The sequence below is a fragment of the Paenibacillus xylanilyticus genome (assembly GCF_047246825.1).
GTDB lineage: Bacteria > Bacillota > Bacilli > Paenibacillales > Paenibacillaceae > Paenibacillus > Paenibacillus xylanilyticus_B.
Map to the genome: position 1 here is coordinate 1 of NZ_JBFOLB010000001.1, position 230686 is coordinate 230686.

The window sequence follows — 230686 nt, forward strand, 5'->3', positions numbered from 1 at the left end:
GTGGCGGAATTGGCAGACGCACTAGACTTAGGATCTAGCGTCTTTGACGTGGGGGTTCAAGTCCCTCCACGCGCATCTTTTGAATAGTCAGACAGGACCAAGAGTAAATGAAGGTTATTGCTCTTGGTCCTGTCTGTTTTTTTGCGTTTTTTACATTTCTACAGCAAGCTTACTCCAAAAAGTTTTTATATGAACCAGTTGATCGTAAAAGCAAACCTGATTAAATTTATTCAAGACAGGGTTGTTTGTCCTGAATCCATTCTTGGAGAAATGGGCTCACGCATATGTGCCCAGGGCATAAGCTGGCGTAAAGGTTTTTACCTAAACCATGAGCGAAGGGCAGGCGTTATATTTTGGCAACCTCTTATATGGATTACACTTTACCAACCACTCAGTTTACGTATGATGTGAACCAGAATCAACTGTTCAAAAAGGATGAAAATAACTATATCAACTCCCTCTCCATTAAACAGTTAAATACATTGGGAAATGCATCCCTGCTTGATATTTATTTGAGTACTGGCAATGTGGTAGAGCCTCACATTCACCAGAACGCAACAGAGCTTGTATACTGCATCAGTGGTTCTGCTGTGGTTTCTCTGATCAACCCCTTTACTAACGAATTGTTAAACTTTCCTATTAATCCAGGCCAGGTAGCGAATGTTCCCCAAGGATGGTGGCACTATGAAATTGCAACCGCAGATCATACTCACCTGTTAGCCATTTTCGATGCACCCGTTCCTGAAGCGATATTTGGTTCAGACGTTCTGCGCCTTACGCCTGCGAATGTGCTGGCCCATACGTACTGTCTGGATGAGAACAAGGTTAAGGAAACACTTGCTCCTATTCAAAAAACGGTCTTCATTGGACCCCCTGCGGATTGTGCGACTCAAGTGTCGCCAGCTGCCGAAAACATGCCAAAACCCAATAGCCAGCCGAACGCTCAGCCTTATGTACAAATGCAGTACGCGCCAAGTCCGGAACACATGTATCCCGATCCAATGAACCCCACTTATGAACATCATCCGAATGCTGCCTATGTGCCGTCAGAGACAGGTTATATGCCGTACTCGGTACAGCGCCCTTTCATCGGCAACGGATGGAGATATTAATTGCCCGATCGTAACTTTTTTTGATTGGTTTGTCACAGATTCTGCTGCTCATTTGTCTTCAGTATGTACACTACAATACGGAGGCGAATGAAATGAATTTGAGAATGAACCACAGAGCAGTGAATCCCGGAGCTTTCAAGGCATTAATGGCAATGGAGCAGTTTGTGTCGGGTCAATTTGAAGACAAAGTATTATATGAACTGTTAAAAATCAGAGTATCCCAAATCAATGGCTGTGCGTTTTGTCTTGATATGCATGCCAAAGATTTGATGAAGCTGGGCAATTATGCAGACCATATTTTGATGCTTAGTGTTTGGCGCGAGGCTCCTTTGTTTACGGAAAAAGAACGTGTTATGCTTGAACTGGCTGAAGCAGTGACTCAAATTTCGCAACAGGGCGTTCCACTGGAGTTATATAACAAGGTCCGTGAACATTTTAGTGAAGCCGAACTGGTAGATTTGATCATGGCAATCAATACGATTAACAACTGGAACCGAATTGCAATTACGACAGGCATGTATCCCGGCTGTTTTAATTAAACGTATACAATAACCACTGCCAGAGGAGGCCATTCATATGAATCCTGATCATCTCACTAATGAGCCAGAAGAGTCTTCTCTGGAAGTTGGTGAACTGTATATTCGTTATAAAGCGTATGCTTTCTCCATTGCTTACCGAATGCTTGGAAGTGTTGTGGAGGCGGAGGATGTTGTTCAGGACTGTTTTACAGGCCTGCAGAGCACATCTGCCGAGGTCATCCGTAACCCCAAATCCTACATAGCCAAACTCGTGGTGAACCGGAGCCTGAACTTCCTGAATTCTGCCCGTAATCAGAGAGAACATTATGTTGGTGAATGGCTTCCTGAGCCCATAGGAGAGATGGGGAACCTGCCTGAAGAATCATTCGAGCAGAAGGAAATGATCTCTTATGCCTACCTGGTGCTGCTGGAACGACTTACACCCGTGGAGCGTGCTGTATTCGTTCTTCGTGAAGCATTCCAGTACGAGTACCGGGAGATCGCAGATTGGCTGGGCAAAACGGAGAGCAATTGCCGTCAGATATTTAGTCGGGCCAGACGCAGCCTGCCGGATCAACTTCCTGACAAGGAACAGACCCAGGTGGATCGTGCTACCAAAGAAAAATTGCTTGCGCGCTTCACAACCGCTTTTCTCAATTATGATGTGACCGCCATGCTTGATCTTCTCTCTGAACAACCTGTATTTACCGCAGATGGTGGTGGACGGGTGCATACAGTTATGAAATCCATGAAGGTTCACAAGGGTGTCATGGCTCTTCTAACCTCTAAACGTGTGCTTACCCGATTAAGGGAAAGGGAATGGGTGCCCACTGTTATCAATGGAGAGCTTCACGTTGCACTTATGAAAGAGGGGAAGTTAAGCGAGGTATTATGTCTACAAACCGATTCATTGGGTGAACGTATCGAGGCCGTTTATCTGGTCGTAAATCCAGATAAACTAACAGCAATATCAACAAAAGCCACTTGAATTATAATGAAGTGATTTTGTGATAAAGAAAAGCGGCATGCTCCTGCTAAAGGAACAGCCGCTTTTTGCTTTTTACATTGTCAAATTCATGAATTGACGAATTGGTCTTCGACTGATTCAATCATTTTCTGTATTTGAGGAGTAAGCTCATCATGGTTTTGATTCAGGAGTTCAACAATTTGTTCAATGGTATCCAGAAGAACACTTTGGGTGTTGGCATCCCGATTTTTGATCACCTTCTCGTATGCGTTTTTCACTTCAGGATCGAGCGTGCGAACCTCTTCATCGGTGTACCAGTCATAAGCTGGAGAATTGTCACTGCCGTAAAAGATATAATGGACAATCAGAGAGTTCTGAATGGCAGAAGTGCGATTGGAGTTCGGGAAGTTACGCAGAAAAGCTTCCTTCTCCAGGGTACGCCGGATGAGTTCATCCCAAGTGACGGAGATGGCCGCATCAGAAATGGTGGCTTGATTGGATTCGTCAGCCATGATATTAATGTATGCAGCAATGTCTGGTTTCACATAAGGCTGGAACTTTTTGTACATTCCATAATTGATGATGGGATAATAGATGCCTTCACTGGTCTCCAGCTTGAACCCCAGATCGGATGCCTCTTGCAAAAGGCTGCGAATGGAAGGGTCCTTAATTTCCTTAAGCAGACTGCTGTACGTCAGTTTTTGTTCATAACCCATTTTGGAATGTGCATCAAAGAGGGCACTTTGCACCGGATTGCTATATATCGTCTCATCCATTTCAGCGAGCTTGATTTTCTGGACGTTCTCAAGCTGCAATGTCATCAACGTAGCTTGCCATGGACTAACTTCCTTTATATGATTCGTCAAATATTTACGAGCCTGAATAAGACTGGACGAAGAGTTTTTGGCATTTTTCCAATAGATCTGAAACTTTGAATACACAGCTTTGGAAGCTGGCACAGAAGCCGCTGATGCTGTTGGAGGTACAAAAGAGACACCAATCGTAGTACAACCCAGTGTAAAAGCAAGAAAACCCAGTTTGATCCTGTGTTTCAAGCGCATGCATTATTCCCTCCCCAAATGGTCTGTATAGATTAAACCAGTTTGTGGGAATGGAAGCAAGTAAAACAGAAATATGGATATGGGCCAAACTGAGATGGAACAGATATACCTCATGTGCTGAATCATACTTGAATGTAAGACAATTTGATTCTTGTTAAGGACGTGGTATGATCCTAGTGAAGTGTATTTAATATAATATATTGTTAAGATAAACGATATGAGGGTTCGACATTTCCGAAAATAAGTGAGGTAGACTCATTGAGACAACTGAATTATATCAAAGTTTTTATTTTCCTTAGCGTGGTTACTGTTGTGACGGTAGGGTTGTATTATGTAGCCGCAGATTGGCTGGACCAGCCATATTTTCGATTTCTCATCTGGAATCTGTTTTTGGGATGGATTCCGTTTGTCTTTTCTTATATAGCGTATGGGCTCAGTTACGTGAGGTGGAGGGCTGCTTCATGGCTTGCAGTGGCTTGTGCGCTAATGTGGCTGCTTTTTTTCCCAAATTCATCTTATATTGTAACGGATCTTGTTCATCTGACGGCACGAAGCTCGCGTTATTATGTTGGCAGCGGTCTCGATTACAGGTACTGGTATGATCTGATTGTTGTATTGATGTTTGTCTGGACAGGCTTGCTGCTTGGTTTTTTGTCCATGTATCAGCTGCAGGAGGTCATTTATCGGAAAATCGGAAGTGTGGCATCATGGGTTTTTGTACTGGCAGGCTGTGCTTTGGGGAGTTACGGTGTACTGCTCGGGCGGGTTTACCGTTTGAACAGCTGGGATGCCTTAACCAATCGTGATACGTTAATTAACCTTATGGTTGAGAGTGTCAGCCGCCCATCACTTGCGTTTTGCCTGTTCTTTGGCATATTTATTCTTACCATCTATGCAACGCTGTATTATCTCATCAATACTAGATCGGCAATTGAGAAGTGATACTCAACCCTTAAGGCCTCCTTCAGAAATATTCTGGAAGAGGTCTTCTTGTCTCAACGCTGTTCGCAATTAGTGGGAATAGTATCCGTTATTTGGTGAGAATGTGCAGGAAAAGAGGGGATGATGAAGAAATAAAATAAAGCTAGAGAATACATAGAATAGTCTGTAGGTGATTGCATTCCTCTTTTAATCATTGATTCATATGTAACGTCGCGTTATCACTGTCACGATATAGGAAGCAAATGAAAAGAAGATAAAGGATTGATAGGATGATGAATGTAACGGAATTGACACGCAAGGTAGAAGAAGTGATGGATCGGATTGATTTTTCGGGTGTAGTTTTGTTAAAACAAAATGGGCGGACACTCTTGAATTTGAGTCGTGGTTATGCCAATCGCAGCGGTGAAATTTCCAATCAGACAGACACCCGATTTGGGATTGCTTCTGGGTGCAAGATCTTCACCGCGGTGAGCATGTGCCAACTAATTGAACAGGGCAGGTTGTCATATGACACGAGGCTTGCAGATGCGTTGAATATTGATTTTCCGCTCTGGGATAAGGAGATCACGATACAACAATTGTTAACGCATACCTCGGGCATCCCGGATTACTTTGATGAAGAAGTCATGGAAGATTTCGCTGAACTATGGAAGGAACGGCCCGTCTACTCCATGCGAAATGGTAGTGACTTTCTGCCAATGTTCCAGCATCTGCCGATGAAGTCGGTTCCAGGTGAACGTTTCCACTATAACAATGCAGCCTTTATTGTATTGGGCCTGATTGTGGAAGAACAGACCGGACAGTCGTTCACCGACTATGTGCAGAAACATATTTTTAACCGATGTGGCATGACAAATTCCGGTTATTTCTTAACCGATCAGCTTCCGCGTAACACAGCGATCGGATACATCGATCATGACGACGGATCGTGGCACACCAACATTTTCTCGATTCCCGTCAAGGGTGGAGCAGATGGTGGGGCATACACAACAGCACCGGATATGATTCGCTTCTGGGATGGTTTATTCAATTATCAATTATTGAGTGAATCGGCAACGCACAAGTTGATTACGCCCCATGTACAGGAAGAAGATGAAACCTACTATGGGCAGGGCGTTTGGATTGATCGGAAAGAAGGAGAGATTTTCAAAGTGCATGTCATGGGGTTCGATCCAGGCGTGTCGTTCATGTCGTCCGTGTATCCGGATCATGCAGCACAACTGGTGGTACTCTCCAATAAGGAGTCGGGTCCGTATCCGATAACGCTTGCCGTTCAAGAGGCGCTGGGATCAAATTGAAGAGATGAGTCGGTTTAAACCAATAGCCCCCGATCCGCCGGCAGCACCCGGTCATGGTTTGGGGGTTATTGTGTTTAGAAGGATCAAGAGAAGCTGTCTATAAGCATTTCAATAATTGAGGAGCAATTAATCTTGGGAACACATCAAGTGGAGGCTTTTCCTTTTTTCGTTTGTCATTGGTCAGGACTGTAACAAGTTCAAGCTCAGGGACGATGTACACGAACTGCCCCCCAAACCCTCGTGCGTAGTAATAATTCAGTACAGGCTTGTTCTGCTCACTGGTAACTATAGAGGTAGATTCAGACCCGGATATGGAACTACCATCTTTCCTTGATTCGGATGGTTCATCTGGCACACAAGTATCGATCCACCAGTGCCAGCCATAGCTTCCACGATTCGGCGGGGTAACAGTGATGGTTGGCTCTGTAGAACGGGCAATCAGATCACGTGAAATCACGGTTTCCCCATTCCACATGCCTTGCTGTAAGAACAATTGACCGAATTTAAGCAAATCCACAGGTAACAGTTTCATTCCGAATCCACCTGTATGTACACCTTGTGGATCGCTCTCCCACTGATACTCCTTAATCTCCAGAGGACCAAACAAATAACGTTCCGCAAACTCGGCGACACTCATTTCAGTTTGTTGCATGAGGATGGCCGCAAGTATTTGCGATACCCCCGAATTGTATTCCATATGTGTTCCTGGTGTATGACTTATACGCTGCTCCAACGCAAAGTTCACCCAGTGATCGGTGCGTGTCATGCGTGGAAACGAATTTTGTCCGCCAAACTCATCCCAGTTAAAGCCAGCTGTCATCGTGAGTAGCTGTTCCAGTGTAATTTGCGGTTTGCGCGGGTCAGGATCCGATGCCAGCTCCGGAAAAAAGCTTGAGATCGGTGTGGATGCCTCCGGCAGCCAACCGTGATCCATCGCGATACAGATGAGTGCAGACAGCACACTCTTGGTGCACGAATTGATTTTGGCCATATGGCTTACTGCTTCTTGATTACGATAATGTTCATAAATGACCTCACCACGTACGCTGACAAGACAGCTACGCAGATCCAATGGCGGAATAATTTGACCTAACTTGTTTGGTATGGATGAAGGATTCATAGTGTCCCTTTCTGAGCTTGTTGTTTAACTCAATGAAAAATAGGTGTCCATAATATTAGCACAGGAACTGTACTGAGCTCAAATTTTTGTGTGTGAGTTTGTGGAGACCTCTGATGTAACTCTGTAACGCTGTCTATCTTTTCTTCATTCTAAACTTGAGCAAATTGTAGTATCTATTTAGTCAAAAAAAAGGATTACAGGTATAATAATATGGATCAGGATAAGTAGACGTTTATGTCAGCATTTTGCATCATTCGATTCCACTCGCTCCAGGGTACAATATATAGACGAATAAGAGCATTTCGATCTATATATTGAAGATTGGAAGTCGCTTATTGGATTTATGCAAAATGCTCATGTAGATATTAACCACCACTGGGAGAGCACACCTTTGTTCAAAATTGGAAGTCAAGGGACATTTGAAACGCTGCCTGATTTCGCCATGGCGATCTATAGGGGAGACACAACTGCCGTAGAAGAATTTATCAGACAGGGCACGAATCTCGAAGAATCCATTTCGCTAAGCAAGTACATAGCTTTAACACCACTAGATCTTGCTATAACGAATCAGGTATAAAATATGTCGATTTCTTCAATCTGTTAGATACCGTGGAGATGAAGAAGGGAAGAACGAAGCTGCTTCGTCTATCCTCGGATATAGATCAGTACTCACATATTCATCTGGTTTGGAATCCGGGCAAAAAGCTCATTGGGTATGTTGATGTGGAACATCAGGAATATGAAAATATCTCTTCACTTCCCGATTTCCTGTCTGATCCGGGTGAAAAATCGCAGCACTTTTTGATCAAATATAACTTGAAAAGCCTAATTCTTTGAGAAGAACACAGGCTTTTTGTTATCGAACTATAGACCTCCAATTGATGATAGAGTCTGTGACTTATTTGCTTAACTCTAATATTTTCCAAGGGAATCGGGGATGGAATTCATGAGTATTAACCGCAATAAAACGCTGGGTGAGTTTCTAAGATCACGGAGAAGCCGGCTTCAGCCGGAACAAGCCGGACTTTCCGGCTCTTACGGACAACGGAGAACGCCGGGTTTACGACGTGAGGAGGTGGCTGTGCTCGCAGGTGTGAGCGCAACCTACTATACCTGGCTCGAACAGGGCAGGGAAGTAACTGCTTCCCGAGAGGTAATGGATAGTATTGCCCGCGCGCTCCAGTTAAACCAGGAAGAAAAGAGTCACTTGATTCGCTTATGGGATCCTAATCCCGAACAACATAACCCGGCAGCGTATTCGCAACTGGAACCTGAGTGGCAGGATATCATTGAACAGCTCACATATCCGTCTTTCATTACAAATGTAAGATCTGAAGTACTTGCCTGGAATCAGGCGGCGATCGACAACATTGCCGACTTTGCTTCAATGAGGGTGGAAGAACGTATCATGATACGAATGTTATTCTTAGATGCTAAGCTGCGGGAGCGCATGCATAACTGGGAAGAGTTTGCACAGCATTCGGTAGCTGTTTTTCGAACCTATTACGACAAGTATTCAGAAGATCCTGTATTTGAGAGAATTGTACAGAGTCTGTGCACAGAGAGTAAGGATTTCGAGAGCATTTGGAATCAGCACCAGATTCAGCAGAAAAGGGTCAATCGGATTTTACTCGAAAAAACGAATCAGGCTGATGCTGTTGTCCACGGCTATGATATTTTTTCGATGAACAATCTCAACAATGAGTCGGGTATTCATTGCTGTGTGTACATTCCTGTTACGGTGTAACAAAATGAGACTGGTAATTTTATTACTAGCATAAACAGACTGTGGTTGGCTCTCCGGATGTGAAATAGAATTACTCTTGTTCAGTACATTCTATTTTACCAGTGGAAAAGAGGGATCACATGATCACAACAAGAACGTTGGGAAATGATAAATTACAGGTATCAGGGCTAGGCCTGGGCGTGATGATGATGCCGGATAACGAAGAGTCGGTACATACCATTCAAGGTGCCTTGGAAGCCGGAGTGACGATGTTTGATACAGCCGATCTGTATGGAGAATTTGAGAAGCAGCGGTTTGGCGGCAACGAAAAGCTTCTCGGACGTGCACTTCAAGGCCGAAGATCAGAGGCTATTGTAGCGACCAAATTTGGGATTACACATACTCAGGGCCCCAAGGGAGATCCGGCGTATATTAAAAAATCAGTAGACGCAAGTCTATACAATCTTGGAATGGACTATATCGATTTGTATTACCAGCATCGGCCTGACCCAGATACACCCATTGAGGAAACCGTAGGAACTCTTGCAGATCTGGTCCAACAGGGAAAGATTCGATATATTGGTTTGTCTGAAGCTCCTGTAGAGATTATTCGGCGGGCACATGCGGTGCATCCAATCACAGCAGTGCAGACCGAATATTCGTTATGGAGCAGAGAGCTGGAAGATGAGATTTTGCCTGCGCTGAATGAGTTGAATATTGGGCTTGTACCCTATAGTCCGTTGGGACGGGGGTTCCTAACTGGTCAGATCAAATCCGAGGCCGATCTGGCGGAAGATGATTATCGTCGTCATTATCCACGATTCCAGGGTGAGAACTTTCAGAAAAATCTGGAGGTCGTTCGTCTGATAGAGGAAATGGCGATGCAAAAAGGGTGCACTTCTTCTCAGCTGGCGCTTGCCTGGCTGCTAGGTAGGGGAGAACACATCGTTCCAATTCCGGGTACTCGAAGCCTGAAGAGAGTCCAGGAGAATCTTGGAGCCCTGCAGATTACGCTGACCGATGATGAGATGGCGGAGATTGAGCGGATATCACCCAAAGGCATTGCAGCTGGTGGAAGATATCCTGGACTAGAATAAATCAGAGGACTTTAAACGCCCCAGACCTGGTTTTAACAGGTTTGGGGCGTTGTTCTTGATAACCATCCAAGCTTAATGAATCGTTAGAACATCAGATGGTTCAGGGTGTCCATTGATCATGCACAATTCCGACAAGGGAGTGGTCCTGACCGATCTTCTCAAAAACCAGACGCAGTGTATGCCAGTCTCTTCCGTCGGGCTCCGTGCCATTAACATGGAATTCAACAAAATCATGATTGGCTTCAGGGTATACCTCGTGTAAATTACCGAGATGAGCATCTTCTCCAATCATGGCGTTTACGGCGTTTTCGCCATCATGAATGAAGTCTTTGTTGTACACATAATTTTGATGATAATCGGCATAAGTCATTTCAATGCTGTCTTCGTTACCAGGTGTGCTTCGCCATACATATTTGGTGGTGTCTTTTAGAAGTCCGCTAATTTCATCCGGTTTAAACACCAGATCATTCTCGGGATCAATATTGGCAAAAGGGGAGAAGCGAACACCTTCCTGTGAAGCCCAGGAGGCTATGGTCTCCATATCTTCTGCTTGAAGAGCTTTAATAATAGTTGTAGATGCTTCGGTAACGGTCGGTGGCTGGCCCTCAACCGGTTCACTAGCTTCCTTGCTAGATTCCGTATCTTCTGTTTTTGTATCTGTGTTGCTTTCCGTTGGTTTATCCTGTTGTTCCTGAATTGTCTCCGCCTCCGCAGTTTGAGGCTCGGCACTCTCTTCAGGGGCTGCACTGCAGGCCGAAAGAGCTGAAGTGACAATGATGCCAAGTGCGAGAAACTTAATTGGTTTCCACTTCAAAATATATCCCACCTTATCCTTCATAAATGTTTCTTACCTTATAGACGTGATTGATCACAAGAAGTTACAGACCAAGGAAAAAAGATGAATAGCAGGTTCATTTTAGACAGCATGATCTAAATTCCAGACGCATAAAGTACAACAATGAGATGTTCGCCCATAAGGAGGAAAATATTAGCATGATAAATCCGATTTTGCAATCCCCGAATGTACAGCTCGCGGGTGACTCCAATGCTGTTTTGAACTATCAGCGAGATTCGCGTAATTATGTTACGCAATTATTCGGGGAACAACTGCCTGCGATTCAAAATGGATTCTTCAATGTACACATGAGCAAAGGTATTATTGTTCAGCCTCACTGGCATACCAACGTGACTGAAATGATTGTTTTGATTAGTGGTGAGATTACAACTTCTGTATTTGACCCCTTTACCCGCAGGAGGATTAATTACCATCTGAAACCCGGTCAGGTTTCCATTTTCCCAAAAGGATGGTTTCACTGGTTTGTGGCCGATACGGATGATGTGCATCTGTTAACGATCTTTGATCAGCCAACACCCGATATTGTACTGGGTGCAGACTTCCTGGCTGCAACACCTCCTGAAGTGGCCCATAGAGCTTACTGCATTGATGAGGAAGCTTACGCCAAGGCAATTGCATCCATAAAAAATGACGCCATCCTGGGACCGCCGATTGGCTGTGTCGACTCCGTTTCGGATCAAGCGATCCAGGCGTCCAAAACTAAAGACGATTTATAGTATCTGCTGTCAAACAAAACTGTTCAAGTCTGTGACCGGAAAACGATTCTGGTTACAGGCTTTTATTTTGCACAAATGTACACATTCAAATTTCTTGGTTAATATAGGTGTATCTTGTGATGATCACGATAAAAGGATTGGCGAGGAACATGGCAGATAAACGTGGAAGATGTTCAATACTGCAAGGAAACGGAGGGACATCCATGACGATTACGGAAACGGGAATATTGGAAAAAGCGATGAGTTACGCACCGATTTTGATGTTTGATCAGAATGAACCATTTTATCCGGATTTAGTCGGGATTTCACTGTTGGAGAAGCCAAGCCCTTCTCCGTCGTTTAATCGCGAAATTCTATTTCCGGTTGAGGCTGTACAATTTGTCATTGAATATGCGATATGGTGGGATTACGAGATTGGTCATCTGTATGAACTGGAGCATGTTTGGATATATGTTGGCCATGATGGTGAGGTTGTGGATTGTGAAGCCAGTTTCCACGGTAAGGTGCTGCGGGGATTGCTGAAAGATCGGGTGAATATGGTTGGGCGTCATGTCTGTCTCTACTCACAACCCGGTAAGCATGCGTTTTCGCCGCTGCCTGTCGTGTTTGAGCTGCTGCCCGATTTGTACTCTGCTGCAGGTGTCAAAGCGGGTTGTGACGGCCTGCTGGTAAACGACTTGTTCAAAGACTATTATCAAACCAGTGCAGAGATTGACGCCCGTGTCAGAGACTATCTTCAGACAAAAGCCTTCGTGCCTGCCATGCAGTTCAAGGAGTATATATTGGAGCCGGAGATGTTTATGACATGGGACAAACTGTTTGAGATTATCCCGCAGCGAATTATGAACCGATTAAACGAACTGGAACAAATGAATCAAAAAAATGGAGATTTCGGCGCACAGAGTCCTTACAGGAATATGAAATGAGATCAAGACTATCACAAAATTAATGCCGAAAAAGACAAGTGCTTCAATTCCCAGGTCTGGGAGAAGAAGCGCTTGTTTGTGTATGGAGAGAAATATTCAACTTTTGAAAATAAGATCCATAAATCGGTTTGCCGCCAGAGAAATGGGCATATTTCGTTTGGTCATAATCCCTACATGGGAAGGAGGAAGAGGGACGTCGAGCTGAATTTCAAACAGAGAACCTTCCTCCAGCTCTTTCGATATAAACTCACGAGTCACATAGGAAATACCCAAGCCCCGCCGTGCAAACTCAATGAGCAAATCCACGCTGCCGACCTCAATTTCAGGTTTCAAAGTGTAACCATAGCTATTAAATAGCTCGGTAATGGCCATTCGAACCCGACTGTTCCGCGAGAAGAGAATCAGTTGGTGTTCAAGCAGCATGTCCAGTGTCATCACTTTGTCCTTCAACTGGGCATAACGTTCACCTGCGACGAAGCAATCCTTGAGCTGGATGCTTTCCCGTACTTCTAGCTGAGGATCGACAATAGGCATACGTACAACCCCGAGATCAATTTTGCCCTCTTTCAGAAACGTGATGACCTCGGGTGTTGTTCCATGACTCAGATGCAGCTTGATGTTTGGATACAGGACATGGAATTCTTCCAAATACGCAAGCATGTAGTGCTTGAACAAGGAATCACTGCCGCCAATTCTTAGCTCTCCGCTGTCGAGACTTTTCAGTGCAGCCATTTTCTCTTCCGCGAGTGAGATCAGAATCTGGGATTGTTCGATGTAGGAGTATAAACTAACGCCTTCCTGAGTCAATGCAACTCCCTTGGAATTCCGGTAAAACAACGTAAGGCCAAAGCTCTCTTCCAACTGCTTGATGGCATGGCTGACGCTTGGTTGAGTGATATAAAGTGCTTTCGCGGCTTGGGTCAAACTTCCCGTTTTGGCAGCCCAGTAAAAGACTTTATATAATTCATAATTTGTTGTCATAGATATCGTCTATAGCTCCTGTGAAATATATTAATTACTTGTATGGCTATAAAACGTATTATAGTGTAACTACAGCAAAGAAACCAGAGTTACTTGGAAGGAGAACGGTGATATGGAACCAACGAGCATTATTTTGTTTGGTGCTACTGGCGATTTAGCCAAAAGAAAAATATATCCTGCCTTATACAATTTATACATTGAGCAGAAACTTCCGGAAACCTTCTCGCTGATTGGCCTGGGCCGCAGAGAATGGTCTGATGAATTCTTTCAGGCGCAGGTTGAAAAATCACTGAATGAATTTTCCAGACGCCAGGCGGATCCTGAACGCGTTAAGTCGTTCGTGCAGGCTTTTCGCTACAATGTATTGAATATAAGTCATAAGGAAGATTATATAAAGCTGTTAAATCTGGTTGAACAGAGAGAAGCAGAGCTGGGCATTCCGTCCAATCGCCTGTTCTATCTGTCTGTCGGACCAGAATTTTTCGAACCGATTGCTGAAAATATCCAGAACAGCGGACTGGGTTCCACTGAAGGCTGGAAACGCCTCGTGATCGAGAAACCGTTCGGTCATGATCTGCAGTCGGCCCGTGATCTCAATCGCAAACTGAGCGAAGCATTCACGGAAGAAGAAATTTATCGGATTGACCATTACTTGGGCAAACCGATGGTACAGCGTTTGGAAACCTTGCACCAGAGCAACCCGATCATGAAAGCATTATGGAACAACCGTTACATCTCCAACGTGCAAATCACGGCCAACGAGACCGTTGGGGTGGAGGAACGGGCTTCCTATTATGATCATGTGGGTGCAGTGCGGGATATGTTCCAGAATCATATGCTACAATTGTTGATGATGATGGCTATCCAGCTTCCATACAATAGCACTACCGAAAAAGTTGGACTCAAGAAAAAGCATATTATGGAATCGATCGAGCCTTTGCAGAAGCAGAGTGTAGGCACCAGCGTGATTCGGGGACAATATGCTGAGGGAACCATTCAAGGCAAAACAGTGAACGCGTATGCTGCTGAACCGGGTGTTGCCGAAAATACAATGAATGATACCTTCATCGCTGCAAAATTGCAGATTGATGACTTCTTCTGGCGCGGCGTTCCGTTCTACATCCGCACGGGTAAACGTATGAAGGAGAAATCAACACGTATCGTCATTGAATTCAAGGAGCCATCAGGTCAGGCGAATGTGGCGAAGAGCAACGGTTCCAAACCGAACCTGCTTGTCATTGAAATGAGTCCTGATCAAAGCATGACATTGCAGCTCAATGCAAGCGACCCTCAAAACAAAGGGGAGTTCAAGCCTGTGCACATTGATCTGGCTCCTGATCGGGAGGATCTTGCCGAAGCTTATGAGAACCTGATCCGTGATGCGCTGCATGGCGATCCAACATTCTTTGCTCATTGGGATGAAGTTGAATTGTCCTGGGCTTGGGTGCAACCGATCCTGGATGCATTTGAGGAAAATCTGCTGCCACTTCATCTGTACCCTGCAGGTAGCTACGGCCCTGTTGAATCAGATGAAATGCTTGCTGCAGAAGGCCACCACTGGTGGTTCGATGAACCGTCAGATCAGTCTGCTGAAGATGTAGTTGCTGCGCCTTTGGCTGTAAATTCAAACTTGTAATTCAAAAAAACAAATTTATTGGAGGGTTTTAACATGAAATTTTTTATCGATACAGCAAATTTGGAAGACATCAAAAAAGCGTATAAAATTGGGGTCCTGTCCGGTGTAACAACCAACCCGTCATTGGTAGCCAAAGAAGGCATTAAATTTGAAGATCGTATTGAAGAAATTTTGCGTGAAGTACCTGAAGTTGAATCCGTATCTGCGGAAGTAACCCCAGATGCAATTACGGCTGAAGAGATGATCGCTCAAGCGAACGAATTGATTAAAATCAACAATAACGACAAAAACATCACAATCAAGCTGCCAATGACACTTGCAGGGCTTGAAGCATGTCGTTACCTGACCAAAAAAGGCGTGAAAACCAACGTAACGTTGATCTTCACTGTGAACCAGGCACTTCTGGCTGCACGTGCTGGTGCTACTTATGTATCTCCATTCCTCGGTCGTCTGGATGATATTTCTGAAGATGGTGTTCAATTGGTTGCCAAAGTAGCTGAATTGTTCCGTACACATAACCTGGATGCGCAAATTATTGCGGCATCGGTAAGACATCCGGACCACGTTACACGTGTAGCGATGGCTGGAGCACATATTGCTACCGTTCCATTCTCGGTTATTGAACAAATCTCCAAGCACCCGCTGACAGACCAAGGTATGGACAAATTCGCTGCAGACTGGAAAAAAACAGTTCAATAAGATTAACTGCTAAATACTGAATCTTATCCGATTAACGTTCATATAAAACATGGAGCATGGGGAGGACATAATGAGTAAACAACAGATTGGTGTTATTGGACTTGCAGTAATGGGCAAAAACTTGGCCCTTAATATTGAAAGTAAAGGATTTTCGGTATCGGTGTTCAACCGTTCCCCGGAGAAAACGAACGATCTTCTGAAAGAAGCTGAAGGCAAAAACCTGACTGGCGCGTTCTCCATTGAAGAGTTTGTGGCATCCCTGGAATCCCCGCGCAAAATTCTGATTATGGTTCAAGCAGGTAAAGCAACAGATGCGACGATCGAGCAACTGCTGCCTCACCTGGATGAGGGTGACATCATTATTGATGGAGGTAACGCATACTTCCCTGACACGCAGCGCCGCAGCAAAGAGCTGGAGGAGAAGGGCTTCCGTTTCATTGGTGCAGGTGTATCCGGCGGTGAAGAAGGCGCACTGAAAGGTCCGGCAATCATGCCTGGCGGTCAAGAAAGTGCATACGAATTGGTCGAACCCATCCTGACTGCCATTTCGGCTAAAGTTGGCGATGATGCCTGCAGTACGTACATTGGGCCAGACGGTGCGGGTCACTACGTGAAAATGGTGCACAACGGTATTGAATACGGAGATATGCAGTTGATTGGTGAAGCTTACCACCTGCTCAAATCCGTACTGAATGTGTCCGTTGAGGAACTGCACGAAATTTTCACGGAGTGGAACCAAGGCGAACTGGACAGCTATCTGATCGAGATTACGGCTGATATCTTCTCCAAATACGATCCGGAAACCGGCAAACCGATGGTTGACGTTATTCTGGATGCTGCCGGACAAAAAGGAACAGGCAAATGGACAAGTCAAAGCGCCCTGGATCTCGGCGTACCTCTGTCCATGATTACGGAATCCGTATTCTCCCGTTTCCTGTCCGCAATGAAAGAAGAGCGTGTTGCTGCGAGCAAAATCCTGAACGGACCTGCCGTGGAAGCTTTCTCCGGAGATAAAAAAGCGTTCATCGAGAGCGTACGCAAAGCGTTGTTCGCAAGTAAAATCGTATCCTACGCACAAGGCTTTGCCCAAATGCGTGCAGCATCCGATGAATATGGCTGGGATCTGAAATACGGCAACATCGCCATGATCTTCCGCGGTGGTTGCATTATCCGTTCACAGTTCCTGCAAAACATCAAAGAAGCGTACGACAAAGATGCAGAACTCAAAAACCTGCTTCTGGATCCGTACTTCCAAAACATCGTTGAATCCTACCAGGATGCTTGGCGTGAAGTCGTAGCGGCTGCTGTAAAACAAGGTATTCCGGTGCCTGGCTTCTCCAGTGCGCTGTCTTACTACGATAGCTACCGCACAGAACGCCTGCCTGCAAACCTGCTGCAAGCTCAACGTGACTACTTTGGCGCTCACACCTTCAAACGTGTGGACAAAGAGGGTTCATTCCATTTCCAATGGATGGACACCAACGAGTAATCCATGTGGATTCACTCTTCTGAATATTAATCGTGCAAGCATGCTTGCATTCGTTAATGAGTTCTACACTCAGAACGAATGCCGGCATGCTTTTTTAACTTTATATGGATGCGCTAATCGCGTTGTAACCTCCTTACAAATTGGTTGGAATTTAAGTATCACCAAATTGTAATAAAATGTACGTATCTAAGGTGTGGAAGGAGATGCCTGGACACTATAAACTGCGTTATACTGATTCAGACAGACTATTTTTCTTCGGTCCGTTATGTGAATTCAGCAATCAACTTATTGACGTGGAGGTTAACCGGAGCATGTTCGTATTGGCAGGCATTTTGTTTTTGGTTGTATACGGTTTATTGGTGTTCTACATAGGGTGGAGCGGCTGGAGCTGGATGAAGCCCGTCGTGTCAGCCAGGTTTCGTTGGTTCTATATTATAGCGATTGTATTTCTTGCGGTTTCCTTCATCCTGGCACGGCTTTTTGGTAGTATTTCCTTCCTCAGTGTCATTGGTTCTTATTGGCTGGCAATCTTTTCATTGCTGTTATTGATCCTGCCAGTTATCCATTTAATGTTGTGGCTGCTCCGATTAACGCGGATTCCTAGGCATCACTCGCAGAAGTGGGCGGGAGCGGTTACTCTTGTGTTGCTGCTCTCAACGATGGCTTACGGGATCTTTAACGCGTACAGCCCGGTAGTGAGAGAATATAGCATTCAGATTGATAAAAAGGTGGAAGGAATCGACAGCCTCAACATTGTCATGGCCGCAGACATGCATTTTGGGCTTCTCTCTGGTCCTGGTCATGCCAAGCGCATGGTAGAGGAAATCAACGCCCTTAAACCTGATCTTGTTCTCTATCCGGGCGACATCATTGATGACAATCTGGATATGTACCTGGGTAGTGGTATTGCAGATATCATTAGCGGTATTCAAGCGCCCTACGGTGTCTACGCTTCTCTTGGAAACCATGACAAGTTCGACGGGCCGGTCGAAGATCTGATTGCTGCGCTGGAGAAAAGTAATATGCAGGTTCTATATGATGACAAGATCATGTTGGACGATAAGATTACCCTGATTGGGCGCAAAGACAAAACGGAAAGCGATCGTGCCGAAGTAGCAGCTTTGATGCAGGATACCGATCTCAGCAAACCGGTGCTGATGATGGATCATCAGCCGTATGATCTGGATATAGCGGAACAAAATAACGTTGATCTGGTTGTGTCCGGTCACACTCACCGTGGTCAGATTGCACCAGCACAGTTCATTACACAGGCAATTTACGAAAACGATTGGGGTTACCTGCAAAAAGGTTCCATGCACTCCATCGTGACATCGGGATTCGGCTTCTGGGGACCACCGATCCGCACGAGCAGTCGCTCCGAAATCGTTCAGATTCATGTGACATTCCAACAGTAAAATCAATAGTCCCTTCAAACGAAGGGCAGTGAACAAGGAATGGGTTAACAGCTACAAACTCATTCGATTTCATTTATTAAATAATAAACCTTTGGTAACTGAAGTAATCGATAAAACGAAGATTGAGAAAGAGTAAAAGTATACATTAATGAAAGAATTCGCGTGTCTGGTGAGCTGAGATTTTTTATCAATATTTGGTGGGAATACTCTATAAAGATAGATCAATACAGCTAAATGTTGTGATAAAAATCAAGTTGCTGATGAGGGATATAAGGAAATAAATCCCGTATTGGATTGATGTAAATAAGACAGTGGTAGCATTTTTTGTTGACACCGTTTTCAGGTTGTGATAAATTATATCCGAGGCTTGTTACCGGTAATGCGGGCAAAACCACTATGGAAATGATTTTATTATTTCTATTTTGGTTTTGCCCTTTTTTTAATCCTCAAAAAAAACGGGTGGTCCAGAATGATTATTAAACAGATATTTAATAACAATATTGTCAGTACCGTGGATGACAAACATCAGGAACTGCTGATCCTCGGCCGGGGTATCGGGTTTAAGTTCAAAGTCGGTGATGAGATTGATGAGGAACGGATCGAAAAAGTATTCCGTCTTCAGGATGCATCGATCTATGAGAAGTTCAAGTCCATCGTAACTGAAGTGCCGATTGAAATCCTGCAGGCGACAGATGATATCGTAACGCTGGCACGCACGCAATTGAACAAAACCATCAGTGACGGGATTTACGTCTCATTGTCGGATCACATTCATTTTGCCGTCCAGCGTATGGAAAAGGGCATGATCACGAGGAATCCACTTTCCTGGGAAGTGCAGCACTTCTACAAGGCCGAGTTCGATGTGGCCCGAGAAGCACTCACACTGCTGAAGGAAAGATTGGATATTGATTTTCCCAAAGATGAAATTTGCAATATTGCCCTGCATTTCATCAATGCGGAAGTCAATGACTCCATGAATGATGTGACCCATCTCATGCAGCTGCTTCAGGAAATCATGAACATTATCAAATATCACTTCAATGTCGAATTGGATGAAGATAGCGTCAATTATTTCCGCTTTATCACACATTTGAAATATTTCTGCCAGAGAGTCATTACGCATTCAACGCATGATGATGCAGAGGAGTATTTATATGAGGTTGTTCGGAAAAACTATCCGGAAACCTTCAAATGTATCGGCAAGATCGAAACCTTTATCCATAAGAATTATCAATACGATATGACACACTCGGAACAGTTATATCTAACGCTCCATCTGGAGCGGTTAATGAAGACCAAGCGAGAAAAATAGATTTTAACTGAATAACCCATGGGCTTGTTACTGTTCAATCAGGCAATACCCGAATGAAATGACGCGAACATTACGTGTCGTATTCGTTCGGGTATTTTTGTTGGAAAAAATGAGGAGGAATTAACATGAAACATCAGGAAACGGCACAGGAAATCATCAAAGCCGTTGGGGGAACAAACAATATCAACTCCGTATATCACTGTGTTACACGGCTGAGATTTGATCTGAAAAATAATGACAAAGTCGATAATAACTCACTTAAGAAACTGGATAAAGTCATGGGAACGAATATCTCCGGGGATCAATTCCAAGTGATTATTGGTAATGATGTGTCAAAAGTATTTGATGCCATGGTGAAGGAACATCCCGCCATACAGCAAAGTTCAGAAAATAAAGAACCTAAAGCGGAAAAAAATAAAAATGTAATCCTCAAAATATTTGAAACGATTGCAGGAGTCTTCGCACCAATGCTGCCAGCAATCACAGCTGCAGGTATGCTCAAAGGATTGCTTGCTCTATTTGTATCCCTAGGCTGGATGTCGGCTGGTACGGATACGTATCGCATTCTCTCTGCCATCGGTGACGGCGTATTCCATTACCTTCCACTGTTGATTGCAGTCAGTGCTGCCCGCAAATTTGGCAGTAACCCGTTTGTTGCGATTGCGTTAGGCACCGCGCTGATGTATCCGGATATGAGCACGCTGCTCTCCAGCGGCGAATCCGTAGCATTTATCGGCATACCGGTAACGGCAGTAAGTTATGCTTCTTCGGTTATCCCGATTTTGCTGGCGGTATGGCTGATGTCCTATGTTGAGAAGTGGGTTGACCGGGTTATACCGGCAGCATTGAAACTGCTGCTTGTGCCACTGATTACCTTGCTTGTGATGGTTCCGGTTACGCTGATCGCGATCGGTCCACTGGGTACATTTGTAGGTAACGGCTTATCGGGCGGCATTAACTGGCTGCTGAATGAAGGCGGATTGATTGCGGGTATCGTTCTTGGCGGCGCAATGGCGCTGATTATTATGACAGGAATGCACTATGCACTCGTTCCGATCATCCTGAGCAACATTGCTACACTGGGCTTTGATAAATTCTTGCCACTGACGTATATCTCCAATATGGGTCAAGCCGGAGCAACTCTGGGTGTATTCTTCCGTGCAAAAGACAAAAAGCTTAAAACCGTTGCATTGTCTACCAGCTTTACAGCGCTAATGGGTGTAACCGAGCCGGCAATGTACGGCGTTAACATGAAATATAAAAAACCTTTTGCTGCAGCGATGATTGGTAGTGCTGTAGGTGGTGGATTCGCCCTGGCATTTGGAGCCAAAGCATATGTTCTTGCGGGTAATGGTGGACTTCCTGGACTGCCTTCCCTGATTGGACAGACGTTCTGGTATTCCCTGATTGGTATGATCCTTGCCTTTGTGGTAGGTGCAATTATGTCTACGGTGTTCGGGATTAAGGAAGAAGAAGGAGACGCTGAGGCGCTCGCTCAATTCTCACCTGGTGCTTCTTCTGCACCAGCGGCAGCACCTTCCAATGAGAATGCTGCAACGGTAAACGTGGACGACATGGGTGCTCCAACGCCAACAAGTAATGCGGCAGCCGTGGCCCCTATGACAGGAAAAGCAATTCCGCTGAAAGAAGTCAATGACCCAACGTTTGGCGATGAATTGATGGGTAAAGGTGTTGCATTTGTTCCAAGCGTAGGTGAACTCGTATCGCCAGTGACAGGAACGGTTATGAACGTGTTCAAAACGAAACATGCCATCGTTGTCCGCAGTGATAATGGAATGGAACTTCTGATCCATGTGGGAATCAACACCGTTAAATTGCGCGGTCAATACTTTGAATCCCATGTCGCTACGGGAACCCGGGTGCAGGCTGGAGACAAGTTGCTTTCGTTTGAACTGGACCAAATTGCAAAAGAGTACGACATTACAACGGCCATGGTCGTTACAAATACGGCTGACTATCAAGAGATTCAGCCTGTGAAATTGGGCGAAATCACGATGGGTGAAGAGGTATTGAAAGCCCAAATTTAACTTCTAAATCAATGAGAAGAGGAGAGATACGCATGATCAATCGACAAGGGTTTCCGGAAGGTTTTCTGTGGGGCGGCGCTATTGCCGCCAATCAGGCTGAAGGTGGATTCGATGCAGGTGGCAAAGGTTGGTCCACGGCGGACATGGTTCCCTATTTTGAGAAAAAAGACTACACCAATCTTAGAGAACTCATGCACGTGACTAGTGCGACTGTTGAGAAAGCGATGGCCCACCATAGTGCGGAGGGTTATCCAAAACGTTACGGAATTGATTTTTACCATCGATTCAAAGAGGACATTGCGCTCTTCGCAGAGCTTGGTTTCAAGACTTTCCGTCTGTCAATCAACTGGCCGCGTATTTTCCCGAACGGCTATGATGCGGAGCCTAATGAAGAGGGATTGCGCTTCTATGACGAAGTGTTTGACGAGCTGAACAAACACGGGATCGAGCCGCTTGTGACGTTGTCCCACTACGAAATGCCAATGTCGCTGGTCCTCAAATATAACGGCTGGGCAGGCCGGGAAGTCATTGGACATTTTGTGAGATACGCCGAAACAGTAATGACCCGTTACAAGGACAAAGTGAAATACTGGTTGACGTTTAATGAAATCAACACGACCATTATTGAACCGTTCACAGGTGGAGGCATTATCGAAGACCGTGTGGATAACGTAATGCAGGCTTCGTATCAGGCTCTTCATCACCAATTCGTTGCCAGCAGCCTGGTTACGGAAAAAGCACGTCAGATCAATCCACAGTTCAAGATTGGCTGCATGCTTGCTCGCATGATTCATTACCCGGCTACATCGAAGCCGGAAGATGTTTTGCAGGCACAGATTGATAATCAGCTGAACCTGCTGCATACGGATGTACAGGTTCGCGGAAGCTATCCAACCTTCATGGCTCGTTATTGGGCGGACAATGGAATTTCCATTGTTATGGAACCAGGCGATGAAGAGATTTTGAAAAAGCACACGGTTGATTTCATCTCGTTCAGTTATTACACTTCCTTGGTATCTGCCGTAAATCCTGAGGAATATGGAGTAACCGGAGGCAATCTGTACAGCACGATCAAAAACCCGAATCTGGAACGTACAGAATGGGGCTGGCAGCTTGATCCGATTGGCCTTCGCGTGGCGCTCAAAGAGTTGTACGATCGTTACCAACTACCTTTATTCGTGGTGGAGAACGGGCTTGGTGCCAAAGATACGGTTGAGGCAGACGGCTCCATTAACGATGACTACCGGATTGACTATCTGAGAAAGCATATTACGCAAATGAAGGAAGCGGTTATGGATGGTGTAGACCTTATGGGCTATACGAACTGGGGAGCGATCGACATCATCAGTGCATCCACTTCTGAGATGTCCAAGCGTTATGGCGTAATATACGTCGATCAGGACGACAACGGACAAGGCACCTTGAACCGGTATAAGAAAAAGAGTTTTGGCTGGTATCAAAAAGTCATTGCTTCCAACGGAGAAGATTTGGCTTAATTCCAAGGGCAGCCCCAAGCGCAGCAATTGTAGCGGCGCGTGGGGCGCCTTTTTTTATTGGTGTGAACAGTGGGTATGATTGTAAAAAGAATAGCTTCATGACACCCGGGGTGATATACTGTGTTCGTACTGGGGAGGGATAACATGAAAAAACCAATCATTGCCGTAGATATGGATGATACGATCTGTCATCTGGTCAAGCGAGCCATTTATCACAACAACATCAACTTCCCGACCCATCCGCTGCGTTATGAGGATATGATTCATTGGGATACATCCCACTTGCGACATCCGGATAGCACTCATGACGTTTTTTATGGTCGACCGGGACTGTTTGAGGAGCTGGAGCTGTACGACGAGTACGTTGTGGAAGAGATGGAAAAGCTGAATAAAGCGTATGATGTTATTATTGTGACGGCAGCAGACCCAAAAACCGTAGTGGAGAAGTGGAACTGGCTTCAGCGCCATATGCCTTTTATCTCGGCAGAGCAGTTTATCACATGTAAACGAAAAAATCTGATTAACTTTGACTTGTTAATTGATGATGGAGCACATAACCTGATTCCAGCCTGGAATGAGGGAAAAAAAGTCATTTGCATACCCCATCCGTGGAATGGAAGTGAACGGGAGCAGTATCCGTTTCCCTTAATGTCCAGTTGGAAAGGTGCCAAAACATACATAGATGATCTGTTTCAGACCACCGATATCTAGACCAGGCATATAAATGTCCAGAGCATCAGACTCTGGATTTTTTGCGGTATACCAGCGGAGTTTCACCCGTAATCCGTTTGAAGACGGCGTAAAATGTATCTACATCCCGGTATCCGACCAGCTCAGCGATGAGACTGACTTTATGCTGTGAATTCCTTAGGAGCTCACGGCTTTTTTGTATACGCAGGTGCTGCAGGTACGAGCTAAACGTCTGTCCCGTATAACTAAGGAACATGCGGCCAATCTGCTTTTCACTCCAGCCGGAACGGTTTGACAGATCACTCATCCGGATTCGCTTGCTTAGGTGCTGATCGAGATAGTGAAGGATATGATCAAAATCAGCAGGTAGCCTTTGTTCACCATGCATTTTCAGATGCAGCTGCCGGTAGGTTGTCACGACGAGCTGGCTAACGAGTGTGTATAACATGGTGGAAGAACCGATGACCGTAACCGAAGTTTCACGGTATAGCTTCACCATCAGTTCTTCGACCTGTTGATGCTGATCTGAAATGGATACATAAGGGACTCTATTTTGGGCCAGATCGATCAGGTGGCCTCGAATGTCCTCTTCCTGAATGGTGGCTGCCAGTTTGTGAATCAGTTCCAAGTTGAACAGACAGTTATATATAATGAGCGGATGCTCTGAGACGTTGGAAGATGCGGGACGGAACACATGGGGAATCCCAACTGGAATGACAAAAAGCATGCCTTTCTGAACCGGAACAATATCCTGATCAATGTGATGAAAGCCGGTGCCTTCCGCGACGTAGCTGTACTCTATGAAATCGTGAGCATGGAAGGGAACGTTGAAATCTTCGGTACATCTATTGACAAAGAGCTGCAGATCAGAGTTGAAAAAGAATTCACTTTTGAACAGATGTATAGATGGGTTCACGTCTTAGCCTCCTTGTGTACATGGCTGAATTACCGGGTTAAACAGTCCTCGTTACCGGGTATTTCCGGTGGCAGGATCAGTATAATTATAGCGTAAGCCCGTGTTGGAAACCACGATGGAAAGGAATGTATATCCTATGTTGACCGTTAGTCATCTTCGTTGTGAGTATAAAATAAACCCGATTGGACTGGACGTGAAATCGCCCAGATTAAGTTGGCAATTACAATCGGACCAGCGCAACTGTGTACAATCAGCCTATCAGATTCAGTTGTCCCTAACTGAAGGGCATGAACAAATTGAATGGGATTCCGGCAAAGTAAGTTCGGATCAGTCCATATATGTGGAATTAAACCATTGGCTCCCTCAGGCTCGAAATCGTTATTTTTATCGCATCCGTGCCTGGGACGCGGCAGGGGAGCAATCTGCCTGGTCCGAAACAGCTTTCTTCGAGATGGGACTGATGGATGACACGAATGCTTGGCAGGCCAATTGGATTACGTCGAGACCGATTGACGAGCACGATTCATCCTGTCCTCGTCTTCGTACCACGTTTGAACTGGAACAGCCTATAGCCAGTGCGAGAATATATGTGACCGCCCTCGGGTTATATGAACTGCATCTGAATAACAAGAGAGTAGGGCAGGACTATTTTACACCCGGCTGGACCAGTTATGGTAAGCGATTACAATACCAGGTTTATGATGTCACGAATCTGCTTCAAGCTGGAAACAATATTCTAGGTGCCTATCTGGGAGATGGCTGGTATAAAGGGCACCTGGGATGGAACAAAGAGCAGAAAATATTTGGAGCTGAGGCAGCCTTACTGCTGGAGCTTCATATTCACTATGCTGATGGATCGGAACAACGCATTCTGTCCAATGAGGACTGGACGACAGCGAGCAGTGCCATCCGCATGTCGGACATTTATATGGGGGAGACATACGACGCACGGATGGAGGCGGATTGGACGGATACTTCTTCGACCATATGGGCTCCCGTCGAACGGCTTGAATATACGAAAGAGATCATCGTCGCTCAGGAGAATGTTCCTGTTACCAAAGTACAGGAGCTCAAGCCCATTGCCTTGCTCACAACACCTCAGGGAGAACGGGTGCTGGACATGGGACAAAATATGGTGGGCTGGGTGAAATTCAGTATCCAGGGTGAACCAGGGCATACGGTTGAATTAAGACATGCCGAGATTTTGGATCATGAGGGCAACTTCTATGTTGATAATCTTCGAGGAGCAGCGCAGTGTATTCAATACACCTTAAAGGGCGGGGGAACGGAGACGTACGAGCCTCATTTCACGTTTCAGGGATTTCGCTACGTCAAGCTTATCGGTTTCCCGGAAGCGGTTGACCTGGATCGTTTCACAGGCGTGGTACTGCACTCCAACATGGAGCGAACAGGTGATTTCAAGTGCTCCAGTCCCTTGGTGAATCAGCTCCATCACAACATACTGTGGGGGCAAAAGGGGAATTTTCTTGATGTTCCTACGGACTGTCCGCAGCGTGATGAACGTCTTGGCTGGACCGGTGACGCACAGATGTTTGTCCGGACAGCCTCGTATCTGATGAACACAGGACCATTCTTCACCAAATGGCTGCGGGACCTCCGAGCGGACCAGGGTGAGGATGGAGGTATTCCTTTTTTTGTTCCGGATTTGAGGAGTTCAACTTCCGAGGGATGGGGAGATACCAACCACTCTTCGGCTGCTTGGGGAGATGCGGCGGTAATCTGTCCGTGGACCATTTACGAGATGTATGGGGATGTCAGGCTGCTCGCTGAACAGTATGAGAGTATGAAAAGTTGGGTCCAGTATATCCATGAGCAGGGCAGCAATCCATATTTGTGGAACACCGGCTTTCACTTTGGAGACTGGTTGGGATTGGACTCCAAGCCGGACAGCTACATCGGTGCCACAGACAAGGATTTTGTGGCAACCGCGTTTTATGCCTATTCTGTCTCACTTGTGCAAAAAACGGCTGTCGTACTCGGCCAGGATGGAGATGCAGCATATTATGACAAGTTACATGACAACATTGTAGCTGCATTCCGGGAGGAATTTGTTACACCTGCGGGGAAAATCGCGGTTCCGACACAGACAGCCCATGTTCTCGCTCTTCATTTTGATCTGCTGGACTCCACTGCCAGGAAACGAGCCATCGATCAGTTGGGAAAATTGGTTGCAGAGTCGGGAAATCATTTGACAACCGGCTTCGTGGGCACTCCTTATTTGAACCCGGTTCTCAGCGATACAGGCCACCACGATCTGGCTTATACCTTGCTCTTTCAAGAAGATTACCCGTCATGGCTATATCAGGTTACGCAAGGGGCAACGACCGTTTGGGAACATTGGGACGGAATAAGAGAAGATGGAAGTCTCTGGAGTGCAGACATGAACTCATTCAATCATTATGCGTACGGAGCCATTGGTGAATGGTTGTATCGTTATGTGGCAGGCATTCGTTCTGATGAACAACATCCGGGCTTTCATGTTGTACACATCGAGCCAGAGCCCGGTCCTGGGATGGAGTGGGTCGAAGCAAGTCTCGACACGATGTATGGTCGTGTGGCATCAAGCTGGTATCGCCGGGAAAACAAGGGGATGGAGGTGCATGTAACCATTCCTGCGAATGCAACAGGGACTGTTGTTTTGCCGGGCGCAGACCTGCAGACGATTTTGGAGAGCGGGCTTCCTTTAAACGAGGTGCCTTATATTCAGGGAGTTCAAACGATAGAATCTCTTGTTAAGATCGAATTGGGATCTGGAAGTTATCAGTTCACATACAAATGTGTGGAGGAATCTGATGGCGTGATCGTGAAATAGTATAACTGCAGAACATTAGACCCGGGAAAGGATCTGCTTAAACGCAGGTCCTCTTTTCTTTTTGCATATAGAAATCAGGATGAGGAGAGTGTACTTCATATGGTAAAAGAACAAGTCAGACTGGTTAGACCCTCAGTTGTGTATAAAGCAGCTTACATGGCATTTTATCAGGACTGGCTCAAAAGTGGAGAATTGATGGTACCTTGGGTTATTGCCAAAGATCCCAGTGATTTTGAAGAAATGATAGCCTCTTTACGTCGAAGTGAACAAGGAATGGACATCCCTGAAGGTTGGGTGAAGGACAGTACATACTGGCTGGTAACGGAGAGCGACAATGTGGTGGGAGCCGTAAATATCAGGCATGAGCTTACCGAGAAACTGTTCAACAGTGGTGGACATATCGGCTACGGAATTCGCCCGGGAGAGCGGCAGAACGGGTATGGTTCACGGATTCTTGAGCTGAGTCTGGATAAGGCAAGGGAGCTCGGTATTGTCAAAGTGCTGGTTGTGTGTGACTCATACAATACAGCTTCCAAAAAAGTCATTCTTCGCAATGGAGGTGTACAAGATAAAGATTATATAGAGCCGGACGGAAACGTCGTGGAGCGATTCTGGATTGGCGATGTCGAATGATGTTGAATAATGATGTAAAATGGCGAAAATAATATGGATATCGATTGTATAACTCTCGCATGCTGATTACAATGAAGCGTAGAATCTGGATTGCGGCCGGAAACTATCATCCTATATCAGTCATAAGTGAGGTTTTATTATGAATCAACCGGTTAATCGGCCCCGGCGAATTGAGTATCTGGATCTCTATCGGGCTTTTGCCATCATGGCAGTGGTTGCCATCCATGCAACATCCACAGCAGTTGCGCACTATCCCAAGCAATCGATCGATCATGATTTTTATTATTTCTGGAACAGTTTTCTGCAATTTGCGGTGCCTGCATTTCTCTTTCTGTCCTCCCTTGTATTGTTCTACAACTACAGTGCCGGAACGAAGGAAAAGGGCTGGATGTTTAGGTTCTATAAAAAACGTCTGTTATATGTTTTTGTGCCTTATTTGATCTGGTCCCTGATTTATTTTCTGGTTAAACAGCTGCTGGCAGGCCATGATCCGATGACTCATTTGTTGGTCTTCCTTACACAATTGCTGACAGGAACAGCACATACGCATTTATACTTTTTTCTTATTATTCTTCAGTTTTATGCGATATTTCCACTGCTTCTTTTGCTGACCCGATATCGTTTATTTAAACATTGCTTACCCTTATTCTTTATTGCGGCACAGGCTATCTATTATGCATTGCATCTGCAGTTTCACTTCGAGCGAATGGGAAGTTTGCTGCCAAGTTACCTGATTGTTATCGGGTTTGGCGCCTGGATTGGCTTGAACTTCGATGTTTCGTTGAAGAAACTGCGTGCTTATCGCTATTTGCTAATCTTGGCCTTTTTAAGTGGGAGCGTCATTTTCATTTATGGCAGTGACTACATAAAAACGTCCTTTGCCGCTTTTCCGATCATGACCTATACGTTATTATTTTTGTTCCGCAATTTGTTTACACTTTCTGCCTGTTTGCTTTTGTTGATGACGTGTGAACGAGTGTATGCAAGAAAACGGGATCGAACCCGCATGACAACTCGCCTGCTGAATTCACTGGGGACAGCCGCCTTCGGTGTATTCTTGATGCACCCACTAGTGCTGATGTTCTGGAGACGTGAATTCACGTTGGCACTGGCTCACCATTATAGTCTTGGCATTATTCTGTCATATATCGCAGCGCTTTTGCTCTCATGGGCAATAGCGATTGGATTGCGGCGAATCAGATGGGGATGGGCGTTGATCGGAAGATAACCTTGATTCAGGTATACTAACATATGGATAAGAGATTTCAGGCTCCTGATTAAAAGGGATGGCTTGAAATCTCTTTTTAATTTGCTTTTAAAGAGGTAATATGGATGAATGTCCAGAAAATTCAAATGGTATAGTTGTCCAAATGAGGAGTGATCGGATGAAATTTGTTATCATTTTTGGTCCGCAAGCTGTGGGGAAAATGACAGTCGGGCAGGAATTGGAGAAAATCACGGATCTGAAATTGTTTCACAATCACATGACGATTGAACTTGTATCTCCCTATTTCAGTTATGGTAGCCCTCAAGGGAAAAGACTTGTGGGTCTGTTCCGACAGGAGATTTTTGAAGAAGTGGCGAAGAGTAATCTTCCCGGCTTGATTTTTACATATGTGTGGGCGTTCGATCTGGAGCAGGACACAGCGTATATTCGTAGCATTAGTGAATTGTTTTCCTCTCAAGGTGGGCAAGTGTGTTATGTCGAATTGGAAGCAGACACCTCGGAACGGTTGGATCGTAACCGTAGTCCGCACCGCCTTCTGCATAAGGCAACGAAGCGAAACGTAGAATGGTCTGAACAAGATTTGCTCGAGAGTATCAGGAAATATCGTTTGAATTCAGCGCCTGGAGAAATCACGCATGAGCACTATATTCGAATTAATAATACGCATAAAAGCCCTAAAGAGGTAGCCGAGGCGATCAAAAAAAGGTTTGATTTATAACCTGCAAAATCGACTCGTCAGGTAGAAAGGAAGGTTTACCATGAATAAGAACCCATTTAAAGACATTATTGCATCGGAAGAGGTCCTCAGAGAGATCTGTGGTAATCCGGGAGAATTGGTGAAGAATAAAACGATTACGTATCTGGATGAGCATTGTCAGCAATTTATAGCCCGATCTGGCTTAATATTTATGTCAACCAGCAATCGCTCAGGCTCATGTGATGTGTCTCCCCGAGGTGACGGTGAAGGATTTGTGCACGTCGTGGACCAGCAGCATTTGGTGATTCCGGAACGACCAGGTAACCGACGTTTTGACTCGCTGTTGAACATTCTGTCCAACCCGCACATCGGGTTGATTTTCGTTATTCCCGGACTTGATGAGACTCTGCGCATCAATGGCAGAGCAGCGATCATTCAGGATAGGGATCTTATGACGCAAATGCAGGCACAAGGCAAAACGCCTAAACTTGGCATTGCAGTGACGGTAGAAGAATGTTATATGCATTGTGGCAAAGCGTTTAAACGTTCGCACACATGGGAACCTGAGAGCTGGCCTGCCAAGGAGCAGTTGCCCAAACCGGCACGTATTATCGCTGCGCACGCTGGCAAGTTGGGCGTTACAGAGGACGAAGTTGCACGTTCGCTAAAAGAAACATACGAGAAACGATTGTATTGATTCGTTTCTCAGCAGGAGGAGGTGGAATCATTTGTTGATATTGGTCTTGATAATTGCAGGAGCCATTGTCAGTCTTTTGGTCCCGTATGGCACTGTCATCGTCATTGGCATTATACTCGGTCTTGTGGTGGATAATTATCGTAATACATTGTATCTTCGTGAGGACATTCGTGCGATTAAAAATCATTTGGGGCTGATGAACAATAAGGAATCCAAAGAGTACGAATTCGACAAAGAGTTCAAGCAAGTGGATCAACTCAGTTCCGATCAGATGAGTGTCATTAACAAGAGAATCGAAGCTGAGCTGGAGAAGGAAAGCAAAAAGAACAAGGATTGAACTTAGTCAGCCGAAGGAGGTACTTGTACAGGGACTGGAACGGCACGCCCCTTACAGAAGAGTGCTATGAAATAATTTATGTATGCCAAAAAATAACGGATCCGCTTCAGCCATCTTCTACGAATTGACCAGCTTTGGAATCGTATTTCGGTACATAGAAGATTGGAGCGAATAAAATAATTCGATCGGAACCAAATTAAATTTATTGTTGCAGAATGTAGAAAATTGTAATACCATGAACGCACATATCGTTGATATTGAAGTTGAGAAGGGCAGGACCTATTACCTCGTTGCAGGTGTGGCTTGTCTTTTTCTGTATATTGGGGTGGATAAAGTGAAAATCGAGAAGGTACTGAACAATAATGCTGTAGTTGCTATTCAGGATGATCGGGAAGTCATCGTCATTGGCCGGGGGATTGCTTTTCAAAAGAGGGCAGGTGATCTGGTTGCAGTGCAGCTTATTGACAAGATCTTTACTTTACAGAATGAAGATATCCAGGAAAACTTTAAAACATTAATCTCCAGCATACCACTGGAATACATGAAAGTTTCCGAAGAGATTATCGCTTATGCCAAACTGAAATTGGGCAAAAAACTGAATGACAGCATCTACCTCCATCTTACAGATCACATTCATTTCGCGATTGAGCGTTACCGCAAAAATCTGCCTATACGAAATGGGTTACTCTGGGAAACGAAGCAGTTATACAAGGATGAATACGAAGTGGGACTTGAAGCGCTCAACATGATCTGTGATCAGTTTGGGGTCCTTTTACCGGAAGATGAGGCCGGTTTTATGGCATTGCATTTTGTAAATGCAGCCTTGAACGAAGAAATGCCGAATATTCGAAGCATGACTCAGGTGATGCAAGAGGTGCTGACCATTATCAAATACCATTTCAAAATGGATTTTGACGAAAATTCGCTGAATTATTATCGATTTGTCACACATTTGAAATTTTTTGCCCAGCGTCTGGTAAAGGGGAAGCACTACAAAAATAACAATGATGATGAATTGTATGAGCTGATTCAGAAAAAATATCCTGAAGCGCATAAATGCTCGGAGAAAATCAAAAAATTCATTGAAAACAACTACACATATCAACTGACTAACGAGGAAATGATGTATCTGTCGATTCACATCGAACGTGTGGTGCACGCCACTTCCGAGTAAATTAAAAGACCAAAATCTTTTCTTAAAAAAACGCTTGCAAAACTGCAGAAGTTATAATATTATAAATCCATAAAGTAAGCGCATACAAAAATCGGTTTGTAACTGTTCAATCAGGCAATGCCGATCACTCCAGGTCAGTATAGACTGGTTGCAACTTACTTTAAGATGAAGTTGTTGAAGTAACAACCGAATATCGCTGTGTACAGCCTTACAGGGTTGCAACCATTAAGGGCAAAACCTGAATTGCTGAATAACATGACTTGTTTCCGGATCATCCGGCACGTTGTGTATGTTCAGTAGTTCAGGTTTTCTTTGTTTCACAAGCATGGGGAGTCTACTTAGAGAGGGAGAATTACTATGAATTACGATCAACTGGCCAAAGACATCCTATCCCGTGTAGGTGGTTCCGGAAACGTGAACAGCGTCTTCCACTGCGTAACCAGATTGCGTTTTAAACTCAAAAATGAAAGCGTTGCTAAAACGGAAGAGATAAAAAATCTGCCAGGTGTAATTACGGTTATGCAGAGTGGTGGACAGTATCAGGTTGTAATCGGCAATGAAGTGCCGGATGTATATAAAGCCATTGTAAAAGTAGGCAACTTGCCGACGGAAGGTCAAGTTGAAGAAACGAAGGAAGAATCGGGTAAAAAAGTAGGGCTGTTCAGCCGATTTATCGACATGATTTCGGGTGTCTTCACACCGCTGCTTGGTTTACTTGCTGCAACAGGGATGATCAAAGGTTTTACTGCCATGTTTTTATCCTTTGGATGGTTGACCGACACATCAGGAACCTACCAACTGTTGAATGCAACGGGTGACTGTCTGTTTTACTTCTTCCCGGTATTCCTTGGTTATACGGCCATCAAGAAGTTTGGCGGTACACCGTTCCTGGGTATGGCCATCGGTGCTACACTGGTTTATCCTACGCTGTCCGGTCTGACTGCCGGAGATCCGTTGTACACCCTGTTCACGGGTACGTTGTTTGAATCACCGATTCACATCACGTTTCTGGGCATTCCCGTTATTTTGATGAATTACTCATCATCGGTTATTCCAATCATTATCGCTACCTTCTTTGCAGTAAAAGTCGAGCGTTTCTTCAAAAATATCATTCCTAAAGTAGTTAGCACGTTCCTTGTTCCATTCTTTACTCTGCTTGTGATCGTTCCGGCAACATTCCTTGTTATTGGTCCGGTATCCACTTGGGCAGGACAATTGATCGGTGCAGGTGCAACAGGCATCTATGATCTGAGCCCACTCCTTACAGGACTCGTAATCGGCGGTTTGTGGCAAGTGTTCGTATTGTTCGGTCTTCACTGGGGTCTGGTGCCAGTCATGCTTCTGAACCTGAGTACGTCCGGAGCTGACCCGGTGGTTGCCATGTCGTTCGCCGCTTCCTTTGCTCAAATTGGTGCGGTACTCGCAGTTATGTTGAAAACTAAAAATGCCAAATTGAAATCATTGAGCATTCCAGCTTTCATTTCGGGCATCTTCGGTGTAACCGAACCGGCGATCTATGGTGTGACGCTTCCACTGAAAAAACCATTTATCATGAGCTGTATTGCAGGCGGAATTGGCGGAGCCATTTTGGGATTCTTCGGTTCGAAAATGTACATGTTTGGTGGACTTGGCGTATTCGGCTATCCAACCTTCATTAACTCGGCAACAGGCGTTGATTCCGGATTCTACATGGCACTTGTAGCAACAGCCGTTGCATTCGTTCTAGGTTTCGTTCTTACGTATGTCGTTGGTTTCAAAGATGCTGCTGCTGCAGCACCTGCACCTGCTTCGGAGCCAACACCTGTACTTGATCCAAATCCGAACAGCAAATTCGAAATTTTCAGCCCAATGGCAGGTGAGGTTGTTGAATTGAAAGATATCAACGACATTACTTTTGCCGGAGAGCATATGGGTAAAGGGATTGCGATTCGTCCAATCAATGGCAGAGTGGTATCCCCAGTCACTGGTGTCGTACAAACGGTATACCGCACAAAACATGCGATCGGACTTGTAACGGATGATGGCGTAGAAATGCTGATCCATATCGGACAAGATACCGTTCAGCTGAAAGGCCAATATTTCAATGCTCATGTGAAAGATGGAGATCGGGTTAACGTAGGCGATCTGATTATGGAGTTTGACCTGCAAGCGATCAAGGATGCCGGTTATGAGACCGTAACACCGATTATTATTACAAATACTTCGAATTATCTCGATGTTGTGGGCACAAAAAATGTATCTGTGGATGAAAAAGACAAATTGCTGACGGTGCTTGGCTAATCAACCTTTAGAACGAATAGGAGGAAAATCTTGATGTTTGAAAAGTTAACTTCCTTCCCGGAGAATTTTCTCTGGGGAGGAGCAACAGCAGCGAATCAGCTGGAGGGCGCCTATCTGGAAGCAGGCAAAGGATTGACTACGGTCGATCTGATCCCGGTTGGACCCAATCGATTCCCCATTGCGATGGGCAACCTGGATTCGTTTGAACCCAAAGAGGGCGAATTCTACCCTTCCCACGAAGCCATTGATTTCTATCATCGGTACAAGGAAGACATTGCTTTATTTGCAGAGATGGGATTCAAATGTTTCAGGCTTTCTATCGCCTGGGCCCGGATTTTTCCGAATGGAGATGACGTGGAGCCCAATGAGGCTGGACTTCAATTCTATGATGATGTCTTCGATGAATTGCTGAAATATAATATCGAACCTGTCGTTACCATCTGCCATTTCGATGTGCCTGTACACTTGGTGAAGACTTATGGCGGCTGGAAAAACCGCAAGATGATTGAATTTTTTGAAACCTATGCGAAGACGTTGTTCAACCGATATAAGGACAAAGTAAAGTACTGGATGACGTTTAACGAAATTAATATGCTGCTGCATCTCCCGTATATCGGTGCAGGCATAGTACTTCAGGAAGGGGAGGACAAGCAGCAGATCCTCTATCAGGCAGCGCATCATGAATTGGTAGCGAGTGCACTTGCCGTCAAAGCTTGTCATGAGATCATTCCGTCTGCAAAGATTGGATGTATGCTGGCCGCAGGCACGGTGTATCCATACACGTCCAATCCGGATGATGTATGGAAGGCGATGGAACAGGATCGCGAATCATTTTTCTTCATAGATGTTCAGTCCAAAGGTGCATATCCGGGCTACACGAAGCGTTTCTTCAGAGAACATGGCATTCATATTGAGATGCAGCCGGAAGATGCAGACATTCTTATGCAAAATACGGTGGACTATATTGGATTCAGCTATTATGCCAGCCGCTGTACAAGCACGGATCCGGAGATTTTAAAGGACTCGACCGAAGGCAATGTATTTGGTTCAGTAAAAAACCCATATCTGGATGCATCAGAGTGGGGATGGACAATTGACCCGAAAGGGCTGAGAATAACCTGTAATCAGCTGCACGACCGCTACGGCAAACCATTATTTATTGTCGAAAATGGACTTGGAGCTACCGATGTATTGTTGGATAATAACACTGTTGAAGATGATTATCGTATTGACTATCTCGATCGCCATTTTGCCGAGATGGCAGAAGCCATTCAGGATGGTGTGGAGATTATCGGATATACGAGTTGGGGACCGATCGACCTGGTCAGTGCAGGTACGGGAGAGATGAAGAAACGGTACGGGTATATCTATGTCGATCGAAACAATGATGGTTCGGGTTCACTGAAAAGGGTGAAGAAAAAAAGTTTCCATTGGTACAAAGAGATTATTGCTAATCAAGGCGCACAATATTTCAAATGATCATCTGTAAATGAAAGAAATCAAAAAAAGAAAGGGGCAAACTCGTGTTATACACGGGCTTGCTCCTTTTTGTGAAACAAACAACGGACTAAGCATATCTCACTCTACATTTAAAAGAACCCAGTTAAGGCACTTGCAGACTCCGATGTGCGTTCAGTCGACCATACTGCCAGTAGACACCAGAGCCCGATACCGGATCGGAGGCGAAGCATAATGCGTCTCGAATTTGCGCATTGGTTTTGCCCTGGGCAGCAAGCAAGGCTGCCGCACCTGCGACCTGTGGCGCAGCCATCGAGGTTCCGCTCATGTAGGCATACGAGCTGCCAATATACGTGGACAGGATGCTGTCGCCGGGAGCGGCCATATCGACCCATGAACCGTAGTTGGAGAAGTTGGATTTTAGATCAGAAGGGTTGGTGGAGGCGACGGCGATAACGTTGGGGTAGGATGCAGGCACAATGGGATAAGAGGTATTGTCATTGCCGGCAGCGGCAATAATGACCGCGCCACGATCCCAGGCATACTGCACCGCAGCCTGCAAAAAGGCATCGCCGACAGGTCCGCCCAAGCTCAGATTGACCACCTGTATTCCGTTGTTGGCAGCATAAACTAGCCCGTTCCCCACATTTCCCATGGTCCCCATCCCGTTGTCATCCAGCACACGAATGGGAACAATGGACGCGAGTGGAGCAACACCAGCGATCCCGGCCCCGTTATTCGTGACAGAAGCTGCAATCCCGGCGACATGTGTGCCGTGTCCGTTGCCGTCCTCGGGGATGGCGTCATAACTGACATAATCATAACCGGGTAGAAGCTTGCTGGCGAGCTCGGGGTGGTTCAGTTGGACTCCCGTATCGATGATGGCAATTTTGATGGAGCTGTTACTCTGGCTGATATCCCAGGCAGCAGGCGCGTTAATTTTTTGCAGGTTGTTTTGATAAGGAAAGTAAGGATCATTGGGGGTATAAGATGCCTGGGCGAGATAATTGGGTTCTACATGTTCGATGAGTTCGTGATCCTTATAGTTTTTTAACATACGGTGCATGATTTTTCTTGATTCTACCCGATACCAGCCCAGATCTTCATATGTTTCGGCAACTTTACATTTTCCTTTTTTATGCAAGGATTGCATTTGGTCTGGAGTGGTGCCATCTTTGAATTTGATTAAGAGCTGCTTGGGAGCATGGGGATGAAATTTTCTGGTTTCAAGGATGTCTTCCACGTAACGATATACGTATCCGATAGCGAGCAGGATTGCGGCAGAGATACCAAGCCATAACCACATCGGTTCTTCCCCCTTATGAAATTGAAATGGTGACACGGCTTATCGTATGCAGAATCTCTCAGATCGCGTGGGCTTTATAGCATTTTGGTTAGGAGTATAGATAGATTGATAGAATGAAATTAATTCGGTAAGATGGGTTGAAGCGAGCGGGCTCCGAAGAAATGAAGGGTTCGTATGAGCCTGCATCCAGGCACTAATATATAGAGAACAGGAATGAGAAATGTTGACACAATTCCAGACCGTACCCAAGATAATGAAGGTTCAGCTGAACCAGATTGAGGATGCCGTAGATTTTGCCATGCGTGTCCGCAGAGAAGTATTTCCAATGATGGATCATGGACAGTTACCTGCAGATCTGCTGCAATTCAGAGAACATTATATGGACAGGACCGATGCGGTCTTTCTGATAGCTGTAGTGGAGGAAGCCGGGATTGTCGGTTCCATTGGTATTTTGCCATATGATGGAAGAATTAAGGCGGTAGCCGGGCGTTACACTGAGAATGAGGCAGCTGAGCTGGTGAAGTGTTATGTGGATTCAAGATATCGGAGATATGGCATTGGCTCTCTGCTGGTAAGGGAACTGGAAAAGGTGGTATCCGACCTGCACTACACCACGCTATATTTACATACCCATCGCTTCCTGCCTGGTGCCGTTGATTTCTGGAAACGTCAAGGATATTCCATTCTTGTCGAAGAGAACGATGACTGGCAGACGGTTCACATGGAGAAAGTTATTGGGGGCATATGCATATGAACGCAATGACACGAAAAATAGTCTTTATCGATATCGATGGAACACTCGTGGATGATGATGGCAACATACCTATGTCAGCACAGAAGGCCTGCCAACAGGCAAGGGAGAACGGACATTTGCTCTATTTATGTACAGGCCGCTCCAAGGCGGAGATCTATGATACCATCTGGGACATAGGATTTGATGGTCTGATTGGTGCAGGTGGCGGTTACGTGGAATTTGGCAATGATGTACTTTATCATAAAAGAGTAACGGCTGAAGATGTTCGGCATATGGTCGATTTTTTCAATAAACATGAAATTGATTTTTATCTGGAATCCAATTCGGCTTTATACGCCAGTGCCAATCTTCAACCACATCTGGAACGTCGCATATACGGTGATGTGGAGAATGATCCGGCAGCCAGAGAAAAGAAGGAGAGGAAGCCGCATCCCTTTATCTCAGGACTGACTTACGGTGAAGCCGACTTGTACAAGGATGATGTCAATAAGGTGTGTTTTCTGGAAAGCTCTGTTGTTCCGTTTGAACGGATCAAGCAGGAGTTTCAAGGGAAATTTGAGGTTATTCAGTGCACGGTGCCTATCTTTGGAGAGGGAAGCGGAGAGTTAATGATTCCTGGCATTCACAAAGCGATTGCGATTGCAGATTTGCTGGAACATCTGGGCATGGGACGTGAAGATACATTTGCCATCGGCGACGGCATGAATGATGCGGAAATGCTGGAGTTTTGCAATGTGGGCATTGCCATGGGCAATGCGAAGCCGGGTCTGAAAGCCATTGCGGATGACGTTACCGGAACCATTGCAGAGGATGGACTATATCATAGTTTTGTGAAGTATGGATTAATCCAGTCTTAATGATTCTTGTCAATTAAAAGCGTGTTATTAACAGGCAGCTCGTGTATGAGGTGTCTGTTTTCAGCATCTAGGTTCAATATGGTTAAGAATTAAACCCTCCCGCATGAATTGTAAGCTGCAGAGAAAAATTATGGTGTAGGTTCGCTGGATTACATATTTACGGTGCATTGTCCGATATATAATAGGTACGCTCATTTACTAGAGATATAAAGGAGTGCAGAACATGGATATTGCAGCATTATCAATGGCCATGAGTCAAAGCTCACTTGCACAGTCAGCGAGTTTGCAAGTGATGTCAATGTCGAAAAACATGGCAGAACAGCAAGGGCAACAGCTTACGGAAATGTTAAAGTCAGTTCCAGCTCCGCATCCAAATCTGGGAGGCAGTCTGGATCTTTCCGTTTAGACACATTCAAGGATGTTTTTTAAAACCCATTTGCAGCAAGCAAAACCCACACGGCCTCAATTCGACTGATTTGAGGCTGTTTGGGTTGTTTGTTTTTTCGTAGTTATTTTTGTTGAATCACATCTCCAAATAGCTTGCGGGCCTTGTCCCAATCGACGCCAAGTTTACCTTGCCAGCCCGCCCATGGCATCTCCATGTCGGAGCGTCCTTTCGTATTGCTAAGCAGTAACTCGGCATTCTGAAGCTCTTCGATATTTGTCCAGTGATTTGCGCCAAGGGAGAGAACCTGGTTCGGCAGAATTCCTACTCTCGATAAGGATTGCAATATGCTGCGGCGGATGCCACCATGTCCTTTCACCAGTTTCTCTGCTGTGAGCCGTTTCTCGTATTTTCCCGGAGATTCATCGCTCTCTGCCTGATCCAAACTGCGAAGCAGTTGATTGAACGTATGAACGTCCTCATCACTCGGTGTAACCGTTCCTTGTTCAAATAGGGAGGCTAGCTCTGTCAAATCGGTATATGCCCCTAAACTTGTCCCACTGTAGTCATAACCCTGATGTAGAGCATGGCGGATAGAAGAAAGATTTTCCCATGACTCATTGCTATGACTGAATCCGCAGAATTTACAAGAAAGGAAACGTTCCGCTTGTTCATAAGAGTGCTCTTGCATGTGAATCATCATATGATAGCTTCCCAGTGTTGTTATGCCACGAGGAAAACTTCCACCAACACCGGCAACAAATGCATTGGTAACTGCGGACCAGGATAGATGTTCATTCTGCTGCAAAGTAATTAGCTTGTGGATGATCTCATCATGGCTAATCAACTCCAGATCATTGGGTACCCAGCCATGTGTGATTAATAAATCCTGTTCGGCAGCAGTAAGTGTATCCGTTTGATATATCATCACTTCGCGTTCTCTGTCGTACTCACCATTCGAATGCAGATATAACTTTTTTAGCACTTTCATGCTCTTTTTGTCCATGAGTAGCTCCTTCCTGAATACAGTTAGCTTCTCCTATGTACTTTCGGTTGGCCATCATTGCTTCATTTCATTATAAGTGAGATGATGGAAATATCACAGATGAGAAGCGGTGAAACATGCGAATTAACAAATACATAAGTGAAACGGGATTTTGCTCTCGCAGGGAAACGGACCGCCTCATTGCAGCTGGGCGTATAACGATCAATGGCAAGGTATGTGAAAAAGGGGCAGATGTCGAGCCCGGAGATATCGTCCTCATTGATGGCAAGGCAATTCCACAGGGTGACCGTGAATCCGTATACCTGGTTCTGAATAAACCGATAGGGATTGTCTGTACGGCTGCCCAACAAGTCGAGGGGAATATCATTCAGTATGTGAATTATCCATCACGCATTTTTGCCATTGGCAGGCTGGATAAAGCCTCGGAGGGGTTGATTTTGCTTACGAACGATGGAGGGATCGTCAATAAAATGATGCGTTCGGAGCATAATCATGAGAAAGAATATGTAGTGACCGTGGATAAACCCGTTACAGACGAATTCATACGATTAATGTCCCAAGGTGTTGAGATTCTGGACGTGGTGACCAAGCCTTGCGAGGTATATCCGGATAGCGAGAATGTTTTTCGAATCATTTTGACACAGGGACTTAACCTGCAAATTCGCAGAATGTGCAAAGCCCTGGGGTACAGAGTGCTCAAACTGGAGCGCATACGAATTATGAATATTACGCTGGACCAGCTGGAACGAGGACAATGGAGACATCTGGAGAAGCGTGAACTGGATGATCTCTTGTCCAGGCTAAAATAGAATCATCATCTGCGCTTGAATAGATGCATCCGAAAAGAATAAGCAATGTAAAATAAGGCACCAATCCGGAATGGATTCGTGCCTTATTTGCGTCAACTGAAAATGCGTTAATGGATCTCGGACAATCTCGATCTGGGGACGCGTTTTCGAGTTTTTCGTTCTGAAATATATGAACCCAGCAGCGTTAACAAAGCACCAAGCATCGTGATCCAGGTAATAGGTTCATGCAGTAAGAGTGCAGAAGCCACCAGTGTGATAACCGGAACAAGGTAGATATACACACTGGTCTTTACCGCTCCGAGGAGACTTACCGCCCGGTTCCAGGTCACAAAACACAAGGCAGACGCACCCACTCCTAGAAATAGAAGATTGAAGAGGTTGCCCATATCGGCAAATCGCCCAAGTTCGAAATGAAATTCGAACAGGAATAAGGCAGGCAGCATGAAGACTAGCCCGTAGAAGAACACTTTGCGTGTTGCACCGATGGTGTGATAGCGGAGCTCACCTATTTTACGCATGAGTACTGAATAGATGGCCCATACGGCAGGTGCCACAAAAGCAAGCAGATCTCCCAGTGGATTCAACTGCAGCATGAAACTCCCATTAAACGCGATCAGCACGATGCCTGTTAAGGCAACAACAAAACCAACGACAAAACGTCGGGTTAACGGTTCATCTTTCAGGAAGAAATGCGCAAGGACAGCGGTGAAAAACGGCGCAATGGAAACAATGACACCTGCATTGGAAGCCAGCGTGTATACAAGCGCAATATTTTCGATCAAAAAATACAAGGTGACCCCGCACAGTCCGGCGGCCATAAACAGCATCTCTTCCCGAAACGATGACACTCGCACCAAACGAGGATAGATCAGAAAGAGCACAACATATCCGATCAGGAAGCGGAAAAACAGAATTTCCACAGGCGTAAAATGAATCAAGAGCACTTTGGTGCTTATGAAGGTGGTCCCCCAGATCAAGATCGTAAGCAAGGCAAGCAGGTGACCGACCGAAACTTTATTTTGGCTCATCGTAACACACTGTCCTGCAACCGTTTGGAGTCGCCTTCATGGTTGAAGATGCGTCGGTATTGTTTGGGTGTCAAGCCGATCAGTTTTTTGAAAAAATTCGTGAAATGGCTCTGATCACTGAATCCTGTCTGGGCGGCCACTTCAATAGGCAGCATTCCTTGCTCCAATAAACGCTTGGCATGATTAATACGAATCGTCTCCAGGTAGCGATAGGGTGAGATACCCTTTTGGCGGGTGAATCGTCGCAGTAGGTGATATTTGCTCATCCCAGTCAATTCAGCTAACTCATTCAGCGTAATACTTTCCATATAATGAGACTCTATGTATTCGCATAAGCGTTTAATTTCGGTCGTGACGTCCTGCGAAGATAGGGGCGGTTCAGCATCCGCATAATCCCGAAGCAGCTGTTCCAGCAACAAAAGCAATAATTCTTCTTTGCCAAAATCGGATTGCTCTTCCAAAATCATTAAATGCAGCTCATGCAGGGAACTGACAAGTTCATGCTGGTAGAGAACAGGTGCCCTAAACCGGGGCAGGTAGTCTTGTCCGGTTATCTCTCGTGCTTATTCTCTCATGATCTCGGGTTGAATGTTAATACAGCGATAATCTAGTGTTCTTCCGTCAACCTGTTCGCAGGCATGGGGATCATGGGGGTTGAATACAATGATGTCCCCGGTATTCAACAGATACTCTTCGTTGTTGCACACGAGATGACGCTTGCCCTGCTCAATAAATCCAATGACGTAATAGTCATGAAAGTGGTTGGGGAATTTCTGCATAATTCCTTCGAATTGATAAGCTTCAAGCTGCAGATCGGTATCAAATACAACAGTTCGCACTTCGCGAGTCACATGCTGCACCTTCTTTCTCGTAAGTTCTTGTCATTATAATATGAAAAGAAGGAATATTCTTGGACGATATTGCTCGCTGTGTCCTTGTTTAAGCCTTGCAAAAAACCAAAGTACCCGCTGCCCTAATGGCAATTCGGGTACTTTGGTTAAATTATAGTTCATTTATGAGGGGAATACATTATCTTGATCTAAGATATTCTTAATGTAACGTGGCAAGTGCTTCTCGAGTAAAAGCTTGAATTTCAGATTCGCGGCCTTCACGTATTTTTATGGCCCATGCCGGATCTGAGATAAGGGCACGCCCAACGGCTACCAGATCAAATTCCTGATGGTCCAGACGATGGAGAAGATCATCCAGATCCTTGTGTCCGGCGCCTTTACCTTGCGTGTAGAGACTGGTAAATTCATCATCCAGACCAACGGAGCCAACAACTATCGTCGTTTTGCCCGTCAGTTTCTTCACCCAGCCCGCGAATCCAAGATCAGAACCTTCAAACTCGGGCTCCCAGAAGCGACGTGCAGAACAGTGGAAAATGTCCACCCCAGCTTGTACGAGTACGTCCAGGAATTGATCCAGCTTTTCCGGTGTATCGTATGGCTTAACGTAATAATCGCTCATTTTCCATTGAGACACACGAATGGCAATTGGATAGTCAGGGCCCACCGCTATGCGGATAGCTTGAATAAGTTCTGCGGCGAATTGGGAACGCTTGATCAGATCACCACCATAGCGGTCGGTGCGCGTATTCGTTTTCTCCCAGAAGAATTGATCGACCAGATAACCGTGTGCCCCCTGAATTTCAATGCCGTCAAACCCAAGACGTTTCGCATGCACTGCAGCATCAACAAAGGCTTGAATAATACGCTCAATTTCTTCCTCATTCATCGGCTCGCCTACCTTATTTCCTTCCAAATCGATTCCTGATGGTCCGATGGATGGGGCTTCAGGATAAGGCTGTGATCCTGCCGGACGGGCCATACCCATGTGCCAGAGCTGAGGGAAAATCTTGCCACCCGCTTCATGAACTTGTCTGACGACCTCTGCCCAGCCGTTTAGTGCTGCTTCTCCATAAAAAGAAGGCACTTTAGGTTCACTCGTTGCCGCTGGATGGTCGATTACCGTCCCTTCGGTAATGATAAGACCCACGCCATTTTCGGCACGGCGGCGATAATAAGCGGCCACATCGGGACCTGGCACACCACCCGGTGAGAAAGCTCTGCCCATGGCCGGCATGACAATGCGGGACTGCAAGGATAAATTATGAAGCGTATAAGGTTGAAACAGATATTCTGTGGATTGAACTTTCGGTTGCTGTTTACTCAAGTGCAAACACCTCCAATATTTTGTACCTTCAAAGCGGGGGTACGAGTGCAATAATAGCAACGCATCCCGTCCTCGCTCAACCGACAATTTGTTCAATGTGTTGTTTAAACGAAGGAGGGATAAGATTGTCGTATTGGTAAATTCACTTGTTGGCAAAAGTGGACCTGTTTATAATGGGGACATCACTAGTTTTGACGCAAAGGAGTTCTCTGAATATGTCCGGTGTGTTTTCCCCCAACCCCAACGACCCACGGGTGATTCGAACCCGTCAACTAATTGTGAATGCATTCCTAACGCATTTGAATAATAAAGACTTTTACTCCATTACAATTCGGGATATTACGGAAAAGGCGACCATAAACCGTGCAACCTTCTATGCCCATTTTGCGGACAAGTATGAACTCCTGGAATCCGTCCTCTCATTCGCATTTGAACAATATGTTCTCAATAAAGTAAATGCCCAGGCCTCTCTTACGGAAGAGACCGTGAAACAGCTCATTATTTCCTTATGTAACTATCACGATTCCAGCAACCAATGTATCAAGAAATATGAATCAGTTGCGCCAATCTTTGAAGAAAATATTAAGACTCAACTGGAGCAGCTCATCCTTCAGATCATCACAAGGGATGCGGATCAAGCAGAACTAAAAACATTAGCAGATGCTGCCACCATGCTAAGTTGGTCTATCTATGGACTAACGTATCGCTGGAATCTTGAAGGCAGACAGGAATCTCCTGCAGAATTAGCTGAAAGAGTTGTGCCCTTTATTATGGGTGGAGCTGGTTTACTGAATTAACGAATAGAAGGAAAGAGAAAAAGAGCAGATGATCTGCTCTTTTTTTGGTATCCCAATAAAATGTATTTATTTATATAGCTTCATAGGAAGGCTTGTCAAAGATTGTCCTGCCGCAGAAGGGGTCAGATGATCTTCCAAGTTGAAACCCTTCACCGGTTCAATTCTTGAGAAGTTTTTCAAAAACGTCGTTAGTACAATTTTGGCTTCCAGTCTGGCTAGAGGGGCGCCCAGGCAGAAATGCGTGCCATATCCAAACGCGAGCTGTTTGTTATTATTCGGACGATGAATATTCAATGTGAATGGATCTTCGAACATATCCTCATCCATATTGGCTGCGCTCATCCACGCCACGATCGCGTCTCCTTTTTTGAGTTCAACGCCTAGCAGGTTATTGTCTGCTTTGACCATTCGATCCATCTTGCTGATGTGAAAACGATACCGCAGCATCTCTTCGACTGCATTCGTAACAAGCTCGGGATGATCTCTCAACTCGGCGTACAGTTCCGGCTTATCATAGAGCAGTGCATAAAAGGAATTGGCTAACAGATTGCTTGTGGTCTCTATGCCTGCACCCAGAATGAACATGGTTGTGCGTACAATCTCCTCATCCGTAAAATGCTCTCCATCCACCTCGACCTGAATCAGATCCGAGATAATATCTTCTGCTAGGTTGTTTCGTTTGGATACGACAAAGGGATAGAGGTACTCAAAATATTGTTGTCCGGCTACTTTTTTCATTTCGTTAATCTGGTCGAAGGTTGCATCTGTTGTTGGCATGAACATGATATCTACCCATTCCTTAAACAGAAGACGGTCTTCAGAAGGAATGCCAAGCAGGTCGGACATAATGATAATAGGAAACATGCTGGTGTAGGCTTTAACAATATCCACCTCGGATTGAAGGGCAAATTCCTCAATTAGTTCGTCCGCTGCAGCCTGGATCCGGGGTTCCCACAGGCGAAGACTTCTTGGTGTAAAGGCAGAAGCAAGCAGAGCTCTACGCTTACGGTGTTCCGGCGGGTCCACATTGTGGATGTCCAGCTTGTCCGGAATATGATGCTGCTGGTTATCCTTCTCATTATCACTTGAATACCCCACATTGACGATCGACCTTTTTCGTACACTTGAAAAATGTTCGTGATCATTCAGCACTGTTTTGACCAGTTCATACTTGAATACATGCCATGAGTCGGTCTCCTCATTGTAAACGACAGGTTCCTGTTTCAGCATGTGGCGATACCAACGGTAAGGGCTAAACTCTTCTTCTTTCGATTCGAATTTTGTGATTTCAGACAGCGAAATAATGGCGCTCTTCTTCATTCATCTTACCTCCTTGGTTGGGGTCATTGACAAATATACCAAACAAGAGTACTTTAATTCAAGTAATTTAAATTATAACAACAAGGTGGAGTAGAGATTGAAAAACATGCTGAAGCATAAAGGAGTCAAAGCGGGTATATTCATGATTGTTTTTTATCAGATTGTAATGCTGACCGTTTTTATGTCCGGATATAGTGCCATTCCCAAAAACGTAACCAATCTTACGGTTGCGATTGTTAATGAGGACAAACAATCCGGTAACGAATTCGTTCAGAAGCTGCAAGAGCAGCTGCCGTTCAACGTTGTGACCAATGAAACGCTCGAACAGGCGAAGACGGGACTGGAGGACCGGGATATTCATATGGTGATACGTATACCGGGTGATTTTACGGAGAAACTGTCTGAACAGAGCGGGAAAGCAGAACTGGAATATTTGATTAATGAATCCAATCCAACAACGATTACGAGTTCAATGAAAAGTGTGGCCACAGAAATTACCGCCCAGATTGGAGCACAGGTTCAGGCTCAAAGTTTCGAAGCTGTATTGAACGGCATGCAGGTTCCGGCGGAGCAATCCAAACAGATCGTGAAATCCACTACTGGCAAGGTATCCTCCAATATTGTGCTGAGTAATCCGCAGCCTGCCGGCATGCAGAACCAGATGGCTCCGATGTTCATTACAATGGCGCTTTATGTTGGAGCCATGATCTATGCCATGCAGAGTGTTGGCGGTATGCAGCAGCTGCGTGGACAAATGGGGAAATGGAAGGCGTTCTTTGCCCTGCGCGGGACTAACCTCCTCATATCTCTGATTGCGCCGCTGGTTGGCATAGGTATTTACTTTTTGGTCCAAGGATACGGAGTGGAAGTGTTTCTGAAAATGTGGCTTGTGCACAGTCTGCAATTGTTCGTGTCGATTGAGTTCACAAGTATCTTCATCATGCTTCTGGGTCAAGGTGGAATGCTGATCAACATGGTGTTTGTACTCAGTCAATCGATTGCCAACGGAACGTCCATGTCACCGGAAATGATGCCTGGATATTTCAAATTCGTCAGCCAAATTACGCCGATGTTCTATTCCACGCATCTGGATTATAATATTCTCTTTGGTGGTGGGAAAACAGCACATTATGCGATTGGATTGGCGCTGGTTGGCGTGGGAGCTTTCGTACTCAATGCGGCCATTCATCATTTCAAAAATGCCAAGCAAACCGAACCTGTGCAAGAGTCTTCACAACAGCCCGCGATGGTATAAAATAAGAAATAAAAGGGTTGGGCGATTTTCTCTAAGAAGCTCTGCCCTTTGAAAGAGCAGAATGGGGGCAGTCACATGTCGATTCAAATATTTATTCTCGGTTCATTAAGTGAGGGGAATTGTTATCCCTATGATATTAAAAAGAAAATTGGCAAACATTTGGATCAGACCGATGCCAAAATTACGGAAGGCACGATCTATTACAATTTTGAAGTTTTGCACAAGAAGGGTTTGATCGAAAAGATCGAAACGATCCAGAGTGAGAATCGCCCAGACAAGACCATGTATGGCATAACCGAAAAGGGGCGTCTCGCGCTGGAAGATAGCATATATAAGGTATTCCAGAAGTTTACGAACGTACAATCCCTTTATGCTGCGCTGGTTAATCTGGATAAGGTGGACAATCAAAAGATTGCTTACCTGATTGAAGATATTATTGTGAAACTGAGAAAGAAAATCGAGTATATTGAGCAGCAAAAGCCGGAGCAGAGTGATGCGAATGAGGATTTAATGGATGCACTCTGGTTGATGAGAGACCATGCCTATCAAACGATTCAGAGCAATATTGATTGGTTGCAGAAGCTGCTTCACCATGTTCAGAGCAGAGTGTTAAAGAATTAAGCTATTACTAATTTGTAACGAGGGAGGTAAATCGCATGTTCGAACATCTGGTTGTATTCAAATTTAACGATAGCATTACCCCGGCAAAACAGCAGGAATTTGTCTCGCAATTGCTTGCCTTACAAGACGAAATACCAGGGATCATTGATCTGACTGCCGGAATCAATGTCACGGAAGAAACCGACCATATTCAGGGATTCACACTCGGATTGAGAGTGACCTTCGAAGATCAGGAAGCTTTGCGTGCATACGGTCCGCACCCGGCTCACCAGGCATTTGTAGCTTCCTTGAGCGGTTGGGTCGAAAATGTGATAGTCGCAGACTTCCCGATTTCTTCGAGATAAGGCGAGGTTGAAGGAGAACATATTTCGGTTGAATCGGAATAAAAGCTGGCACAAAAATGTGCTGGCTTTTTTTGATAGCTGATATTCCATGCGAAACATAGTTGTGTGAGAGAATATCACATTTGAAGGTGAATATTTTGTTTGATGTGCCCAAAACGATGCTTGCTCTTTATCTCCTGTAACAATTATCGTTCATGAATCATGGAACTTCCCAAAATAGTTTATATAATGTGAATCAACATAACATGATTAATTAAGGCATGGGGTTGATTCTAATTTCGGGGGGCAAGTGCGGATGAACGAAACGAAAAAGATGAGAATTTTTTCATTAGGGATTCAACATGTATTGGCGATGTATGCCGGGGCAATTCTGGTACCTTTGCTTGTGGGGAGAGCATTAAACTTGACTGCAGAGCAGTTGGCGTACCTGGTATCCATTGACCTGCTAACATGTGGTATTGCAACCTGGCTTCAGGCCCGAAAAGGAAAGTACCTGGGCATTGGACTGCCAGCAGTGCTTGGAAGTTCGTTTGTAGCAGTTACGCCTATGATTGCCATCGGATCCCAATATGGGATTCCGGCCATTTACGGGTCCATCATTGCAGCCGGATTATTTATCGTCATCTGCGCCGTGTTTTTCAGCAAAATCGTTAAACTGTTCCCACCAGTTGTCATTGGTACTGTTGTAACCATTATTGGTCTTGCGCTTATTCCAACGGGTATAAAAAATATGGCTGGCGGGGCGAATAGTGAAAATTTCGGCAGCTTGGACAATTTGGCTCTTTCATTTGGGGTGCTGCTCTTTATTTTGGTGCTTAATCGGTATGCACGTGGTTTCGTTAAATCACTTGCTGTTCTTATTGGCATTATCGTGGGGACTCTCATCGCAGCCCTAATGGGAAAAGTAAATTTCACACCTGTTCAGGAGGCGTCCTGGTTCCACCTGCCACAACCCTTTTATTTTGGATGGCCGACGTTTGAACTGGGTCCGATTATTACGATGATCATTGTCGGTACAGTCGTAATTATTGAGTCCACGGGTGTGTTTATGGCTTTAAGCAAAATATGTGATCAGCCAATAAATGAGAAGGATCTCGCTCGTGGCTATCGTGCAGAGGGCCTCGCGTTTGTGCTTGGAGGCATATTCAATGCATTTCCATACAACACGTTTGCTCAGAATGTCGGGCTTGTTCAGCTGTCCAAAGTGAAAACAACCAATGTGGTGGTTGCAGCCGGAGGCATTCTGGTCTTCCTCGGCCTTATTCCGAAGGTAGCCGCTTTTGCAACGATTATTCCGAGTGCTGTATTGGGCGGAGCAACTGTGGTGCTGTTCGGTATGGTTGTCTCTTCCGGGATCAAAATGCTGCAAACCGTCGACTTCGGTAAGCAATCCAATCTGCTGATCGTCGCTTGTTCCGTTTCGTTGGGGCTTGGTGTTACGGCCGTACCGGATTTGTTTGCACAGCTGCCTCAAAGTATTCGTATTATTGTGAGCGATGGTATTATAACAGGAAGTCTATGTGCCATCCTGCTCAATGTCTTTTTCAACCTCGGCTTCAGAAAAGAAAGCGTGCCTGTTCAGCCTGTATCGGGGACACAGGAGGCACATACCTGATTCAAGGTATTGAATTGGATCGTGGCGGAATAAAATGAACAAGCCCAAGTTGGTTCAAGTGGTAGGAATGAGAATGATAAACGCTCATCTGCCAACTGAATCTTCATGGGCTTTTTGTATGGCAGATGTGAAGCAGCTTTTCTTTTTTTATATGCTGGATAACGCTTCGTCTGTTCAGAGTTCAAGCAGGTTGGCGGATTGAGTTTTATCCAACTGAACATTACTAAACTGGCTTTCACCATAATTCCGGCAGATCTAAACATGCAATTGCCTTACAATTATGCTAAAGTTTTATCATGAACATGTTACATGTTCTTACCTTAGAAATTTCCATGCGACTACATAAATGAGCATTGGTTCACAAAGGCTACATGAATATAAACAGAGGATTTCCTTTGTTGAGGATAAGGAGTGTGATCCCGTGGAAAAGGCAAAGTTGAATGCAGGTTGGAATTTGGACAATAGTTATGCACGGCTGCCGCAGACCTTTTATACGAGCCAAGGGGCGGTACCTGTTCAGTCACCTGAGCTGGTCATCTTTAACGAAGCGCTTGCTGCCAGCCTTGGACTGAATGCTGAAGTGCTGAACAGCCGGGAAGGAGCAGCCATTTTTGCCGGCAATGAAACTCCGAAAGGATCCGAGCCTCTTGCTCAAGCTTATGCAGGTCATCAGTTTGGTAATTTCAATATGCTTGGTGATGGACGAGCTCTGCTGCTGGGTGAACAGATTACGCCACAAGGCGAACGGATGGATATTCAGCTCAAAGGATCAGGGAGAACCCCCTACTCCCGTGGAGGCGATGGTCGTGCAGCGATTGGACCGATGCTGCGCGAATATATCATTAGTGAAGCTATGGAGGCGCTCGGTATTCCAACAACGAGAAGCTTGGCTGTAGTGACCACTGGAGAAAACATTATTCGCGAAACGGAACGACCAGGCGCAATATTGACCCGTGTAGCTTCGAGTCACATCCGTGTCGCAACCTTTCAGTATGCTGCCAGATGGGGCTCCATCGATGAACTTCGAACACTGGCCGACTACACGCTGGAACGCCATTTTCCCCACATTGCTGCAGATGAAAACCGATACTTGAACTTCCTTCAGGAAGTCATTAAGCGACAGGCTGCTCTTGTAGCGAAATGGCAGAGTGTTGGTTTTATTCACGGCGTAATGAATACGGACAATATGGCCATCAGTGGAGAAACGATTGATTACGGCCCTTGTGCCTTTATGGATGCATACAATCCGGCAACTGTTTTTAGTTCAATCGATACGCAAGGTCGTTATGCCTATGGGAATCAGCCATATATTGCCGGATGGAACCTGGCTCGCTTTGCTGAGACGTTGCTGCCCCTGCTGCATGATAATGAAGAAGAGGCTGTACAGATCGCGCAGGATGCCATCTCCCAGTTTTCGGAGCAGTACCACCATTACTGGTTGTCCGGCATGCGTGCCAAGCTAGGATTGTCGACTGAAGAGCCAGAAGATGAAACGCTGATCAAGGATCTTCTGGAACTGATGGAAAAGCATACAGCTGACTACACGAATACGTTCGTTGCTTTGACTTTTGACCAATGGGAGAATTCGAGTCTGAACGAAGCACCGGATTTTGCAGGTTGGCAGGAGCGCTGGAAGGCTAGATTAAGCAGGCAGTCCGACTCGCAAGACGTAGTACAGCAGCGGATGAAGAGCAGCAATCCTGCGGTCATTCCCCGGAATCACAGAGTGGAAGAGGCGCTTGAACGGGCAGAGGATGATGAAGATTATAGCGTAATGCATCAGCTGCTTAACGTACTCAAAGAACCATATGCACATACATCGGAACAGGAAGAATACGCTGCACTGCCTACGACGTGTGATCCGTCTTATCGTACATTCTGCGGCACCTGATCGTTAATATCGATCGGAACCAAATAAGAAGTGTGAGAAAAAACAAGCCATATGATTTTGAAGGAGCTGCCACTGGCAGCTTTTTCACTATTTTTCCAAGTGGATTACAAAATGGATGAAGAGTAGGTGAGTGCTTAACCATGTCAGATGTACTACCCAAGCAGGAATTGGTGCAAAAGCTTCTTCAACTGTTATCACGCACAGACTTTGGCGGAGAACACGGCGAAAAATATGCTAATCGCCTTTTTGACCCATTCAAATGGGAAGGCGTTCCTTATGTTGAAATTGAGCGTGGAAAATACGTTGTTACCCTATATGAACGTGGGTTCCCGATGTTGGAGAAAAGACTAGACCAGACCGATGAGGTTATCTACTGGCTGCTGGAAGATATTATTTTTACCTCTGTACATATAGAGATGTTAAAAAAGTACAATATAGATAATATCCATACCCATTTGCAATACACGAGCGAACTAAGGCAGGAAATGAACAACAGGGTTACGGAAGCTTTTCAGCAGTTGGGAAATCCATATTTACATTGGCACCAAACAGGTAAACGTCAGGAACTGGAAAGCATGCAAACAGGAAGAAAGGAGTAAGGGGCATGACGGAGCAAGATATCCATGATGTGTGGTATGAATATGCGACAACCTTTGTCGACAAAAAGAATGAATCTGAGTTGAGATGGGCCGGGTTGACCCTACATGAACAGGAGATTACTGCTTTATGGCTGTTAGAAGTGGATGTCTTTAACGGCGGGTTCATCCAATTTTTCTGCAACTGGGGTGAAGAAACGTATTTACATGTTTTACGGGCATTACATACGATTGGTGCAAATCAGGTGCTGAACATCCTTAAAGAACAGTATAGCTGCATTGAGCATTTGGCCGATGATGAAAGACTGTCTGCATTATGGGATATCCCCCGCTTTCTTACGCCGGAAGAGGAACAGCGGTTAGACAAGCTGGATCAGCAATTTTGGAATAACGATGATCAGATTGCGGGTAAGGCATACGCTTATTATTATGGAAAGCTAGGTATTGAGGCATAATAAAATGGGTTGATAGTGATCATTCGCTGAGATTGAATACTGGCTCTTGCAATGACTTTGACGTTCGGCTATACTGGCTATAATCTAATACATGAATTACGTTGATGGAGCGCAGTAGCGGCTTTGTCCCTGTTACAGAAAGTCAGGGGTTGATGGAACCTGATACACACAAGGGCTGCGAATTACACTCTGGAGTACTTGGGTAATGCCAAGCGGAATGGGCAAACGATATATTGCCAAAAGCGGTATGGACAATGCGTAAGCAGCTGTTCATGCAAGTTGGGTGGTACCACGGTTATGATAATCGTCCCTATGTCTAATGTAGACAAGGAGGCGATTTTTTTGTGTCCAAAAAAGCTGCTCCGGTGTGTTTTCGCCATTAACGTAAACCATGACTGAGGAACGATAAGTAGAGAAAGGGGTTGTTTGTAAGTGAATATTATTGATGAACTTGAATGGCGCGACGCCATTAACCAACAGACGGATGCGGAGGGGCTTCGTAAGCTAACCGAAACAAAATCGATATCCTTGTACTGTGGCGTTGACCCAACAGGAGACAGTATGCATATCGGCCACCTGATTCCGTTTATGATGCTGAAACGTTTTCAGCTTGCTGGACATCGTCCGGTGATCCTGATTGGTGGAGCTACAGGCACCATCGGTGATCCGAGTGGACGTCAATCCGAGCGTTCGTTGCAAACGCTGGAACAGGTACAAGAAAACGTAAACGCGTTGACGGCTCAGATGAAAAAACTGTTTGTTACCGAAGGTGATAACCAGGTTCGCATGGTAAACAACTACGACTGGACCCATCAAATTAATGTCATCGAGTTTTTGCGTGACTACGGCAAGAACTTTAACCTTAACACCATGCTCGCGAAGGATGTTGTTGCTAGCAGACTGGAAGGCGGAATTTCGTTCACCGAGTTCTCCTACCAGATCCTGCAATCTCTTGATTACCTGCACCTGTTCCAAAACGAGGATGTGCAGCTGCAAATCGGTGGTTCAGATCAATGGGGCAACATCACGAGTGGTCTGGATCTGATCCGCAAAAAAGAAGGATCTGAAGCCAAAGCTTTTGGTCTGACGATTCCTCTTATGCTGAAAGCAGATGGCACTAAATTTGGTAAGTCTGCAGGCGGTTCCATCTGGCTGGATCCGAACAAGACAACACCGTTTGAATTCTACCAGTTCTGGGCCAATACAGATGACCGCGACGTCATTAAATACCTGAAATACTTTACGTTCCTGAGCAAAGAGGAAATCGAAGCTTTGGCTGAAAAGGTGGAAACGGAGCCTCACAAACGTGAAGCACAAAAGACACTTGCCGAAGAAATGACGAAATTCGTTCACGGGGATGAGATGCTGGAGCAGGCTAAACGTATTACTGCAGCACTCTTCAGTGGAGATATTCGTTCCTTGACAGCAGACGAAATCGAGCAGGGTTTCAAGGAAATGCCGACATTTGAAACCGACGGCGAAGCCAAAAATATCGTGGACTGGCTTGTGGATCTTGGATTGGAGCCATCCAAACGTCAGGCTCGTGAAGACATCACTAAAGGTGCCATCTCCATGAACGGTGAGAAAATTACGGAGCTTGAATTCACTGTCTCGGCTGAGCATGCCATTGGTGGCAAGTTCATCATTATCCGCAAAGGCAAGAAAAATTACAGTTTGGTGAAGCTGAAGTAGTAACGTACAGTTGCATAAATATCTTGGGAAGGGTTAACGGATGTTTAACTTCCCAAGGAACACAAAAGGGCCGTCTCCACTTGATGTCAATGACATCATGGAGACGGCCCTTTTTACAATCCATCCGCAAATGGTTTATGTTTAATGATTCACGATGGCTGTAATCTCTTCGTCCAGATCAAGTCTAACGTTTTCACGGTAAGCCCGGATGTTGTATTCACTGTGCAGGTAGCGCAGGATGGCTTCAATCATGTTGGATTCAACCAAGTATTGACTACGGCCTTGAATCCAGACTTCGGCGGAATATCCTGTGTCCTCTTCCCAGCTCAGTTCCACATTGACATCGGTCGGGCGTACCCCTTTTCGTTCAGCCATGTGAAGGCAGATCGCGTTAACAATCTCATCCATGCTCAGAACCATAACGATTAGTACCGTCCGTTTCTGTTGCGGTCATCATCATCACGATCATTGCGACGGTCATAACGACCATCTGCTGCCGGTTTACGGCGATTCGTGATGGCTCTGAAGAGTGCCATAGCGAGCATAACGATCAGCATGATTGCAGCAACGTTTACGAGTAATCCAAGAATGTTACCGAGAGCTCCCATGCCGCCGAACAATCCGCCGAACAGCATACCTGCCAGACCACCCAGCATCATGCCTTTCATGAATCCACCGCCACCGCCGAAGAATCCGCCACGGTTCGTTGCAGCTGTACCAGTACCCGATTTGGTCGAGTTCGATTGGCTCACATTATTATTTGAGTCCGATTTCTTAGGTGTATTCGTATAACTTTTCGTACCCGATTTGAAACCGCCACCACGTCTTGCATCAGCAGAATCCGGAATCGCTACTCCAACTGTTGCGAACAACAGGGTAAAAGCCATAAAAACCATCATCAGATGTTTAATGCCAAATTTTTTCTTCATTGTAAAGATCGTAACCCCCCGATTAAATTGTGTGATCGCCCCTAAAAATGGGCCTTACTCATGTAATACGGTCTACAAGCAGGAACGTTTCAAATTTTTTTTAATTTTCCGAAATAATCGGACAAGGGTCCTGAATGGCTGCCTGACCATCGAGCAGCTGAGTAACCCAGTTACACCATTCAAGGCCAGTCTGAGCGTTCATTAATCCTTTTTGAACCAAAATGTAGCTCCCGAATTCCCGACTGCCTACACGGAGGTTATCCTGAGGGATGCGGGACTTCAGATCCTCAAAATACCGGATTCGCTCCATAAACCAGTTTTTGCGCTCATTCAGAATGCGTCTCATGCTCCCGTCTTCTGCAATGCCGACACACAAGATACGCAAATTGAATTCGTCTCGTGTAACGGGGGCTGTAACAGGAGTGATCATCCAGCCGAGCAGCTTTTCAATACCTTTTTCCGTGACTGCATACATTTTTTTGTCCGGTTTGTCAGACTGTTGCACCCAGCGGGAAGATAATAGCTCATCATTTTCCATCTTGGACAGGAGCGGGTAGATCTGACTGTGTTTCGCTTGCCAATGAGGCTGGATTTTCAGCATCAGATCATAACCAGATGACTCCTCGCGGGTAAGCAGCCCGAGCAATCCGTAGGAAAGTATGTTCATGCACATGTCTCCTTAATATTAGGGCTGGGCCAGTGAAAACAAAGGATATTGTCTTCATTGACCGCTTTCATAAAAGTGTACACTGAAACTGTATGGTTTGACAACCTGACAGACTAACTGCCTCAATTTAGACAAAAAAAGAGTGCGGAACCTGAGGTCCGCACCCAAAACCATTTAGAGAGATGCCTGTTACTCGTACCCTTCAACTACAAGCTCAAGCTGGCCTGTGGAGGAATCGATAATCATGCCGTGAACGGGTACTCCCTGTGGAAACAGGGGATGATTTTTGATGACTCCTACAGTATGTTTTACCCCTTCATCAACACTGTCAAACCCTCGAAGCCAATTGTTCAAATGAATTCCGGAGTTGTCCAGAGCATTTATGACTTCCTTGGATACACCGCGTTCAAGCATGTGGCCAATCATTGTGTCTGCTTGCAAAGATGCCATACCGCACTCAGTGTGACCGACAACAACAACTTCGTCTGCCCCGAGCTCATAAATAGCTACAAGCACGCTTCGCATGACAGAACCGAAAGGTTGAGAGATAATGGCGCCCGCAGTTTTGAGGATTTTAACCTCACCATTCTTCAAATTCATCGCTTTAGGCAGCAGTTCCACCAGACGGGTGTCCATGCATGTGATAATTGCCATTTTTTTAGTTGGAAACTTACCGGCCGTATACTTTTCGTATTCTTTCGTCTCGACAAATGATTTGTTGTACGTCAAAATCTCTTGAATGTTGTTCATGTCCATTGCCTCCTGTTATCCAATACGATGAGCACGGCTGCTTGCATCGGTATGCAGCTTGTCCTACGCCCTATTCTTGATTATATCACGATCAGCAAACGACATGACATCTTATAAATCAGAATCAAGCCATTTACCTCTGTTAAAAGTTGATTATACGCATTGCAAAAAGTATCATCAATAGGGAGTTTAAACTTTTTTTGGAGAGGTGAACGATAACAATGGAACAACAAACACTGGAACATTTGGAATCATTCCGTAATTTGGCCCGCAAAATCAAAAGTTATCACGAAGCCATTGGTTTGCTTCATTGGGATCTGCGCACAGGTGCGCCGAAGAAAGGCGTGCCGACTCGCTCAGAAACGATCGGCATGTTATCTACCGAAGCATTCAAGCTTCAAACCTCGGATGAGATGAAAACGTATTTGGACACGCTCACCCAACCCGAGGTCTTGAAACAGCTGGAGGATACAGACCGTCGCCTGGTGGAGGACTGCAAGAAGGAATACGATCGCAGTCAATCCGTGCCGCCTGAGAAGGTACAAGCATACACGGTGCTCACGGCCAAATCGGAAACGGCTTGGGAAGATGCGAAGCATAACAGCGATTTTGATGGCTTTTCCCCGTATCTGACAGAGATCGTGAAACTTAAACAGGAGTTCATTGACTACTGGGGCGTGAAAAACACGCGTTATGATACTCTGCTTGACATGTATGAGCCTGATTTGACGGTAGAGAAAGTCGATGCTGTATTTGCCCGGTTAAAAGCACGCCTGGTGCCGCTCCAGGAAAAAATCAATGCATCGGAAAACAAACCGAACACCGAGTTCCTGAACCAGCTGTTCGATACGGATCAACAGGAAAAGTTCAGTCTGTTCATTCTGGGGCAGATGGGTTATGACTTTGATGCAGGAAGACTGGATGAAAGTGTTCATCCATTCGCCACAGGACTTAACCCGGGGGATGTGCGAATCACCACCAATTATTTGCAGGATGATGTGACGAGCGCCGTATTCAGTTCCCTGCACGAAGGCGGGCATGCCTTATATGAACAAAATATTGACGAAAGTCTGGCTGGTACCCTTCTGGCCGAAGGAACATCCATGGGCATTCACGAATCCCAGTCCCGTCTCTGGGAAAATATGATCGGCCGCAGTCGTCCGTTCTGGACACGCTACTACAAAGATTTGCAGCAGCATTTTCCGCAATTAAGCGAAGTGGCACTGGAAGACTTCTACCGTGCAATTAACCGTGTCGAAAGCTCACTTATTCGAATTGAAGCAGACGAACTGACATACAATCTGCACATCATCATCCGGTATGAAATCGAGAAAATGCTATTTAACGAGGGACTGGAAGTCAAAGATCTGCCGGAGACCTGGAACGCCAAATACAAAGAATATCTGGGTATTGTTCCTCCAAACGACGGTTTAGGCGTGCTACAGGATGTACACTGGTCCGGTGGTGATTTTGGTTATTTTGCTTCGTATTCCCTAGGCAATATGTATGCTGCACAAATTCTACATACATTGCGGAAGGAAATGCCGGAGTTTGATACGCATATCGCTGAAGGTAACCTGATTCCGATTAAAGAATGGTTAACCGACAAGATTTATCGTTACGGTAAAAGTCGCACGCCTTCCGAACTGATTCTCGCCGTGACGGGAGAAGAATTGAATCCAGATTATCTCGCTGACTATCTGGAAGCGAAGTATGCCGAAATCTACAAGCTATAAGAAAGCACAAATGGGAGCAGGGACTTAAAGTGAGCTGGGCATATTGCCCGGCTCTTTTTTTGGTGTGCAAGTTCTTAACCTTTTGTTTGGCAGCGGCATATTCATAGTAGAGAGAAACTGCTGAAACCAGCGAAGGAGGGAAACAGCATGAAGTACACGCCCTGGTTTATCCGGGCCATCGTTATTTTGCTGATTATTATTGTGGCACTCACGAGCTGCAATGAAGAGAAAAATGAAGCGAAGATTACGATTGGTGAGGTAACCCGTTCTGTATTTTACGCACCGGAGTATGTAGCCGTGGCCCAAGGTTTTTTTGAAGAAGAGGGGCTGGAGGTCGAGATCCAGACAACCGCTGGTGGTGACAAAACGATGGCTGCCTTGCTTGCAGGCTCAGTAGACATCGCTCTGGTAGGAGCGGAGACATCCATCTATGTCTATCAGCAGGGAGCCGAAGATCCGGTCATTAACTTTGCTCAGTTAACCCAGACCGACGGAACATTTTTGTTTGCACGCGATGCGGAAGCCAGCTTTGATTGGAACCAGCTCAAACAAAGCACCTTCCTCGGGCAGAGGAAAGGCGGGATGCCGCAAATGGCAGGGGAATTCACGCTGAACAAACATGGCATTGATCCGCAGAATGATCTGGAGCTGATTCAAAATGTTGACTTTGCCAATATTGCTTCTGCGTTTGCGTCAGGCACAGGGGACTATGTACAGCTGTTTGAACCACAGGCATCCATCTTTGAACAAGAGGGCCGTGGGAAGGTCGTTGCATCATTCGGAACCGAAAGCGGACATTTGCCTTACACGGTGTTCATGACAAAACAAAGTTACATCAACGACAACAAGGAAATGGTGCAGAAGTTTACAAACGGGCTGCACAAAGCGCAGGCCTGGGTAGATTCCCATTCGGCTGAAGAGATTGCCGAGGTCATCCTCCCTTACTTTAAAGACATTGACCAATCCATCCTAGTTAGTAGTATTAACCGCTATAAAGAACAGGGGACCTATGCAACCGACCCGATTATTGATGAAGAAGAATGGAACAATCTGCTGGACGTGATGAGTGCCGCCGGCGAACTTGAGCAACGGGTGGATTCACAAACGATTGTGGATAACACTTATGCGGAACAAGCGACGTCATCGAAGTAACCAGGCATTCAGGAAAGGAAGGGATATGTATGCCTGAATCCGATACGGTGATAAGACTGGAAGGAATTTCGCAAGTGTATGTCAGTGAGCGTGAAGCAACATTGGTCATCGAAAATCTGAGTCTTCAGGTCGAAAAAGGAGAGTTTGTCAGTCTCGTTGGTCCGAGCGGATGCGGCAAAACAACGCTGCTGTCCATCATCGCCGGACTGCTCACCCCGACGGCTGGAGAAGTAAAGATTAAAGGGAAGTTGGTTGAAGGTCCATCCGCCCAGATTGGTTATATGCTGCAGCAGGACTATCTGTTCCCATGGCGTACCATTCTGGACAATGCGCTGATTGGACTTGAACTGACGGGCAGGCTGGAGGAACGGAGCCGTAATCGAACACGCGAATTGCTGGCAGGTATGGGGCTCGAAGGAACCGAGAATTTGTATCCTTCAGAACTGTCGGGGGGCATGAGACAGCGGGTCGCGCTCGTACGGACACTGGCGACCGAACCGTCCTTGCTGCTCCTGGATGAGCCGTTCTCTGCGCTCGATTACCAGACCAAGCTGCAGTTGGAAGATCTGGTGTCGGATACGCTCAAGGAATCCGGGAAAACATCGGTGCTTGTCACACATGACCTCTCAGAAGCCATTGCGGTGAGTGACCGCGTTATTGTTCTGGATCGCAATCCTGGGCGTATTCGCAAGGAGTTTATCATACCGGAAGGAATTCGAAAGGTTCAGCCTTTTTTTGCAAGGGAACAAGAAGGTTTCAATGAGCTCTTCCAGGCGCTGTGGAGTGAACTGGAACAGTCTGGAGGAGGTGAGAAGAACGGGTGAATCAGATGAGAGAGAAGCAGGAAATGCGCCGCGAAGAATGGATGCAGAAGCTGCACCAAAGCCATATTCAGCAGGTCGCCAAATGGCGCCGCAAGGTGCTCTTGGTACAGTTGTCCCTGCTGGTCTGCATGTTTTTGTTGTGGGAGCTGGCAGGAAGGCTGCGCTGGATTGATGTGCTCTTGTTCAGTTATCCGAGCAAAGTTTTCACTCAAATTGGCAAGGACATCGCCAGTGGCGAAATATGGGCACATGTCGCGGTGACCGTGGGGGAGACGGCCGTAGGCTTTTTGCTGGGGACGCTTGTCGGAACGCTGCTTGCGGTCCTGATCTGGTGGTCTCCTTTTTTGTCCAAAGTGCTTGATCCCTATATGGTCGTATTCAACAGTATGCCTAAGGTGGCGCTGGGTCCGATCTTTATCGTCATGTTTGGTGCGGGCTTTACCGCTATTGTCATGACAACATTGTCCATTACGGTGATCATCACCACTCTTGTCGTATATAACAGTTTCAATGAAGTTGACGACAATTACATCAAGGTGATTCGAACATTTGGCGGCGACCGGTCCGTGATTTTCACCAAAGTTGTACTGCCGGCTTCTTTTCCCGCAATTGTTTCTACATTAAAAGTAAATGTGGGTATGGCCTGGGTCGGTGTTATTGTGGGTGAATTTTTGGTTGCAAAAGAGGGACTGGGTTACCTGATCATCTACGGATTCCAGGTATTCAATTTTACCCTAGTGCTATCGAGCCTGCTGATTATCGCGGCTGTAGCTACAGCAATGTATCAGATTGTAGTGTATGTAGAGCGCAAACTGCTGGCAGGACGCAGATAATACTGCAAGATCAGGTTTAATACAAAATAGCGGTTCATGCTATGTATACAATTTCACAAGGGGTGTCACGTTGCCCGATACAGTAAAATCAAGTACCATACTATTACGAATATTCCGTGTAGTCCTTCATGAATGCAATGATTGGAGGAGTGGGTCCTGCGGCTTCTGTCGCGTGGATCAAAATAGCCAGCGTCCCACATCCGGGACGCATTGTTGTGACCGGCATGCATTGGGCATGTCGGTTGATGCTGTTTATCTTTTTAAATGTGATTGAACGGGCTTGTCCATCACTTCTAGTTTTTTTTTCAAGAAATGGGAAATGGTTTGCCGCAGGGTGTGTAATACTAGGTATGACGAGTGCGGGGCTAACGCAGTTTTGTTAGAGGCATGAAGCTGGACAGGCATTCTACCGGATGGGACGAAGAGCTGGCTAGGATGCATAAACAGCTTAGAGGAGAGGGAATGAGAAATGGGTTTTAGGGTTATCAAAACCGCAATTGCCGCGCTGATGGCTGTTCTGATTGCGGACTGGTGCGGCTTGCCTGGACCAACATCGGCAGGCTTGCTCGCGATTCTTGGTGTCGATGTTACCAGAAAACGAAGCATTCGCACAATTTCGGCGCGATTCTTCGCTTCCGTTGTAGGACTTTTGTTTGCAAGTGTACTTTTTCACTTTTTAGGCTTCCATTATTGGGTTCTGGCCGTGTACATACTGATTGCGTTTCCGGTTATTGTTCGGGCCGGATTCAAGGAAGGCATTGTGACGGGTTCCGTCGTAGTCTTTCGCGTCTTTAGTGGCGGGGAGATGGACGTACAAGTCATTTTGGTGCAGATTGCTTTATTGCTGATCGGCCTGGGATCGGCGATGGTTGTTAACCTGGCCTACATGCCTGCAGCAGATCCGCAGATGCTTCAGATTCGCAAAAGGATCGACGAATTATTTTCAGTGATTTTCAAGGAGTTTGCCGCTACGCTTCGCAATCCCAATGAAGTGTGGGCAGGGAAAGAATTAATCGAAGCCGATAAGGCTGTCCTGGGCGGTATAGAAGCGGCCAAGCGTTCGCTGGAGAATCAGGTGATTCATCCGAACGAAGAGTGGAGCGTATACTTTTACATGCGAAAAACGCAGCTGGACTCCATCCAGCACATGATGCATCTGGTATCCCAGATTTATCAAAAGATGCCTCATGCCGAAATGGTGTCAGAGCTGTTTGATCAGCTCAGTCAGGATGTGCTCACGGAATCTTACACCGGACGAACTGAAAAACTTCTCGCAGATGTGCAGGAAGAATTCAGGCGGATGGAGCTGCCGGATACAAGGGAAGAATTCGAGATTCGTTCCGCGATTCTCCAGCTGTGCCGGGAACTCGCGCTGTATCTGAAAATTGCGAAGAAGGACAAAGCGCCTTCCCCGATGACGGACCGGTCCCAATCTACAAACGAATAATAGAAAATAGTTGTCACCCTAGACGGATGCCCTGCATACACTTGTAGTGAATGATTGTATGGAGGAGGTTTAAAGATGTCATTGAGTCATAAACATCAATGTAGAGAGATCATCACGAAGGCGATCTGCGGCAAAGGTCGTAAGTTCTCTACCGTAACACATACCGTGACTCCGCCTAATGGTCCGACCAGTATTTTGGGGGCTTGGATTATCAACCACCAATATGAAGCCGTATCAGCGGGGGACGGAATTGAAGTTATTGGTACTTACGATATCAACATCTGGTATTCCTATGACAAAAATTCGCAGACAGATGTAGCCAAAGAAACGGTGTCGTATGTAGAACATGTGCCTTTGTCTTACCTGGATCCGAAACACCGGGCTTCCACAGTGGAGGTATCTGCGGATGCAACGCAGGAACCGAGCTGTGTGGAAGCCACAGTATCAGCAGGTGGAGGCAGCGTAATTATCCGGGTAGAACGGGAATTCGCTGTTGAACTGGTTGCCGAGACCAAAGTTTGTGTGAAGGTATGCACAGATGGTTGTGGTGACTATGAAGACAAGGATTATGACTTCGGCAGCACGGATGAAGATTATGATGATCTTGATCCGGACCTGCTTGACGAAGAACTGTAAGTTCAACGTCTCTTGTATCCTTAGCTAAGGTATCATATGCGCCGCAAGCGGCAGTGAAGAGGGCGCAAGCCCTCTTTTTTCTTTTTTGGGCGATGGAAAGGAGGGACCGAATGAATGTGATGGAGGAGGCAGAGCAAGCTGCAAGGCGATACGAACGAATGCTGCCAGGTGAACGAGCAGGTCGATTGGAGAGAGCCGGTATTGAAGTGCTCGCCTCACGTGACAGGCAGAAGAGGGAACCTGGACTCCGAGCGCGTTACGACGTAGAGATCTGCTGCCTGCAGGCGCTCAGAATTAAACGTCGAGATACCAGCGGCATGGGCGGTTCACAGGAAAGCTTACTGGATCGTGAAACAACCTCAACGCTATTCAAACGAATCGAGCGGCTTGCTGTCAAAACGTTATATACCCTTGGACTTGATCACGGTGCCGTGCGCCTGGAAGCCTCCGGAAAAAACGGATGTGCAGTTCTGTCTATTGACCCTCGGCCATGGAAGGGCATGACAGATCTATCCGTCATGTACCGGGCAAGCTGGAAGCAGCTGCAGTCTCAACTTGATGAGGAGAACCGGAATAAGGTAACGCCCGTGCTCGGAATGGACCCGGAGTTTCTGCTTGTACAGATGCCCGAATCCAAAATCATACCTGCCTCGAGATTTCTGGGACGTACAGGTATGGCGGGGTGTGATTCCGTGACGATTGGGGGCAGAAGAATCTATCCAGTTGCTGAACTTCGCCCTGCACCCAGCTCGGAACCGCGTGAACTGCTCACCCACTTGCTTAGAGCTTTTGAACTTGCTTCCCGCAGTATAACCGACCATTCGTTAATTTGGCAGGCCGGAGGAATGCCGCAGCGCGGACTGCCGCTTGGCGGACATGTTCATTTCAGCGGAGTGACGCTAAATGGGGAATTGCTGCGTGGGCTGGACAATTATCTGGCCCTGCCGCTTGCGTTTTTGCAGGACCCGCGTGGTTCAGGCAGACGTCCAAGGTACGGGGCACTTGGTGATTTTCGCCTGAAGAACTATGGTGGATTCGAGTACCGCACACTGCCCAGTTTTCTGGTCTCTCCACTCGTTGCCAAAGGAGTTGTAGCCCTTGCGGGTCTTATCGCCGCTTCCTATTCCACACTCCGTCAGCGTCCGTTGATGAACACGGCAGTGCACACTGCATTTTATGAAGGTGATCGGGATCAAATGAAGACATACATTCCAGCGCTCCTCGATGATCTGGCCGGCTTGGATGGATATGCAAGATATGAACAATATGCAGCACCCTTGATCCGCCAGCTGAGAGAGGGCAGAACGTGGGATGAGAGCAGGGATATTCGCAAAGTCTGGAATATTCGTGCAGGTTCATGAAGAGTGGAAGTTTTTTTGTTATAATAGAAATCAATTCAATTTTGGATCTGATTACAGCTATGGAAGACATGCAAACAGCAGTCTGTGAAGGAAGCGGCAGATGGCCGAAACATGAGGCGGAGGCACGTAGATGTGCCTGACCGCCTTATTGTTCCTTCAAGGGCAGGGACTCTTCCTGACAATATAGGAACGGATGGAGGATATTCATGGCTCAGTACACGCCAATGATTCAACAATATTTACAAGTGAAAGCCGAAGCGCAAGACGCTTTTCTTTTTTTTAGATTGGGTGATTTCTATGAGATGTTCTTCGAGGATGCTGTCAATGCAGCCCGTGAACTCGAAATTACACTGACTGCACGTGCAGGCGGTGGGGATGAGAAGATCCCAATGTGCGGTGTGCCTTATCATTCGGCTGACAATTACATACAGCGTCTGATTGAAAAAGGATATAAAGTTGCCATTTGCGAGCAAATGGAAGACCCGACAGTAACCAAAGGTATGGTACGACGTGAAATCGTACGAGTTATTACGCCAGGAACAGTGATGGAAGGCAAGACACTGGGAGACAAATCCAACAATTATATGGTCTGCCTGACGGGAAACCACAATACACTGGCGCTCGCGGCATGTGATCTGTCGACTGGAGAGTTGTATGTAACATCAGTTCCGTATTCCAAGGAATGGCTGAAAGATGAGATCGGGATCTATGAACCTTCGGAATTAGTCGGTGATGGGCCTCTTCTGGATACAGTTGCTGCGCAGTCTTCCCCAATCGGGAGACCAGTTGTATACACGCCATGGACGAAGAGCAAGGAAGACCTTGTTCGGCAACAATTCGGTGAGGCTGCATGGGCGAGACTGGAGCCTGAACGTCAAGCGTGCGTTGCACGTCTGTTCTCGTACCTGAGTGAAACGCAGAAGCGGTCCCTGGGGCAGCTGACGCAAATCTCAACGTATGAGCCGGATCACTTTATGATTCTGGATCCGTTCACCAGACGTAACCTGGAACTGGTTGAAACGGTGCGTGAGCGTTCCAAGAAGGGCTCGTTGCTCTGGCTGCTGGACAAGACGGAGACATCCATGGGTGCGCGGATGCTGCGGCGGTGGGTGGATAAGCCGTTGCTGCAAAAAGGGAAAATCAATGAGCGTCTTGAAGCGGTGGACACGCTATACAATCAGTTCATTTTACGTGAGGATCTGCGCGCTGAACTGAAGGACATCTATGATCTGGAGCGACTGGTGGGACGAATAGCCTTCGGGAATGCCAACGGGCGCGATCTGAATGCACTTAAACTGTCCCTCGATAAAATCCCCGGACTGCGTCAGTATTGTGCTGAATCCTCTTCTACAACGCTGCAGAACATTGCGGAGTTGATGGATGACTGCAGTGACTTGCGGGATGCCATTGGGCAGGCCATAGTGGACGAGCCACCGGTTTCCGTAAGGGATGGAGGATTGATTCGTGAAGGATATCATGAACGACTCGACGAACTGCGGGAAGCTTCGGTAAACGGCAAACAGTGGATTGCCGAGCTGGAAGCGAAGGAACGTGAAGCAACTGGCATACGTTCTTTGAAAATCGGCTACAACAAAGTGTTCGGCTATTATATTGAAATTACGAAATCCAATCTGGCCTCCCTGCCAGAGGGTCGTTATGAGCGGAAGCAGACCCTTGCCAATGCGGAACGTTACATTACTCCTGAGCTGAAGGAAAAAGAAACGCTGATTCTCGAAGCACAGGACAAGATGGTTGATATCGAATATGGATTGTTTGCCGAGCTTAGGGATCGGTTGAACCAGGAAATCGCTAGACTTCAGAAATTGGCTGAACAGGTTGCGGAAATTGATGTGTATCAATCCTTCGCGGTGATCAGTGCAGAGCGGAATTTTGTAAGACCAACGCTGACAGACGGCTATGATTTTGTGGTGGAACAAGGACGTCATCCAGTCGTGGAAGCAGTGATGAGGGATGGTGCTTTTATTGCCAACCACACGGCAATGAAAGAGGAAGAGGCACACATTCTACTTATCACAGGCCCCAATATGGCTGGGAAAAGTACGTACATGCGACAGGTTGCACTGATCTCGATTATGGCGCAGATCGGGTGTTTTGTACCTGCAGGCCAGGCAGAAGTACCGATCATGGATCGCATCTTTACACGAATTGGAGCGGCGGATGATCTGATTGGCGGCCAAAGTACGTTTATGGTGGAAATGGCGGATATTCAGGTAATGACCGATAAAGCGACACCGCGAAGTCTGATCATTATCGACGAATTGGGCCGGGGAACGTCTACCAGTGAAGGCATGGCGATTGCCCAATCCGTCATTGAGTATGTGCACGACATCATAGGCTGTAAAGCGCTCGTATCGACGCATTTTCATGAACTGGCTCACCTGGAAGAAAGTCTGGATAAACTGGCAAACTACTCCATGGCTGTACAGGAGAGTGGTGACAAAGTGAACTTCCTGCGCAAACTGATTCCGGGTGCAGCAAGCAGCAGCTATGGCATTTACTGCGCACGACTTGCAGGTCTGCCGGACAGCATTATTGAACGAGCGAATGGGTTGCTGCACGGTTTTGAACATGCTGCAGCTCAGGTTGCGGTTGGCAGTGAGTTTGCAGGAAAAGCGAAATCGGGTTCGGATGTCGATACAGGACAGATGGTAACTGACGGTAATGGACCATCCATCATTCGCGAAGAAGTCGTGGCCACTTCCTCATATAAAGAGGATGCATACTTGGAGAGTGAGCCTGTCAAGGAACAACATAACAAGAATAAATCAGGTTCCAGACAACAAGATGTTGTCCAACTCTCCATATTCGGTGATGATGAACCGAACGTGGCAACCAAACCGGAAGTAGTCGCAGTGGACAAACCGACGCGGGATTTTATCCGCAATATGAAAGACATTGATGTAATGAACATGACGCCTCTACAGGCGATGCAATTATTGAACGATCTCAAATTAAAGGCACAGCAATTATCCTGATAACGGGAGGGGAAACCTGTGGCGAAAATCCATGTGCTTGACGAACATATTGCCAACCAGATTGCGGCAGGTGAGGTGGTTGAACGACCTGCTTCGGTTGTAAAGGAATTATTGGAGAACTCCGTGGATGCCGGCGCCACCAAAATTGAAGTTTCTGTTGAAGAAGGTGGATTGCTCAGCATTCGTGTGAAAGACAATGGTTCAGGTATTGAACCTGATGATCTGGAAACAGCCTTTTACCGTCACGCAACCAGCAAAATTACCCACGGACGTGATCTCTTCCAGATTACAAGTCTTGGTTTCCGGGGGGAGGCACTACCTAGTATCGCGGCTGTCTCCAAGGTCGAAGTGCTAACCGCCAGCGGGGACGATGGTCGCGGACGTAGGATTGTGATTGAGGGGGGCAAACTGTGTGCACACGAGGATGCAGCGTCACCCCAAGGTACAGAGTTTGTGGTCAAAGAGTTATTTTATAATACCCCTGCACGGCTGAAGTATATGAAAACCATTCAGACCGAGCTGGGACACATCTCGGATGTGCTCTACCGGATGGCCATGTCTCATCCCCATATCTCATTTACACTGCGGCATAATGCCAATGTGCTGCTGCAAACGCTCGGTAACGGCGATCTGCTGCAGGTAGTGGCAGCGATCTATGGGACGAGTGCGGCCAAAGCCATGCTGCCTATCCAGGGAGAGAGTTTGGATTATCGCGTGAGCGGGTTGATCAGTCTTCCGGAATGGACTCGTGCCAACCGGGGCGGCATGTCAACGATTGTGAATGGTCGATTTATTCGCAATTACGGCCTTAATCAGGCGATTCTCAAAGCGTATCACACGCTTTTGCCGATAAATCGGTTTCCGCTCGTCGTGGTGCAGCTTGAGATGCACCCTTCACTTGTGGATGTAAACGTGCATCCGGCGAAACTGGAGGTGCGATTCAGCAAGGAAGCGGAATTGTACGAATTTATTGAAACGACGCTGCGTGGCATACTGAGGCAGGAAGTACTTATTCCACAAGTCACCAAACAGCAGATTAGACGAGGAGACAACAGTTCATTTATACAGGAACAATTTCTCTTTCCTCGAGGTCCGTTCAAGGATGAGCCAGAGTCGGAAGCTAGGGGTACACAAGAAAAGGCAGATCACACCTCAGTTTCAGGGAAACCGTCTGCAGAAGAGGACGATCTGGATGCACCTGCTGATATTCAACCAGGACAGGCTCCAGAACTCTTTACTGAGGTACCACCCTTGCCGGATGCACCGCCACCTGATCAGGCCACGGCGATGAATCCGTTCCAAGCATTCGCACTCGATCGGGCTGAGGTGGATGAACGTCCATCACCAACCCAAGATGCTGCCCCTGCATATCGTTCCAGTAACACGAATACGCAGGTTAGAGAGAGTCGATCATCATATAAAGCGGCAGTCAGTTCCAATGGAGAGCGCAGTTGGAAGGCCTCCAGTTTGCCTGACACAGCGAAGCTCGCAGCTGCGGTGAAGTCGGATGCGAGCATGCCTTCATTCCCTGAACTTAGCCTGATCGGTCAGCACCATGGTACGTATCTGATCGCCCAGAATGAAGATGGGCTCTATCTCATCGATCAGCACGCCGCGCACGAGCGCGTGAATTACGAGTATTATTACGAAAAGTTTGGCAACCCTGCTCAAGCTTCGCAGGAGCTCTTGCTGCCGATCACGCTGGAGTTTACCCCGTCCGAGACGGAAAAACTCAAAACAAGGCTCGCCTGGTTCGAACAGGCTGGTGTATATCTGGAGCATTTCGGCGGGCAGACGTTCCGCGTGCGCTCTCATCCGTTTTGGTTTCCCAAAGGGGATGAGAAAGATATCATCGAGGAAATGTCTGAATGGGTACTGAGTGAGCGCAGCATTGATGTGGGCAAGATGCGGGAAGCGGCTTCCATTATGTGCTCTTGCAAGGCGTCAATTAAAGCCAACCAGAAGCTGACAGCACAGGAGGCAGAGACACTCATCCAGCGGCTCGGTTCCTGTCGCCAGCCTTATACTTGTCCACACGGGCGACCGATTGTCGTTTCATTTTCAACCTATGATCTGGAGAAATTGTTCAAACGGGTCATGTAGCTGTTTAGGAGGAACTTATGTATATTACAACCGGTGATACAGAGGCTGCTTCTCTTGTTGAACGCGCACGCAAGCTTGCGGAAACGACAGGAGGCACCTATGTGCCGCGCAATAAAAAGTCACTGTCCAGGCTATTCGAACGTTACGGAATAAACGAAATTTTGGTCGTGCTTCAGGGAAAGGCACGCTTGTACCGCAAGGATGCACCGCAGCTTGAGTTTCATCCGAGTATGGGATTCGTTCGCGCCAAACGTGTACTGCGTGGAGAATCTGATCCAATGCTGGAAGCGGGAGCTGTTCTTAAGGGAGATACCATTGTTGACTGTACCGCAGGACTGGGCACGGATGCGCTGGTATTTTCGGTCGCGGCAGGGAAGCAAGGACGGGTTATTGCTTGCGAAAGCTCGCTGCAGCTCTATGCGCTGTTGTTGGAGGGAATGTCACATTACGAAAGTAGTCAGCCAGAAGTCGATGAAGCCTTTCGCAGGATCGAATTACGACATGCCAATCACTTGGACTTCCTTCGCACCTTGCCTGATCGAAGCTGTGATACCGTCTATTTCGATCCCATGTTCCGCGAGCCAATGATGGATTCGAGTGCCATTCAGCCTTTGCGGGATTATGCGAACCCCCATGCACTGGACATACAGAGCATAGAGGAAGCCAAACGAGTAGCCCGTAAACGGGTAGTGATGAAAGAAAAGCGCGGCAGCGCAGAATTTACAAGGCTCGGATTCGAGGTGCTGGATCGCGCCAATGCAAAAACACTGTACGGAGTGATAAATGTTGAAATCGGAAGATAAACCGAAACTGCTTGTATTGGTCGGACCGACAGCAGTGGGCAAAACAAGAATGAGTATCGAGCTTGCACAGGCGTTCAATTGCGAGATTATCTCGGGAGATTCAATGCAGGTATATCGTGAGATGGATATCGGAACGGCGAAAATTACCCTTGAAGAAATGAAGGGAGTGCCCCATCATCTCATAGATATCCATGAACCGGAGTATCCATATTCGGTGGCAGAATTCCAGGAGAGCTGTACCCGTTTGATCAGTGAGATTCATGCACGTGGCAAGCTGCCTTTTATTGTTGGAGGTACCGGTCTGTACGTGGAGTCGGTTTGTTACGGCTTTCAATTCTCGGAAAGTGGGTCGGATGAGGCTTTTCGGGAAGAACAATTCCGCTATGCTGAGGTACATGGTGCACAAGCGCTTCATGACAAACTAAGAGAAATAGACCCGGTCAGTGCAGATCGTTTGCATGTGAATGACCAGCGGCGAATCGTCCGCGCCCTTGAGATTTACCATCTTACAGGAGAGCGACTGTCCGAACAGCTGGCATCACAGAAAAAAGAATCTCCATATGACCTCAGTATTATCGGTTTGACCATGGATCGCCAGAAGTTATACGCCCGGGTTGAAGAGAGAATCGATCTGATGATTGAGCAAGGCCTGGTTGATGAGGTGAAGTCATTGCTGGAGCGTGGTGTTGCCAGAGGGCATATCTCTATGCAGGGACTGGGGTATAAGGAAATAGCGGCATATCTTCAAGGCGAAGTGAGCTGGGATGCTGCGGTGGAATGGCTGAAAAGAGATACTCGCCGTTTTGCCAAACGGCAGCTCTCCTGGTTCCGTCACATGAAGGACATCGAATGGGTGGATATGACGGACACGGAAAATTTTGCAGGGAAATATGAGCAGGTATGTACACTGATTAAACAAAAGTTTGACTACACGTAGAATGTGAAAATAGGCCCCATATGGGACGTTAGAACCTCTATCTTTTTGTTTCAGAAAAGGTAGAGGTTTTATTATTTTCACCTAAATGAAGAGGGAGAGTTGTATTAAATTATTGTAAAAAATAACATGAACATTAAAATAAAAGCACATAACAACAGGAATGAAGATCAAAGTTATATGCCCAAGAAAGGAGTGAGCTGGATGGATGCAGGCATGAGTGCTGGTACGAGTCTATATCTCTTTTGTCCGGATTATATGGAGCTGCTCTCGCTATTCTGGGTCTTATTGCCCTAATTTGGGTAATTATCGTTCTGTCCAATACCAATACATACCTGAAATTGCTGATTAAGGACCGAAAGCAGCGCCAGAATGTTCCTTTAACGAAGGCGTTGACGAAACCTTTGGTGGATCAGGTAGAACAGGATTAAAGCGCTCTAAAACGAAGATTTTGTCCCTCTTTTGCAAATTAGACAAGCGGTGTATAATGGATAAGTCTTCTAGCTGCATGCCAGGTTGATTCCGAGATGCAAATGTGGGGACAAGGGGTTTTTGTGGATTATATGAAACTGTTCATGATATAATAGCACGAAAGCTACTCAGCGATATTGAATACTATCTTAAAACGAATTCAAATGAACCAATGGGGGTACGGCTAATGAACAAGTCCATCAACATCCAAGATACGTTCTTGAACCAACTGCGGAAAGAAAACATTCCAGCTACGGTCTATCTGACCAACGGCTTCCAAATCCGTGGGACGATCAAGGCATTTGACAATTTCACGATCGTCATTGACAGCGACGGACGCCAGCAAATGGTCTATAAGCACGCCATCTCCACGTTCACGCCGCAACGCAGCGTATCGCTGATGCAGCAGGATAACAGCGGCGAAGCTTAAAAAAATTTCGAAACCTTTTCTACAACCATTTCGTCTACAAGTATAGGAATTGAAGCAGAGCAACCTTCACAAGGGTTGTTCTTTTCATTCCGGGCAAAAAAGGTTTATGATAAGCCTTAGCCATCAGGCGAATAGAAATTACGCAACCGAAAGGGAGTCAGGAGGTAACATGCCAAACGATCCGTTGTCGAGGTCTAACAATCGCAACAGTAATAACAAGTCAACCAAAAAAGCGAAGCCAAAGACCTCTAAAAAGAAAAAAATTACGGGTAAACGCGTTGGATGGACACTATTTTTCACCATGGCAATCGCCATCTTCTGTGCACTTGGCGGGTATCTGTTTATCATGGTAAGTGGTGAGCGGCTGCTTACAGCCAACATGGACAAAACAACTATTAATGAGACGTCGAAAGTATATGACCGTAACGGCCAACTAATGGGCGAGCTGTCGATTAAAAAACTGGAACCCATTGAGAGCGATGCTATCCCTAAACTGGTAAAAGAAGCTTTTGTTGCAACAGAGGATAAACGGTTTTACGAGCATCAGGGTGTGGATATCTGGTCCATCGGACGTGCAGCGGTAAAAGACGTTATGGCCCGTTCCATGGTAGAGGGCGGCAGTACGCTGACCCAGCAGCTAGCGAAGAATATGTTCTTGTCCCGTGACAAAACATTCTTCCGGAAAGCAACTGAAGTATCCATTGCGATGGCTTTGGAGCGCAAGTACACAAAAGACGAAATTCTGACGATGTATTTGAACCGGATCTTCTTCGGTCACCAGCGTTACGGAATTCAAGCGGCATCCGAATTTTATTTTGGGAAAAAGGATTTGAATAAGCTTGAGTTGTGGGAGGTTGCCACATTGGCAGCGATGCCTAAAGGACCTTCTGCTTATAACCCGCTGAGCAATCCAAACGATTCCAAAGCACGCCGTGGTGTGGTGCTGCAGCTGATGTACGAACAAGGTTACATCACGAAAGATGAGATGGATGAAGCCAAAGCGGTAGATTATGAGTATACGCCGCCGGAGAAAGAGCAAAAATACCAAGCCTTTATTGATTATGTTCTTCGTGAAGCGGAACGCGTAACTGGCAAAACAGAAGATGATCTGAACATCGGCGGATACAAAATCTATACGACCATGGATGCTCAGGCTCAGACGGCCATGGAAAGTGCATTCTCGGATGACAGTTTGTTTGAGGAAAGTCAGGATGACCAGAAGGTGCAGGGCTCCATGGTTATCATGAACCATGAAAATGGCAGCTTGGTTGCCCTGTTGGGTGGTCGAGACTATCAAACGAAGGGGTACAGCCGGGTAACGCAGAGCCGTAGACAACCGGGTTCGGCCTTCAAGCCCATTGTGTCGTATGCCCCTGCACTGGAGTCTGGCGACTACAACGCCAATTCGCCGCTGAGCAATCAGAAGCAGTGCTTTGGCAATTATTGTCCAGGCAACTTGCACGGATACTCTTCAACCATTAGCATGACGGAAGCCATTACGAAGTCGGAGAATATTCCTGCCGTATGGCTGCTTGATAAAATAGGTGTGAATACGGGTGTTCAATTTGCGAAAAGTGTAGGTATTCAGCTTACAGATGAAGATAAAAACCTTGCGATCGCCCTGGGCGGTCTCAGCAAAGGTACAAACACACTTGAGATGGCGCAAGCCTACAGTGCATTTGCCAATCTGGGTGAATATCAAGAGGCTTATTCGATTAAAGAGATTAAAGACAGCACAGATAAGGCTGTTTACAAGCATGATAAGTCAGAAACCACGCGTGTCATGAGTGAACAAAATGCGTATTCACTGACTCAAATGCTTCAAAACGTAGTCAATGATGGTACAGGACGTTCAGCAAGACTGGATCGACCTGTAGCAGGTAAAACCGGTACGGTGCAGAGCGGCATCGCTGGCAACAATGCGAACCGTGATGTATGGTTTGTCGGATATACACCTGAATGGACTGCAGCCGTCTGGATGGGGTATGACAATCCGGATGCAACCCATATGCTCAAAAACAGCAGTAAGCTGTCCGCTGCTTTCTTTGCCAAAGTCATGACGGAAGCGCTGAAGGGCGTACCTGTGAAGGACTTTGAAGCACCTGAAGGGGCTCAGACACCACCACCGGAAGAAACGGAACCAGAGCAGCCGCAGTTGTCGGTAAGTGGATTGAGCGGAGCATACGATCCGGCCTCTCAGACCGTTTCGCTAAACTGGACTGGTACCGGGGATGCCAATACGCAGTATCGTATTTATCGGAAAGAAACATCAGAGGCCCAATTCACGCACCTAATCGATGCGGTTGGATCTACGACTGCACAGGATTTAAGTGCACTTCCAGGACTGACATATGAGTACTATGTCACTGCCTTTGATGTGGCCTCCGGACTTGAAACAGACCCGTCCAATACGATATCTCTCATGATTGAGGCCCAGGAGATTGATCCAGTGGAACCTGACCCAGGCATAGATCCGGAAACGGATCCGGGCACTGAGCAGCCTGGTACAGAGAATCCCGATATCGGTACGCCGGACAATGGCAATTCTGGAGAAAACAATGGCAACAACGGGAATAACGGAAACAACGGCAATGGTAATGGTAACAACGGAAATAATGGCAACGGTAATGGTAACAATGGCGGACCAGGGCAAGGGAATGGACAGTCTGGTGATGGAAGTACATCCCCAGATCAGGGAACTACGGAGCCAGGTGGAAACAGTGATGGTTCGACTGACGGTTCTGTTACGACCCCTGGTGAAATTGTAACGCCTGATACCGGAACCGAAAGCAATACAGGTGAAAATGATACTTCGGTCGAATCACAGACCGGTACTGATGGTTAACGTGATTTGAATAGTAACGAATGCTTTTCTCAAGAGCCTGCTTCCCGATTATTCGGCGAGGCAGGTTTTTTTATTTTATAGTTCATTTCATTTGGATTTTGACAGCCGACATGGTGGGGCAAAGCTTAATTTTGAGTGTATAACTTAAATATGGTAAGCTGTAACTATCGTAATACGTTGTGCAAAACTGATTCGGAAGTCACGGAATCGGGATTGCGGACGTTATTCAGTGTTCACCAATATGAGAACAGGTCAAGGACCTGTGGTCGGCAAAGAGGGGTTCGTATGAAACGGAAATTCGGGGACCGCGCGAACTGGCGCCGGATTACGAACCGACAATTTACATGCCGGTTTGTACAATCCAAAGTTTTCACAGGTTACATTACGTTGTATACCATACAGGATTTGAAAGAACCTTTGTGGAAAACCTATGGAGGGAGTACCTTTTGCATCGCGGATAAAGGATATTCATGGCTGCAGTACTACCCTAAGGGCGAGCATTTTGTGGTCACTGCCATGTTTGACAATCAGGAGCGTATTGTTGAATGGTATATTGACACCTGTCGCAGTCAGGGCATAACGGACCAGGGGGTTCCTTGGTTTGATGATCTCTATTTGGATGTCGTTGTCCTGAAAGATGGAGAGGTATTTTTGCTGGATGAGGATGAGCTTGAAGACGCACTTTCGCGCAAGCATATCACAACTGGAGATTATGATCTGGCTAATCGAACGGCCAAGGAGTTGCTGCATGCCATCGATGCTCATGTGTTTCCTTATTTTCAACTATCGCTGAAGCATCGGCAAACCTTGTTCGAGAACGGAGAATTTCGCAAAAACGTTCATATCTGAGTTTTGATCAAGCACAGAATTACTTCATCATCCTTCTAATATTGGAGCATCTGATAGAATACATTAATAATCAGGAGAGATCAGCCCGATAAAATAGAGGTGATGGCGAATGAACGGACGGGTTATGGCTGCAGGAGGGCAACCGGGAGGCAGACCATCCAGACAAATTAATGTTGTATTGCGAAACCAGGAGCCTCAGATGTTGGTCAAGGAAGAGGAGACACCAGTTCAGGCAGCCAAGGGGTTAGCAAAGCATGGACATTTCCAGGAGATTCAGGGTGAGCTGGAGCAGTTGGTGGGATTGGAAAATATCAAAGAGCTTGTATTTGAAATCTATGCTTTCTTGCAAATTGCCCAAATGCGTTCAGAAGCAGGTTTGCTCAGTGGAGCGCACGTGTATCATATGATTTTCAAAGGAAATCCGGGGACAGGTAAAACAACAGTGGCGCGGATTGTCGCAAAGCTGTTTCAAAAGATGGGTGTGCTGAGTAAAGGGCACCTCATTGAGGTTGAACGGGCCGATCTTGTCGGAGAGTACATTGGACATACGGCACAGAAAACGCGAGATCTGGTTAAAAAAGCCCTTGGGGGTATTTTGTTTATCGACGAGGCATATAGCCTGGCGCGCGGGGGCGAGAAGGATTTTGGCAAGGAAGCTATTGATACACTTGTGAAGTCCATGGAAGATCATAAGAATCAATTTATTTTGATTTTGGCAGGATACTCTGAAGAAATTGACTTTTTTCTGCAGACAAATCCGGGATTACCGTCCCGCTTCCCCATTCAGGTTGAATTTCCGGATTACAGCATAGATCAGTTAATTCAAATATCGGAAATCATGGCGAAAGAGCGAGACTATATCTTGATGCCACAGACCATCCTTAAGTTAAAGCACCATTTGCTTCAGGAAAAAAATGATTCTCTGCACGCGTTCAGTAATGCTCGATATGTTCGTAACGCAATTGAGCGCGCCATTCGCCATCAAGCAGTTCGATTGCTGGAGCAGTACACCCAAAGCAGTCCCGGGAAATTGGAGCTCATGACGATTCGCACAGAGGATTTGAAGTTTGAGCGAAAGTAAGCGATAATGGTTTTTTTGGATCAGCCGGCCGGGTTAACCGGTTCGGCTTAAAGTATGCTATGAGGGAACAATAAACGAAATAGATGTAGATGAGTTTTAGAAGGAGGGCACATAGAATATGACAAATACCACACATGATACAGAGCAAGTCAAGAAAGACCGCGCCGTATTGGTGAGCCTGATTACCGATGAAGTGAAGCGCTCAGGCATTAATCCGGAGTACTCACTGGAAGAATTGGTGAAACTTGCAGAGACTGCAGGAGTTGAAGTGCTGAGTGTACTGTCTCAGAATCGGGAAACCAGAGATACAAAATGGTTTATCGGTAAAGGGAAAGTGGAGGAGCTTCGCGCAATCGCAGAGGAACTTGGTGCTACCACAGCGATTTTTGACCAAGAATTGTCTGGAGCCCAGGTTCGAAATCTGGAAGAGGCACTGGATCTCAAGATTATTGACCGTACTCAATTGATTCTGGATATTTTCGCTCAGCGCGCAAATACAAGAGAAGGTATTATACAAGTTGAATTGGCTCAGCTCAGCTATTTGCTGCCACGTTTATCGGGGCATGGCAAAAACCTTTCCCGGCTTGGTGGGGGAATCGGAACACGTGGACCGGGGGAAAGCAAGCTGGAGACGGATCGTCGTCATATTCGGGGACGCATTGATGATCTGAAACGGCATCTGGAAGAGGTTACACGTCATCGTAAATTGCACCGTGAGCGTCGCAAAAAGACAGGAATTGTTCAGGTAGCACTCGTTGGCTATACGAATGCCGGTAAATCCACACTGCTTAAACAATTGACTGCTGCTGATGTTTACATTCAAGATCAGCTGTTCGCAACACTTGATCCTACTTCACGTACGATGGAGCTTCCGAGTGGGAAAGAGATCGTGCTTACAGATACGGTTGGATTTATTCAAAACCTTCCGCATGATCTGATTGCAGCTTTCCGTGCGACTCTGGAAGAAGTGAATGAAGCAGATCTTATTTTACATGTTGTGGACGCTTCCTCTGCAATGCGCGAAGATCAGATGAGAACGGTGCACGAAATTCTACAGCAGTTGGGATCCGGGGACAAGCCTCAATTGGTTCTCTATAACAAAAAAGATGCTTGCACACCGGAGCAGCTGGAAATGCTTCCTTTGGACAAAGATCATATGAAGGTAAGTGCGCTGGATGAAGCTGACCTGCTGAAGATTAGGGAGCGTATTCAGGAAGAGTTAACCGGGGACACGAAGCGGTTTCGGATTCCTGCAGAACGTGGGGATCTGACTTCTGTACTCTACAAAATCGGAGATGTCGTTGAAACGACTTTTGAAGAAAACGATGTGATTTATCAAGTAGAGCTGCAAAAAGGGGAATATGAAAAATTCGGTTATTTACTTGAAGATTTCATTGAACTGTAATATACATGACACATTAATGTGGTAAGTTGACACGATAATCAATATTACGCGTTAGATATGGGCTATGAAGGGGAATGAAGGTAAGATGGCAAGTTTGGATACAGCAATTGTTGAGCTTCAACAACAAGTTGAGGCTCAGATCGAACAGCAGATGAAAATGATTGATGGTATTACCGATTATAACCAGTGGAAGGTCATTGATGCTTTTCAACGCAAACAAGTCAGTGATTATCACTTTGCTGGTTCGACGGGATATGCATATAACGACCGCGGCCGGGAAGTGCTGGATGAGGTGTATGCGGACGTATTTGGCGCAGAAGCGGCGTTGGTACGTCCTCATTTTGCGTCAGGTACGCATACGATTGCTACAGCTCTATTTGGGGTACTGCGCCCAGGTGACGAGTTGTTATACATCACAGGTAAGCCTTATGACACATTGCACAAAGTGATTGGCAAACCGGGAGACGGCACCGGATCTCTTCGAGATTTTGGTATCGGTTACCGTGAAACCGCTTTGCTTGCGGATGGCAGTGTAGACTGGGATTCCGTTAAGAATAATATTAATTCATCGACCAAAGTCATTGGCATCCAACGTTCGAGGGGATATGACTGGCGTTCTTCCTTCTGTATTGAAGAGATTGCGGATATGGTAGCACGCGTAAAGTCGATGAAAGAAGATGTCATCGTGTTTGTCGATAACTGCTATGGTGAATTCACTGAGAAACGCGAACCGACTGAGGTCGGTGTAGATCTGATGGCAGGCTCACTAATCAAAAATCCTGGGGGCGGCCTCGCTGAAACCGGGGGATACATATGTGGGAAGGAAAAATACGTGCAACTGGCGGCGTACCGTTTGACTGCACCTGGCATCGGCGGTGAGGTTGGTGCCATGTTGGGAACCACCCGGGGGATCTATCAGGGACTTTACATGGCCCCGACAATAGTGGGGCAAGCCATTAAGGGAAGTACCTTTGCAGCAGCAATGTTTGCTGCTTCGGGATTTGAAACCAAACCAGCCTGGAACGAGACACGCACGGATTTGATTCAGGCGGTACAATTTTCTTCCGCGGAGCACCTGATTGCCTTTGTACAAGGGATCCAGCGGGCTGCTGCTGTGGATAGTCATGTTGTTCCCGAGCCATGGGACATGCCTGGTTATGAACATCCTGTCATTATGGCGGCAGGTACGTTTATACAGGGTGGAAGTCTGGAATTATCTGCAGATGCCCCTATACGAGAGCCATATATCGGCTATATGCAGGGGGGATTAACCTACTCTCATGTCAAATATGGCGTTTTGATGGCGCTCCAGACGATGAAAGATCGTAAATTATTGTGAGTTTATCTAACACGTCATTGACACTTAGTAACAACTAAATGTACAATAAGGTGAAGAATAGATGACTGGAAGGTTGATGAACATGGGTGACGAAATTCGCAGAAATATGGCCTTATTCCCGATAGGTATTGTTATGAAACTAACGGATCTGTCAGCTCGTCAGATTCGATATTATGAGCAGCACAGCTTGATTGTTCCAGCGAGAACGTCAGGTAACCAACGTTTGTTCTCATTCAATGACGTAGAACGATTGCTGGAAATTAAGGCCTTGATTGAAAAAGGGGTTAACATTGCTGGCATCAAGCAGGTAATGAATCCTGTGTCCAAGGAATCGGAAGAAGCGACCGTTATCACGGCTGATACAGAAGTGAAGCGCAGAGAACTTTCCGATACACAGCTGCATCGCCTACTGAAGCAACAGTTGGTTTCTGGTAAGAGACCTGGACAAGTATCTCTCATTCAGGGAGAGCTTTCCCGATTCTTTAATAAAAAGTAAGTTCGCATAACTTGGCGAGTGAGGGGAAATCATGCGGTTGTGATGGCAGACTCCTTGACCCGTGGAACTTTCTAATGTACAAATATAACAGGCAAGCCAAATACGCAGATAAGAAAGGGAGAGGTTATAGTGAGTTATACAAAAGAAGACATTCTCCGCATTTCGAAAGAAGAAAACGTACGATTCATTCGATTGCAATTTACTGATTTGCTTGGAGCTATCAAAAACGTTGAAATTCCTGTGAGCCAGTTAACTAAGGCTCTGGATAACAAAATGATGTTCGATGGATCTTCCATCGAAGGTTATGTACGTATTGAAGAGTCTGACATGTACCTCTATCCAGATCTCGATTCTTGGCTGATTTTCCCTTGGGTAGCAGAGAACCGTGTTGCTCGTCTGATTTGCGACGTATATCTTCCGGATGGTAATCCGTTCCCAGGAGATCCACGTGGCATCTTGAAACGAAACCTGAAGGAAGCCGAAGAAATGGGATTCACTTCCTTCAATGTCGGTCCTGAACCAGAGTTCTTCTTGTTCAAAACAGACGAAAAGGGAAACCCGACTAACGAACTGAATGACCAAGGTGGATATTTCGACCTTGCGCCTACGGATCTTGGTGAAAACTGTCGTCGTGACATCGTTATCACACTTGAAGAAATGGGCTTTGAAATCGAAGCTTCCCACCATGAGGTAGCTCCAGGTCAGCATGAGATCGACTTTAAATATGCTGATGCTCTGAAAGCAGCAGACCAGATCCAAACGTTCAAACTCGTTGTTAAAACGATTGCACGTCAGCATGGTCTACATGCTACCTTTATGCCGAAACCGCTGTTTGGTATGAACGGTTCCGGTATGCACTGTAACCAATCCTTGTTCCAAGGCAAGGTGAACGCATTCGTTGACGAGTCGGACGAGTTGGGTCTGAGCAAAACTGCACGTCACTTCATGGCTGGAACTCTGAAGCATGCGCGTGCGTTTGCAGCAATTACTAACCCAACTGTGAACTCATACAAACGTCTTGTACCAGGTTATGAAGCCCCTTGTTATGTAGCATGGTCCGCCAGTAACCGTAGCCCTATGATCCGTATTCCAGCTTCCCGTGGTCTGAGTACACGTGTAGAGGTTCGTAACCCGGATCCGGCTGCTAACCCTTACCTGGCTTTGGCTGTATTATTGAAAGCAGGTCTGGACGGAATCAAACGTGAGCTTTCCTTACCAGCTCCGATTGACCGTAACATCTACATCATGTCAGAAGAAGAGCGTGTGGAAGAAGGTATTCCAAGCTTGCCAGCTGACCTGAAAGAAGCATTGAATGAATTGATCCGCAGCGAAGTCATCTGTGATGCACTTGGCGATCACGCCCTGGCTCACTTCTACGAGCTGAAAGAAATTGAGTGGGATATGTACCGTACGCAAGTCCACCAATGGGAACGCGATCAATACATTACATTGTACTAATACCGGAAGCCCTTGGCGCATTAGCGCTGAGGGCTTTTTTATGCGAATAGTAAGAATAAAAGAGGAGGGGGCAATCCGGGAGTAATGTCTTATCGAAATGCAAGAGACAATACATAGGAATTGGAGAAAATATCAATCTTTGATATGTTGATATTTTCATATTAATAAGATATAATTCAATTATATTTTGAGCAATTTAATTTTAAAATATTAATTGGAGATGTTGTTATGGAACAAGCGAAGCAACTCGTAGCAAGCCAGCGAGCTTTCTTTTATACAGGCCAAACCAAAAATATTGATTATCGTATTCGTGCTCTTCAACAATTAAGACAGGGAATTGAGAAATACGAGCAACGGATATTGGACGCCCTGCGTGCGGATTTGAATAAATCTGAAGCTGAGGCGTATAGCTCTGAGATTCGCATCGTTTTAGGTGAATTGGATTTTGCATTAGATCATCTAAAAGATTGGGCGGCGCCTAAAGCTGTGCCCACAAGTTCTCTCATTCCTGATGGCGTAAGTACTATTTATACAGAACCTTATGGGTTAGCACTTATTATTGCACCTTGGAACTATCCGTTCCAACTGGCCTTTGGTCCTTTAATCGGCGCGATAGCAGCTGGTAACTGTGCCATTATCAAACCATCTGAATTAACTCCGTCAGTATCACGTCTTACTTATGATCTGGTTGAAGAGATCTTCCCTAAAGAGTATGTAGCGGTCATGGAAGGTGAAGTTGAGACAAGCACAGCCTTATTGAATGAGAAGTTTGATTACATCTTTTTTACAGGCAGCACGGGTGTTGGCCGCATTGTAATGAAAGCCGCAGCTGAACATCTCACCCCGGTCACGCTTGAATTGGGCGGTAAGAGCCCCGTAATCGTTCATAAAGATGCTGATTTGCAGCTGGCTGCTCAGCGGATTGTTCGCGGCAAGTTTTTAAATGCGGGTCAGACCTGTGTCGCTCCGGATTACTTGCTTGTACATCGTGATGTACACGACAAATTACTTGAACTGATTGCGGCAGAGATCAAAGACAAATTTGGTGAAGATGTGATCCGAAATACTGATTTTCCTCACATCGTCAATGCTCGTAACTTTGATCGTTTATCGGTTTTCCTTAATGGTGGTAATGCTCTAATCGGTGGTCGTTCTGATCGGGATCAGCTGCTAATTGAACCGACAGTGCTTGGAAATGTGGATTGGGATTCGCCTGTTATGCAAGAAGAGATCTTCGGTCCTATTTTACCTGTGATGATATACAATGATCTTAACCCTCTGCTGGATGAGATTGTGCGACGTCCAAAACCGCTGGCACTCTATCTCTTCACACAGGATGAGGATCTTCAGAATCAGATTCTGGATCAAATTTCCTTCGGTGGCGGCTGCATTAATGATACTTTGTCTCATATGACCTCACATTTCCTGCCGTTTGACGGTGTTGGAGAGAGTGGTATGGGAGCTTACCATGGTCACAAGAGCTTTGAAGTGTTCTCCCATCACAAAAGCATCCTAAAACGTTAAGAAACGTGACCAAAAATGGAGTCAAATAAAAAAAAGAGGTTGTCCTGGCAAACAGGACAGCCTCTTTGTGTATTTCAATACATCTGATTCGCTGCAGAAAATGCTAGTGAATATCGCGGAAAAGGCCAATGACTTTACCTAAAATGCTTACGTGTTTTAAACGAAGTGGTTCAAATGTAGCATTCTCAGGCTGAAGACGAATGTGATCTTTTTCTTTGTAAAATGTTTTGACCGTTGCTTCGTCATCTTCAGTCATCGCAACGACAATATCACCGTTATCTGCTGTTTGCTGCTGGCGCACAATAACATAGTCTCCATTGACGATCCCTGCTTCAATCATACTGTCTCCAACGACAGAGAGCATGAATACCTTCTGTTCACCCACATAATGAGTGGGAAGCGGGAAGTAATCTTCAATGTTCTCTGTTGCAGTAATAGGGACCCCTGCTGTGACTTTACCTACAACAGGAATGCGGGCAACACTATGTGCAAACTGATGGGAGTGCTCGGATTCCTCTTGACTTAACAGTTCAATGGCTCTTGGTTTGGTAGGGTCACGTCTAATTAGACCTTTCTTCTCCAAGCGATCCAAGTGTCCGTGGACCGTTGAGCTGGAAGCCAGTCCAACAGCTTCTCCAATTTCTCGTACGGAAGGAGGATATCCCTTCAACCGGACTTCATTGCGTATAAACTCCAGAATAGCCTGCTGCCTGCTGGATATCTTCGACATACCGTATCAACCCCATTTTAGTAACGTTTGGGAAAATTATAACATAGAACCTCCGTTCGTACAAACATAAGTTCTAAATAAAATGCGATAAAAATCAACGATTTTTGATGGGAGTATAGCGTATGTTACCAAATCGAAATGAAAAGTGAGTATATGACTGTTATTTATAATCAAGTTACAGAAATTAGGTGATGAAAATAAAGCGAACAATTGTTCTAAAAATCTGTTGTACAAAACAAGTGTTCGTGTTATATTGATTTCAACAGATAGGAACAAACGTTTGGAGGACGATTGATATGAGATATTCTACTTATCAAAGTATTTATGAACCGGTGAATTCGGAAGCGGTCAAGTCTAACATAGGTAATGTTAAAAGATTGTTTGCAGATGCCAAGATTCCAACATGGATGTTGAAATTGATTATGGTATCGTTAATCATATTTGTTGGTTGCAGTACCGTTTTGACTGTATTTGCAGGGGATGAGGGTGACGTTCTTCCCGGGGGGAAAATAGCAGTGTCTCAGGGAGAGACGCTATGGAGCATTTCTTTGGAACATAAACCGGAAAATATGGATACACGTGTATATATAGAAGCAATGAAGAAAGTAAATCAACTTGAATCGACTTCAATACAAGCAGGGCAAGTACTGATTTTGCCTCAGTTTACACCCTAATTTCACGATTCATACGACCGTGTAAGTAGTAGCCTTGACAAGCTGCCTCGATCATGTCAAAGTTAGTATGACTTTGTATTTTTGGAGGGGACAAGCTTGGATATAGATAGCCTGGTAGCACGTATTAATGAATTGGCTCGTAAACAAAAGTCCACTGGACTGACGGAGGAAGAACTTGCTGAACGGGCCAAGCTTAGAGAAATTTACTTGAGCAACATCCGTAGCAACTTCAGACAGCAACTGGATTCTATTGAAATTGTAGATGATGAAAACGATCAAGGCCGCCAAGGCAAACTCAAACACTAAAAGAAACCTAATGATATCATGATGATATTTAGGTTTCTTCCTGTTATTTTGAGAATGCAAATTTATAGGGGGAATGTCGGTTTGCGTTTTATGTAAGCCGATACAAGGATGACATAAGGGGGATTCTCATGGCTCGTTCGTTCGAGAGAACGGTTCGGAAAAATTCAAAGCAGTTGAATCAGCAGCGTAAAAAAAATGGTCAACCGATTTCGGGTACGCCCGGTGAAGACATTTTTAAAGGACGCAGTCTACTGTTTCCTATTTTCCTGATCGGACTAGCGTTTTTGTATCTGTTTATGAGCACATTTCTGGTTAAAGCTCCGATGACAACATGGGACTGGGTTACCATGCTGTTGTATGTATTTTTGGCTGTGATCTTTATGCTTCGCCGTCCTTACATCAAAATTGGCAGCAACCGGATTATAACAACCAAAGGAAATCGTGAACGCTCCATCGGAGTAGATGACATCGTTAAGTTCCGATTCGAGCAGGGAACGGTAGTTATCGAGCATAACAGCCGTGGGAAAAGATGGGTGTTCACTAAACTGTTGAACCGTTATGATACAGATGCAATTTCGGAACGACTTCTGAAGTTTGCCAAAGCACATCAAATTACTGTAGAAACAGACGAGAAAAAGTAATTATTCACAAAGGGGAAGATGACCGGAATGGCATTAAAAGCGATTTTGTTCGACCTGGATGATACTTTGTTGTGGGATGAACGCAGTGTGCGTGAAGCGTTCCATGAAACTTGCCTGCTTGCTTCGCAAGAAACCGGCATTAATGCTGAGGAACTAGAAGAAGCAGTTCGTAATGAAGCTCGTAGTCTGTATGAATCTTATGAAACTTTCCCGTTTACCAAAATGATTGGCATTAATCCTTTTGAAGGTTTATGGGCTAACTTTACAGGTGGCGACCAACCTGAGTTCCGTCAATTGGAACAACTTGCTCCTGTGTATCGCAAGGAGTCATGGCGTCGTGGATTGTTGAAGCTGGGTGTGGATCGGGAAGACTTGGCTGAACGTCTCGCTTCACAATTCGGGGCAGAGCGTAGATCCAGACCTCATGTATATGAGGAAACGATGGATACGTTGCGACAATTGCAAGGGAAGTTCAAGCTTTTGCTGTTAACTAACGGTTGTCCAGCTCTTCAACAAGAGAAGTTGGACGGTGTACCTGAGCTGGCTCCTTTCTTTGATGAGATTATTATTTCGGGTACCTTCGGTAAGGGGAAACCTGACCCGTCAATCTTTGAGCATGCACTTAGCAAACTTGAAGTGAAACCAGAAGAGAGTCTGATGGTAGGGGATAAACTTACTACCGATATTCGTGGAGCTCTATCTGCAGGTATTCAGTCTGTCTGGATTAACCGTGAAAATAAGGTGAACCCGGAGTCGTTTGTACCTGATCATGAAATTAAGCATTTGTCGGAAATAGAGCGTATCATTGCTAACTTCTGATACCTCCATAATGAATATTATCTAGCCAAACATTGATAACTCAGCGAGTGATGCAAAATCATTCAATAAGTTATCAATGTTTTTTTACTTAATGCTACTTTATAACTGTAATGTGTTGAAGTTTGAAAAAATAATAAAAAAAAGTTATTGAAATGTTGGAACTGCTGATTTAGAATGTAACTAACATACTAGTATGACTAGTATGGAAATCACCCAAAGCGGTTATCTTTTGACAAATCCAAGTTATGGAATCAGAAGTTATTGCTTTATTATTTTTATGTACATTGTAAGCGTTTTACATAGTTTTGGGAAATATTAATTTTTGGAATACAACAGGTATAGATGAGGTTGAGCAGCAAGATAACAATCTGGACCTAAGTGTATCCATTAAAATCATTTTAAATTGATATCGCTTACATTACCAAATGTTTATTTCGCAGTGGGGGTGAAATTTCTGCAAGGTCTTCGATAGAGAAGAGAAGATGGGAGTTGTCATGAAGTACTTTTGATTTTATCAAGTTTATTGATCGGAGTGAATCAGACATGAAGTCAGAAACTGCTAAAACCACGCTTACGATGACCTCATTACGTAAAGAAAGCAGGTTAAGAACAGCTGGAGCCTTACTCCGCAAAGATTGGCAGCTGTATTCACTATTAATACTTCCAGTGATCTATCTGATTATTTTCAAATACGGACCCATGATTGGTAATGTGATTGCCTTTAGAAGATTTGTACCCGGAGGCAGCATTTTTGGTGAAACTTGGGTTGGGTTAAGGTATTTCCAGATGTTCGTACAAGATCCAACGTTTTGGAAAGTATTTGGAAATACATTAATACTAGGTGGGCTTGCATTACTATTCACTTTCCCGGTTCCAATTATCTTTGCTCTGCTTTTGAACGAAGTGAAAAGTAAACGCTTTAAAAAGTTTGTTCAGACTGCATCCTATCTACCGCATTTCTTATCCATCGTTATCGTAGCCGGAATGATTTTGCAGTTAACCGCAGTTAATGGATCAATTAATGGCTTGGTTGCATTCTTTACCGGAGACAACATTCCTTTTATGCAGCGTGCCGAATGGTTCAGAACGATCTATATTAGTTCTGAAATTTGGCAAGGTATGGGCTGGGGAGCTATTTTGTATCTTGCAGCTTTAACCACAATTGATGATTCCCTGTATGAGGCTGCACGTATCGATGGTGCAAATCGCTGGAAACAAACCATTCATGTAACCATTCCGGGCATTTTGCCAACGATCGTTACATTGTTGATTCTGAATATGGGTAATTTTCTTGCCGTCGGGTTTGAGAAAATTCTCCTCCTTTACAATCCGCTGATCTATGACACATCAGACGTGATTTCCACTTATCTGTATCGGGTAGGTTTGCAATCCAGCAACTTTAGTTATGCTACTGCGATTGGATTATTCGAATCACTCATTGGACTTATCTTGGTATTCTCGGTAAATGCAATCTCACGCAGATTAACACAACGAAGCTTGTGGTAAAGGAGGAGCAACATGCAGGAATCAAAATCATACAAAGTGTTCAAAGTGTTTAACGCCATCTTTTTGCTGCTCGTGGTGTTCATCACGCTCTATCCATTCCTGAATGTCGTAGCACAATCTTTCAGTAGTGAATCCTATATCAATTCAGGGAAAGTCAGCATCATCCCGAGAGGTTTCAATGTAGACACGTACAAGACAATCTCTCGAGACAGCATGTTCTGGACCAATTATAAAAATACGATTATCTACACTGTGGTGGGTACGTTGATATCCATGTTCATGACAACCATATTCGCGTATGCAATCTCCAAAAAGAGATTAATGGGACGCAAGTTCTGGACGATGTTCGCCGTGTTCACCATGTTTTTCAGTGGCGGATTGATTCCAAACTATGTCCTGATTAATTCCCTTGGCATGAACAATACGATGTGGGCGTTGGTTGTCCCTGGTGCAATCAGCATCTATAACATGTTAATTATGAAATCATTTTTCGAGAACATGCCGGAGGAACTGGAGGAAGCTGCAGCCATCGACGGTTTGAACACATACGGTATTTTACTTCGCATCATATTACCGCTGAGTAAGGCTGTAATGGCTACGATGGTTCTGTTTTATGCGGTGGGTCACTGGAACTCATGGTTTCCGGCTTTCCTGTACCTCGACAAAAAAGAGCTGTTCCCTGTGACCATCTATCTGCGCAACATGATTGCGGGTGCAACAGGAGGAGCTTCGGCTGGCGCATCAGCCGACAATTTGACTCAAATCTCTGCAAATATCAAGTCGGTAACAATGGTACTGACAATCCTGCCAATTCTCACGATATATCCTTTTGTACAAAGATACTTTGTAACCGGTATCATGTTGGGATCTGTTAAACAGTAATTCCAATCAATATAGTTAATATCTTCTCTAAGTAAGGCCAACCTAAACCACATGCAGGGGGACAATGGAATGAAAAAGAGACCACGCAAGCTTGTAGGCAAGATGGTTTTGGCAACAATGATGAGTGTCGTTTTGGCAGCATGCAGCAGCGGTGCTGGCACAGAGAAAGCTGAACCCGAATCTAAGGGTGCAATGGAATCCTACAGTGTGGGTGAGACGTTTAAAGCGTCAGAGCCGTTTAACTTATCCATTCTTTATAGTGATCAGCCAGCCTATCCATACAAGAAAGATTGGTTGCTTTTCCAAAAAATCACCGAGTTGACGGGTGTGACATTGGATCCTACGATCGTACCGATGTCCGATTATCCTCAGAAAAGATCTCTTTTGATCAGTTCAGGAGATGCACCTCTGGTTATTCCTAAAACCTATCCGGGCGAAGAATCTGCCTTTGTATCATCTGGTGCGGTTTTGCCAGTAAGTGATTATGTTGACTTGATGCCTAATTTCAAGGACAAGGTAGAGAAGTGGGGACTTGAGGACGAACTGGAGGGTCTCCGACAGGAAGATGGTAAGTATTACGTTCTCCCTGGTTTGCATGAAGAAGTGTGGCCTGACTATACACTGATTGTTAGAACGGATGTCTTCGAGAAAAATAATATTCCGATCCCTACGACATGGGATGAATTATATGAGGCTGCCAAGAAATTGAAGGAGATTTATCCGGACTCCATTCCATTCTCGGACCGCTTTGAATTCAACAGCACCTTAAATATTGCCGCTGCTGGTTTTGGAACCAAGGGAGGTTGGGGCTTCGGCAACGGCCTTACGTACAAGGAAGACAAGGATGAATTCGTATATACATCCACTACACCTGAGTACAAAGAGATGCTGACGTACTTTAACAAACTGGTGTCTGAAGGGCTCCTGGACAAGGAAAGTTTAACTCAAGATGACGATCAGGCAATACAAAAATTTGTCTCAGGCAAATCGTTTATCATTAACGGCAACTCTCAAACGGTTGTTCTGCACCGCAATGATATGAATAAAACATTGGGCGAAGGCAACTTCTCCATTGCAAAAATTACAGTTCCAGGTGGACCAAAAGGACAATTGATGTCTGGATCACGTCTTGAAAACGGTGTCATGATCTCCGGTAAAATTAAAGAAAGCGCAAACTTCAAAGCAATAATGCAATTTATTGACTGGTTATATTATAGTGATGAAGGCCAGGAGTTCACCAAATGGGGCGTTGAAGGAGAGACTTTTACCAAACAGGATGGTGTGCGCAAACTTGCGGATGATGTGAACTATAACGGATTGAATCCTAAAGGCACAAAGGATCTGCGTATTGATTACGGTTTCTCCGGCGGTGTATTTGCGTATGGTGGAACTACAGATCTGCTGCATTCCATGTTTAGTGAGGAAGAGTTGAAATTCCAGCAGGACATGAAGGATACCAAGGAAGTTATTCCGGCTGAACCGCCAATTCCATACTCAGACATTGACCGTGAACAGGTGACATTGCTCAGTACTCCTCTTAAGGATTACTCGGACCAAAATACACTCAAATTTATTTTGGGCGAACGCAGTCTCGACGAGTTTGATGCATTTGTGCAAGAACTGGAAGGCCAAGGATTGTCCCAATATCTACAGATTTCCAATGACACGTACAAAAAGTATAAAGAAAACAAACAGCAGTAGCAGATAAGCGAAGTTTAATCCATTGCCGTTTCGCTGAGAGCATTTTAGTGGAACGGCAATTTATGCTAAGATGAATGAATACGGCTGAGAGGAAGAGGTTAAGGAATGTCACTTAATCAAAAGATTAGAGGTTCGACCCGGGCTTATTCATACAATCTGATCAAGGAAAGAATTCTGCATCTTGAACTGGAGCCTGGTACGAAGATTTCGGAGAAAGAAATTGCGGACGAACTTGAGGTTAGCAGAACTCCAGTCCGCGAAGCTTTTATGAAGCTTGCTGAAGAGGAACTCTTGGATATTATCCCGCAGAGCGGAACAATCGTCTCACATATTAATCTGGAGCATGTTGAAGAAGGCAGATTTATGCGAGAAAAAATAGAGAAGGAAATTGTAGCACTGGCTTGTGTCTCATTTGCAGAAGAATTCAAATTCAGGTTGGAAACCAATATCGCCATGCAGGAAGTGTGCATGGACAAGAAAAACTTCTATCGGCTGTTCGAACTGGATGAGGAGTTTCACCAAATCCTGTTTCAGGGCACTGGTAAAATGAGATCATGGAAAATGCTTCAGCAGCTCAACATTCCGTTTAATCGTTTGCGCATCCTCCGCTTGTCTGAAGACATTAACTCGGAAATTATTATCTCCCAACACAAGGAAATCTACCAGCTCATCAAGGAACGCCAAACCGAACAAGCAATGAAGGTGATGGAAGCTCATCTTAGATTGGTCGTCGTTGAACAGGAGACGGTCAAAGCAAAGTATCCACATTATTTTATATAGTCAAATTAATGTAGTATAATGGTCCAAAACGCAACAAACCCCTGTTCTAATGGACAGGGGTTTGTTGAATGAACGATAACATCTATATATATGATTACGCTTGTTTAATAAACGTTGGATCAGGGTATGGGTCAGCAACCCAACCATCTTTTTCAATAAAGAGACGAACAGCAATAATCTGTTTGTTCTCCATCAACGTGAAGAAGTGCGGGGTATTCTCTGGTACAGAAATGACGTCTCCAGGAGATAATTCTACATTAAAGTAACCTACGTCATCCGTGCCTTTGATAACAAAGATACCTTTACCCGCAACAATTGCGCGAATCTCATCTTCGGCATGTGTGTGGATTTCTTCGAACTTGGCCAGCTTTTCTTCAATGTCGGGTGTTTGTTCTGACAACGTGATGACATCCCAGATCTGATATCCGCGACGTGCAGCCAGGTCTTTGATTTCATAGTCATAGGTTTCCAAAACCTGATTTTTTTGATCATCAGTCAATCCAAAGTTATTTTGCAATTCAGCACTTAATTTGGATGCATCCCATTTTTCATAAAGTACTTCATATTTGTCCAAGAAATTTCGAACATTTTCGTCTCCAGTGATACGTTCGTTCGTATTTCTGATAACAATTTCAGCCATGTTCTTTCCCTCTTTTCCACTTGGTTTAATAGATATTATATCGGATGTCTTTCTTTTTGTCGATTCGCAAATGCGACTTAGATCCTCCGAAACCCGCCATGCAACTGAATAAAACCGATCTTTCACAATAAGTTAGTTTCTGTTAAACTAAGATTTAACGTTTTGCGGGGGTGAAGATATTGGATAAGCTTAGTCTACATGATGCATTAAAACAACGAATATTAATCCTCGACGGTGCGATGGGGACCATGATTCAACAAGTTGATCTGACTGGTGCAGATTTTGGCGGAGATGATCTGGATGGATGTAACGAAATGTTGGTACTTACACGTCCAGAACTCATCCAGCGCATTCATGAAGAATATCTGGAAGCTGGTGCAGATTTAATCGAAACCAATACATTCGGAGCTACTTCGGTCGTATTGGCCGAATATGATATCCAGGATCGTGCGCGCGAGATTAACCTCGAAGCTGCTCGAATTGCGAGAGCTGCGGCAGATCGCTTTTCGACTCCGGAATCTCCAAGGTATGTGGTAGGTGCGATGGGACCAACGACCAAGACACTCTCGGTAACAGGTGGCGTAACGTTCCAGGAACTCATCGACAGCTATTCTGAGCAAGCGCTTGCTTTAATCGAGGGAGGCGTTGATGCGCTACTGCTTGAAACTTCGCAGGATACCCTCAATGTCAAAGCAGGCAGCATTGGTATCCAGCAAGCATTCGATCAGAGCGGAATTAAACTCCCATTAATGATCTCGGGGACAATAGAACCGATGGGGACAACCCTTGCCGGTCAGAACATCGAATCCTTTTATATATCCCTAGAACACCTTAACCCAATTTCAGTGGGACTAAACTGCGCAACAGGTCCAGAGTTTATGCGTGACCATATTCGTTCGCTTTCGGGAATGGCTTCTGTTGCGGTCAGCTGTTATCCAAATGCCGGTCTTCCGGATGAGAATGGTAATTATCATGAGTCACCTGATTCACTTGCTCAGAAAATAGGAGCATTTGCCGAGCAGGGATGGCTGAACATTGCGGGTGGTTGCTGCGGAACAACACCAGCACATATTCGGGCGATGCGCGATACGCTTGCCAAGTACCCCCCAAGAGAAATGAACGGAACACATCCACCTGCGTTATCCGGGATTGATCCGGTGTATATAGAGCAGGATAATCGTCCATACATGGTTGGTGAACGGACCAATGTGCTTGGATCACGGAAATTCAAGCGCCTGATCGTAGAGGGGAAATATGAAGAGGCTTCCGAAATAGCACGGGCTCAGGTAAAAAATGGTGCACACGTCGTCGACGTTTGTGTACAGGATCCGGACCGTGAAGAAGCTGAAGACATGGAAAAGTTCCTCGAACTTGTGGTCAAAAAAGTTAAAGTTCCCTTGATGATTGATACAACCGACGCGAAAGTTATCGATCTTGCTCTTCAGTACTCACAAGGGAAAGCAATAATTAACTCCATTAACCTTGAGGATGGGGAAGAGAAATTCGAGCTTGTGACGCCTCTTATTCACAAATACGGAGGAGCTGTCGTTGTAGGTACAATTGATGAACGCGGACAGGCAATCAGTCGCGAAGATAAGCTTGAAGTTGCCAAGCGTTCATATGATCTGCTGGTTAACAAGTATGGGTTGAAGGCAGAAGACCTGATTTTTGATACATTGGTTTTCCCGGTCGGTACCGGGGATGAGCAGTATATCGGTTCCGCCAAGGAAACTATTGAGGGCATTCGGGTTATTAAGGAAGCCATGCCTGAGTGTCATACGATCCTTGGTATCAGCAACATCTCATTTGGATTGCCTGAAGCCGGTCGGGAAGTGCTGAACTCTGTGTTCTTGTATGAGTGTACGAAGGCTGGTCTCGACTATGCGATTGTAAACACGGAGAAGCTTGAACGGTATGCCTCCATTCCGGAGGAAGAGCGCAGGTTATCGGAAGAGCTGTTATATAATACGAATGACGAAACACTCGCCGCATTCGTAGCTGCATTCCGTAACAAAAAGGTTGAGAAGAAAGAAAAGATCTCCAATCTTTCATTAGAAGAGCGTCTGGCCTCTTATGTTGTTGAAGGAAGCAAAGAGGGGCTGCTGCCCGATCTGGAACAGGCACTGGCCAAATACTCAGCACTCGAAGTAATCAATGGACCACTTATGCGCGGGATGGAAGAGGTAGGACGACTGTTTAACAATAATGAGCTGATTGTAGCTGAGGTTTTACAGAGTGCGGAAGTGATGAAGGCTTCGGTTGCTTATCTGGAGCAATTCATGGAGAAAAATGAAACATCGGTGAAAGGCAAGATTATTCTGGCAACGGTTAAGGGTGACGTGCATGACATCGGTAAAAACCTGGTGGAGATCATCCTGTCCAATAACGGTTACCGAATCATTAATTTGGGTATAAAAGTACCACCAGAACGAATTATCGAAGCATATAGAGAAGAAAAAGTCGATGCTATCGGTTTGTCCGGTTTGCTCGTCAAATCAGCACAGCAAATGATTGTCACAGCACAAGATTTGCGCACTGCAGGTATTGATGTGCCTATCATGGTTGGCGGAGCAGCGCTTACGCGTAAATTCACCAAAAATCGGATTCGTCCTGAATATAACGGAATGGTTGTATATGCGAAAGACGCAATGGATGGTCTTGATCTGGCCAACAAGCTGATGAACCCGAGTACCCGTGAAGTGATGCAGCTGGAGATGGAAGCTGAAAAAGAAGCGGATGCATCCAACATTGAATCCGTTAAGCCGCTACCTGAGCTCACTCGAGTCGAACGATCGGATATTGCAATCGATAACCCGGTACTCGTTCCACCAGATTTGGAGCGGCACACGCTCCGGAATTATCCGCTGTCGCACATTCTGCCATATGTTAACATGCAGATGCTGCTTGGTCATCACCTTGGTCTACGGGGTTCTGTAGAGCAGCTGCTCGCCTCAGGTGACCCCAAGGCAACGGACCTCAAAGCAGTCGTAGATGGGATCATGCAGGAAGCTGTCCGGGATGGAATTATTCAGGCACATGCCATGTATCGCTTTTTCCCGGCACAATCCAGCGGTAACAGTGTCATCATCTACGATCCGGAGAACACGAGCAATATTTTGCATACATTCACCTTCCCGCGACAAAAGGTCGAACCATTCCTGTGTCTGTCGGACTTCCTGAAGCCCGTGGAATCCGGACAGATGGATTATGTTGGTTTCATGGTTGTAACGGCCGGACATGGTGTTCGCGAGCTATCAACGGCTTGGAAAGAGCAAGGGGATTACCTTCGTTCGCATGCTTTGCAATCCGTAGCGCTTGAAGTGGCAGAGGGATTAGCTGAACGGGTGCATCATATGATGAGAGATATCTGGGGCTTCCCGGATCCTGCGAACATGACCATGAAACAGCGTCACGGCGCGCGTTACCAAGGTATACGGGTGTCGTTTGGATATCCGGCTTGTCCGGATTTGGAAGATCAGGGACCGCTCTTCAAGCTGATGCAGCCTGAGGACATTGGCGTGGAATTGACGGAAGGTTTCATGATGGAACCTGAAGCATCCGTGTCAGCGATGGTATTCAGCCATCCACAAGCCAAGTATTTTAACGTTGAAAAAGCATAATAATGAAGAGGTCAGGCAGAGCCCTCCGCATCGTCGGAGGCTTTTTGCTGGCAACAGAAAGAGGTGCAATCCGGATGGAACTATATTTCCTGGGAACTAACGCTGGTGTACCTACGCTGCAGCGGAATGTAACTTCCATTGGGCTCCGCATGTTGGATGAGCGAAGAGCTTTGTGGTTGTTTGACTGCGGGGAAGGAACCCAGCACCAGATTTTAAGTTCACCGCTAAAATTGAGTAAATTGGAGAAAATATTCATCACCCATCTTCACGGGGATCATGTATTCGGGCTTCCGGGCCTGCTTTCCAGCAGAGCTTATCAGGGAGGAACTCCCCCTCTTACGGTCTATGGACCGCCTGGAACGGAACGCATGATTACGACAGTCATGGAGTTAAGCCAGTCACGGATTAACTACGAGTTGAAGATTATCGAGCATACGGGTGGATTGCTGTTTGAAGATGAAAGCTTCATTGTAGAGTCCGCATTGCTCGAACACCGAATCGACAGCTATGGGTACCGAATTACCGAGAAGGATCGTCCAGGCAGCCTCGATCAGGTTAAACTGGCAGAGTACGGTTTGAAGCCTGGTCCTCTCTTTGGTCGTCTTAAGCGCGGAGAGACTATTACTCTGGAAGATGGCAGTATGGTTCGTCCAGAGGATGTGCTCGGGGCTCCGAAGCGTGGCAAAGTGATAACGATTCTGGGTGATACGCGTCCATGTGAAAATGTGTTGCCTCTTGCTCAGCATGCAGATGTACTTGTACATGAAGCTACCTTTATGGACGATTTAGCGGATACGGCTCATGAGTACTATCACAGCACTGCAAAGCAAGCGGCCGAGGCGGCGAGAGCAGCAAAGGTTGGAGAACTGATCATGACGCATTTTAGCTCACGCTACAAGGATGAAGATCAACTGCAGCCACTTTTGGAAGAGGCAAGAACCGTATTTCCAAACTCTAGACTGGCAAACGAGCATCAATTGATTCCTGTCATTTACCATCAGGAAATTTCCCGGCCTTGAATAGAGAGATGACGATTCAAAAACAGTTTGGTTAAAGACGGTAACTGAACGGGACTGAGGGGAGGGATGTGCCCTGAGGTCCCTTTTGCAATCTGGTCAGAAAGCGTGTAGGATGGGCAATATGAGCAGGAAATGAATCAAATTATTTTCCGGGAAAGCGCAGGAAATGACAAGCTTGTACAGAAGACGCGCGTGTCAAAACGTCTGAGTTCGATTCGGTTCGACTTGTTGCGTGTTTATACGAGCAATCCCATATTTTCATCTGGAATACATAGCTATGGTTCAAGAATCAATGGAATTTTAATTATGGAATTTTAATTAAGGACATGAATTATTAATGGTCTAAAGAAAGGAAGTGCTCTGTATGATTAAGGCCTATCTGATTGATCTGGATGGTACTCTCTATCATGGTAAACATCGGATTGAGGGAGCGGATAAGCTTATTCAGACACTGAATGATCAAGCTGTGCCATATCTGTTTGTAACAAATAACTCTTCCCGTACACCGCAAGGGGTGGCAGATCACTTGAACGGTATGGGAATTCCAGCGGAAGCTTCTCAGGTATGCACCTCAGCTGTAGCTGCTGCCGAATATGTGGCTGAAGAGTCGCCGGGTGCCAAGGTTGCTTGTATTGGAGAAGAAGGACTGCTTCAGGCCATTGAAGAAGCGGGATTACTGCTGACGGAAGATAAGCCTGAATACGTTATTCAAGGCATTGATCGTGAATTTTCGTATAATAAGCTAACCAAGGCACTGCGCTGGATCAATGATGGGGCAAAATCCATTATGACCAACCCTGATCTACAGCTTCCTTCGGATGATGGACTGACGCCGGGAGCGGGTACGATTGGTGCAGCGATTGAAGCGGCTACTGGTGTATCGCCAACGGTGATCGGCAAGCCTTCGAGCATTATCATGAAATCGGCGATAAGTCGCTTAAATCTAAAAGCTGATGAAGTTGCTGTGATCGGGGACAATATGCGTACCGATATTGCAGCAGGAGCAGGAGCCGGATGTGAGACACTCTTAGTACTGACAGGTGTCACGACGAAACAAAATATGGATGGTCATATCAACGCAACGAAAGTACGACCTGATCATGTGTTTGATGATTTGCATAATCTGATTGAGTGGCTGTCGCAACAAGCAGGCCATGCATCCAAGAAGGGATAGATAACGATGCCGGAACTGCCGGAAATGGAAAACTACCGGACATTATTGTCCGCGGAGATACTTGACTTACTTATAACGGGTGTAACCGTCAATCGGGATAAATCCATTAACAAGGAGCCTGAGGAATTCGCTCGCGAACTTACAGGCAATCGCATCATTTTTGTGGAACGACGGGCAAAACATCTTATTTTTCATTTGGCAAATGGAAAACGTCTAGTGCTCCATCTCATGCTGGGAGGCATGATTTTCTGGGGGACTGAAGCAGAGCGTCCTGATCGATCCACACAAGTTGAGATTCAATTTGGAGATCGCATCTTGTTCTTTATCGGACTTCGATTGGGGTATTTACACCTGCTTACATCCAAGGAGACAGAAGAAGCCATGTCCGATCTTGGACCTGAACCACTTGATCGGCGCATGAACCCTGAACGCTTTGCTTCATTGCTGAAGGGCCGTCGAGGCACGCTGAAAACGACCTTAGTTAATCAGCACATTATAGCGGGGATTGGCAATTGTTACTCGGACGAGATTGCTTTTGCTGCAGGTTTGAGACCTGGCTCCAAAACGCAGAATATCGCCAACTCGCCTGAGTTGACAGAGCGTTTATTCCGTTCCATGCAGTCTGTGCTTCGTGAGGCAGCTTCTGAAGGCGGTTATATGGAGATGCCTCTAATGCAAGGAGATACAAAGACTGGAAGTTTTGATGAGCAATGCCGGGTGTACGACCGTGAGGGGGAAAGCTGTCCGCGTTGCGGGGGAACCATCGAACGAGTGGAAATTACGGGTAAGAAGGCTTTCTTCTGTCCGAATTGTCAGCATGAGGCCTAATCACGGAATCGGGGCACATGTCAGTACGAGAGGCGGTTTTTTTCAAGCAGCCAAGAGGGCGTATGAGATGGGGGCCACGGCTTTTCAATATTTTCCGAAAAACCCCCGGAGCCTTGGCTTGAAAGAACCTGATCTTAAAAATGCTGAACGGTGCCGGGAGTGGTGTGAGGAGCATGGTATCGCATCCATCGCGCATTCACCCTATCCAACGAATCCGGCTTTGGGCATGACTCGTGGAGAGGCGGGTTTTCATGCAATTATAGCTTCCATACGAAATGATCTTGATATTGCGGAGGCCTGTGGTTCAGTAGGAACCGTGGTTCATTTCGGTCATCTCAAGAGTGATCAACCGCTCGAAGGATATCAAAATCTCATTCATTGCTTGGATACGGTTTTAAAAGATTGGAATGGTCGGGCCAAAATACTGCTCGAAAACCAGGCTGGTGATCATGGGCCAATGGGCACGACGATGGAAGAAATGATTCAGATTCGCAAGCTAAGCCAGTTTCCGGAGCATATTGCTTTTTGTTTCGACACATGTCATGCTTTTGCTTCAGGAATGTGGTCAAGCAATACTGAACAGGATATGCTCCAAAAGGGAAGACAGCTGGGATACTGGGACTCACTTGCTGCTGTTCATTTCAATGACTCCAAATATGCTTCCGGTTCGTGCAAGGATCGACATGCCCGAATCGGGCAGGGATATATAGGCAGCAAAGCGATGCAAGAATTGCTTCGAGCGCCTGAGTTTCAGCAGGCTGTTGTTGTGCTGGAAACCGAAACAGGTGAAGATGGGACGCACAAAGGTGATATTGATGTCATGCGTTCCTGGCTTTAAATGGGGAGAGGAGCGATTATATGCATGTTTTTTTGGATGACTACCGAGCATGTCCTAAGGGATTTGTTTTGGCTACGAATGCTGAAGAATGTCTGATGCTGCTCAGAGAAGGCGATGTGGATATCTTGTCGTTGGATTATGAATTGGGTCCGGATTCGCCAAATGGCGGTGAGATAGCTGCTGCCATTGTACGGGAAGGGCTGTTTCCACGCGAAATATATTTACACACGTCCAGCATGTATGGCAAACGTCAAATGTACGAATTGTTATATACCAATAAACCTGACACAGTAAAGGTGCATAACGGCCCGATGACTGGTGAGGTTATGCTGCGGGTTGCTGCTGGAGAGCATAGCTGATGAAGCCAATAAATTCCAAGCTGCTGATGCGCAGTGTGTGGGAAGGCATTCCTCAGGCTGTATTTATCTATACGCCTTTATGCGGAACATGTGCGGCAGCAAGACGGATGTTGGAAATCGCAGAGCATCTGCTTCCCGAGAACACTCTATTTGAAATGAACATTCACGACATTCCCGATCTCGTTCAGCAGTTTCAAATTTCGAGTGTACCTGCTGTAATGTTGTTTGATGGAGAACAGGATACACCGAAAATGATCTACCGGATGAACTCCGTAGAGCATCTGCTGAACGAAATTCGAAAGGCGGTGCTGAAATGAGGATCATCTCGATGGAACATGTATCTCTCCGGCGTGAGGACAATCAGATCCTGGATGATATTCAACTGCATATTGAGCAAGGTGAGCACTGGGTCATTCTGGGACGTAATGGTTCAGGCAAAACAACGCTGCTGGAAATGATGAACGGATATATGTTTCCCAGTCAAGGACGTATTGAGGTGCTGGGAAATCTATACGGGCAATGTGATGTAAGGGAAGTCAGAAAAGAGATCGGTTATATCAGCCAAACGCTGATTGAGAAACTGACGCTGCGAGATCCGGTATGGGAGGTCGTCGCTACGGGAGCATATGCCTTTTTGCGTTTTTATCAAACGATTCCAGATGAAGTGAAAACCAAAGCCATGAATCTGCTTGATGAGATGGGATTCGCGAAACTGGCAAATCACCCGCTCGGTACATTGTCCCAGGGCGAGCGCAAAAAAGTTTTGCTGGCACGTGCTCTGATGGCGGATCCCAAGTTATTAATTATGGACGAGCCTTGCGCAGGACTCGACCTATATGAACGGGAAAAAATGTTGGCTGAAATTGACCGACTTCGTCAGCGCAACATAACGGTAGTATACGTAACTCATCATGTAGAGGAGATCATGCCGTTATTTACCCATGTAGCATTGATTCGTGAAGGGCGCATTGCAGCGGCAGGAAACAAACATGAAGTTTTAACACAGGATACAATTAAGCATACGTACGATATTCCGGTCGAAATCCAGTGGGATCATGATCGTCCGTGGATACGCGTGCGTTCTGGAGGGTAACACAATTTGAGTACACAGTCGTCTTGGGGAGAAGGAGACTTTTCCCGTTTTATCTGCACAGCCAATCATGGTTTTGCGCCATATGCTCAGGAAGAATTGCGCCGAACATTCGGTGCTGTTAAGAGTACAGTACTAGTACCGGGTGAAGTACTGCTTGCCGGTTTGCCGACAGCAGAAGAAGAGGTAGCGATTAAATTGCTTGAGGAAAATCCAACGTTCTTACGTCATATCCAGCCTGTTCAGTTTCAGGAGAACACGGAAGATTCTGATCAAGCCATGGGGAAACTGGTCGCCTTTATCACGAACCATACTGAATTGACCGGAACTAACGTTGCACTACAGGTTCGGAAGACGGAAGATTCATTCTGGCGGGAGAATGCAGCTTCATTAAAACAGTTGCTGACCGAAAAGCTTGATGAACTTGGGTGTGAATGGGTTGTTCGTGATGCCGATTATATCATTTCTGTGTTTGCTGCAGATGATGTATTGTATGCTGGTATTTCACGACCCGAACAGAACCTTTCCGACTGGAGCGGGGGAGCTGTACGATTTCAAAAAGAAGAAGGTCAGATTTCGCGCGCCAAATTCAAGCTGCTTGAGGCAGAGCAGACATTTGGCATAGACTTCACATCGTTTCATAAGGCGCTGGATATTGGTGCCGCCCCTGGTGGTTGGACGTCATTTCTGCTTGAACGCGGACTTGAAGTAACAGCGGTGGACCCAGCCAAAATGGATGCAACGCTTCTACAGTCGCCCAAGTTGACGTTCCTGAAAAAGAATGCAGGTGATGTTCGCTTCCGTGAGGGTGAATTTGACCTGCTTGTCTGTGATATGAGCTGGAGTCCCAAGCTGATGAGCCGTCTCGTCTCCGACCTGTTATACAGCCTTCAATCTGGTGGTACAGCGGTTGTTACTGTAAAATTGCTGCATAAGAAACCACTCGCGCTGATCAAAGAAGTAATCGATACGTTTGAGCGCTCACGGATGCAGATCCAACGTTCCAAGCAATTGTTCCACAATCGTGAAGAGATTACACTTTATATGATTAAATATTAAGCTTGTAAAGAATTGAATTTTCTACTTTACAAGATCTCGTAGCTTGTACTATAATGATACCAATATTAACCATAACGAATCAAAGGGAAAGCATCCCGAGGTGAGCAAGTCCGGATAAACGGACTGTTCCGCTTCGGTGAGCTTTCCCTTTTTTGGTTTGAAGAATAGGAGGAATACAAATGAGATATCCGGCCAGGCTGGAGCACGGAAGCCTGCTGGGAGGACGATATCGGATCGTGTCCATACTTGGTTCTGGTGGGATGAGTCACGTATATAAGGCAGAGGACATGAAATTGCCGGGCAAGATGTGGGCCATCAAAGAAAGTGTAACTGCGCTCCCATATGAAGCAAATATGGAGACGGAAGCTGCTCTTCTGACTTCACTCAGGCATCCAAGACTGCCGCTGATTGTTGATTTTTTTGTACCGGATGAAGAGGGGTATACGTATCTGGTAATGGAATACATCGAGGGTCAAACACTGAGCGATTATCACAAGCAATGTCGCGGGAAGATACCAATCGAACATATGACTGAGTTTACACTTCAACTGCTCGATGTGCTCAGTTATTTGCATGGTCTGAATCCGGCAGTAATCTATCGGGATCTGAAGCCGTCCAACATTATGATTACACCAGACCATGAAGTCAAACTGATTGACTTTGGGATCGCACGAAGCTTCAAGGCTCAAAATGGGGAAGATACGGTCAAACTGGGTACGGCAGGGTTTGCCGCACCTGAACAATATGGTACTGGGCAAACTGATGCACGGTCTGATTTGTATGGCCTTGGAGCATTACTACTCTATCTCATGACTGGTGGTGCTTATACAGAATGGATTCAAGGTGTTGAAAGCTCCATACGCAGTGATGTTCCACGTACCTACATTCCAGTTGTAAGGCGATTGTTGAGGCATAATCCGGAGGAACGTTTCCCATCTGCAGAGGAAGTCCGCAAAGAACTGCTTCGCAGACCCGGAGTAACCGGGATCACTGAAGCCACAACACTGACAATCAGCGGTGGCACCAGAGTTATTGCTTTGACAGGGGCATCCTCCGGTGTTGGAGTTACACATACAGCCATAGCTATCAGCCATTATCTGGAGAGACAGCATTTTAAGGTGGCAGTCATCGAGATGTCCCCACGCTCCCAATCGTTTGCAAGGATTCAGCAAGTTGCACAAGCTGGAAAACCACTATCTACAGGCAGGCAGTTTGAAGTGGATGGGGTGCACTATTGGAAACAGTCCGGGCGAGCAGATATTCTGTCGTTGCTTGGAGGCAGCTATCAATTCATCGTTATGGATCTGGGTAGTGGTCAAGATCAGAACCGGCTGGAGGAATTTCTCAGGGCAGACCTGCCAATTGTTGTTGGTTCAGGCGCAGAGTGGAGACAAGCCGAGATCAGCGCTTTTGTCCGTTCCCACCATCGTTATCCGAGAGACAAATGGATTTATTGTCTTCCGCTAGCAGCCTCTGATGCAGTTCAGCGTGTACGCAGATCATTGGATACCTCAAGTGTGTACGGTCTGCCATTACACATAGATCCCTTTGATAGAGAACCACAAATGGACAAGGTGTTTGCCCATATTCTAATGGATATGATTGGGCATCAGCCGAAGAAGCGTTCGTTTTTTGCAAGAAGAAAAAAGATTCATGATTAGAGGAGATTGTGAAAGGAGAGCCCTTTTTGTCCAAATTAAGAAAACAAAGCAGACAAATGATCTATGCCGGACTAACCGGAGCGGGAGCAGTAGGGTTGATATTCGGAGGATACGTCATCTACAACGTTATTACGATGAATGATACCAGAACTGAAATGGAGTCCCGGTATGCTTCAGCTTACGAACAAAAGGAAGCAGAACTGCTTCAGCAATGGAACACAGGAGCACAAGGCTGGGTAACGGTTCGGGATATTGAAGCAGGAGAGCCAATCTTGCAAGAGGATATTAAGCTTATTGCAGTTCCGGATGCTCAGGCACCACGTAATTTATGGTCCAGTACCAAACAGATGGAAGGTCAAGTAGCCAAAATAGATCTGAAAAAAGGAACAGCCATTACAACCGAAATGGTATACGAAGACACGCCGGCCCCGGCAGATCTAAGAAACCGGGAACTGCAGGTTGTTTTATTACCATCTTCACTCGAGCAAGGCGACAACATTGATATTCGTATCCAGTTTCCAACAGGTCAGGACTATATCCTTCTGTCCAAAAAGAAAGTGGAACGCTTAAATGCAGCAACGTTGTGGATTACGATGACAGAAGAAGAAATTCTGTCCCTTTCCAGTGCAATCGTAGATGCCTACTTACATAAAGCTTCAATTTATGCACTCACTTATGTTGAGCCTCAATTCCAGACAGCTGCAATCCCGACGTACCCTGCTAACAGTGAAGTATTGAAACTGCTGGAAAGCGACCCGAATATCGTTCGGAGGGCTGAACAGGAGTTGTCGAGACAGGTAAGGAGTTCGCTTGAAAGCTCCCTTGCTGCATCCATGACAGTACCATCACAAAGTGTGGAACAAGATGTTGCGCAATCATCGGTGTCCTATAACAGCAGACCTGGCTCCAATAATACTACTGACGATGTAATTTGGAATGACGGTTCAGGAATCAAGCTAGAAAGTCAGAATGCAACGGACTCTTCCACATCCTCGGATGAACAAAAAAGTTTGTTGACCGGTGGGGAATAGTATGAAATAAGCAAATAACTCGTTTTACTTAAATTCATATAACAACGCACTAATTGTATTAAGAAAGGGGTTGTGGCCGCTTTGCATACTTGGATTTTTGCCGGTCTATGTGAAAAAAATGATCTGATGTTATATTTGAGCAAAATTTTAGCTGCTTCAGGCAAGCGGGTTTTGCTGGTTGATGGAACATTACAACAAAAATACGGGTATGGGGTTGGGGAAGGGCAGCATTCGCTCCGAATTACCGAATTTGAGGGTTTTGATATTGCCTGTCATTTTGTGACTTCGGCTGCAGTTGAGAGTCATTTGGAGGCAAGCGGAGAAGCACTGGAATCGTATGATTATGTCTTATATGACATGGAAACGTCCCATTTTGCTTCAAGGGAACTCTGGCTCACTGCCGATATTCGTGTCTGGGTGAGTGATTACGAACGTTACAATCTGGAACGAGGAAAAGGCTGGTTGAGGCGGCTTCTTGAAGAGCAGTCCTTGCCAAATGAACTTCCATTTCAGCGCATTCTAATCAATGCTGTGGACTGTAAATTGGAGGAACGTTATCTATGGGCGTATCTGGAAGGAAGTCCATTCATGTGGACAGGAGAATCATTGATGCTTCCATGGGATGAACTGACTGCTGCAGTGAAGCTGGAAAATGAACATCACCGTCGGGTACTGTTAGGACCGTTATCACGTAGTTACAAAAAATCGTTGTGCCGACTATTTGAGCAGTTGACCGGTTGGGAAAGTGTTCGGAGCCGCCGGGCCATTAAGGAAGCGGAAAGGATGAGAGCATGAGTAACATATTGTTTTGGAGCCCTTTTGCTGGCTCAGGCAGTACGTCCAGTGCAGTAATTAGCGCCTACGCCATGGCACTTCAGTACAGAACCAGAATTTTATTAGTTAATACAGGTCCTGCCGAGAGTGGGATCGAGGCCTCCCTCCCATCCATCGAATCCGGGCATACTGACTCTCTATTCAGATTTGAAGAAGGAGGCTGGGATGCAGCCGAACGTTTATATACAAGCGGGAGCCTGAACAAGCATAACTTGAGAGATTATACGAAGCCTTTGCTTCAGGAACGGTTGGATCTGCTGACGGGTAGAATTAACAGGATGGAGCGCTCACAGAAAGAACATATGGACACACTTAAAGCTCTGCTGAATGTGGCGAACGAGTACTATGATCTGGTTCTGCTGGATGTTGACCGTGATGGGTTGGATGCGGCAGCTTTATTGCCGCAAGCTGATTATGTTGTAGTGAATTTGACTCAAAACATGAGGGATTTGGAATTGTTTTTTGAACAAATCAGACCCGAAAGGTTGAGTAACCAAAATATGCATGTTGTTATCAACAAGTATGATCCGCAAGCGCGTGCGACAGTCAACAACATTCGGCGACGCTTCCGATACAAAGGTTCGATATCGATATTACCCTATACGACTGGGTTTCTGGATGCTGCGAATCGACGGGATACAGCTGCATATTTACAGCTTGAAGGATTAAGTGACAGCCGGGATCCTCGTAAAGGGAGCATGGCCGCCAGTATGGCTGAACTCGCTCGCCTGATTATGGACGGCGCAGGTATGCGTACTGTTCTGAAGAGGCTGGAAAGGGGAGCCTGAATCTCCGATGCTCTGGAATATAATAGGGATCAGTTTCATTTTAATCGTAGCTTTTACATACATCTGGTTCAAAACCAAGGCTTTCAATCGGCATAAAAATGCAGCAATGCCTGAACGGGAAGCATTCACGATTGAAATGCTTACTGAGCAGGTAAAGAACTCGCTTCATGAATTGAGCCATAGTCAGCTTGCTGATGTAGGGCTTCATGAAGAAGAATATCGCAGGAGAATCAATCAGCGTGCCGAGATGAGAAAAGCTCTAAAAGGTTGTGTCTCTGGCAGTATTAGTGACAAAACGTATGTCAAAAATCTGATTGGTGATTTACTCACTCGAAGCATTGGTTTGAACAAGACTAATGTTGATGAGGTCATACTATTCGCGGAACCCGAGCTGTTATCCATCCAGGATCGGTTTGAGATTGTCTTTTATCTGTACCGGCAGCAATTCGGCGTGGATGCCTTGTCGCGCTTAATTGATACGTACGACCTGGGCAGGCTCCGGTTGGAGGATGGTGCCGATGATGGTGGTGGATATTACATTTCCGAGGAAGATATCCGGTACGTATTTGAATGTGAATACCGTGAACTTGGATTTAGGGAAAAAACGGATATTATCGTACAGCGGATCTACCAGCATTACAAAGGGTTCTCGGTTGTAGATGAAATCAGAGACCAGCGAATTGACGGGGTTAGCGGTGGGGTTAGCGGCATGCTCGATGCCATGCAGGACATGGGAGTTCAGCAGCCAGCCTCGTGGAATGATCTGTTGGAAGATGGATTCGAGGAAACTCCGGTTGAAGTTCCGTTAAGTGGTATGGAAAGTGTCTGGATATTTTATAAAGGGAAGTCCATACATCTTTCGTTTCTCTCGTTTGGCAGTATTCGTGAACTGAAAAGGGTATGTCAAAATATTTATAAATATAATTACCCTGGCCAGCTGTCTGAAGCGAATGGATATAAGGTCAATGAAATGAAAGATGGATCTCGCGTTGTTGTGGTTCGCCCTCCTTTTGCGGAGTCATGGGCGTTCTTCGTCCGGAAATTCGATATTCCGAATGCTTCGCTGGAGCAGTTGATTACAGGCAACAATGCTGAACTGCCAATTACTTTATTGCAATATCTCATGAAAGGAAGCCGAATTACGGCCGTAACTGGTGCACAGGGATCCGGGAAAACAACTCTGTTAATGGCGATGGTTAAGCATATTTATGCCTCATACACCCTGCGTGTACAAGAAATGGCTTTCGAGCTGCAGCTGCGGCGAATATACAGCCGGCGTAATATTTTGAGCTTTCGGGAGACGGAACATATTTCAGGGCAGCAAGGACTGGATTTGCAGAAAAAAACAGATGGTACGGTCAATATCCTGGGAGAGGTTGCGAGTGATGAAGTTGCTGCCTGGATGATTCAGATGTCTCAGGTTGCCAGTTTGTTTACCCTGTTTACCCACCATGCCAAAACGTTCCGTGATCTGGTATTTTCACTCCGTAACTCTTTGCTCAAAACAGGCATGTTTCAACATGAGCACATCGCCGAGGAGCAGGTCGTCAGTGTCATCAATTTCGATGTACATATGAAAAAGGATCCCGAAGGGCGCCGATACATTGAGCGAATTACAGAGTGCTTGCCCCGTGCTGAGCAGGTTGACAGTGTAGAAGAACGGGCCGGATTTGCTTTTCAAAATGTAATTGAATTTAAGGATGGAGAATATGTAGTTACCGCTCCCATTTCCACAGGCAGCATTATGGATATGCAGGATCAAATGACCCTACAGGATGCGGCACAGTTTGAACGATTTATCGAGCAGCACTGGGGTGAAATACATGACAACTAAATCGTTGCTCATCATCCTGCTTGGTGTATGTTTATCCGGGCTGGTGATTACACTTCTAGTTCTAAATCTCAGTCATAAAAAGGGAAGAGGTTTCAACAGTAAAGTCCCTGGAGCATTAACTCCCACGTTCAGTCGAACGGTGTGGATGAGGTCATTCCTGCTCCAAGCCTACCGTTGGGGAATGAAGGTACCGCTCTTATCGTCCTACATCTATCTGATCCAAAAGCGGATCTCCTTCAGGCATGTTGGAGATGAAGTATCATTACGACGCATGACCATGACGGTTGTTCTGATTATTGCCGGGGGATATGGCAGCATCAGTCTAGTACTGTTTCTTATGCAACCGGGCGTCGCTTTTGTCATTTTGTCTGTACTCTGCGCTGTGGTGCTGAATAGTCTAGTCGTGGATATGTGGCTGAATCGGATCGAGAAGCGGCTGCTGGTTCAAATGTTGGATCTGTTTGCGGATGTTCGACATCGTTATCATCAGCATGGAATGATCGAAGAAGCACTTTATGAAGCAGGAGAAGCAGGTGTAGGCGAAGCAGCCGAGCAGGTGCTATTGATCTACGAGGCATTAACATCACCAGACCCCAATGAAGCTTTGGAGCGATATTATGAGATTGCCCCCAATCGTTTTCTGAAGGCTTTTGCCGGCATTTCATTTATGGTAATGGAATTTGGTGATAAGGACAGGACCCAAGGATCAATATACCTGAAAGGTTTGGGAAACCTGACCCAGGAAATTCATTTGGAAATTTTGCGACGGGACAAGTTGGATTACCTTTTAAAAGGGTTAAATATGATTGCACTGGCTCCGATATTGTTCACGGCTCCCATTGAACGCTGGGCAAGGGGAAGTTTTCCGACCATGGATGAGTTTTACCGCAGCAAGCTTGGATTTATAACAAAAATATCAATCTATATCATCATTATTCTTGCCTATTTGTTACTGCAAAGACTTCAGCAGTACGATGAAACGCGATATCGAGCTGGACGCAAACATTCTCTCGTGGATCGTTTTTTATACCACCAGACCTTCATTCGCAAATTGAGCATGTTGTTTGCAGCCAAGCCAGGTACTACAAATTACAGCCAAACCATAAGGCTCATGCGGGAAAGCAGCACTGAATTGAAATACGAATGGCTGGCAATCCGCAGACTGATGTTGTTTGCTAGCTGCTTCGTTCTGTCTATCGGTTGTGTGTTGCTGCTTCATCACATTGAACAGAATCACGTTCTGTACGATCCGGTAAGAGATGACCGAATGTTTGGTGCAATGGCCGAAGCGGAACTGAATCAGGCTGCGGAAAAAACAGCTTTGGACCGTGCGGTTATGGAGCGGGTAGGAATGAAACGTGGAGTAACCTATGATGAAGTGTTTAACACGTTACAGCAGGTTTCCCCCATTCAACTCGAACCTGATACACAGACCGAAACTAGCCTACGCATTATGCAAAAGCTGGAGGTATACAACAAGCAGTACTTGCACTGGTGGGAGCTAATCATTGCGCTATGTATTGGTGCAGTTGGATATTACATGCCTATATGGCTCATGATGTTCCAGCGTAAAATGCGCAGCATGGACATGCGACATGAAATATACCAATACCAGACAGTTATCTCCATTTTATGTGAGATGGATCGGATGTCCGTTGAAGAGATTCTGGAATGGCTTAATCGGTTTGCCGTTATTTTCAAACGGCCATTGCAAAAATGTCTTTTGCATTTTGAACATGGGCCTGAGATCGCACTTGAGCAACTGAAAGAGGATACGGGCTTGCCTGAATTTCAGCGGCTGGTGGATAAACTGCAGCTTGCGCTCGGTAAAATTTCTATTCGGGAAGCATTCGATGATCTGGACAGCATGATGGCTTTTTATTTTGAGCAGCGTAAGCAGGAATATACCAAAATGATCGATGTGAAAGCCTCATGGGGAAGAATGATTGGTTTTACACCGATGTATGCCCTTATTTTTCTTTATCTGGTGATCCCGCTTGTTGGCATGAGCTTCCTGCAAATGAACATCTATTATGAACAAATTCAGAAACTGTAATGGTTGATGCTGAACCTATCAGTCTGAAGATAGATCTAAATACTAAAACCTAGGAGGAATTTAACATGAACAATGCTTCAAGTGCTTTAAAGGTAGCAGCAGGGATTTTTTTGACTATTGCCCTCATTACGATTGTGGTGCTGCTGTTTATTTCGGCTCAGGAGGCGACCAAAACGGCACAGAACAACTTTGCTGACATTCAGACCGAATTGTCTCAGGCTGCTTTTACAGTATATGACGGGACAACGATCAGTGGGTCACAGGTTACAAACGCGCTGCGCAAATATGCGGACAAAGATCAATTTGGTATTCAGGTCATTACTGGGAAAAACAAGGGCGGTCAGTGGTATGGCAATGAATTAAACATTTCACAGGACATTAATAATGCGGATTACGGTTCGGTCATTGCTCCAGACAGCAAAGTGGGCAGCATTAACCAAACCATGAGTGAAAAAGACAATCAATACGTTAACCCGAGTGGAAAGTTCAAGGCAGTTATCGTAAAAGATAAATCCAATGTAGTAAGAGGACTGATCTTCCAGCAATCCTGACAGGAGTCGGTTTATAGTGTCCCAAAATACACAGCAACTCATGTTGTTTTGTACCGCGATTGTCCTGTTTGTAACAGCCTGTCTGTATGGACAACAGAGTGTTAGCGTTATATCCAGTGCTTTGAGTTCTACTATGAACACTACAGAAAACATGGAAGGAAGAATGAGCACGACATTAAACATAAGTAAACCACTCAGATACAGCGGAGCTGAGGTATTACATACGGTAAGACAAATGACAGGCACATCGGTCGAAGTCCAGGTGGACGGGAATACGTATGCGATAGATTCGCTTATCAACAAAAGTGCGACTATACCTGTTTCCGTATCCGCCTCATACAGGCCAGAGTTTATAAGAAGTGAGAGCGGGGAACTGCTTAAGATTGCGTTTTGGAAGGAGGCCAGTATCAATTGATAAATGCTGTATCCAAGCTGCTAGCAGTTATGCTGGCAGTACTTCTGCTTTATGTATACCCAGCTGCTGAAACAGCAGATCGACAAGATGATATGACACGAATGACCGTATATCAGACGGTTACCCGTTTTGTGGATTCTGTCAGAACCAAAGGGTATATTTCTCCTGGCATGTATGCCGAATTTGAAGAACAGCTGGCGCGAACAGGGAATGTTTATGAAATTACGATGGAGCATCTGCACAAAAAATATGTCCCTCACTATACGGACCCAATGGATCAAAGCACGTTTACAGGAACGTTCGAAACGGTACAGGATGGATATTATTCAGCGCAAATTCTTGAAACATTGTTTCCTGACTCAGATACGTTTGCAGGCGATGATCCGCTCCGCAGATATACGCTGACACTGGGTGATTTTTTCACAATCACACTGAAGAATACCAATCGGACACCAGCCATGCTGTTTCGTGAGTGGCTAAACGGCACAGCCCCTGCGTCAGCGGTATTTACCACTTATGGAGGCATGGTTCTTAATGAAGATTACTGATTTGTCCATAGTGTTTATTCTTATTTTTTTGCCCTTCTTTTGGATCGTTTCCCGTAACACTCAAGATGCGGAAGAAGCTCAGATTTTAAGTCAGAGGTATAGATCGGCGCTCCAAACGGCAGTACTGGATGCGGGAACCGTAATGCATCAGAACGAGAAACAAAACAATGAGGTAGGCTATGACTCCACCAAATTTGTGAAGGCAGATAAAGAGCTTGCGCTGCAGACATTCACGCAGACGATGGCTTTGAATATGGGCATACAGGATGATCCTGATGCGATACGGGCGTTATTTAATTACATACCGGCCGTCGTTGTACTCGATTATGACGGTTTTTATATTTTGGCGAAGGAGACGGAGATGACGGGGGAGTCTGATGATTCATATCGACAGGTATGGAGTCCAAAAAAGCCCTATACTTACTCAGATTCTGATGGCAGCAGCATTAATTTTACACTCGATGGGTATGTGTACGCGTATGATGCCAGTCAGGGGATGTGGATCGAAGGTTTTCAGAACGAACTGGCTTCAAGTACAGGTATTCCATTGCTGCAAGATACAGAATTGTTTGACCAGGTCAGGCGAACCCGTATCGTTATGAGTATTCAGGAGAACCTCGCCGAGGTCATCAATCGACATAATGAGTTCGCAAGAAGAAATGGGATATCCTATACGTTTACCCTGCCTCTCATATCACAGGAAGATTGGTATAATTCCATAAATGACACAGGGATCATGGCCTTTATCCAAGGTTTGCCTGTTGGTAATCAGAAAGTTAATACATATGCCATTGGTGGCGGTAGACTGGTAAAAAAAACAGCCGTGATCGGAGGTGTAGAACCTTCAACCGGTATTAAGTATTATTATCCAGCTACCTGTCAGAACAATCTGCGAGCTGAGGAAGTTTTTACGGATGTGAAGCAAGCGGCGGCGGAAGGGTATTTTGAACACAAATGTTATTTTAATAAAGTCATTTATTGAGAAAGGTTGCATTATTTCATTACTTTCAGAAAAGGCAGGTCCTGTGCTAAAATAGGGTTTTAGTTCAGAACTTGACCGGTATCAACAATACCGATTAAAAAGTAATGTCAAATAGATAGGAGCAACCTCATCTTATGAGTTTATTGTCAGTAGAGAACGTGAGTCACAATTTTGGAGATCGCACGTTATTTAAAAATGTATCTTTTCGTTTGCTTGCTGGAGAGCGTGTAGGCTTAGTCGGGGCAAACGGTGTCGGAAAATCCACGTTGATGAATATTTTGACTGGGAAGTTGCTGAAAGACAGTGGGAAAGTGGAGTGGACGCCAAAAGTACGCTACGGATATTTGGACCAGCACACCAAGCTGACTCCAGGCAAAACCATCCGCGACGTATTGAAGGATGCTTTTCTGCCACTACTCGAGCTGGAAAAGGAAATGATGGCCATTACAGATCAAATGGCTGATGCGGACCCGGACCAGCTGGAAAAACTGCTGGAAGAAATGGGCGAAATCCAGGAACAACTGGAGCAGGGCGATTTTTATCTGATTGATGTAAAAGTGGAAGAAATGGCAAATGGTCTCGGTTTGTCCGCGATCGGACTTGATCGTGACGTTGCTGCGCTCAGTGGTGGCCAACGAACTAAAGTATTGCTCGCCAAGTTGTTGTTGGAAAAACCGACAGCTCTTCTGCTGGACGAGCCAACAAACTATCTGGATGTCGAGCACATTGAATGGTTGACGCGTTATTTGAAAGACTACCCTTATGCGTTTATCCTGATCTCGCATGACACGGAGTTCATGAATGAAGTAGTAAACGTCATTTATCATTTGGAATTCGCCAAACTGACTCGTTACGCAGCCAACTATAACAAGTTTCTCGAAATGGCGGATATGCAGAAAGCACAGCATATTGATGCTTATGAAAAACAGCAGGAATATATTAAGAAACAGGAAGATTTCATCCAGCGCAACAAGGCACGTGCCTCGACTTCTGGACGTGCCAAGAGCCGTGAGAAGCAGCTGGGCAAGATTGAGCGAATTGATCGCCCGGATGAAGCAGTAAAACCAACATTCAACTTCAAAGATGCTCGTGCGAGCAGCAAAACGGTCTTTGAAGGGATTGATTTTGAGATTGGTTATTCCTACCCACTGCTGCCTAAAATGACAATGACCATTGAACGAGGCGAGAAAATAGCTATCGTTGGTTGCAACGGTGTAGGTAAGTCAACACTTCTTAAAACCATATTGGGCAAGATACCGCCGATTAGTGGTAAAACGTTCTTGGGCGATTACCTGGAGACAGCTTATTTTGAACAGGAAGTCCGTGCCGGAAATATTACGCCTATTGAAGACGTATGGAACGAATTCTCCCATTTGACGCAGAACGAAGTAAGGGGCCACTTGGCCCGCTGTGGTTTGAAAAATGAGCATATCACCCGTCCGCTGAGTGCGCTTAGTGGGGGAGAACAGGCGAAAGTCCGATTGTGCAAGCTCTTGATGCGGGAAAGCAACTGGATTTTGTTTGATGAACCGACTAATCACTTGGATGTGACTGCAAAGGCAGAGCTTAAGCGAGCTTTGCAAGAGTTTAAAGGAACAGTTTTGCTTGTTTCCCATGAGCCTGAATTTTATCAGGATTGGGTAACCAAGACATGGGATGTTGAGGCATGGTCCGAGAAAAACTAGGCATTTGGGTACATGGGAAGAGCTTCTCAAATGAAACAGTTCATTAACAACATAAAGAAAAAATGAACGGTGACAAAAAAAGGTGTCTATGGTAACATAGGCTACAACTTCATATGAACACTGGGGGGGCCGCACGTTGCGGCTGAGATGGAATGATGCGATTCCGGACCCTTTGCACCTGATCTGGGTTATACCAGCGTAGGGAAGTGGCGCGTTTCAGTTAATGACATGGGCATGCAAATTCGATTGTGTAGCGAATGTGAGTGCTCACATATATGAAGCATGCAGATATTCTGTATAGATTACAGCTATGATCCAATAGCTTGTAATACGTGCAAATGGCATGTAACGGTCATTAATTAACAGGACTTGATTTCGCGGCCACTCCCTACGGGAGTGGCTTTTTTGTTGTACATATTGCTACGGAGAGGAGGCGAACCCAAACGACAAACTCTCATAAACATGTGAATTCACGTTCATTTGAACTGCATGCTGTATCACCAGGTACAGGTGATAAACAGCGTTTTGTGAAAACAGCCAAAGAGGTATGGACATGTTTTGACTATATACACATCCGGGAGAAACACTTATCCGATGGACAGAAGATGGAGTGGGCGTATAGTTTGCAAGACGAGGGAATCCCAATGGAGCGAATTGTAATCAATGGTTTGAATGAGCTGAATAAACATCAATTCATACAAGGGGTTCATTGGAGTCAATACGACTTGGCCAGTGCTGACAGTTCTTCTTTAAATACAACCAATCGACTTCGGCTCGGCGTATCTGTTCATTCTCTAAGTGAAGCAAAGGAAGCTGAAGAACGAGGTGCGGATTATCTCTTTTATGGCCACGTGTTTTCTTCCGGCAGTAAACCGGGGATCAAGCCGAGAGGACTATCCGCTCTAAACGAAGTCTGTTCGGCAGTTTCGATTCCGATTATTGCCATTGGCGGCATTGAACCAGCAAATATTAATGCTGTGCGTGCGGCAGGGGCAAGTGGAATTGCCGTAATATCATCATTATGGGCGAGTGAAAATCCGAAGGTAGCAGGAGCTGTTTTGCGGCAGGCAATTGAACGTTGGAGAACTTAGCCGAATCAAGGAGATGAATGGATGAGCGAAGAAACAAGAAGTCGCAGCCGAAGTGGAAGTCTGTATAGAACTGGAGCTGCCTATTCGAGCCAAATACGCGAAGAAGTCCGGGGCAAGCTTCATGCGGAAACCATTGTAGTAGGAGGCGGCGTTATTGGTTGTGCCATAGCGTATGAGCTGGCTTCACAGGGCAAGGAAGTGATACTGGTTGAGCGTTCACGTATTGCAGGAGGAACGTCTTGTGCAGCGGCCGGAATGCTGGCTTCGGACAGCGAGGAATTCCATTCCCCCATCTTGACGAAACTTGCACGTGAAAGTAAAGCGCTGCTTCATCAGCAAACAGAACAGATCAGTGCACTCAGTGGAATTGACATAGGCCTGCAGCAGCATGGATTTATTACACCATTTCGTCAGGAAAACGAAATGAACAATTATAGAGACAAGAGAAGCGGTGATTTGACAACAGAGCATATGTGGTGGGATCGTTCCATTCTTCAACATCAAGCCCCATGGATAAGTGAAGAAGCGCACGGAGCTCTGTACAGACCTTCAGAAAGTGAGGTTCTGCCTGTCAATCTGTCGCGTGCCTACGCCAGATCTGCTCAAACGTTGGGAGCTAAAGTTATAGAAGGTGTGCAGAATGTAAGGCTGAATGTGGATGCGAATAGAGTGCAGGGTGTGGACACGTCCATTGGAATGATGACGTGTAAGCATGTCATTATTGCAGCTGGTCTGCAGGGAGGAGAATTGATGAAACAGGCAGGTCTGAATCTGCCGATTCTCCCGGTGAAGGGCGAAATTGCTGCAGTTCGGTTTGCAGATCATGACACAGGTTACAGACCGGACAAGACAGTCTATGCAGATAATGTTTATATTGTCCCGAAAGCTAATGGTGAAGTCTGGATAGGAGCTACCAGTTTACCTGGACGTTCGGATCAGATCGTTACCGTTGAAGGTATACAAAAGCTGCTCGCATCCGCAGCAAGTTGGGTTCCTGGAATAGGGCAAGCCCAATATTTGCGCGCCTGGGCAGGCGTTAGGCCATCGACACCTGACGGGTTGCCTTATATCGGTGCTTGTGAAAGCATGCCGGGTTTATACACCGCATTTGGACATTATCGAAACGGAATTTTGCTTAGTGCAATAACTGGCAGACTGATGGCTGACTTGATTGGCGGTCATACTTCGGAGGAGCTCGGCATTGAAGAGCTGTGTCCGGAAAGGTTGAGCAGAAAGGAGATCATGCAGTGAATATCATCGTTAACGGGCAAAGCATGAAGGTTGAAGACCATTTGAATCGTGTAGATCAATTGCTGCATTCCTTCAATCTACAAGTTAAAACTGTGGTGGTGGAGTTAAATCGCCAAATTTTGATGCGTGAGCATCACGCTACAACCTTATTAAGAGACGGAGATCGAATCGAGATCGTACATTTTGTGGGAGGCGGTTAAATCATGCTGAAAATTGGACATCATTCATTTAATTCAAGGTTATTACTGGGCACAGGCAAATTTGATGATCTGGATATACAGAGTCAAGCTGTAGAAGCGTCCGGAACAGAAGTTTTGACATTTGCTGTTCGACGTCTGAACCTGGAAGAGCGCGGTAAGCGCCACTTCCTTGATACACTCGACCTGAAACGATATACATTACTTCCTAATACCGCGGGAGCTTCGACGGCAGAAGAGGCAGTACGCACTGCTGAACTTGCCCGGGCGTCAGGACTTTGTGATATGATAAAAGTTGAAGTGATCGGGGATGGAATTACATTGCTACCTGACCCGATTGAAACGTACAAGGCTTGCGAGATTCTGCTGGAAAAAGGATTTATCGTATTGCCTTATATTTCGGATGATGTGATCCTGGCCAAACGGCTGCAGCTGCTCGGTGTTCATGCGGTGATGCCTGGTGCTTCACCGATCGGAGCAGGAAGGGGTATTATTAATCCATACAATCTGGAAATCATTATTGAGCAGGCTGTTGTTCCTGTTATAGTAGATGCAGGGTTACGTTCACCCAAAGATGCTGCTCATGCCATGGAGCTTGGTGCAGATGGTGTATTGTTGAACACCGCTGTGTCCGGTTCGGGAGATCCGGTTAATATGGCAAAAGCAATGCGGATGGGAGTTGAAGCGGGCAGACTGGCTTATGAGGCAGGCATGATACCCATTAAGCGTTATGCGGCAGCCAGCAGTCCGGCGGAAGGAATGGTTCATACATGATAGACGAGACAAAATCAACCGAGCAGAGCGATCGTTATTCCAGACAGGAACGATATGCACCGCTTGGCAAGGAAGGTCAGAAAAGATTGAACAACAGCAGAGTCGTTATCGTGGGTGCCGGTGCATTGGGAACCGGAATCGCGGAGACTTTGGTACGTTCAGGCATTGGACATGTTACCATTGCGGACCGGGATTATGTGGAATGGAGCAATTTGCAGCGACAGCAGCTCTATGTTGAACAGGATGCTGTTCAGCGAATGCCCAAGGCGATGGCAGCGGAGAAACGTCTGTCTGATATCAATTCCTCGGTTGTTATTGAAGGTAAAGTGATGGATGTCCGTGCAGATGAGCTTGAAGATTTAATTCAAAACGCAGACCTGATTATGGATGCAACAGACAATTTTGATACCAGGCTGCTGATTAATGATATGTCCCAGAAATATCGCATTCCGTGGATCTATGGAGGATGTGTGGGGAGCTATGGAATTACGTACACTTTCCTGCCCGGAGAAACTCCCTGTCTGAATTGTTTGCTTGGAGAGGTTCCACTTGGCGGGGATACCTGTGATACATCAGGCATTATTCCTCAGGCCGTGCAGATGGTAACCGCGAACCAGACAGCCGAAGCCATGAAACTTCTAAGTGGAAATGAACATGCATTGCGGCGCAAGCTGTTGTCGTTTGATGTATGGCGCAATGAATACATAGCTATCAATGTCGATGGTGCCAAAAAAGCAGATTGCCCTTCCTGTGGTGAAGCCGCAACATTTCCTTATCTCTCCGCGGCCAATTTGGAGAAAACCGATGTTTTATGCGGAAGGGATACGGTGCAAATTCGTCCATCTCGTCCATTGAAGCTGGATCTGCATGATACGTCTGAGCGATTGCGCAGATTGGATGAAGGTCCTGTGGAAGTCAATCCTTTCCTGGTTTCATTCACCACAGGGGCCCATCGAATGGTTATTTTTCAGGATGGACGGGTATTGGTTCATGGAACAAAGGATACTGCAGAGGCACGTACACTCGTTCATCGATATTTTGGGTAAATTAACGGATGTCAAGTCCATTCCTTACAGGAATGGACTTTTTCATTTTACGGCATGCTAAACACACAACATGCAGCATGCTGCTGTCCAGCAGGAGGCGAATGGTAATGAAATACGGCCAATGGCTTGGCAGCGGTTTGAGACAGGCCGGGTGAGCAAAATGAAAACATCCATTTTACTGATTGGTTTAAAAGAACGAACAAACGTAATCAAGGAAGTCTTATGCGCTGAGGGTTACACCGTTCTGGATAGTACATGGGAAGATCTGTATCGTGAACAGGAGTTTCAACTGACAACCTGCAGCATGGTTATCCGGGTGATGGAAGAGAATCATGATCTTAAAATTGGGGAGGAACTGCACTGGCTACTGGAGCAAAAGGAAGGCAGTGTCCCCATCATTGTGATTACATCACCGATCCCCCCTGAACAGGTTGTGGCTTGGCTCGATCAGGGGGTAAACGATGTGATCGTTGAACCCATTCAATGGAAAGTCATGATGGCCAGAATACGAAGTTTGCTTCGGGTGTTTGCGAATGCAGTCCAAATGGACGAGGAAGTCATTGTCGTACATGATCTTAAGGTAAACTTGCGTTCACGCAGGGTTAGCCGTGCAGGAGAATACCTGATGCTGACGCCAAAAGAATATGAGCTGCTGGAATTTCTGGCGAGGCATGTGAATGAGGCATGTACTCGAAGCATGATATTAAGAGAAGTATGGGGTTATGATTTCGCGATGGATACCAACGTAGTGGATGTGTACATTAAACATTTGCGGGTCAAGGTGGATAAAGGAAGAGACATCAAACTGATCCAAACGGTTCGTGGAGTTGGATACATGCTTCATACCGATTCGTGATCGGAGATATCAAATCAACCTTCTAATTACCGTAATACACCAGTTTATGTATCAGAAATACGGGTAAATATAAAAGGACCGGATCCAAGATCCGGTCCCATCTGCCTGTCTTTAGTACAAGTTACGTGAACTACAATACACGGCGAGATTTAACATATGTTCTTTTCCAAGTACCGGAATTCAGATCCGAGATCGTTACGCCCGGAGAGCCGTAAGTGTGCAGAATTTTACCATTCCCTGCATAGACAGCAACGTGTGTTACGTTTGATCCGGTGGAACGGCTGCCGCTGGAGAAGAATACCAAGTCTCCTACACGCAGGTTTGCCTTGGAAACAGCTTTACCCTCTTTAGATTGCTTAACAGATGTACGTGGCAAATCCACACCATACTTTTTGAAGATGTATTTCATAAATGAAGAGCAGTCAAAGTACTTTGTAGTAGATGTTGACGCGCCAAATTTATATGGTGTTCCCGTAAATTTTTTGCCGTAGTTTACAATTTGTTGTCCTGTCGATACAGATGCAGTTGCTGCTTGTGCAACAGGTGCATTTGTCATTAATACAGCTCCAAAACCTAATGTAGCGCACAACCCGACGGTTACGGCCTTTTGGACAAAGATGTTTGTTTTCATGTTGTTATTACCTCCAAAATTCGTTTTCGTTAAGTTGCTAGAGCGAGTATAACAGGTTTGTAACAGCCTAGAAATTGGATACAACGTGATAATCCCTTGTCCCGCCTAGGTTTGGGTTTCTTTATTAAAAAACGATTAAAAATGTCAAAAAATTAATCATTGACTAATAACTATCCGCAGACAAATAGAAAAGACCCTTGATTATCAAGGGTCTTTCGTTATTTTACGTGTAATCTCGTAAAAATCTCAGGTTACAAAAACGTAATAAATCTACCGTGAAGAGTGTTAGTCTTTACTCTGAATAATAAGCAATAAACCACTATCTATGGAGACAGTACCTGATGCGCCGAGCAGTTTATTACTGATTCCCAAGGATTGTCCCATTCGAATCGTGGCTTTATCAAGAGGATACAAGAAGCCATCCAACGTAATTCCGGTAACTTCAGGAGTCAGCGGAAGCAAGGAGATGTATTCATAACCCCGGTCTTCCACCTCTGCTTTTGATGTGGTCAGCATCATATAATTGTGCTTATCCTGGATTGTACAGAACACATGGTGCTGCATGGCACGAACCATAATATGTACATTGGCCAAAGTGTGATCCAGTCGTGTTCCTGTTGCTCCAAGCATCAGAATATGAGTAGGTTCGTGCTCCAGCGCTGTCTCAAAAGCCATTTCAGTGTCTGTCCAGTCCTTGGCAACTGGATCAACCGTTATCAAGCGTTCACTATTTTCGCGTACCATTTGTAATTCCTGCTCTGTAATGGAGTCAAAATCTCCAACAGCTATATGAGGCTTTACGCCATGTTCAATTAAATATAATGCTCCCCGATCAGCTGCGATAACAATGTCATCCTGCTGGATTTCTTCAAGAAATTGAGGAGAGAGAGCTCCGCCTGTAAAAATTACAATGCGTTTCGTAGTCATTCCATTCATCCTTCCTATTAATGTAGAAAGTATAACATCAATTTATATTATTCACGAGTGCTATCAGTATAAAACACAAAATGTGGTTGCACAATTTCAGTCCTCGCGGATACAATGGGTAGAGCGACATGGAGATGACTTGAAAAGTGAGGTTTGAACAGGTTGGACTTGCACATTTTTGAAGTGTTCAGCATTATAGGCACCGTAGCTTTTGCAATGTCAGGTGCTTTCGTGGCAATGGAAGAGGAATATGATATTTTGGGTGTACTTGTGTTGGGACTTGTGACGGCCTTTGGTGGTGGTGTTATTCGTAATGTACTAATCGGGGTACCTGTCACAACACTATGGAGTCAGGGTGCGCTAATCATGCTTGCTCTGGTATCTGTTGCTGTTGCGTTTTTGTTGCCGCTAAAATGGATTGGTCACTGGAAGCGGACAGAGGCGCTGTTTGATGCGATAGGGCTAGCTGCGTTTGCCATACAAGGCGGACTGTATGCTGCCAATATGGGACATCCCATCAGTGCAGTAATCGTTGCCGCAGTATTGACCGGTATCGGCGGGGGGATCATTCGTGATTTGCTCGCAGGTCGCAAGCCGCTTGTACTGCGTGATGAAATCTATGCCGTATGGGCTATGATAGCTGGATTTGCAATAGGCATGGGATGGTTTACCTCGAATGTGGGTCTGTTGATATGTTTTGCAGCTGTTGTATTATTCCGGATGTGTTCCGTACATTATAAATGGAAACTTCCTCGCCGTTCATTGGTAAGCACAGACTCTATTCCAACACAAAACACACAGGCTGGATTAAATCGTACGTTAAGCAAGGGGGATTAAACATGATACAAGTTTTGTTTGTTTGTCTCGGGAACATTTGTCGTTCACCGATGGCAGAAGCAGTACTACGCCACAAAATAGTAGAGCGGGGTCTCAATCACCAGATTCAGGTGGACTCGGCTGGTACGGGAGACTGGCACATCGGCAAGCCGCCGCATGAAGGGACACGGAATCTGCTGGATACATACCAGATTTCTTATGCCAATATGGCCGCGAGACAATTTGGAAGTGCTGACTTTGGGCAGTTTGATTATATTGTCTGCATGGATGATTCCAACGTGGCCAACGTGCGCAAAATGGCAGGCGGAGCCGAAGCGGATATTTTAAAATTCATGGACTTGCTACCGAATGAATCATTACGCGAAGTTCCTGATCCTTACTTTACGGGTAATTTTGAAAAAGTGTACAGGCTGGTGGATGCGGGATGTAATGTACTCCTGGAGCGGATTCAAAAGGATCATTCACTCGCTTAATCTTATACCATTACTGAATTGGCTGAAAAAAGAACAGCAACAGGCTAATGCAAGCAGGAGATTCCTGCTTCTTTTTTGAATTTATATGTAAGCGGTATCATAGAAGAGTAAGAAAATAGCGGCATTTTCAGCCGCATGTGTTCTTAGTAAACTAGCTTTCCTGGAGGTAATAAAGCAAAGCCTCAGGAAGTTCATTCTGCCAGAATCCCCATTGGTGATGTCCGTCTTTTTCTCGATAAGAGACGAGTGCACCGCGTTTCTCCAGCAAATCACGAGTATCCCTGTTCAATTGAACAAAATCATATGTGCCGGTATCTGCTTCAAACGCAGTTTCCTGCAACCCGACAATCATCCAAATGGATAACCAGGACAAGTCTTCTTCAGCCGCATAAATTTCTTGAGAAGCGGAGTAGAAGGCCCCAGACAAGCTAATGACTCGTGTAAACAGATCAGGATAGAGCAGGGCGAGATGCAGTGAAACACTGCCTCCAAGGGAATCGCCGGCAAGCACTCGTTCCTGTGGTGAGCGTCGTACAGGATATTTCTCTTCAATATAGGGAATAATCTCTTCAGCAAAGCATGCGGTATACGCTTTGAACCGATTTCCGAAGGGAGCATACTCCTGGGTTCTGACCGAAACATCAACTTGAACACCCACAATAATGAAAGGTTCTGCACCCTCGTCTAGAATGATCCGGTTGGCAGTCGTGGCGATTCGCCCAAAGTTGAAGAATTCTTCGCCGTCCTGACAATAAACGACAGGGTAACTGAGCAATTCGTTATAGCCTGGCGGAAGATAAATTCGAAGTGTGCGCTTCTCTCCAAGATAGCGACTATCGATCTCTTCCTTTACAATCGTACGTTTCAAATAGCGGGAATCCGTCATAAAACGTCACCTTTCTCGGTTTATTTTTGCATTCGTCCACGCAATACGGTAAGATTAACCTTGTGCGGGGATAGGTCAAACACGCAATCATGTATTATGCTGTTATACCAATATTAAGCCCCTGTTATACATACAATCCGGAAGGAAACATAAAAAAATTACGGATATCTTTGACGTATGCAGTGAAACAGGTGTATAATAATATTATAACAGCGGAACTTGATATTCAAATTTTTTGTTGAGGTGAAGAAAAAAATGAGCAAGGTTCCTTATGAAGTGTATACGGAGGATGTAGAAGCTCTGTCCGTGCTGTCTCCTGACGGCGAAATTGTAAACAAAGACATGATGCCTAAACTTTCCGACGATCAATTAAAAGAAATTATGTACCGCATGGTATTTACCCGTACTTGGGATGACCGTGCAGTAAACCTGGGCCGTCAAGGTCGTCTTGGTTTCTATGCTCCAGTATCTGGACAAGAAGCAACAATGGTTGGTAGTGAGTTTGCACTTGAGAAAGAAGACTTTATTGCTCCAGGCTATCGCGATATTCCGCAACTCGTGTGGCACGGACTTCCTCTTTATCAAGCATTCTTGTACTCCCGTGGTCACCAACATGGTGGACAAATTCCGGATGGCGTTAATGTATTGATGCCGCAAATCATCATTGGTGCACAAATTCTGCACGCAATGGGTATTGCTATGGGTTACAAATTAAAGAAACAAAAACAAGTTGTTATTACTTACACAGGTGATGGCGGTTCTTCCGAAGGTGACTTCTATGAAGGTCTGAACTACGCTGGTGTTTATAAGTTGCCTGTTATCTTCTTCGTACAGAACAATGGTTATGCCATCACAACTCCTTTTGCCAAACAAACGGCAGCTCTGTCCATCGCTCATAAAGCGGTAGCAGCAGGAATCAAAGGTGTTAAAGTTGACGGTATGGATATCTTCGCAGTTATCAAAGCTGTTCAGGAAGCTGCTGAACGCGGTCGTAATGGCGAAGGCGCAACTCTGATCGAAGCTGTTACTTACCGTTTCCGTCCTCACTCCCTTTCTGACGATGCTTCCAAATATCGTACAAAAGAAGAAGAGGCAGAATGGAATGCAAAAGATCCAATCGCACGTTTTGCTAAATATCTGGAGAAAAAAGGTCTGTGGACTGAAGAAGATACAGCACGTGTGAAAGAAGAAGCAAAAGCTAAAGTGAACGAAGAGATCAAAAAAGCGGAAAAAACCGAGAAAATGACAATTCCAGGCTTGATCGACAGCATGTTCGAGCAAACGCCTAAGCACTTGGAAGAGCAAAAAGCTGATTTCCAATAAGTTTTTTCCGATAAAGCATAAACATCCGGGACGGATTCCGGGGTCTCGGTATACATGTATGAATTCAAATGTGAACTGTCAATGTTTAAGGAGGAAATGAAGCAAATGGCACAAATGAACATGAAAGAAGCAATCCGTGATGCGCTTCGCGTTGAATTGAAACGCGATCCTAACGTTCTGCTTTTCGGTGAAGACGTAGGTAATGTAGGTGGCGTTTTCCGTGTAACGGAAGGTCTCCAAAAAGAATTTGGCGAAGAGCGTGTATTTGATACACCACTTGCTGAATCCGCTATTGGTGGTCTGGCTGTAGGTCTTGGTGTACAAGGCTTCCGTCCAGTTGCCGAAATCCAATTCGTTGGATTTATCTTTGAAGCACTCGACCAAATGGTCGTTCAAGCAGCTCGTATGCGTTACCGTTCCGGCGGTAAATACAATTCTCCAATCGTATTCCGTACACCATTCGGTGGCGGTGTAAAAGCGGCAGAATTGCATACGGATGCCTTGGAAGGTCTGCTCGCGCAAACTCCAGGTATCAAAGTTGTTATTCCTTCCAACCCATACGATGCAAAAGGTCTGATGATCGCTTCGATTCGCGACAACGACCCTGTATTCTTCATGGAGCACTTGAACCTGTACCATGCTTTCCGTGCAGAAGTGCCTGAAGAAGATTACACTGTAGAACTGGGTAAAGCGAACGTTGTTCGTGAAGGTTCTGATGTAACCATCGTTACTTACGGTATGATGGTTCACACTTCTGTGAAAGCAGCAGAAGAACTTGAAAAACAAGGAATTAACGTTGAAGTTATCGACCTTCGTACGGTTAGCCCGATCGATATCGATACCATCGTTGCTTCCATTAAGAAAACCAACCGTGCAATTGTTGTACAGGAAGCTCAAAAGAGCGCAGGTGTTGCAGCTGAAGTCATTGCCCAAATCAATGAAAAAGCGATCCTGCACTTGGAAGCTCCGGTTCTGCGTGTAGCTGGTCCGGATACTGTATATCCATTCGCACAAATCGAAGATACATGGCTGCCTAACCCAGCACGCATCGTTGCTGCGGTTAAGAAAGTCGTAGAATTTTAATAATTCAATCATCTGACATGCCGCAAGGCGCAGTATGGTGATTCACACCGCAGCGCAAGCTGCACTGAAAACAGCCATTAGCCCCTTAAGTAACAGTTATTTGCTTTAGCAGTAACGGTTGTTTTCATGGAGTTAAGGGTTGTTTTCAGGATTGAGCAGATAATCAAGGAGGTTTTTCAGTTGGCTAAATTTGAATACAAATTCCCTGAACTGGGCGAAGGCCTGCACGAAGGCGAAATCATCAAAATGCATATCAAAGTCGGTGATAAAGTAACTGACGATGATATCATCATGGAAGTACAGAACGACAAAGCGGTTGTTGAAGTACCTTGTCCGGTAAACGGAACAGTAACTGAAGTGTTCGCAAAAGATGGTCAAGTTTGCCACGTTGGCGAAGTTGTTGCTGTTATCGATGCAGAAGGCGAACTGCCTGAGCAAGACGACGCTCCTGCTGGCGATCAAGGCGAGCAAGAAAAAGACGCAGCTCAAGGTGGAGCTGATACAAGCGGTTCTACTGCAGCAGCATCCAGCTCCGATGCAGCCAAAGAAGGCGGCAACAACAGCGTTCCGGCAGTACCTGCCAAAGACGTTCTGGCAACACCAAGCGTGCGCAAATTTGCTCGCGAACAAGGCGTAGACATCGCTCAGGTTAACGGTACTGGCAACAACGGTAAAGTAACCAAAGAAGATGTGGAATCCTTCAAAAATGGTGGCGGCCAATCCGCAGCGGCTTCTTCCGCAGCTCCGGCTCAAGAAGAGAAAAAATCCGCAGCACCGGCAGCGGCTTCAGCTGATCAACGCCTCGAAGAAGAACGCGTACCATTCAAAGGTATCCGTAAAGCGATCTCCAATGCAATGGTTAAATCGGCTTACACTGCACCTCACGTTACAATCATGGACGAAGTGGACGTAACTGAACTGGTTGCTTTCCGTACTCGCATGAAACCAATTGCAGAGAAAAAAGGAACAAAAGTAACTTATCTGCCATTCATCGTTAAAGCATTGGTAGCAGCTTCCCGTCAATTCCCTGCTTTGAACGCTATGATCGATGAAGAAGCTAACGAAATTGTTTACAAAAAATACTACAACATCGGTATCGCTACAGATACAGACAACGGCTTGATCGTTCCTGTTATCAAAGATGCTGATCGTAAGTCCATCTGGATGATTGCTGATTCCATTCGTGATCTGGCGGCTCGTGGCCGTGACGGCAAATTGAGTGCTAACGAAATGAGAGGAAGCACAATCTCCATCAGTAACATCGGTTCTGCAGGCGGTATGTTCTTCACTCCGATCATCAACTTCCCTGAAGTTGCTATTCTCGGAACTGGACGCATCAGCGAAAAAGCGGTTATCAAAAACGGCGAAGTTGTTGCAGCACCTGTAATGGCTCTTTCCCTGAGCTTCGACCACCGTATCATCGATGGCGCAACAGCACAAAACTTTATGAACTACATTAAACAGCTGCTCGCTAACCCTGAGCTGCTTGTTATGGAGGTGTAAGATATGGTAGTAGGCGACGCTTCTCTCAATATCGACACATTAGTAATTGGTGCGGGTCCTGGCGGCTATGTAGCTGCCATCCGCGCTGCTCAACTGGGCCAAAGCGTATTGATTGTAGACAAATCCGAGCTTGGCGGCGTATGTTTGAACCGCGGATGTATCCCATCCAAAGCCCTGATCTCTGCTGCACACCAATATGAGAATGCACTTCATGGTGAAGCATTCGGTATCTCTGCTGAGAACGTAAAAGTGGACTTCGGCAAAACTCAAGAATTCAAAAACGGCGTTGTTAAGAAAATGACTGGCGGCGTAGCTGGTTTGCTCAAAGGCAACAAAGTTGAAGTTTTCAACGGTGAGTGCATGTTCATCAACGAAAACGAAGCGCGTGTATTCAACGATCACGAATCTCCGCGTTACAAATTCAAAAATGCAATCATTGCAACAGGTTCCCGTCCAATCGAACTGAAACCTTTCCCGTTTGGCGGACGCATTCTGTCTTCGACAGAAGCATTGAACTTGCCTGAAGTACCGAAAAGCCTAATCGTTATCGGTGGCGGTTATATCGGTGCTGAGCTTGGTCAAATGTACTCCAAATTCGGTGCTAAAGTAACCATCATTGAAGGTTTGGATACTGTACTGCCAGGATTTGATAAAGACATGACTAGCCTTGTGGCTAAAAACATGAAGAAAACAGGCATCGAAATCGTAACGGGTGCAAAAGCTGAAAGTGCTGAGCAAACGGATAAAGATGTAACTGTTAAATATTCCGTAAATGGTGAGTCCAAAGAAGTAACTGCAGATTACCTGCTGGTAACTGTTGGACGTCGTCCAAATACAGACGGTGAGCTTGGTCTTGACATGATCGGTGTTGACGTTGACGAGCGTGGATTCGTTAAAGTTGACCACCAAGGTCGTACCAGCATTCCTCACATCTTCGCAATCGGTGACATCGTATCTGGTTTGGCACTTGCCCACAAAGCTTCTTATGAAGGTAAAGTGGCTGCTGAAGCGATCGCAGGACAACCGTCTGTAGTTGACTACAAATGTATGCCTGCAGTTGTGTTCACAGATCCTGAGTGCTCCAGCGTAGGTTACACAGAAAAAGAAGCCAAAGAAAAAGGCTACAAAGTAAAGGCTGGTAAATTCCCTTATGCGGGTAACGGCCGTGCTGTATCTTTGAACCATGCTGAAGGTTTCGTGAAAATCGTTGCTGACGAAGAAAGCGGCCTTGTACTTGGTTGCCAAATCGTTGGTCTGGAAGCTTCCAACCTGATTGCTGAGCTTGGCCTTGCAATCGAAATGGGCGCTACTTTGGAAGATCTGGCTCTGACTATTCACGCTCACCCAACTTTGGGCGAAATCGTGATGGAAGCTGCGGAACTGGTTATGGGTCACCCGATCCACATCATTTCCCGCTAATATCGTCTAAGCTTCGGATTCGTCCGGCATTATACGTATACGAAGGGACAGATAACGTGTTACAGCGTTATCTGTCCCTTTTTTATATGCAGATATTGTTCAAACAAGGATCATGCAATAAGAAGATCAATATGGTACACTATAACAACGTATTAAACAGGTTGTGACCCAATAGATGGACACTGTTTTTAAGTAGCGTAAGTGGGCAGAACTCGGTCACAGCGAGTATTTTCTGTTTGTTTAGTTTTTGTATGGAATGAAATAAAAAGTTATCGTAGTGGGGGAGTACAACGTGAAAAACTATCTCGATTTATTACAAGATATATTGGATAACGGTGTTCATAAAGGCGACCGTACGGGAACTGGCACACAGTCTGTTTTTGGCAGACAACTTCGCTATGATCTGTCGGAAGGTTTCCCTTTGGTAACCACGAAACGAATTCACCTGAAATCCGTCATTCATGAACTGTTATGGTTTTTGAGTGGAGATACGAATATTGCTTACTTGAAAGAAAACGGAGTCAAGATCTGGGACGATTGGGCCGATGAGAACGGCGATCTGGGCCCAGTTTACGGTTCACAGTGGAGAACATGGGAAGCACCCAATGGAGAGAAAATTGATCAAATCGCAGCGGTTATTGATTCAATCAAAAACAATCCGGATTCACGCCGTCATCTGGTAAGTGCATGGAATGTGGCAGAGATCAACAACATGAAGCTTCCCCCATGCCATTTTGCGTTTCAGTTTTATGTGGCTGAGGGTAAATTATCCTGTATGCTAACCATGCGTTCCGTGGATACATTTCTTGGGCTGCCGTTTAACATTGCGAGCTACGCCTTGCTGACACATATGATTGCCCAACAATGTGACCTTGAGGTGGGCGATTTCATTTGGTCAGGCGGGGACGTACACATTTACTCCAACCATGTGGAACAGGTGAAAACACAGCTCGAGCGTGAACCTTATGCTTTGCCTAAGTTGGTCATTAAACGTAAGCCCGATTCCATTTTCGATTATAAGTTTGAAGACTTTGAGTTTGAAAACTACCAGCATCATCCGGGCATCAAAGCTCCAATTGCAGTATAAGCAGACCTGAAGGAAGGAGTGTAGCATTTGAGTATTGAACTTGTATGGGCTATGGGCGAGAACGGTGTTATTGGTTTAAACAATTCGATTCCATGGCGTCTGCCCAAAGATATGGCTTTTTTTAAACAACGCACGTTGAACAAAACGATTATTATGGGGCGTAATACCTGGGAATCCTTTGGTGGTAAGCCGCTCCCGCAACGTCGGAATATTGTGGTTACCAGAGATCTGAACTACAAGGTGGAGCAGGCTGAAGTAGTGCATACCATTGAAGAGGGGCTTGAAGCGACCAAGGGCGATGAGCTATGTGTGATCGGCGGTTCGCAGGTATATCGCGAGTTTCTCCCTTTAGCAGATCGTCTGGTCGTTACCAGAATCCATGAAGAGTTTGAGGGAGATACCTTTTTCCCGGAAGTGGATTGGTCGGAATGGGAGCTAACAGAGCAGATTGAGGGCGAACAGGATGAAAAAAATGTGTATGCCTATACGTTTGAGTTTTATGAAAGAAAACACTAAGGTTTGCATAGGGCGAGTCTAAGTTGCCCCAAAAAGATACATCGCGATTCGTTTGATGATCAAGACGCTGATTTACGAAATATTCGTGAACAGCGTCTTTTTATTTTTTGTGAAAATAGGGCACAACATGCCATTTTCTATGGTTTACATGAATATAACATTTATAGCATTGAAAATTAGAGGGATGAACACAAAGATTATCACCAATTCGTTAAAAAGTATAAAAGTTATGGGGGTTCACCGTTGTAAAGCCCTAAATTCGAGTTAATATTCGGAAATGGGAAAGGATTCATGCTCAATCGCTTGGTTTTAATGGCAAATTAGCTCACATTCACATGACGTTTCAATTATTATCCGACATAATAAACGTTTGATTTGGCTGTTGGTTATAATTTTCGGTTCCAAAATAAGGGTATTGACCACAGGTAAACCTGACGATATGATGTATAAAATACAAATAATTATGCGGATAATCCATTTAATATTCAGTTGTCGAAATGCTACTATAATTGAAATATCTTCGAGAAGATTTTGTGATACAATAGACAAAAAACTCAGCATGAAGTAATCCATTTCATATAGAACCATGCCAATGAAGGGATTAAGACGAGAACGGATGGGGGAAAACGTAAGATGTCTACACCTACTGGATTTATGGAATACAAACGGCAGCTGCCTGCAGACCGGGAGCCGGCTGAGCGGGTTAAGGATTGGGAAGAGTTTCATAAACATATGGCTGAAGAAGAGCTCAGAACACAAGGTGCACGATGCATGGATTGTGGTACCCCGTATTGCCATACAGGTATAGATATGATTGGCGGAACGTCGGGCTGTCCTGTGCATAACCTGATTCCGGAATGGAATAATCTTGTATATCGCGGATTGTGGAGAGAGGCACTTGATCGTCTGCACAAAACGAATAATTTTCCCGAATTCACAGGTCGTGTCTGTCCGGCTCCCTGTGAAGGATCCTGTACCGTTGGCCTGATTGGCCAGCCTGTAACCATCAAAACGATTGAAGAAGCCATTATTGAAAAAGGTTTTGAAGAAGGATGGGTGGTTCCCCAACCTCCGGAGAAGCGTACGGGTAAACGTGTAGCGGTTGTTGGTTCTGGTCCTGCCGGCCTGGCTACTGCGGCTCAATTAAACAAAGCCGGTCATACGGTAACTGTCTATGAGCGTTCGGATCGTGTGGGTGGTTTGCTGATGTACGGCATTCCTACGATGAAACTGGACAAAAAAGTGGTTCAACGTCGTGTGGACCTACTTGAAGCGGAAGGCGTTCAGTTCGTGACGAATACGGAGATTGGCAAAGATATCCCTGCGCAGCAACTGGTGGACGAGTATGATGCTGTTGTACTGTGTGGTGGTGCAACGAAGCCGCGTGAATTCAACATTGAAGGAAGCGACTTGAAAGGCGTGCATTACGCCATGGACTTCCTGAATGGAAGTATCAAAAGTTATCTGGACTCCAACCTGGAAGATGGAAACTATATCTCCGCAAAAGACAAGGATGTCATCGTTATTGGTGGCGGGGATACCGGCTCTGACTGTGTAGCTACATCGCTTCGTCACGGTTGCCGGACCGTAACCCAATTTGGTACACATACACAGGCGCCTATGGAACGTGATCGCATTAATAATCCTTGGCCGCAGTTCCCGAATGTATATACACTGGATTATGCACAAGAGGAAGCCAAAGCGCTCTTCGGTCAAGATCCGCGTGAATTCTCCATCATGACAACTAAATTTGTTGGAGATGAAGAGGGTAATCTCAAAGAACTGCATACAGTTCAAATCGAGCGTATTGTCGATGAAACGGGTCGTAAGATCTACCAGCCTATCCCTGGAACTGAGCGTGTATTCCCTGCCCAAATGGCAATGATCGCAATCGGTTTTGATGGACCGGAGCAAACACTGGTTGAACAGCTGGGTCTTGCAACAGATCGCCGTACCAATGTAAAGGCTCGCTACGGCAAGTACAATACCAATGTGGATAAAGTATTTGCTGCAGGCGACATGCGTCGTGGTCAAAGTCTGGTTGTATGGGCTATCAATGAAGGCCGCGAAGCAGCTCGTGAAGTGGACAAATATTTGATGGGTGCCACTGTTCTTGTATAATCTGCATATGCAATAATTTGATATTATTATGGAAGTTACAAAACAACTCTCACTATAAGTGAGGGTTGTTTTTTTGTTATATCTGATGCACCTAGAACGTAAATAATTATTGCAAGTGTGAGGTAGAGCATTGCTTTTTAAGTCATAAAGACTTATTATTAGATTATAATAATTATAAATAAGAGAATAAATGACAATGACATCGTAAATAGAGAATGATATATCCGGAGGTGCAACCTGCTATGGCAAGAAACCGGGAGAAGTCCATTTCAGAACAGATATTTGATATTAAAAAGCAATTGGTAGATAAGGGATATAAACTAACACAACAACGCGAAGTAACGGTACGTGTATTGCTTGAGCATGAGAAGGATCATTTTAGTGCGGAGGAAGTGTTCCTGCTCGTAAAGGAGCAATTTCCTGAGATCGGGTTGGCAACTGTATATCGGACACTGGAGCTGTTAAGTGATCTTCAGGTTGTAGAGAAAATCAATTTTGGAGATGGTGCTGCCCGCTTCGATCTGCGAAGTACAGATGGCTCCCATCATCATCACCACTTGATCTGCACGGAGTGTGGAACTGTAGAAGAAATTATGGAAGATGGTTTGCTTCGTTTGGAACAGCAGATTGAACGTCAATATGGTTTTGCAGTGACAGATCATCGTCTTGATTTTCAGGGTGTGTGCAAGGATTGCCGGGAAAAGCAGGCCTTAAATGAACAGGCGGCAGGCTAAATTCATCCGTGAGGATGCTCCCGGAATCAAAATCTGATATAATAGGTTTCAGAAGCAAGGGGCTTCCGTGGGCGGAAGGCCCCTTTTTGCCGTCATGCGGACGGTGAAGGAGGAGAGATGGACGGATGAAGACACTGGTTATAGCGGAAAAGCCTGATATGGGACGAACCATTGCCGCCGTCATAGAACCAAGAGCCAAGAACAATCGCAGTTATCTTGAAGGTGAGCATTACATCATCACTTGGGCGATTGGTCACCTGCTCGGGCTTGCTGAACCGGATGCGTATGATACGAAATACAAGCGATGGAATATTGCCGATCTGCCAATCATTCCGGATCAGTTCAAAATTGTGCCCAATCCCAAAACGAAAGATCAACTGAAGATCATCGGAGAACTTGCTAAACGAGCTTCAGCGATCGTAAATGCATGTGACGCAGGACGAGAGGGGCAGTATATTTTTGCGCTGATTCAACAACAATTGAAGCTGCGTCAGCCCGTTAAGCGTTTATGGATCTCGGATCTGACTGCTGAAAGCATCAAACGCGGATTCGACGGACTGAAGGATGCATCCGAGTTCGAAAACCTGACACATGCTGCCCGGGCTCGAAGTGAGGCCGATTGGCTGATTGGCATGAATGCTTCACGTGCCTTTACGACTCGGCATAATGCGTTATTGTCTGTTGGGCGTGTGCAAACGCCGGTACTCGCGCTGATCTATGATCGGGAAATCGAAATTGAGGCGTTTCAGTCACAGACCTTTTATGAAGTGGCCGCCTGGTTTCGTCAGGAAGGCGTCGAGTATAAAGGTATGCGTCAGGGAGACAAGCTTACAGATGCTGAGGCTGCTGAAGCGATAGCCACGAGGGTAAAGGGCAAGACCGGACATATTTCCAAGTATGAGGCAAAGCAAACTAAGGAGTACCCGTACAGGTTATATGATCTGACTCTTTTACAGCGTGAGGCTAATGCGAAATACGGATACGGAGCAAAAAAAACATTGGATATCGCACAGGCCTTGTATGAGAAACACAAGGTCATTTCGTATCCGCGTACCAATTCCAACTATGTTACGGAACAGAATATCGAGGGTATGCACAAAACATTGAATCTGCTGAAAAACGGGCCATACAGTGAACTTGCAATTGGTGCTAAACCTGAATTGGTTCACAAAAACAACAAGGGCGTTTGCAATCCATCCAGGGTAGAGGATCACCATGCCATATTGCCTACGCTGAAGCGTCCGGGTACTTTATCCAAGGATGAGCAGAACATCTACGATTTGATCGTCAGACGGTTTTTGTCTCATTTCTATCCACCGGCAGAGTACAAACAGCATACTGTGCTTACAGAGGTTGAGCAGCATCAGTTCAAAACTTCCGTGAAGGAGCTGCTGTCACTGGGGTGGAAAGTGGTTTTGGCTTCTTCGGATCAGGAGCAGAATGGCTCTGGCAAGAAAAAAACGAAGAAGAGCAGCAATGAGGATGAAGATGTAGAGGAATGGACGGACAAGACGTTTTCGGTACAGCCCGAACTTCCAGTTCAGTGTATCAAAAGCGAGTTTAAGGAGAAAGCAACCCAACCACCCAAAAGTTATACAGAGGGAACTTTGCTGAAAGCGATGGAAAGCGCAGGCAAGCAGATTGAGAATGAAGAACTGCGAGATGCGATGAAAGACAGTGGACTGGGTACACCAGCAACACGTGCTGCTACCATTGAAAGACTTAAAAATGTTGGTTATATTACGATGCAGGGGAAAAAGATGCAGCTGACGCTTAAAGGCCGGACGGCGATTGAATTAATTCGCCGGGCAGGTGTGGATCTGTTAACATCCCCTGAAATGACGGGGCAATGGGAAAGAAGACTGTATCAGATCTCCAAGGGGGAAGCCGGACAGGACAAGTTTATGGAGAACGTCAAGAAATTCACCATGTCCATCATAGATAAGGTGCGTGTTCAGGCTCCTGCACCAGCTGATGCATTCGGGGAAGATTCACGTGGGGGGCGTGGTAAAGGCAAGGGAGCGAAAGCTTCAAGAGCCGGAACGAGAACGACGACCAAATCTGCCGCTTCAGCACCCAAAACATCACGTCAGACATCAGGAGCTGTCTCCAGATCGGGTAACACGGCTGGCTCAGTGGCGAAGGCGGCATCTGCACCTTACGGGAAATCCGGCGTTCGTGAACCCTTGGCGTCTTGTCCTTCTCCGGGATGCACCGGTCAGATTATTGAAGGCAAGAAAGGATATGGGTGTACCCGTTTCAAGGAAGGCTGCGGATTTGTCATCTGGAAAGAGTATGTCGGCAAGAAAATAACCAGTACGATGCTAAAGTCTCTGATTGAGAAGGGAAGCACACAGGTGCTGGCCTTTAAACGAAAAGACGGGAGTACGGTTAAGGCGCGCATTATCCTGCAGGATCTCACTTCAGGAAAGCTTTCTGCCGAAAGGCAGGAATCGTAGATCTGCTCTAAGGAATAACAATTATCCCAAATCGATACACAAAAAGGACCCTTAACCCAGGGTCCTTTTTTGTTGCTGTTGTTGAATATTTTCCTGAATGATCTTCGGTACCTCTTCCAGAGCAGTGATGGTATACATCGATGTTTCGGGATTCGGCTGAAGTTCAACGATATTATACTGCCATTCATTTGGCTGTTTGATATATATGCTGTGGATTCCAGCCGTTACCGCTGGCAAGATATCCGTGCGTAATGAATTTCCGATCATCCATGTAGTCCTGCGGTCGAACGGTCCGGAGGACAGAATGCTTTCAAGAGCTTCAACGTTTTTGTGTTGTCGGATATAGATACGGTCATCAAAATAAGCTGACAACTTCATCTGATCAATCTTCCGCTGCTGAATCACGGTTTCGCCACCGGTGTACAGATAGAGGGAATGTCCAGCGGATTGCAGGCTCTCCAGTGTCTCGACCATGTGAGGGTATGGTTCTACCTCCCGGTCGTATACACTCATGCCGAGCTTGGTAAGAAACGATTCTTCTTCAGATGACGTGGCTCTTGCATACTTTTGAGAGAAATAACGATACGTATCAATGAGGGACTCGGGAAAATGATGACTTGCAAATCCCACTTTGTTCACTCCGGTCACGTCAATCTCCAGTTGTTTCTCACGGATTTCCTGAACCGTTAATGCATGATGGTCAAACCATTCCTGCATGTTTTCAAAGAATTCACCCAGGACCAGGTTGAAATATTTGTTGCAATAGACGAGTGTATCGTCCAGGTCAAAAATAATATGCTGTTTAATGGTATTCACTTCAAATCACTCCTTGCAGCCGGCAACTCCAATGACATCCTCATTTATATGCGAATATAGGATTCCAGGAACATGTTTAACTCTGACACGCCATCCGGCCGGATACTGTATTTCTCTTTGCGGTTACTGCCGAGCAGATGGGTTCGCAGCAGACCTGCGATACGTAACGCCATAACCTGGTCTTTGACCATGTCTTCATCTTTGTTCAATTCTTCACACATCTCCGCGAGCGATTTCGGTTCATCCGATACGTAACGAAGCAAACGAAGTCGTTCGGGATCGGCCAAGGCATGCGTGAAACGCAGCAGACAGGTCGGCGGCTGGTCTTCATTTTCTTCAGGGACATCAACAGGATACTGCATAATCATCATGCCTTCATAGAAGCAGTACATATTGATTGGACGGTTATGTACTGTAGGAAACAGGATGACTTCGTCAAGTCCAGGCATGGGCTCCACGATAACACCTGCTGTTGCATATTCGATAAGCAGTTCCGGCCCCATTTTACCCAGAAGAGTGCGCTTCTCATCCGCGTCCTCCTCCAGCCAGGTACGATGATCTTCACTAATGCTTCGGCAGTAATGCTGATCCCAGAGACGAAGCAGCGGCACATAGCTGTCCCGAATGCGTGTTGTTTCTTCTATTGTAATACTCGGCAGCAGAGGAGATACACGTGCAAACAGCTCTTCTGCAGTCAGTTCCGCAAGCATGTTCAGGAAATCCTGATTTTCTGAAGAGCTAGTCCGATAGGCCGCCCATGCAAACAAGACATCAAAATCATCAAAAGGCCAAGTCGACGCAGGTGCGAGAGCAGCTCGTACATTGGAACTTAGTTTGCCTTCCACTTCAAGAATCCATTCGGGACCAACATCCAGATGTTGAATCCATTTTTTCGTGACATATACAAGAAAACTGTTCAGCATTTCATATATCGGTGAAACATCAATTTTAACATGATAAGTCATAACGATGCAGAATCCTCCCGTCACATCTAATGTACGCAGCGACTTATGTACTATTATGGCTTGTTTTGCAGGGCGTTGTCCACTATAATGTTCAAGTCCGGGGCAAATGCACCGGTGCAGCAACGCTTTATCATATAAATATGAATAACATGCGAAAAGTCGTCAGCGATGGCGATTTTTCTTTGTTTGTCCGCAGGAGGAATGAAATTCGTGTCATCGGTTAATGTCGCAAAATCATCACATTCTACATCTAACTATCTTATCCTAATCATCGTTATTGTTGTTGCAGGCATTAGTCAGGGACTATTGCTTCCGGTATTATCCATTTTTCTCGAGCAAAAAGGAGTATCCCCCGGATTAAACGGTCTTAATGCAGCGGCGCTGTATGTGGGTTCCTTTGCAATGACCTTGATCGCGGAACGGCTCCTTGGCGCTGTCGGTTTTAAGAAACTGATTGTCGGCGGTCTGTTATTTGTTATGTTTCCACTAATTCTTTTTCCGTATTTTCCGGACATTAAAATATGGTTTATCCTTCGTCTTGTCGTTGGTATTGGCGATAGCGCACTGCATTATGCTGCACAGCTCTGGGTGCTTCTCGTTACGGCTCCCGAAAAAAGAGGGCGTTACATATCGCTATACGGCATGTCTTATGGACTTGGTTTCAGTATAGGCCCATTGGGCATCAAGCTGCTTGGATTTGGCGATGCTGTCCCGTTCTGGGTTCTTTTCGTTTGTATGGGAGCCGTACTCCTGCTTGTATTAATGAAGCTTCCCGATACCAAGCCGGAAAAAGCAGAACATGGACAGCTCCCGGAACGTAGGTTTCGTCGCAGTTGGGCCTGGGCATGGTATGCCTTAATCCCAGCGCTATTGTACGGTTATATGGAAGCCGGGATGAACAGCAACTTTCCGGTTTACGGATTGCGTATTGGATTAGATGCCAATCAAATTTCATCGCTATTGCCATTTGTCGGGATCGGAGGATTATTTCTGCAGCTGCCTTTGGGTATCCTGAGTGATCGCTTTGGACGGAAAAGGGTGTTGATGTCTGCCGGCATTTTAGGTGGATTCATGTTCATGCTGGTACCTGTGGCAGGTACGCATTTCTGGTGGACTTTGGTCCTGTTAACCGTTGCAGGAGGTTTGGTCGGTTCTTTCTTCTCACTTGGACTTGCCTATGCGGCAGATATTCTACCTAAGGCACTCCTGCCGGCAGCCAACGTGGTGGCTTCGTTCCACTTTACGATTGGCAGTATTTTGGGACCGAATCTGGGTGGTCAAATGATCAATTGGATTTCGCCTGGAAGCATGTTTACCCTGCTTGGATGCATGTATCTGCTTTTTGGTGCTGCAGGTGTATTATTCCGGAATAAACCAATCCCCCAATCTGTGGTAAAATAGAAGCTGGTGTTCGCATGGAAATTGATGTCCATTTCCGAGTACACTATATAGTAGGGAAAAACATGGACAAGAGGAGACATCGCGATGATCAGAGTTGAGAATTTGAGTAAATCCGTTGGAGCGGACCGTGTTCCGGTTCTGCGGGATATACGATTTGATATGCAACAGGGTGAAATGATCGCAGTAATCGGTTCCAGCGGTAGTGGAAAAAGCATGCTGCTTAAGTGCCTGGCCATGTTGGAGAAATGGGATGGCGGCCGATTTACGGTTGACGGTGTCGAAATTATAAAAGAAGGCTGGTCCGGTAAACGGAAAATTAAGCGTGAATGGGCATACTTGGAACAGAATCCTCAGCTCTATCCTAGGCGGACGGCACTCAAGAACGTATTAATCGGTCGATCGGGTCAGACGCCTTGGTGGAGAATGGTAACTGGCATGGTCCGTTCGGATGATTATATGGGAGCCATGGATTATCTGGAAGGGTTAGGACTCTTGGATAAAGCACATCAAACTGCGGAAAAGCTTAGCGGCGGCGAGAAGCAGCGTGTTGCCATTGCCCGTGCTCTCGCACATGGTGCCAAAGTAATCCTTGCGGATGAACCTGTAATTGGACTTGATCCGCACACGGCAGATACGGTTCTCGAAACTTTACGCAAACTGTGTGAAGAAGAACGTGCTACAGTCATCGCGGTTTTACCGATTGAAATGGCGGAGAAACATGCAACACGCATCTGGGGTCTTGCGGATGGCAAGATTGCTTTTGATATACGTGGACGTAGACTGACGCAAAAAGAAAAAAACATGATTTAAACTATTGAAATGAGTGATGAAATTGCTTAACTCACGATGGGGACGCCTGTTAGCGTGTGGAGCGGTCACAATCGTGCTTGGCTCTGTTCTTAGCGGATGCACGGTCATAAGCGACCCCAAGGGCTTGATGAAGAAACCCATGCTATCCATGGATAAAGAAAAATTATTTTATGTTGTTCAGAAGGAGCAACCGCCTGAGAGCGCACTTATTCGCCCCAAAGACATGAACAACACCAGCATGATCCGTGTTGAAGATCTCGACGGTGACGGGACCCGTGAAGCTATCGTATTTTATGAGACCCCCAATGAAAATGTTCGCATCCATGGCATGTTATTGGAGGAACAGGGAGATACGTGGGTTAAAAAGCTGACGTTTGATGTGCCTGGCAGCGAGCTTCAATCCTTCAAAGTATTGGACATTACGAACGATGGGAATCCGGATATCATTCTTGGTGTGAGTCTGCAAGAACAAAAAGCACTGACAGCATACTCATACAAGGGCGGTGCACTTGAGCAGGTCTTGGGTGGAGTTCCATATAACCAATATATTATAGATGATTTACAAGGAAACACACTGGATCTGAACGGGGATGGGAAAAATGACTTTGCCATTGTAGCCCTGAATAACAGTGGTTTCGCAAGCATTGCTTTATATCAATACGATGAAGGCAGCTTTAAGGAAGTGGATCGTCTTCAAACCGATTATACGGTAAAAGAGATCTACAATGCTTTGGGTGGAGAGATTGCTAAGGATAAGATGGGGATTGTGCTGGACGCAGAGCTGGATGACCGCAGTTCGTTTTCACAGATTATTTATGTGAAGGATAACAAACTGGTGAATGCGTTCAAATCGCCTGACCAAACCTATAGAGATGACAAAATTTTAAGCGGTGATTTCAACAATGATGGTATTATTGAATTTGGGCTGAAGGAAACTCCAAAAGGCTGGGAACATTATGTATTTGATTCACGCATGTGGTTCTATACCTTTTATCAATGGGATGGCAAGGATGGGAAAGAATTTGTCTCGTTCCAGTACCGTGATGATGCCAATCTCTTTCATTTAAACTTAAAACCTGAGTGGTACGGTAAAATCACGATTGACACCAAATCGGAAAAGGAAAAATATATTCGATTTAAAATGATTGATACAGATGAAACCGTAGGTGAAATCAAGTATTTCACACTTTCCCAGTGGGAGCAGGAAAAAGGGAAGAGGTGGAAAGAAATTACCCGTACGAACGATCGGGTGATTGCTTCACGCAATGCGCAGGATAGCAACGAGGGATTACTGGATAATATGTCTCAACTGAACAGAAAGGGAGAACTTAATGAGTAAAGTACTTATTCTTGAGGATGAAGAATCCATCCGCAGTTTTATAGTCATTAATTTAAAAAGAAACGGGTTCGAAGTGCTTGAAGCCGGAGATGGGCATGAAGCGCTTCGCATTCTGCAGACTGTACCGGATATTGATCTGGCTCTTCTGGATGTGATGGTACCTGGAATTGACGGTTTTGAGGTGTGTCGTCGTATTCGCGAAACCAATGAACGTTTGGGCATTATCTTCCTGACGGCCAAGGTTCAGGAACAGGACAAAGTATATGCTCTCTCCGTTGGAGCAGACGATCATGTAAGCAAACCCTTCAGTCCAACGGAACTGATTGCGCGTATTCAATCTTTGCTGCGCAGAGTGAACGTACATCGGGAGACCGCTGCTAAGGTAACCTTCCAATCCGGTCCGTTTTCGCTTGATTTGATCTCAAAACAATTCAAGAAACAAAACGAATTAATCGAGTTAACGCCAACGGAATTTTCACTTATTCAGTTCTTCCTGGAAAAAGAAAATACACCGCTTAGTCGTGATTTGCTGCTGGATCATGTCTGGGGTAAAGAGTATATGGGTGACCCGAAAATCGTGGATGTGAACATCCGTCGCTTGCGACAAAAAATTGAAAACAATCCTTCCGAACCTGAATACCTGCAGACAGTATGGGGTCATGGGTACAAATGGAAGGGCCGGGAGCAATGATTAAAAAGGGTATCACCAGACAGATTGTATTGCACTATTTTTTCGTAGTTCTGCTTGCTCTGTTATTGGTGGAGTTTATTTTTATGCTCGCGGTGCAGCGATATTATTATGAGAGTATCTATAACACCATCAGCTCTCATATCTCCATGTCCAAAGACTTCTTGGAGCCTATTGCACGAGAAGATAATGCGGATAATGGGAATCTGTCCAAATTACTTACGAATTTGAATTTTTCCAGAGCAGAGCTTGAAATTCTTGACCTCAACGGACGGGTGCTAGCGAGCTCAGCGGCCTTTGAGTCTGACCGGGCTGTATTGCAGACAAGTGATATCATGCAGGCGATGAACGGCAATACAGGCCGATGGGTCGGCAGACAACCGGGTACCGGAGAGCAAGTCATGGCTGTTTCTCAAAAAATTGACCTGGGCGGGGAAAATACTTACATTGTAAGATACTTGACCTCCCTCGAAAATGTTAATTCCAAGCTGCTGGTTATGGGATTGCTTGCCGTTGCCGTTGGTGTGGCCGTTCTGGCTATCGTTCTGATTATCAGCATTGGGATGGCGAACTCCATTGTTCGCCCGATTAACAATATCACTGCGGTTTCTGCACAGATGGCCAGAGGGCGTCTGGATGTCAGGGTCAAAGGGAACTACAAGCATGAGCTTGGTGAATTGGCTTCTACGCTGAATTTTATGGCTCATGAGATTGTCCGGAGTAACCAGATCAAGGATGATTTCATTTCTTCCATTTCTCATGAACTCAGGACACCTCTGACCAGTATCAAAGGCTGGAGTGAGACGCTGGATTCGGGTGGTTATGACCCGGATGAGACCCGCATTGGGATGAGTATTATTTCAAAAGAAACCGAGCGTTTGATTGGACTTGTCGAAGAGATGCTGGATTTCTCCAAGCTGCAGCAAAACCAAATGAAACTTGTCAAAGGGACAGTCAGCATTCGTGAGATCGTACAGGAAACCATGTTAAACGTTTGGGCCAAAGCTGAACAAAAGCAAATACATTTGAAGCTGGATACAGATGAGACTCGTGCATTTAATGTGTACGGGGACGGTAATCGGCTGAAACAAGTATTTCTTAACATCGTAGACAATGCAATCAAATTTTCCCATGAAAATTCTTGGATTTACTTGTCGGTAAAAGAAGAGGATGGGAAGATCATAGCGGCTGTACAGGATACAGGGATCGGAATCAGTGAAGAACATCTGATCAAGGTTCGCGACCGTTTCTTCCAGGTGAATCACCAGAACGGTGGAACAGGATTGGGACTGGCCATAACGCAGGAACTCGTGGAATTGCATGAGGGAACGATCATCATGCAAAGCGAACTCGGGTCGGGTACAACCGTTACCATTGCACTTCCTGCGTTGCCGGAAGAAGAGATGGAAAGCGAGCATCAAGCGTATGACAGCACTCCTGGTCCCGGACAGGAGACAAGGATACAACAGAATCAATCGGATCCGGAAGATGTGTGAGATTTAATGAATACACCAATACAAAAAAAAGGCGAGCCATTAACGGCTCACCTTTTTTTTGTGTATGTTATGACGAAAGTTCTCCTGCACGCAAGCGACCTGTTTTCTCATACACTTCTTTCAGCATACGGGCTGGCTGGGTGCGTACTGCCGGCTTGGCAGATACAATCTCATTTGGGCCTACGACGACAATCTCATCAGCCGTACCTTTGACAATGGCTCCGTCTTTGATGATGGCACCTTCACCAATAATGGCTCTTTCGATGTGCACCCCTCTGCCCACGCGGGCATTCGGCATAACGACACTATCTTTCACTTCAGAGCCTTTGCCCACTTCAGCACCGCAGAAAATTACAGAGCGCTCAGCGTGGCCTTCGATGGCGCAGGATTCATGGATCATGGATGCCATATGCTCAGTCCGCGAATGACGAGCTTTGTGAGCAGTCAGTTTGGTTTTCCAGTCACGAGTGAACATCGGCCAGTGATCCTTATGCAGGCTCCAGTTTTCTTCGTTGTACAGAAGATCCATGTGGGCATCCCACAGACTTTTCACCGTACCTACGTCTTTCCAATAACCATTAAAGTTATAAACGAAAAGAGAGTTGTTCTCATTGAGCATTTGCGGGATCACATCTTTACCAAAGTCATGACTGGATTCCGGATTGGCTGCATCCAGCAGAAGGTGGCGTTTCAGATACTCCCAATTAAACATGTAAATACCCATGGAAGCGAGGTTACTTTTTGGTTCAGCCGGCTTTTCGGCAAATTCGGTAACGCGCATGTTTTCATCCGCAGCCATAATGCCAAAGCGATGTGCTTCGTCCCAAGGAACTTCCATAACGGAAATAGTCGCAACGGCATTATTTGCTTTATGTGCCTCCAGCATTTCACGATAGTCCATATGATAAATGTGGTCTCCCGACAAAATTAGAACATTTTCGGGGTTTTGTTGGTCAATATAGTCCATATTTTTATAAATAGCATCCGCCGTTCCCAAGTATTCGTCATTTCCTGTATGATAAGATGGAAGCAGGGAGATTCCTGCCTCACTCGAATTCCCATGTCCCCATGGTTCTCCTCCACCGATGTGATCGTGTAAAGATTCAGCTTGGTACTGCGTCAGTACACCAACCGTGTCGATGCCTGAATTCACGCAGTTGCTGAGAGGAAAATCGATAATCCGGTAGTGCCCGCCGAACGGTACAGCGGGTTTAGCAATACTTGAGGTTAATGGGGCTAATCTTTTCCCCTCTCCTCCCGCCAACAGCATAGCGATGCAATCTTTATTAAACATAATCGTTTCCCTCCCGAGATATTTGTCCAGTGTAGTACATACATAAACGCAAAGTGGAGCTGTTGAAACGAGTAGTACTGTAAAATTCCTGTAAAATTACAACATTTTTTTAAACACGTCATTTTTCTTTTCAACTTGGCTAGAATGGGGTAATGGTTAACGTTATATCTATTTTCTAGGGGAAGAAGGTGATCTCTTGGCCATTCAACCATTGGCAGATCCGGCCATTTCGCCGGAGCATATTTATTTGTTTCATGAAGGAAACCTTCATCACAGTTATCGAATATTGGGCGCACAGCCTACGATTGAGGATCATCGTCAGGGGTATCGCTTCACCGTGTGGGCTCCGAATGCCAAAGAAGTAGGTTTGGCTCTTGACCGCAATGATTGGAAAGGTGAACAGGAACCTCTATATAAGATACCCGATTCTGGATTTTGGACTCGTTTTTTTCCGGAAATCAGTGAAGGAACATTATACAAATTCCGTATTTTAGCGGAAGACGGAACTGAGCTGCTCAAAGCAGACCCGTACGCTTTCCATGCCGAAGTAAGACCACGGACTGCTTCCATAACGAGTTCGATTCAAGGATATAAATGGAATGACGGCGCATGGAGACGCAAGCAAAGGGCTATTTATAACAAGCCTTTACATATTTATGAGATGCACATCGGAACATGGAAGCGCAAGGAAGATGGCTCTCTATACAGTTATCGCGAAATTGCGGATCTGCTCGTTCCTTACTTATTAGAAATGAAATATACACATGTTGAGATGATGCCTCTTAGTGAACATCCCTATGACCTTTCGTGGGGATATCAAAGTACGGGTTTCTTTGCACCGACAAGCCGTTTCGGAGGACCTCAGGATTTAATGTATTTGGTGGATACACTTCATCAGGCAGGAATCGGCGTGTTGCTCGATTGGGTCCCTGCACATTTTGCGAAGGACGCTCATGGTCTGCGTTTGTTTGACGGATCTCCTTTGTTCGAGTATGCAGATCCATTATTAGCCGAGAAACCAGGTTGGGGCACACTTAGTTTCGACTATTCGAAACCAGAAGTTCGTTCATTTCTGATTTCCAATGCCCTTTATTGGATGGACATGTATCACTTTGATGGTCTGCGCGTTGACGCAGTCACCAGCATGCTGAGGCTTGATTTTGAGAAGCATCCTGGACAATTCCGTCCCAATGCAGATGGCGGGTTGGAAAATCAAGAGGCTGTAGCCTTTCTGCAGCAACTAAATGAAACTATATTCAAGTATTATCCTTATGCGCTGATGATGGCTGAAGAATCCAGTGCATGGCCGATGGTCACCTCTCCAATTGACGTAGGCGGACTGGGATTCAATTATAAATGGAACATGGGTTGGATGAACGATACGCTGGATTATATGAAATCGGATTTCCACGAGCGTCCATCGAAGCATCATTTGCTGACATTTCCTGTGGTCTACTCCTTCTCTGAAAATTATGTGCTGCCTTTGTCGCATGACGAAGTTGTACATGGCAAGAAATCCTTACTGGACAAAATGCCAGGATCGTACGAACAAAAGTTTGACGGCATGCGAGCTTTCTTGGGGTACTTCATGACTTTCCCAGGCAAAAAACTGCTCTTTATGGGTGGAGAGTTCGGCCAGTTTATCGAGTGGAAAGATGAGGATCAACTGGACTGGTTTTTGCTGGATTATGACAGTCACCGCAAACTCCACAAGTTTGAACGGGACCTGTCGGCGTTGTACCTGGGCGAAAAAGCTTTGTGGGAGCTTGATCATTCCCTGGACGGTTATGAATGGATCACTCCGGATGATCATGCCCAAAGTGTCATTTCATATGTACGCAAGGGAAAAAAACCTGCGGATACACTCCTTGTGCTTATTAACTTTCAGCCGGTCAAGCGGGAGCGTTACCGGATTGGTGTCATGCGTCCCGGTATGTATACCGAAGTTCTGAACAGTGATCATCCCGATTACGGGGGATCAGGTATATTGAATGATATGCAGATGACTACCGAAAAGATTCCTTTTCATGGGCATCCTCACAGTCTTGAGGTTGTTTTGCCTCCGCTGAGCGTGGTTATTCTAAAAAAGAATACACGTCGGAAAACGGATGGGACAGCAACTGAAGTCGCTTCTGTCAGACCAAAATCCACAAAAACAACAGATAAAACGACTGCCAAATCGAAAAGGGGGAAGAAGGCATGAAAATTTTATTCGCCGCTGCCGAGGGTCATCCATTTATCAAAACGGGTGGTCTCGCCGATGTAATTGGAGCATTGCCTCAAGCCTTGAAAAAGGCTGGGGCAGATGTTCGTGTCATGTTACCCAAATATAAAGGGATTCCTGACGAGTATAAGCAGGCCATGAAACCGGTTATAGTAACGGATGTGCCTTTGGGCTGGCGCAGACAATATTGCGGTATTGAAATGATCGTTCATGACGGTATTCCGGTTTACTTTGTCGATAACGAATATTATTTTGGGCGAGACGGTGTATACGGATATATGGACGATGGGGAACGGTTTGCTTTCTTCAATCGAGCTGTGCTGGAAGTATTGCCTCTACTGGACTTTAAGCCGGATGTGCTGCACAGTCATGATTGGCATGCGGGCATGATTCCATTGCTACTTCAGGCACATTATGCACATGAGCCATTTTATAGTGAGATACGTACCGTGTTTACCATACATAATCTGTTGTATCAGGGGGTATTCCCGCATTCGTTATTCAGTGATCTGCTTGAGCTGGACGATCGATATTTCACCATGGAAGGTGCAGAATATTATGGTAATGTCAATTTCCTGAAATCAGGTATTGTATATTCCGACCACGTTACAACAGTAAGCCCTACGTATGCACAGGAAGTCAAAACATCGTTTTATGGCTATGGTTTGGACGGATTGCTTAGCTCGCTCGGCGAACGTTTCAGTGGGATTGTGAACGGGATTGATACCAGAAGCTATAATCCCGCAACAGACAATAAAATCCCGGTCAAATACAGAACAAGCTTGGCCAAGAAAACCGAGAACAAGATTGAACTGCAAAAAGAACTGGGGCTGCCTGTACGTCCGGACGCACCTCTGATGGTTATGGTTACCCGTCTTGTAGATTCCAAAGGGCTTGATCTGGTCTGTCGCATATTGGATGAACTGCTGTATTATGATGATATTCAGTTTGCCGTGTTGGGAACCGGGGATCCGGCCTATGAACATTGGTTCCGCGAGGCAGCTTACCGTTATCCACTAAAAATGTCTGCTCAAATCAAATTTAATGATGGATTATCCCGTCGTTTTTATGCAGGCAGCGATATCTTCCTGATGCCTTCCAAGTTCGAACCGTGTGGCATTAGCCAGCTGCTTGCACTCCGGTACGGCAGTGTACCGCTTGTCCGTGAAACGGGTGGTCTGAACGATACCGTGCAGGCATACAATGAGTTCAACGGTGAAGGGAATGGCTTCTCGTTTACCAGCTTTAACGCACATGACATGTTGAACACCATCCGCCTGGCAGAGAAGTTTTATCGCCAACCCGAGCACTGGAAAAAAATTGTGAAGAATGGGATGAACGGGGATTACAGCTGGGATGTTTCGGCAGACGAATATATGGACATCTATCGTGGCATAACTGTTGCGAGCATATAAACTAATCTTTAAACCACCTAGCCGCAGTATTCGTACTGTGGCTTTTTGCAGAATTAATTTCGGAGACCTGGCGGAATGCCCTGTGCAATTTCAATGTGATTAAGTTGAAAACGGAATGAAAGAGAGCTGGTAAAATGACCAACAATATTAATTTTACCTCCGCTTATAACCCTAACTTGGAGGCATGGGGTGCTAGTGAAACATTCGACCCGGTGAAAATGAATACCATGTTTAGTCAAGTGTTGGGCAATATAGCCTCAGTTCAATCTTCGGTTCCAGGGAATATCATTGACGTTAGAAATTTCGCTCCAGGGGATGGAAGTAATCAATCTGCGCAGATCAAAGCTTTTTTTGACTCCGCTCAAGAAGGAGATATTTTATTATTCACGCCAGGACACTACAAAGTCGTAAAATCGGGGTGGTTTTATACGTTCAACGGAAAGTCGGTAACCATCCGAGCTCATCCGGGAGCAATACTGGAAGTATCCGATCAAGGTTTACGCTTTGAGAACAGCAATCATATCGAAGTGAGTGGGTTAACGTTAAGGCGTACCACTCAGGCTGGATGGGCCAAAGGAAGAACAGGCATCTATGTAGAGAATTCCAGCAACGTGATTTTGCAAAATAATGATATTAGCAAATTTACGGACGGCATTGGCGTGAATGGATCAAGCAGTCAAGAAAACCCATCCCGGAATGTAATTATCAGAAACAATAAACTTCACCATTTGGGTGAAGAGCCTATTGCGGTAAGGACCAATTTAGCCTTTGTGATGATTAGCCAAAATGATTGCTACAGATACCTGGGAGATGGCATTCTCATCAAAGCAACCTGGAACGTATTTATAACCAATAACTATCTGCATACTCCAGTGCTGTCTTCGGATTCGGATTATGCTACATTTACAGCAGGTCAAGAAGGGACTAATGTTCCCAAGGTAGGCGGTGGTATCACTTGTAACAATGAAGGTGGCGAGACTGGTGCACGGAGTATGCATATCCATGACAATAGTGTGATCGGAACTGCTTTTGGTGTAGGGCTCATCGGTTTCCAAGGGGCATTCGTTACATCAAACTTCTTTAATAATATTCGAAACAGTTCTGTTATTTCGGTATCCTTCCTTCCTTCCCAATTCAACCCAAATGATGTGAGCAACCATATTTTTGTTATTCAGGGCAATTATATTGATACCATATCCAGATCATCGAGCCCCACTTCAGCCATTGAGGCAAGGACCAATAACGGTGTTGAGGGCATGGATATAGGGATCATCTCTGACAATATCATTATTCCTAATGGCAACCATTGGGGGATAATCGCAGATGGTAATATCATAATTAAGGGCAACTATATCGCTAAAGCAGGAATTGCAATGGATCTAAGCAATGGAGTCGTCGCCGCCAATAATATAATACAGCCAGGTTTTGTGACGACCAATCCTGACCGCATGGTCAGTTTGAACCATAATGTCACATTCACGGATAATTCAATATCGGGCAAAGGTACATCGCTTAAAATTCGTGGTTCAAACAATGTGGTTACTGGCAATCGCATGAAATATGACGGGAATTGGTGGGCAGTTCATTTTGATAATGCAAATCATGTTGTGGAAAATAACATCATCAAAGATAATGTATTGCTGGTCTCGGCTACTGCTACAGGGCGATATTTATACGGATCCAGCCCTTTTTCGAATGGAAAGAACGTCGTGATTGATATTGTGAAGGATAACAATGGTTTCGTATATCAACTCGTAAACGATCTTGTATTGTCTGGCCCTAACTCTACCCGTTGGAGGGTCAGTGTTGATGCACACGGTAATATTAAGGGTACAAAGATATAATATATTTTCAAAAAAACCTCCTAAACACCAGAATTTGCAAATTCATCTGATGATTTAGGAGGTTCTTTTATAATGGGTCCAGTTGTCTGTACAAAATACGGTAGCCGTACGGATCAAGCTTAATATTCATGACGCCATCCGTAGGTGTGACCGGATCTTCAGTTAATGCATCTCTCCAGTCCTTGGTCTCCATGGGATGTGAAAGTGTACGTCCTTCCGGAGTATTGTTCATCCATACGGTGAAGTGAAGATTGTCATCCATGCGCTCATACACGATACAAGGATCATTGTGATCCGCCTTCAGGAAGCGGAAGCGGCCTTTCCGAAGTGCCTCATTGCTTTTACGCAGATCGATCATCAGCCGGTAGAAATCATAGAGTTCCCGATCCTGCTTGGCAGGGTCCCATTCCATGCATTTGCGGCAATCGGGATCGCCTTCACCACGAATACCCACTTCGTCTCCGTAGAATATACAAGGCGTGCCTATATAGGTAAACAGGAACACAACGGACAGCTTCAATCTGCGTTTGTCTTCACCGCATCTGGAGAGCAGGCGAGGGGTATCATGACTGCATAACATATTGAAGATCACTTCGTTGGTTTGTTGCGGATAACGCATAATCAAAGAGCCCATTTCATTCGCAAAATTATAACCATCCATGGAACCACAGAAAAACTCAAGGACTTTGTCGGCAAAAGGGTAATTCATGACAGAATCGAACTGGTCACCCATCAGCCATGTCAGGGAATCACTCCAAACTTCGCCCACGATATAGGCTTCCGGGTTCGCGGCCTTTACAACTTTGCGGAAATCACGCCAGAAGTGGTTATCCACTTCATTGGCAACATCGAGCCTCCAACCGTCGAGCTTGATTTCCTTGATCCAGTATTCAGCCACATCAAGCAGGTACTCCTTTACCTCCGGGTTGGCTGTGTTAAACTTCGGCATATTGCCGTAAAAACCGAAGGTGTCATAGGTGGGTATGCCATGCTTAATACCGACAGGGAATTCATTAATATGAAACCAGTCCACATATTTCGAATTTTTCCCGTTTTTCAATACATCCTGAAATGGAGGGAAGTCTTCACTGCAATGATTAAAAACCGCATCAAGCATGACACGGATTCCGCGACGATGGCATGCTTCGGCCACCTTTTTGAGCATGTCATTATCTCCGAAATGCGGATCTACTTTTTTGTAATCAACGGTATCGTATTTGTGGTAGGAGTTGGCTTGAAAGAGGGGGGTAAAGTAAATGGCGTTCACGCCGAGTGTGACCAAATCATCCAGATGATTGAGGACGCCTTGCAAATCTCCACCGAAGTAGTTATCAAGCTCAGGTTTGCCACCCCAACTGTGGATTCCTTCCGGATTAAGATCTGGATTGCCGTTGGCGAAACGTTCCGTCATGATCTGGTAAAAGACAGCTTCTTTTGCCCATTCAGGTACTTTGAATACATCAATTTCATGTATGTAGGAGAATTCATAATATCCTCCCGTCGGGTAAGGGGCTTCATAATGAATGCCGTTATCAGCCAAAAATACATTTTCATTGCCAGCAGTGACGCGGAAAATATAGGACAGACGCTTGAATTTTGGCTTCACCGCAGCCTCCCAGTAATCAAACATGCTGTCAGACGCTGCTTTTTCCAGTTGAATTTCTCTATAGGTTCCGTCCCAATCATACTTATCACCGGTCAGTGCAGTCACATATTCTACATCATTTCTCTTGGTTCGTACACGCAGATGAATCGTAGACGGGTTATAGGCATAGGCCCACTTGTCACGGGGAACGTGGTACATCGCTTCGAGCAGCATGACAGCACCTCCTGTATCAAGATAAGTTATAGCTATACATAACCAAGCTAGACAGCAAATGAACCATTATCGGTTTACATAACAAGAAAATTTTTCACCATTTTCACTGCTTTCATTTCACAGGCTTCTCCATGTTGTGCCTGAATATACGTATGCAGAATAAACAAAAGAGGTGTTTTCCGCAACGTAAATCAGTCCCGGAAAACACCTCTTCCTACATCCCAACGAGCTAAATAACCTTAAATTAACGAACGGCCTGTTCAAACTCAGTTCGAATAGATTGCAGCAATTCTGGCTTGGTCAGCACATCGCAGGCCGTTGCAGCAAGTGCTTTTGCACCTAAAATCATGCCGTCCAGCGCTCGTTCCTGCAGCGCCAGATCACGAAATTCGATGGAATGGAGGGTATGGACTTCATCCACAACACGAATGTAAGGGTGGATCACAGGACAGCGCAAGGACACGTTACCGATATCCATGGACCCATGGTCGTTGCCGCTGACAATCTCTTCTTGGGGAATACCAAGTTCCATCAGATTTTTACTGAAAGCAGCGGATAACGATTCATTGGTCACCATCTCATCGTATGATGTTTCATAATTGGAAGTCACGAGACGACAGCCTGTTTGCAATGCAGCACCTTCGGCAATCTGTATGACGCGCTGCGTAAGTGTATTCAGTTCTTTTCTAGTTGAGGCGCGTACATAGAATTGGGCAGAAGCATAATCGGGTATGATGTTGGCCGCTTGACCCCCACTATTGATAACTCCATGAATCCGAACGGTGCTTCTCACCTGCTGGCGGAATGCATTAATGCCATTAAATGTCTGGATTACGGCATCGAGTGCATTAATCCCTTCATGCGGACTGGCGGCAGCATGAGACGATTTTCCGTGGAATTCAAATTGTACAGCATCAATGGCGAGAGAACTGCCTGATTTCTCATAGGCGTAATATGGATGGGCCATCAAAGCGATATCACAGTCATCAAACAGGCCGGCTTCCGCCATCGGAACTTTGGCACCACGCGTTTCTTCTGCAGGTGTTCCGAATACCTTAAGTGTGCCACCGACTTCATCCAGGATGGATTTCAAACCGACAGCAGCACCCAAACTCATCATGCAGATCAGGTGATGACCACAGGCGTGTCCAATCTCAGGAAGTGCATCGTATTCACATAAAAGGGCTATGGTTGGTCCTGATTTGGCAGCCGAGTAGGTACCGATAAAGGCTGTATCCAATCCAAGTACGGGAGCCTCCACATCGAAGCCGTGGAAGTTGAGTTCCTCCTTCAACCGGGCAGAGGCGAGATATTCTTCATTCCCTAATTCGGGGTTGGCACCAATATATGATGAAATCTCTTTAAAACGGGAAGCATATTGATCAATAACCGATAAAATTTGTGATTTGGTATGTGTCATCGTAAAACTCCTTATGCAAAATGAAAATAATGCAGTAATTATATCATGTTTGCGTGTATTTTTCAGAAACAAGTCAGGATTTGTAAGATCAAAATGCATTGCATAATCATGCATTGTACTTTATAATGACTCAGGCATCAACATAAGAAAGCATACAAAGTATTGTAAGGGGAGAACAGGGTTGAAATTGATAAGTCGTTACATTATGATGCTGTTGGCCTTTGTCGTTTTACTGACGGCAGCCGTACCCTCGGCGCTTGCAAGTGGAACTACGGGTAATTCAGGCAGCAAAAAACTGGTGCTTGGTACAAGTGCCGACTTTGCACCATATGAATTCCATAAAGTAATCAATGGCAAAGATGAGATTGTAGGATTTGATATTGCGATAGCCAAAGAAATTGCTGCCGATCTGGGCGCAGAGCTTGTCATTGAGGACATGGGCTTTGACGGTCTGCTGCCTGCCTTGCAAAGTGGCCGTGTGGATCTGGTCATCTCCGGTATGACACCGACAGAGGAGCGCAAGAAAAGTATCGACTTTTCAAATACCTATTATAAATCGAAACAAGTGATTATGGTTCGGAATGAGGATAAAGACAAATATCCAACAATGGCCGAGCTGGAGAATGAAAAGATCGGTGCACAAAAAGGTTCCATTCAGGAAACGATCGGACAGAAAATTCCGGGGGCCAAGCTGACTTCTCTGGATAAAATCTCGGATATTGTGCTGCAGCTGCAAACCAAACGGATCAACGCTGCAATCGTTGAGGATACCGTTGCTGCAGGTTATTTGGACGATGCAATTGGACTTGCTCCTGCTATTCCGGACGAAGAGCAGGTGGAAGCCGCAATCGGGATTCGCAAGGGTAACACGGAATTGCTGAATGCAGTTAATGGTACGCTTGAACGGCTGAAAAGCGAAAACAGAATCGATCAAATGGTTACGGAAGCCAGTCAGTTGATGGCAGACCGGGAAACCAAAACGCCAAACATTTTTGAAGTGTTCTGGCAATATAAAAGTTTTTATGCTACAGGTGTTGGTTACACCCTCTTGTTGTCTGCACTTGGCGTCATATTTGGGGTAATCATCGGACTGATCATTTGCCTGTTCCGAATGCATGACCTTGCGATCCTTCGCTGGATCGGTACTGCATACGTTGAAGTTATTCGGGGTACGCCGATGCTGGTTCAATTGATGATTATCTATTACGGTCTTTCCTTGACCTTCGGCATTAATTTCACGGCGCTTCAAGCGGGTATCATTACCCTTTCGATTAACAGTGGTGCTTATCTTGCCGAGATCTTCCGTGCGGGAATTCAAGGTGTCGATCGCGGTCAACTTGAAGCAGCTCGCTCTCTGGGGATGGGGAAAGGTGCAGCGATGCGGTTCATTATTCTGCCACAGGCTTTCAAAGCGGTGCTGCCTGCCATCGGTAATGAATTTGTAACCATCATTAAAGAATCTTCCATTATCTCGGTCATCGGTATGGTCGATATTATGTATCAGGCAAGTGTAGTCAAAAACATTACGTACCAAGGAATGAATCCGTTCCTTATTGCGGCAGCGATCTACTTTGTATTGACATTCATTTTGTCCAAGCTGCTGGGTCGACTGGAAAGGAAGTTGAGTGCAAGTGATAGACGTTAGACAATTACACAAATCCTATGGAAAAAACGATGTGCTTAAAGGCATTGATGTAACAATTGGCAAGGGTGAGGTCGTTGTAGTCATCGGTCCTTCCGGATCGGGTAAAAGTACCTTTTTGCGCTGCCTCAACCTGTTGGAGCAGCCAACCTCAGGCGAAATTGAGTTTGAAGGTGTGTCGATCACAGATCCCAAACACAACATTAATGCAACGCGGGAAAAAATGGGGATGGTATTCCAGCATTTTAATCTATTTCCGCATAAAACCGTACAGCAAAACATTACGATTGCCCCAATCAAGGTTAAAAAGCAGTCAGCACAGGAAGCAAATCAGATCGCTGCAGACTTGCTCAATACCGTTGGTTTGTTCGATAAGAAGGATGCATATCCGAATCAGCTGTCTGGTGGACAGAAGCAGCGGATTGCCATTGCCAGAGCACTGGCCATGCAGCCTCATGTAATGCTGTTTGACGAGCCAACGTCTGCGCTTGATCCCGAAATGGTCGGGGAAGTGCTGGATGTAATGAAACGTCTAGCTGAAGGCGGTATGACCATGGTTATCGTCACTCACGAAATGGGTTTTGCCCGAGAAGTTGGCGATCGGATCATCTTTATGGATGGTGGCGTAATCGTGGAAGAAGGGACACCTGACGAAGTGTTTGGTCAACCTAAACATGCCCGTACACGGGATTTTCTGGGCAAAGTGTTGTCATAAACTTTCTACGAAATGTCGACGGATGGACTTTCATTTTTCATTCATAATCATAAATTTAAATCAAACAGCCTTGTTAACGTTACCGTTAGCAGGGTTGTTTTTTGCGCGCGGATAAGCATGGATTTACATAAAAGTAACGTTTCTGTCATTGTTAAAAGCTGCTTTTATATATCCGTCTTTTGAAAAAAACCTTATGATTTCAGTACTCTTATGAGCTGAATGGACCATTTGGTAACATTTACTACGGACCCTGGTTACAAAATTGTGATATATTGTTTCTGCCGAAACTTCCTGAGCAGGAAGTGTGGAGGATGTAATGATGCAAAGCGTGTACGGGGGAAGATTGAATTACACGCTGCTAGGGGTGAATTAGGGGTACATAACGCATCACCAATGTAACAGCGAACCTATAGGGTGGTTTCCTCCATCCGAATCCGACAACTAACTTCGCAGGCACAATGAGGGAGGAAGACCATGATTAAGAAGAGAAGTATAGCCAAAACAGCAGCAGCCCTGCTGACAGCAGCAATGCTCATTCAGGCCGTTCCAGCTCACGCTGATTCTGTTCACGTGGCCAAAGAGGGGGATACCTTCTACACCTTATCGAAAAAATATGGCGTTGGACTTAACACACTTATCAAAGCTAACAATGACATTTCGCCTTACAACATTTATGGTGGTTTGAAAATTACGATTCCTGGCAAAACCAACACGGTCAAGGCTGCTGCAGCCTCTAAGAGCTCATCCGAGGCGAAGACCATCACGACAGCAAGTCTTGATGTAAACGCTGATGACAAAGTCGTTCAAGCCTGGGGCAAAACGTTCGACTATAGTAAGGCAGTAGAAGTGAAAGCAACAGCTTATTCTGCAGATGCCTCTGAAAATGGGGGATGGGGTGCTGTGGATTACTTTGGTAATCCGCTCGAATTGGGCACAATCGCCGTAGATCCAAGTGTTATCCCACTGGGAACAAAAGTGCTGGTTACAGGTCACTCCCATCCGGGATTGCCTAAGCAAGCATTTGTAGCAACTGCGCGTGACATTGGTGGAGCCATCAAGGGAAAACGAATTGATATTTTCATTCCTGGCAGCCAAAAGTCCGTGAGCACATTTGGTTTTCAGGACGTTGAACTTTACATTTTAAAATAATAAAATCATCCACAATAAAGGTGTCCGTCTGTCACGATGATCGTGATTGACGGGCACCTTTTGTCTTGTATCTCCAAACTCAAGTTTGTGTTCGTTTGCGGATACATGTATATAAGTGACGGGTTTACTTTGGACATCATTTGCTCTTGGGCAGTTGCAGCATCTCGTCCAAGGTCACCAGATTGAATCCCCGACACCGCAACTCATCAATAATTTCCGGCAGTGCTTCTATTGTACCGGACAGGTTGGAACCCACACCGCCTCCGGCATGCTGAAGAATGATGGAACCCGGCTTGACCGCAGACAACACATTTTGCTTCACCTGCTCTTTGTTAAGACCTTTCCAATCCAGTGAATCCACGTTCCAGTTTACGATACTATATTGCTGTCTGGCGGCCCATTGCAGCTGTTTTTCGTTAATGTCCCCGTATGGAGGACGAATCATCTTCGGTGTGTACCCGGTCAGATTACGAATAATGTCGCCGGTATGTAGGATTTGTTTGCGAAAAGCGTTTAGAGACAGCTTACTGAATTCAGGGTGGTTGTAACTATGGTTTCCAACAATATGGCCCTCCCGAACGATTCGCCTTACGAGATCGGGATGTTTCTCTGCGCGGTTGCCCACAATGAAAAAAGTAGCCTTTACTTTGTATTTCTTCAATATATCCAGCACCTGGGGGGTGAACCTTGGATCAGGCACATCATCAAAAGTCAGTGCCACCTGTCTGGTAGAAGGGCCATTGGTTTTGAATGTGTCCGCATATTTCTGCCTTAGCTGACCCAGTGTCAGCTGCTCATCTTCAGATAGATCGGATTTTGTAGCAGGCAGACTGTCCGGATCTGAATTAGCCCATAGATGTCCAGGAGCATAACTTCCACTCAGGATCAGAATCAACATGGAAAGTACGATGAGGCGAATTCGCATGATACAGCCTCCTATTCAAATTGCGTTCTCTTTGGTATGCCCTGGGCGTTGGTTCATTATGCATAATGTGAGAAGTTTCATTGTCCAACCTGATCCATTGGGTTCATAATTCCACCATTACATCTACACACATAAAGGATGGGTGGACTAAATGAGTGCTTATGATTTGAACTCGGTTCGTTTACAGGTGATTGATGCAGGAGAGGATAAGATATTTTTGGTCACTGGAGGGAAAGCTCATATTGGGGCCGTAGCAACCTTTTATCCGGAACGTGAACGGGTGGTGGGGACTGCAATCCACATTCCGGGCCATAAGGAACAGGAGCTATGTGAGCGGCTTGCACGCAAGGCAGCGAATCATCTCAAGGTAACGGTGACTGTAATTATGGGCATTCATTTCGATGCTATAACACGCATGCAAATTGATGAGATCGTACAGACGGCAGAGAAGCTGCTGGATGATCAGTTAAATCAGGCGGAGGATAAACCTTAGTAGATTTTGGAAGGCCGAGCATCGTGTTTTAAACTTTTTTTTGGTAAAATTGAAACGGGTGGAAGGTTACCACGTATGTATGTTTATATACAAGATGTAATATCGACTAGGAGGAATACCATAATGTCCATGTTCAAACGTTTACGTGATTTAACGATGTCTAACATTAATGCCATTATTGATAAGGCAGAAGATCCAATTAAGATGACGGATCAATATATCCGTGATATGCAGGAAGACTTGGAAGATGCCGAGAAAGCTGTTGCTCAACAAATCGCTATTGAGAAAAAATTCAAGCAGCTGTTCGAGGAACAGGAAGCTTTGGTGAAGAAGCGTGAGGAGCAAGCTCATACTGCAGCACGTGCGCAGAACATGGATCTGGCGCGCCGGGCTCTGGAAGAGAAAAAAGCGGCAGAAGTGAAAATGGCGGAATACAAAACAAGCTATGATCAGAACAAAGCATCTGCAGACAATCTGCGTGGTAAGCTGGATGAGATGCGCAAGCAATTGACACAGATGAAAAACAAACGTGAGACATTGGTTGCACGTTACAACGCTGCCAAAGCTCAAACTGAAATCAACAAAGCATTGAACGGATTCAGCTCCGACACCGCTAGTGCGGGCATGAAACGCATGGAAGAAAAAATGATGCAAATGGAAGCACAGGCAGAAGCCAGCAATGAGATGTCGTCCAAAGGAAAATCATTGGATGATGAGTTTGAGAAACTCGGCAAGGATCAGGCCGTTGAGGATGAACTGGCTGCGCTCATGAAGCAATACGAAAACAAGAATTAAACCTTGCACCTGAAGCAAGGTTCATCAGCGGAGGAGAGACCAACGTTTCTCCTTCGCTTTTAAATGCGGTTCATGTTGATATGTGGGGGCTGTGTAAATGGATTTGAACATTTTGGCGATGCTGGTCTGGACTTTATCTGGTTCGGTTTTGCTTTTTGTTTTGATGTATGTGGATTCGTTGTTTACGAAGTATAAGGATTTTGCAGAAGTTAAAGCGGGAAACATGGCGGTTACGACACGGATGGTCATGAAGCTGTTTGCCCAAGGTTATGTACTTGCGACTTCCATTTCGACTGCAGGTCATCTGGGTGAAGCATTGCTTGTATCCGTTGTTTCATTTGTCATCCTGCTTATTCTGGAGAGTGTAGTGCACTTTATGATTCGCAAGTGGGCCAATCTGGATCTGGACACTGGCATACAACAAGGGAAAACAGGGTACGGTTTGTTCTCTGGTGCTTTGCATATCGTGGGTGCATTAATTATTGCAGCTTGTTTATAAGATAACGAACGGGAGTAATGGGTATGAGTGTATGGAAACGGATTAAAGGGATTCTAGCCAAGCCCGAACCGCCGCAGGCGGAGAAAACCATGCTGGATCTTGCACCTGGTGATATCTGCGAAGTCTCACTTGTAACATATGAGGTCGTGGGACGGGTACATCACCGTGCGCGAAAAGCAGTGGTGCTAACCTTGCAGGATGGCACAACCATTAGACATTTGCATGTTGAAGAAAGAGAAATGACACGTTACGCCCTCTATACGCCAATTGACGGCCGTCTTGACGCACCGGATGAGGTGCCGACGCTACTCGATCTGGATGGACGCGCCTATCATCTGGAGGAAGAATATGGAGGAATGGTTTCCACAGCAGGCAGGACACCTTATGGTCAGGGTGGGGAGCAATTGGTTTGGCAGTACCAGTCCGATGATAATATGCTTCTGCGTGTGGAATGGCAAGACAGAAGATTTACTCTGTATGAAGGTGAGTCCATTCTTCCTGCGGATATCAAAGTGATTCGTTCGAGCTAGGAGAGGTTCCAATGAAAAAGCGCATGGCACTTGGATTAAAATTAATGCTGGTCCTCAGCCTTGTCATGTCCCTGTTGTCCGCGTGCGGGATGCCTTCCGTTCAGGACACTTATCCGCTTGAGTCTGTAAGTGGCAGTGGCAATACAACATCATATGTGTATCGTGCTGCCGACCGTTCTGTTCCTGAAGTTGCACAGGAGTTATCCGAAGAGCGTAAACCTGATCAGATCTCGGCGGAAAATGAAGAGCGGATGTTCCTGGTATATCAGGACCAGTATTATCATTTGCAGCAAGATCCAAACAAGAAGGAAGACACCTTAATTGAAGTGGATTCCAAGGAATATGTTCGGCAGAATTATGATTCCTCTTTTCTACAAGGATATTTGACCGCAACGCTCATTGGGAATTTGTTTGATTCCTTTGGCGGAAGTGGGTACGGAAAGTACAGAGGATACACAGATCGTGATACGTACAAACCGAATCAAGGTACTTATCGTGCACCAACAAGCAATGACAAAAAGGCCGCTCCCCCAATTACAGTTGATCGAAAAGGGTCGATTACCCGGCGGGGAGGGGACACCGATACAAGTGTAGGTTCAGGCGGGGGCTTGTTTAGCCGCAAAAAGGAACCAAGCACGGGCACGGTTGAACGAAATAAGAGTGGAGGCTTGTTTGACTCACCAAAAAGCTCTTATAAGAAACCCAAAACGAGGGTAGGCGGGGGACGAATCAAGAGGCGAAGGTAATCATGATTCGGCCTGTCTGAACAATCCATGCAGAATAGCCACAAGGTAAGGCAGAATGAACCCTGCCATGCGAAAGCTCACCTTGTGGCTGTTCTTTTTGATTTATATTAGTTGAGTAAGGGTCTTCTCTTGATTATGATCTGCGAACGTGATTGGACTTGCGTGTCCGGGGGATGGTGGAAGGAGGTTGTTTACGAATCCAGCGGATAAAAGGAGCCATTCGTTCATTCTCGCGCAGTGCCTGTAGTTCTGTCAGGCTTAGGCTAATAATGTCCTGATTGGTAAATAGCGAGTGGAGTTGTTTATGACATGGAATACATAGATCGGCAGTAGGCATGAACGTTCCGCCCATTTCTTTGGGTGTAAGATGATGGACTGTCGTTTCCACAGGTTCTCTACCGCACAATTCGCATCGATTACTCATGATGTCCCTCCATTTCTTGATCCCTATTATGGGCATGATATCGCACTTTCATGTTACCAGCCGGGCTTTTACTTGTCACACCTTAGCTTTCACGCTACACTTTCTTAAACGAGTTCTGTCCCAAGGAGGTTTTATCCATTTTGAAAATCAACTCACATTCAGATGACATCACCAGTCCCAAATTTAATCGTACAGCAGTTCAGGTTGAGGCTGCTCAGGCTCAAATTTCACCCCATGTTACTACAATTGCGATTGAGAGAGTCACCCTGGAATCTGCTCATGGGCGAACGCTTGCTGAAACGATTCATGCCCCGCATCCATATCCCTTCTTCCGGAGATCCGGGATGGATGGTTATGCCATTGTCAGCAGTGATACCGTCAATGCGTCCAGCGACCAACAGATCTGGCTGCGTGTCGTTGATGAGATTCCATGTGGATATACATCGAACCAACCGATTGTTCCCGGCACCACCGCCCGAATTATGACAGGTGCGCAAGTACCTGATGGTGCGGATGCGGTTGTCATGCTGGAGATGACCGAAAGCAGGGAGCAGGATGGAGAACGATGGATTGCGCTTAAGCGTCATATCCAGCCTAACGCCAACATTACGCCAATCGGATTGGAAGTCCAGGAAGGTCAGCTACTGCTTGAAGCCGGAACGATTATTCGGGCAGGAGAGCAATCCGTACTGGCTACTTTTGGGGTGGCCCATGTCCCGGTGTTTCGGCGTCCGAAAGTCGCCATTTTTGCCACTGGAACCGAATTGCTCGAGGTGGACGAACCTTTGCAGCCCGGACGAATTCGCAACAGCAATAGCTATATGCTGCGTTCCCTGGTCACGGAGGCGGGTGGTGAACCTGTCATGTATGGCTCCATCGCGGATGATGTGGATACTGCACGTGCGAAACTGGCAGAAGCGGTTGAAGATAACGATATTGTGGTGACCACAGGCGGTGTATCGGTTGGCGATTATGACATCATGGGTGATTTGGTACGTGAAGGAAATATGGAGATGCTCTTTAATAAAGTGACGATGCGTCCAGGCAGTGTTACGACAGCAGCCGTCGTGAATGATAAACTGCTCTTTGCATTATCCGGTAACCCGGGAGCTTGTTTTGTTGGATTCGGTTTGTTTGTCCGGCCGACCATTCGTATGATGCAAAATGATGCCAACCCCTATCTGGAAGAGTGGACAGCGATCCTGGATCAAGAATATACAAAAGTGAACAACTTCACACGGTTTGTACGGGGGCGCACGGAAATTCGGAATGGAAAGGTATATGCGATGCCTGCTGCGGCTCGAGTGGATGAGTCGAGTGTCATGATCACAATTAAAGATAGTGATTGCCTGATTATCATTCCACCTGAAAAGAAAGGGATTCCTGCAGGAGAACAGGTGCGGATTCTTAAGCTACCCCATGGACAGGTGAGGTAGGATATGCGCAAAACAAGTACTGTACCACCACACATTGTGCAGATCGTAGGCTACAAAAATACGGGCAAAAGCACATTAACGGCAGAACTCACCCGATATTTATCAACAAAAGCGCTGAGAGTTGCGGTCATCAAGCATGATGGTCATGATCATTTTCAGATGGACCATGAAGGAACCGATTCCTACCGTTTTAATCAGGCGGGTGCTTCCGCTGTAGTTGTCATGTCGGATAAGCGAACGGCCATTATTGAGCAACAGGCAACCAGTTTGGAGAATATGCTAAACCATCTGAACAATTACGATTGGATTCTGATTGAAGGATACAAATGGGCGAACTATCCCAAGCTGGTGATGATCCGCGAAGATCAACATTTGACCTTGCTTGAGAAGATGCAGGGAGTGATGGCTGTCGTTTCCTGGCTGCCAAAGGATTCAATGAATTTAGTGGGGAACGGCCATGATCCGTTAAAAGAAGTGGTGTGGCTTTCTGTGCATGAGACAGGGCTTATCGCTGAGTGGCTGTTAAAAAGGATGAATGAATGCGATCAGTAAAGGGGAAAAGGTGAGATCCAATTCAACGCTAAAGTAACAACACATTAGTTAACCGTATATTATGTAAACTAAAATATTGCTGGAAAAGCAGCGGATTCTCTTATGGTGTAACCAGGAGAGAATCCGCTGTTTGATTTTTTAATGATAACCTGCTTAAGATCCAGTATCCTCAGAGCGACGTTCAATTGCTTCAGACATCGTTTTGTCGGTGAGATGGGCATAGATTTCGGTCGTTTCCGTAGAGGCGTGCCCGAGTTGTTCTTTCGTTTTATAGATATCATTTTGCAGATAATAATCTGTTGCAAAGGAATGCCGCAGCTTATGCACGGTCAGATACGGCTTGCCAAAACATTTGGCATATTTCATAATCATCGCTTGAATCGCCCGTTTGGTCATTCGACTGCCTTCAGACTCACCGTTACGCAGCGCAATGAATAACCCTTTTTCCCGTTTGGGTGTGCGGTATCGTGATTGCCGCAGATGCATGTAGTTTGCAAGCTCATCCTTGGCCTGTTCTCTGAAATAAACAGGGGTTTTGAACGTTTCATCATTGTTACCTTTGCGGTAAACATATAACAGTTTGTTGTTCAAATCCAGATCATCAATATTCAGGTTAACCACTTCGGATACCCGCAGCCCTGAATTCAGAATAAGGCTGGCAATGCATGCATCCCGTTCTTTGTTGAGTTCATGCGAGTAGAGTGCTTGCTTGTTCTTCTGCATGTCCACAGCGTAACCTTCGAGGATGTATCCGATAAATTCAAGCAGCTCCTCATCCTCCAATAGCTTCCCTTTCAGCTTCGCTGCCGTGTCTTTTGGCTTGTGCGTGCGTTTGATCTCAATCTTGGCCATAATATTACGTTTCAGCAGAGGATAGAAGTCTTCATCTTCGGCAATTTGGCTCAAATAATGAAAGAGTGAGCGGAGGGAGGACAGTTTGCGGGATACCGTAATTCGCGAGTTGGCTCCTTCACGCTTCGTAGCGAGGAACAACCGGAATGAAGTGACTGAATCCATCCGTAATACCTCAAGTTCAGTTAACGTTACGTCTTTATTGGACTCAGCCTGAGACAATCCTTCCGCGCGCAGCCAACTGAAGAAAGTGTCGTAGTCCCTTAAGTATTCAAGCAGGGTGGATGGTGATAAATCGGGAAGCTTATAGTCAATGAATTGCTGAACGAACCAAGGCATGGAAGGCAGTTTATCATCCAGCTTGCGTCGATCAATCTCTTTTTGCACATTGGTCAAGTTCGGCACCTCCTGGTCAGTTCTTTCTACAAATTAGTCTATGTCCTAGTGTACCATAATTTGCTTGGTCACAGCCTGTTCATGGAACAGGAGTAGGTGAGGGCTGCTTTCTTGCCCTTCCGCGTACAAACCTTTAAAGTAATTGTTATAAGCAGAGCAGAGGAGGTGAACCGGATGAATATGAGATTAGAGCTGGTTCCCCGGGAACGGAGTCAGGTGATCCGGCATTTGATGCAATTTTATCTGTATGATTTTACTAAATATTTGAATATTGATGTGGACAGCAACGGTATTTTCCCGGAGTATCCGGGTCTCGAGGCTTTTTGGGAGGAGGAAGGCCGTAAATTTGCTTTTCTGATTACGAGTGATGGGGCACCGGCAGGTTTTGCGCTGGTAGAACGTTTCGAGCCTGGCAGCAAGGATAATGATTATTATTTGACTGAGTTTTTTGTCATGCAAAAATATCGGCGGAGCGGAATAGGGACTCAGGCAGCACACGAGCTGTTTAATCGTTTTCCGGGACGCTGGAAAGTGACGCAGGTACGCAATAATGTGATTGCGCAGGCGTTCTGGAGAAAAGTGATAGGAGCTTATACGGGAGGCCGATTTCGCGAGAAGTTTCATCCGGAGTTGGGTAATCCAAGCCAGTTTTTTGTAACGTGAACATCATGATCATGAGCTGATCTGCACCTTGAATACATATTTGAATGGATAGAGGAGTGTGTGGCATGAACGGACCAACATTTCATCTGGAAGGACAGACTGCACTGGTAACCGGTGCGGGAAGAGGGATCGGAAAGGCGATAGCCATCGGACTGGCAGAGTCGGGATGTGACGTTGTTCTCATATCTCGTACGATGACGGAAGTCGAGGAGACTGCTGCCTTAATTTATGAGCAGACTGGCCATAGGGCTATAGCTTTGAGTGCTGATGTGACATCCAGGGAGCAGCTGGAAGAAGTCTTTCGTGAAACGATAGCCGAACTGGGCAGACTGGATATCCTTGTTAATAATGCCGGTATGAACATTCGGACGCCAGCTCTTGAAGTGACGGACGAGCAATGGGAGACCATTATGCAGACCAATCTGAAATCAGCCTTCATGGCTTCACAGCTGGCGGGTCAACACATGAAGGAGCAGGGCAGCGGTAAAATCATTAACATTTCTTCAGTAGGCGGGCACACAGCTTTGCGTACAGGTGTTGTCTATGGAGCAACCAAAGCAGCTCTTATTCATATGACAAAGGTCCTTGCCATGGAATGGGGGAAATACGGCATTCGTGTAAACGCGGTAGGTCCGTGGTATTTCCGTACGCCGTTGACCGAAAAGCTGCTGGATGATCCACAATATTTGCAGGAAATTGTAAGTCGAACCCCCCTACAGCGAGTGGGTGAGCTGGAAGAGGTAGTTGGACCTGTGGTTTTCTTGGCGTCAGACGCTGCAGGATATATGACGGGTCAAACACTGCTCGTTGACGGAGGCATGTCCATTTATGGATTCTAAATAATAGAGAAATAAACGGTGAAAAGTGGGTGCGAAACACTGCTTGCGGGTAATAACAAACAGAGTTGTCATTCTTTCATATAAGATGTACCTATATTAACGAAGTCGGAGGAATCACTCATGGAACTGCGCGAATATGGAAACACAGGCATGAAAGTAAGCACTCTCGGGTTTGGCGGATCTGAAATTGGAAGCAATGTATCCAAAGGTGACGTGGAAACACTCCTGAATACCGCTTTGGATGCTGGTTTGAACGTCATTGATACTGCCGAATGTTATGGAAACAGCGAGGAACTGATTGGAGACGTACTTTCGCACCGACGGGACGACTATTATTTGTTTACCAAGTGTGGACATGCTGCCGGGGTGGATGGGCCGGATTGGGAACCCAAAGTGCTGGAGCAAACGATCGATCGCAGTCTAAGAAGGCTCAAAACGGAGTATGTGGATGTCATTCATTTGCATAGCTGTTCTGAAGAAGTACTTAGGCAAGGAGCAGTGATTGAAGTCCTGCAACGTGCCAAGGAAGCGGGAAAGACCCGGTTTATCGGTTATAGCGGTGATACAACAGACGCGTTGTACGCCATTGGAACCGGGGTGTTTGACAGTTTGGAAACTTCAATAAACATTGCGGATCAAGAAGCCATTGATCTGACATTGCCAGAGGCCAGAAAAAGAAACATGGGTGTAATCGCCAAACGGCCGATTGCCAATGCAGCATGGACGTATGACACGATTTCCGAAGATGCCTATCCATTCGTATATTGGAGACGGTTGCAGGAACTGGGCTATGGTTTCCTGGCAGGTGAAGATGCACAAGCGGCGGTTGAAACGGCCCTGCGTTTCACGCTAAGTACGGAGGGCGTCGATACGGCCATCGTGGGTACAACCAAGCCGAACCGTTGGCAGCAAAATGCTGATCTGGTGGCCAAAGGAGCGCTCCCGCAGGAACTGTATGACGAGATCAGAACAAGATGGAAGGAAATCGCCGGGTCGGATTGGACAGGCCGGACGTAACCTAAGATGTAACGAATGGTTCAAGAGAGAACCGCCCGATTTTGAAAGCCGCCCGAGTGCGGCTTTTTTTAGTTGAATCTGGATTAAAAGGGAACATACTAAAGAGATGAAAAAATAATTACAATATAATTTCAATATATGAAAAATTCACAACAATAAACGTTCTTAACGCACTCACGACAAATATAGATACAGTGTATGCCTGTGCGAGGGAAAACGGGAGAATTTAAAACAAAATAAAAGAAGTCAAGTCTTTTTCCTAAATTAAATTTACCTCTAACAAGTTCCCTAGTCGTATAATAGAACTCATATGTTTAAATGAACATGAAAATTCAGGAAGGGTCAACAAGGGGGAACAGCATGGCTTCACAGTTAAAACAAATTCATCCACTGGCGTGGACCATCATTGTGGGGACGATTTTTGGACGTATGGCTACCTCAATGAGTATTCCGTTTCTGTCGATCTATCTGACGCAGCAGATGGGGGCGTCGCCAACGCAGACAGGAATTATAGTAGCCGTGAGTGCGCTGGTAGGTGTCTTTGCCAGCTTCTATGGAGGATATATCTCTGATCGGATTGGACGTAAAAAAGTGTTGTTCATATCGGTCTTTGGCTGGGCTCTCGTATTTATTGGATTTGCTTTGTCCGACAAGATCTGGCTCTTTTTTGTCATGAACGCGCTCAATGGCATTTGCCGGGCACTGTTTGAACCGACATCCAGAGCATTGTTATCGGACATCACACCGCCGTCAAGCAAACTGCTCGTATTCAATCTGAGGTATGCAGCGATTAATCTGGGCGTCGTGTTCGGGCCGCTGCTTGGATTGTACCTGGGGTTGTCGGATTCCAACGTATCGTTTCTGGTCGCAGGCGGAGTATACATAGCTTATGGCATCCTGTTAATTATTCAATTTATTCTTCATCCACTGCAATCGGGTGAGCAGGGTTCGCGGACGGTAGGGCCGATCCGGTTAAAACAGGCTTTTCGCACAACGAGCGGTGATCCGGTCTTTATGTTTGTATTGATTGGAACGATCTTTTGTGTACTCGGATATGGACATTTCAGCTCGACTTTGCCGCAATTTATGGCGATTAACCCGAATATGACAGACGGTGCGAAATGGTTTGGATACATGCTATCCTTAAACGCAGTCGTTGTCCTGGCCGTCCAATTTCCGGTGGTTCGTATCGCGAGTCGCTTCCCACCCGTGGTGCCGCTCATTATAGGCAATATTATGGTATCCGTGAGTTTAATGATGTTTGGCCTGGCGCAGAGCCCGTGGATGCTGGTGGCGGCAGTTGTCATTTTTACTGTAGGTGAAGTACTCATGTTCACGTTGATGGACGTTCTGGTGGACCGGATCGCGAAGCCGGAATTGAAAGGGACGTATTTTGGCATGATCGGGTTCAACAATCTGGGGAACGTCAGTGCTCCGATTCTAGGCGGATTCCTGCTGGACAGCTTTGGGGCTAACCAACCTTTGCATGTATTTACACCAATTGCACTTAGTGCCGTATGCGGAGTTCCCTTCCTATGGATTGCCCATAAACGGATGCAGGCAAGAAGTCAGCAACGAACGATGGAAGCTTAATTTCGATTCATATGGAAATAAAATCATAAACCTTCAATTTACCTGGATGTGAATTTGAAGGTTTTTTTATTGGATTATACTACAATATTTCATCATATGAAAAATTCACAATAGAAAAATATTGTCGAACTTTGTATCTACCTACCATCAAGTTACATTTGCGCTTTCTCAATGTAATAACGAACTTCAAAATCAACACATAAAAGTCAAGGACCTTTTGTTTGACTGCAGTATCGTACGTTCCCTTTGTAACAATATCAATTTTTTAATCAATGTTACGTTGGAGAAGGCCGCGATTGCGGCTTTTTTATTGTTCATGTTCAGTTCATATGGATGACATGGGCAGTACATCTTCAAGCATTAAACTGATTTCAGTAGCCTTATGAGGTTCCCAACCACAGAAAAAACAGGAGATGATGAGATTGACACCCAAAAAACGAACTTCAATTACAGCCATAACACTGGTGTTTGCCATGCTTGCCCCAATGTCTGCCATGGCCGCCCCGGTTACGAGCAGCGGTAGCAACCTTACGTATGATACAACCAAAAAAACGGTTATCGAGAAAGCGAATATATTGACGGAGACGTATGGCACGACAAGTTTGCAATATGCACTCATCGATGAGGGAGAAATCGTGGTTTCCGGGCAGATAGGGAAAAATGACATCAACAACATGGAACCACTCACTGCCAATACGATGTACGGTATAGGTTCAACCAGCAAAATGGTCGTTACCGCCGCCATGATGAAGCTGGTTGAAGAAGGCAAGGTCGATCTGGATGTACCCGTGGTGAACTATATCCCTGATTTTAAGATGAAAGATGAGCGTTACAAACAAATCACGCCGCGTATGCTGCTGAATCATTCCTCCGGGCTTCAAGGAACTTCAAGCAGCAGCGCAATACTGTATGGGGACAACGATACCTATGCACATGATTCTCTGTTGGGGCAATTGGCGAGGCAAAATCTGAAGGCAGATCCTGGAGCGTACTCGGTTTATAGTAACGATGGCTTTACGTTAGCCGAGATTCTGGTCGAGACGGTCAGCGGCATGAGCTTTACCGATTTCATACATCGCTATTTTACCAAGCCATTAGGCATGAACGATACCAAAACACCTCAAGATCTTATCGACTCCACGCAAATGGCAGGAACGTATTCCCGCTTGCATAAGGGACAACTTCCACAAGAGAACACAAACATGATCGCCTCCGGGGGCATTTATTCCACAGCCGAAGATTTGGTTAGTTTCTCGCAGATTTTCACGGGTGAGGTTCAAGGGATTATTTCCAAAAAATCCGCAGAAGCCACGGCGCAAGAAGAATATAAAAGAGGCATGTGGCCGGAGGATGGCGATTCCTCCATCGCTTTCGGGTTGGGCTGGGACAGCGTGAACCTGTTTCCTTTCAATGAATATGGCATCAAGGCAATAACAAAAGGCGGGAATACGATATCTTATCACTCCTCCCTGATCGTACTTCCGGAATACAACATGGCTGCAGCCGTTACCTCTTCGGGAGGTTCGAGCACAACCGATCAATTGATTGCGAGCGAATTGTTGCTCAGCGCGCTTGAGGAGAAGGATATCATTCCAGAACGGAAGCCGGAGAAGTCGCATGGCGCACCTGTGAAAGCAACCATGCCGAAGGAAGTATTGGAGTATGCAGGCATTTATGGTGCTGGGGGCAGTTCGCTGCTGAAGTTGGAAGTGAATGATGACGGCCAGTTAACGAAGTCCACGATTTCGTCCCCAAACACTCCGGACCAAACGTATACGTATACTGTGGATGGTTCTTTTGTTAACGACGAAGGTACGGAAAAATTGAAATTTGTAGAGGAAGACAACGGGAATACCTACTTGTGGTCCCGCTCGTATCAGTCCGTGCCGGGGCTTGGACAGATCGCCTCCTCGGAATACAAGGCTGAAAAGCTTGAAACCAACGAATTATCCGGAGATGTAATGGCCGCTTGGCAGAAGCGGGAAGGGCAGATGTATTACTTGGTGAATGAGAAATACACATCGACGGTATATGACAGTGCTACTCCGGTTATCCCCATTCATCTGTTCAGTCAGGTACCAGGATATGTGTACACCAATAAGATCATTGGAGCAGATTTGGCCGTGAACCAATTGCAAATTCCCGGCTTGGCCGGCCGTGACTCGATGGAATATGATTTCTATGAGGAAAACGGCGTGGAATACATTTCTGCAGGCGGAAAGGTATACGCAAGTCAAGACGCGTTGAAGCCGCTCTATTCGGGAATTCAATCGAAGACAACGATTCAAGCAAACGGTTTGGCTGCATGGTACTCCATACCAGCGGCAGCAACAGGTAAAGTAATGACGGTTCAATTGCCTTCGAATGGCGGTTTTACCGTGTACGACCAGGCTGGAATCTCCATCAATAACACAGTGGTCAGCGGTCAAAATGAAGTTGTATTGCCTGAGAACGGCAGCATAGTATTCGCAGGAGAGGTTGGTTCAACGTTCGAGATTTCGTTGGCAAGCAGCAAGAATTAAAGGGCGGATGATGCTTAAAAGGCGACCTTCATAAGAAGGTCGCCTTTCTAATAAACACCTGAGGAACAATCTTGTCTTGACTACATAAATGAAATGGATGGTGCAATAGATAACAAGCGTTCTGACTCATAATAGAACCAATAAAGAAAACGTTAATCGTGATAATATTCGGCTGAAAAAGGGATGTCCTTTGGGATGTTGTAATAAGAAATATGAAGAAATTTGTGCACAACTATACATTGATTTGGGTAACGATTAAGTATGAAGTGGGTAGTACAGTCGAATACATGTTATTATTTTTGTTGAGTTAATGAGCAGCTTGGGCCATGAGTTACTTTCAGACCTAATATGCAAAACAATGAATAAGGAGGTTGACTCTATGGAGTTTACAATATATGTAGTTGAAGATGATGATGCGTTATATGAAGCATTAAAAACAGGACTGGAAGCTTGGGCATTTCAAGTTACCAGACCGAATGATTTTAACGACGTCATGCGTTCGTTCCTTGATCAGCAACCTCATCTCGTTATTATGGACATCACACTTCCTAAATTTGATGGTTTTCATTGGTGCAGGGAGATTCGCTCCGTATCCGAAGTACCTATCATTTTCTTATCCTCTCGCGATCATCCTTTAGATATGGTCATGGCGCTCAATATGGGAGCGGACGATTTCATCCAGAAACCTTTTCATACAAATGTACTGTATGCCAAAATCCAGGCTGTACTTCGCAGAACTTATGCTTATGGAGAAAGCCAGACCGATATTCTGGAATGGAATGGTGCCTTGATTGATCTGAAACGAGGTACTATTCGAAGATCAGACGAGGAGGCTGATTTGACAAAAAATGAATTTTTTCTGTTAATCACGCTCGTGAAAGCCAATAATGCGGTTATCTCGCGTCATGACTTGATACGCAAATTATGGGAAGATGAACAGTTCGTGAATGATAATACCCTTACTGCAAATATAACCCGTCTGAGGCAAAAGTTGGAACCACTTGGACTATCAGACGCAATCGTTACAAAGAAAGGAATGGGTTATATGGCCATCAGTTTATAGGAGGAATAGGTATAGTGTTCATGCGTTACATGGTTTCAAGAAAAAGCTGGATCTTGTTGTTTGTTGGCTTACTAGGTTTGACCGATTTACTAATCTTACTTGAACAAGAATTGAGAGTTGAATTCACCTCTCTTCTCTATTTAAATGCTCTGTATCTTATTGGGTTTCTTCTGTTTTTTCTATGGCGTTATAAGAAAGAAACAAAATATATTACGGCGATTGCCAAGCTGCAGGAAGTCATGACCTCAGACTGGTTTGAAAACCTGCCTGAACCTGACAATGAACTGGATAGGGCTACAAACGAGTTGCTGAGAGAGACTGCTTATCAGTTCAAACGTAAACTATCCCAGTTTAAGGAAGCTCAATTGATTGAAAATGATTTTGTGGCCTCTTGGATCCATGAAGTTAAGACTCCTCTTACCGCGATGAAACTAATTTTGGACACGAGACCGAGTGATCCAGACATGCGCAGAATTGATTCTGAATGGCTGCGGATTCATTTACTAGTAGATCGTCAGTTACATATGACACGTCTACCCGCTTTGGAATCGGATTATAGGCTTGAACGAGTTTCCATACATCGTCTTGTTGCAGAAGAGATTCGTGAACTGGCTCCTTGGTGCTTGGAGAAAAACTTGGAAATCGGTATCGAAGGTGCGGATGCCATGGTTGTCACTGACCGCAAATGGTGCCGCTTTATCATCCGTCAGTTATTGACCAATGCCATTAAATACAGTCCCCCGGATAAATCTCTTACATTCCAAACAGACGTGACGAAAAAAAATAATGTTATCTTAGACTTGATTGATGAAGGTCCGGGGATACAGCCACATGACCTGCCACGTATCTTTGATAAAGGATTTACAGGCGAAAATGGACGGATTCATAACGCAGCTACCGGATTGGGACTCTATCTTGCCCAAACTGTAGCGGGTAAAATGGGTATAACGCTTCAGGTACAACCTGTCCAGTCGCAAGGTACGACGATGCGAATGACTTTTACGGATCCCAATACGTTTGAGACAATCCGAAGAGGACAAGAGGAAAATATTCCGTTATAAACAGTCAAGATTAATCTTGGCTGTTTTTTTGTGAACATGACAATCCTGTCACCTTCCTATTCAACTCGTCACCCAAAACGTGCGACAAGTTGGGGGATACAAAGTAGACTTAACCTACAATCAAATTTTGGGAGGTACAACATGAATGAATGGAGTGAACAAGAAACAGTTTTACACGCCCGCAACGTCCACAAATCATATGGTTCAAAGGGTGGTGCCCAACAGGTTCTAAAGGGAATAGAGTTACGTGTTCTTCGCAAAGAATTTGTTGGAATCATGGGGCCCTCCGGTTCTGGTAAGACAACATTGCTTAACGTTCTTGCAACTATTGATCGGACTACCGATGGCACGATTTTAATCGAAGAGGAAGATATCTCTACCATGAACAATACCGCCCTTTCTGCTTTTCGGCGAAAAAAACTTGGATTCATCTTTCAGGACTACAACCTGCTTGATACCTTGACGGTAAAGGAAAACATCCTCCTGCCATTATCCCTTAGCAAAATAAGTAAAGAGCAGGGAGAGAGCGAATATATAGCCATTGCAGAAGTGCTTGGCATCGATGAATTATCACATAAATACCCCTTCGAAATATCAGGTGGTCAAAAACAACGCACTGCGGCTGGACGGGCCCTCATCCATCAGCCTTCCATCATCTTTGCAGACGAGCCTACGGGAGCACTGGATTCCAAATCCGCTTCATCGTTATTGTCAGTAATGGAGGAGGTGAACCGGAAACGGAAGGTCACGATTATCATGGTCACACATGATCCAGTCGCATCCAGCTACTGTAACCGCGTGGTGTTCTTAAAGGACGGGAAGATTTATTCCGAACTGTATCGGGGAGAGAAAACCAGACAGTCGTTCTTCAAAGAAATCATCGATGTGCAGGCTGTTTTAGGGGGCGACCATATTGACAGTATTTGATTTAGCACTACGCAGCATGCGGCAAAATGTGAAGCATTACTATTTATATTTCTTCGCACTTATTTTCAGTTTGAGTCTGTTCTTCGTCTTTGCTTCTTTGCAGCATGATCAGCAGGTTCAGGCGATGATGGATTCAAGTGATAAATTTCTGGTAGCTTTTCAGTCTGCAGCAATCCTGCTTTTTGTGATTATTGTAATCTTTACTATATCATCTAACCAAATTTTTCTACGCCGGCGCAGCCGTGAAATCGGATTGTACCAGCTCATCGGTCTATCCAAAGGCTGGGTTGCCCGTTATTTAGTCATAGAGAATATACTACTCGGTTTTGGTGCACTCATTGCAGGAATTATCTGTGGAGCATTGGTAGCCCGTTTGTTTGTCCTTATTCTAATGAAATTGCTCCGTTTGGATGGGATGCCTGCGATTGACTTTTCATTACCTGCAGCCTTCGATACGGTAATTGTCTTTGTTCTTGTCGTTGTTATTACTTCTATTCAAATCATATACATGATATCTCGCAGTACACTATTAAATTTGTTTCAAGCAGATCAGCAACCTGACTTATCCAACCAGCATCCGTCAATCCGAGCATCTATTCTTACGGCTAGTTATGCCGTGCTTGGTATTGTACTGCTTGGATATGGCTATGAATTATCAGGTCGGATGGTAGATGAGCAATTAGTCTTAAATTCATTCCTGGTACTTGTTTCTACTATTGCAGGAACATATATATTGTTTCGTGTGACGATCAAATGGTGCTTCTCCTGGCTTCGCAAACGAAAAAACGGTCATCTTGGCTTGTATAATAGCCTGTCACTTGCTCCACTGATGCACCGGATGAAGGGTAATGCCAACTCGCTCACCTTAATTACAGTGTTGTCAGCTTTAACCATTACTCTGGTTACAATGGCCTATTCTATTTACTACTCCACGGAGAATACGGTCCGTATGGAGATGCCTTATGATTTCTCATTTGAAAACAGGAAGATGGATGCACAGTCGTTCATAACCGAGCTTGAGTGGGAAGGAATTAACTTCAGCTACCTACCCATCGAGGCCGTCCGGACTAAAGGTGTTATTCTTAATCCACTTGATGAATCCAGCTATATCGAGACAAACCTGTTGTGGCTTCCAGCCGAACAGCTTCAAAGGACAGATAAAAAGCTGCCCGTGCCTTCAGACGGCGAAGCGGTAGAATACAGCGTAACTGCTTATACTGCTTTTGATGACAGTGATTTCTCAAAGCGTTACCCAACGAAAATTGAACTGATAACAGAGGGGCAGACGGTTAGTTATCCGTTAAAAGAACTGGTCGTGGCAAATCTCGTGAATTCCGATATATCCGGCAATCAGATTTTAGTGTCTGAACATACGTTAAGAGAAATTGAGGATAGCATGTCCAGGACTGCCGGTTATGAGAAAGTACAGATCGATACGTATCGTATATTAGACAAAGGAGATCTTGCGTTAGCTTCCTCCCTTTATCAGAAATATAATCCTGACGAACATTTTACGACCGACTTCTATTCACGATACAGACAGATGATTGAGATTTCCGGATTATTGATTTTTATCGCTGCCTTTCTGGGACTTGCTTTTCTGGCCTCTACCGGCAGTATCCTGTATTTTAAACAAATGACTGAGGCGGAGCAGGAAAAACAGAGCTTCAAGACGCTGAGGCAGCTCGGATTTGACGAGAAGATGATTATGAAGGGCATTGTGCGAAAGCAGATGGTTGTGTTTCTTCTCCCGTTATTTATGGGTGTGCTGCATTCGATCTTCGCAGTTAAAGCGGCTTCGTTTATCATTATTTCGGACATTACTATTCCAACGATAATTTCGATAGGAGCCTATGCAGCCATCTATTTTCTGTTCGCACTTTTCACTCTAGGTTACTATCGGAAAATTGTTAAAAACGCTATGTTGTAACACTATTTTTCAGGAGGTGCATGATGAAAAAAACAGTTATTTTTATATTCATTATCGTCATTATCTGCTCGGGCTTATATATAACATTCAAACGGGAGTTTGATCAGTTCAACCCGTTATATAAGGAACAATATGTATACGCAGTAATCAATAAACCAGCCGAACAGGAAGGTAAAAATGAATGGATCCGCTACAGATATAATCTGACCGGTTATACAGAACAGGGACAAAAGAAAAAGATAACTTTCTCTTCAAGTAAAGAACTGGAGCAGGGCACGTATGTGAGTGTGCTTGCCAAGGGATCTTACACTAAAAAATGGATATTAATTCAAAGGGATGACATTCCGGATAATGCGATTAATTCAATAAATTCCACTAATTAGATCATGCTTAAACTGCGACTCAAAGTAGCTATGGTGGCTATTTTGAGTCGCTATTTTATTTTGATTTTGCTTGAAAATATCCTAATCGCTAGTAGGTAAACATCAATCTCTGATCTAATTAAGCTATCGGGTAAGTACCTATGATAGAATTAGTAAGGTTTAAAATGAAGCAATCGTGGGGGAACGGAAAAATTGAACAAAACGGAACGGCAGCTTGCAATCACGCTTGAATTACAGCGAAGCAAAACACTTAGAGCAGAAGATTTAGCTTCTCAGTTTGAGACAAGTGTGCGTACGATATATCGGGATATTCAAGCACTAAGTGAGGCTGGGGTGCCAATTATAGGAGCACCTGGTCAGGGTTATTCCCTTATGGAAGGATATTTTCTGCCCCCGGTCAGCTTTACAGCAGAAGAGGCAGTATCCCTGCTAATGGGGGCTGATTTTATTGAGCAGAGGTTGGATACAGATTACGGTTTTAAGGCTAAGTCGGCTCAACGCAAAATTGAGGCCATTTTACCGGAATCTGTTCGTAACGAGTCTATACGGGTTCGGGAAACGATGCGACTTCTTCATACAGGTGAACCGTTAACTGATGAGATGATTAAAACGTATCTTAACCAAATACGTAACGCCATTTTGGAACGGCGTAAGATCAGTTTTATGTACCACAAAAAAATGCCGGGAACGGATGGCACTCGGAAAAATAAGCGTGAAGTTTCTCCATATGGACTGACGCTGGTTCATGAAAATTGGGTTCTAATCGCACGCTGCGACTTGCGTCAGGATATACGTCATTTCCGCTTGTCCCGGATGACCGGACTTTCCGTTTTGGAGGAACACTTTCTTTTGCCGGATGGGTTTGACCTGAGCAGCTATCGACCTCCTGACGACCGAAACAAGCGAGTCTTAATCCGGGCAAACCCTGAAATAGCCGACAAGATTATCGAGGCGGTTCATTTTTATATTGAATCCATAGAGGACCACAATGAAGGTGTGAAATTCCACTTTCGTGTCCGGTATCCAGAGGAACTATTGCATCATTTTCTTGGCTGGGGTGGAGATATTGAGGTAATTGAGCCGAAGACTCTGCGTTTCCGAATTCAAGAAGTTGCGACAAACATTCTAAAGCACTACTGACATACCCTTGTCAGTAGTGCTTTTTTATACTGTGGGTATACCCAAAATAAAGAGGAGTCGCTTGAAGGATGAGAAACTTCAGTAGAAAGTGTCATCATTTTTTACAGTTGGATCGATTGAAAAATAATTTAGAAATTGAATTTGGATAGAGAGTAGGGACAGTATAATGTCGATGATAAAAAGTCAGAAAAACAGATATTGGATTGGTGTTGTGTCGGCTTCTCATGTGAATGCAGCAGTAGAGGGTGGGTTCGCTCAGATGTGTCACGGCAAGTCAGCCCCCTTACGTCAAATGGCACCAAATGATTGGCTGATATACTATTCTCCACGTTCAGACATGTCAAAAGGGAAGCCACTTCAAGCGTTTACCGCAATTGGTCAGGTTGTGGATGACAGAATTTACAAACATCAGATGTCAGAATCATTTGTACCCTTCCGTCGTGATGTCCGTTATTTTCCATGTCGAGAAGTCAAGATTGCATCTTTGTTAAACCAACTCACTTTTACACGCGAAAATCGGAATTGGGGATTTATATTTCGCCGAGGTCATTTTGAAATTGGAGCTGAGGACTTTAAGACGATTGCTGTTTCAATGCTAGTAGAGGAATATTTGGAAGATAATCTTCTCCCAAAAGTGTCCTGGAATTAGACAATTCCGCTGCGATAAAGCTCTCGAGAATATTTAAGCAAGCAAATAAACGGCCATGATCTGGAATTTCAAAGGATACGGGCCGTATGATTTGCTTGAATATATTTACCGATTTGAGAAAAGTATTTACCCTGATGCACCTCTATTTCAGCTCCCTTTCTGACTGACTTGGATAAATTTCCAGTAACAAAATGATTGTCAAAATAAAAAAAGTATGATAATTTAATGTCTGTAACCGGTTACACATAGAGGAGAACAAGCTTATGAAAACAATTAAAGACGTAGCTAATCTGGCTGGCGTATCGGTAGCCACCGTATCTAGGGTCATTAATGACAGGGGTTATGTTCATGCGGATACCCGCAAGAAAGTAGAAGATGCCGTGAAGGCGCTTAACTTCTCCCCCAATGAAGTGGCTCGCTCATTATATAAGCGTAAGTCCAAACTGATTGGTCTGCTGCTGCCGGATATTGCAAACCCTTACTTCCCGCAGTTGGCCCGCGGCGTAGAGGATCGGATGCAGGAGCAGGAATTCAGACTGATTTTCGGAAATAGCGATGAGGATGAACGGAAGGAACAGGACTACATCCAGACGTTTATCCAAAATAACGTGGTGGGTGTGATCTCTTCAACGAACTATCCTCATTCTTCAATATATGAAAACCTGAAGATTCCGGTTGTGTTTCTGGACAGGACTTCACTGGATAGTCCATCCGTGTATGCGGACGGTCGAGAGGGCGGACGACTGGCTGCCAGAGAGATCATCAAGCGCGGAAGCCGGCGGATTACGGTTATGCAGGGACCTTCACATATCAGGCCAGCACAGGATCGTTTCGAAGGAGCCATTGAAATCATCCGGGACGCCGGTTTGGATTACCGCGTAATCCAGACGACCTCTTTTTCTTTTAACGAAGCCGGGTTATGGGCAGAAGAGCTATTCAGAAAATACTCAGACACGGATGGGATCATTGCCAGTAATGACATCGCGGCCATGGCGGTACTGCATGAGGCAGCGCGAATCGGACGAAAGATTCCCGATGACGTGCAAGTGATTGGCTTTGACGATATTCCGATGAGCAGCTTGTTATCGCCGGGATTATCCACCATCCGTCAACCGGCATATGAGATGGGAAGAGAAGCGGCGGGATTACTTATCGGGCTTGTGGAACAAGCTCCAATTGAGAATAAAAACATACAGTTACCTGTTGGGTTTATCGAACGGGGCACAACGAGAAAGGTGAGTTCAAATGGCTAAAATATGCGTAATCGGCAGCAGTTCCATGGATCTGGTCGTTACTTCTTCAAGACGCCCGGGGGCGGGGGAAACCGTGCTTGGCGACAGCTTTAAAACCGTACCAGGTGGCAAGGGAGCCAATCAGGCCGTTGCTGCGGCAAGGCTGGGTGCCGAGGTTGCGATGATCGGCCGGGTAGGCGACGACGCTTTCGGTACAGCCATTTTAAATAATCTAAAAGCAAATGCTGTAAATACGCAAAATGTGAAACCGGTTACACATTTAGAAAGTGGAACGGCTCATATCATACTTGCGGAAGGTGATAATAGTATCGTAGTCGTCGAGGCGGCAAATCGTGAAGTCACTCCTGCTTATGTCGATCAAGCGGCAGAGGTGATTCGCAGTGCCGATATCGTGCTGATTCAACAGGAAATTCCGGAAGAAACTGTGGTTCATGCTAGCGCAATGTGCACTGAGTTTGGAACACCACTGCTGCTTAACCCGGCTCCGGCGAGAAGATTGCCGCAGGAAGTCATCGACAATGCTGCATATATTACGCCGAACGAGCATGAAGCCGCGATTTTGTTTCAAGGCATGAGTCCTGGAGAAGCATTGCGCCAATATCCAAACAAGCTGTTTATAACGGAAGGCAGTAATGGTGTTCGTTATTTTGATGGAGCGCAGGAAATCGTTGTACCTACTTATAAGGTGGAGGCAGTGGATACTACCGGGGCAGGGGACACGTTCAACGCCGCATTTGCGGTCGCTCTGGCCGAAAGGAAGCCTCTCCAGGAGAGCATACGTTTCGCCAATCGTGCTGCATCGTTGTCCGTGACCAAGTTCGGAGCGCAGGGCGGCATGCCGACGAGAGATGAAGTGGAGGAGAGTTTGTCATGAAAAGAAACGGCATGCTGAATAGTCACATTTCCAAGGTACTGTCTGATTTGGGTCATACGGACATGATTGCCATTGCGGATGCTGGCCTTCCCGTTCCTGAAGGAGTAGTCAAAATCGATGTGGCTCTGAAGTTGGGAACACCAACTTTTCAGGAAGTTGTGGAACTGATCGCAGACGATATGGTCATTGAGAGAGTGATTGTGGCAGAAGAAATCAAGGAAGGCAATCCCGAGGCATTGCAGTTCATTTCGGACAGATTCGGTGAGCATGCCGTAGATGCTTCCATCAGCCACGAACAATTCAAAGCACTAACCCGGCAGGTGAAGGCAGTCATTCGCACAGGTGAAGCTACACCATACGCCAATTGCATTTTACAATCGGGTGTCCATTTCGGTTAAAAGGGGGTTGCATTATGCACATTCAGATGCAAAACATTCATAAAGCATTTGGCACCAATCAGGTGCTGAGCGGAGTGGATTTCGAACTGAAGGAAGGCGAGGTTCATGCCCTGATGGGTGAGAACGGAGCCGGTAAATCCACACTGATGAACATTTTGATCGGACTCCATCAGCGTGATCAGGGGACCATCTCCATCGACGGACAGGAAACCTATTTCGGCAGTCCGAAAGAAGCAGAGAAACAGGGCATCGCTTTTATCCATCAGGAGCTGAACGTTTGGCCCGAAATGACGGTGCTGGATAATCTCTTTATCGGCAAGGAATTGACATCGTCCTTCGGACTGCTGAATACGAGACAAATGAAAGCGCTCGCTTCAGAGCAATTCGCCAAGCTGTCCGTGCAAGTTCCGCTTGAACGGCCAGCAGGAGAATGCTCTGTCGGACAGCAGCAGATGATTGAAATTGCCAAGGCGCTGATGACCAATGCCAAGGTTATTATTATGGACGAACCGACTGCTGCACTTACGGAACGCGAGATTCAAAAGCTGTTTGGCGTCATTACTTCGCTCAAGAAGAATGGGGTATCCATCGTATATATTTCTCACCGAATGGAGGAGATCTTCACCATTTGCGACCGGATTACGGTGATGCGGGACGGCAGAACGGTGGATACACAACCGATTCCGCAGACAAGCTTTGATGAAGTGGTGCGGAAAATGGTTGGTCGGGAGCTTACAGAGCGATATCCGGCCCGGAATCCTTCGTATGGTGAAGTCGTTTTGGAAGTTCGGAACGCAAGCAGTAAAGGGTTGTTTCGGGATATCAGCTTCACCGTGAGAGCGGGGGAAGTTCTTGGTTTCTCGGGTCTGATGGGCTCGGGAAGGACAGAAATCATGAGAGCGATCTTTGGTTTGGATGCGATGGACAGTGGCGAAGTCATCATCCGTGGGAAAAAGGCAAACATTCGCAAGCCGGCAGACGCGGTCAGACATGGCATCGGTTTTATTACGGAAGACCGTAAGGATGAAGGCCTGGTGCTTGATTTCTCCATTCGCGAGAACATGGCGCTGCCGAATCTGTTTAGCTTCTCAAGCAAAGGATTTATCTCGGCTTCGAAAGAACAGGATTTCGTCGATACCCTGATCAAGCGTCTGCAGATCAAGACACAATCCTCGGAAACGGCGGCCCGGAATTTGTCAGGGGGCAACCAGCAGAAGGTGGTTATCGCCAAATGGGTTGGGATCGGTCCGAGCGTACTCATTCTGGATGAGCCAACGCGCGGGGTGGATGTAGGAGCAAAGCGCGAAATTTATCAGTTGATGAATGAACTGACAGACCGCGGCGTTGCGATCATTATGGTATCTTCGGAGCTGCCCGAAGTGCTCGGCATGAGCGACCGAATTGCGGTTGTGCATGAGGGGCGCATCACTGGCGAGCTGGCCAGGGAAGAAGCAACGCAGGAAAACATTATGACATTGGCCACAGGGGGACAGTGAAATGACAACATTACAGGAAAACAAAACTGCCAAAAGCGGCTTCCGCTTATCAAACGTGACACAAAAATTAGGGCCATTGCTCGGTTTGATCATTCTTATTCTTATCGTATCGATATTAAATCCAAGCTTCTTGGAACCGCTTAACATCTTGAACCTTTTGCGCCAGGTCTCGATTAACGCGCTGATTGCTTTCGGCATGACGTTTGTTATCTTGACAGGTGGTATTGATTTGTCAGTCGGCTCCATTCTAGCTCTATCCAGTGCCTTTGTAGCCAATATGATGTTATCCGGACTTGATCCGATATTGTCCATCATTATCGGGGTAGCACTCGGCGGTGTCATGGGTATGGTGAACGGATTGATGATTACCAAAGGGGGAATGGCGCCGTTTATCGCCACATTGGCGACGATGACGATCTTCAGGGGGTTAACGCTTGTGTATACAAACGGTAACCCGATTACAGGATTGGGCGACAGCCTGCTGTTCCAACTGTTTGGACGTGGTTACCTGCTTGGCATTCCGGTACCTGCCATAACGATGTTGATTACCTTTGTAATTTTGTGGACCATTCTGCATAAAACGGCCTTTGGCCGCAAAACGTATGCCATCGGCGGCAATGAAAAAGCATCCATTATCTCGGGTATCAAAGTAACGCGTGTGAAAATCATGATCTACTCCCTGGCAGGCATGCTCGCAGCCCTGGCAGGTGCGATTCTGACATCTCGCCTGAATTCAGCGCAACCAACGGCGGGTACGTCCTATGAACTTGATGCCATCGCGGCTGTCGTACTTGGCGGTACAAGCCTTTCGGGTGGACGCGGACGAATCATCGGCACATTGATCGGTGTTTTGATTATCGGCGTGCTGAATAATGGATTGAACCTGCTCGGAGTGAACTCTTTTTATCAAATGGTTGTGAAAGGCGTCGTAATTGCCATTGCCGTCCTGCTGGACCGCAAGAAAACGGCTTAAGGAGAGAAGCGAATATGAAAAAATGGACTTTAACGCTCGTAAGCATGCTGATGATTATCGTTCTGGCTGGGTGCTCTTTGGAGCCGCCGGGTTGGGCTAAGCCTGACTCCGCTGGAAGCAATGGAGAGAAGAAAATCGGACTGTCGATTTCTACACTTAACAATCCATTTTTCGTCTCATTGAAGGACGGGGTAGTTGCCGAAGCGAAAAAACAAGGGATTCAGGTAATTGTGGTTGATGCTCAGAACGACTCGGCCAAACAGACGAATGATGTGGATGATCTGATTCAACAGGGAGTCGATGCACTCCTGATCAACCCTGCAGACTCCGCGGCGATCTCCACGGCGGTTCAATCCGCCAACAGTGTGGGCATTCCAGTAATTACGCTGGATCGCTCTGCCGATAAAGGCGAGGTAGCGGCCCTTGTCGCATCCGATAATGTTAAAGGTGGACGAATGGCGGCGGAATACTTCGTTGAACAGCTCGGCGAAGGCGCGAAAGTGATTGAACTTGAGGGTGTGCCGGGAGCTTCTGCAACGAGAGAACGGGGACAAGGATTCCATGAAGTGGCCGACCAGAAACTTAACGTGGTTGCCAAACAGTCTGCCGATTTCGATCGCTCCAAAGGCTTGAATGTAATGGAGAACCTGCTCCAGGGCAATCCTGACGCACAAGCGGTATTTGCTCATAACGACGAAATGGCACTTGGCGCGATCGAAGCGATTCAAAGCTCCGGCAAAGACATTCCGGTCATCGGATTTGACGGGAATGATGATGCAATCAAATCCATTCAGGACGGAAAGTTGACCGCCACAGTTGCTCAGCAGCCGGTTCTGATTGGCCAGCTGGCAGTGCAAGCTGCTCTCGATGTACTGGATGGTAAGCAGGTAGAGAAATCCATTCCGGCTGAATTGAAGCTGGTGACCAAGGAAAACGCAAACAACTAGTATTTAAGACATCCCGCTTTGGCTCAGCGCCAGGGCGGGATTCTTTTTTATGCTCGGTTCCAGTTGGTGATACCTCCGAATTCCACTTGTTCGGAAGACGGAATAGAATATTAAATGACATCAAGTTCTTGTCCCGTGTTGGTGGACTAAGAACTGATGTCATTTCCGTTCAGATACGTATCATATATTTTTTTGAATACTAAATGCAGCCTTTAAAATCATCACACTTTGCACTCATTTGCTTGCTTTTTCGTATATCTCATCTGAAACAGGTTCCAACCATTCTGGCGTACCTGCCGTGATGGCAATGTGTTCGAACCAGCTATCTTTTGCTGCCCCATGCCAGTGTTTGACACCATCATGAGTGACAACAACATCGCCAGCGGTTAGGAATTGGGCAGGTTTCCCTTCCTCCTGATACCAACCTTCTCCGCCAGTAACCAATAATAGTTGAAATCCATCTCGATGGATATGCCAATTATTTCGACATCCTGGCTCAAAGGTCACATTCCCAACACCGACATTCACTTTGGGATCAGCGATCAATGTTTTGAGATAGCTTTGTCCCACGAAGTATTGTGCGTATGCTTCGTTTTTCTCTCCGATCGGAAAAATAGTGCCATTTTTGACTGCTTCGTGCTTTGTCATTTCTTGATTCCCTCCAATGGTTTTACTCCAATTATCTAGTTATATTCGTTTTCGGTAATTACTTCATTGATGCAGGCTAGTGCATTTAGCATTCTAGGAAAGCCGATATAAGGAAGACATTGGGTTATGGCAGCAATTAATAGCTCTTTATCATTGCCCACATTTTTGTTTCCCTGTACATGTGCCCTAACTTGACTTTCAGTACCACCCAATGCACTGATTATGCAAAGTGTAAGCAGCTCCCGTGTTTTCAGATCAATTCCACTGCGGGTATAGAAATCTCCGAAGCAAAAAGCAGACAGATAGTCCTGTATGTGTCCTTGATTTGGTGGTGAACTTTCGCGCATTTTTACGATCACATCACCGAAAATTTCCTTCTGTACCTCAAGTCCTCTATCTAAACGATGCTCTTCATCGACAGTTTTCTGGCTTTCAAGCGGCAATGAAATACATTTGGATTTGAACACTTCATTCATTTCTGAAATAGCATTCAACGTTTTGGGGAATCCAATGTAAGGAGCGCACTGGTAAACGGCTTCTTTCATTTCAATCGGTGACAGTCCGACGTTCAGAGCTGCGCTAATATGTGCCTTGAACTGAGGTATAGTCTGATTGGTGACATGTACGGCCAAAGTTATTAGTTCACGTTGCTTATCGTCTAAGGGTCCTTGATTATACACCTCACCATAGACAAATCTGTTTAAAATATCATGAAAATCAGGATCTGTGAGATTCAGACCTGTTTCGTCGTTACCAAATAGCTGCTGGAACTTTTCCTGGGACTTGCTGGCTCGATCCATAGTTTGCCTCCCTAATCCTTATCATTGTCCAAGGTTGACATACCAAGGATGAATTGCATATGGATGCGATATCGCACATCTGTGTATAATATAAGTCGCAAATAGAATCACTACAATAAACAAATGGCCAGGAATCGTGCCATTTGGCACATTTTGATGAAATCGTGTCATAAAACCTGTGGAAAGTTTGGTGTGATTGGAATGGGTGTTAAGGATAGAAGAGTCGTAAAATCTCAAGAAGCAATAAAAAAGGCTTTAATCGAGCTGATGTCCGAGAAGGATTTTGACCATATAACGATCCAAGACATATCGGATCAAGCCAATGTTGGCCGGAGAACGATATATCATCATTACATGGATAAATTTGATTTGCTCGATAAGCTTATAGAAGAACATATCCATGAACTAAGAGCGTTGTGTGAATCAGCATCTGAATTGTCATTTGAGGAGGGTAATTTGATATGGTTTGAATACTTTGAAAAGAACTATACGTTTTTCTCAACGTTGTTGACGAAAAAAGGAGCACCCCTATTTCGGGGTCATTTTCTGAAATTTGTTATGGAGGAGTTGGAAGGAGAAGTAGATGTAACCAAAGGCATAAACCAAGGATTAAGCAAAGAATTGCTCCTTAGGTTCTTTGCGGCAGCTATCGTTGAAATCATAGAAGCCTGGTTCACAAGTGAATTACACGAGCCCACGCATGTCGTAGCAGAGCAGGTAGGATCTTTGTTAGATCGGAACCTGACCATTATCTAATCCGTGAATGAAGATTTAGAACATCGATAAATTCGAAAAAAAAGGATATTAGTTCTTATACAAGTAGTACATCAAAATAGATGTTGACCTAGAGTTAGATCGAAGTGGTACGGTAAAAATACTTACTACTCTATAAAGAAAGTTGAAGGGAGAACGCAATGAGCAAAGATATCTTTGAGAGAGATCGTTCAGGAGAAATCATTTCAATCAGTGACCCTGACTTTTATAAAATTGCCGAAGCTATTGAACGTGCACAAAAGCTAATTGCAGAATTAAATACGGGGTACCATAACACCAATAAAGTTAGGGATTTATTTAGCCAGTTAACGGGAGAACAAGTGGATGAAACGTTTGAACTGCTGCCACCGTTCTACACCGATTATGGTCAAAACATTCGAGTGGGAAAAGAAGTATTTATCAACCAGGGCTGCACGTTTATGGATCGAGGTGGCATAACCATTGAAGATCATGTGTTGATTGCTCCCAAAGTCAATCTTGTCACCATTAATCATCCAATCTCACCATCCCAAAGGAGATCCACCGTTTCAACTCCCATCGTCATCAAAAAAAGAGCCTGGATTGGCATTGCAGCAACCATTATGCCGGGTGTAACCGTCGGTGAGAATTCCATTGTATCCGCAGGGGCGGTAGTCACAAAAGATGTGCCTGACAACACGATTGTGGCTGGTATACCGGCAAAAGTGATAAAAACCATAGAAGAATAACCGATATGAAGACGAGTTTTTGTACATAAGAGCAAAAACTATCTCCTATTCCAAGTCACTAAACTAGGTATTTTTTTCGTTTTGAAGGGCGGTTTGGGCCGGGATTTTCTCCAGGTAGTCTCAAACATCTGGAGGCGGAAGACATGCGAAAATAGGGTAACGTCTCAGCCGTGCAGCGCGGGAACTAATTGATTGGAAGCTTAATGTCAATTAGCGTTCCCCAGCCGGGCTTGCTCTTGATGCGAAGCTCGCTTTTATGACCGTAAGCAAGCTGTATTCTTCTCTGTGTATTAATAAGGCCGATATGTTTCGCATCCGTCGAATCACCAAACAACTTCGTGCGAAGCTCGACCATTCTCTCCTCCGATATACCGTTGCCGTTGTCAACGATGGCCAAGCGTAGGCAATTGCCACAGCGCTGGATTTTGATCTTGACCGCCAGCTTCTGATCCGAACGACTCAAGCCATGCTGTAGGCTGTTCTCGATCAGCGGCTGGAAAATCAGCTTGGGCACCTGGTACTTCTCTAGTTCAGCGTCGTACTCCCACCAAATGTCGAATCGCTCCCCATATCTTGTTTTCTGAATCGCTGTGTAGCTCTTCGTATTGGCGATCTCCACGTTAAGCGGCACGAGTCCATTTTGCCCGTCCAGGGAATACCGCAATATATCGGACAAATGCTCCACGATGCTCGTTAGCTCATTCGGACCTTCTGTATATCCAGCTGCCTTCCAATGTATCGTCTCCAACGTATTATAGAGAAAATGAGGGTTGAGCTGCGATTGTAGGGCGGCGAACTGGGCGGCTTGCGTTTTATATTGGCTCTCCGAAAGTTGAACACGCATGTAGTTGTGCTTAATAAAATTTTGCAGCAAGCTGCGGATGATTTGGCTGTAAACGCTGTTTCCCTTAGTGCGGTGTAAAGGGAGCGGCTTGCCTTGTTCTGCGGCGCCCAGAATGGACATGATGATCTTGAGGTCCAAGTAATTCTTCTTCGTCAGATGAAAGGCTAGCAGAAGCGCTGCAAGCAACGCCATGACCATCAGCACAGCTCCGATGCGAAGCAGGCGATGAAGTGCGGTGTACAGGGATTGCTTCGGAGTGACGGAGATGAATGTCCAGTCATAGGTCTTGGAGTAAATCATGTTGATCAAGGCTTCATTATTGGGAGTTTGCGTCGTAATAGAGTTGCTTTTACTCGAAATGACCTGTTCCATTTCCTCGGGGCTTAGCTCGTACCGGGCGTTATTGCGGAATATAACAGAGCCCTGTTGATCGACAACGGCGAGCAATTGCCCTTTTGCGGTAGCGAGATCATTCAGCCTGCGTTCAATGTACTCCCGCTTGATATTAAGAACAATAACGCCACGGGTATCGTCGGACACCTTGAAATTGCGGTACATGGTAATGACATCTGCATATTCGATCTCTTCGTTCAGATTATAGCGCGGAACCGCCCGGCTTTCCGTCCAGATCCCTTCGTGATGTTCATACTTTAGATAGGTGTCATACCATAAGCGGTCGGGATCCTCTCCGAGCTCGATGAAACCTCCGGTAACGGAAGAAATGTAGCGCTGGTTGTCGTTATTTAGATAGATATAGATGGAATCAATATAGGGGCTGGCAATGGAGGGCGAATCGATAAAGTTTTTCAGGACGGCCAGTTGTTGGTAATCCTCTGCCGATGGCAGGGGCTTATTCAGCATGCCCTTCAGGTTCATGAACTGGGTCGTGCTGGCGATGATATGCAGGTTCAGGGAGTTCTGTTCATTGAACAGAAGTTCAATGTTTTCCTTGGTCTGCTTAAGCATGTTCATATTGTTGCTGTTAATTCCGTGAACGACGTACTGCTGGATCAGGAAGGCGGACAGAGCACCGAGAACGACGAGCGGGATAAGCATGGGCAAAAGGAAGGTCAGCAGGTTTTTGATGAAAAAGCGGACGGTGGTCGTGATCATAAGTTATTCCTCGTTCCGATATTCTCTGGGAGTCATGCCGAAAAAGCTCCGGAACATCCGCGTGAAATTCTTTGCGTTACTGTACCCGACAATTTCGCTGATCTCGTACGTCTTGCAGTAGGTGGTCTTTAGAAGCTCGGCCGCACGCTGCATGCGAAGCTTCGTCACATAATCCGAGAAGTTCTCGCCGGTCTTGGTCTTGAAGTATTTGCTTAAATAGAAGGGGTTAAGAAAGACATGCTTTGCGGCGTTCTCCAGGGTGGCGGCGGACAAGTTATCCTGCAAGTAAGCCTTAACCTTCTCGATGGTCTGGTCCGCCAGGCTGCTCTCTGCGGTCGATGCAGAGGGGGGAGAGACAGGCATTCTTGCATTGTCCATTTCGCTTCGGAGATGTCCGAACACTTCGGCAATTTCCGTATATTTAGTAGGTTTTGTCAAATATCTCTTGACTCCATACTGTACGGCCAACTGCGCGTATTCGAATTCTTTGAAGCCGCTTAGAAGAACGACCTTGACCTCCGAGCCTTGTCGGTATAGTCGTTCTGCAACATCAATGCCCGACAGGGAGGGCATGCGGATGTCACAGAGAAGCACATCCACAGGCTGCTCCTGGATAAAGGCGAGTGCACCCTCACCGTCGCACGCTTGCCCGACAACTTGATAACCGAATTCATGCCATGGGAAATAGTTACTTAGACCGTTGCGAATTTCGCTCTCGTCATCGGTGATTAGAAGATTGTACACGGCCCACACTCCCTTCTTTTTTATTAATTCTTAAAATTTGATACCTTTCTGGTCTTACAGAGGCATTGATGCCAAGAAATGATTCCAAAAGCTGATGTAAAGTGTCTTTAATTAATCGTCATATTGACGTTAAATAAAGTTACAAGAAAAGAAACATGATTGAAATGTTGGGGGGCGTTCACAAGAAAATGAATATCATATTTGAAATATAGCATAAGTGTCCTGTGAAAAATATGTAGGTTTCCCCAAGGGAAGAGAGAAAAAAGTGTGGAATTTCACAGTTCCCTCCATAAAAGAGATTTGTGAGACAATTTATATGTAAACAAATATAACATATAAATGCTTAGTGGCAGATTGAATATTGAGATAAAGGAGGGGTTGCGCATGCTGCTTGAGCTTAAGGACGTAAAAACCGTTTTTAAAACGGACAAAGGAGAAGTCACTTCGGTGGACCGGGTTAGCTTTAAGCTGGATAAGGGGGAGACCATCGGCATTGTCGGTGAATCGGGCTGCGGTAAGAGTGTTACTTCCCTCTCGATCATGAGACTGCTCGGCAAGAACGGCAGCATCAGGGAGGGGGAGATTCGGTTCATGGACAGGGATCTCGCGAAGCTGCCTGAGGCCGAGTTGCGCTTGATTCGCGGCGGAGACATTGCGATGATCTTTCAGGAACCGATGACCTCACTCAATCCGGTGTTCACTATTGGGAATCAATTGACGGAAGCCATCCGGCTGCATACCGATTTGAGGGGCAAGGCTGCTGAAGCATACGCAGTCGAAATGCTTGAAAAGGTCGGTATTCCCCGCCCTGAAGCGATTATGAAGAGCTATCCGCACTCTCTATCCGGGGGAATGAGACAGCGGGTGATGATCGCAATGGCACTGTCCTGTAAACCAAAGCTGCTCATCGCCGATGAGCCTACGACTGCACTGGACGTGACGATTCAGGCGCAAATTCTGAATTTGATGAAGGAGCTCCGTGAAGAGATGGGTGCCTCGATTATGCTCATCACCCATGATCTCGGCGTTGTTGCGGAAATGGCGGACAAGGTTGTGGTCATGTACGCCGGTCAAGTGGTCGAGGAGACTGACGTGTTTACCCTGTTTGAGAAGCCGCTTCATCCTTACACGCAAGGATTGATGAGATCCATTCCCCACATTGAAACCGATGCCGAGGAGATGCTGGCCTCCATCCCGGGTGCGGTTCCTCCACTTACGAACATGCCGAAAGGCTGTCGATTCCATACTCGATGCGAGTTTGCCGGAGGGAAATGTCTATCCGAAGCGCCGACGCTGCTGCCGGTTCAGGAGGGTCACCAAGTGCGCTGCTGGATGGCACAGGATCCAGGTGCCTGGAAGATGCGGGAGGAGGAAGCCATATGACGCTTGCGCAACGCAGAGTGGCCCTAGAACCTCTACTTAAAATCGAAGGCTTAAAGACGTACTACCCCATCAAACGAGGATTGCTGTCCCGCACAGTCGGAAGTGTCAAAGCAGTGGACGACATTTCGCTGGAGCTGTATCAAGGAGAGACGCTAGGACTTGTTGGCGAGTCGGGCTGCGGCAAGTCCACTATCGGACGGAGCATCATTCGACTTGAGAATCCAACGGAAGGCAGAATCTGGTTTGAAGGGAAAGAAATTACGACAAGCACAATGTCAGACCTCCGCGGGGAACGGACGAAAATGCAGATGATTTTTCAGGACCCCTACTCCTCTCTTAATCCCCGGATGCGGGTGCAGGAGCTGCTCGCCGAGCCGATGCGGGTGCATGGTTTGGCCGGTGGAGGAGAGCTGGAAGCAAGAATAGATAACCTTCTTGACACGGTCGGCATTCCCCGCAGCTACAAGCAGAGATTCCCTCATGAATTCTCAGGCGGTCAGAGGCAGCGCATCGGCATCGCCCGCGCACTTTCCCTGAACCCGAAACTCATCGTGTGCGATGAGCCGGTATCCGCGCTCGACGTCTCCATTCAGGCGCAGATCTTGAACCTGTTGAAGGAGCTGCAGCGGGAGCTCGGACTCTCCTATTTGTTCATCGCTCACGGTCTCGGGGCGGTTAAGTACATCAGTACCCGCATCGCTGTAATGTACCTTGGCAAGGTGGTTGAGATCGGAACGAAGGAGCGGATCTTTGCGAGCCCGCGCCATCCGTATACCCAAGCTTTGCTCAATGCTTATCCGGTACCGGATCCCCTCAAGCGTGGACAGGAGAGAATCGTTCTTCAGGGAGATGTGCCAAGCCCCGCTAGTCCGCCGTCAGGCTGCCGATTCCATACCCGTTGTCCGTTCGTCCAAGCAAAGTGCAAGGTGGAGGAACCTCTTCTGCAAAGAGGAGAACACGCAGCAGCTTGTCATTATCCACTGACTTCCGGCTAAATCGCAAGAGAGGAGAAAGAATATGCTTACTTACGTCATTCGCCGCATTCTGATTGCGATCCCTGTCTTGTTTGGCATTACGATCATCAATTTCGTCATCATCAACCTTGCGCCGGGTAACCCGATCGACATGTACATGACGCCGGACACACCTCCGGAGCTGCTCGAGCTACGTAAGGAGCAGCTTGGATTGAACGATCCGATTATCATTCAATATTTCAAATGGCTGGGACAACTGCTGTCCGGCAATCTCGGCTACTCCTTCAGCACAAGCGAATCCGTTGTATCGCTCATCGGTGAGCGTCTTGGGCAGACGGTGCTGCTCGGCATCTGTGCTCTAATTATTGGCCTATTGATCGCGCTGCCAATCGGTATTATGAGCGCGGTCCGGCAAAACTCGAAATTTGACTACCTCATGACAGGACTCTCGTTCGTTGGAACCTCGATTCCCCAGTTTTTCCTTGGTCTCGTGTGCATTTATATTTTCGCTGTTCAACTGGGCTGGCTTCCCGTCGGCGGAACGGAGGATCTTGGTGGAGGAGGAGGGTTCGGCGACCGAATTAGTCATTTAGTGCTTCCTTCCATAGCACTGGCTGTCGGTATTGCCGGACGCAAAGTGCGCTATATCCGGGCCAGTATGCTGGATGTACTGAAGCAGGATTACCTGCGAACAGCGCGAGCCAAGGGGCTCAAAGAGTTTTTTGTCACCAACAAGCATGCACTACGCAACGCACTGATTCCGATCATTACCGTTGTCGGGATGGAAATTCCGATGCTCTTCGGGGGAGCCGTCATTGTCGAGCAATTGTTTCAATGGCCGGGCATCGGTCAGTTGACCATTCAATCGATCATGTCCCGCGACTATTCGACCATCATGGGCCTGAACCTGGTCGCTGCCATGATCGTACTGGCAGCCAATCTGCTCACGGATATCTTCTACTCGGTAGCCGATCCTCGCATCCAATATCATTAAGTTAAGGCTTATTACCACGAATTGAACACGAATGAGAGGAGGCGGACTCGATGTCTGCTGTACAAACCCCAGTCGCCAGAGGAGTCATTCTTCCCATTCAACAAGAAAAGCCCGAAGGCGTCTTCCGGCAAATGGCCCGGCGTTTCCTGAAGCATCGGCTGGCCGTCGCCGGGCTTGTCGTTACCTTGCTGCTTATCCTCATCGCCATCTTCGCCCCGTGGCTATCCCCGCATAGTCCTTATGCGGTAACCGCCGAATTTTCTGCCGCGCCTTCATCTTCCCATTGGCTTGGAACCGACCAGGTGGGAAGAGACGTGCTGTCCCGCCTGCTATACGCGACGAGAGTCGCTGTCACGGTCGGGTTCGGAACGGTCGCTCTGTATGTGGTGTTCGGAACGATCATCGGTCTTTGGTCCGCTTATGTTGGCGGCTGGGTCGACATGATGGTCATGAGAATTACCGATATGTTCATGGCATTCCCCTACATGATGGTTATTCTCGTTGTTGTCAGTGTGCTTGGACCAACACTCTGGACGCTCGTGCTTGTTCTTGCTCTATTCTCCTGGCCGTCCATCGCCCGACTTGTCCGGGGAAGCGTATTGACGCTTAAGCAAATGGATTACGTTAAAGCCGGAGTCGCCCTGGGGCTCAGTACGCCGCGCATCGTCTTCCGTCACATCCTGCCGAACGCGCTGGCTCCGATCATCGTGAATGCGACCTTTGGTGTTGCGGCGGCAATCATGGCGGAGTCCGGGCTGAGTTTCCTGGGCATGGGTGTACAGCCGCCGACCGCCAGTTGGGGCAATATGCTGACGGACGCTCAATCCATTAGCGTCATGACCGACCAGCCCTGGCTTTGGCTGCCTCCCGGGATCATGATTCTGGTGACGGTGCTCGCCATCAACTTCGTAGGTGACGGGCTGCGCGACGCACTCGACCCTAAACAATAAACCACAGGCATCTGTCAAATATGGCATTCTAAAAGATAATTAGGTGGAGGAGATCAGATGAAAAGGGTGCGTAAAGCTTGGATTTGCGGAGTATTAACATTATTAATGGTATTGGTCACGGCCTGTGGTTCGAATTCTGGCAGCAATACAACATCGTCTCCGGGGTCGGATGGCGAGAGTGCTTCTGCTTCCGGAGGCTCCGATCAGCCTCTGTATATCGGTCTTGTGAATCCGGTGACAACATTCGATGTCTTCAATTTGGACAATGCAGGTGTCTTCGTTAACTCGTTGATGAGCGATACGCTTGTTGCCATGAACAGCGAATATGGATTTGATCCGAAGCTTGCTGAATCAATCGAAACGACGGACAACCAGAACTTCACCATCAAGCTGAAAAAGAACGCCAAGTGGAGTGACGGGGAACCGTTCACAGCAGACGACGTCGAGTTCACGTTCCGCATGTTTACGGACGTCAACGTGAAGACGCTCCTCAACATGACGTTCGTCACTGGACTGAACGAAGCCGGTAAGAGAGAGGAGGGGCAAACGGAGCTGGGATTTTACGAGAAGGTTGATGATTACACTTTTGTTATCAAGACGAAAAACCCGATGGAGACGAATCAATTCAAGAGTCAATTCGGCACGTACTTCCGCTTTCTGCCAGAGCATGTGTTGAAGGACGTAGCCCCGGTGGACCTGAACAAGAATGAATTTATGATGAATCCTACGGTCACCAACGGTGCCTACAAGTTCGTCAAATTCGCCAAGGACCAGTACGTTCAACTGACCGCGAACGAGCAATATTACGAAGGTGCGCCGAATATCAAGGATATTTACATCAAGATGATGCCAGCGACGAATCTGGCAGCGCAGCTCCAGACAGGCGACATACAGTTGACTTCTCCGGGTGTAGGTCTCATTCCGGTGCAGGATTTTGACAAGGTAGCCAATATGGCGAATGTGACCACGGGCTACGGCGATGCGAACAATCCGAACATTATGTTCATTAATACGAAGAAATTCCCGGATCCAAAAGTGCGGCAAGCAATCGCTTATGCCATGAACCGCCAGCTTATTGTAGATCAATTGCTCAAAGGACAAGGCGAACTCGTGGATGGCATGCTTGGCCAAAACCACCCTTACTACAATAAAGATATACCACTGTACAGCTACGATCCGGAGAAAGCGAAAGCACTGCTGGAGGAAGCGGGCTGGGACTTCAACCAGACGATTGAATTCGTCGTACCGACAGGCAACAAGATCCGTGAGCAAGCATCTGACATCATTGCCGAGAACCTGAAAGCAGTCGGTCTGAAGGTACAAGTAACAAAGCTCGATTTTCCGACAACCTATCAAAGAGCACTTAAGCACGATTATGACTTGACGATAATTAATCTCGGATTCATTCTCGATCCGAACTCCGTGCTAGGGCTGTTCAAGACAGGAGTCAGCTTCAATATCGCAGACTATTCGAGCGCCGAAGTCGACGAGCTGCTGGTCCAAGGAGCGGAGGAGCTGGAGCCATCCAAGCGTTTCGAGATTTACAAGCAGGTTCAACAAATCCTGCACGACGATGTTCCGGTTATCGCTCTGTTCGCTGACAAGCAAATGTATGCTGCGGCCAAAAATCTAGACCTTGGCAAAGGCCTTGAGACCAGTACGGTTGGCCTGACGAACAATGTCGCCAAGTGGACGTTCACCCCATGATCGAATAAGACTAGCTTCGGTTCAGGGAGGAGCTGTAGATGCCAGGTTTGAAAAAGGAGAAACCACCTCTGCTGAGCGTAGAAAGTCTCAAGACGTATTATCCGATCCGGCAGGGCTTTTTCTCGCAGGTCACAGAATACGTCAAGGCGGTCGACGGTGTCAGCTTCTCGATTCGCGAAGGAGAAACGCTCGGTCTCGTCGGAGAATCGGGCTGTGGTAAGTCGAGTGTCGGTCGCACGCTGCTTCAACTAGAAACTCCTTATGAAGGAAGGGTTCTCTATGCGGGCCGGGAATTGGCAGAACTCGGCAAGAGGGAACTTCGCCGAACCCGGGCGAGCATAGGGGTGATTTTCCAAGACCCATACTCCTCGCTTAACCCCCGGATGAGGATCAGTGATATTCTGGCAGAGCCTCTGCTGGCGCACCGACTCGAGAGTCGTTCGTCTGTTCGGGATCGGGTGGATATTCTGCTCGAAACAGTCGGAATTTCAATAGAAGACAAAAGTCGTTATCCTTATGAATTTTCCGGAGGACAGCGACAGCGAATTGGCATTGCGAGAGCCTTGTCCCTAAACCCCAGGCTGATCGTGTGTGACGAGCCCGTTTCCGCTCTCGACGTCTCGATCCAGGCACAGATTCTGAATCTCCTGAAAAAGCTCCAGAAGGAGGAGGGTCTCGCTTACCTGTTCATCGGACACGGTCTCGGCGCCGTCCGCTATATCAGTGATCGAATAGCGGTTATGTATCTGGGCAAGATCGTAGAGATTGCGAGCCGGGAGAAGCTGTTCAGGGCGCCGAAGCATCCCTATACGAACGCCTTGCTTAGTGCGAATCCGGTAACAGATCCAAGGCTTCGTTCGCAGAAGCGGATTATCATCCAGGGGGATGTACCAAATCCGGTCCGCCCGCCAGGTGGCTGTCGTTTTCATACGCGCTGCCCGATCGCCAAAGCAATCTGTCGCGAATTCGAGCCGGAGCTCAAAGGTCACGATCATGCCGTTGCCTGCTTCGCATTTGATTGACCGATAGCCTGTACTCAGAGTATTTGCTGCATCTGTTGCATCCTTTGCCCGTGAATAATGGAGATTTGCCAAAATGAAGGAGAGAGGTGTTTGGCATGAATGAGAAGATCATTGAAGAGGTTACCGCGTATATCGAAGGGAAGAGAGATTTATTTATTGATGTAAGCGACTCGATATGGGACTTTGCTGAGACGCGATTCGAAGAGTTTGAATCAGCAGATTTGCTCTGCAAGGAACTGGAACAGGAAGGGTTCTCCGTTGAAAGAGGCGTTGCCGGACTCGCCACTGGATTTATAGGCAGCTTCGGGAATGGTTCCCCGGTCATTGCGATTCTTGGTGAGTTTGATGCCCTGGCGAGCCTTAGCCAGCAGGCGGGAGCTGCGGTTTTCGATCCTGTTGTGCCGGGAGCAAATGGACATGGATGCGGGCACAATTTGCTCGGAGCAGGTTCTCTTGCGGCTGCCTTTGCGGTCAAGAATTACTTGCAGGAGCATCAAATCTCCGGCACGGTTCGCTACTATGGTTGTCCGGCGGAAGAGAGTGGATCCGGTAAAGCCTACATGGCCAGATCAGGCTTGTTCCAGGATGTCGACGTCGCTTTCTGCTGGCATCCTGCCACGATGAACGTCGTCATGCATATGTCCTCTCTTGCCAATTTGCATGTGCACTTCAAATTCGCAGGCCGCAGTGCCCACGCGGCAGCCGCACCCCATCTCGGACGAAGCGCCCTGGACGCGGTCGAGCTGATGAACGTGGGAGTGAACTACTTGCGTGAGCATATGATTTCGGATGCCCGAATCCACTATGCCGTGACGAATACAGGCGGCTTCGCACCCAATGTTGTTCAGGCGGAAGCAGAAGTGAATTATTTGGTTAGGGCGCCGAAATCCTCCCAGGTTGCTGACCTGTTCGAACGGGTTCTCGATGTTGCTCGTGGAGCGGCTCTGATGACGGGAACCAAGATGTCATATCACTATGAAGGTGGAGCGTCCAATCTCATTCCGAATGCGACCTTGGAAGGCAAAATGCACGAGTTCCTCAGTGGGCTTGAGCTTCCCATTTATACGGAGGACGAATTGGCCTTCGCCCAAGAGATCTTTGCTGTTATCCCGGATGAGGATAAGACGAGTGCATCGCGGCAGAATGGCAAAGGGGTCCATGACATGCTTTCGGCCCGTCCTCTTGCGGGCTTCGTCGCTCCACTTATGGAGACAATGCGCGTTATGCCGGCGTCGACGGACGTCGGAGACGTCAGTTGGAATGTGCCGACTGCGCAATGCGGCACGGCGACCTGGGCTTACGCGACGCCAATCCATGCCTGGCAGACCGTTGCGCAGGGCAAGAGCGGCTATGCCCACAAAGGCATGCTGCTCGCGGGCAAAGCGATGGCCTGCACTGCCATTGCAGCGCTGCTCGATCCTGTACTCATCGAGATGGCGAAGGCGGAGTTGGCGGAACGGCTGGAGGGAGAGTCATACGTTAGCCCGTTCCCCGATGAGGTGATGCCTCCGAATCTTTCTTTTTCTCAAAGAACTGGCGGAGCAGCAACTGAACAAACAACGGTGAATGTGTAATCCCACCCAAATGGAATATAGCGAATGACGATGGCAGCAGGAGACCACAGAAGCGAAATAAAGCTTCAGGGCACCGAAAGAGCAAGTCAGCGGCTGGCCGGCCGCTGGTTAAACTCTTTGGTAAACGTACCGCCATCCGACGCAACTCTGGAGAGAGCGAACAAGCCACCAAAGGAATACAACGGTCGGAGCCGCCCGTTTAAATTCTCAGGTAACCGGGACAGAGAACACGGCATAAGCCGGTTCACTGTCCCATTTTTATATATCAACCTTAGGAGGGTAATACGGCTGTGCTGTTCCATTGGCTGAAGCCGGGCGATAAGCTGAACTGAACGTTACAGAGATTATGTTCTCGTCATAGTTTAAAGTAAAAAGACCAGTCAACGCTGGTCTTTTTTTTGTTTAGTAATGTGAAGATGAGAAAACAACACTTTTAACACAAAGAGGGCATGGGAACGGGCCGCGTACAATAACGGAAACGAATAACCTGTTGCTAAATGGATAATCTGTTGTACAATATTCCGCGAATAGGTTTGTTAAATTCAAGGGTAAAGTCTGGATTTCAGGAGAGGTTGATGAAGTTTGATAAGACGACTTCAGTTGAAACGTGGAAAACTTAGCCGATGGCTTCACGGTATCTCTTTCAAACAAAGAGTTCGTTTGTCATTCATGGTTATGATAACGCTTGCAATTGGAGCGGTAGGCATGACAAGCTATTGGATTGCATCGAAGGAGCTTCAAAAGAATGCATTTGAATCCAGCCAAGAGACCGTGAACAAAACGACCCAGATTCTGGACGATAAACTGTCTGGAATCTCCAATTCCGTTCGTTCCCTTATGTTCAGTTACGCATTTAAGGATATGATGCTGGATGTGCAGAGTAATGACATCTCCAATTATTATGTGCATTTGTCCGAGCTTCAATATGTATTTTCGCAGGTGTCTTTCAACGAACCTTTGATCGAAAGCATTCTTATTGCCACGCCGATTGGGGATTTTTATCCGATCTCGCAGCGCCGTTCCCAGACACAATCCTTTTATGAATCCAGCATGTATTATGACGTAAAAGAGAACTATGGAGGAGTCTGGATCAAGGGGCACACCGACAAGTTTTTTACCGGGAACAGTCGTACGCTGTCCTTTGTTACGAAGGGAACGCTAGATAACGTTTCGAATACCAACGTATTTATTGTGGTGAACGTGAACGAAAGCGGATTAATCGGCACCGTTAACAAACATTCCTCAAATGATGACAGCGACTATTTTGTCATTGATTTGAAAGGGGAGGAAGTGATCCGAACCGCATGGTCCTCCAGCCACAATCTTATGAAAGATAAGCTGCTGTTAAACAATGTTTCCGAAGATACACAAGGTTCTTTTTTTCATCATTTTGATGAAACCGATTACCTGGTGAACTACACCAGATCGGCCGTCGTTAACCATTGGAGCCTGTTCGGTATTCAGCAGAAGGATAAACTGCTTGAGCAAATGAACGGGGTCAAACGAACTACCATTTTAATTATGCTTTTCTTTCTCCTTCTTACCTGGCTTCTATCCACGAAATTGACTGCGATACTGCTGAATCCATTATATAAACTGCAGCGGCTCATGCGGGAGGTCGAAGACAACCGTCTGAATGTACGCTTTGCAAGTCGTTCTACCGACGAAGTAGCTCAGGTAGGCTATCAATTTAATCGGATGCTGGATGAAATCAATCGGCTTATCGATGATGTAAGACTGAGCGAATCTGGAAAAAGAAAAGCAGAAATGCGAGCATTAACCGCACAGATGGAACCGCACTTTTTGTACAACACGCTAAACACCATCTATTGTAAATCAGTATTAGGAGAAAACGATGAGGTCAATGAAATGATTTTATCCTTGTCTTCGATGTTTCAAATCGGACTGAGCGGGGGCAAAGACTGGAACACACTGGAGGATGAGATTCAACATGTGAAACAGTACTGCCTGATCCAACAAAAATGTTATGAAGGACGGTTTGAGTTTAACGTTACCGTAACGGATGATTCGTTACTAACCTGCCTTTTGCCTAAAATCTTACTACAGCCAATTGTGGAAAACAGCATTCAGCACGGATTTAAGGACATCAACTCCGGTGGTCGAATTTATCTAGTAATCACCAGGGAAAACAATTTACTTCGCTTGAGCTTCGAGGATAATGGGATCGGCATGAATGTTGAAAAAGTGACGGAGGGGATGCGACAACCCCCAGTCTCGAAGAAAGGGTATGCCTTGAATAATATTGTAAACCGGCTCAATCTCTTTTACGGCGAAGAAGCCGGAATCGAACTGAGCAGCCTTCCTGGCAAAGGATCAAGAACGGAAATATGGATACCGATTAGCGAAGGGGAGGTTGTAGCATGACAAAGGATGGACCTATGATTAAGTTATGCATCATCGATGACATTCGAAGCGTGGTTGACATGATTGCCAAGAAGCCGCCATGGAAGGAACATCATATAGAGGTTGTTGGTATGGCGCTGGATGGTGAGGATGGGCTTCGCCTGGTCAAGGAAAAGAAACCAGAAATTGTCCTCACGGACATCCGCATGCCTAAAAAGGATGGGCTAGCCATGACTCAAGAAATTCTCGAAAATTCTCCCTCTACGAAAATTGTGATTTTGAGCGCGTATACTGATTTTTCTTTTACAAAACAGGCCATTCGTTTAGGTGCATTTGATTTCATTAAGAAACCCTTTTCCATAGACGAGGTCATCCAAATTGTATTAAAGGCAAAGGCGGCTTATCTAGAAGAATGGCAGGAGCAGAGAGAAGTCTTGGAACTGAAGCAGAATATGATCAAGAGCTTGCCGATTTTGCAGCAGGAATACTTGTCACTGGTTATTCATCATCGCACAAATCCAACTGCCGCATATTTAAGATGGCAAACACTTGGGATCCAGCTTGATTCCAAGGATTTCAGTCTCTTTATCGTGGAACTGGATCGCTTCATGGACAAATATAAACAGCAGCCTGCACGGGAAGTGGAGCTGATCCGTTTCAGCCTCCGAAATATTCTGGAGGAAACGATAAGCAGTTTCACCCGTGGCGTCGTTTTTAGTGAAGCATTAAATCGGTTTGTCTGCCTGGTTCATTGCAAGGATATGAAGATGGCAGAACAAATTTCAGAATCATGTCGAGTGAATATGTACCAATTTACGCATTCAACCATTTCAATCGGGATTGGCAGGTGTGTTCAATCTATAGATGAATTACCTGACTCGTATCAACAGGCTATGAATGCACTCGAGTATCATTTCTATACCGATGGTGTGAACAATTATGTGCCTACTCCAGAGAATGAGAAAACCCTCCTGAACTACACGGCTTCGACAGAACAAGAGCTGCTGTTCGCCTTACGCGCCGGGCATCATGAAAAGTGTCAGCTGATTCTGGAGCAAATCTTCAATGATATGTTGCAGCGAGATCCATTTCCCAAACCACAGCAGGTCGAGAATTTAAGTTATGAGCTTTCATCCAAAATCTGTAGGGTTATGTCGGAGCAATTCCCTCACGAACGGGTGAAAAGACTGGAAGAACAATGGAATGCAGTGAAGCGTTCAGGACTTGTTTCGTTCCAGATGTTGAGGGATGCGGTGAAGGAAATATGCCTTGAAGCTTGTTCATGGATTGAACAGGAGCGCACAGACGAATCGACGAGATTGATATATCAGGCAAAGGATTACATCTGTGCAAATCTGCATACCAACCTGACCTTAGATGTTTGCGCGAAGCAGTTTAATATTAGCCCCGGCTATTTCTCAAATCTTTTTAAAAAAGTACTGAATATATCCTTCCAGCAATTCGTGATTCATCAACGGATGGAACAAGCCAAAGAGATGCTGATCGACGATTATCAGGTACAGGAGATCGCTCAAAAGCTTGGGTACGAGCATCGACGCTATTTCAGCGAAATTTTCAAGAAGCATACCAACATGACACCATCTGAGTTCAAGTTGTACAGTACCGGAAAAGTTAGTACGCATACGGATCTGCTGGATTAAGATCATTTATATAGATAAGCCTTGTTTCCGAGCTTTGTTTGGATGCAGGGCTTTTTTTGAAGGAAACATTTTCATTGAAAACCTGCCCTCGATGTGTGGTTACCCGCATTATGCAAGCGAGAAGTGCCCCTTATACTGAGAGATAGAAACGAGGTTTTGTAGATAAAAAAGGAGGTAACATGGATGAAGATAAGCAAGAAATTGCTCTTATCCGCGACGTTTTTGGTGTTTATGGGGAGTCTCGCAGCTTGTGGCAGCCCAAGTCCTTCGGATGAAGGAGCGCAGTCTGACGCCAATGCCAAGACCAAGATAACGTATTGGACTGGCGATCGTCATGATTCTGAATTTGTCAAAGAGACCATCGATACATTCAACCAAACGAACAAGGACAATATTGAGGTAGAACTGGTCATCAAGGGAGACGACTTCGATCAAGCGCTGGATATGTCCTACCAGACCTCCGAGCCGCCGGATGTTATTCGCGTGAAGGAGAATACCATACAGACTTTCTATAAAAAAGGGTTTCTTGCTCCGATCGACGAGTTTCTGACGGACGAAATGAAGGATAAGTTCCCGGTCATGGAGGATCTGAACAGTTTTGAGGGTAAACGCTACAGCCTGCCGAACTACGGCACAACGATGCGCCTGATTTATAATAAAGAGCTTTTCGCCAAAGCGGGCATAGAAACACCGCCCACCACATTGGATGAGCTCGTCGATACTGCCAAGAAAATAACTGAAGTGGGTAAGGCTAACGGAGCCTACGGGTTCGCTCAAAATTTCAAGAGTCCCTCCAGTGCTTTCGGGCGATCCGCACGGGTGATTGCAGAGGTGAGTGGTTACGGAGGCTTTGGATATGACTTTAAGACGGCCCGTTATGACTTCAGTGGTTTTAAACCCATTATCGAGGCTTTCAAAAAAATAAAAGACGACGGCAGTATGCTTCCAGGCGTCGAATCACTTGATATTGACCCGCTGCGCGCTCAGTTTGCGGAAGGGAAAATCGGTATGTATTTATCCTTTTCCGCTGAAGCTGGAGTCTATCAATCCCAATTTCCAGCGAAGATTGACTGGGCTGCCGCACCTGTTCCATCCATCGATGGACATTTCAATGGGGCATCGGGCTTCTTGGGTGGACAGTGGCTAGCCATCAGCTCAGAGTCGGAGCATAAAGAAGCGGCATGGAAATTCCTGACCTACATGTACGACGAATCCATCCTTCAGCAGTACCAGGAAAAAGGGTTTGGAATATCGATGGTTCCTGTAGTTAGTGCGGTTGCTGCGAAGCCTGAAGTGAAAGGTATTGACGGGTTTCTCCCCAACCAGTACGACGGTGTCTGGCCGGTTTATCCGGCAGTGCCCGTTCAAGGCATAAAATCAGACGATGCCTTCTTCACATATATGCTTAGCGGTGGTGACCTGGATAACATCATAAACGATTTAAATACACGGTATAATGCCGCCTTAGATGCAGCCATCGCAAATGGGGAAGTGAAGGCAGAACCGATCGCTGATTTTAACCCTCTCAATCTTGCTGGAAAGTACGCCAAGTAGATGTTGTCACGGGGATGGATTTGTTCCATCCTTTCCTAAATGCTAAGAAATACAAGGAGTTGAGAGGATATGAATAAAGCGAAGAATGCCGCTTTTTCATACAGCTTTCTGTTGCCGAGCTTTATTCTGACCATAGTTCTAGGCATTTACCCGATGATATGGGCTATGAGATATATGTTTTACGATTATAAAGGATATGGCACCGAAAGATTCATTGGGTTGGCCAATTTCGAGCGTGCCTTCAGGGATCATCAGTTTTGGGAATCCGTAGCGAACACGTTCATTTATGCCGGAGGTAAACTCCTGATATCTATCCCGCTTGCGTTAATACTGGCCGTTATTCTGAATTGGAATATCAAAGGTAAAAACTTGCTTAGAGCCATTTTCTTTATGCCAACGATCATAAGTACAGCCGTAATGGCTGTCGTGTTTTTTACGATTTTTAATTCCTATAACGGCATACTCAATCAGTTTTTGATGAAATATCATTTCATCCAGAGTGCCATTGATTGGCTTGGTGTGGATTATGCGATGCTGACGGTCATTATTGTAGCGGTATGGGGAGCGATTGGAAATTACATGCTATTATTTTTGGCTGGACTCCAAAACATTCCTCAAGATGTTTACGAAAGCTCTGCATTAGATGGGGCCAACAAATTTCAGCAATTCCGATATATCACCATTCCAATGCTGGGGCCTGTAATGCAGATGATTATCATGTTAGCCATCATCAATGCGCTAAAAGGCTATGAGAGTATCTTGGTGATGACCGATGGCGGCCCGATTGGAGAAACCAATGTCATGTTCTTATATGTGTATAAATTATTTTTTCCACCGGCAGGCTCGGCAGCAGCCACGCAAATTCAGGAGTTTGGCTATGGTAGTGCAGTAGCTTTTATTACGGCAATAATCGTCGGCTTGATTACGATACTTTACTTCTATGGCTCAAAAAGAATGAGTCAAAACGATTAAGGAGGAAACGTTCATGAAAATCGCCTGGAATACTACACTATGGACGTTTCTGTTACTCGTCGCTTTCCTGACATTGTTCCCTGTGGTGATCACCTTCCTTGGTTCTTTTAAAACCAATGCGGAGCTTACCGCCGGGGCCACATTTCTGCCAGCGGATTGGCAGTTCTCAAACTATATTGAAGCTTGGGAACAGGCGAATTTCTCTACGTATACGCTGAATAGCCTATTCGTTGCCAGTGCATCAACGCTCGGAACATTGTTGGTTGCTTCCATGGCAGCATACGTTGTAGATCGGATGGATTTTATCGGTAAAAAGGTTTACGTAGGCCTTCAGGCATTTACGATGTTTGTAGCCATCGGCGCTGTAGTGCTGCGCCCTCAATTCGACCTCATGGTTAAGCTTCATTTGCATGACTCGCTGTGGGGAGTCATTCTGATTTTGATCAGCGCCCATGCTTCAGCATTTTTCATTCTGCTTAGTTTTATGAAGGGAATTCCCAGGGAGTTGGATGAAGCAGCCCGGATCGACGGGTGCTCGCCCGGCAGAACGTTCTGGAGAATTATCATTCCTTTGCTGACACCAGGCCTTGGCGTTTGTGCGTTATTTGCTTTTCGCGGTGCATGGAATGAATATCTACTCCCGTTTGTGTTTACGCTCAGCAAGCCAGAATTACAGACGTTGACTGTCGGCTTGGCCAATTTAAAATACGGTGTCGCCGCCGCTTCACAGACCCACTTCATGATGGCTGGAGCGTGCCTCTCCATTCTTCCGATTCTTATTGCTTATATCTTTGCTAACAAATCCTTCATGCAAATGACCGCCGGCTCTTTAAAGGGCTAACGGCACGCTATCGATAACAGGGAGGTTCATGCCATGAATTCGCTTCAGATTGGAAATCTTGTCTCAAGTTCCGTCATTAGGCGACATCCGGATAACCCGATTTTGGATGCGTCTCGCATTCCATACCCGACCGCGCTTGTGTTTAATGCTGGAGTAACCAAATTTAATGGAAAGTATGTCATGGTGTTTCGCAATGACTACGGCTGCGCAGAGCAGCAGATTCTTGAGCCCCAACATACAACGGACCTAGGGATCGCGTTTAGTGACGATGGAGTCAACTGGGAAGTACAACCGAAGCCGTGCTTTAAGCTGCATGACCAAGAGATTATACGTGCATATGACCCCAGGCTTACTGTACTCGGCGGTCGCTGTTATATGTGTTTTGCCGTGGATACACAACATGGTATACGCGGAGGCATTGCAGTTACTGACGATTTTGAACACTTTGAAATACTCAGTCTGTCAACGCCTGACTTGCGTAACATGGTGCTGTTTCCCGAGAAGATTGGTGGAAACTATATACGACTTGAGCGACCATTTACGGTTTACAGCCGAGGGGGAAAGGATCGGTTTGATACATGGATATCGGAATCGCCGGATCTGAAATACTGGGGGAATTCCGACCTGCTCCTAGCCGTGGAAGACGTTCCTTTCGCCAATGACAAGATAGGTCCTGCTGCGCCACCGATCAAGACGAAGCAGGGATGGCTTACCACCTTCCACGCCGTAGATCTAGATCCTGCAAGAGGCAAGAACGGATGGGAATCCTCCTGGAAAAAACGGTATACAGCCGGCTTAATGTTGCTTGATTTGGATAATCCGAAGAAAATCATCGGTATGTCTAGAGAACCTTTACTTGCACCAGAGGTTCCATACGAAACCCATGGAGGATTCCGCAACAACGTGATTTTCCCTGGCGGCATGATTTTAGAAGAAGATGGCGAAGTGAAGATTTATTACGGTGCCGCAGACGCCGTGGAATGTTTGGCGACGGCTCATATCGATGATTTGATTAAGCTATGTTTAAACGAGTAGTGGAGGTGGAGTGACAATGACCGTATGGAACCATTTGAAGAATCCTCCTGCTTGTTATCGAACGTTACCCTTTTGGTCTTGGAATGACGATCTAGATCAGCCCGAACTTATACGTCAGATCGAAGAGATGCATAGAGCTGGTATCGGAGGTTTCTTTATACATGCCCGCGGCGGTCTTTCGGTACCTTACATGGGAGAACAGTGGATGGATGCAATTCAGCTCTCTATAGAGAAAAGCCAAGAGCTCGGGTTGGAGGTGTGGCTGTATGACGAAAATGGCTGGCCCAGTGGGTTTGCCGATGGAAAAGTGCCTGCTCGGGGGCATGCATATCAGCAAAAGCTGCTGGCTTACGAGTGGGCTCCTTTTAAGCAAGGGAACAAAAATACAATAGCTGGTTATATTCAGTGTGGTGATGAACTGCATCTTTTGGCTCCGGAGGATCGGCGAAGTCCCGATTTAAGGATATATTATGAGGTGAATCCATATTATATCGACACGCTAAGCAAAACTGCAGTGAACGCATTCATAACCACCATTTATGAAGTGTATTGGGCCAGGTTTGGCACTAGTTACGATTCTGTACTGAAGGGGATATTTACCGATGAACCGCAGTTTGGCCGGTGCAATCTTCCTTGGTCATTGGAGCTTGAGCATGAATTTGAAACCCGTTTCGGGTACTCACTCCTCACAGCTCTTCCAGCACTGTTTTGGGACACCGATAACTGTCGGAAAATAAGAAATGATTACTGGTTGTGTGTCACCACCATGTTTACTGAAGCCTATGCCAAGCAAATTGGCACCTGGTGCGGGAAGAGGGGGTGGCTGGCCACCGGCCATGTCGTCGATGAGCAAACCCTTATGAGTCAAGCTACATCGGTAGGTGACCCACTTTCTTTCTATGAGCATCTGCAAATACCAGGTTGTGACTGGCTTGGCCGATCCGTTAGTGAAGAGCCTCTTGTTCCCAAACAAGTCAGCTCTGTCGTTCGGCAACTAGGCAAAAAACGAGCCATTACCGAGAGTTACGGTTGTGCAGGATGGAATGTTGACTTTGAGGATCTGAAGCGGATCGGGGAATGGCAGTTTGTCCATGGGATGAATCTCATGTGTCAGCACTTGCAGGCGTACACGCTAAAAGGAATGCGTAAAAGGGATTATCCGCCATCCTTATTCTACCAGCAGCCTTGGTGGGAGCACTATCATCACTTTAATCATTACTTTGCCCGATTGTCCATGCTGCTAATTGAAGGTACCCGCCAAGCGGGAGTACTGCTCCTGCATCCGATCAGGACCGCCTGGGTTGAGCAAGCGGGACTGGACTCAACCAAAATTGAGTTCTACCATCAATCGTTTGCACAGCTATCACGCTGGATGTGTCAATCGTTTATTGAGCATGATTACGGGAGCGAGGGAATCATAGAACGACATGGCAAGGTAGAAAGTGGACAGTTCATTATAGGAGAGGCCGACTATCGGGTGGTTGTCATTCCACCAAGTGTCACATTAAGCAGCCATGTCGTGCATCTTCTACAGCAGTTCGTCCTTCAAGGCGGGACATTGATCGCATTCGAGCCTTATCCGTACCTGATTAATGGAGAACGGAGAGCCGAAATCAGTCATTTAATAGAAGCTGCACTGAAACCCGCGTACAACCGTTTATCTCTGGAGAAGATGATTTCCAATACGGTTTCGCCATCAATTTTTGTTAAGGATAAACAAGGAATTCCGATAACATCGGATATGGTTAACGTTCAGACACTCAAACTTGACGACGCTTATCTTTATTATTTAGTGAATTCCGGTAAAGAGTGCTACCCCGATTCAGAGGTAACCATTTATCAAGAGGGGATGCTATCTTTAATTGATTTGGAGAGTGGTAACATCAAACCTCTGAATCAGAAACCATTGGAGGGCAGTACACAGGTAAATCTAACCCTGTATCCCGGTCACTCCTATATGATTCGTCTTGTCCAGGAGGAAGTGCAATCGCACGTCGAACCGGTAACGAAAATGCAAGCTGATTATTCCAATTGTCACATTCAGCATTTGAATACAGATTGGAAAATCCATGATATGGATGAGAACAGCTTAACGCTCGATATGTGCAGATATCGTCTGGAACATGGTGAATGGTCAACGGAGATGCCCCTTGTTTTTATCCAGGAGGAGCTGCAGAAAATCGGATCTGCCGTGAATATCGAGTTGGAATTTTGTATTAACCTGGCATTTGATCCCACCGATGGACGGGAAATGTTTCTCGTTTTGGAAACTCCGGAGAAAGTGCGCATCGTTGTTAACGATAAAGAAGTAGCATCGAACAGTTGTGGTTGGTGGAGGGACATTGCTTTCAAAAAGATAGATATTAGAGGCTGCCTTCGTTATGGCCGGAATAGGATCCGCTTCATCCTGGATTTCTGGAATTCGTCCGAAACGTATGAAGCTATGGAGCGGGCTGGTCAATTTGAATCCGAAGCCAACAAGCTTACATTGGATACGGAGCTCGAAAGCATTTATATTGTCGGCGATTTTGCCGTAGCATCGGAATCAGCTTATGTGGATGGCCAACTTGGAGTCATGTATACGGATGGACCATTTATGCTAACTGAATATCCGGGAATATTCTCGATTGAAGATGATTTGGTCAGTCAGGGCTTGCCTTTCTTTGCAGGGAGCATTCGGCTAACGCAGACGGTTTCCGTTCGTTCTGATGATCAGGCTTCCTGGTTATGGCAGTTCGGCTCTAAACCTAATGCGATTATCACCCAGTTAAAAATAAATGGTGAAGAAGTTCACACCTTTCTATGGGAACCTTATGAGGTGGATATTACTAAATTTCTCCGGTCCGGAGATAACTTCATTGAGCTCCAGCTGACCAATAGCTGCAGAAACTTACTCGGCCCTCATCATCACATAAAAGGAGAACCTCTCAAGGTTGGTCCGGACAGCTTCAAGGATAAGGCAGGATGGACGGATAAGGACCTCGACAAAGACACTCATATCTTCCAAAGCCGCTACGCATTTGTTCAGTTCGGCCTGTCTGACGTTCCTAGATTGGTTCGCATGACGAATGATTTAATCTCAGAGCCTGCTTCCTGAAGAGGTCGGAATGCACGAGAATGCTGATTCAGAAAATGTGTAATTGTTTTCAAAAGAATGAGCGAAAAGGAGGCGTATGTCATGACAAGGGTTAAAAAATGGATTTGTGGAACCTTTGTATTTATGCTCGTTTCTACCTTGCTGGCAATAACTGCAATTCCGCAAGTTCAAGCGCTGGAGGCCGGGGAACTGCATGTTTCTATGATCCCTGCATCCATCTTTCCTTATGAGCCCTCAGATCGTTATGCAAGCTCCGTAAATTATACCCTCAAAGCAAATGGAGTACCTGTTCCCGTGGTCAAGGGCTTCAGCGACTATGACTATGCACATTTTTCCATGTCAGATGGTCCTGTCACTTACGAATTAACAATCCTGAATACGGACAAGGTTCATGAGTACTCCATAAGTCCGAAGAAACTTGGAATTCAAGCTGACAAGATAGAGGGGAGAACCATCACCTTCACGACTCAATCTGATGAGTACTTAATCGTAATGATGAATAATCGCAAGACGCGTATGGTCATCGCTGCAGATCCGCTCGAAACGGACGTTCCTGCATCAAATGGTGAGGGTACCTTCAATATTGGTAGTGCTCCGTATCATGTTGATTCTTCAAGTTCTTCCTTAACTCAAGTTTCTTCAACAACGGCGGCGATCCAGCAGGCGATTGATGATGCTAGTCAGTATGGAACCAATAAAGGGGGTGGGGTACAAGGCACTGTTTATGTACCTGCAGGAACCTACTATATTGGCAATTTGGTTTTAAAAAGCAATACGGCGATCTACATGGAACCCGGAGCTACTTTTGTGTCTACAGGGAGGACGGCGGATTATACAGAACATTGGTTCAAGGATTCGATGGGTCGACCGGCAACCTGGTGGATCTCAACTGCATTTCAGTCCGAAAACATTCGAATCTATGGACGGGGTACAATTGACGGAAACGGGCAAGCCCTGCATGACGACAAAGGCTCCAACGGCAAGGGGATGATTAATAATCTGGTTGTTCCGATTGACACATCCCATTTTGTGATGGAAGGCATTGTCATAAGAGAATCAGCGGGTTGGGCTGTAGTAACCGTTCGTTCCGATGATTTAACCTTTAGAAACCTAAAGCTCTTCAACAGTTTGGGTATGGGAGAGAACGATGGTATAGATATTTGTGAATCCCAAGATGTCGTTGTTCAGAATGCGATTGGCATCTCTCTTGATGATCCTTTCTCCACGAAAACATGGAAAGAGGACACCGATATAGCTTCGGGGAACGTACCTTGGCCGGGTTCACCTGAACCCGTGCGCAATGTGTTATTTGAGGATACGATAGCGTGGACATTATGCTATGGATATAAGATCGGCCAAGGTGTCATGCAGGATCAATCCAATATCGTATTTAGAAACGGCGTGGTTTACAAGGCAGCAGTAGGATTCGCCATACATCATAAATACGGTACCGGCACGGTGAATGACGTTAGATTTGAATCCATGGACGTCGAAGATATCAGCGGCAAGAACGAAGATAATAGTGCCTGGATGACCATTTTTACTGTGGATGGAAGCAATAATGGTGTAGGGCCGATCAGAGACATCCATGTAAAGGATATTACAGTACGTGATGCTGGAGAAAGTTTTGCCAAGATTAAAGGTATGGAAGGTGCCGATATTACGGACCTGACCTTTGAAAATGTCTATATGCCTGGAGCAAACGAACCGGCGACTACGCTTAACGAGATGAACTTTTTGAGTAAAGAACATTACAGCGATGTCACGATTAAACCTGTTCAAAATGAGGAACCGCTCCCAAGAACCAACTTGGCACTTCAACGTCCAGCCGTGGCATCATCCAATGATGGGATAGAGGATACTGCACCTTATGTGAACGACGGGAAGTTAACAACGCGTTTTGGATCAAAGCGGGGAGTGGATCCCGGTTGGATATACGTGGATTTGGGAGAGAGCAAAACGATAGATGAAGTCAGACTCTTTTGGGAGACCGCTTATGGGAAGAGTTATCGAATACAAGTAAGCGAGGACCCAAGTCATGAGGCAAACTGGAGAGAAGTATACAGCACTACGACAGGCAAAGGTGGCTTGGAGACAATTACTTTTGACGAAGTAGAAGCGCGGTATGTCCGAATGTATGGAACCGTTCGGGCCACCATATACGGATATTCGATTTGGGAATTTGAGGTGTATGGTCCTGAAGAGTAGAATGCCAAAATCTGAATGAAAATCATTCATAAATGACATTCTAAAGAAGTAGTATAACTCTAATTTTCCAGAGGAGGAGATCTTTTATGGCTCGCCAGAAGAAAAGGCAGGAAGCTGCCTGGAAGTCACGAAAGCAAGAACAGCATCCTCATGGTAAAATCAAATCGCTTAAAGAGTTATCGAGCGAATATGACGAGAAGAATACTACGATATAAGGGACTGACTGCCTGTGCAATTTGCAGGCAGTCGCCACAATGAATTCATGTAATCCTAATCCTATGTATCAGACAAAAACCGCATTCCCGCTCAGAGTCGCTAAAATTAGCGGCTTTTTTTACTATAGAGTGCTGTAATCAATCCAACTTGTCTCCCACATAATGAAAAGAGTGAATATGCGTCTTGGTCAGTTCGATCACGTTCTGGATAAACGCCTCACGGGATTCGCGAAATCCGCTTAATATCCAATTGTTCAGTAGTCCGAAGAAGCCATAAGCCGTATAGTACTTGAAATACTCCATATTCACTGGAGAGTTGTTGATCGTCTCGAATATAAATTGTTCCTCGTAGATTTTGAGTATGGTCTGTGGGAAGCCTGTGTGCAGACCAGGCAACGTATCATCATATCGGATCAATTCGAAAAAGTCCCGGTGTTCATGAATGTAGTCCACGATTTGGAAGGATTCCGAATTGAGCTTGTTAGTGTAGACCTTCTGACCGTGCGTATATGGCCGGCCTACGGAGCACCTCAGACCTTCGAGCTTCTGGGACAACAATTCTTCAGCGAGCACAAATTTATCTTGGTAATGTAAGTAAAATGTGCTGCGATTGTAACCCGACTGGTCAACGATGTCTTTGACAGACACAGCATGGTAGCCCTTTTTCTTAATGAGCTGGATTAGGGCCATTTTAAGGTGCTCTTTGGTGCGATTGCGTGGTTGGGATGTCACAATAAATTCATCATTCATTCAAAAAATCTCCTATAAAAATAGACATTGTTCCACGAAGTGTCTATGTAGTAGACACATCATCGTATCTTAATGATTGGATTGTTACAATTTTAAGCATACAATTAGTTTTGTAAACGTCATATAGCACTATTTGTATAGGTGCTATTCAAAATAGTATACTGGAGGATTTAATCATGAGCAAACTTCAAGACAAAGTGGCAGTTATTACAGGAGGGGCATCCGGGATCGGCGCAGCGACAGCACGCTTATTCGTTTCAGAGGGAGCCAAAGTGGTTTTGGTGGACCTGAATGAAGAAAAGGGAAAGGCGTTTGAGCAGGAACTGAAAGCGCTTAAAGCGGATGCCCTCTTTATTAAAGCGAACATCACGAGTGAAGAAGAAGTTGCTGACATTTTCAAACAAACCATTGAGGCTTTTGGTAAAGTGGATATCGTATTCAACAATGCAGGGATCGGGCGTGTTCATCCTTCGCATGAGCTTGACTATGCCGAATGGCGTAATACGGTCAATGTGGATCTTGACGGCGTATTCCTGGTTGCACGTGAATCGATCCGCGAAATGCTCAAAATTGGCGGAGGAACGATCGTTAACACAGCTTCCATGTACGGATGGGTTGGTTCGCCGGGTTCTGCAGCCTACAATGCAGCAAAGGGTGGCGTCGTGAATTTGACTCGTTCACTCGCACTGGAATATGCTGAACAAAATATTCGGGTAAATGCACTTTGCCCAGGTTTCATCGATACACCGATTATTCCAGAAGAGAGCAAGCAGGCTCTGTCTGCGGCAACACCAATGAAACGACTTGGACAAGCAGAAGAAATGGCTAAAGCTGTTCTGTTCCTGGCTAGTGACGATTCATCCTATATGACAGGGAATAGCCTGATCGTTGATGGAGGATACACCGCTCAATAAGAGTGATGTGTAGTTCCGAAAATAGGGTCTTATAATATAGAAATGCAACAAAACCTGAAGAGCTCACTTCAGGTTTTTGTTGTTTTAACGGCAGCGTTCCGGGGGCCCAAGTCAATGACAAGAACGTGTACCTATTGCCGTAATGATTGGATCAGTTTGCGGACAAACCATATGAACAAGAGAATGACTAGGATCAGAATGATTATTCCGGGAAAACCAATACTATTAATCATAAACCCTCCTAATATTATCCATGAATCACTTCGGTTCATTATAACATAGGAAAGAAACAGAACATTTAGAATTTCTACAGAGTCTGTTAGGCTGAAGTGTTCGTTAGCTGTTGCCGATCTTCTGGTTGCTTTGTTGTGCGTTATTTTAGATTTTTATTCATTGCAGAGAGAATGAGGGAATTACCACAACCCTTGTCAGATTCCTATAATTGTTTGTGCATTGGCAGAGTAGAGATGTATGTGGTAAGATGTGAATATAGATAATTGATTTAAGTAACCTAATTCAATAGAGGTGATATGAATTGGAGGATGAACCATTCAAGATTGGTCTTTCCAAGAAAGACGGTCAGCTCGGTTTTGTTTTTAATCGTGGGGGGCCGCGTGAGGGTGCAGGAAGAAAGGGAATCGGCATAACGAAGAAGGTTTCCTTGACTCTGACTAAAGATATCTGGGAAGAAGTTGATCGTGAGTGTGGAGATCTGGAGATTTCCCGGTCATCCTTCTTAAGGCATGTGATTGAGTCCTATTACGCCGCTAATAAGAAAGACAGGTGAATAAGTTGTTAGTCCACTTATCAAGAGATGTACTGGCTAAGGCTGTTCAACATGTTTTTAAAGCTGTATCGAATCATCGTCATGCACCTAATTTATCAGGGTTATACATTTATGCCGGGAACGAAGAGGTCATTTTTAGCGGTGGTAACACTAGCCTGAAGGTTCAATATAAGGTTTGTATTACGGATCGTAAGACGCAAATTATGAAGAAGGGCAGCATTGTTTGTCCAGCCAAGTATCTATATGAGATTATTCGTAAATTGAATGATGGTAATGTGATTTTGGAGGCAGATGAGCAGCTTGTGCTAAGTATTACTTCCGGGAACACGCGCGTTTGCCTGAGCGGGGTGTCACCTATGGCCACAGCGTTTATCCCACCACAACATCATCAAGAGTCAACCAGAGGCATAGATGTATCCTACAACGTATTAAAATCTGTGATTAAACAGGTAGCGGAGGCAGCTTCGACATCTGAGGCGAAACCTATTCTGACGGGAGTATTGCTGGAGATTCAAGGAAACCAGCTTACGATGATTGCCACAGACGGGGTGGTACGGATGGCGAAACGAACAATCTGCATTGAAAACGAAGGGGAATTCTCGGGGAGTGCTGTGATCCCTAGAGCTAACTTAATGGAGATCGCCAAAATTCTGGATGATGAAGGTCTAGCTAAGGTCAATATACAGCTTAATCCGTATGAGATTAGCTTCATGACGCATAGTCATCTTATTGAATCAGTCTTGATTGAGGGATATTACCCATCCACCAAGAATCTTGTTCCTAGTTCCTATGTCTCCGAGATTGTCCTAGATATCCAATTATTTAGAAAAGTCGTTGAGCGCGTTTCTGTGTTGGCAGATGATAACTTAATTACAATGCATATATCCGAGAAGAAGTTGGAGCTTATATCCAGTACGGCTGAAATTGGTGACGTAAGAGATGTGCTTTTTTTGAAAGATAAGGTCGGAGAAAATTTCAGCATTACGATTAACGGGAAATATCTTATTAGCACATTGCGATGCATCGAATCAGATACCATCCGGGTACGGTTTACGGGCAGCAAAAGTCCTTTTGTATTTCTTCCAGATTTGGAAGATAGATCCTGGCTGTTTTTGTTGACTCCTGTTATGACTAGATAATGATATAGCATTTTAAAATACTTATTTCCAGCTCATGGTCAGGGCGGTTCGAGGACGAGTTGCTCTAAACCAATGCCAACATAAAATGAAGATAATCACCATATCAATGGCATCTCCACCATAGTACATGAGCATGCCTCCGAGCTTGGCTTGATCCAAAGGTACGCCGGTAGGCGGGTAGGCATAAATCATCTTCGATAAAACGCCATGACCTGCCAAAGAAATAATGAGTACAATTGAACGGTACAAAAAGGAGAATCGGTGGGGTGCAGGATCAATGTAAATGATGGACACCGTGAACAAATAACCTGCTGCGAATATATGGAAATGAATGATAAGAAACAGAAGGGTATTCTCGTGCATGAGCGAGTACAAGTTCGTAGTGTATAACAGCCAAAGCCCCCCTATATTAAGGAGTGACGTAATAATAGGGTGAGTCAGTATCCGGGACGGCCAGCTTCTCAGAATACGTGTAAGAGATCTGGCTGCAGGTACACTTAGTGATTTCAGCAGTAGAGTCATCGGAGCAGCAAGTATCATAAGCAATGGTGCCAGCATACCCAAAAGTAAATGACTGAGCATGTGCGCAACAAAATCAGTATGTCCAAGATTGGCCAGGGGTCCAGCCACGGCAATAACTGCAAAAAGCACACCAAGCAACCAACAAACAGTCCGGTACATTGGCCAGGGCTTGGTACGATTGGAACGGAGTGCAGCAAGGATATACATACCAAACGCGAATGCAAATGGTAGTGCTAGAATCACTTGAGGTACGATCCACGCCATAGGTTGCAGCTCAGTTCCATGGTTGTGATGAATGTGAGTACTAATGTTCATATGATTTACCCTTCCTTAATTGTTGTCTGCTTCTTGTGCGATAAATAAGGGTGAGCCCTATCAGGATCATTAAAGCAGCTAAGATGTTCCATATCGAATCGTAGAAAATAACATTTTCCACATATCGAATCTGATGAATTCTCATTAGTTTGTGTTGGATGAGCCCATCGTACAATTGGAAGCTTCCCGCTCCAAGAAAAAGGCCACCCCACCATCTCGTGAGCCATATTGCGTTTCGTCTTCGAAGATCAGCAAACATGAATAACCCTCCGATCGTCGCAAACCAACTAAAAGCGTGAAACAGACCATCTGATATCAGACCAACATCTGTTGTCGACTTGTCATAAAAATGATGCCAACGCAGCAGTTGATGGAAAACGGTCTCATCAATAAACGCAACAAAACCAATTCCAAACAGAATCCCGGACCATAGATTTCGGTTAGCATAAACAAAGCGATTCATTACATTGGAGTTTGAATGTTTGCCTCCCGTTTTAATCCCCATGTTCACTTCTCCTCCACTTAAAAATACATTACTTTATTATCCAATATACCCACATAAGTGGATTGTACTCAGGATAAAAAGAAAGCAGTGTTTAAGAGCGCGTACATGGTGAAGCCGGAAGAGTCTTTTCTGAATTTGGCTGAACAACAATAGGTTATACACTAGCTTTTTGAATTTATTCTAGATGGAGAGCAGAGTAAGCATAAGAACCATACTAGGAATGACACTATCAAAAAGCATTTCAGAGGAGGATTTATATGGTATCCAAAGACACGAACTGTAGCATACTCATAGAATGTGAAGATATTATTCTTCGCGAGTATCGTTTGTCCGATCTTGAGCGTATGCAGGAACTCACATGGCAGCCGGAAATTCACGGGTTTTTGCCAGGGTGGAATGTTCAAAAGGAAGTTCGCCAAGACTGGCTGATGAATTACGAAATTCCAACTAACAATGAATTCATTCAGCGAGTACAAGAAGGCAATGATATTGAGGATCTTATTTTAAGATTAGGGATTGTACTAAAAGGGACAGGTGAATTTATTGGGTGGTGTTGTTCAGGGATCAAGGACGAGCTTCCGGAACCGAATAGAGAGGTCATGTATGCGATCTCGAAAGAACATCGGAATAAAGGTTATGCGTCTCAAGCTGTCCAAGGAGTCATACAATATTTATTTGAAAACACAGAAGTTGCACAGTTAAATGCGATTGCGCTCCTAGAAAACAAATCTTCCAACAAAGTCATTCAGAAAAATCATTTTGTTTTCATTAACGAGATTGAAATTGAGAAGGATAAGTATAATCATTATCTGCTCCACAAGTCAGATTGGATAAGCCTCAACATTTAAGCTCTAATGAAAAGTAGGATCGAGTAACAATTCTAATAATTAATGGCTCGAGCATACCGTTCAGATGTCAGTGACAGGGAAAGGACATAGATGTGAGTATAGTTAAACATCATTAAATCATTCAAGAAGAATAAGTAATGTGAAAACTGCACCTCAATGATTAGATGAAATCTACATTGAGTGTGCAGTTTTTAACGTGTCGATTATCGCGTATGAAATGTTGAATGAACAAAGGATTAAAGCATGTGACGGAAAGAGGAACAAACGGAATAAACAGGTTTTACTGACCTACTCAAGTCGAGAGCACAGGATAGAAGTACGTAACAGGTGGGTTAGAACTTGGAAGGATAAATGGTTCAAGAGCGTAATCAGTTAAACATATTTAACTCAATATTGTAATTACAGGAAGGTGTATTGCAGGGTGAAATTAATATGGAGTGGGAAGTCAGTTAATATAAAAAGATGAGATTTTCTTATACCCGCTTCTTATACACTCTCATAGCGAAGATATATGCTACAACCAAGATCCCGACACACCAGGCAAGTGCGACCCATATATCATTGCCTACCGGCTGACCCAACATGAGTGCACGGATCGCTTCCACGATCGAGGTTACCGGTTGGTTTTCGGCAAAGGCGCGAACGACCGAAGGCATCGACTCGGTTGGTACAAATGCAGAACTGATAAAAGGCAGGAATATAATCGGGTAGGAGAAGGCGCTTGCACCATCCACAGATTTGGCGGACAGTCCGGCAATCGCTGCGACCCAGGTTAATGCCAGTGTAAACAGAGTGAGGATGCCAGCTACCCCAAGCCATGACAGAATCCCTGCCGGTGAACGAAAGCCCATAACGAGCGCTACGAGAATGATGACTATAACCGATAAAAAGTTGGATAACAGAGAAGTCAGCACATGTCCCCATAATAAGGTGGAACGTGAAATCGGCATGGAGTGAAACCGTTCGAATATGCCCCGCTGCACATCAATGAACAGACGGTAAGACGTGTAGGATATACCGCTAGCAATAGCAATCAATAGTATACCGGGCAGTAGATAATTTACATAATTATCGGTTCCGGTTTGAATGGCTCCACCAAACACATAAACGAACAGCAGCATAAAAGCGATGGGCATAATGGTGACCGTAATAATGGTGTCCATACTGCGGAAAATATGCCGCATGGAACGTCCAAGCATAACACTCATATCGCTAAAAAAATGCTTTTTCACTGTTTCCATTTAGTTAGCCTCCTTTTTGCCGATGATGGCGAGGAAAATATCTTCCAATGTCGGCTGTTTTTCGACATACTCCACCTTTGCGGTCGGGATCAGCTTTTTAAGATCCGAGAGGGTGCCGCTGGCGATAATTCTTCCCTCATGCAGAATGGCAATTCGATCGGCAAGCTGCTCCGCTTCTTCTAAATACTGCGTGGTCAGGAATACCGTCGTACCTCCGTCCGACAGCTCCTTTACAATCTTCCAAACCTCAATACGTGCCTCGGGGTCAAGTCCGGTGGTTGGCTCGTCGAGGAAGATGATCTGTGGTTTTCCCACAAGGCTCAGAGCAATGTCGAGCCTGCGGCGCATGCCACCAGAATAAGTAGACACCCTGCGGTCGGCGGCATCTGTCAGGCCAAAACGTGTAAGCAAATCGTCCGCAACCTGACGGGGATTTTGGAGGTATCGAAGTTTGGCAATCATGATCAGATTTTCCCGTCCGGTTAAAATCTCGTCTACGGCGGCAAATTGCCCAGTCAAACTGATCGCCTGCCGCACATTGTCGGGTTTGGTTTCCACATCGAACCCGTTTACGGTGGCGGTACCGCTATCTTTCTTGAGCAGTGTGGTGAGGATTTTGACAACGGTTGTTTTGCCCGCACCGTTGGAGCCGAGCAGGGCGAAGATGCTCCCTTTTTCCACCTCGAAATCTACGCCCTTAAGGACTTGCAGCTGCTTGAAGGATTTTTGCAGGCCATTCACATGAATTGACTTGTTTTGCATGGGATCTCCTCCTTAGATAACCGTAACTTTTGACAAATTGGCATCCATGCCTTTGAGGGCGGCATACGTCAGTTTATCCATCATCGCACCGTCAAAGCAGATAGTTTTGATAATCCGGTAATATTTTCTGGACCATGAAGACGTCGGGAAAGACACGTTCTTGAGTGTCGCGTTTTTAAACGAAACTTCGTTCAGTGCTGTCTTGTCAAACTTGACACCGATAAAAGTTTGCCCGTCAAAACACATCCCTCCCAGATCGGAAGATTTGAACTCCACGCCGTCGAAGATACAGTTTTGAAAAATGGTTTTTCTTAGGTCGGTCAAGGAGAACGTGACGTCGGTCAGTCTAACACCTGTGAATTTTGCGCCGTCCAGTCCCGACTTGCTGAAGATTGTGCGTACAAGGATCGATCGATTGAAGCTCACATTTCCTAGGTCTAGGGTGGATAGGTTGCAGTCAGTCAGATTTGCGCCGTCAAATTTGGCATCCCTTGCATCGCTGCTGGCAAACGAGCTGCCGGTCAAGTCGGCGTTCGTGAAATTAGAGCCTCGCAACGCGCTGGACTTAAATTGTCCTTTATGGGCGATAACGCCAGCAAAGTCGCTCGTTGGCAGGTTACTCGCGTTAAAGTTCGTCACCACCTGCCGCTCCAGAGAGCGGGAGAGGTTGGCGACCTCCTGTACCGTTTGCTCAATATCGCCAATGCTCTCAATGGTCATCTCAAAAGCAGTTTCATCATCCTTGCCCTCGGCTTTGAGATCACGGAACCTCTCCTGCAAATCGGAGTGAAGGTCTGCTTTCAATTCGGTGACGCTTTTCAACTCCTCGTATGGTGCGAAAACGCCATTCAAATAGTGGGTCAACTTCTCATTCATAACCTCAACACTCCTTATAATAAGTTTTCAAGAACACGCTTGGCGTACTCCCAGTTGTCTTTGTTGCTGGCATGCGTTGCCTTACCCTTTTCGGTAATCCTGAAATATTTACGACGTCCACCTTGAGATTCATCGCCCCAATACCACTCGATATCACCCTCCGCTTCAAGTCGCCGAACGCTGGAGTACATTGTGGCTTCTTTTAATTCGTACTCACCGCCAGAGCGTTCGGCAATCATTTTGACAATCTCGTACCCGTATCTGTCAGCTTCGGATAAGAGCCGTAATATCATCGTATCGGTATGGCCGCGTAGTAGGTCGGATGTAAGTTTGTTCTGGCTCATGTAATCACCTCGCAACTGTATAATACGACATACTACTGTGACTGTCAAGGTAGTGTTTCTAACAAAATACCCTGATTGGAAATCTGGGCGTGTTTCACAACGCCATCTCAAGGATTCATGATCTATTTCTGTATTATTCGATTGCCTCTTTAATCAAGTCATGATCCGGATTTCCAATGGGGAGGGCCTAAGTAGAGCTATGGTTTGCAGTCACGAAATGATCTTAAAATGCAATTTACAGTGATTTAGATAGCCCTTAAATGGAAAATAGGAGGGGATAAGATATAACACCTTCACTACAGTCCTGTACCGGGGCATCCAAATTACAATCCAATGATGACAGAACTGCGGAAACTGTTTGATAGGAATAATCAAAATGGCATTTCTATTCGATTATGAAACTGAGATTTTTTGGGGAGAAGTATAGTTCCAGAGCCAGGTCCTTCGAACATTTTGTTTTCACACCTTTTTCCGAGAAAACATTACGTAATAGAGCTAAAGTCTCAAGGGGGTAAGCACCGCGGTAGAAGTAAGGCTGAGCATAGGGGGATAAAAAACTCACCGGCAAACCAAGCGGATACATTGAGATGGTCAACTTGCAATCTTACATTTTTGAAAGATTCGTGAAAGATGGATAAATAGGAGAAGAAGCCAACGATGACTATACTTAAAACAAAACCAGATGCTGGCAATGAGCACAAAATAAAATGGGGGAGATACACATGGATTTAATACAAATTATAGGCAGATTACTGCCGATCTTAGCAATTGCATTAGCCTTGGGGCTTGTAATCATTGGTATTACTTATTCAGTATACAAGGCATACAGAAAACGAGGCGGTAAAAGAAGCATAACCAGGAGGCAATTTGTAGCATTATTCTTGATCTTGGGTTGGATTGGCATTGTTATGACATTAACTACATTTAGCAGGGGGGCTAATTATGAAGGTTGGATCAATATAGAGCTATTCAGTGGATATATCAACGCATGGAATAAATGGTCGATGAGCGAATTCCAGCTCATTATTTTTAACATGTTGATGTTTGTACCGCTTGGTTTCATACTTCCACATATTGGGATGAAAACCCGTCGCTTTAAGCCCGTGTTACTCATATCGCTGCTGGTAACATTGGGTATCGAAACTTTCCAGATGATCACCGGCAGGGGAATATTTGAACTAGATGATATTCTACACAATACTATTGGCAGTATGGCAGGATATTTGTTGATGGATGCGATCCTTATCAGTGTGGAGCTACGAAAGATCACGGTAAAGTCTCTAATGAAGGGACTCTGCATACCACTGTTTTTTTCACTGCTTTTTACAGGTGCTTTTGTCTTTTACCATAACAAAGAGCTTGGTAATCTCTCCATACGCCCAGCTACTTCTCAAAACATGAATCAAGTCGACGTAACGCTTAATACGACGCTACCAGATCAGCCAGATAAAGTTTCCCTCTATCGCAGCAGCCAAATTCATAACATGGAGTATGCCAAACAAGTTTCCTCACTTTTGAAGAGATATTTTGATCTACATCAGAAAGGTAGCATGTCTATGGATGGATACAACCGGATGTGGAGTCTTCTTGACAACGCCGGAAAAGAATATACGTTTAGTTACGACGTGAGCAGCGGGACATGGTGGCTGTCATCTAATATCGATCCAAGCACTCCTCTAGAGCCGGGAGACCTAGTTGCACAAGGGAAAGAGTATGGCCGATGGATGATTCAGAATGGTTTATTATCTCAAAAAGCGATATTCAGCACACAAAATGGGGACACGGTTCGATGGGATATTGAAAATACAGTTGCAGATATCGCGAAGGGTGCCCACGATTATGATACCGGACTGATTATGATTGTTCCAACTACAGAGCGTATGATTCCGCATAGTCTGTTTTATTCTATGAATAAAAATATTTATGTGCGAATGGTCGATATTATCAGTCCGGCTGAAGCTTATCAAGAAATTATAAAAGGAAATTTTTCCATCTACAATGACTTGAAAAAGGGTGACAAACTTCATGTAAACAAGTATGAACTGACTTACACTTATGACTCGAAAGGCTATTATCAGCCGGCATATCAATTCGAAGGAGAAGTTAATGGAATGGAGTGGAATGCTGTAATCCCGGCAATGATGAATTAATTTCGCGTCAACGTGCTTTGAGAAATGAAATGTACCCCTAAAAAAGCTCAAGTCGACTCACTCTGCCTGAACAACTTAGGTGACATCCCGTAGGTCTGCCTGAATTGCCCATAAAATAATTGCTGTGATTAAACCCCGATTGGTATGAGATCTGTGTAATGGACAGATCGGTTAACCTCACTACTGAAGGAAAACATCGTATTGAGGGAAAAGTGCAAAGTATCAATAAAGTGCATTGGTTCACAAAACATGCGAATCACAAAGTGATTCGCATGTTTTTTTGCATTATCCATGAAGTTAATAGAAAAGGAAGAAAAAAGGCTGGTGATAAATCAATGATCCTTCAAGCCAATGACGATTACGGATTATGATATGGTTGTCGTAACAAATTACGATCGTCCCATCGAAGTTTTTGTGAAGGCAATGATCTATCCGTTAATACTAAGCGTCAACAAGCGTTTGAGGTTATCATTAATAAATTTATTATCGGCACTGTTGATCCCACGACCGGCTAAGTGGCCCCAGATTGACTCTATCGGGTTTAGTACAGCATTAGGTATAAGCTTAGCCTCGTATCCGTTATCATCAGCTGTACAGAAGAGATCCGTGGTCACTGGCATGATGTAGGCAAGCGCTTTTATGCATGTGAGTGCCTTTTCAAAATCTCCGTTATACATGGGATTCGCACTGATATCAGCAAATTGGCCTGTCCATAACATGGCCAGTACATTGTGCGGGTCCATCGTCATAAAGATATTTTCCCAGAAGCCAGACACAAAATCGGTCACTGTATCAAATCCCAGCTCGCGATAAAGGCCCTCTCTGTAAAATGCTTGCGAAAAGCCCCATCCCGCATAGGCTCGGCCCACAGCGCGCATGTCTGCTGAAGTCAAATGGTTTAGCTTACTTGAATCGAAATGGGCGACAGCCATGAGTGGAGCGCTCACTCCATCCATGACCACAAAGGTATGAGGCCAAGTCTTCGCAACTCCGGCGAAAGGTGCAATTCGTTCCACCATGTCGGGATAACTTGCTCCCCATTGGAACGCTTGAATGCCTCCCATTGACCATCCTACGACGAGAGCGATCTTTTGAATGCCGAATTTTTCGGTCACCAGTCGATACTGTAATTGAACGTTGTCATAGATGGTTACCTTTGGAAAATTAGCCCGGTCGAATGGTGGAGGCGTGTTGCTGGGAGAGGAGGATAATCCGTTGCCAAGCAGATTTGGAACGATAATGAAATATTTCTCCGGATCCAGTGCCATGCCGTTTCCAATCAACCATTCATTTTGAACATGCTGGTCACCAAATGCTGTCGGATAGAGGATGACGTTATCTTTTTTATCATTCAATCTTCCAAATGTCTTATACGCAAGAAAAGCACTTGGCAGTGTCACTCCTGATTGCAAAGTGACGTCCCCCAAATCAAAAATTTCATAATCCATTGTTTTGTCGCTCCCTTCAGAATGAAACCACACAGTTAGAATGTAATTTCTTGTTGTCAGTATAGGCCTGTGGTACCATCAAATAAAGTGAATGAAATTGAACTCTGTGTTCAATAATTTTGATAGTAAAAGGGAGATCGTAAGATGGAATTACGCCAACTGAATACGTTCCGCACGGTGGCATTCACATTGAATTTTACTCGGGCAGCGGAAGTGCTGAATTATGTCCCCTCGAACGTTACGATGCAAATCAAAGCATTGGAGGATGAACTTGGTGTTCGTCTTTTTGACCGCCTGGGCAAACAGCTCGTTCTCACAACTGCGGGAAAACGATTTTTAACCCATGTCCAAAGCGTTCTGGACAAGCTGGACGAAGCTCGCAGCGACATACATGACAATGAAACTCTGAGTGGTACCCTAACGATCAGTGCAAACGAGGTTCTTTGCGCCTATAGGCTTCCCGTTGTTTTTCAGCTATTTCGTTCGCGTCATCCCGGAGTGCGACTTATCTTTCGTTCCGTTCCCAATCAGCAGCTCAAGGAAACGCTCTTTGAAGGAACAGCTGATGTTGTCTTTATGTTGGACGAGCCCATTCGCTCAACGGGACTTGCAGTGGAACCGCTGCTGGAAGAAACATTCCGCTTTTTCGCTACTCCGGACCATCCACTTGCGAAACGAACTGTACTGCAGCTGGAGGATTTTCACGGCGAAGTTTTCCTGACCAATGAGAAGGGTTGCACCTATCGAACCATGTTTGACCGGGCATTTGAGCAAAAAGGCATTGATAGTATTACATATTTGGAGTTTCAAAATGCCGAAGCCATTAAACAATGTGCAATAGCGGGAATCGGCATTGCTTTTCTTCCTGAAATAACAGCCGAAGCTGAAGTTCAACGGGGCGATCTTGTTGCTCTTCCATGGCAAATACCTGACTTGCACGTATATACACAGATGCTATGGCACAAAGACAAGTGGCTTTCACCAATCCTGTTATCGTTCATAGAAGCAGCAAGGGAGGTTATGGCAGTAGAGGAGGAGAACTAAATTATAAATTTTTTATGGAATAATCCGCGCGCTGACAACGTTCGCATAGCTGGTTTATAACCATTGGATAATAATGACATTGACATCTTCGGGCTTTTTCAAAATAATAGAATGTAATTGAATACTGGTACCTTTAATTCAGTCCAGAGAGGCTGGCAAGGGCAGCGGATTTTTATAATCACGCGTGGAACAAGGGCATATTCCGTATGGGGATGCTCCGCGTCTTCGCGCGGGTTATGATGCAAAAAAGAGGCTACTTGTCAGTTGGAGACTTGACGAGTAGCCTCTTTTTTCTGCTTTTTGGTATCAGGACACTTTAAGTTGGGGGTATTCTGATGAGCAAACAAGATCAAGAGTTTTCATGGCAGGCAGTGCCAAAAACGCAGAGAAACCATTTTTGGAAGACGTTGTCCGTCATGCTGGGATTCACGTTCTTCTCGGCAAGCATGCTGGCAGGCGGTACACTTGGTGTAGGCTTGACGTTTATGGAGTTTATAGGCATCGTGCTGGCGGGCAATCTGGTGCTGGGAATCTATACCGGAGCGCTGGCGCATATCGCGGCCAAAACAGGCTTGTCCACACACTTGCTGGCCAAATATGCGTTTGGTGAAAAAGGGTCGTATCTGCCTTCGTTCCTGCTTGGCTTCACGCAGGTTGGATGGTTCGGTGTCGGTGTGGCCATGTTCGCGATTCCGGTCGCCAAAGCAATGGATTGGAATGTGTACCTGCTCATCTTCCTGTTTGGTCTCGCCATGACGGCATCTGCCATCTTCGGCATGAAGTCACTTGTCATCTTGGGTTATATCGCGGTTCCAGCCATTGCCATTCTCGGGAGTTACTCCATGTTCGAAGGCGCAGACACGCTGGGCGGTCTGCAAGGATTGTTTGATTACACGCCGGCACAGTCGCTCACTGCAGCAGCTGCACTAACCATTTGTATCGGATCTTTTATCAGCGGAGGGACGTTAACGCCTGACTTTGCCCGGTTTTCCCGTACGTCACGCCAGGCTGTTATCGCAACCGTCATTGCATTCTTCCTGGGGAACTCACTCATGTTCCTGTTTGGTGCAGTCGGTGCCATGGCCTATAACCTGGCAGACATCTCGGAAGTCATGTTCCTGCAAGGTTTGATCATTCCCGCGATCATCGTTCTGGGGTTGAATATCTGGACGACAAACGATAATGCCCTTTATGCTTCCGGGCTCGGCTTTGCCAACATCACTAAAATTTCGAAAAAGTTCTTCGTCATCGTAAACGGTATCGTGGGTACCATATTCGCCATGTGGATGTACAACAACTTCGTTGGTTTCCTGAATGTGCTGGGCGCGGCTGTACCGTCCATTGGAGCGATCATCATCGCGGACTACTTCTTCGTGAAGCGCAGAAACTATAAACCGTTTGCCGACATGACTTTCAAGAAGGTAAACTGGATAGCGATGGTGGCTTGGGCCATCGGCGTTGCGTTCGCCCAGCTGGCTCCAGGAGTAACACCATTAAATGCACTGATCGGCACGGCGGTGGTTTACATCGTGTTGATGCTGATCGTATCTGCCAAACAATCCAAAGAAAAGGGGAAAATAAATGATTATACAGAACGCGAAATTGCGGGGTAAAGAAGGTTTATGGAATATCGTCGTGAAAGATGGGAAGTTCGGACAGATCACACAAGCGCAGGAAGCAGCTGCAAACGAGGAAGTCATTGATGTCAACGGCTCGCTTGTACTGCCGCCATTCATTGAACCTCATATTCATCTCGATACAACGTTGACGGCGGGCGAGCCGGAATGGAACTTGAGCGGAACGCTGTTCGAAGGCATCCAGCGTTGGTCGGAACGCAAGGCATTCCTGACGCATGAAGACGTCAAAACTCGCTCCAAAACAGCACTGAAATGGCAGCTGGCGCAGGGTATCCAGCATGTACGTACGCATGTAGACGTTACCGATCCAACCTTGACCGCAGTTAAAGCGATGCTTGAAGTGAAAGAAGAAATGGCACCATACATGGACATCCAGCTTGTCGCTTTCCCACAGGAAGGCATTCATTCCTACCCGAACGGCGCAGAATTGATGGAAGAGTCGCTGAAAATGGGCGTTGACGTGGTTGGCGGCATTCCGCATTTCGAATTCACGAGAGAATATGGTGTGGATTCCATGAAGGTCGCGTTTGACCTTGCCGAAAAATACGACCGTCTCATCGACATCCATTGTGACGAGATCGATGACGAGCAATCCCGTTTCGTGGAAGTCGTTGCCAAGGAGGCTTACGAACGCGGACTGGGTTCCCGTACAACGGCAAGCCATACGACGGCGATGGGGTCATACAATGACGCATACACGTACAAATTGTTCAGATTGTTGAAGATGGCTGACCTGAATTTTGTCTCCAATCCGCTGGTCAACATCCACCTGCAAGGGCGCTTCGACACGTATCCGAAAAGAAGAGGGCTGACCCGCGTCAAAGAGCTGCAGGAAGCAGGTCTTAACGTATGCTTCGGTCACGATGACATCTTCGATCCATGGTATCCGCTAGGTACGGGCAATATGCTTCAGGTGCTGCACATGGGTATCCATGCTTCCCAATTGCTCGGTTACGATCAAATCGTGAATTCGATTGATCTCATTACAAAGAACAGCGCAAGAACGTTGCACATTGAGGATGTGTACGGCATTGAAGAAGGTAAACCGGCCAACTTCATCGTGCTTGAAGCAGAGAACGAGTATGAGGCCATTCGCAAACAGGCTGGAGTTCTATATTCGTTCAGAGGCGGCCGCAAAATCGCGGAATCGAAGCCGCGGGAGACGTCGATCATTCTTGATGGCGGTTTGGAGAAGGTCACTTTTAATAAATAATTAAATGAGGCGTGCTATGCATCAAGCAGAGCCTGCGTCTTAGCCAATAAATCCCCTCATGGTGGACAGGGCAACAAGAGAGCGCAACATCGTGCAATCTTCCTGCAATCAAGAGGGGATTTTTGTTGTTTCAATTAACTCCTTATGTTAACTCACTCTGTCTGAACAACTTGGGTGACATCTTATAGGTCTGCCTGAATTGCCTCGTAAAGTAATTACTGTCATTGAATCCGGATTGGTATGAGACCTGCGTAATGGACAGATCGGTTAATCTCAAGAGCTGACAAGCTCTCTCCAAGCGCAAACGCTTGATGTAAACCATTGGGGACGTCTGGTAAAAAGATTTGAAAATTCTGTTCAAATGCCTTATAGATATATTGCATTGTGAAGCAATTTCCTCCAATGTAATCTGTTCCAGAAAATGGTCTTCAATATATGATATTGCTGTAGCCAAATGCATGAATTGGCCTTCGGATGACTTTCCATTTGATTGGTGGTATCTCGATAAATACACTACCAATTCGGTGAGTTTTGAAGTCAACAAAGTTTTGTAGGCGGGCTGCTTCAAATGATATTCATTGATCATGTCGGCTATAAACGATTCGACATAATTGAGGTCGTTTAACGACATAACCATTTGACTTTTTATCGAAGGGGAATTTCCATAAAGCGGTCCCAAAACAAACATCGAGTGGTAGCCATCAAAAGTAAGTAAATCAGATCCGAGATGGTGCTGTAATACTTCAGGCCTAAACATGATATTGCATATTTTAAAATCACATGGGTCTTTATAAGCATGGCTCGTTTCACCACTGATAACAAATACATGACCTTTTTTAATGAATGAAACTTCATCATCTACGATATGGGTTGCATGTCCATGAAGAACAATGACAAGTTCAGCGAAATCCATATGTTGATGTAAATAAAAGTCTTCAGAATGACCTCCGTATTGTATGAAAAATGGAAATTCTTCGTCCCGGGTAAACCATCGCAAAG

General features: G+C 45.7%; 211 protein-coding genes, 1 pseudogene, 3 riboswitches and 1 other annotated feature (1 of these 216 cut by a window edge). Of the genes and pseudogenes, 170 read left to right on the forward strand and 42 right to left on the reverse strand.

Features of this window, described 5'->3' with window-relative positions; translation table 11 throughout:
- Positions 1 to 353: 353 nt before the first annotated feature.
- From AB3N00_RS00005 to AB3N00_RS00015, 3 genes are all read left to right on the forward strand, one after another.
- The gene (locus AB3N00_RS00005) at positions 354 to 1112 is read left to right on the forward strand and encodes a cupin domain-containing protein (RefSeq protein WP_413032721.1); all 759 of its coding nucleotides are present in this window, start codon (positions 354 to 356) and stop codon (positions 1110 to 1112) included.
- A gap of 92 nt (positions 1113 to 1204) precedes the next feature.
- On the forward strand, positions 1205 to 1651 hold the full coding sequence (locus AB3N00_RS00010; protein ID WP_413035141.1) for a carboxymuconolactone decarboxylase family protein: 447 nt from the start codon (positions 1205 to 1207) through the stop codon (positions 1649 to 1651).
- A 37-nt stretch (positions 1652 to 1688) separates the two neighbouring features.
- The gene (locus tag AB3N00_RS00015) at positions 1689 to 2618 is read left to right on the forward strand and encodes a sigma-70 family RNA polymerase sigma factor (RefSeq protein WP_413032722.1); all 930 of its coding nucleotides are present in this window, start codon (positions 1689 to 1691) and stop codon (positions 2616 to 2618) included.
- Positions 2619 to 2704: 86 nt separating this feature from the next.
- Here the strand turns inward: AB3N00_RS00015 and AB3N00_RS00020 are convergent, their stop codons facing one another.
- The gene (locus AB3N00_RS00020) at positions 2705 to 3658 is read right to left on the reverse strand and encodes a hypothetical protein (RefSeq protein ID WP_413032723.1); all 954 of its coding nucleotides are present in this window, start codon (positions 3656 to 3658) and stop codon (positions 2705 to 2707) included.
- Between the two features lie 258 nt (positions 3659 to 3916).
- On the opposite strand from AB3N00_RS00020, the gene AB3N00_RS00025 reads away from it, so the two are divergent.
- Positions 3917 to 4600, forward strand: coding sequence for a DUF1361 domain-containing protein (locus AB3N00_RS00025; RefSeq protein WP_413032724.1), 684 nt, complete (start codon positions 3917 to 3919; stop codon positions 4598 to 4600).
- Positions 4601 to 4869: 269 nt separating this feature from the next.
- Positions 4870 to 5898, forward strand: a complete 1029-nt coding sequence (locus AB3N00_RS00030) for a serine hydrolase domain-containing protein (RefSeq protein ID WP_413032725.1) — start codon at positions 4870 to 4872, stop codon at positions 5896 to 5898.
- A 97-nt stretch (positions 5899 to 5995) separates the two neighbouring features.
- Here AB3N00_RS00030 and AB3N00_RS00035 read toward each other — a convergent pair whose 3' ends face one another.
- On the reverse strand, positions 5996 to 7018 hold the full coding sequence (locus AB3N00_RS00035) for a serine hydrolase domain-containing protein (RefSeq protein ID WP_413032726.1): 1023 nt from the start codon (positions 7016 to 7018) through the stop codon (positions 5996 to 5998).
- A gap of 343 nt (positions 7019 to 7361) precedes the next feature.
- Here AB3N00_RS00035 and AB3N00_RS00040 point away from each other — a divergent pair, with 343 nt between their 5' ends.
- From AB3N00_RS00040 to AB3N00_RS00055, 4 genes are all read left to right on the forward strand, one after another.
- The gene (locus AB3N00_RS00040; RefSeq protein ID WP_413032727.1) at positions 7362 to 7595 is read left to right on the forward strand and encodes a hypothetical protein; all 234 of its coding nucleotides are present in this window, start codon (positions 7362 to 7364) and stop codon (positions 7593 to 7595) included.
- 32 nt (positions 7596 to 7627) lie between these two features.
- Positions 7628 to 7855, forward strand: a complete 228-nt coding sequence (locus AB3N00_RS00045; protein WP_413032728.1) for a hypothetical protein — start codon at positions 7628 to 7630, stop codon at positions 7853 to 7855.
- A gap of 109 nt (positions 7856 to 7964) precedes the next feature.
- A complete protein-coding gene (locus AB3N00_RS00050; protein ID WP_413032729.1) occupies positions 7965 to 8765 on the forward strand; it encodes a helix-turn-helix transcriptional regulator in 801 nt (266 codons plus the stop codon).
- A gap of 122 nt (positions 8766 to 8887) precedes the next feature.
- Positions 8888 to 9841, forward strand: coding sequence for an aldo/keto reductase (locus AB3N00_RS00055; protein WP_413035142.1), 954 nt, complete (start codon positions 8888 to 8890; stop codon positions 9839 to 9841).
- Between the two features lie 100 nt (positions 9842 to 9941).
- On the opposite strand, the gene AB3N00_RS00060 is transcribed toward AB3N00_RS00055, so the two are convergent.
- Positions 9942 to 10655, reverse strand: a complete 714-nt coding sequence (locus tag AB3N00_RS00060; RefSeq protein ID WP_413032730.1) for a hypothetical protein — start codon at positions 10653 to 10655, stop codon at positions 9942 to 9944.
- A 179-nt stretch (positions 10656 to 10834) separates the two neighbouring features.
- Between AB3N00_RS00060 and AB3N00_RS00065 the strand changes: the two genes are divergently transcribed.
- Positions 10835 to 11413 carry a cupin domain-containing protein gene (locus AB3N00_RS00065; RefSeq protein WP_413032731.1) on the forward strand — a complete coding sequence of 193 codons (579 nt, stop codon included), beginning with the start codon at positions 10835 to 10837 and terminating at the stop codon, positions 11411 to 11413.
- Between the two features lie 203 nt (positions 11414 to 11616).
- A complete protein-coding gene (locus AB3N00_RS00070) occupies positions 11617 to 12339 on the forward strand; it encodes a hypothetical protein (RefSeq protein WP_413032732.1) in 723 nt (240 codons plus the stop codon).
- Between the two features lie 96 nt (positions 12340 to 12435).
- Here AB3N00_RS00070 and AB3N00_RS00075 read toward each other — a convergent pair whose 3' ends face one another.
- Positions 12436 to 13320 (reverse strand): LysR family transcriptional regulator, encoded by an 885-nt coding sequence (locus AB3N00_RS00075; protein WP_175399110.1) that lies wholly within the window; start codon positions 13318 to 13320, stop codon positions 12436 to 12438.
- Positions 13321 to 13432: 112 nt separating this feature from the next.
- Here AB3N00_RS00075 and zwf point away from each other — a divergent pair, with 112 nt between their 5' ends.
- The 8 genes from zwf to AB3N00_RS00115 all read left to right on the forward strand — a co-directional run bounded on the left by zwf (position 13433) and on the right by AB3N00_RS00115 (position 24126).
- Positions 13433 to 14956, forward strand: coding sequence for a glucose-6-phosphate dehydrogenase (zwf, locus tag AB3N00_RS00080; RefSeq protein WP_413032733.1), 1524 nt, complete (start codon positions 13433 to 13435; stop codon positions 14954 to 14956).
- Between the two features lie 33 nt (positions 14957 to 14989).
- On the forward strand, positions 14990 to 15655 hold the full coding sequence (fsa, locus tag AB3N00_RS00085) for a fructose-6-phosphate aldolase (protein ID WP_413032734.1): 666 nt from the start codon (positions 14990 to 14992) through the stop codon (positions 15653 to 15655).
- A gap of 70 nt (positions 15656 to 15725) precedes the next feature.
- A complete protein-coding gene (gene gndA, locus AB3N00_RS00090) occupies positions 15726 to 17144 on the forward strand; it encodes an NADP-dependent phosphogluconate dehydrogenase (RefSeq protein ID WP_175399107.1) in 1419 nt (472 codons plus the stop codon).
- Positions 17145 to 17455: 311 nt separating this feature from the next.
- Positions 17456 to 18559, forward strand: coding sequence for a metallophosphoesterase (locus tag AB3N00_RS00095; RefSeq protein WP_413035143.1), 1104 nt, complete (start codon positions 17456 to 17458; stop codon positions 18557 to 18559).
- Positions 18560 to 19028: 469 nt separating this feature from the next.
- Positions 19029 to 19871, forward strand: a complete 843-nt coding sequence (gene licT / locus AB3N00_RS00100; protein WP_413032735.1) for a BglG family transcription antiterminator LicT — start codon at positions 19029 to 19031, stop codon at positions 19869 to 19871.
- Between the two features lie 125 nt (positions 19872 to 19996).
- Positions 19997 to 21919: a beta-glucoside-specific PTS transporter subunit IIABC gene (locus AB3N00_RS00105; protein WP_413032736.1), complete on the forward strand. Its 1923-nt coding sequence runs from the start codon at positions 19997 to 19999 to the stop codon at positions 21917 to 21919.
- A gap of 32 nt (positions 21920 to 21951) precedes the next feature.
- Entirely contained in the window at positions 21952 to 23415 is a 1464-nt protein-coding gene (locus tag AB3N00_RS00110) for a glycoside hydrolase family 1 protein (protein WP_413032737.1), read from the forward strand.
- 144 nt (positions 23416 to 23559) lie between these two features.
- Positions 23560 to 24126: a 5' nucleotidase, NT5C type gene (locus tag AB3N00_RS00115; protein WP_413032738.1), complete on the forward strand. Its 567-nt coding sequence runs from the start codon at positions 23560 to 23562 to the stop codon at positions 24124 to 24126.
- 25 nt (positions 24127 to 24151) lie between these two features.
- Here AB3N00_RS00115 and AB3N00_RS00120 read toward each other — a convergent pair whose 3' ends face one another.
- The gene (locus tag AB3N00_RS00120; RefSeq protein ID WP_413032739.1) at positions 24152 to 25021 is read right to left on the reverse strand and encodes an AraC family transcriptional regulator; all 870 of its coding nucleotides are present in this window, start codon (positions 25019 to 25021) and stop codon (positions 24152 to 24154) included.
- Positions 25022 to 25214: 193 nt separating this feature from the next.
- Between AB3N00_RS00120 and AB3N00_RS00125 the strand changes: the two genes are divergently transcribed.
- From AB3N00_RS00125 to AB3N00_RS00165, 9 genes are all read left to right on the forward strand, one after another.
- Complete coding sequence (locus AB3N00_RS00125) at positions 25215 to 27854, forward strand: family 78 glycoside hydrolase catalytic domain (protein ID WP_413032740.1); 2640 nt, start codon at positions 25215 to 25217, stop codon at positions 27852 to 27854.
- A 99-nt stretch (positions 27855 to 27953) separates the two neighbouring features.
- On the forward strand, positions 27954 to 28487 hold the full coding sequence (locus tag AB3N00_RS00130; RefSeq protein WP_413032741.1) for a GNAT family N-acetyltransferase: 534 nt from the start codon (positions 27954 to 27956) through the stop codon (positions 28485 to 28487).
- A 139-nt stretch (positions 28488 to 28626) separates the two neighbouring features.
- Positions 28627 to 29715 carry an acyltransferase gene (locus AB3N00_RS00135; protein ID WP_413032742.1) on the forward strand — a complete coding sequence of 363 codons (1089 nt, stop codon included), beginning with the start codon at positions 28627 to 28629 and terminating at the stop codon, positions 29713 to 29715.
- Between the two features lie 157 nt (positions 29716 to 29872).
- Positions 29873 to 30433 carry a shikimate kinase gene (locus AB3N00_RS00140; RefSeq protein ID WP_413032743.1) on the forward strand — a complete coding sequence of 187 codons (561 nt, stop codon included), beginning with the start codon at positions 29873 to 29875 and terminating at the stop codon, positions 30431 to 30433.
- A 40-nt stretch (positions 30434 to 30473) separates the two neighbouring features.
- Positions 30474 to 31109, forward strand: a complete 636-nt coding sequence (locus AB3N00_RS00145) for a pyridoxamine 5'-phosphate oxidase family protein (RefSeq protein WP_413032744.1) — start codon at positions 30474 to 30476, stop codon at positions 31107 to 31109.
- 31 nt (positions 31110 to 31140) lie between these two features.
- Positions 31141 to 31446, forward strand: a complete 306-nt coding sequence (locus AB3N00_RS00150; protein WP_413032745.1) for a hypothetical protein — start codon at positions 31141 to 31143, stop codon at positions 31444 to 31446.
- Between the two features lie 334 nt (positions 31447 to 31780).
- Entirely contained in the window at positions 31781 to 32620 is an 840-nt protein-coding gene (gene licT, locus AB3N00_RS00155) for a BglG family transcription antiterminator LicT (RefSeq protein ID WP_413035144.1), read from the forward strand.
- A gap of 357 nt (positions 32621 to 32977) precedes the next feature.
- Positions 32978 to 34900 carry a beta-glucoside-specific PTS transporter subunit IIABC gene (locus AB3N00_RS00160; RefSeq protein ID WP_413032746.1) on the forward strand — a complete coding sequence of 641 codons (1923 nt, stop codon included), beginning with the start codon at positions 32978 to 32980 and terminating at the stop codon, positions 34898 to 34900.
- 33 nt (positions 34901 to 34933) lie between these two features.
- Positions 34934 to 36379 carry a 6-phospho-beta-glucosidase gene (locus AB3N00_RS00165; protein WP_413032747.1) on the forward strand — a complete coding sequence of 482 codons (1446 nt, stop codon included), beginning with the start codon at positions 34934 to 34936 and terminating at the stop codon, positions 36377 to 36379.
- Between the two features lie 124 nt (positions 36380 to 36503).
- On the opposite strand, the gene AB3N00_RS00170 is transcribed toward AB3N00_RS00165, so the two are convergent.
- Positions 36504 to 37664, reverse strand: a complete 1161-nt coding sequence (locus AB3N00_RS00170; RefSeq protein WP_413032748.1) for a S8 family peptidase — start codon at positions 37662 to 37664, stop codon at positions 36504 to 36506.
- Positions 37665 to 37884: 220 nt separating this feature from the next.
- Between AB3N00_RS00170 and AB3N00_RS00175 the strand changes: the two genes are divergently transcribed.
- From AB3N00_RS00175 to AB3N00_RS00185, 3 genes are all read left to right on the forward strand, one after another.
- Entirely contained in the window at positions 37885 to 38418 is a 534-nt protein-coding gene (locus tag AB3N00_RS00175) for a GNAT family N-acetyltransferase (protein ID WP_413032749.1), read from the forward strand.
- Complete coding sequence (locus AB3N00_RS00180) at positions 38415 to 39275, forward strand: Cof-type HAD-IIB family hydrolase (protein WP_413032750.1); 861 nt, start codon at positions 38415 to 38417, stop codon at positions 39273 to 39275. The genes AB3N00_RS00175 and AB3N00_RS00180 overlap by 4 nt, the downstream gene beginning before the upstream one ends.
- 223 nt (positions 39276 to 39498) lie before the next feature.
- Positions 39499 to 39681 carry a YjfB family protein gene (locus AB3N00_RS00185; RefSeq protein ID WP_175399089.1) on the forward strand — a complete coding sequence of 61 codons (183 nt, stop codon included), beginning with the start codon at positions 39499 to 39501 and terminating at the stop codon, positions 39679 to 39681.
- Between the two features lie 103 nt (positions 39682 to 39784).
- Here the strand turns inward: AB3N00_RS00185 and AB3N00_RS00190 are convergent, their stop codons facing one another.
- Positions 39785 to 40666 (reverse strand): hypothetical protein, encoded by an 882-nt coding sequence (locus AB3N00_RS00190; RefSeq protein ID WP_413032751.1) that lies wholly within the window; start codon positions 40664 to 40666, stop codon positions 39785 to 39787.
- Positions 40667 to 40782: 116 nt separating this feature from the next.
- On the opposite strand from AB3N00_RS00190, the gene AB3N00_RS00195 reads away from it, so the two are divergent.
- A complete protein-coding gene (locus tag AB3N00_RS00195; RefSeq protein WP_413032752.1) occupies positions 40783 to 41475 on the forward strand; it encodes a pseudouridine synthase in 693 nt (230 codons plus the stop codon).
- Positions 41476 to 41582: 107 nt separating this feature from the next.
- Here the strand turns inward: AB3N00_RS00195 and AB3N00_RS00200 are convergent, their stop codons facing one another.
- From AB3N00_RS00200 to AB3N00_RS00210, 3 genes and pseudogenes are all read right to left on the reverse strand, one after another.
- Positions 41583 to 42503, reverse strand: coding sequence for a DMT family transporter (locus tag AB3N00_RS00200; protein ID WP_413032753.1), 921 nt, complete (start codon positions 42501 to 42503; stop codon positions 41583 to 41585).
- Positions 42500 to 43354, reverse strand: a pseudogene (locus AB3N00_RS00205) (helix-turn-helix domain-containing protein). Before AB3N00_RS00205 ends, AB3N00_RS00200 begins: the two are co-directional and overlap by 4 nt.
- A 199-nt stretch (positions 43355 to 43553) precedes the next feature.
- The gene (locus tag AB3N00_RS00210) at positions 43554 to 44678 is read right to left on the reverse strand and encodes an NADH:flavin oxidoreductase (protein WP_413032754.1); all 1125 of its coding nucleotides are present in this window, start codon (positions 44676 to 44678) and stop codon (positions 43554 to 43556) included.
- 215 nt (positions 44679 to 44893) lie between these two features.
- Between AB3N00_RS00210 and AB3N00_RS00215 the strand changes: the two genes are divergently transcribed.
- The gene (locus AB3N00_RS00215; protein WP_413032755.1) at positions 44894 to 45475 is read left to right on the forward strand and encodes a TetR/AcrR family transcriptional regulator; all 582 of its coding nucleotides are present in this window, start codon (positions 44894 to 44896) and stop codon (positions 45473 to 45475) included.
- Between the two features lie 66 nt (positions 45476 to 45541).
- On the opposite strand, the gene AB3N00_RS00220 is transcribed toward AB3N00_RS00215, so the two are convergent.
- Positions 45542 to 46795, reverse strand: a complete 1254-nt coding sequence (locus AB3N00_RS00220) for a cytochrome P450 (protein WP_413032756.1) — start codon at positions 46793 to 46795, stop codon at positions 45542 to 45544.
- Between the two features lie 106 nt (positions 46796 to 46901).
- Here AB3N00_RS00220 and AB3N00_RS00225 point away from each other — a divergent pair, with 106 nt between their 5' ends.
- The 8 genes from AB3N00_RS00225 to tyrS all read left to right on the forward strand — a co-directional run bounded on the left by AB3N00_RS00225 (position 46902) and on the right by tyrS (position 55264).
- Entirely contained in the window at positions 46902 to 48050 is a 1149-nt protein-coding gene (locus AB3N00_RS00225; protein ID WP_413035145.1) for a YhgE/Pip domain-containing protein, read from the forward strand.
- Positions 48051 to 48125: 75 nt separating this feature from the next.
- Positions 48126 to 48671 carry a PadR family transcriptional regulator gene (locus AB3N00_RS00230; RefSeq protein ID WP_413032757.1) on the forward strand — a complete coding sequence of 182 codons (546 nt, stop codon included), beginning with the start codon at positions 48126 to 48128 and terminating at the stop codon, positions 48669 to 48671.
- A gap of 35 nt (positions 48672 to 48706) precedes the next feature.
- A complete protein-coding gene (locus AB3N00_RS00235) occupies positions 48707 to 49015 on the forward strand; it encodes a Dabb family protein (protein WP_413032758.1) in 309 nt (102 codons plus the stop codon).
- 295 nt (positions 49016 to 49310) lie between these two features.
- Positions 49311 to 50630: a nucleobase:cation symporter-2 family protein gene (locus AB3N00_RS00240; RefSeq protein WP_413032759.1), complete on the forward strand. Its 1320-nt coding sequence runs from the start codon at positions 49311 to 49313 to the stop codon at positions 50628 to 50630.
- A 421-nt stretch (positions 50631 to 51051) separates the two neighbouring features.
- The gene (locus AB3N00_RS00245; RefSeq protein WP_413032760.1) at positions 51052 to 52521 is read left to right on the forward strand and encodes a protein adenylyltransferase SelO; all 1470 of its coding nucleotides are present in this window, start codon (positions 51052 to 51054) and stop codon (positions 52519 to 52521) included.
- Positions 52522 to 52661: 140 nt separating this feature from the next.
- A complete protein-coding gene (locus AB3N00_RS00250) occupies positions 52662 to 53120 on the forward strand; it encodes an Imm63 family immunity protein (protein ID WP_413032761.1) in 459 nt (152 codons plus the stop codon).
- A gap of 5 nt (positions 53121 to 53125) precedes the next feature.
- Positions 53126 to 53572 (forward strand): DUF4375 domain-containing protein, encoded by a 447-nt coding sequence (locus AB3N00_RS00255; protein ID WP_413032762.1) that lies wholly within the window; start codon positions 53126 to 53128, stop codon positions 53570 to 53572.
- A gap of 92 nt (positions 53573 to 53664) precedes the next feature.
- Positions 53665 to 53887, forward strand: a binding site (T-box leader).
- A 117-nt stretch (positions 53888 to 54004) separates the two neighbouring features.
- The gene (gene tyrS, locus AB3N00_RS00260; RefSeq protein ID WP_413032763.1) at positions 54005 to 55264 is read left to right on the forward strand and encodes a tyrosine--tRNA ligase; all 1260 of its coding nucleotides are present in this window, start codon (positions 54005 to 54007) and stop codon (positions 55262 to 55264) included.
- A gap of 141 nt (positions 55265 to 55405) precedes the next feature.
- On the opposite strand, the gene AB3N00_RS00265 is transcribed toward tyrS, so the two are convergent.
- From AB3N00_RS00265 to AB3N00_RS00280, 4 genes are all read right to left on the reverse strand, one after another.
- Entirely contained in the window at positions 55406 to 55684 is a 279-nt protein-coding gene (locus AB3N00_RS00265) for a YxcD family protein (protein WP_175399072.1), read from the reverse strand.
- Positions 55685 to 55689: 5 nt separating this feature from the next.
- The gene (locus tag AB3N00_RS00270; RefSeq protein ID WP_413032764.1) at positions 55690 to 56193 is read right to left on the reverse strand and encodes a hypothetical protein; all 504 of its coding nucleotides are present in this window, start codon (positions 56191 to 56193) and stop codon (positions 55690 to 55692) included.
- A gap of 100 nt (positions 56194 to 56293) precedes the next feature.
- Complete coding sequence (locus AB3N00_RS00275) at positions 56294 to 56860, reverse strand: PadR family transcriptional regulator (protein WP_095286420.1); 567 nt, start codon at positions 56858 to 56860, stop codon at positions 56294 to 56296.
- Positions 56861 to 57049: 189 nt separating this feature from the next.
- Positions 57050 to 57610 carry a beta-class carbonic anhydrase gene (locus tag AB3N00_RS00280; protein ID WP_413032765.1) on the reverse strand — a complete coding sequence of 187 codons (561 nt, stop codon included), beginning with the start codon at positions 57608 to 57610 and terminating at the stop codon, positions 57050 to 57052.
- A 221-nt stretch (positions 57611 to 57831) separates the two neighbouring features.
- Here AB3N00_RS00280 and AB3N00_RS00285 point away from each other — a divergent pair, with 221 nt between their 5' ends.
- The 4 genes from AB3N00_RS00285 (at position 57832) to AB3N00_RS00300 (ending at position 62155) form a co-directional block, all read left to right on the forward strand.
- Positions 57832 to 59346, forward strand: a complete 1515-nt coding sequence (locus AB3N00_RS00285) for a carboxypeptidase M32 (RefSeq protein WP_413032766.1) — start codon at positions 57832 to 57834, stop codon at positions 59344 to 59346.
- Between the two features lie 147 nt (positions 59347 to 59493).
- Positions 59494 to 60498, forward strand: coding sequence for an ABC transporter substrate-binding protein (locus AB3N00_RS00290; RefSeq protein WP_175399067.1), 1005 nt, complete (start codon positions 59494 to 59496; stop codon positions 60496 to 60498).
- A 29-nt stretch (positions 60499 to 60527) separates the two neighbouring features.
- Complete coding sequence (locus tag AB3N00_RS00295) at positions 60528 to 61322, forward strand: ABC transporter ATP-binding protein (RefSeq protein ID WP_413032767.1); 795 nt, start codon at positions 60528 to 60530, stop codon at positions 61320 to 61322.
- Between the two features lie 41 nt (positions 61323 to 61363).
- Positions 61364 to 62155 carry an ABC transporter permease gene (locus AB3N00_RS00300; protein WP_413035146.1) on the forward strand — a complete coding sequence of 264 codons (792 nt, stop codon included), beginning with the start codon at positions 61364 to 61366 and terminating at the stop codon, positions 62153 to 62155.
- A 103-nt stretch (positions 62156 to 62258) separates the two neighbouring features.
- Here the strand turns inward: AB3N00_RS00300 and AB3N00_RS00305 are convergent, their stop codons facing one another.
- Positions 62259 to 62381 carry a hypothetical protein gene (locus AB3N00_RS00305; protein ID WP_413032768.1) on the reverse strand — a complete coding sequence of 41 codons (123 nt, stop codon included), beginning with the start codon at positions 62379 to 62381 and terminating at the stop codon, positions 62259 to 62261.
- Between the two features lie 243 nt (positions 62382 to 62624).
- Between AB3N00_RS00305 and AB3N00_RS00310 the strand changes: the two genes are divergently transcribed.
- The 17 genes from AB3N00_RS00310 (at position 62625) to AB3N00_RS00390 (ending at position 84333) form a co-directional block, all read left to right on the forward strand.
- Positions 62625 to 63602, forward strand: coding sequence for an aromatic acid exporter family protein (locus AB3N00_RS00310; RefSeq protein WP_413032769.1), 978 nt, complete (start codon positions 62625 to 62627; stop codon positions 63600 to 63602).
- Positions 63603 to 63677: 75 nt separating this feature from the next.
- On the forward strand, positions 63678 to 64238 hold the full coding sequence (locus AB3N00_RS00315; RefSeq protein WP_095286426.1) for an outer spore coat protein CotE: 561 nt from the start codon (positions 63678 to 63680) through the stop codon (positions 64236 to 64238).
- Positions 64239 to 64348: 110 nt separating this feature from the next.
- On the forward strand, positions 64349 to 65599 hold the full coding sequence (locus AB3N00_RS00320) for a putative amidoligase domain-containing protein (protein ID WP_413032770.1): 1251 nt from the start codon (positions 64349 to 64351) through the stop codon (positions 65597 to 65599).
- Positions 65600 to 65805: 206 nt separating this feature from the next.
- Entirely contained in the window at positions 65806 to 68595 is a 2790-nt protein-coding gene (mutS, locus tag AB3N00_RS00325; protein WP_413032771.1) for a DNA mismatch repair protein MutS, read from the forward strand.
- 18 nt (positions 68596 to 68613) lie between these two features.
- Positions 68614 to 70698 carry a DNA mismatch repair endonuclease MutL gene (gene mutL, locus AB3N00_RS00330; RefSeq protein WP_413032772.1) on the forward strand — a complete coding sequence of 695 codons (2085 nt, stop codon included), beginning with the start codon at positions 68614 to 68616 and terminating at the stop codon, positions 70696 to 70698.
- Between the two features lie 17 nt (positions 70699 to 70715).
- Entirely contained in the window at positions 70716 to 71501 is a 786-nt protein-coding gene (locus AB3N00_RS00335; protein WP_413032773.1) for a class I SAM-dependent methyltransferase, read from the forward strand.
- Positions 71485 to 72438 (forward strand): tRNA (adenosine(37)-N6)-dimethylallyltransferase MiaA, encoded by a 954-nt coding sequence (gene miaA, locus AB3N00_RS00340; RefSeq protein ID WP_413035147.1) that lies wholly within the window; start codon positions 71485 to 71487, stop codon positions 72436 to 72438. The genes AB3N00_RS00335 and miaA overlap by 17 nt, the downstream gene beginning before the upstream one ends.
- A gap of 242 nt (positions 72439 to 72680) precedes the next feature.
- On the forward strand, positions 72681 to 72866 hold the full coding sequence (locus tag AB3N00_RS00345; protein WP_413032774.1) for a hypothetical protein: 186 nt from the start codon (positions 72681 to 72683) through the stop codon (positions 72864 to 72866).
- Between the two features lie 227 nt (positions 72867 to 73093).
- Positions 73094 to 73336: an RNA chaperone Hfq gene (hfq, locus tag AB3N00_RS00350; RefSeq protein ID WP_017687918.1), complete on the forward strand. Its 243-nt coding sequence runs from the start codon at positions 73094 to 73096 to the stop codon at positions 73334 to 73336.
- 169 nt (positions 73337 to 73505) lie between these two features.
- A complete protein-coding gene (locus AB3N00_RS00355; RefSeq protein ID WP_413032775.1) occupies positions 73506 to 76181 on the forward strand; it encodes a PBP1A family penicillin-binding protein in 2676 nt (891 codons plus the stop codon).
- A 285-nt stretch (positions 76182 to 76466) separates the two neighbouring features.
- The gene (locus AB3N00_RS00360) at positions 76467 to 77030 is read left to right on the forward strand and encodes a DUF402 domain-containing protein (RefSeq protein WP_413032776.1); all 564 of its coding nucleotides are present in this window, start codon (positions 76467 to 76469) and stop codon (positions 77028 to 77030) included.
- A gap of 109 nt (positions 77031 to 77139) precedes the next feature.
- Positions 77140 to 78111, forward strand: coding sequence for an AAA family ATPase (locus AB3N00_RS00365; RefSeq protein WP_413032777.1), 972 nt, complete (start codon positions 77140 to 77142; stop codon positions 78109 to 78111).
- A gap of 118 nt (positions 78112 to 78229) precedes the next feature.
- Positions 78230 to 79516, forward strand: a complete 1287-nt coding sequence (hflX, locus tag AB3N00_RS00370; protein ID WP_413032778.1) for a GTPase HflX — start codon at positions 78230 to 78232, stop codon at positions 79514 to 79516.
- An 85-nt stretch (positions 79517 to 79601) separates the two neighbouring features.
- Entirely contained in the window at positions 79602 to 80855 is a 1254-nt protein-coding gene (locus tag AB3N00_RS00375) for an aminotransferase class I/II-fold pyridoxal phosphate-dependent enzyme (protein WP_413032779.1), read from the forward strand.
- 82 nt (positions 80856 to 80937) lie between these two features.
- Positions 80938 to 81351 (forward strand): MerR family transcriptional regulator, encoded by a 414-nt coding sequence (locus AB3N00_RS00380; RefSeq protein WP_095286436.1) that lies wholly within the window; start codon positions 80938 to 80940, stop codon positions 81349 to 81351.
- A 129-nt stretch (positions 81352 to 81480) separates the two neighbouring features.
- Positions 81481 to 82809: a type I glutamate--ammonia ligase gene (gene glnA, locus AB3N00_RS00385; RefSeq protein WP_239296243.1), complete on the forward strand. Its 1329-nt coding sequence runs from the start codon at positions 81481 to 81483 to the stop codon at positions 82807 to 82809.
- A gap of 228 nt (positions 82810 to 83037) precedes the next feature.
- Positions 83038 to 84333: an aldehyde dehydrogenase gene (locus AB3N00_RS00390; RefSeq protein WP_413032780.1), complete on the forward strand. Its 1296-nt coding sequence runs from the start codon at positions 83038 to 83040 to the stop codon at positions 84331 to 84333.
- A 103-nt stretch (positions 84334 to 84436) separates the two neighbouring features.
- Here the strand turns inward: AB3N00_RS00390 and lexA are convergent, their stop codons facing one another.
- Positions 84437 to 85063 carry a transcriptional repressor LexA gene (lexA, locus tag AB3N00_RS00395; protein WP_056689962.1) on the reverse strand — a complete coding sequence of 209 codons (627 nt, stop codon included), beginning with the start codon at positions 85061 to 85063 and terminating at the stop codon, positions 84437 to 84439.
- A 296-nt stretch (positions 85064 to 85359) separates the two neighbouring features.
- Between lexA and AB3N00_RS00400 the strand changes: the two genes are divergently transcribed.
- The 8 genes from AB3N00_RS00400 (at position 85360) to AB3N00_RS00435 (ending at position 92372) form a co-directional block, all read left to right on the forward strand.
- The gene (locus AB3N00_RS00400; RefSeq protein ID WP_413032781.1) at positions 85360 to 85737 is read left to right on the forward strand and encodes a LysM peptidoglycan-binding domain-containing protein; all 378 of its coding nucleotides are present in this window, start codon (positions 85360 to 85362) and stop codon (positions 85735 to 85737) included.
- A 96-nt stretch (positions 85738 to 85833) separates the two neighbouring features.
- The gene (locus AB3N00_RS00405; protein WP_175399051.1) at positions 85834 to 86043 is read left to right on the forward strand and encodes a DUF896 domain-containing protein; all 210 of its coding nucleotides are present in this window, start codon (positions 85834 to 85836) and stop codon (positions 86041 to 86043) included.
- 128 nt (positions 86044 to 86171) lie between these two features.
- Positions 86172 to 86684, forward strand: coding sequence for a hypothetical protein (locus AB3N00_RS00410; RefSeq protein ID WP_095286441.1), 513 nt, complete (start codon positions 86172 to 86174; stop codon positions 86682 to 86684).
- A 27-nt stretch (positions 86685 to 86711) separates the two neighbouring features.
- On the forward strand, positions 86712 to 87503 hold the full coding sequence (locus tag AB3N00_RS00415) for an HAD family hydrolase (RefSeq protein WP_413032782.1): 792 nt from the start codon (positions 86712 to 86714) through the stop codon (positions 87501 to 87503).
- Positions 87504 to 88079: 576 nt separating this feature from the next.
- Complete coding sequence (locus tag AB3N00_RS00420) at positions 88080 to 89009, forward strand: ABC transporter permease (protein WP_397332667.1); 930 nt, start codon at positions 88080 to 88082, stop codon at positions 89007 to 89009.
- A 12-nt stretch (positions 89010 to 89021) separates the two neighbouring features.
- Positions 89022 to 89891 (forward strand): carbohydrate ABC transporter permease, encoded by an 870-nt coding sequence (locus AB3N00_RS00425; protein ID WP_175399047.1) that lies wholly within the window; start codon positions 89022 to 89024, stop codon positions 89889 to 89891.
- A 69-nt stretch (positions 89892 to 89960) separates the two neighbouring features.
- Positions 89961 to 91592 carry an extracellular solute-binding protein gene (locus tag AB3N00_RS00430; RefSeq protein ID WP_413032783.1) on the forward strand — a complete coding sequence of 544 codons (1632 nt, stop codon included), beginning with the start codon at positions 89961 to 89963 and terminating at the stop codon, positions 91590 to 91592.
- Between the two features lie 105 nt (positions 91593 to 91697).
- Positions 91698 to 92372, forward strand: a complete 675-nt coding sequence (locus tag AB3N00_RS00435; protein ID WP_413032784.1) for a GntR family transcriptional regulator — start codon at positions 91698 to 91700, stop codon at positions 92370 to 92372.
- Positions 92373 to 92466: 94 nt separating this feature from the next.
- On the opposite strand, the gene AB3N00_RS00440 is transcribed toward AB3N00_RS00435, so the two are convergent.
- Positions 92467 to 93012 carry a cupin domain-containing protein gene (locus AB3N00_RS00440; RefSeq protein ID WP_239296289.1) on the reverse strand — a complete coding sequence of 182 codons (546 nt, stop codon included), beginning with the start codon at positions 93010 to 93012 and terminating at the stop codon, positions 92467 to 92469.
- A 179-nt stretch (positions 93013 to 93191) separates the two neighbouring features.
- On the opposite strand from AB3N00_RS00440, the gene metH reads away from it, so the two are divergent.
- The 26 genes from metH to AB3N00_RS00570 all read left to right on the forward strand — a co-directional run bounded on the left by metH (position 93192) and on the right by AB3N00_RS00570 (position 120599).
- Positions 93192 to 96632, forward strand: coding sequence for a methionine synthase (gene metH / locus AB3N00_RS00445; RefSeq protein ID WP_413032785.1), 3441 nt, complete (start codon positions 93192 to 93194; stop codon positions 96630 to 96632).
- Between the two features lie 74 nt (positions 96633 to 96706).
- Positions 96707 to 97651: a ribonuclease Z gene (gene rnz / locus AB3N00_RS00450; protein ID WP_413032786.1), complete on the forward strand. Its 945-nt coding sequence runs from the start codon at positions 96707 to 96709 to the stop codon at positions 97649 to 97651.
- 364 nt (positions 97652 to 98015) lie between these two features.
- Positions 98016 to 98825, forward strand: a complete 810-nt coding sequence (locus tag AB3N00_RS00455; RefSeq protein WP_413032787.1) for a TIGR01457 family HAD-type hydrolase — start codon at positions 98016 to 98018, stop codon at positions 98823 to 98825.
- A gap of 6 nt (positions 98826 to 98831) precedes the next feature.
- On the forward strand, positions 98832 to 99653 hold the full coding sequence (locus tag AB3N00_RS00460; protein WP_413032788.1) for an Fpg/Nei family DNA glycosylase: 822 nt from the start codon (positions 98832 to 98834) through the stop codon (positions 99651 to 99653).
- Positions 99643 to 100491, forward strand: a complete 849-nt coding sequence (locus AB3N00_RS00465) for a deoxyribonuclease IV (protein ID WP_413032789.1) — start codon at positions 99643 to 99645, stop codon at positions 100489 to 100491. Before AB3N00_RS00460 ends, AB3N00_RS00465 begins: the two co-directional genes overlap by 11 nt.
- Positions 100492 to 100511: 20 nt before the next feature.
- The gene (locus AB3N00_RS00470; protein WP_413032790.1) at positions 100512 to 100850 is read left to right on the forward strand and encodes a cyclic-phosphate processing receiver domain-containing protein; all 339 of its coding nucleotides are present in this window, start codon (positions 100512 to 100514) and stop codon (positions 100848 to 100850) included.
- Entirely contained in the window at positions 100850 to 101167 is a 318-nt protein-coding gene (locus tag AB3N00_RS00475; RefSeq protein WP_413032791.1) for a thioredoxin family protein, read from the forward strand. Before AB3N00_RS00470 ends, AB3N00_RS00475 begins: the two co-directional genes overlap by 1 nt.
- Positions 101168 to 101169: 2 nt before the next feature.
- Positions 101170 to 101943, forward strand: a complete 774-nt coding sequence (locus AB3N00_RS00480) for an ABC transporter ATP-binding protein (RefSeq protein ID WP_413035148.1) — start codon at positions 101170 to 101172, stop codon at positions 101941 to 101943.
- A gap of 6 nt (positions 101944 to 101949) precedes the next feature.
- Complete coding sequence (locus AB3N00_RS00485; protein ID WP_413032792.1) at positions 101950 to 102999, forward strand: SAM-dependent methyltransferase; 1050 nt, start codon at positions 101950 to 101952, stop codon at positions 102997 to 102999.
- Between the two features lie 179 nt (positions 103000 to 103178).
- Entirely contained in the window at positions 103179 to 104660 is a 1482-nt protein-coding gene (locus AB3N00_RS00490) for a serine/threonine protein kinase (RefSeq protein WP_413032793.1), read from the forward strand.
- 26 nt (positions 104661 to 104686) lie between these two features.
- The gene (locus tag AB3N00_RS00495; RefSeq protein WP_413032794.1) at positions 104687 to 105691 is read left to right on the forward strand and encodes an SAF domain-containing protein; all 1005 of its coding nucleotides are present in this window, start codon (positions 104687 to 104689) and stop codon (positions 105689 to 105691) included.
- Between the two features lie 135 nt (positions 105692 to 105826).
- Complete coding sequence (locus AB3N00_RS00500) at positions 105827 to 106486, forward strand: ParA family protein (RefSeq protein ID WP_413032795.1); 660 nt, start codon at positions 105827 to 105829, stop codon at positions 106484 to 106486.
- A complete protein-coding gene (locus tag AB3N00_RS00505) occupies positions 106483 to 107313 on the forward strand; it encodes a hypothetical protein (RefSeq protein ID WP_413032796.1) in 831 nt (276 codons plus the stop codon). The genes AB3N00_RS00500 and AB3N00_RS00505 overlap by 4 nt, the downstream gene beginning before the upstream one ends.
- A 7-nt stretch (positions 107314 to 107320) precedes the next feature.
- Positions 107321 to 109147, forward strand: a complete 1827-nt coding sequence (locus tag AB3N00_RS00510) for an ATPase, T2SS/T4P/T4SS family (protein WP_413032797.1) — start codon at positions 107321 to 107323, stop codon at positions 109145 to 109147.
- Complete coding sequence (locus AB3N00_RS00515; protein ID WP_413032798.1) at positions 109137 to 111203, forward strand: hypothetical protein; 2067 nt, start codon at positions 109137 to 109139, stop codon at positions 111201 to 111203. Before AB3N00_RS00510 ends, AB3N00_RS00515 begins: the two co-directional genes overlap by 11 nt.
- Positions 111204 to 111268: 65 nt before the next feature.
- On the forward strand, positions 111269 to 111754 hold the full coding sequence (locus tag AB3N00_RS00520; RefSeq protein ID WP_175399029.1) for an ABC transporter permease: 486 nt from the start codon (positions 111269 to 111271) through the stop codon (positions 111752 to 111754).
- Between the two features lie 163 nt (positions 111755 to 111917).
- The gene (locus AB3N00_RS00525) at positions 111918 to 112169 is read left to right on the forward strand and encodes a hypothetical protein (RefSeq protein ID WP_413032799.1); all 252 of its coding nucleotides are present in this window, start codon (positions 111918 to 111920) and stop codon (positions 112167 to 112169) included.
- Positions 112166 to 112717 carry a hypothetical protein gene (locus tag AB3N00_RS00530; protein ID WP_413032800.1) on the forward strand — a complete coding sequence of 184 codons (552 nt, stop codon included), beginning with the start codon at positions 112166 to 112168 and terminating at the stop codon, positions 112715 to 112717. The genes AB3N00_RS00525 and AB3N00_RS00530 overlap by 4 nt, the downstream gene beginning before the upstream one ends.
- Positions 112704 to 113699, forward strand: coding sequence for a hypothetical protein (locus AB3N00_RS00535; RefSeq protein ID WP_413032801.1), 996 nt, complete (start codon positions 112704 to 112706; stop codon positions 113697 to 113699). Before AB3N00_RS00530 ends, AB3N00_RS00535 begins: the two co-directional genes overlap by 14 nt.
- A gap of 134 nt (positions 113700 to 113833) precedes the next feature.
- Positions 113834 to 115384, forward strand: a complete 1551-nt coding sequence (gene abc-f, locus AB3N00_RS00540; RefSeq protein WP_413032802.1) for a ribosomal protection-like ABC-F family protein — start codon at positions 113834 to 113836, stop codon at positions 115382 to 115384.
- Positions 115385 to 115496: 112 nt separating this feature from the next.
- Positions 115497 to 115606, forward strand: a riboswitch (TPP riboswitch).
- Between the two features lie 242 nt (positions 115607 to 115848).
- A complete protein-coding gene (locus AB3N00_RS00545) occupies positions 115849 to 116475 on the forward strand; it encodes a thiamine phosphate synthase (protein ID WP_413032803.1) in 627 nt (208 codons plus the stop codon).
- A gap of 21 nt (positions 116476 to 116496) precedes the next feature.
- Positions 116497 to 117726, forward strand: a complete 1230-nt coding sequence (thiO, locus tag AB3N00_RS00550) for a glycine oxidase ThiO (RefSeq protein ID WP_413032804.1) — start codon at positions 116497 to 116499, stop codon at positions 117724 to 117726.
- The gene (thiS, locus tag AB3N00_RS00555; protein WP_413032805.1) at positions 117723 to 117926 is read left to right on the forward strand and encodes a sulfur carrier protein ThiS; all 204 of its coding nucleotides are present in this window, start codon (positions 117723 to 117725) and stop codon (positions 117924 to 117926) included. The genes thiO and thiS overlap by 4 nt, the downstream gene beginning before the upstream one ends.
- A 3-nt stretch (positions 117927 to 117929) precedes the next feature.
- On the forward strand, positions 117930 to 118697 hold the full coding sequence (locus tag AB3N00_RS00560) for a thiazole synthase (RefSeq protein ID WP_413032806.1): 768 nt from the start codon (positions 117930 to 117932) through the stop codon (positions 118695 to 118697).
- Positions 118694 to 119743 carry a ThiF family adenylyltransferase gene (locus AB3N00_RS00565; RefSeq protein WP_413032807.1) on the forward strand — a complete coding sequence of 350 codons (1050 nt, stop codon included), beginning with the start codon at positions 118694 to 118696 and terminating at the stop codon, positions 119741 to 119743. The genes AB3N00_RS00560 and AB3N00_RS00565 overlap by 4 nt, the downstream gene beginning before the upstream one ends.
- Positions 119744 to 119813: 70 nt before the next feature.
- Positions 119814 to 120599: a winged helix-turn-helix domain-containing protein gene (locus AB3N00_RS00570; protein ID WP_413032808.1), complete on the forward strand. Its 786-nt coding sequence runs from the start codon at positions 119814 to 119816 to the stop codon at positions 120597 to 120599.
- A gap of 130 nt (positions 120600 to 120729) precedes the next feature.
- Here the strand turns inward: AB3N00_RS00570 and AB3N00_RS00575 are convergent, their stop codons facing one another.
- Positions 120730 to 121230, reverse strand: coding sequence for a C40 family peptidase (locus AB3N00_RS00575; RefSeq protein WP_413032809.1), 501 nt, complete (start codon positions 121228 to 121230; stop codon positions 120730 to 120732).
- A gap of 285 nt (positions 121231 to 121515) precedes the next feature.
- Positions 121516 to 122157, reverse strand: coding sequence for a thiamine diphosphokinase (locus AB3N00_RS00580; protein ID WP_413032810.1), 642 nt, complete (start codon positions 122155 to 122157; stop codon positions 121516 to 121518).
- A gap of 168 nt (positions 122158 to 122325) precedes the next feature.
- On the opposite strand from AB3N00_RS00580, the gene AB3N00_RS00585 reads away from it, so the two are divergent.
- Positions 122326 to 122994 carry a trimeric intracellular cation channel family protein gene (locus AB3N00_RS00585; RefSeq protein ID WP_413035149.1) on the forward strand — a complete coding sequence of 223 codons (669 nt, stop codon included), beginning with the start codon at positions 122326 to 122328 and terminating at the stop codon, positions 122992 to 122994.
- Positions 122995 to 122996: 2 nt separating this feature from the next.
- Positions 122997 to 123467, forward strand: a complete 471-nt coding sequence (locus tag AB3N00_RS00590; RefSeq protein ID WP_413032811.1) for a low molecular weight protein-tyrosine-phosphatase — start codon at positions 122997 to 122999, stop codon at positions 123465 to 123467.
- Between the two features lie 151 nt (positions 123468 to 123618).
- Here AB3N00_RS00590 and AB3N00_RS00595 read toward each other — a convergent pair whose 3' ends face one another.
- Entirely contained in the window at positions 123619 to 124353 is a 735-nt protein-coding gene (locus AB3N00_RS00595) for an alpha/beta hydrolase (protein WP_413032812.1), read from the reverse strand.
- A gap of 255 nt (positions 124354 to 124608) precedes the next feature.
- On the opposite strand from AB3N00_RS00595, the gene pdhA reads away from it, so the two are divergent.
- The 9 genes from pdhA (at position 124609) to AB3N00_RS00640 (ending at position 136598) form a co-directional block, all read left to right on the forward strand.
- Entirely contained in the window at positions 124609 to 125676 is a 1068-nt protein-coding gene (gene pdhA, locus AB3N00_RS00600; protein WP_175399014.1) for a pyruvate dehydrogenase (acetyl-transferring) E1 component subunit alpha, read from the forward strand.
- A 105-nt stretch (positions 125677 to 125781) separates the two neighbouring features.
- Positions 125782 to 126759 (forward strand): alpha-ketoacid dehydrogenase subunit beta, encoded by a 978-nt coding sequence (locus AB3N00_RS00605; protein ID WP_175399013.1) that lies wholly within the window; start codon positions 125782 to 125784, stop codon positions 126757 to 126759.
- Between the two features lie 180 nt (positions 126760 to 126939).
- Entirely contained in the window at positions 126940 to 128262 is a 1323-nt protein-coding gene (locus tag AB3N00_RS00610; protein ID WP_413032813.1) for a dihydrolipoamide acetyltransferase family protein, read from the forward strand.
- 3 nt (positions 128263 to 128265) lie between these two features.
- The gene (gene lpdA / locus AB3N00_RS00615; RefSeq protein WP_413032814.1) at positions 128266 to 129681 is read left to right on the forward strand and encodes a dihydrolipoyl dehydrogenase; all 1416 of its coding nucleotides are present in this window, start codon (positions 128266 to 128268) and stop codon (positions 129679 to 129681) included.
- 292 nt (positions 129682 to 129973) lie between these two features.
- Complete coding sequence (gene thyA, locus AB3N00_RS00620; protein ID WP_413032815.1) at positions 129974 to 130768, forward strand: thymidylate synthase; 795 nt, start codon at positions 129974 to 129976, stop codon at positions 130766 to 130768.
- 27 nt (positions 130769 to 130795) lie between these two features.
- Positions 130796 to 131284 carry a dihydrofolate reductase gene (locus AB3N00_RS00625; protein WP_413032816.1) on the forward strand — a complete coding sequence of 163 codons (489 nt, stop codon included), beginning with the start codon at positions 130796 to 130798 and terminating at the stop codon, positions 131282 to 131284.
- A 633-nt stretch (positions 131285 to 131917) separates the two neighbouring features.
- Positions 131918 to 133405 carry a glutamate synthase subunit beta gene (locus tag AB3N00_RS00630; protein ID WP_413032817.1) on the forward strand — a complete coding sequence of 496 codons (1488 nt, stop codon included), beginning with the start codon at positions 131918 to 131920 and terminating at the stop codon, positions 133403 to 133405.
- A gap of 242 nt (positions 133406 to 133647) precedes the next feature.
- Positions 133648 to 134139, forward strand: a complete 492-nt coding sequence (locus tag AB3N00_RS00635; RefSeq protein ID WP_413032818.1) for a Fur family transcriptional regulator — start codon at positions 133648 to 133650, stop codon at positions 134137 to 134139.
- A 125-nt stretch (positions 134140 to 134264) separates the two neighbouring features.
- Positions 134265 to 136598, forward strand: coding sequence for a DNA topoisomerase 3 (locus AB3N00_RS00640; protein ID WP_413032819.1), 2334 nt, complete (start codon positions 134265 to 134267; stop codon positions 136596 to 136598).
- 51 nt (positions 136599 to 136649) lie between these two features.
- Here AB3N00_RS00640 and AB3N00_RS00645 read toward each other — a convergent pair whose 3' ends face one another.
- Both AB3N00_RS00645 and AB3N00_RS00650 read right to left on the reverse strand, forming a co-directional pair.
- Positions 136650 to 137414: an HAD family hydrolase gene (locus AB3N00_RS00645; RefSeq protein ID WP_413032820.1), complete on the reverse strand. Its 765-nt coding sequence runs from the start codon at positions 137412 to 137414 to the stop codon at positions 136650 to 136652.
- Between the two features lie 44 nt (positions 137415 to 137458).
- Positions 137459 to 138379, reverse strand: coding sequence for an ArsR/SmtB family transcription factor (locus tag AB3N00_RS00650; protein ID WP_413032821.1), 921 nt, complete (start codon positions 138377 to 138379; stop codon positions 137459 to 137461).
- Between the two features lie 201 nt (positions 138380 to 138580).
- On the opposite strand from AB3N00_RS00650, the gene AB3N00_RS00655 reads away from it, so the two are divergent.
- The 5 genes from AB3N00_RS00655 to AB3N00_RS00675 all read left to right on the forward strand — a co-directional run bounded on the left by AB3N00_RS00655 (position 138581) and on the right by AB3N00_RS00675 (position 144113).
- Complete coding sequence (locus AB3N00_RS00655) at positions 138581 to 139780, forward strand: MFS transporter (RefSeq protein WP_413032822.1); 1200 nt, start codon at positions 138581 to 138583, stop codon at positions 139778 to 139780.
- Between the two features lie 84 nt (positions 139781 to 139864).
- Entirely contained in the window at positions 139865 to 140590 is a 726-nt protein-coding gene (locus tag AB3N00_RS00660) for a phosphonate ABC transporter ATP-binding protein (protein WP_413032823.1), read from the forward strand.
- A gap of 127 nt (positions 140591 to 140717) precedes the next feature.
- Positions 140718 to 141929, forward strand: coding sequence for a hypothetical protein (locus AB3N00_RS00665; protein ID WP_413032824.1), 1212 nt, complete (start codon positions 140718 to 140720; stop codon positions 141927 to 141929).
- Positions 141922 to 142620 carry a response regulator transcription factor gene (locus tag AB3N00_RS00670; RefSeq protein ID WP_095286490.1) on the forward strand — a complete coding sequence of 233 codons (699 nt, stop codon included), beginning with the start codon at positions 141922 to 141924 and terminating at the stop codon, positions 142618 to 142620. The genes AB3N00_RS00665 and AB3N00_RS00670 overlap by 8 nt, the downstream gene beginning before the upstream one ends.
- Positions 142617 to 144113, forward strand: coding sequence for a sensor histidine kinase (locus AB3N00_RS00675; RefSeq protein WP_413032825.1), 1497 nt, complete (start codon positions 142617 to 142619; stop codon positions 144111 to 144113). Before AB3N00_RS00670 ends, AB3N00_RS00675 begins: the two co-directional genes overlap by 4 nt.
- Positions 144114 to 144180: 67 nt before the next feature.
- Here the strand turns inward: AB3N00_RS00675 and AB3N00_RS00680 are convergent, their stop codons facing one another.
- Complete coding sequence (locus AB3N00_RS00680; RefSeq protein ID WP_413032826.1) at positions 144181 to 145407, reverse strand: glucose-1-phosphate adenylyltransferase; 1227 nt, start codon at positions 145405 to 145407, stop codon at positions 144181 to 144183.
- A gap of 196 nt (positions 145408 to 145603) precedes the next feature.
- Between AB3N00_RS00680 and glgB the strand changes: the two genes are divergently transcribed.
- The 3 genes from glgB (at position 145604) to AB3N00_RS00695 (ending at position 150890) form a co-directional block, all read left to right on the forward strand.
- The gene (glgB, locus tag AB3N00_RS00685; RefSeq protein ID WP_413032827.1) at positions 145604 to 147610 is read left to right on the forward strand and encodes a 1,4-alpha-glucan branching protein GlgB; all 2007 of its coding nucleotides are present in this window, start codon (positions 145604 to 145606) and stop codon (positions 147608 to 147610) included.
- The gene (gene glgA / locus AB3N00_RS00690; RefSeq protein WP_413032828.1) at positions 147607 to 149046 is read left to right on the forward strand and encodes a glycogen synthase GlgA; all 1440 of its coding nucleotides are present in this window, start codon (positions 147607 to 147609) and stop codon (positions 149044 to 149046) included. The genes glgB and glgA overlap by 4 nt, the downstream gene beginning before the upstream one ends.
- A 134-nt stretch (positions 149047 to 149180) precedes the next feature.
- A complete protein-coding gene (locus tag AB3N00_RS00695) occupies positions 149181 to 150890 on the forward strand; it encodes a right-handed parallel beta-helix repeat-containing protein (RefSeq protein ID WP_413032829.1) in 1710 nt (569 codons plus the stop codon).
- Positions 150891 to 150957: 67 nt separating this feature from the next.
- Here AB3N00_RS00695 and AB3N00_RS00700 read toward each other — a convergent pair whose 3' ends face one another.
- Together AB3N00_RS00700 and AB3N00_RS00705 are read right to left on the reverse strand one after the other, a co-directional pair.
- Positions 150958 to 152709 (reverse strand): alpha-glycosidase, encoded by a 1752-nt coding sequence (locus AB3N00_RS00700; protein WP_413032830.1) that lies wholly within the window; start codon positions 152707 to 152709, stop codon positions 150958 to 150960.
- A gap of 244 nt (positions 152710 to 152953) precedes the next feature.
- Positions 152954 to 154129 (reverse strand): M20 family metallopeptidase, encoded by a 1176-nt coding sequence (locus AB3N00_RS00705; RefSeq protein WP_413032831.1) that lies wholly within the window; start codon positions 154127 to 154129, stop codon positions 152954 to 152956.
- A 208-nt stretch (positions 154130 to 154337) separates the two neighbouring features.
- Here AB3N00_RS00705 and AB3N00_RS00710 point away from each other — a divergent pair, with 208 nt between their 5' ends.
- From AB3N00_RS00710 to AB3N00_RS00720, 3 genes are all read left to right on the forward strand, one after another.
- Positions 154338 to 155774: an ABC transporter substrate-binding protein/permease gene (locus AB3N00_RS00710; RefSeq protein WP_413035150.1), complete on the forward strand. Its 1437-nt coding sequence runs from the start codon at positions 154338 to 154340 to the stop codon at positions 155772 to 155774.
- Complete coding sequence (locus AB3N00_RS00715; protein ID WP_413032832.1) at positions 155761 to 156486, forward strand: amino acid ABC transporter ATP-binding protein; 726 nt, start codon at positions 155761 to 155763, stop codon at positions 156484 to 156486. Before AB3N00_RS00710 ends, AB3N00_RS00715 begins: the two co-directional genes overlap by 14 nt.
- Positions 156487 to 156755: 269 nt before the next feature.
- A riboswitch (cyclic di-AMP (ydaO/yuaA leader) is annotated at positions 156756 to 156958 on the forward strand.
- A gap of 2 nt (positions 156959 to 156960) precedes the next feature.
- A complete protein-coding gene (locus tag AB3N00_RS00720; RefSeq protein ID WP_413032833.1) occupies positions 156961 to 157635 on the forward strand; it encodes a 3D domain-containing protein in 675 nt (224 codons plus the stop codon).
- Positions 157636 to 157771: 136 nt separating this feature from the next.
- Here the strand turns inward: AB3N00_RS00720 and AB3N00_RS00725 are convergent, their stop codons facing one another.
- The gene (locus tag AB3N00_RS00725; RefSeq protein WP_413032834.1) at positions 157772 to 158560 is read right to left on the reverse strand and encodes a polysaccharide deacetylase family protein; all 789 of its coding nucleotides are present in this window, start codon (positions 158558 to 158560) and stop codon (positions 157772 to 157774) included.
- A 151-nt stretch (positions 158561 to 158711) separates the two neighbouring features.
- Between AB3N00_RS00725 and AB3N00_RS00730 the strand changes: the two genes are divergently transcribed.
- From AB3N00_RS00730 to AB3N00_RS00750, 5 genes are all read left to right on the forward strand, one after another.
- Positions 158712 to 159053 carry a hypothetical protein gene (locus AB3N00_RS00730; RefSeq protein ID WP_413032835.1) on the forward strand — a complete coding sequence of 114 codons (342 nt, stop codon included), beginning with the start codon at positions 158712 to 158714 and terminating at the stop codon, positions 159051 to 159053.
- Between the two features lie 123 nt (positions 159054 to 159176).
- Positions 159177 to 159848 (forward strand): PspA/IM30 family protein, encoded by a 672-nt coding sequence (locus tag AB3N00_RS00735; protein ID WP_413032836.1) that lies wholly within the window; start codon positions 159177 to 159179, stop codon positions 159846 to 159848.
- Between the two features lie 97 nt (positions 159849 to 159945).
- Positions 159946 to 160347, forward strand: a complete 402-nt coding sequence (locus AB3N00_RS00740) for a DUF350 domain-containing protein (protein ID WP_175398988.1) — start codon at positions 159946 to 159948, stop codon at positions 160345 to 160347.
- 23 nt (positions 160348 to 160370) lie between these two features.
- Positions 160371 to 160877 (forward strand): DUF4178 domain-containing protein, encoded by a 507-nt coding sequence (locus AB3N00_RS00745; RefSeq protein ID WP_413032837.1) that lies wholly within the window; start codon positions 160371 to 160373, stop codon positions 160875 to 160877.
- Between the two features lie 11 nt (positions 160878 to 160888).
- Positions 160889 to 161623, forward strand: coding sequence for a DUF4247 domain-containing protein (locus AB3N00_RS00750; RefSeq protein WP_413032838.1), 735 nt, complete (start codon positions 160889 to 160891; stop codon positions 161621 to 161623).
- A gap of 133 nt (positions 161624 to 161756) precedes the next feature.
- Here AB3N00_RS00750 and AB3N00_RS00755 read toward each other — a convergent pair whose 3' ends face one another.
- Positions 161757 to 162047, reverse strand: coding sequence for an HNH endonuclease (locus tag AB3N00_RS00755; RefSeq protein ID WP_413032839.1), 291 nt, complete (start codon positions 162045 to 162047; stop codon positions 161757 to 161759).
- Between the two features lie 140 nt (positions 162048 to 162187).
- Here AB3N00_RS00755 and glp point away from each other — a divergent pair, with 140 nt between their 5' ends.
- Positions 162188 to 163483, forward strand: coding sequence for a gephyrin-like molybdotransferase Glp (gene glp, locus AB3N00_RS00760; protein ID WP_413032840.1), 1296 nt, complete (start codon positions 162188 to 162190; stop codon positions 163481 to 163483).
- Between the two features lie 3 nt (positions 163484 to 163486).
- Positions 163487 to 164035 carry a molybdopterin-guanine dinucleotide biosynthesis protein B gene (gene mobB, locus AB3N00_RS00765; RefSeq protein ID WP_413032841.1) on the forward strand — a complete coding sequence of 183 codons (549 nt, stop codon included), beginning with the start codon at positions 163487 to 163489 and terminating at the stop codon, positions 164033 to 164035.
- Positions 164036 to 164188: 153 nt separating this feature from the next.
- On the opposite strand, the gene xerS is transcribed toward mobB, so the two are convergent.
- On the reverse strand, positions 164189 to 165283 hold the full coding sequence (xerS, locus tag AB3N00_RS00770) for a tyrosine recombinase XerS (RefSeq protein ID WP_413032842.1): 1095 nt from the start codon (positions 165281 to 165283) through the stop codon (positions 164189 to 164191).
- A 174-nt stretch (positions 165284 to 165457) separates the two neighbouring features.
- On the opposite strand from xerS, the gene AB3N00_RS00775 reads away from it, so the two are divergent.
- From AB3N00_RS00775 to rbsB, 18 genes are all read left to right on the forward strand, one after another.
- Positions 165458 to 165946: a GNAT family N-acetyltransferase gene (locus tag AB3N00_RS00775; protein ID WP_413032843.1), complete on the forward strand. Its 489-nt coding sequence runs from the start codon at positions 165458 to 165460 to the stop codon at positions 165944 to 165946.
- A gap of 65 nt (positions 165947 to 166011) precedes the next feature.
- Positions 166012 to 166785, forward strand: a complete 774-nt coding sequence (locus AB3N00_RS00780; RefSeq protein ID WP_413032844.1) for an SDR family NAD(P)-dependent oxidoreductase — start codon at positions 166012 to 166014, stop codon at positions 166783 to 166785.
- 120 nt (positions 166786 to 166905) lie between these two features.
- Complete coding sequence (locus tag AB3N00_RS00785) at positions 166906 to 167802, forward strand: aldo/keto reductase (RefSeq protein WP_413032845.1); 897 nt, start codon at positions 166906 to 166908, stop codon at positions 167800 to 167802.
- Between the two features lie 360 nt (positions 167803 to 168162).
- The gene (locus AB3N00_RS00790; RefSeq protein WP_413032846.1) at positions 168163 to 169395 is read left to right on the forward strand and encodes an MDR family MFS transporter; all 1233 of its coding nucleotides are present in this window, start codon (positions 168163 to 168165) and stop codon (positions 169393 to 169395) included.
- Positions 169396 to 169811: 416 nt separating this feature from the next.
- A complete protein-coding gene (locus AB3N00_RS00795) occupies positions 169812 to 171917 on the forward strand; it encodes a serine hydrolase domain-containing protein (RefSeq protein WP_413035151.1) in 2106 nt (701 codons plus the stop codon).
- Between the two features lie 379 nt (positions 171918 to 172296).
- Positions 172297 to 172980, forward strand: a complete 684-nt coding sequence (locus tag AB3N00_RS00800; protein WP_413032847.1) for a response regulator transcription factor — start codon at positions 172297 to 172299, stop codon at positions 172978 to 172980.
- A gap of 20 nt (positions 172981 to 173000) precedes the next feature.
- Positions 173001 to 174041 (forward strand): sensor histidine kinase, encoded by a 1041-nt coding sequence (locus AB3N00_RS00805; protein WP_413035152.1) that lies wholly within the window; start codon positions 173001 to 173003, stop codon positions 174039 to 174041.
- Between the two features lie 141 nt (positions 174042 to 174182).
- Positions 174183 to 174968, forward strand: a complete 786-nt coding sequence (locus AB3N00_RS00810; RefSeq protein ID WP_413032848.1) for an ABC transporter ATP-binding protein — start codon at positions 174183 to 174185, stop codon at positions 174966 to 174968.
- Positions 174955 to 176898, forward strand: a complete 1944-nt coding sequence (locus AB3N00_RS00815; RefSeq protein WP_413032849.1) for an FtsX-like permease family protein — start codon at positions 174955 to 174957, stop codon at positions 176896 to 176898. Before AB3N00_RS00810 ends, AB3N00_RS00815 begins: the two co-directional genes overlap by 14 nt.
- 23 nt (positions 176899 to 176921) lie before the next feature.
- Positions 176922 to 177281 (forward strand): YxeA family protein, encoded by a 360-nt coding sequence (locus AB3N00_RS00820; RefSeq protein ID WP_413032850.1) that lies wholly within the window; start codon positions 176922 to 176924, stop codon positions 177279 to 177281.
- 192 nt (positions 177282 to 177473) lie between these two features.
- On the forward strand, positions 177474 to 178421 hold the full coding sequence (locus tag AB3N00_RS00825; RefSeq protein ID WP_413032851.1) for a helix-turn-helix transcriptional regulator: 948 nt from the start codon (positions 177474 to 177476) through the stop codon (positions 178419 to 178421).
- Positions 178422 to 178587: 166 nt separating this feature from the next.
- Entirely contained in the window at positions 178588 to 179070 is a 483-nt protein-coding gene (locus AB3N00_RS00830; protein WP_413032852.1) for an EVE domain-containing protein, read from the forward strand.
- 263 nt (positions 179071 to 179333) lie between these two features.
- Positions 179334 to 180323, forward strand: coding sequence for a LacI family DNA-binding transcriptional regulator (locus tag AB3N00_RS00835; protein ID WP_413032853.1), 990 nt, complete (start codon positions 179334 to 179336; stop codon positions 180321 to 180323).
- Positions 180316 to 181197 carry a ribokinase gene (gene rbsK, locus AB3N00_RS00840; protein WP_413032854.1) on the forward strand — a complete coding sequence of 294 codons (882 nt, stop codon included), beginning with the start codon at positions 180316 to 180318 and terminating at the stop codon, positions 181195 to 181197. The genes AB3N00_RS00835 and rbsK overlap by 8 nt, the downstream gene beginning before the upstream one ends.
- Positions 181194 to 181595 (forward strand): D-ribose pyranase, encoded by a 402-nt coding sequence (gene rbsD / locus AB3N00_RS00845; protein ID WP_413032855.1) that lies wholly within the window; start codon positions 181194 to 181196, stop codon positions 181593 to 181595. The genes rbsK and rbsD overlap by 4 nt, the downstream gene beginning before the upstream one ends.
- A gap of 14 nt (positions 181596 to 181609) precedes the next feature.
- On the forward strand, positions 181610 to 183091 hold the full coding sequence (locus tag AB3N00_RS00850; RefSeq protein ID WP_413032856.1) for a sugar ABC transporter ATP-binding protein: 1482 nt from the start codon (positions 181610 to 181612) through the stop codon (positions 183089 to 183091).
- Between the two features lies 1 nt (position 183092).
- Entirely contained in the window at positions 183093 to 184064 is a 972-nt protein-coding gene (locus AB3N00_RS00855) for an ABC transporter permease subunit (RefSeq protein WP_413032857.1), read from the forward strand.
- Between the two features lie 14 nt (positions 184065 to 184078).
- Entirely contained in the window at positions 184079 to 185011 is a 933-nt protein-coding gene (rbsB, locus tag AB3N00_RS00860; protein ID WP_413032858.1) for a ribose ABC transporter substrate-binding protein RbsB, read from the forward strand.
- 234 nt (positions 185012 to 185245) lie between these two features.
- Here the strand turns inward: rbsB and AB3N00_RS00865 are convergent, their stop codons facing one another.
- Positions 185246 to 185659: a cupin domain-containing protein gene (locus tag AB3N00_RS00865; RefSeq protein WP_413032859.1), complete on the reverse strand. Its 414-nt coding sequence runs from the start codon at positions 185657 to 185659 to the stop codon at positions 185246 to 185248.
- 35 nt (positions 185660 to 185694) lie between these two features.
- Positions 185695 to 186459: a carboxymuconolactone decarboxylase family protein gene (locus AB3N00_RS00870; protein WP_413032860.1), complete on the reverse strand. Its 765-nt coding sequence runs from the start codon at positions 186457 to 186459 to the stop codon at positions 185695 to 185697.
- 156 nt (positions 186460 to 186615) lie between these two features.
- Between AB3N00_RS00870 and AB3N00_RS00875 the strand changes: the two genes are divergently transcribed.
- Together AB3N00_RS00875 and AB3N00_RS00880 are read left to right on the forward strand one after the other, a co-directional pair.
- The gene (locus AB3N00_RS00875; RefSeq protein ID WP_413035153.1) at positions 186616 to 187215 is read left to right on the forward strand and encodes a TetR/AcrR family transcriptional regulator; all 600 of its coding nucleotides are present in this window, start codon (positions 186616 to 186618) and stop codon (positions 187213 to 187215) included.
- Positions 187216 to 187373: 158 nt separating this feature from the next.
- Positions 187374 to 187940, forward strand: a complete 567-nt coding sequence (locus AB3N00_RS00880) for a sugar O-acetyltransferase (RefSeq protein ID WP_413032861.1) — start codon at positions 187374 to 187376, stop codon at positions 187938 to 187940.
- Between the two features lie 184 nt (positions 187941 to 188124).
- Here the strand turns inward: AB3N00_RS00880 and AB3N00_RS00885 are convergent, their stop codons facing one another.
- Both AB3N00_RS00885 and AB3N00_RS00890 read right to left on the reverse strand, forming a co-directional pair.
- Entirely contained in the window at positions 188125 to 189897 is a 1773-nt protein-coding gene (locus AB3N00_RS00885; RefSeq protein ID WP_413032862.1) for a sensor histidine kinase, read from the reverse strand.
- A 3-nt stretch (positions 189898 to 189900) separates the two neighbouring features.
- Positions 189901 to 190641: a response regulator gene (locus AB3N00_RS00890; RefSeq protein WP_413032863.1), complete on the reverse strand. Its 741-nt coding sequence runs from the start codon at positions 190639 to 190641 to the stop codon at positions 189901 to 189903.
- Positions 190642 to 191019: 378 nt separating this feature from the next.
- Between AB3N00_RS00890 and AB3N00_RS00895 the strand changes: the two genes are divergently transcribed.
- The 16 genes from AB3N00_RS00895 to AB3N00_RS00970 all read left to right on the forward strand — a co-directional run bounded on the left by AB3N00_RS00895 (position 191020) and on the right by AB3N00_RS00970 (position 213192).
- Positions 191020 to 192024: an ABC transporter ATP-binding protein gene (locus AB3N00_RS00895; RefSeq protein ID WP_413035154.1), complete on the forward strand. Its 1005-nt coding sequence runs from the start codon at positions 191020 to 191022 to the stop codon at positions 192022 to 192024.
- Positions 192021 to 193019 (forward strand): ABC transporter ATP-binding protein, encoded by a 999-nt coding sequence (locus tag AB3N00_RS00900; RefSeq protein ID WP_413032864.1) that lies wholly within the window; start codon positions 192021 to 192023, stop codon positions 193017 to 193019. The genes AB3N00_RS00895 and AB3N00_RS00900 overlap by 4 nt, the downstream gene beginning before the upstream one ends.
- A 22-nt stretch (positions 193020 to 193041) precedes the next feature.
- A complete protein-coding gene (locus AB3N00_RS00905; RefSeq protein ID WP_413032865.1) occupies positions 193042 to 193992 on the forward strand; it encodes an ABC transporter permease in 951 nt (316 codons plus the stop codon).
- A 50-nt stretch (positions 193993 to 194042) separates the two neighbouring features.
- A complete protein-coding gene (opp4C, locus tag AB3N00_RS00910; RefSeq protein ID WP_413032866.1) occupies positions 194043 to 194942 on the forward strand; it encodes an oligopeptide ABC transporter permease in 900 nt (299 codons plus the stop codon).
- Between the two features lie 57 nt (positions 194943 to 194999).
- Positions 195000 to 196649, forward strand: a complete 1650-nt coding sequence (locus AB3N00_RS00915; RefSeq protein WP_413032867.1) for an ABC transporter substrate-binding protein — start codon at positions 195000 to 195002, stop codon at positions 196647 to 196649.
- A 38-nt stretch (positions 196650 to 196687) separates the two neighbouring features.
- Positions 196688 to 197671: an ABC transporter ATP-binding protein gene (locus AB3N00_RS00920; protein ID WP_413032868.1), complete on the forward strand. Its 984-nt coding sequence runs from the start codon at positions 196688 to 196690 to the stop codon at positions 197669 to 197671.
- Between the two features lie 95 nt (positions 197672 to 197766).
- Entirely contained in the window at positions 197767 to 199245 is a 1479-nt protein-coding gene (locus AB3N00_RS00925; RefSeq protein ID WP_413032869.1) for a M20 family metallopeptidase, read from the forward strand.
- 137 nt (positions 199246 to 199382) lie between these two features.
- Positions 199383 to 199479, forward strand: a riboswitch (glycine riboswitch).
- A gap of 471 nt (positions 199480 to 199950) precedes the next feature.
- Positions 199951 to 201630, forward strand: a complete 1680-nt coding sequence (locus AB3N00_RS00930) for a sensor histidine kinase (protein WP_413032870.1) — start codon at positions 199951 to 199953, stop codon at positions 201628 to 201630.
- The gene (locus AB3N00_RS00935; protein WP_413032871.1) at positions 201627 to 203270 is read left to right on the forward strand and encodes a response regulator; all 1644 of its coding nucleotides are present in this window, start codon (positions 201627 to 201629) and stop codon (positions 203268 to 203270) included. The genes AB3N00_RS00930 and AB3N00_RS00935 overlap by 4 nt, the downstream gene beginning before the upstream one ends.
- Positions 203271 to 203453: 183 nt before the next feature.
- On the forward strand, positions 203454 to 204824 hold the full coding sequence (locus AB3N00_RS00940) for an ABC transporter substrate-binding protein (RefSeq protein ID WP_413032872.1): 1371 nt from the start codon (positions 203454 to 203456) through the stop codon (positions 204822 to 204824).
- A gap of 69 nt (positions 204825 to 204893) precedes the next feature.
- The gene (locus AB3N00_RS00945) at positions 204894 to 205796 is read left to right on the forward strand and encodes a carbohydrate ABC transporter permease (protein WP_413032873.1); all 903 of its coding nucleotides are present in this window, start codon (positions 204894 to 204896) and stop codon (positions 205794 to 205796) included.
- Positions 205797 to 205809: 13 nt separating this feature from the next.
- The gene (locus AB3N00_RS00950; RefSeq protein WP_413032874.1) at positions 205810 to 206637 is read left to right on the forward strand and encodes a carbohydrate ABC transporter permease; all 828 of its coding nucleotides are present in this window, start codon (positions 205810 to 205812) and stop codon (positions 206635 to 206637) included.
- 33 nt (positions 206638 to 206670) lie between these two features.
- Positions 206671 to 207672 carry a glycoside hydrolase family 130 protein gene (locus tag AB3N00_RS00955; RefSeq protein WP_413032875.1) on the forward strand — a complete coding sequence of 334 codons (1002 nt, stop codon included), beginning with the start codon at positions 206671 to 206673 and terminating at the stop codon, positions 207670 to 207672.
- 16 nt (positions 207673 to 207688) lie between these two features.
- The gene (locus tag AB3N00_RS00960; RefSeq protein ID WP_413032876.1) at positions 207689 to 210769 is read left to right on the forward strand and encodes a glycosyl hydrolase; all 3081 of its coding nucleotides are present in this window, start codon (positions 207689 to 207691) and stop codon (positions 210767 to 210769) included.
- A gap of 81 nt (positions 210770 to 210850) precedes the next feature.
- Positions 210851 to 212977, forward strand: coding sequence for a discoidin domain-containing protein (locus AB3N00_RS00965; protein ID WP_413032877.1), 2127 nt, complete (start codon positions 210851 to 210853; stop codon positions 212975 to 212977).
- Between the two features lie 86 nt (positions 212978 to 213063).
- A complete protein-coding gene (locus AB3N00_RS00970; protein ID WP_246311109.1) occupies positions 213064 to 213192 on the forward strand; it encodes a DUF6254 family protein in 129 nt (42 codons plus the stop codon).
- 138 nt (positions 213193 to 213330) lie between these two features.
- Here AB3N00_RS00970 and AB3N00_RS00975 read toward each other — a convergent pair whose 3' ends face one another.
- Positions 213331 to 213942, reverse strand: coding sequence for a TetR/AcrR family transcriptional regulator (locus tag AB3N00_RS00975; protein ID WP_413032878.1), 612 nt, complete (start codon positions 213940 to 213942; stop codon positions 213331 to 213333).
- A gap of 176 nt (positions 213943 to 214118) precedes the next feature.
- On the opposite strand from AB3N00_RS00975, the gene AB3N00_RS00980 reads away from it, so the two are divergent.
- The 3 genes from AB3N00_RS00980 to dnaN all read left to right on the forward strand — a co-directional run bounded on the left by AB3N00_RS00980 (position 214119) and on the right by dnaN (position 216782).
- Positions 214119 to 214856 carry an SDR family NAD(P)-dependent oxidoreductase gene (locus AB3N00_RS00980; RefSeq protein WP_175398951.1) on the forward strand — a complete coding sequence of 246 codons (738 nt, stop codon included), beginning with the start codon at positions 214119 to 214121 and terminating at the stop codon, positions 214854 to 214856.
- A 535-nt stretch (positions 214857 to 215391) separates the two neighbouring features.
- Entirely contained in the window at positions 215392 to 215643 is a 252-nt protein-coding gene (locus tag AB3N00_RS00985) for a ribbon-helix-helix protein, CopG family (protein ID WP_413032879.1), read from the forward strand.
- Positions 215640 to 216782: a DNA polymerase III subunit beta gene (gene dnaN, locus AB3N00_RS00990; RefSeq protein WP_413032880.1), complete on the forward strand. Its 1143-nt coding sequence runs from the start codon at positions 215640 to 215642 to the stop codon at positions 216780 to 216782. The genes AB3N00_RS00985 and dnaN overlap by 4 nt, the downstream gene beginning before the upstream one ends.
- A 21-nt stretch (positions 216783 to 216803) precedes the next feature.
- Here dnaN and AB3N00_RS00995 read toward each other — a convergent pair whose 3' ends face one another.
- Positions 216804 to 217568, reverse strand: a complete 765-nt coding sequence (locus AB3N00_RS00995; protein WP_413035155.1) for a cytochrome c oxidase assembly protein — start codon at positions 217566 to 217568, stop codon at positions 216804 to 216806.
- Between the two features lie 40 nt (positions 217569 to 217608).
- Entirely contained in the window at positions 217609 to 218124 is a 516-nt protein-coding gene (locus tag AB3N00_RS01000) for a DUF2243 domain-containing protein (protein ID WP_413032881.1), read from the reverse strand.
- A 257-nt stretch (positions 218125 to 218381) separates the two neighbouring features.
- Between AB3N00_RS01000 and AB3N00_RS01005 the strand changes: the two genes are divergently transcribed.
- Positions 218382 to 218972 (forward strand): GNAT family N-acetyltransferase, encoded by a 591-nt coding sequence (locus AB3N00_RS01005; RefSeq protein WP_413032882.1) that lies wholly within the window; start codon positions 218382 to 218384, stop codon positions 218970 to 218972.
- A gap of 473 nt (positions 218973 to 219445) precedes the next feature.
- Here the strand turns inward: AB3N00_RS01005 and AB3N00_RS01010 are convergent, their stop codons facing one another.
- From AB3N00_RS01010 to AB3N00_RS01025, 4 genes are read right to left on the reverse strand one after another with little or no spacing between them, the layout of a single operon-like run.
- Positions 219446 to 220213, reverse strand: coding sequence for an ABC transporter permease (locus tag AB3N00_RS01010; RefSeq protein WP_413032883.1), 768 nt, complete (start codon positions 220211 to 220213; stop codon positions 219446 to 219448).
- Positions 220214 to 220975 (reverse strand): ABC transporter ATP-binding protein, encoded by a 762-nt coding sequence (locus AB3N00_RS01015; RefSeq protein WP_413032884.1) that lies wholly within the window; start codon positions 220973 to 220975, stop codon positions 220214 to 220216.
- Positions 220976 to 220987: 12 nt separating this feature from the next.
- Positions 220988 to 221851 carry a pentapeptide repeat-containing protein gene (locus AB3N00_RS01020; protein WP_413032885.1) on the reverse strand — a complete coding sequence of 288 codons (864 nt, stop codon included), beginning with the start codon at positions 221849 to 221851 and terminating at the stop codon, positions 220988 to 220990.
- 14 nt (positions 221852 to 221865) lie between these two features.
- Positions 221866 to 222195 carry a PadR family transcriptional regulator gene (locus tag AB3N00_RS01025; RefSeq protein ID WP_413032886.1) on the reverse strand — a complete coding sequence of 110 codons (330 nt, stop codon included), beginning with the start codon at positions 222193 to 222195 and terminating at the stop codon, positions 221866 to 221868.
- Positions 222196 to 222917: 722 nt separating this feature from the next.
- On the opposite strand from AB3N00_RS01025, the gene AB3N00_RS01030 reads away from it, so the two are divergent.
- Together AB3N00_RS01030 and AB3N00_RS01035 are read left to right on the forward strand one after the other, a co-directional pair.
- A complete protein-coding gene (locus AB3N00_RS01030) occupies positions 222918 to 224345 on the forward strand; it encodes a VanZ family protein (protein ID WP_413032887.1) in 1428 nt (475 codons plus the stop codon).
- A 158-nt stretch (positions 224346 to 224503) separates the two neighbouring features.
- A complete protein-coding gene (locus AB3N00_RS01035) occupies positions 224504 to 224716 on the forward strand; it encodes a hypothetical protein (RefSeq protein ID WP_413032888.1) in 213 nt (70 codons plus the stop codon).
- A 57-nt stretch (positions 224717 to 224773) separates the two neighbouring features.
- Here AB3N00_RS01035 and AB3N00_RS01040 read toward each other — a convergent pair whose 3' ends face one another.
- Complete coding sequence (locus tag AB3N00_RS01040; RefSeq protein ID WP_413032889.1) at positions 224774 to 225793, reverse strand: alpha/beta fold hydrolase; 1020 nt, start codon at positions 225791 to 225793, stop codon at positions 224774 to 224776.
- A 144-nt stretch (positions 225794 to 225937) separates the two neighbouring features.
- On the opposite strand from AB3N00_RS01040, the gene AB3N00_RS01045 reads away from it, so the two are divergent.
- From AB3N00_RS01045 to AB3N00_RS01055, 3 genes are all read left to right on the forward strand, one after another.
- The gene (locus AB3N00_RS01045; RefSeq protein WP_413032890.1) at positions 225938 to 226837 is read left to right on the forward strand and encodes a LysR family transcriptional regulator; all 900 of its coding nucleotides are present in this window, start codon (positions 225938 to 225940) and stop codon (positions 226835 to 226837) included.
- A 335-nt stretch (positions 226838 to 227172) separates the two neighbouring features.
- Positions 227173 to 228450, forward strand: a complete 1278-nt coding sequence (gene codB, locus AB3N00_RS01050) for a cytosine permease (RefSeq protein ID WP_413032891.1) — start codon at positions 227173 to 227175, stop codon at positions 228448 to 228450.
- Complete coding sequence (locus AB3N00_RS01055; RefSeq protein WP_413032892.1) at positions 228419 to 229687, forward strand: cytosine deaminase; 1269 nt, start codon at positions 228419 to 228421, stop codon at positions 229685 to 229687. Before codB ends, AB3N00_RS01055 begins: the two co-directional genes overlap by 32 nt.
- Before the next feature lie 142 nt (positions 229688 to 229829).
- Here AB3N00_RS01055 and AB3N00_RS01060 read toward each other — a convergent pair whose 3' ends face one another.
- On the reverse strand, positions 229830 to 230686 hold the 3' portion of the coding sequence (locus AB3N00_RS01060; RefSeq protein WP_413032893.1) for a helix-turn-helix domain-containing protein. It continues 13 nt past the right edge of the window; 857 of the gene's 870 nt are visible here — the last part of the coding sequence; the start codon falls outside the window, past its right edge; it ends in the stop codon at positions 229830 to 229832.

Excerpts from the sequence above, each read along its gene's own strand:
- AB3N00_RS01020 (WP_413032885.1), bottom strand. The coding sequence starts at position 221,851 with ATGAATGAGAAGTTGACCCACTATTTGAATGGCGTTTTCGCACCATAC.
- AB3N00_RS00940 (WP_413032872.1), top strand. The coding sequence starts at position 203,454 with ATGAAGATAAGCAAGAAATTGCTCTTATCCGCGACGTTTTTGGTGTTT.
- AB3N00_RS00790 (WP_413032846.1), top strand. The coding sequence starts at position 168,163 with ATGGCTTCACAGTTAAAACAAATTCATCCACTGGCGTGGACCATCATT.
- AB3N00_RS00095 (WP_413035143.1), top strand. The coding sequence starts at position 17,456 with ATGTTCGTATTGGCAGGCATTTTGTTTTTGGTTGTATACGGTTTATTG.
- AB3N00_RS00855 (WP_413032857.1), top strand. The coding sequence starts at position 183,093 with ATGACAACATTACAGGAAAACAAAACTGCCAAAAGCGGCTTCCGCTTA.
- AB3N00_RS00950 (WP_413032874.1), top strand. The coding sequence starts at position 205,810 with ATGAAAATCGCCTGGAATACTACACTATGGACGTTTCTGTTACTCGTC.
- AB3N00_RS00390 (WP_413032780.1), top strand. The coding sequence starts at position 83,038 with ATGGAACAAGCGAAGCAACTCGTAGCAAGCCAGCGAGCTTTCTTTTAT.
- AB3N00_RS00920 (WP_413032868.1), top strand. The coding sequence starts at position 196,688 with ATGCCAGGTTTGAAAAAGGAGAAACCACCTCTGCTGAGCGTAGAAAGT.
- AB3N00_RS00590 (WP_413032811.1), top strand. The coding sequence starts at position 122,997 with ATGATACAAGTTTTGTTTGTTTGTCTCGGGAACATTTGTCGTTCACCG.
- AB3N00_RS00975 (WP_413032878.1), bottom strand. The coding sequence starts at position 213,942 with ATGAATGATGAATTTATTGTGACATCCCAACCACGCAATCGCACCAAA.
- AB3N00_RS00830 (WP_413032852.1), top strand. The coding sequence starts at position 178,588 with ATGTCGATGATAAAAAGTCAGAAAAACAGATATTGGATTGGTGTTGTG.
- AB3N00_RS01035 (WP_413032888.1), top strand. The coding sequence starts at position 224,504 with ATGGACAGATCGGTTAACCTCACTACTGAAGGAAAACATCGTATTGAG.
- AB3N00_RS00650 (WP_413032821.1), bottom strand. The coding sequence starts at position 138,379 with ATGACTTATCATGTTAAAATTGATGTTTCACCGATATATGAAATGCTG.
- AB3N00_RS00300 (WP_413035146.1), top strand. The coding sequence starts at position 61,364 with ATGCAGAAGCTGCACCAAAGCCATATTCAGCAGGTCGCCAAATGGCGC.
- AB3N00_RS00835 (WP_413032853.1), top strand. The coding sequence starts at position 179,334 with ATGAAAACAATTAAAGACGTAGCTAATCTGGCTGGCGTATCGGTAGCC.
- AB3N00_RS00870 (WP_413032860.1), bottom strand. The coding sequence starts at position 186,459 with ATGGATCGAGCCAGCAAGTCCCAGGAAAAGTTCCAGCAGCTATTTGGT.
- AB3N00_RS00850 (WP_413032856.1), top strand. The coding sequence starts at position 181,610 with ATGCACATTCAGATGCAAAACATTCATAAAGCATTTGGCACCAATCAG.
- AB3N00_RS00180 (WP_413032750.1), top strand. The coding sequence starts at position 38,415 with ATGAACGCAATGACACGAAAAATAGTCTTTATCGATATCGATGGAACA.
- AB3N00_RS00805 (WP_413035152.1), top strand. The coding sequence starts at position 173,001 with ATGCGTTACATGGTTTCAAGAAAAAGCTGGATCTTGTTGTTTGTTGGC.
- AB3N00_RS00755 (WP_413032839.1), bottom strand. The coding sequence starts at position 162,047 with ATGAGTAATCGATGCGAATTGTGCGGTAGAGAACCTGTGGAAACGACA.
- AB3N00_RS00535 (WP_413032801.1), top strand. The coding sequence starts at position 112,704 with ATGAAGATTACTGATTTGTCCATAGTGTTTATTCTTATTTTTTTGCCC.
- AB3N00_RS00490 (WP_413032793.1), top strand. The coding sequence starts at position 103,179 with ATGAGATATCCGGCCAGGCTGGAGCACGGAAGCCTGCTGGGAGGACGA.
- AB3N00_RS00135 (WP_413032742.1), top strand. The coding sequence starts at position 28,627 with ATGAATCAACCGGTTAATCGGCCCCGGCGAATTGAGTATCTGGATCTC.
- AB3N00_RS00440 (WP_239296289.1), bottom strand. The coding sequence starts at position 93,012 with ATGGCTGAAATTGTTATCAGAAATACGAACGAACGTATCACTGGAGAC.
- AB3N00_RS00190 (WP_413032751.1), bottom strand. The coding sequence starts at position 40,666 with ATGGACAAAAAGAGCATGAAAGTGCTAAAAAAGTTATATCTGCATTCG.
- AB3N00_RS01040 (WP_413032889.1), bottom strand. The coding sequence starts at position 225,793 with ATGGATTATGAAATTTTTGATTTGGGGGACGTCACTTTGCAATCAGGA.
- zwf (WP_413032733.1), top strand. The coding sequence starts at position 13,433 with ATGGAACCAACGAGCATTATTTTGTTTGGTGCTACTGGCGATTTAGCC.
- AB3N00_RS00475 (WP_413032791.1), top strand. The coding sequence starts at position 100,850 with ATGAAGCCAATAAATTCCAAGCTGCTGATGCGCAGTGTGTGGGAAGGC.
- AB3N00_RS01000 (WP_413032881.1), bottom strand. The coding sequence starts at position 218,124 with ATGGGGATTAAAACGGGAGGCAAACATTCAAACTCCAATGTAATGAAT.
- AB3N00_RS00885 (WP_413032862.1), bottom strand. The coding sequence starts at position 189,897 with ATGATCACGACCACCGTCCGCTTTTTCATCAAAAACCTGCTGACCTTC.
- abc-f (WP_413032802.1), top strand. The coding sequence starts at position 113,834 with ATGAGTTTATTGTCAGTAGAGAACGTGAGTCACAATTTTGGAGATCGC.
- AB3N00_RS00510 (WP_413032797.1), top strand. The coding sequence starts at position 107,321 with ATGCTCTGGAATATAATAGGGATCAGTTTCATTTTAATCGTAGCTTTT.
- AB3N00_RS00250 (WP_413032761.1), top strand. The coding sequence starts at position 52,662 with ATGTCAGATGTACTACCCAAGCAGGAATTGGTGCAAAAGCTTCTTCAA.
- codB (WP_413032891.1), top strand. The coding sequence starts at position 227,173 with ATGAGCAAACAAGATCAAGAGTTTTCATGGCAGGCAGTGCCAAAAACG.
- AB3N00_RS00115 (WP_413032738.1), top strand. The coding sequence starts at position 23,560 with ATGAAAAAACCAATCATTGCCGTAGATATGGATGATACGATCTGTCAT.
- AB3N00_RS00800 (WP_413032847.1), top strand. The coding sequence starts at position 172,297 with ATGGAGTTTACAATATATGTAGTTGAAGATGATGATGCGTTATATGAA.
- AB3N00_RS00105 (WP_413032736.1), top strand. The coding sequence starts at position 19,997 with ATGAAACATCAGGAAACGGCACAGGAAATCATCAAAGCCGTTGGGGGA.
- AB3N00_RS00265 (WP_175399072.1), bottom strand. The coding sequence starts at position 55,684 with ATGGTTCTGAGCATGGATGAGATTGTTAACGCGATCTGCCTTCACATG.
- rbsD (WP_413032855.1), top strand. The coding sequence starts at position 181,194 with ATGAAAAGAAACGGCATGCTGAATAGTCACATTTCCAAGGTACTGTCT.
- AB3N00_RS00970 (WP_246311109.1), top strand. The coding sequence starts at position 213,064 with ATGGCTCGCCAGAAGAAAAGGCAGGAAGCTGCCTGGAAGTCACGAAAG.
- AB3N00_RS00110 (WP_413032737.1), top strand. The coding sequence starts at position 21,952 with ATGATCAATCGACAAGGGTTTCCGGAAGGTTTTCTGTGGGGCGGCGCT.
- lpdA (WP_413032814.1), top strand. The coding sequence starts at position 128,266 with ATGGTAGTAGGCGACGCTTCTCTCAATATCGACACATTAGTAATTGGT.
- licT (WP_413032735.1), top strand. The coding sequence starts at position 19,029 with ATGATTATTAAACAGATATTTAATAACAATATTGTCAGTACCGTGGAT.
- AB3N00_RS00290 (WP_175399067.1), top strand. The coding sequence starts at position 59,494 with ATGAAGTACACGCCCTGGTTTATCCGGGCCATCGTTATTTTGCTGATT.
- AB3N00_RS00285 (WP_413032766.1), top strand. The coding sequence starts at position 57,832 with ATGGAACAACAAACACTGGAACATTTGGAATCATTCCGTAATTTGGCC.
- pdhA (WP_175399014.1), top strand. The coding sequence starts at position 124,609 with ATGAGCAAGGTTCCTTATGAAGTGTATACGGAGGATGTAGAAGCTCTG.
- AB3N00_RS00335 (WP_413032773.1), top strand. The coding sequence starts at position 70,716 with ATGTATATTACAACCGGTGATACAGAGGCTGCTTCTCTTGTTGAACGC.
- AB3N00_RS00785 (WP_413032845.1), top strand. The coding sequence starts at position 166,906 with ATGGAACTGCGCGAATATGGAAACACAGGCATGAAAGTAAGCACTCTC.
- AB3N00_RS00660 (WP_413032823.1), top strand. The coding sequence starts at position 139,865 with ATGATCAGAGTTGAGAATTTGAGTAAATCCGTTGGAGCGGACCGTGTT.
- AB3N00_RS00355 (WP_413032775.1), top strand. The coding sequence starts at position 73,506 with ATGCCAAACGATCCGTTGTCGAGGTCTAACAATCGCAACAGTAATAAC.
- AB3N00_RS00170 (WP_413032748.1), bottom strand. The coding sequence starts at position 37,664 with ATGTGGTTATGGCTTGGTATCTCTGCCGCAATCCTGCTCGCTATCGGA.
- AB3N00_RS00635 (WP_413032818.1), top strand. The coding sequence starts at position 133,648 with ATGGCAAGAAACCGGGAGAAGTCCATTTCAGAACAGATATTTGATATT.
- AB3N00_RS00235 (WP_413032758.1), top strand. The coding sequence starts at position 48,707 with ATGTTCGAACATCTGGTTGTATTCAAATTTAACGATAGCATTACCCCG.
- AB3N00_RS00520 (WP_175399029.1), top strand. The coding sequence starts at position 111,269 with ATGAACAATGCTTCAAGTGCTTTAAAGGTAGCAGCAGGGATTTTTTTG.
- rbsB (WP_413032858.1), top strand. The coding sequence starts at position 184,079 with ATGAAAAAATGGACTTTAACGCTCGTAAGCATGCTGATGATTATCGTT.
- AB3N00_RS00070 (WP_413032732.1), top strand. The coding sequence starts at position 11,617 with ATGACGATTACGGAAACGGGAATATTGGAAAAAGCGATGAGTTACGCA.
- AB3N00_RS00470 (WP_413032790.1), top strand. The coding sequence starts at position 100,512 with ATGCATGTTTTTTTGGATGACTACCGAGCATGTCCTAAGGGATTTGTT.
- AB3N00_RS00380 (WP_095286436.1), top strand. The coding sequence starts at position 80,938 with ATGGGTGACGAAATTCGCAGAAATATGGCCTTATTCCCGATAGGTATT.
- AB3N00_RS00160 (WP_413032746.1), top strand. The coding sequence starts at position 32,978 with ATGAATTACGATCAACTGGCCAAAGACATCCTATCCCGTGTAGGTGGT.
- AB3N00_RS00955 (WP_413032875.1), top strand. The coding sequence starts at position 206,671 with ATGAATTCGCTTCAGATTGGAAATCTTGTCTCAAGTTCCGTCATTAGG.
- AB3N00_RS00865 (WP_413032859.1), bottom strand. The coding sequence starts at position 185,659 with ATGACAAAGCACGAAGCAGTCAAAAATGGCACTATTTTTCCGATCGGA.
- AB3N00_RS00410 (WP_095286441.1), top strand. The coding sequence starts at position 86,172 with ATGGCTCGTTCGTTCGAGAGAACGGTTCGGAAAAATTCAAAGCAGTTG.
- AB3N00_RS00780 (WP_413032844.1), top strand. The coding sequence starts at position 166,012 with ATGAACGGACCAACATTTCATCTGGAAGGACAGACTGCACTGGTAACC.
- AB3N00_RS00215 (WP_413032755.1), top strand. The coding sequence starts at position 44,894 with ATGTCCGGTGTGTTTTCCCCCAACCCCAACGACCCACGGGTGATTCGA.
- AB3N00_RS00725 (WP_413032834.1), bottom strand. The coding sequence starts at position 158,560 with ATGCGAATTCGCCTCATCGTACTTTCCATGTTGATTCTGATCCTGAGT.
- AB3N00_RS00740 (WP_175398988.1), top strand. The coding sequence starts at position 159,946 with ATGGATTTGAACATTTTGGCGATGCTGGTCTGGACTTTATCTGGTTCG.
- AB3N00_RS00775 (WP_413032843.1), top strand. The coding sequence starts at position 165,458 with ATGAATATGAGATTAGAGCTGGTTCCCCGGGAACGGAGTCAGGTGATC.
- AB3N00_RS00010 (WP_413035141.1), top strand. The coding sequence starts at position 1,205 with ATGAATTTGAGAATGAACCACAGAGCAGTGAATCCCGGAGCTTTCAAG.
- rbsK (WP_413032854.1), top strand. The coding sequence starts at position 180,316 with ATGGCTAAAATATGCGTAATCGGCAGCAGTTCCATGGATCTGGTCGTT.
- AB3N00_RS00295 (WP_413032767.1), top strand. The coding sequence starts at position 60,528 with ATGCCTGAATCCGATACGGTGATAAGACTGGAAGGAATTTCGCAAGTG.
- lexA (WP_056689962.1), bottom strand. The coding sequence starts at position 85,063 with ATGTCGAAGATATCCAGCAGGCAGCAGGCTATTCTGGAGTTTATACGC.
- AB3N00_RS00400 (WP_413032781.1), top strand. The coding sequence starts at position 85,360 with ATGAGATATTCTACTTATCAAAGTATTTATGAACCGGTGAATTCGGAA.
- AB3N00_RS00515 (WP_413032798.1), top strand. The coding sequence starts at position 109,137 with ATGACAACTAAATCGTTGCTCATCATCCTGCTTGGTGTATGTTTATCC.
- AB3N00_RS00200 (WP_413032753.1), bottom strand. The coding sequence starts at position 42,503 with ATGAGCCAAAATAAAGTTTCGGTCGGTCACCTGCTTGCCTTGCTTACG.
- mutS (WP_413032771.1), top strand. The coding sequence starts at position 65,806 with ATGGCTCAGTACACGCCAATGATTCAACAATATTTACAAGTGAAAGCC.
- AB3N00_RS00065 (WP_413032731.1), top strand. The coding sequence starts at position 10,835 with ATGATAAATCCGATTTTGCAATCCCCGAATGTACAGCTCGCGGGTGAC.
- AB3N00_RS00700 (WP_413032830.1), bottom strand. The coding sequence starts at position 152,709 with ATGCTGCTCGAAGCGATGTACCACGTTCCCCGTGACAAGTGGGCCTAT.
- AB3N00_RS00580 (WP_413032810.1), bottom strand. The coding sequence starts at position 122,157 with ATGACTACGAAACGCATTGTAATTTTTACAGGCGGAGCTCTCTCTCCT.
- AB3N00_RS00465 (WP_413032789.1), top strand. The coding sequence starts at position 99,643 with ATGAGGCCTAATCACGGAATCGGGGCACATGTCAGTACGAGAGGCGGT.
- AB3N00_RS01005 (WP_413032882.1), top strand. The coding sequence starts at position 218,382 with ATGGTATCCAAAGACACGAACTGTAGCATACTCATAGAATGTGAAGAT.
- AB3N00_RS00820 (WP_413032850.1), top strand. The coding sequence starts at position 176,922 with ATGAAAAAAACAGTTATTTTTATATTCATTATCGTCATTATCTGCTCG.
- AB3N00_RS01030 (WP_413032887.1), top strand. The coding sequence starts at position 222,918 with ATGGATTTAATACAAATTATAGGCAGATTACTGCCGATCTTAGCAATT.
- AB3N00_RS00810 (WP_413032848.1), top strand. The coding sequence starts at position 174,183 with ATGAATGAATGGAGTGAACAAGAAACAGTTTTACACGCCCGCAACGTC.
- AB3N00_RS00075 (WP_175399110.1), bottom strand. The coding sequence starts at position 13,320 with ATGACAACAAATTATGAATTATATAAAGTCTTTTACTGGGCTGCCAAA.
- AB3N00_RS00015 (WP_413032722.1), top strand. The coding sequence starts at position 1,689 with ATGAATCCTGATCATCTCACTAATGAGCCAGAAGAGTCTTCTCTGGAA.
- AB3N00_RS00565 (WP_413032807.1), top strand. The coding sequence starts at position 118,694 with ATGATAGACGAGACAAAATCAACCGAGCAGAGCGATCGTTATTCCAGA.
- AB3N00_RS00275 (WP_095286420.1), bottom strand. The coding sequence starts at position 56,860 with ATGAACATACTTTCCTACGGATTGCTCGGGCTGCTTACCCGCGAGGAG.
- AB3N00_RS00705 (WP_413032831.1), bottom strand. The coding sequence starts at position 154,129 with ATGACACATACCAAATCACAAATTTTATCGGTTATTGATCAATATGCT.
- AB3N00_RS00695 (WP_413032829.1), top strand. The coding sequence starts at position 149,181 with ATGACCAACAATATTAATTTTACCTCCGCTTATAACCCTAACTTGGAG.
- AB3N00_RS00795 (WP_413035151.1), top strand. The coding sequence starts at position 169,812 with ATGAGATTGACACCCAAAAAACGAACTTCAATTACAGCCATAACACTG.
- AB3N00_RS00435 (WP_413032784.1), top strand. The coding sequence starts at position 91,698 with ATGTCACTTAATCAAAAGATTAGAGGTTCGACCCGGGCTTATTCATAC.
- AB3N00_RS00980 (WP_175398951.1), top strand. The coding sequence starts at position 214,119 with ATGAGCAAACTTCAAGACAAAGTGGCAGTTATTACAGGAGGGGCATCC.
- AB3N00_RS01025 (WP_413032886.1), bottom strand. The coding sequence starts at position 222,195 with ATGAGCCAGAACAAACTTACATCCGACCTACTACGCGGCCATACCGAT.
- hflX (WP_413032778.1), top strand. The coding sequence starts at position 78,230 with ATGACAAATACCACACATGATACAGAGCAAGTCAAGAAAGACCGCGCC.
- AB3N00_RS00525 (WP_413032799.1), top strand. The coding sequence starts at position 111,918 with ATGAGCACGACATTAAACATAAGTAAACCACTCAGATACAGCGGAGCT.
- AB3N00_RS00230 (WP_413032757.1), top strand. The coding sequence starts at position 48,126 with ATGTCGATTCAAATATTTATTCTCGGTTCATTAAGTGAGGGGAATTGT.
- AB3N00_RS00745 (WP_413032837.1), top strand. The coding sequence starts at position 160,371 with ATGAGTGTATGGAAACGGATTAAAGGGATTCTAGCCAAGCCCGAACCG.
- AB3N00_RS00185 (WP_175399089.1), top strand. The coding sequence starts at position 39,499 with ATGGATATTGCAGCATTATCAATGGCCATGAGTCAAAGCTCACTTGCA.
- AB3N00_RS00730 (WP_413032835.1), top strand. The coding sequence starts at position 158,712 with ATGAGTGCTTATGATTTGAACTCGGTTCGTTTACAGGTGATTGATGCA.
- thiO (WP_413032804.1), top strand. The coding sequence starts at position 116,497 with ATGAGCGAAGAAACAAGAAGTCGCAGCCGAAGTGGAAGTCTGTATAGA.
- AB3N00_RS00225 (WP_413035145.1), top strand. The coding sequence starts at position 46,902 with ATGCTGAAGCATAAAGGAGTCAAAGCGGGTATATTCATGATTGTTTTT.
- AB3N00_RS00165 (WP_413032747.1), top strand. The coding sequence starts at position 34,934 with ATGTTTGAAAAGTTAACTTCCTTCCCGGAGAATTTTCTCTGGGGAGGA.
- AB3N00_RS00240 (WP_413032759.1), top strand. The coding sequence starts at position 49,311 with ATGAACGAAACGAAAAAGATGAGAATTTTTTCATTAGGGATTCAACAT.
- AB3N00_RS00305 (WP_413032768.1), bottom strand. The coding sequence starts at position 62,381 with ATGCCGGTCACAACAATGCGTCCCGGATGTGGGACGCTGGCTATTTTG.
- AB3N00_RS00040 (WP_413032727.1), top strand. The coding sequence starts at position 7,362 with ATGCAAAATGCTCATGTAGATATTAACCACCACTGGGAGAGCACACCT.
- AB3N00_RS00595 (WP_413032812.1), bottom strand. The coding sequence starts at position 124,353 with ATGACGGATTCCCGCTATTTGAAACGTACGATTGTAAAGGAAGAGATC.
- gndA (WP_175399107.1), top strand. The coding sequence starts at position 15,726 with ATGAGTAAACAACAGATTGGTGTTATTGGACTTGCAGTAATGGGCAAA.
- AB3N00_RS00935 (WP_413032871.1), top strand. The coding sequence starts at position 201,627 with ATGACAAAGGATGGACCTATGATTAAGTTATGCATCATCGATGACATT.
- AB3N00_RS00505 (WP_413032796.1), top strand. The coding sequence starts at position 106,483 with ATGAGTAACATATTGTTTTGGAGCCCTTTTGCTGGCTCAGGCAGTACG.
- AB3N00_RS00220 (WP_413032756.1), bottom strand. The coding sequence starts at position 46,795 with ATGAAGAAGAGCGCCATTATTTCGCTGTCTGAAATCACAAAATTCGAA.
- AB3N00_RS01010 (WP_413032883.1), bottom strand. The coding sequence starts at position 220,213 with ATGGAAACAGTGAAAAAGCATTTTTTTAGCGATATGAGTGTTATGCTT.
- AB3N00_RS00050 (WP_413032729.1), top strand. The coding sequence starts at position 7,965 with ATGAGTATTAACCGCAATAAAACGCTGGGTGAGTTTCTAAGATCACGG.
- AB3N00_RS00255 (WP_413032762.1), top strand. The coding sequence starts at position 53,126 with ATGACGGAGCAAGATATCCATGATGTGTGGTATGAATATGCGACAACC.
- AB3N00_RS00195 (WP_413032752.1), top strand. The coding sequence starts at position 40,783 with ATGCGAATTAACAAATACATAAGTGAAACGGGATTTTGCTCTCGCAGG.
- AB3N00_RS00030 (WP_413032725.1), top strand. The coding sequence starts at position 4,870 with ATGATGAATGTAACGGAATTGACACGCAAGGTAGAAGAAGTGATGGAT.
- AB3N00_RS00570 (WP_413032808.1), top strand. The coding sequence starts at position 119,814 with ATGCAGCATGCTGCTGTCCAGCAGGAGGCGAATGGTAATGAAATACGG.
- AB3N00_RS00945 (WP_413032873.1), top strand. The coding sequence starts at position 204,894 with ATGAATAAAGCGAAGAATGCCGCTTTTTCATACAGCTTTCTGTTGCCG.
- AB3N00_RS00430 (WP_413032783.1), top strand. The coding sequence starts at position 89,961 with ATGAAAAAGAGACCACGCAAGCTTGTAGGCAAGATGGTTTTGGCAACA.
- AB3N00_RS00020 (WP_413032723.1), bottom strand. The coding sequence starts at position 3,658 with ATGCGCTTGAAACACAGGATCAAACTGGGTTTTCTTGCTTTTACACTG.
- AB3N00_RS00035 (WP_413032726.1), bottom strand. The coding sequence starts at position 7,018 with ATGAATCCTTCATCCATACCAAACAAGTTAGGTCAAATTATTCCGCCA.
- AB3N00_RS00995 (WP_413035155.1), bottom strand. The coding sequence starts at position 217,568 with ATGGCGTGGATCGTACCTCAAGTGATTCTAGCACTACCATTTGCATTC.
- AB3N00_RS00630 (WP_413032817.1), top strand. The coding sequence starts at position 131,918 with ATGTCTACACCTACTGGATTTATGGAATACAAACGGCAGCTGCCTGCA.
- mobB (WP_413032841.1), top strand. The coding sequence starts at position 163,487 with ATGCGCAAAACAAGTACTGTACCACCACACATTGTGCAGATCGTAGGC.
- AB3N00_RS00605 (WP_175399013.1), top strand. The coding sequence starts at position 125,782 with ATGGCACAAATGAACATGAAAGAAGCAATCCGTGATGCGCTTCGCGTT.
- AB3N00_RS00965 (WP_413032877.1), top strand. The coding sequence starts at position 210,851 with ATGACAAGGGTTAAAAAATGGATTTGTGGAACCTTTGTATTTATGCTC.
- fsa (WP_413032734.1), top strand. The coding sequence starts at position 14,990 with ATGAAATTTTTTATCGATACAGCAAATTTGGAAGACATCAAAAAAGCG.
- AB3N00_RS00665 (WP_413032824.1), top strand. The coding sequence starts at position 140,718 with ATGAAGAAACCCATGCTATCCATGGATAAAGAAAAATTATTTTATGTT.
- AB3N00_RS00750 (WP_413032838.1), top strand. The coding sequence starts at position 160,889 with ATGAAAAAGCGCATGGCACTTGGATTAAAATTAATGCTGGTCCTCAGC.
- AB3N00_RS01055 (WP_413032892.1), top strand. The coding sequence starts at position 228,419 with ATGATTATACAGAACGCGAAATTGCGGGGTAAAGAAGGTTTATGGAAT.
- AB3N00_RS00145 (WP_413032744.1), top strand. The coding sequence starts at position 30,474 with ATGAATAAGAACCCATTTAAAGACATTATTGCATCGGAAGAGGTCCTC.
- AB3N00_RS00880 (WP_413032861.1), top strand. The coding sequence starts at position 187,374 with ATGAGCAAAGATATCTTTGAGAGAGATCGTTCAGGAGAAATCATTTCA.
- AB3N00_RS00905 (WP_413032865.1), top strand. The coding sequence starts at position 193,042 with ATGCTTACTTACGTCATTCGCCGCATTCTGATTGCGATCCCTGTCTTG.
- AB3N00_RS00915 (WP_413032867.1), top strand. The coding sequence starts at position 195,000 with ATGAAAAGGGTGCGTAAAGCTTGGATTTGCGGAGTATTAACATTATTA.
- opp4C (WP_413032866.1), top strand. The coding sequence starts at position 194,043 with ATGTCTGCTGTACAAACCCCAGTCGCCAGAGGAGTCATTCTTCCCATT.
- AB3N00_RS00960 (WP_413032876.1), top strand. The coding sequence starts at position 207,689 with ATGACCGTATGGAACCATTTGAAGAATCCTCCTGCTTGTTATCGAACG.
- AB3N00_RS00680 (WP_413032826.1), bottom strand. The coding sequence starts at position 145,407 with ATGTTTAATAAAGATTGCATCGCTATGCTGTTGGCGGGAGGAGAGGGG.
- AB3N00_RS00140 (WP_413032743.1), top strand. The coding sequence starts at position 29,873 with ATGAAATTTGTTATCATTTTTGGTCCGCAAGCTGTGGGGAAAATGACA.
- AB3N00_RS00675 (WP_413032825.1), top strand. The coding sequence starts at position 142,617 with ATGATTAAAAAGGGTATCACCAGACAGATTGTATTGCACTATTTTTTC.
- AB3N00_RS00710 (WP_413035150.1), top strand. The coding sequence starts at position 154,338 with ATGCTGTTGGCCTTTGTCGTTTTACTGACGGCAGCCGTACCCTCGGCG.
- AB3N00_RS00735 (WP_413032836.1), top strand. The coding sequence starts at position 159,177 with ATGTCCATGTTCAAACGTTTACGTGATTTAACGATGTCTAACATTAAT.
- AB3N00_RS00310 (WP_413032769.1), top strand. The coding sequence starts at position 62,625 with ATGGGTTTTAGGGTTATCAAAACCGCAATTGCCGCGCTGATGGCTGTT.
- AB3N00_RS00425 (WP_175399047.1), top strand. The coding sequence starts at position 89,022 with ATGCAGGAATCAAAATCATACAAAGTGTTCAAAGTGTTTAACGCCATC.
- AB3N00_RS00655 (WP_413032822.1), top strand. The coding sequence starts at position 138,581 with ATGAAATTCGTGTCATCGGTTAATGTCGCAAAATCATCACATTCTACA.
- AB3N00_RS00175 (WP_413032749.1), top strand. The coding sequence starts at position 37,885 with ATGTTGACACAATTCCAGACCGTACCCAAGATAATGAAGGTTCAGCTG.
- AB3N00_RS00925 (WP_413032869.1), top strand. The coding sequence starts at position 197,767 with ATGAATGAGAAGATCATTGAAGAGGTTACCGCGTATATCGAAGGGAAG.
- AB3N00_RS00900 (WP_413032864.1), top strand. The coding sequence starts at position 192,021 with ATGACGCTTGCGCAACGCAGAGTGGCCCTAGAACCTCTACTTAAAATC.
- AB3N00_RS00575 (WP_413032809.1), bottom strand. The coding sequence starts at position 121,230 with ATGAAAACAAACATCTTTGTCCAAAAGGCCGTAACCGTCGGGTTGTGC.
- AB3N00_RS00415 (WP_413032782.1), top strand. The coding sequence starts at position 86,712 with ATGGCATTAAAAGCGATTTTGTTCGACCTGGATGATACTTTGTTGTGG.
- rnz (WP_413032786.1), top strand. The coding sequence starts at position 96,707 with ATGGAACTATATTTCCTGGGAACTAACGCTGGTGTACCTACGCTGCAG.
- AB3N00_RS00720 (WP_413032833.1), top strand. The coding sequence starts at position 156,961 with ATGATTAAGAAGAGAAGTATAGCCAAAACAGCAGCAGCCCTGCTGACA.
- AB3N00_RS01045 (WP_413032890.1), top strand. The coding sequence starts at position 225,938 with ATGGAATTACGCCAACTGAATACGTTCCGCACGGTGGCATTCACATTG.
- AB3N00_RS01015 (WP_413032884.1), bottom strand. The coding sequence starts at position 220,975 with ATGCAAAACAAGTCAATTCATGTGAATGGCCTGCAAAAATCCTTCAAG.
- AB3N00_RS00280 (WP_413032765.1), bottom strand. The coding sequence starts at position 57,610 with ATGAACAACATTCAAGAGATTTTGACGTACAACAAATCATTTGTCGAG.
- AB3N00_RS00365 (WP_413032777.1), top strand. The coding sequence starts at position 77,140 with ATGAACGGACGGGTTATGGCTGCAGGAGGGCAACCGGGAGGCAGACCA.
- AB3N00_RS00360 (WP_413032776.1), top strand. The coding sequence starts at position 76,467 with ATGAAACGGAAATTCGGGGACCGCGCGAACTGGCGCCGGATTACGAAC.
- AB3N00_RS00460 (WP_413032788.1), top strand. The coding sequence starts at position 98,832 with ATGCCGGAACTGCCGGAAATGGAAAACTACCGGACATTATTGTCCGCG.
- AB3N00_RS00930 (WP_413032870.1), top strand. The coding sequence starts at position 199,951 with ATGACAAGCTATTGGATTGCATCGAAGGAGCTTCAAAAGAATGCATTT.
- AB3N00_RS00875 (WP_413035153.1), top strand. The coding sequence starts at position 186,616 with ATGAAATCGTGTCATAAAACCTGTGGAAAGTTTGGTGTGATTGGAATG.
- AB3N00_RS00670 (WP_095286490.1), top strand. The coding sequence starts at position 141,922 with ATGAGTAAAGTACTTATTCTTGAGGATGAAGAATCCATCCGCAGTTTT.
- AB3N00_RS00455 (WP_413032787.1), top strand. The coding sequence starts at position 98,016 with ATGATTAAGGCCTATCTGATTGATCTGGATGGTACTCTCTATCATGGT.
- glgA (WP_413032828.1), top strand. The coding sequence starts at position 147,607 with ATGAAAATTTTATTCGCCGCTGCCGAGGGTCATCCATTTATCAAAACG.
- AB3N00_RS00420 (WP_397332667.1), top strand. The coding sequence starts at position 88,080 with ATGACCTCATTACGTAAAGAAAGCAGGTTAAGAACAGCTGGAGCCTTA.
- AB3N00_RS00130 (WP_413032741.1), top strand. The coding sequence starts at position 27,954 with ATGGTAAAAGAACAAGTCAGACTGGTTAGACCCTCAGTTGTGTATAAA.
- AB3N00_RS00315 (WP_095286426.1), top strand. The coding sequence starts at position 63,678 with ATGTCATTGAGTCATAAACATCAATGTAGAGAGATCATCACGAAGGCG.
- AB3N00_RS00375 (WP_413032779.1), top strand. The coding sequence starts at position 79,602 with ATGGCAAGTTTGGATACAGCAATTGTTGAGCTTCAACAACAAGTTGAG.
- AB3N00_RS00640 (WP_413032819.1), top strand. The coding sequence starts at position 134,265 with ATGAAGACACTGGTTATAGCGGAAAAGCCTGATATGGGACGAACCATT.
- AB3N00_RS00560 (WP_413032806.1), top strand. The coding sequence starts at position 117,930 with ATGCTGAAAATTGGACATCATTCATTTAATTCAAGGTTATTACTGGGC.
- AB3N00_RS00320 (WP_413032770.1), top strand. The coding sequence starts at position 64,349 with ATGAATGTGATGGAGGAGGCAGAGCAAGCTGCAAGGCGATACGAACGA.
- AB3N00_RS00270 (WP_413032764.1), bottom strand. The coding sequence starts at position 56,193 with ATGAAGAAAAAATTTGGCATTAAACATCTGATGATGGTTTTTATGGCT.
- hfq (WP_017687918.1), top strand. The coding sequence starts at position 73,094 with ATGAACAAGTCCATCAACATCCAAGATACGTTCTTGAACCAACTGCGG.